184 protein-coding genes, 7 pseudogenes and 1 riboswitch (2 of these 192 cut by a window edge) are annotated in these 230,686 nt (G+C 60.3%); of the genes and pseudogenes, 103 read left to right on the forward strand and 88 right to left on the reverse strand.

Going from position 1 to position 230,686, the window contains the following annotated elements:
- Both P3G59_RS16670 and P3G59_RS16675 read left to right on the forward strand, forming a co-directional pair.
- Window positions 1-71, forward strand: the final stretch of a protein-coding gene (locus tag P3G59_RS16670; RefSeq protein WP_007916145.1) for a hypothetical protein. Its footprint begins 148 nt before the window's first position; only the last 71 of its 219 coding nucleotides appear in the window; the start codon falls outside the window, past its left edge; the stop codon is at window positions 69-71.
- Between the two features lie 453 nt (window positions 72-524).
- Window positions 525-1,526, forward strand: a complete 1,002-nt coding sequence (locus P3G59_RS16675) for an acyltransferase (RefSeq protein ID WP_277758137.1) — start codon at window positions 525-527, stop codon at window positions 1,524-1,526.
- Between the two features lie 103 nt (window positions 1,527-1,629).
- Here P3G59_RS16675 and P3G59_RS16680 read toward each other — a convergent pair whose 3' ends face one another.
- The gene (locus tag P3G59_RS16680; RefSeq protein ID WP_277758138.1) at window positions 1,630-2,883 is read right to left on the reverse strand and encodes an MFS transporter; all 1,254 of its coding nucleotides are present in this window, start codon (window positions 2,881-2,883) and stop codon (window positions 1,630-1,632) included.
- A gap of 200 nt (window positions 2,884-3,083) precedes the next feature.
- On the opposite strand from P3G59_RS16680, the gene P3G59_RS16685 reads away from it, so the two are divergent.
- Window positions 3,084-3,551 (forward strand): thiol-disulfide oxidoreductase DCC family protein, encoded by a 468-nt coding sequence (locus P3G59_RS16685; protein WP_277758139.1) that lies wholly within the window; start codon window positions 3,084-3,086, stop codon window positions 3,549-3,551.
- Here the strand turns inward: P3G59_RS16685 and P3G59_RS16690 are convergent.
- Both P3G59_RS16690 and P3G59_RS16695 read right to left on the reverse strand, forming a co-directional pair.
- Complete coding sequence (locus P3G59_RS16690) at window positions 3,520-4,026, reverse strand: DUF2269 domain-containing protein (RefSeq protein WP_277758140.1); 507 nt, start codon at window positions 4,024-4,026, stop codon at window positions 3,520-3,522. The two genes, P3G59_RS16685 and P3G59_RS16690, sit on opposite strands and share 32 nt — an antisense overlap.
- A 1-nt stretch (window position 4,027) precedes the next feature.
- Complete coding sequence (locus P3G59_RS16695) at window positions 4,028-5,155, reverse strand: saccharopine dehydrogenase NADP-binding domain-containing protein (RefSeq protein ID WP_277758141.1); 1,128 nt, start codon at window positions 5,153-5,155, stop codon at window positions 4,028-4,030.
- A 160-nt stretch (window positions 5,156-5,315) separates the two neighbouring features.
- Window positions 5,316-5,522: riboswitch (cobalamin riboswitch) on the forward strand.
- A gap of 92 nt (window positions 5,523-5,614) precedes the next feature.
- On the opposite strand from P3G59_RS16695, the gene P3G59_RS16700 reads away from it, so the two are divergent.
- Genes P3G59_RS16700 through P3G59_RS16715 form a run of 4 tightly spaced genes read left to right on the forward strand, consistent with a single transcriptional unit; the run spans window position 5,615 to window position 9,079 of the window.
- Window positions 5,615-7,552: a TonB-dependent receptor gene (locus tag P3G59_RS16700; RefSeq protein ID WP_277758142.1), complete on the forward strand. Its 1,938-nt coding sequence runs from the start codon at window positions 5,615-5,617 to the stop codon at window positions 7,550-7,552.
- The gene (locus P3G59_RS16705) at window positions 7,552-7,911 is read left to right on the forward strand and encodes a (2Fe-2S) ferredoxin domain-containing protein (RefSeq protein WP_277758143.1); all 360 of its coding nucleotides are present in this window, start codon (window positions 7,552-7,554) and stop codon (window positions 7,909-7,911) included. Before P3G59_RS16700 ends, P3G59_RS16705 begins: the two co-directional genes overlap by 1 nt.
- Complete coding sequence (locus P3G59_RS16710; protein WP_277758144.1) at window positions 7,908-8,828, forward strand: ABC transporter substrate-binding protein; 921 nt, start codon at window positions 7,908-7,910, stop codon at window positions 8,826-8,828. Before P3G59_RS16705 ends, P3G59_RS16710 begins: the two co-directional genes overlap by 4 nt.
- Window positions 8,829-8,878: 50 nt before the next feature.
- On the forward strand, window positions 8,879-9,079 hold the full coding sequence (locus tag P3G59_RS16715) for a PLDc N-terminal domain-containing protein (RefSeq protein WP_122595607.1): 201 nt from the start codon (window positions 8,879-8,881) through the stop codon (window positions 9,077-9,079).
- Between the two features lie 64 nt (window positions 9,080-9,143).
- Here the strand turns inward: P3G59_RS16715 and P3G59_RS16720 are convergent, their stop codons facing one another.
- Complete coding sequence (locus tag P3G59_RS16720) at window positions 9,144-10,370, reverse strand: zinc-dependent alcohol dehydrogenase (protein WP_277758145.1); 1,227 nt, start codon at window positions 10,368-10,370, stop codon at window positions 9,144-9,146.
- 22 nt (window positions 10,371-10,392) lie between these two features.
- Between P3G59_RS16720 and P3G59_RS16725 the strand changes: the two genes are divergently transcribed.
- Window positions 10,393-10,569 carry a hypothetical protein gene (locus tag P3G59_RS16725; protein WP_277758146.1) on the forward strand — a complete coding sequence of 59 codons (177 nt, stop codon included), beginning with the start codon at window positions 10,393-10,395 and terminating at the stop codon, window positions 10,567-10,569.
- Window positions 10,570-10,685: 116 nt separating this feature from the next.
- Window positions 10,686-11,162, forward strand: coding sequence for a hemerythrin domain-containing protein (locus P3G59_RS16730; RefSeq protein ID WP_277758147.1), 477 nt, complete (start codon window positions 10,686-10,688; stop codon window positions 11,160-11,162).
- Here P3G59_RS16730 and P3G59_RS16735 read toward each other — a convergent pair.
- Complete coding sequence (locus tag P3G59_RS16735) at window positions 11,159-11,557, reverse strand: 3-methyl-2-oxobutanoate hydroxymethyltransferase (protein ID WP_277758148.1); 399 nt, start codon at window positions 11,555-11,557, stop codon at window positions 11,159-11,161. The two genes, P3G59_RS16730 and P3G59_RS16735, sit on opposite strands and share 4 nt — an antisense overlap.
- Window positions 11,558-11,821: 264 nt before the next feature.
- Between P3G59_RS16735 and P3G59_RS16740 the strand changes: the two genes are divergently transcribed.
- The 7 genes from P3G59_RS16740 (at window position 11,822) to P3G59_RS16770 (ending at window position 16,681) form a co-directional block, all read left to right on the forward strand.
- Window positions 11,822-12,331, forward strand: a complete 510-nt coding sequence (locus P3G59_RS16740) for a GNAT family N-acetyltransferase (RefSeq protein WP_277758149.1) — start codon at window positions 11,822-11,824, stop codon at window positions 12,329-12,331.
- A complete protein-coding gene (locus P3G59_RS16745; protein ID WP_277762171.1) occupies window positions 12,324-13,013 on the forward strand; it encodes a phytanoyl-CoA dioxygenase family protein in 690 nt (229 codons plus the stop codon). The genes P3G59_RS16740 and P3G59_RS16745 overlap by 8 nt, the downstream gene beginning before the upstream one ends.
- 58 nt (window positions 13,014-13,071) lie before the next feature.
- Entirely contained in the window at window positions 13,072-14,613 is a 1,542-nt protein-coding gene (locus P3G59_RS16750; protein WP_277758150.1) for a class I SAM-dependent methyltransferase, read from the forward strand.
- A 47-nt stretch (window positions 14,614-14,660) separates the two neighbouring features.
- Window positions 14,661-15,122, forward strand: coding sequence for a VOC family protein (locus P3G59_RS16755; protein WP_277758151.1), 462 nt, complete (start codon window positions 14,661-14,663; stop codon window positions 15,120-15,122).
- Window positions 15,123-15,188: 66 nt separating this feature from the next.
- Window positions 15,189-16,097, forward strand: a complete 909-nt coding sequence (locus tag P3G59_RS16760; protein WP_277758152.1) for an alpha/beta hydrolase — start codon at window positions 15,189-15,191, stop codon at window positions 16,095-16,097.
- Between the two features lie 68 nt (window positions 16,098-16,165).
- Window positions 16,166-16,489 carry a gamma-glutamylcyclotransferase gene (locus P3G59_RS16765; RefSeq protein ID WP_277758153.1) on the forward strand — a complete coding sequence of 108 codons (324 nt, stop codon included), beginning with the start codon at window positions 16,166-16,168 and terminating at the stop codon, window positions 16,487-16,489.
- Window positions 16,490-16,522: 33 nt separating this feature from the next.
- Window positions 16,523-16,681 carry a DUF2986 domain-containing protein gene (locus tag P3G59_RS16770; RefSeq protein ID WP_277758154.1) on the forward strand — a complete coding sequence of 53 codons (159 nt, stop codon included), beginning with the start codon at window positions 16,523-16,525 and terminating at the stop codon, window positions 16,679-16,681.
- 8 nt (window positions 16,682-16,689) lie between these two features.
- Here P3G59_RS16770 and P3G59_RS16775 read toward each other — a convergent pair whose 3' ends face one another.
- Together P3G59_RS16775 and P3G59_RS16780 are read right to left on the reverse strand one after the other, a co-directional pair.
- Window positions 16,690-17,286, reverse strand: a complete 597-nt coding sequence (locus P3G59_RS16775) for a DJ-1/PfpI family protein (protein ID WP_277758155.1) — start codon at window positions 17,284-17,286, stop codon at window positions 16,690-16,692.
- Between the two features lie 189 nt (window positions 17,287-17,475).
- A complete protein-coding gene (locus P3G59_RS16780) occupies window positions 17,476-18,360 on the reverse strand; it encodes an ETX/MTX2 family pore-forming toxin (protein WP_277758156.1) in 885 nt (294 codons plus the stop codon).
- A 245-nt stretch (window positions 18,361-18,605) separates the two neighbouring features.
- Between P3G59_RS16780 and P3G59_RS16785 the strand changes: the two genes are divergently transcribed.
- Entirely contained in the window at window positions 18,606-19,328 is a 723-nt protein-coding gene (locus P3G59_RS16785; RefSeq protein WP_277758157.1) for a LuxR family transcriptional regulator, read from the forward strand.
- 15 nt (window positions 19,329-19,343) lie between these two features.
- On the opposite strand, the gene P3G59_RS16790 is transcribed toward P3G59_RS16785, so the two are convergent.
- Window positions 19,344-20,228: an EamA family transporter gene (locus tag P3G59_RS16790; protein WP_277758158.1), complete on the reverse strand. Its 885-nt coding sequence runs from the start codon at window positions 20,226-20,228 to the stop codon at window positions 19,344-19,346.
- A gap of 107 nt (window positions 20,229-20,335) precedes the next feature.
- On the opposite strand from P3G59_RS16790, the gene P3G59_RS16795 reads away from it, so the two are divergent.
- Complete coding sequence (locus P3G59_RS16795) at window positions 20,336-21,103, forward strand: helix-turn-helix transcriptional regulator (RefSeq protein WP_277758159.1); 768 nt, start codon at window positions 20,336-20,338, stop codon at window positions 21,101-21,103.
- On the opposite strand, the gene P3G59_RS16800 is transcribed toward P3G59_RS16795, so the two are convergent.
- From P3G59_RS16800 to P3G59_RS16815, 4 genes and pseudogenes are all read right to left on the reverse strand, one after another.
- Window positions 21,100-21,819, reverse strand: coding sequence for a class I SAM-dependent methyltransferase (locus P3G59_RS16800; RefSeq protein ID WP_277758160.1), 720 nt, complete (start codon window positions 21,817-21,819; stop codon window positions 21,100-21,102). The two genes, P3G59_RS16795 and P3G59_RS16800, sit on opposite strands and share 4 nt — an antisense overlap.
- 194 nt (window positions 21,820-22,013) lie before the next feature.
- Window positions 22,014-22,277 (reverse strand): annotated as a pseudogene (locus P3G59_RS16805) (nuclear transport factor 2 family protein); the annotation flags it as partial.
- Between the two features lie 3 nt (window positions 22,278-22,280).
- Window positions 22,281-22,634, reverse strand: a pseudogene (locus P3G59_RS16810) (cation:dicarboxylase symporter family transporter); the annotation flags it as partial.
- Window positions 22,635-22,746: 112 nt separating this feature from the next.
- Window positions 22,747-22,875 (reverse strand): annotated as a pseudogene (locus P3G59_RS16815) (glyoxalase); the annotation flags it as partial.
- A gap of 2 nt (window positions 22,876-22,877) precedes the next feature.
- Between P3G59_RS16815 and P3G59_RS16820 the strand changes: the two are divergent.
- From P3G59_RS16820 to P3G59_RS16835, 4 genes and pseudogenes are all read left to right on the forward strand, one after another.
- Window positions 22,878-23,288: pseudogene (locus P3G59_RS16820) on the forward strand (LysR substrate-binding domain-containing protein); the annotation flags it as partial.
- A 143-nt stretch (window positions 23,289-23,431) separates the two neighbouring features.
- Window positions 23,432-23,704 carry a hypothetical protein gene (locus P3G59_RS16825; protein WP_277758161.1) on the forward strand — a complete coding sequence of 91 codons (273 nt, stop codon included), beginning with the start codon at window positions 23,432-23,434 and terminating at the stop codon, window positions 23,702-23,704.
- Between the two features lie 168 nt (window positions 23,705-23,872).
- The gene (locus P3G59_RS16830) at window positions 23,873-26,257 is read left to right on the forward strand and encodes a DUF3772 domain-containing protein (RefSeq protein ID WP_277758162.1); all 2,385 of its coding nucleotides are present in this window, start codon (window positions 23,873-23,875) and stop codon (window positions 26,255-26,257) included.
- A gap of 108 nt (window positions 26,258-26,365) precedes the next feature.
- Window positions 26,366-26,827: a DUF3574 domain-containing protein gene (locus tag P3G59_RS16835; RefSeq protein WP_277758163.1), complete on the forward strand. Its 462-nt coding sequence runs from the start codon at window positions 26,366-26,368 to the stop codon at window positions 26,825-26,827.
- A 143-nt stretch (window positions 26,828-26,970) separates the two neighbouring features.
- Here P3G59_RS16835 and P3G59_RS16840 read toward each other — a convergent pair whose 3' ends face one another.
- The 13 genes and pseudogenes from P3G59_RS16840 to P3G59_RS16900 form a co-directional block, all read right to left on the reverse strand.
- A complete protein-coding gene (locus P3G59_RS16840; RefSeq protein ID WP_277758164.1) occupies window positions 26,971-28,386 on the reverse strand; it encodes an APC family permease in 1,416 nt (471 codons plus the stop codon).
- Entirely contained in the window at window positions 28,376-30,763 is a 2,388-nt protein-coding gene (locus P3G59_RS16845; protein ID WP_277758165.1) for a TonB-dependent receptor, read from the reverse strand. The genes P3G59_RS16840 and P3G59_RS16845 overlap by 11 nt, the downstream gene beginning before the upstream one ends.
- A gap of 427 nt (window positions 30,764-31,190) precedes the next feature.
- A complete protein-coding gene (locus P3G59_RS16850) occupies window positions 31,191-31,856 on the reverse strand; it encodes a sulfite oxidase-like oxidoreductase (RefSeq protein WP_277758166.1) in 666 nt (221 codons plus the stop codon).
- A gap of 158 nt (window positions 31,857-32,014) precedes the next feature.
- Window positions 32,015-33,070, reverse strand: a complete 1,056-nt coding sequence (locus P3G59_RS16855) for a substrate-binding domain-containing protein (RefSeq protein WP_277758167.1) — start codon at window positions 33,068-33,070, stop codon at window positions 32,015-32,017.
- A gap of 23 nt (window positions 33,071-33,093) precedes the next feature.
- The gene (locus P3G59_RS16860) at window positions 33,094-34,119 is read right to left on the reverse strand and encodes an ABC transporter permease (RefSeq protein ID WP_277758168.1); all 1,026 of its coding nucleotides are present in this window, start codon (window positions 34,117-34,119) and stop codon (window positions 33,094-33,096) included.
- Window positions 34,112-35,668, reverse strand: a complete 1,557-nt coding sequence (locus P3G59_RS16865) for a sugar ABC transporter ATP-binding protein (protein WP_277758169.1) — start codon at window positions 35,666-35,668, stop codon at window positions 34,112-34,114. The genes P3G59_RS16860 and P3G59_RS16865 overlap by 8 nt, the downstream gene beginning before the upstream one ends.
- An 8-nt stretch (window positions 35,669-35,676) precedes the next feature.
- Window positions 35,677-36,348, reverse strand: coding sequence for a methionine ABC transporter permease (locus P3G59_RS16870; RefSeq protein ID WP_277758170.1), 672 nt, complete (start codon window positions 36,346-36,348; stop codon window positions 35,677-35,679).
- On the reverse strand, window positions 36,345-37,145 hold the full coding sequence (locus P3G59_RS16875; protein WP_277758171.1) for an ATP-binding cassette domain-containing protein: 801 nt from the start codon (window positions 37,143-37,145) through the stop codon (window positions 36,345-36,347). Before P3G59_RS16875 ends, P3G59_RS16870 begins: the two co-directional genes overlap by 4 nt.
- Window positions 37,142-37,951 (reverse strand): MetQ/NlpA family ABC transporter substrate-binding protein, encoded by an 810-nt coding sequence (locus P3G59_RS16880; protein WP_277758172.1) that lies wholly within the window; start codon window positions 37,949-37,951, stop codon window positions 37,142-37,144. Before P3G59_RS16880 ends, P3G59_RS16875 begins: the two co-directional genes overlap by 4 nt.
- Before the next feature lie 27 nt (window positions 37,952-37,978).
- Window positions 37,979-39,025 carry an isopenicillin N synthase family oxygenase gene (locus P3G59_RS16885; RefSeq protein WP_277758173.1) on the reverse strand — a complete coding sequence of 349 codons (1,047 nt, stop codon included), beginning with the start codon at window positions 39,023-39,025 and terminating at the stop codon, window positions 37,979-37,981.
- A 372-nt stretch (window positions 39,026-39,397) separates the two neighbouring features.
- Window positions 39,398-39,556, reverse strand: a pseudogene (locus P3G59_RS16890) (catechol 1,2-dioxygenase); the annotation flags it as partial.
- A 776-nt stretch (window positions 39,557-40,332) separates the two neighbouring features.
- Entirely contained in the window at window positions 40,333-41,256 is a 924-nt protein-coding gene (locus P3G59_RS16895) for a bifunctional helix-turn-helix transcriptional regulator/GNAT family N-acetyltransferase (protein WP_277758174.1), read from the reverse strand.
- A 67-nt stretch (window positions 41,257-41,323) separates the two neighbouring features.
- Window positions 41,324-41,599: a hypothetical protein gene (locus P3G59_RS16900; protein WP_277758175.1), complete on the reverse strand. Its 276-nt coding sequence runs from the start codon at window positions 41,597-41,599 to the stop codon at window positions 41,324-41,326.
- Window positions 41,600-41,736: 137 nt separating this feature from the next.
- Here P3G59_RS16900 and P3G59_RS16905 point away from each other — a divergent pair, with 137 nt between their 5' ends.
- Entirely contained in the window at window positions 41,737-42,573 is an 837-nt protein-coding gene (locus P3G59_RS16905; protein ID WP_277758176.1) for an AraC family transcriptional regulator, read from the forward strand.
- A gap of 54 nt (window positions 42,574-42,627) precedes the next feature.
- Window positions 42,628-43,224, forward strand: coding sequence for a LysE family translocator (locus tag P3G59_RS16910; RefSeq protein WP_277758177.1), 597 nt, complete (start codon window positions 42,628-42,630; stop codon window positions 43,222-43,224).
- Between the two features lie 118 nt (window positions 43,225-43,342).
- Here P3G59_RS16910 and P3G59_RS16915 read toward each other — a convergent pair whose 3' ends face one another.
- A complete protein-coding gene (locus P3G59_RS16915) occupies window positions 43,343-44,113 on the reverse strand; it encodes an AraC family transcriptional regulator (protein ID WP_123593317.1) in 771 nt (256 codons plus the stop codon).
- 231 nt (window positions 44,114-44,344) lie between these two features.
- Here P3G59_RS16915 and P3G59_RS16920 point away from each other — a divergent pair, with 231 nt between their 5' ends.
- From P3G59_RS16920 to P3G59_RS16950, 7 genes are all read left to right on the forward strand, one after another.
- Window positions 44,345-45,967: an APC family permease gene (locus tag P3G59_RS16920; RefSeq protein WP_277758178.1), complete on the forward strand. Its 1,623-nt coding sequence runs from the start codon at window positions 44,345-44,347 to the stop codon at window positions 45,965-45,967.
- Window positions 45,968-45,988: 21 nt separating this feature from the next.
- A complete protein-coding gene (locus tag P3G59_RS16925; protein WP_277758179.1) occupies window positions 45,989-46,915 on the forward strand; it encodes a 4-hydroxyproline epimerase in 927 nt (308 codons plus the stop codon).
- Between the two features lie 55 nt (window positions 46,916-46,970).
- Entirely contained in the window at window positions 46,971-47,918 is a 948-nt protein-coding gene (locus tag P3G59_RS16930; RefSeq protein WP_277758180.1) for a dihydrodipicolinate synthase family protein, read from the forward strand.
- A gap of 73 nt (window positions 47,919-47,991) precedes the next feature.
- Window positions 47,992-49,584, forward strand: a complete 1,593-nt coding sequence (locus P3G59_RS16935; protein WP_277758181.1) for an aldehyde dehydrogenase (NADP(+)) — start codon at window positions 47,992-47,994, stop codon at window positions 49,582-49,584.
- Entirely contained in the window at window positions 49,574-50,836 is a 1,263-nt protein-coding gene (locus P3G59_RS16940) for an FAD-dependent oxidoreductase (protein WP_277758182.1), read from the forward strand. Before P3G59_RS16935 ends, P3G59_RS16940 begins: the two co-directional genes overlap by 11 nt.
- Window positions 50,837-51,007: 171 nt before the next feature.
- Window positions 51,008-51,841: an oxidoreductase gene (locus tag P3G59_RS16945; RefSeq protein ID WP_277758183.1), complete on the forward strand. Its 834-nt coding sequence runs from the start codon at window positions 51,008-51,010 to the stop codon at window positions 51,839-51,841.
- Between the two features lie 11 nt (window positions 51,842-51,852).
- Window positions 51,853-52,791 carry an AraC family transcriptional regulator gene (locus P3G59_RS16950; protein ID WP_277758184.1) on the forward strand — a complete coding sequence of 313 codons (939 nt, stop codon included), beginning with the start codon at window positions 51,853-51,855 and terminating at the stop codon, window positions 52,789-52,791.
- An 80-nt stretch (window positions 52,792-52,871) separates the two neighbouring features.
- Here the strand turns inward: P3G59_RS16950 and P3G59_RS16955 are convergent, their stop codons facing one another.
- The gene (locus tag P3G59_RS16955; protein WP_277758185.1) at window positions 52,872-53,798 is read right to left on the reverse strand and encodes a Gfo/Idh/MocA family oxidoreductase; all 927 of its coding nucleotides are present in this window, start codon (window positions 53,796-53,798) and stop codon (window positions 52,872-52,874) included.
- A gap of 189 nt (window positions 53,799-53,987) precedes the next feature.
- Between P3G59_RS16955 and P3G59_RS16960 the strand changes: the two genes are divergently transcribed.
- From P3G59_RS16960 to P3G59_RS16985, 6 genes are all read left to right on the forward strand, one after another.
- On the forward strand, window positions 53,988-55,037 hold the full coding sequence (locus P3G59_RS16960; protein WP_277758186.1) for an NAD(P)-dependent alcohol dehydrogenase: 1,050 nt from the start codon (window positions 53,988-53,990) through the stop codon (window positions 55,035-55,037).
- 144 nt (window positions 55,038-55,181) lie between these two features.
- Window positions 55,182-55,877: a tRNA (adenine(22)-N(1))-methyltransferase TrmK gene (locus P3G59_RS16965; RefSeq protein ID WP_347276965.1), complete on the forward strand. Its 696-nt coding sequence runs from the start codon at window positions 55,182-55,184 to the stop codon at window positions 55,875-55,877.
- A gap of 181 nt (window positions 55,878-56,058) precedes the next feature.
- Window positions 56,059-56,274, forward strand: coding sequence for a 4-oxalocrotonate tautomerase family protein (locus P3G59_RS16970; RefSeq protein ID WP_007916028.1), 216 nt, complete (start codon window positions 56,059-56,061; stop codon window positions 56,272-56,274).
- A complete protein-coding gene (locus P3G59_RS16975; protein WP_277758187.1) occupies window positions 56,271-56,927 on the forward strand; it encodes a DsbA family oxidoreductase in 657 nt (218 codons plus the stop codon). Before P3G59_RS16970 ends, P3G59_RS16975 begins: the two co-directional genes overlap by 4 nt.
- Window positions 56,928-56,975: 48 nt before the next feature.
- Window positions 56,976-57,686 carry an SDR family NAD(P)-dependent oxidoreductase gene (locus P3G59_RS16980; RefSeq protein WP_277758188.1) on the forward strand — a complete coding sequence of 237 codons (711 nt, stop codon included), beginning with the start codon at window positions 56,976-56,978 and terminating at the stop codon, window positions 57,684-57,686.
- Between the two features lie 93 nt (window positions 57,687-57,779).
- Window positions 57,780-58,700: a LysR family transcriptional regulator gene (locus P3G59_RS16985; protein WP_277758189.1), complete on the forward strand. Its 921-nt coding sequence runs from the start codon at window positions 57,780-57,782 to the stop codon at window positions 58,698-58,700.
- A 74-nt stretch (window positions 58,701-58,774) separates the two neighbouring features.
- Here P3G59_RS16985 and ycaC (P3G59_RS16990) read toward each other — a convergent pair whose 3' ends face one another.
- Both ycaC (P3G59_RS16990) and P3G59_RS16995 read right to left on the reverse strand, forming a co-directional pair.
- Window positions 58,775-59,407 (reverse strand): isochorismate family cysteine hydrolase YcaC, encoded by a 633-nt coding sequence (gene ycaC / locus P3G59_RS16990; RefSeq protein ID WP_007916011.1) that lies wholly within the window; start codon window positions 59,405-59,407, stop codon window positions 58,775-58,777.
- A gap of 154 nt (window positions 59,408-59,561) precedes the next feature.
- Window positions 59,562-60,146, reverse strand: a complete 585-nt coding sequence (locus tag P3G59_RS16995) for a TetR/AcrR family transcriptional regulator (RefSeq protein WP_277758190.1) — start codon at window positions 60,144-60,146, stop codon at window positions 59,562-59,564.
- A gap of 212 nt (window positions 60,147-60,358) precedes the next feature.
- On the opposite strand from P3G59_RS16995, the gene P3G59_RS17000 reads away from it, so the two are divergent.
- The 4 genes from P3G59_RS17000 to P3G59_RS17015 all read left to right on the forward strand — a co-directional run bounded on the left by P3G59_RS17000 (window position 60,359) and on the right by P3G59_RS17015 (window position 66,681).
- Window positions 60,359-61,036: a type 1 glutamine amidotransferase domain-containing protein gene (locus tag P3G59_RS17000; RefSeq protein ID WP_277758191.1), complete on the forward strand. Its 678-nt coding sequence runs from the start codon at window positions 60,359-60,361 to the stop codon at window positions 61,034-61,036.
- A gap of 102 nt (window positions 61,037-61,138) precedes the next feature.
- Entirely contained in the window at window positions 61,139-62,263 is a 1,125-nt protein-coding gene (locus P3G59_RS17005) for an alkene reductase (protein ID WP_277758192.1), read from the forward strand.
- Between the two features lie 280 nt (window positions 62,264-62,543).
- Window positions 62,544-64,082, forward strand: a complete 1,539-nt coding sequence (locus P3G59_RS17010; RefSeq protein WP_277758193.1) for a cryptochrome/photolyase family protein — start codon at window positions 62,544-62,546, stop codon at window positions 64,080-64,082.
- 136 nt (window positions 64,083-64,218) lie between these two features.
- Window positions 64,219-66,681: a hybrid sensor histidine kinase/response regulator gene (locus P3G59_RS17015; RefSeq protein WP_277758194.1), complete on the forward strand. Its 2,463-nt coding sequence runs from the start codon at window positions 64,219-64,221 to the stop codon at window positions 66,679-66,681.
- Here the strand turns inward: P3G59_RS17015 and P3G59_RS17020 are convergent.
- Window positions 66,643-68,190, reverse strand: coding sequence for a sensor domain-containing diguanylate cyclase (locus tag P3G59_RS17020; protein WP_277758195.1), 1,548 nt, complete (start codon window positions 68,188-68,190; stop codon window positions 66,643-66,645). The genes P3G59_RS17015 and P3G59_RS17020 overlap by 39 nt on opposite strands.
- 265 nt (window positions 68,191-68,455) lie before the next feature.
- Between P3G59_RS17020 and P3G59_RS17025 the strand changes: the two genes are divergently transcribed.
- Window positions 68,456-69,706: an MFS transporter gene (locus P3G59_RS17025; protein ID WP_277758196.1), complete on the forward strand. Its 1,251-nt coding sequence runs from the start codon at window positions 68,456-68,458 to the stop codon at window positions 69,704-69,706.
- 84 nt (window positions 69,707-69,790) lie between these two features.
- Here P3G59_RS17025 and ycaC (P3G59_RS17030) read toward each other — a convergent pair whose 3' ends face one another.
- A complete protein-coding gene (ycaC, locus tag P3G59_RS17030) occupies window positions 69,791-70,423 on the reverse strand; it encodes an isochorismate family cysteine hydrolase YcaC (protein WP_007916011.1) in 633 nt (210 codons plus the stop codon).
- A gap of 318 nt (window positions 70,424-70,741) precedes the next feature.
- On the opposite strand from ycaC (P3G59_RS17030), the gene P3G59_RS17035 reads away from it, so the two are divergent.
- Window positions 70,742-71,488: a helix-turn-helix transcriptional regulator gene (locus P3G59_RS17035; protein WP_277758197.1), complete on the forward strand. Its 747-nt coding sequence runs from the start codon at window positions 70,742-70,744 to the stop codon at window positions 71,486-71,488.
- 241 nt (window positions 71,489-71,729) lie between these two features.
- On the opposite strand, the gene P3G59_RS17040 is transcribed toward P3G59_RS17035, so the two are convergent.
- From P3G59_RS17040 to P3G59_RS17075, 8 genes are all read right to left on the reverse strand, one after another.
- Window positions 71,730-72,011, reverse strand: coding sequence for a DUF6124 family protein (locus P3G59_RS17040; RefSeq protein WP_277758198.1), 282 nt, complete (start codon window positions 72,009-72,011; stop codon window positions 71,730-71,732).
- A 59-nt stretch (window positions 72,012-72,070) separates the two neighbouring features.
- The gene (locus P3G59_RS17045; protein WP_277758199.1) at window positions 72,071-72,436 is read right to left on the reverse strand and encodes a DUF6124 family protein; all 366 of its coding nucleotides are present in this window, start codon (window positions 72,434-72,436) and stop codon (window positions 72,071-72,073) included.
- 482 nt (window positions 72,437-72,918) lie between these two features.
- Window positions 72,919-74,060 (reverse strand): IS3 family transposase gene (locus tag P3G59_RS17050; RefSeq protein WP_277758200.1). Its coding sequence is split into 2 segments (ribosomal slippage): window positions 72,919-73,811 and window positions 73,811-74,060, totalling 1,143 coding nucleotides; the frame shifts between segments, so codons are not numbered across the junction.
- A gap of 270 nt (window positions 74,061-74,330) precedes the next feature.
- Entirely contained in the window at window positions 74,331-76,289 is a 1,959-nt protein-coding gene (locus P3G59_RS17055; protein WP_277758201.1) for a MacB family efflux pump subunit, read from the reverse strand.
- Between the two features lie 2 nt (window positions 76,290-76,291).
- Window positions 76,292-77,440, reverse strand: a complete 1,149-nt coding sequence (macA, locus tag P3G59_RS17060; protein WP_277758202.1) for a macrolide transporter subunit MacA — start codon at window positions 77,438-77,440, stop codon at window positions 76,292-76,294.
- A 66-nt stretch (window positions 77,441-77,506) separates the two neighbouring features.
- The gene (locus P3G59_RS17065; RefSeq protein WP_277758203.1) at window positions 77,507-95,341 is read right to left on the reverse strand and encodes a non-ribosomal peptide synthase/polyketide synthase; all 17,835 of its coding nucleotides are present in this window, start codon (window positions 95,339-95,341) and stop codon (window positions 77,507-77,509) included.
- Window positions 95,338-108,354 carry a non-ribosomal peptide synthetase gene (locus P3G59_RS17070; protein ID WP_277758204.1) on the reverse strand — a complete coding sequence of 4,339 codons (13,017 nt, stop codon included), beginning with the start codon at window positions 108,352-108,354 and terminating at the stop codon, window positions 95,338-95,340. Before P3G59_RS17070 ends, P3G59_RS17065 begins: the two co-directional genes overlap by 4 nt.
- A gap of 254 nt (window positions 108,355-108,608) precedes the next feature.
- Window positions 108,609-115,019 (reverse strand): non-ribosomal peptide synthetase, encoded by a 6,411-nt coding sequence (locus tag P3G59_RS17075; RefSeq protein WP_277758205.1) that lies wholly within the window; start codon window positions 115,017-115,019, stop codon window positions 108,609-108,611.
- Window positions 115,020-115,505: 486 nt separating this feature from the next.
- Between P3G59_RS17075 and P3G59_RS17080 the strand changes: the two genes are divergently transcribed.
- From P3G59_RS17080 to P3G59_RS17105, 6 genes are all read left to right on the forward strand, one after another.
- Window positions 115,506-116,300: a helix-turn-helix transcriptional regulator gene (locus P3G59_RS17080; RefSeq protein WP_277758206.1), complete on the forward strand. Its 795-nt coding sequence runs from the start codon at window positions 115,506-115,508 to the stop codon at window positions 116,298-116,300.
- Between the two features lie 33 nt (window positions 116,301-116,333).
- Window positions 116,334-117,728, forward strand: coding sequence for an efflux transporter outer membrane subunit (locus P3G59_RS17085; RefSeq protein WP_277758207.1), 1,395 nt, complete (start codon window positions 116,334-116,336; stop codon window positions 117,726-117,728).
- Between the two features lie 155 nt (window positions 117,729-117,883).
- Window positions 117,884-118,489, forward strand: a complete 606-nt coding sequence (locus P3G59_RS17090) for an SCO family protein (protein WP_090284058.1) — start codon at window positions 117,884-117,886, stop codon at window positions 118,487-118,489.
- A complete protein-coding gene (locus P3G59_RS17095) occupies window positions 118,489-118,968 on the forward strand; it encodes a copper chaperone PCu(A)C (RefSeq protein ID WP_277758208.1) in 480 nt (159 codons plus the stop codon). The genes P3G59_RS17090 and P3G59_RS17095 overlap by 1 nt, the downstream gene beginning before the upstream one ends.
- A gap of 163 nt (window positions 118,969-119,131) precedes the next feature.
- The gene (locus tag P3G59_RS17100) at window positions 119,132-119,506 is read left to right on the forward strand and encodes a hypothetical protein (RefSeq protein ID WP_277758209.1); all 375 of its coding nucleotides are present in this window, start codon (window positions 119,132-119,134) and stop codon (window positions 119,504-119,506) included.
- Window positions 119,503-119,700, forward strand: a complete 198-nt coding sequence (locus tag P3G59_RS17105) for a helix-turn-helix transcriptional regulator (protein ID WP_277758210.1) — start codon at window positions 119,503-119,505, stop codon at window positions 119,698-119,700. Before P3G59_RS17100 ends, P3G59_RS17105 begins: the two co-directional genes overlap by 4 nt.
- 36 nt (window positions 119,701-119,736) lie before the next feature.
- Here the strand turns inward: P3G59_RS17105 and P3G59_RS17110 are convergent, their stop codons facing one another.
- Window positions 119,737-120,753 carry an ABC transporter substrate-binding protein gene (locus P3G59_RS17110; protein ID WP_277758211.1) on the reverse strand — a complete coding sequence of 339 codons (1,017 nt, stop codon included), beginning with the start codon at window positions 120,751-120,753 and terminating at the stop codon, window positions 119,737-119,739.
- 501 nt (window positions 120,754-121,254) lie between these two features.
- Between P3G59_RS17110 and P3G59_RS17115 the strand changes: the two genes are divergently transcribed.
- Window positions 121,255-123,465 carry an LTA synthase family protein gene (locus tag P3G59_RS17115; protein ID WP_277758212.1) on the forward strand — a complete coding sequence of 737 codons (2,211 nt, stop codon included), beginning with the start codon at window positions 121,255-121,257 and terminating at the stop codon, window positions 123,463-123,465.
- A 104-nt stretch (window positions 123,466-123,569) separates the two neighbouring features.
- Here the strand turns inward: P3G59_RS17115 and P3G59_RS17120 are convergent, their stop codons facing one another.
- A complete protein-coding gene (locus tag P3G59_RS17120) occupies window positions 123,570-125,606 on the reverse strand; it encodes a TonB-dependent receptor (protein ID WP_277758213.1) in 2,037 nt (678 codons plus the stop codon).
- Window positions 125,607-125,940: 334 nt separating this feature from the next.
- Here P3G59_RS17120 and katG point away from each other — a divergent pair, with 334 nt between their 5' ends.
- Window positions 125,941-128,211 carry a catalase/peroxidase HPI gene (gene katG / locus P3G59_RS17125; RefSeq protein ID WP_277758214.1) on the forward strand — a complete coding sequence of 757 codons (2,271 nt, stop codon included), beginning with the start codon at window positions 125,941-125,943 and terminating at the stop codon, window positions 128,209-128,211.
- A 283-nt stretch (window positions 128,212-128,494) separates the two neighbouring features.
- Here katG and pepN read toward each other — a convergent pair whose 3' ends face one another.
- The 6 genes from pepN to P3G59_RS17155 are packed head-to-tail and all read right to left on the reverse strand — an operon-like array spanning window position 128,495 to window position 135,014.
- Window positions 128,495-131,152: an aminopeptidase N gene (gene pepN / locus P3G59_RS17130; RefSeq protein ID WP_277758215.1), complete on the reverse strand. Its 2,658-nt coding sequence runs from the start codon at window positions 131,150-131,152 to the stop codon at window positions 128,495-128,497.
- Between the two features lie 10 nt (window positions 131,153-131,162).
- Complete coding sequence (locus P3G59_RS17135; RefSeq protein WP_277758216.1) at window positions 131,163-131,993, reverse strand: DUF2797 domain-containing protein; 831 nt, start codon at window positions 131,991-131,993, stop codon at window positions 131,163-131,165.
- Window positions 131,990-132,250: a DUF1315 family protein gene (locus P3G59_RS17140; protein WP_007919229.1), complete on the reverse strand. Its 261-nt coding sequence runs from the start codon at window positions 132,248-132,250 to the stop codon at window positions 131,990-131,992. Before P3G59_RS17140 ends, P3G59_RS17135 begins: the two co-directional genes overlap by 4 nt.
- Window positions 132,251-132,286: 36 nt before the next feature.
- Complete coding sequence (locus P3G59_RS17145) at window positions 132,287-133,156, reverse strand: rhomboid family intramembrane serine protease (RefSeq protein ID WP_277758217.1); 870 nt, start codon at window positions 133,154-133,156, stop codon at window positions 132,287-132,289.
- Window positions 133,153-134,124 (reverse strand): metallophosphoesterase, encoded by a 972-nt coding sequence (locus P3G59_RS17150; protein ID WP_277758218.1) that lies wholly within the window; start codon window positions 134,122-134,124, stop codon window positions 133,153-133,155. Before P3G59_RS17150 ends, P3G59_RS17145 begins: the two co-directional genes overlap by 4 nt.
- Window positions 134,124-135,014: an NAD(+) kinase gene (locus tag P3G59_RS17155; RefSeq protein ID WP_003224174.1), complete on the reverse strand. Its 891-nt coding sequence runs from the start codon at window positions 135,012-135,014 to the stop codon at window positions 134,124-134,126. Before P3G59_RS17155 ends, P3G59_RS17150 begins: the two co-directional genes overlap by 1 nt.
- 115 nt (window positions 135,015-135,129) lie before the next feature.
- Here P3G59_RS17155 and P3G59_RS17160 point away from each other — a divergent pair, with 115 nt between their 5' ends.
- The gene (locus P3G59_RS17160) at window positions 135,130-136,080 is read left to right on the forward strand and encodes a DUF1853 family protein (protein ID WP_277758219.1); all 951 of its coding nucleotides are present in this window, start codon (window positions 135,130-135,132) and stop codon (window positions 136,078-136,080) included.
- A 130-nt stretch (window positions 136,081-136,210) separates the two neighbouring features.
- Here the strand turns inward: P3G59_RS17160 and P3G59_RS17165 are convergent, their stop codons facing one another.
- Window positions 136,211-137,494 (reverse strand): arsenic transporter, encoded by a 1,284-nt coding sequence (locus tag P3G59_RS17165; RefSeq protein WP_277758220.1) that lies wholly within the window; start codon window positions 137,492-137,494, stop codon window positions 136,211-136,213.
- A 156-nt stretch (window positions 137,495-137,650) separates the two neighbouring features.
- A complete protein-coding gene (locus P3G59_RS17170) occupies window positions 137,651-138,208 on the reverse strand; it encodes an NAD(P)H-dependent oxidoreductase (RefSeq protein ID WP_277758221.1) in 558 nt (185 codons plus the stop codon).
- Between the two features lie 184 nt (window positions 138,209-138,392).
- Between P3G59_RS17170 and P3G59_RS17175 the strand changes: the two genes are divergently transcribed.
- Both P3G59_RS17175 and P3G59_RS17180 read left to right on the forward strand, forming a co-directional pair.
- Window positions 138,393-138,623, forward strand: coding sequence for a hypothetical protein (locus P3G59_RS17175; RefSeq protein ID WP_007910567.1), 231 nt, complete (start codon window positions 138,393-138,395; stop codon window positions 138,621-138,623).
- Window positions 138,624-138,708: 85 nt separating this feature from the next.
- Window positions 138,709-139,602, forward strand: a complete 894-nt coding sequence (locus tag P3G59_RS17180) for a LysR family transcriptional regulator (RefSeq protein ID WP_277758222.1) — start codon at window positions 138,709-138,711, stop codon at window positions 139,600-139,602.
- On the opposite strand, the gene P3G59_RS17185 is transcribed toward P3G59_RS17180, so the two are convergent.
- From P3G59_RS17185 to P3G59_RS17205, 5 genes are all read right to left on the reverse strand, one after another.
- Window positions 139,568-140,182 (reverse strand): GNAT family N-acetyltransferase, encoded by a 615-nt coding sequence (locus P3G59_RS17185; RefSeq protein ID WP_277758223.1) that lies wholly within the window; start codon window positions 140,180-140,182, stop codon window positions 139,568-139,570. The two genes, P3G59_RS17180 and P3G59_RS17185, sit on opposite strands and share 35 nt — an antisense overlap.
- A gap of 14 nt (window positions 140,183-140,196) precedes the next feature.
- Complete coding sequence (locus tag P3G59_RS17190; RefSeq protein WP_277758224.1) at window positions 140,197-142,452, reverse strand: Orn/Lys/Arg decarboxylase N-terminal domain-containing protein; 2,256 nt, start codon at window positions 142,450-142,452, stop codon at window positions 140,197-140,199.
- Between the two features lie 190 nt (window positions 142,453-142,642).
- Complete coding sequence (dnaQ, locus tag P3G59_RS17195) at window positions 142,643-143,401, reverse strand: DNA polymerase III subunit epsilon (RefSeq protein ID WP_122844425.1); 759 nt, start codon at window positions 143,399-143,401, stop codon at window positions 142,643-142,645.
- Window positions 143,402-143,617: 216 nt separating this feature from the next.
- Window positions 143,618-144,088 carry a ribonuclease HI gene (gene rnhA / locus P3G59_RS17200; RefSeq protein WP_007910572.1) on the reverse strand — a complete coding sequence of 157 codons (471 nt, stop codon included), beginning with the start codon at window positions 144,086-144,088 and terminating at the stop codon, window positions 143,618-143,620.
- A gap of 90 nt (window positions 144,089-144,178) precedes the next feature.
- Complete coding sequence (locus tag P3G59_RS17205; protein WP_093430718.1) at window positions 144,179-144,937, reverse strand: methyltransferase domain-containing protein; 759 nt, start codon at window positions 144,935-144,937, stop codon at window positions 144,179-144,181.
- A 66-nt stretch (window positions 144,938-145,003) separates the two neighbouring features.
- On the opposite strand from P3G59_RS17205, the gene gloB reads away from it, so the two are divergent.
- From gloB to fabI, 9 genes and pseudogenes are all read left to right on the forward strand, one after another.
- On the forward strand, window positions 145,004-145,771 hold the full coding sequence (gene gloB, locus P3G59_RS17210) for a hydroxyacylglutathione hydrolase (RefSeq protein ID WP_277758225.1): 768 nt from the start codon (window positions 145,004-145,006) through the stop codon (window positions 145,769-145,771).
- A gap of 99 nt (window positions 145,772-145,870) precedes the next feature.
- Complete coding sequence (locus tag P3G59_RS17215) at window positions 145,871-147,334, forward strand: transglycosylase SLT domain-containing protein (protein WP_277758226.1); 1,464 nt, start codon at window positions 145,871-145,873, stop codon at window positions 147,332-147,334.
- A gap of 504 nt (window positions 147,335-147,838) precedes the next feature.
- Window positions 147,839-149,051 (forward strand): annotated as a pseudogene (locus P3G59_RS17220) (IS481 family transposase).
- A gap of 112 nt (window positions 149,052-149,163) precedes the next feature.
- Complete coding sequence (locus P3G59_RS17225; protein WP_277758227.1) at window positions 149,164-150,996, forward strand: extracellular solute-binding protein; 1,833 nt, start codon at window positions 149,164-149,166, stop codon at window positions 150,994-150,996.
- On the forward strand, window positions 150,993-152,834 hold the full coding sequence (locus P3G59_RS17230; RefSeq protein WP_277758228.1) for an extracellular solute-binding protein: 1,842 nt from the start codon (window positions 150,993-150,995) through the stop codon (window positions 152,832-152,834). The genes P3G59_RS17225 and P3G59_RS17230 overlap by 4 nt, the downstream gene beginning before the upstream one ends.
- Before the next feature lie 4 nt (window positions 152,835-152,838).
- On the forward strand, window positions 152,839-153,912 hold the full coding sequence (locus P3G59_RS17235; RefSeq protein ID WP_008088514.1) for a microcin C ABC transporter permease YejB: 1,074 nt from the start codon (window positions 152,839-152,841) through the stop codon (window positions 153,910-153,912).
- 1 nt (window position 153,913) lies between these two features.
- Window positions 153,914-154,933 (forward strand): ABC transporter permease, encoded by a 1,020-nt coding sequence (locus P3G59_RS17240; protein ID WP_277758229.1) that lies wholly within the window; start codon window positions 153,914-153,916, stop codon window positions 154,931-154,933.
- A 1-nt stretch (window position 154,934) separates the two neighbouring features.
- Window positions 154,935-156,545 carry an ABC transporter ATP-binding protein gene (locus tag P3G59_RS17245; RefSeq protein WP_277758230.1) on the forward strand — a complete coding sequence of 537 codons (1,611 nt, stop codon included), beginning with the start codon at window positions 154,935-154,937 and terminating at the stop codon, window positions 156,543-156,545.
- A 19-nt stretch (window positions 156,546-156,564) separates the two neighbouring features.
- Window positions 156,565-157,359: an enoyl-ACP reductase FabI gene (gene fabI, locus P3G59_RS17250; protein WP_007910591.1), complete on the forward strand. Its 795-nt coding sequence runs from the start codon at window positions 156,565-156,567 to the stop codon at window positions 157,357-157,359.
- A 189-nt stretch (window positions 157,360-157,548) separates the two neighbouring features.
- Here the strand turns inward: fabI and P3G59_RS17255 are convergent, their stop codons facing one another.
- The 4 genes from P3G59_RS17255 to P3G59_RS17270 form a co-directional block, all read right to left on the reverse strand.
- Window positions 157,549-158,514, reverse strand: a complete 966-nt coding sequence (locus P3G59_RS17255) for a sensor domain-containing diguanylate cyclase (protein ID WP_277758231.1) — start codon at window positions 158,512-158,514, stop codon at window positions 157,549-157,551.
- A 62-nt stretch (window positions 158,515-158,576) separates the two neighbouring features.
- Window positions 158,577-159,155, reverse strand: a complete 579-nt coding sequence (locus P3G59_RS17260; RefSeq protein ID WP_277758232.1) for a hypothetical protein — start codon at window positions 159,153-159,155, stop codon at window positions 158,577-158,579.
- A gap of 1 nt (window position 159,156) precedes the next feature.
- Complete coding sequence (locus P3G59_RS17265; protein WP_277758233.1) at window positions 159,157-161,319, reverse strand: xanthine dehydrogenase family protein molybdopterin-binding subunit; 2,163 nt, start codon at window positions 161,317-161,319, stop codon at window positions 159,157-159,159.
- Window positions 161,320-161,341: 22 nt separating this feature from the next.
- Entirely contained in the window at window positions 161,342-161,797 is a 456-nt protein-coding gene (locus tag P3G59_RS17270; protein ID WP_003224136.1) for a (2Fe-2S)-binding protein, read from the reverse strand.
- A gap of 265 nt (window positions 161,798-162,062) precedes the next feature.
- On the opposite strand from P3G59_RS17270, the gene P3G59_RS17275 reads away from it, so the two are divergent.
- On the forward strand, window positions 162,063-162,893 hold the full coding sequence (locus tag P3G59_RS17275) for an alpha/beta hydrolase (protein WP_277758234.1): 831 nt from the start codon (window positions 162,063-162,065) through the stop codon (window positions 162,891-162,893).
- Window positions 162,894-163,004: 111 nt separating this feature from the next.
- Here P3G59_RS17275 and P3G59_RS17280 read toward each other — a convergent pair whose 3' ends face one another.
- A complete protein-coding gene (locus tag P3G59_RS17280; protein ID WP_277758235.1) occupies window positions 163,005-163,397 on the reverse strand; it encodes a GFA family protein in 393 nt (130 codons plus the stop codon).
- Between the two features lie 625 nt (window positions 163,398-164,022).
- Here P3G59_RS17280 and P3G59_RS17285 point away from each other — a divergent pair.
- Together P3G59_RS17285 and P3G59_RS17290 are read left to right on the forward strand one after the other, a co-directional pair.
- Entirely contained in the window at window positions 164,023-164,388 is a 366-nt protein-coding gene (locus P3G59_RS17285; protein WP_277758236.1) for a hypothetical protein, read from the forward strand.
- A 200-nt stretch (window positions 164,389-164,588) separates the two neighbouring features.
- Window positions 164,589-165,257, forward strand: a complete 669-nt coding sequence (locus P3G59_RS17290) for a class I SAM-dependent methyltransferase (RefSeq protein WP_277758237.1) — start codon at window positions 164,589-164,591, stop codon at window positions 165,255-165,257.
- 252 nt (window positions 165,258-165,509) lie between these two features.
- Here the strand turns inward: P3G59_RS17290 and P3G59_RS17295 are convergent, their stop codons facing one another.
- Window positions 165,510-165,761, reverse strand: coding sequence for a transmembrane sensor/regulator PpyR (locus P3G59_RS17295; RefSeq protein WP_277758238.1), 252 nt, complete (start codon window positions 165,759-165,761; stop codon window positions 165,510-165,512).
- 288 nt (window positions 165,762-166,049) lie between these two features.
- On the opposite strand from P3G59_RS17295, the gene P3G59_RS17300 reads away from it, so the two are divergent.
- The 5 genes from P3G59_RS17300 (at window position 166,050) to P3G59_RS17320 (ending at window position 171,522) form a co-directional block, all read left to right on the forward strand.
- On the forward strand, window positions 166,050-166,574 hold the full coding sequence (locus P3G59_RS17300; RefSeq protein ID WP_277758239.1) for a sigma-70 family RNA polymerase sigma factor: 525 nt from the start codon (window positions 166,050-166,052) through the stop codon (window positions 166,572-166,574).
- 3 nt (window positions 166,575-166,577) lie between these two features.
- Entirely contained in the window at window positions 166,578-167,543 is a 966-nt protein-coding gene (locus P3G59_RS17305; protein ID WP_277758240.1) for a FecR domain-containing protein, read from the forward strand.
- Window positions 167,544-167,634: 91 nt separating this feature from the next.
- Window positions 167,635-170,055: a TonB-dependent receptor gene (locus P3G59_RS17310; protein WP_277758241.1), complete on the forward strand. Its 2,421-nt coding sequence runs from the start codon at window positions 167,635-167,637 to the stop codon at window positions 170,053-170,055.
- Window positions 170,056-170,149: 94 nt separating this feature from the next.
- Window positions 170,150-170,653 (forward strand): VOC family protein, encoded by a 504-nt coding sequence (locus P3G59_RS17315; protein WP_277758242.1) that lies wholly within the window; start codon window positions 170,150-170,152, stop codon window positions 170,651-170,653.
- Window positions 170,654-170,688: 35 nt separating this feature from the next.
- Window positions 170,689-171,522, forward strand: a complete 834-nt coding sequence (locus tag P3G59_RS17320; RefSeq protein WP_277758243.1) for an AraC family transcriptional regulator — start codon at window positions 170,689-170,691, stop codon at window positions 171,520-171,522.
- Window positions 171,523-171,577: 55 nt separating this feature from the next.
- Here P3G59_RS17320 and P3G59_RS17325 read toward each other — a convergent pair whose 3' ends face one another.
- The 4 genes from P3G59_RS17325 to P3G59_RS17340 form a co-directional block, all read right to left on the reverse strand.
- The gene (locus P3G59_RS17325; RefSeq protein WP_277758244.1) at window positions 171,578-173,110 is read right to left on the reverse strand and encodes a hypothetical protein; all 1,533 of its coding nucleotides are present in this window, start codon (window positions 173,108-173,110) and stop codon (window positions 171,578-171,580) included.
- 153 nt (window positions 173,111-173,263) lie between these two features.
- Window positions 173,264-173,851: a LysE family translocator gene (locus tag P3G59_RS17330; protein WP_277758245.1), complete on the reverse strand. Its 588-nt coding sequence runs from the start codon at window positions 173,849-173,851 to the stop codon at window positions 173,264-173,266.
- A 237-nt stretch (window positions 173,852-174,088) separates the two neighbouring features.
- Window positions 174,089-176,326, reverse strand: coding sequence for an ATP-binding protein (locus P3G59_RS17335; RefSeq protein ID WP_277758246.1), 2,238 nt, complete (start codon window positions 176,324-176,326; stop codon window positions 174,089-174,091).
- Entirely contained in the window at window positions 176,323-176,937 is a 615-nt protein-coding gene (locus P3G59_RS17340) for a biliverdin-producing heme oxygenase (protein WP_277758247.1), read from the reverse strand. Before P3G59_RS17340 ends, P3G59_RS17335 begins: the two co-directional genes overlap by 4 nt.
- Before the next feature lie 279 nt (window positions 176,938-177,216).
- Here P3G59_RS17340 and P3G59_RS17345 point away from each other — a divergent pair, with 279 nt between their 5' ends.
- Window positions 177,217-177,837: a LysE family translocator gene (locus tag P3G59_RS17345; protein WP_277758248.1), complete on the forward strand. Its 621-nt coding sequence runs from the start codon at window positions 177,217-177,219 to the stop codon at window positions 177,835-177,837.
- Here P3G59_RS17345 and P3G59_RS17350 read toward each other — a convergent pair.
- Complete coding sequence (locus tag P3G59_RS17350) at window positions 177,834-178,247, reverse strand: VOC family protein (RefSeq protein WP_277758249.1); 414 nt, start codon at window positions 178,245-178,247, stop codon at window positions 177,834-177,836. The two genes, P3G59_RS17345 and P3G59_RS17350, sit on opposite strands and share 4 nt — an antisense overlap.
- A gap of 192 nt (window positions 178,248-178,439) precedes the next feature.
- Here P3G59_RS17350 and P3G59_RS17355 point away from each other — a divergent pair, with 192 nt between their 5' ends.
- Genes P3G59_RS17355 through P3G59_RS17365 form a run of 3 tightly spaced genes read left to right on the forward strand, consistent with a single transcriptional unit; the run spans window position 178,440 to window position 180,983 of the window.
- Window positions 178,440-179,522, forward strand: a complete 1,083-nt coding sequence (locus tag P3G59_RS17355; protein WP_277758250.1) for a trifunctional transcriptional activator/DNA repair protein Ada/methylated-DNA--[protein]-cysteine S-methyltransferase — start codon at window positions 178,440-178,442, stop codon at window positions 179,520-179,522.
- 32 nt (window positions 179,523-179,554) lie between these two features.
- Entirely contained in the window at window positions 179,555-180,352 is a 798-nt protein-coding gene (locus tag P3G59_RS17360; RefSeq protein ID WP_277758251.1) for an isocitrate lyase/phosphoenolpyruvate mutase family protein, read from the forward strand.
- A gap of 1 nt (window position 180,353) precedes the next feature.
- Entirely contained in the window at window positions 180,354-180,983 is a 630-nt protein-coding gene (locus tag P3G59_RS17365; protein WP_277758252.1) for a DNA-3-methyladenine glycosylase, read from the forward strand.
- A 322-nt stretch (window positions 180,984-181,305) separates the two neighbouring features.
- Here the strand turns inward: P3G59_RS17365 and P3G59_RS17370 are convergent, their stop codons facing one another.
- From P3G59_RS17370 to P3G59_RS17380, 3 genes are all read right to left on the reverse strand, one after another.
- Window positions 181,306-182,403 (reverse strand): extracellular solute-binding protein, encoded by a 1,098-nt coding sequence (locus P3G59_RS17370; RefSeq protein ID WP_277758253.1) that lies wholly within the window; start codon window positions 182,401-182,403, stop codon window positions 181,306-181,308.
- A 2-nt stretch (window positions 182,404-182,405) separates the two neighbouring features.
- Window positions 182,406-183,521, reverse strand: a complete 1,116-nt coding sequence (gene aguA / locus P3G59_RS17375; protein ID WP_277758254.1) for an agmatine deiminase — start codon at window positions 183,519-183,521, stop codon at window positions 182,406-182,408.
- Window positions 183,522-183,625: 104 nt separating this feature from the next.
- Window positions 183,626-184,510, reverse strand: a complete 885-nt coding sequence (locus P3G59_RS17380) for a LysR substrate-binding domain-containing protein (protein ID WP_277758255.1) — start codon at window positions 184,508-184,510, stop codon at window positions 183,626-183,628.
- 380 nt (window positions 184,511-184,890) lie between these two features.
- On the opposite strand from P3G59_RS17380, the gene P3G59_RS17385 reads away from it, so the two are divergent.
- A complete protein-coding gene (locus P3G59_RS17385; protein WP_277758256.1) occupies window positions 184,891-185,406 on the forward strand; it encodes a DoxX family protein in 516 nt (171 codons plus the stop codon).
- Between the two features lie 3 nt (window positions 185,407-185,409).
- Here the strand turns inward: P3G59_RS17385 and P3G59_RS17390 are convergent, their stop codons facing one another.
- A complete protein-coding gene (locus tag P3G59_RS17390; RefSeq protein ID WP_277758257.1) occupies window positions 185,410-187,026 on the reverse strand; it encodes a L,D-transpeptidase family protein in 1,617 nt (538 codons plus the stop codon).
- A 151-nt stretch (window positions 187,027-187,177) separates the two neighbouring features.
- Here P3G59_RS17390 and P3G59_RS17395 point away from each other — a divergent pair, with 151 nt between their 5' ends.
- Window positions 187,178-187,891, forward strand: coding sequence for a murein L,D-transpeptidase catalytic domain family protein (locus P3G59_RS17395; protein WP_034155569.1), 714 nt, complete (start codon window positions 187,178-187,180; stop codon window positions 187,889-187,891).
- A 184-nt stretch (window positions 187,892-188,075) separates the two neighbouring features.
- Here P3G59_RS17395 and P3G59_RS17400 read toward each other — a convergent pair whose 3' ends face one another.
- Window positions 188,076-189,488: an MFS transporter gene (locus P3G59_RS17400; protein ID WP_277758258.1), complete on the reverse strand. Its 1,413-nt coding sequence runs from the start codon at window positions 189,486-189,488 to the stop codon at window positions 188,076-188,078.
- A gap of 103 nt (window positions 189,489-189,591) precedes the next feature.
- Between P3G59_RS17400 and P3G59_RS17405 the strand changes: the two genes are divergently transcribed.
- On the forward strand, window positions 189,592-190,479 hold the full coding sequence (locus P3G59_RS17405) for a LysR family transcriptional regulator (protein WP_277758259.1): 888 nt from the start codon (window positions 189,592-189,594) through the stop codon (window positions 190,477-190,479).
- On the opposite strand, the gene P3G59_RS17410 is transcribed toward P3G59_RS17405, so the two are convergent.
- Window positions 190,476-191,096, reverse strand: a complete 621-nt coding sequence (locus tag P3G59_RS17410) for a cell wall hydrolase (RefSeq protein WP_277758260.1) — start codon at window positions 191,094-191,096, stop codon at window positions 190,476-190,478. The genes P3G59_RS17405 and P3G59_RS17410 overlap by 4 nt on opposite strands.
- Before the next feature lie 199 nt (window positions 191,097-191,295).
- On the opposite strand from P3G59_RS17410, the gene P3G59_RS17415 reads away from it, so the two are divergent.
- The 3 genes from P3G59_RS17415 to P3G59_RS17425 all read left to right on the forward strand — a co-directional run bounded on the left by P3G59_RS17415 (window position 191,296) and on the right by P3G59_RS17425 (window position 194,542).
- Entirely contained in the window at window positions 191,296-192,147 is an 852-nt protein-coding gene (locus P3G59_RS17415; RefSeq protein WP_277758261.1) for a CAP domain-containing protein, read from the forward strand.
- A 461-nt stretch (window positions 192,148-192,608) separates the two neighbouring features.
- Window positions 192,609-193,607 (forward strand): GTP 3',8-cyclase MoaA, encoded by a 999-nt coding sequence (gene moaA / locus P3G59_RS17420; protein WP_277758262.1) that lies wholly within the window; start codon window positions 192,609-192,611, stop codon window positions 193,605-193,607.
- A gap of 35 nt (window positions 193,608-193,642) precedes the next feature.
- Window positions 193,643-194,542, forward strand: a complete 900-nt coding sequence (locus P3G59_RS17425; protein WP_277758263.1) for a bestrophin family protein — start codon at window positions 193,643-193,645, stop codon at window positions 194,540-194,542.
- A 217-nt stretch (window positions 194,543-194,759) separates the two neighbouring features.
- Here P3G59_RS17425 and glp read toward each other — a convergent pair whose 3' ends face one another.
- Window positions 194,760-195,965 (reverse strand): gephyrin-like molybdotransferase Glp, encoded by a 1,206-nt coding sequence (gene glp, locus P3G59_RS17430; protein WP_277758264.1) that lies wholly within the window; start codon window positions 195,963-195,965, stop codon window positions 194,760-194,762.
- On the reverse strand, window positions 195,962-196,501 hold the full coding sequence (moaB, locus tag P3G59_RS17435) for a molybdenum cofactor biosynthesis protein B (protein WP_277758265.1): 540 nt from the start codon (window positions 196,499-196,501) through the stop codon (window positions 195,962-195,964). Before moaB ends, glp begins: the two co-directional genes overlap by 4 nt.
- Before the next feature lie 289 nt (window positions 196,502-196,790).
- On the opposite strand from moaB, the gene P3G59_RS17440 reads away from it, so the two are divergent.
- The 9 genes and pseudogenes from P3G59_RS17440 to P3G59_RS17480 all read left to right on the forward strand — a co-directional run bounded on the left by P3G59_RS17440 (window position 196,791) and on the right by P3G59_RS17480 (window position 204,930).
- Window positions 196,791-197,690, forward strand: a complete 900-nt coding sequence (locus P3G59_RS17440; RefSeq protein ID WP_277758266.1) for a LysR family transcriptional regulator — start codon at window positions 196,791-196,793, stop codon at window positions 197,688-197,690.
- A 227-nt stretch (window positions 197,691-197,917) separates the two neighbouring features.
- Window positions 197,918-198,763: a formate dehydrogenase accessory sulfurtransferase FdhD gene (gene fdhD, locus P3G59_RS17445; protein WP_277758267.1), complete on the forward strand. Its 846-nt coding sequence runs from the start codon at window positions 197,918-197,920 to the stop codon at window positions 198,761-198,763.
- Complete coding sequence (moaC, locus tag P3G59_RS17450) at window positions 198,760-199,245, forward strand: cyclic pyranopterin monophosphate synthase MoaC (protein WP_277758268.1); 486 nt, start codon at window positions 198,760-198,762, stop codon at window positions 199,243-199,245. Before fdhD ends, moaC begins: the two co-directional genes overlap by 4 nt.
- The gene (locus tag P3G59_RS17455; RefSeq protein ID WP_277758269.1) at window positions 199,242-199,493 is read left to right on the forward strand and encodes a MoaD/ThiS family protein; all 252 of its coding nucleotides are present in this window, start codon (window positions 199,242-199,244) and stop codon (window positions 199,491-199,493) included. The genes moaC and P3G59_RS17455 overlap by 4 nt, the downstream gene beginning before the upstream one ends.
- Window positions 199,494-199,496: 3 nt before the next feature.
- Complete coding sequence (gene moaE, locus P3G59_RS17460) at window positions 199,497-199,958, forward strand: molybdopterin synthase catalytic subunit MoaE (protein ID WP_277758270.1); 462 nt, start codon at window positions 199,497-199,499, stop codon at window positions 199,956-199,958.
- 420 nt (window positions 199,959-200,378) lie between these two features.
- Complete coding sequence (chrA, locus tag P3G59_RS17465) at window positions 200,379-201,722, forward strand: chromate efflux transporter (RefSeq protein WP_277758271.1); 1,344 nt, start codon at window positions 200,379-200,381, stop codon at window positions 201,720-201,722.
- A 410-nt stretch (window positions 201,723-202,132) separates the two neighbouring features.
- Window positions 202,133-203,497, forward strand: coding sequence for a glutamine synthetase family protein (locus tag P3G59_RS17470; protein WP_277758272.1), 1,365 nt, complete (start codon window positions 202,133-202,135; stop codon window positions 203,495-203,497).
- 18 nt (window positions 203,498-203,515) lie between these two features.
- A pseudogene (locus tag P3G59_RS17475) lies at window positions 203,516-203,605 on the forward strand (DUF4381 domain-containing protein); the annotation flags it as partial.
- 41 nt (window positions 203,606-203,646) lie between these two features.
- Complete coding sequence (locus P3G59_RS17480; RefSeq protein WP_277758273.1) at window positions 203,647-204,930, forward strand: FAD-binding oxidoreductase; 1,284 nt, start codon at window positions 203,647-203,649, stop codon at window positions 204,928-204,930.
- Between the two features lie 174 nt (window positions 204,931-205,104).
- Here the strand turns inward: P3G59_RS17480 and P3G59_RS17485 are convergent, their stop codons facing one another.
- Both P3G59_RS17485 and P3G59_RS17490 read right to left on the reverse strand, forming a co-directional pair.
- Window positions 205,105-205,890 (reverse strand): DeoR/GlpR family DNA-binding transcription regulator, encoded by a 786-nt coding sequence (locus P3G59_RS17485; RefSeq protein WP_277758274.1) that lies wholly within the window; start codon window positions 205,888-205,890, stop codon window positions 205,105-205,107.
- A gap of 314 nt (window positions 205,891-206,204) precedes the next feature.
- On the reverse strand, window positions 206,205-206,723 hold the full coding sequence (locus P3G59_RS17490) for a transporter suffix domain-containing protein (RefSeq protein WP_277758275.1): 519 nt from the start codon (window positions 206,721-206,723) through the stop codon (window positions 206,205-206,207).
- Window positions 206,724-206,843: 120 nt separating this feature from the next.
- Here P3G59_RS17490 and P3G59_RS17495 point away from each other — a divergent pair, with 120 nt between their 5' ends.
- Genes P3G59_RS17495 through P3G59_RS17505 form a run of 3 tightly spaced genes read left to right on the forward strand, consistent with a single transcriptional unit; the run spans window position 206,844 to window position 210,511 of the window.
- Window positions 206,844-208,397, forward strand: a complete 1,554-nt coding sequence (locus tag P3G59_RS17495) for a TolC family protein (protein WP_277758276.1) — start codon at window positions 206,844-206,846, stop codon at window positions 208,395-208,397.
- Window positions 208,390-209,496 carry an HlyD family secretion protein gene (locus P3G59_RS17500; protein WP_277758277.1) on the forward strand — a complete coding sequence of 369 codons (1,107 nt, stop codon included), beginning with the start codon at window positions 208,390-208,392 and terminating at the stop codon, window positions 209,494-209,496. The genes P3G59_RS17495 and P3G59_RS17500 overlap by 8 nt, the downstream gene beginning before the upstream one ends.
- The gene (locus P3G59_RS17505; protein ID WP_277758278.1) at window positions 209,486-210,511 is read left to right on the forward strand and encodes a DUF2955 domain-containing protein; all 1,026 of its coding nucleotides are present in this window, start codon (window positions 209,486-209,488) and stop codon (window positions 210,509-210,511) included. Before P3G59_RS17500 ends, P3G59_RS17505 begins: the two co-directional genes overlap by 11 nt.
- A 231-nt stretch (window positions 210,512-210,742) precedes the next feature.
- Here the strand turns inward: P3G59_RS17505 and P3G59_RS17510 are convergent, their stop codons facing one another.
- From P3G59_RS17510 to P3G59_RS17520, 3 genes are all read right to left on the reverse strand, one after another.
- Window positions 210,743-211,762, reverse strand: coding sequence for an AbrB family transcriptional regulator (locus P3G59_RS17510; protein ID WP_277758279.1), 1,020 nt, complete (start codon window positions 211,760-211,762; stop codon window positions 210,743-210,745).
- A gap of 141 nt (window positions 211,763-211,903) precedes the next feature.
- Window positions 211,904-212,326 (reverse strand): HD domain-containing protein, encoded by a 423-nt coding sequence (locus P3G59_RS17515; protein ID WP_277758280.1) that lies wholly within the window; start codon window positions 212,324-212,326, stop codon window positions 211,904-211,906.
- Between the two features lie 15 nt (window positions 212,327-212,341).
- A complete protein-coding gene (locus P3G59_RS17520; RefSeq protein WP_277758281.1) occupies window positions 212,342-212,731 on the reverse strand; it encodes a hypothetical protein in 390 nt (129 codons plus the stop codon).
- Between the two features lie 166 nt (window positions 212,732-212,897).
- On the opposite strand from P3G59_RS17520, the gene P3G59_RS17525 reads away from it, so the two are divergent.
- On the forward strand, window positions 212,898-213,329 hold the full coding sequence (locus P3G59_RS17525) for a hypothetical protein (protein WP_277758282.1): 432 nt from the start codon (window positions 212,898-212,900) through the stop codon (window positions 213,327-213,329).
- Window positions 213,330-213,407: 78 nt separating this feature from the next.
- Here P3G59_RS17525 and P3G59_RS17530 read toward each other — a convergent pair whose 3' ends face one another.
- A complete protein-coding gene (locus P3G59_RS17530) occupies window positions 213,408-213,692 on the reverse strand; it encodes a hypothetical protein (protein WP_277758283.1) in 285 nt (94 codons plus the stop codon).
- A gap of 301 nt (window positions 213,693-213,993) precedes the next feature.
- Between P3G59_RS17530 and P3G59_RS17535 the strand changes: the two genes are divergently transcribed.
- Both P3G59_RS17535 and P3G59_RS17540 read left to right on the forward strand, forming a co-directional pair.
- Window positions 213,994-214,494: an Hcp family type VI secretion system effector gene (locus P3G59_RS17535; RefSeq protein ID WP_277758284.1), complete on the forward strand. Its 501-nt coding sequence runs from the start codon at window positions 213,994-213,996 to the stop codon at window positions 214,492-214,494.
- Entirely contained in the window at window positions 214,487-215,275 is a 789-nt protein-coding gene (locus P3G59_RS17540; RefSeq protein ID WP_277758285.1) for a DUF4225 domain-containing protein, read from the forward strand. The genes P3G59_RS17535 and P3G59_RS17540 overlap by 8 nt, the downstream gene beginning before the upstream one ends.
- Here P3G59_RS17540 and P3G59_RS17545 read toward each other — a convergent pair.
- From P3G59_RS17545 to P3G59_RS17565, 5 genes are all read right to left on the reverse strand, one after another.
- Window positions 215,190-215,714: a hypothetical protein gene (locus P3G59_RS17545; protein WP_277758286.1), complete on the reverse strand. Its 525-nt coding sequence runs from the start codon at window positions 215,712-215,714 to the stop codon at window positions 215,190-215,192. The two genes, P3G59_RS17540 and P3G59_RS17545, sit on opposite strands and share 86 nt — an antisense overlap.
- 148 nt (window positions 215,715-215,862) lie before the next feature.
- On the reverse strand, window positions 215,863-216,411 hold the full coding sequence (locus P3G59_RS17550; protein WP_007950154.1) for a cupin domain-containing protein: 549 nt from the start codon (window positions 216,409-216,411) through the stop codon (window positions 215,863-215,865).
- 488 nt (window positions 216,412-216,899) lie between these two features.
- Window positions 216,900-218,183, reverse strand: a complete 1,284-nt coding sequence (locus tag P3G59_RS17555) for an FAD-binding oxidoreductase (RefSeq protein ID WP_277758287.1) — start codon at window positions 218,181-218,183, stop codon at window positions 216,900-216,902.
- Window positions 218,184-218,232: 49 nt separating this feature from the next.
- Window positions 218,233-219,723 (reverse strand): aldehyde dehydrogenase, encoded by a 1,491-nt coding sequence (locus P3G59_RS17560; RefSeq protein WP_277758288.1) that lies wholly within the window; start codon window positions 219,721-219,723, stop codon window positions 218,233-218,235.
- 267 nt (window positions 219,724-219,990) lie between these two features.
- Window positions 219,991-221,367, reverse strand: a complete 1,377-nt coding sequence (locus P3G59_RS17565; protein ID WP_277758289.1) for a glutamine synthetase family protein — start codon at window positions 221,365-221,367, stop codon at window positions 219,991-219,993.
- Window positions 221,368-221,649: 282 nt separating this feature from the next.
- Here P3G59_RS17565 and P3G59_RS17570 point away from each other — a divergent pair, with 282 nt between their 5' ends.
- The 5 genes from P3G59_RS17570 to P3G59_RS17590 all read left to right on the forward strand — a co-directional run bounded on the left by P3G59_RS17570 (window position 221,650) and on the right by P3G59_RS17590 (window position 226,943).
- Window positions 221,650-222,411: a gamma-glutamyl-gamma-aminobutyrate hydrolase family protein gene (locus P3G59_RS17570; protein ID WP_277758290.1), complete on the forward strand. Its 762-nt coding sequence runs from the start codon at window positions 221,650-221,652 to the stop codon at window positions 222,409-222,411.
- A 348-nt stretch (window positions 222,412-222,759) separates the two neighbouring features.
- Window positions 222,760-223,902, forward strand: a complete 1,143-nt coding sequence (potA, locus tag P3G59_RS17575) for a polyamine ABC transporter ATP-binding protein (protein WP_277758291.1) — start codon at window positions 222,760-222,762, stop codon at window positions 223,900-223,902.
- Window positions 223,899-224,813, forward strand: coding sequence for an ABC transporter permease subunit (locus P3G59_RS17580; protein WP_277758292.1), 915 nt, complete (start codon window positions 223,899-223,901; stop codon window positions 224,811-224,813). Before potA ends, P3G59_RS17580 begins: the two co-directional genes overlap by 4 nt.
- On the forward strand, window positions 224,810-225,685 hold the full coding sequence (locus P3G59_RS17585; protein ID WP_127652574.1) for an ABC transporter permease subunit: 876 nt from the start codon (window positions 224,810-224,812) through the stop codon (window positions 225,683-225,685). Before P3G59_RS17580 ends, P3G59_RS17585 begins: the two co-directional genes overlap by 4 nt.
- Before the next feature lie 160 nt (window positions 225,686-225,845).
- Window positions 225,846-226,943: a polyamine ABC transporter substrate-binding protein gene (locus tag P3G59_RS17590; RefSeq protein ID WP_034155530.1), complete on the forward strand. Its 1,098-nt coding sequence runs from the start codon at window positions 225,846-225,848 to the stop codon at window positions 226,941-226,943.
- A 223-nt stretch (window positions 226,944-227,166) separates the two neighbouring features.
- Here the strand turns inward: P3G59_RS17590 and thpR are convergent, their stop codons facing one another.
- Window positions 227,167-227,688 carry an RNA 2',3'-cyclic phosphodiesterase gene (thpR, locus tag P3G59_RS17595; protein WP_277758293.1) on the reverse strand — a complete coding sequence of 174 codons (522 nt, stop codon included), beginning with the start codon at window positions 227,686-227,688 and terminating at the stop codon, window positions 227,167-227,169.
- Between the two features lie 107 nt (window positions 227,689-227,795).
- Here thpR and P3G59_RS17600 point away from each other — a divergent pair, with 107 nt between their 5' ends.
- Window positions 227,796-227,990: a hypothetical protein gene (locus P3G59_RS17600; RefSeq protein WP_277758294.1), complete on the forward strand. Its 195-nt coding sequence runs from the start codon at window positions 227,796-227,798 to the stop codon at window positions 227,988-227,990.
- A 121-nt stretch (window positions 227,991-228,111) separates the two neighbouring features.
- On the opposite strand, the gene P3G59_RS17605 is transcribed toward P3G59_RS17600, so the two are convergent.
- On the reverse strand, window positions 228,112-228,465 hold the full coding sequence (locus P3G59_RS17605) for a DUF1428 domain-containing protein (RefSeq protein WP_277758295.1): 354 nt from the start codon (window positions 228,463-228,465) through the stop codon (window positions 228,112-228,114).
- A gap of 2 nt (window positions 228,466-228,467) precedes the next feature.
- The gene (locus tag P3G59_RS17610; RefSeq protein WP_277758296.1) at window positions 228,468-229,550 is read right to left on the reverse strand and encodes a hypothetical protein; all 1,083 of its coding nucleotides are present in this window, start codon (window positions 229,548-229,550) and stop codon (window positions 228,468-228,470) included.
- A gap of 287 nt (window positions 229,551-229,837) precedes the next feature.
- On the opposite strand from P3G59_RS17610, the gene P3G59_RS17615 reads away from it, so the two are divergent.
- Window positions 229,838-230,113, forward strand: coding sequence for a hypothetical protein (locus P3G59_RS17615; protein WP_277758297.1), 276 nt, complete (start codon window positions 229,838-229,840; stop codon window positions 230,111-230,113).
- A 72-nt stretch (window positions 230,114-230,185) separates the two neighbouring features.
- Here the strand turns inward: P3G59_RS17615 and P3G59_RS17620 are convergent, their stop codons facing one another.
- Window positions 230,186-230,686: the end of a hypothetical protein gene (locus P3G59_RS17620; RefSeq protein WP_277758298.1), read on the reverse strand. It continues 564 nt past the right edge of the window; the window shows 501 of its 1,065 coding nt (coding positions 565-1,065); the start codon falls outside the window, past its right edge — the gene reads right to left on this strand; the stop codon is at window positions 230,186-230,188.

A 230,686-nucleotide genomic window follows, 5' to 3' on the forward strand; every position in this document is an offset into this window, starting at 1 on the left:
TTTCCGGCTTCTGGTTCGTCCAGTCGGCGACCTACGAAGAACTGCGCAAGCTAAACGCAAACAAAGGCTGAAACGTCAGGGTGGAGCATTAAGTGCCCCGCCCTGCCCTGAGCGCTTGGTTCCGTACCGAGCGCTCTCGCCCACCGCGAATGGCCCGCATAAATCCCGCATTCTCCAAAATCCTGAAATTCCCGCCATTCCCTTTCTGCCAATAAAGCTCAGTACTATCTATCAAGAAATATCCCGGTCCCTTGTCCTCATCCGCTGAGTGGCGAACTAAACGATCGATTCAAATCCGAAAAGTCCCACCTGTTTCTGGATCGCATTCGATCCAAAGCGTGGCGTGAGATTTGGCCTGAGTTGACATTCGTCACGCAACAATAAGGTCCATGGCAACTGGCATCGTTTCCAGATCGCATCTATCGCCGAATTCCTTTAGCCCCGCGCGCAGAGAAAAACCTGTCATCCCCCCAAAAACCATCGTAATTTACCCGCCATAACTACAAGGTCGTTTGGGGATACACGTGGGAGCCTACCGTCTGCTATTGGCCGTTCTGGTCGCTGTTTCGCATATGGGCAAGTTGTTCATGGGGTTCAACCCGGGTGTGGTTGCCGTGATTTCCTTCCTGCTCATCAGTGGTTTCGTCATGACCTCTCTGATCGAGCGCAACTACAAGGCGCCCGAGAAAGTCGGCCTGTTCTACCTGGACCGGGCGTTGCGCCTTTATCCGCAGTTCCTGTTCTACTTCGTCGTTTCTTGTGCGGTGATCTATGTCCTGCTGCCCGGCACGCCGCAATGGGCCGAATTAACCTTCAGAAACATCGCCGCCAGCCTGGCGATCGTGCCGTTGGGTTTCTATATGTTCGGCGCGAGCGGATCGTGGATTTTGCCGCCGGCCTGGTCGCTCGGGCTTGAGATGTGCTTCTATCTGGTGATCCCGTTCTTGCTCATCTACCGAGCACGGGGCTTGGCTTTCGCCTTGTCCGTTGCGGTCTTCCTCCCCGCGTGCCTGGGTTTCATCAACACCGACTACTACGGCTACCGCTTGTTGCCCGGCGTCCTGTTTATATTCCTGTGCGGCAGTTACCTCTACAAACCGCAGGCGAAGGGTTTAGCGATTGCCGGCGGCACTGCTGTGGCAGCGGCATTGATCTTTGTGGCGATCATGGCGGGCTGGATCGAACGCCGACCGTCCAACGCTGAAGTGGCCGCGGGTATTGCGCTGGGGATTCCTGCTGTGTACGTGTTGACGAAGCTGAGGTTTCACCGGATTGACGAGTTTCTCGGGAACATCAGCTACGGCGTATTCCTGAATCACTTCGTGGTGATCTACTTCCTGCACGGTCTCTGGCCAATCACTTCATTCGATTGGCACAAGGTTGCGACGGTGTTGGTGCTGTCGTTCTTGCTGAGTGGTGTTTCGTACTATTGCGTCGAGCGGCCGGCGTTGAAATTTCGGCATGCGCTTCGCACACATGGGAAGGATCGAGAGGAGCCAGTGCGGGGCGCTGAAGCAGCAGCTTGACGTTGACAGGAATCTAAATGTGGTCGTTTGCTGAAGCGCTTCGAACGGCGCAAAAACATCACTCGCCAGCTTTTCTTGTGCTCCTGTCATCACGGCTACCCCTTCAGGTTCGCATGGCGGGCTCTAACTTCGGATGATGATTCCTGTAGTAGAGCTCTGGGTCTTCCGGATCTTCCAGAAAATCCCATACGGATGTTGAAAGAGCGCAATACAGCAAGACGATCATGAAGATAATCAGGTACACCCATAACAAACCGCCAATGCCAAACAGCGTTATCGCAGAGCCCACGAGCAGATAGGAAGCCGAGTTCGCCAGTTGGCTGACAACCAGAGTCGCGGCCATCAATCGAATGCGAACGCCAGAAGGTACTGAAACCGTTCTTTTATCTATCCCGACAAGTGAAAGACAGGCGCTGCTGCCCCCTGCGATAACGAGGCACGCGGCCAACTGCCAGATTTCGACTGACAGGGCCGATGCACCGAGGGAAACAGTGAGTACGGTCCATAGCGCGAGGTATTTAATGCGCTGATGGTTTCTCTTGGCAATAAATGGACTGAGAAAATACAAACCCGCGACAGCGCCTGCCGCGAATACAGCGTTGAACAGACCGACGCTGCTTTGCGCAAGACCATGGGCATGAATCTGGTTGGGAACCAGCATTGGCACCGTAGCGGTCACTGTCAGGAAAAGTAAAAAGCCAGACACTGTCAGGAATCTTTCTGGTGGAAGAATGAGTTTCAACTTGATCCCCAGGAACATGTCCTGAAAGCGCTCAACGGGTGATTTCACTCGCGTGGCATCAGGTGCCACGCCAAACGGTAGTGTGAATGCGAAAACCAAAGCGCCAACACCCACCAGCGCGGAAAAGAGAAGGGATGCCTGCGGCGAAAATATCCCGATAACAACTCCCGCCAACAAGGGACCTATGACGCGACTGATGGTGATGATAATACGGCGGACACGAAATGCATGTTCCATGCGATGTTTCTCGACTGTTTCAGCCGGATACACACCAAAAAGAGATTGAACAACACCAAAGGCTGACACTGCAAAAATATCAATAATCATCAGCGCTTCAATCGAATACGAAACTTCAACAGAAGGGTAACGAAGAATTCCCGTCAATAAAATAACAATACAGCCCGCCTTAATAGCAGTGCTCCGCCGCATGGCTTCAACTTGCGAAGCTAAAAACAGCACTGAAACGACGGCGGTGATTGCGAGCGCTGCCTCGTAGGTTGCCAGCTCAAGCAGGCTACCTCTCTGAACAATAATCAGAGGGACTGTTGCATTCCAGCAGCCGAGATATATCCATATGAATACTTCAAGGCACAGATACTTTCGAAATATACTCAAGCCACCTATCCTTTCGTTACATGACGATCTGCAACGGTTGCTCCGGTGCGGCCCCCATGCACTTGACTAGCCCATGAATGCCATTAATTCTGTCCGTATTAATGCCAAGCTTTGAAAACAAGTGCTCAAGCATTTGGTTTTTGTGAATATCGCGTTTTTTCTCAAGACATTCTCGATCGTACCATCTCAACCGAGCCCCCATGCCGACCTCAAAAACCCGCCCAACCCCCGCCCCGCTCCTCAACCCCGGCGAATCCGTGGTCCTGTTCGACGGCGTCTGCAAACTCTGCAACGGCTGGGCGCGCTTTTTGATTCGTCACGATCATCAGCGTCGCGTACGTTTGGCAGCGGTTCAATCGCCGGAGGGCCAGGCGTTGCTCGCGTGGGCCGGCCTCCCCATCGATCAGTTCGACACCATGGCGGTAATCCGCGACCGGCATTACTGGGAACGTTCGGACGCTTTCTTCGAGGTCATCAGCCAATTACCCGCCCGCTGGCAGGTATTGCGACTGCTGCGCGTCTTCCCGCGAGGCTTGCGCGATTGGGCCTACGACCGCATCGCGCTAAACCGCTATCGGCTGTTCGGCAAGTACGACACTTGCCTGTTGCCAACGCCAGACCATGAACAGCGCTTCCTCAAAGCAACTGCACCTGCGCCAGCAAACTGAACAACTGCAGCGGTGTCATCTTCGTCACCATCATCAGCACGATGACAAACATGCCGGCGAAACCGAGCACGCCCATCCACAACCATTGGCGGTACACGCCTTGGTATTGCTCATCCAGACGGGCCCCCGCCTCGCTTGCACTCGACGCCATTACGCACAGGCGTTTCTGCAAAAGCAGCACCGGCAGCCACAGCGAGCCGACGCAGAAGAAGATGATCAGCGAGGTCAGCACCCAGTCAGTGCTCATCGACAACCCCGAAAGTCGCATCAGCAGGTAGCCGGTGATGATCTGCACGAAACCGGCCGGTGTGGTGATCCACGTGTCGAAACGTACGACCATGCGCGCGACATGGGCGATTACTTGTGGGTTGGCGGTGCGGCTGGCGGCGATCAGGTAGAGGTAGGAACCCATGCCGAAACCGAACAGGAAAATCGCCGCGATGATGTGCAGGTACTTCAGACACAGATAGAGCATGTCAGCGTTGCCCGTCCGAGAAATGCACGGCCAGGCTCAGGTTGTCTGGATCGTTGATCGCGGCCATGTACTCGGCAACGCTGATTTCACCCACACAAGGTCGGGCGCCGGAGGGCGGCGTGTAGCCTTGCGCCATTTTCGTGGCCAGGGCCACGGCGGCGCAGCTGGGAATTTCCGGGCCTTTGTCATTCAGGGCGGTGAGTTGCGCGGTCATCGACAACGGTTTGCCGTCAACGCCAAGGCCCTGCACGTCGATGTACATTGCGCTTTTGCCATCGCCGAAACGCTCGAAGCGCATGCCGAGGCGATGCAGTCTTGCCGCCCACAGCGCATGGTCGCGGACCAGCCCGACTTTGAGTGCCTGAGCCAGCAGGCCGTTGGCGATGCCGCCGAGTTTCAGCCCGGCGCCGGCCTTGAAGCTCAAGGTCTGCGCGCCATAACGATGGGCGAAGATGTCCATGTCCGGCACATCAACATTGGCCAGCAGGCGGGTGCCCATCTGCGGCATTTTGCGCAAGGTCAGGTCCAGCCAGCCCGACACCTCATGCACCTTGCCGTTTTTAAGTTGCTTGATCGGTTTGCCGGCGTAGGCGAGCACGCCTTCGATGGTCGACAGCCCCGGCATTTTCGCCGATGAGGAAATGCCATGCTCGATCGAATCAATGCGTGAAAAGTGCTGGCGCTGCTCATCGATGATCGCGGACGACAACGTCGGCACCGAGCTGCAACCACTGAGGATCGCCACGCCGGCCTGCTTCGCCCGCGCATCGAGAATGCCGATGCCGTTGACGAACGTGCGGCAGTCCGCCAGGTCGCAGTAGTTCACGCCGGCGTCGATGCAGCTTTCAGCGAGCGCATAGGATTGCCCTTGAAACGGCCCACCGGTATGGACGACCAACTGGATGTTCAGCGCGCGCAATGCGGACTTGAATTCGCCACCCATGGCATCGCCGCACCAGCCTTCGCAGACGTTGCCCGATTGATTGTTCAGCTCATCGACTTTGCGCTGCAACTTGTGCGGATCACGCCCCGAAAGCACCAGACCGATGTCCGGCATCAGCGCCAGATGCCGGCACACGATGCTGCCGAAATTTCCATAACCACCGACCACCATCACCCTGAACGGCATGCAATTTTTCCCTAAGTCATTCCCTCACACAGGCGTGCAGGATATAGGGCCGAACGCCGGCAAGCCATTCAGATCAATGGCTGCCGCTCTTGCGCGCCCGTGCAGCAGTGAACTAGCGGGCACGCCACTGCCAAGTTGACGAACGGTCATTCGAATGTTCAGATGCCGCCCAGTTTCAGGTGTCCCATGCCGCCGTGCATGGAGTGAAACGGGAAACCGGTACGTTCTTTTCGAACAAGTCCGGTGCTGCCCCCGCAACGGTATGCGCGTGATGCTTTCGATAGACCACTGTGGCCATGCGGCCATGGGAAGGTGAAAGCCTCGATACGCGCGAGCCCGGAGACCGGCCTGGAATGTCTGTTTGGCAAAATCCTGCGGTGGGCGGGCATGGGCCGGTATTGGCTGTGCGCGATGCCTTCTCCTGCATGCTCTTCTGCGAAGATACTTTTCGAGAAGACAATGATTCGACCTTTCTACACCTCGGCTCCAACCCTGTTGTTCGGCTGCCTGTTCAGCCCTCTGCTGCTGGCGGATGACGCGCCACTGGAACTCAATCAGCAAATCGTTTCCGCACCGTCGGTGGAATCCACCGCTGTCGCCGACATGGCGAAGTTCGGCAGCAAAGTCGAGATCGTCACCCGCGAACAGATCGAGCGCGCCGGCCCCAGTGCCGATGTCAGCCGCGTCATGCAGATGTTTATTCCCGGCCTGTACGTCGCGCCGAAAAACGGCCCGTTCGACTACGGCACCTATTCGCTGCTCGGCGGGCGCAACGACGACACGTTGATCCTGCTCGACGGTGTGCGCCTGAACAATCGCCTGTACGGCGGCCTCTATCTGGACACCCTGCCGGCCAACGCCATCGAACGCATCGAAGTGCTCAAGGGCGGCCAGAGCCTGTTGTTCGGTACCCAAGCCGTGTCCGGGATGATCAACATCGTCACCCGCAGCCCGCAGTCGCGCAAAGCCGCCGGCGAAGTGAACCTGGGCGTCGACAGCTTTGGCGGCACCACCGAAGACGCCCGGGTCGAGAATATCTTCACTAACGGTTTCGGCGATCTTGGTTTGCTGGCGTATGTCAGCCACAACGTTTCCGACGGTTACCAGCCCTATCGCAACCGCGACATGAACAACGTCAGCGAGAAGCACCGCGCCTACGAAGTCACCACATTCGGCGCCAAGGCGATTCAGTCGTTTGGCGATGATTCGCGGCTGGAACTGTTCTACCAATACGCCGACGCCGACCTCGACTTCGCCCGCCCGGTCGACAACCACAACACCACCAACGACCGCGTGCAGCAGATCGCCACGGCGACCTTCGAGCAGGCCATCAATGAGCGCCTGAGCTACTTCGTCAAAGGCCATATCAACGACTGGGACACGCGTTATACCCGCGTCAACAACGTCGAAGGCGGCGGTACCAGAGTCGTTAACCACAACGACTATTGGGGCTTCACCGACTGGGGCGTGCAGGCCGAAGGCAAGGCTGAACTGCCCGGCGGCCATGTGCTGGTGTTCGGCACTGACAACCAATGGTTCAAGGGCCAGGACGATGTGCTGATCATCGACAACGACAAGGCCCAAGCCCACGCGTTCTACACGCAACTGCGTCCGCAGATCGACGCCCTGCCCGACTGGCATCCGAGCATCGGCGTACGTCACGAAGCCATGGACGGCGGCGACAGCGCCACGGTCGGCATGCTCACTTCGCTGTATGACCTCAACGACAACTGGTCGGTGCGCGGTCAATACGGCAGCGCCTACAAACTGCCGAACGCCGAGCAACTGTTCGTCAACGAACCGGGCGACGAGCTCGGCAACCGCAACCTGAAACCGGAAAAAAGCCGCAACGCCGAACTGGGTGTCGACTACAAGGGCTTTGTGCTCGACCGTGAATTCAGCGCCAGCATGACCCTGTTCAAACGCAAGATCGCCGACCTGATCACCCTCGATGACATTCAGTGGGTCAACGGTGAGGGCCAAGTGCGCATGCGCGGTTTCGAGGCTGACGCGAAACTGGCGCTCAACGACCAATGGAGCCTGCAAGCGGACATGACCCGCAACCTCACCGAGTCGCGCACGGGTACGACCATCAACGACATCCCGAGCTTCTTCGCCCGTTCGCGGGTCGGCTATGAATCGGAAAATCGTCTGTGGGGCGCCGGTGGTGCGATTCGCTACATTCTCGATATCACCAGTTCGAAACAGGTCGAGTACGGCCACTATTCGGTGGTCGACGCCGATGCCTATCGCTACCTCGACAACGCTCACCAACACCGCGTGAGCCTGCTGGTAGAAAACCTGTTCGACCGCGATTACGTCACCAGCCGTTCAAGCAACGTCGACAATCTCGGCCGGCCGTTCACCTCTGAAGTGCGCTACACGTACCGCTTCTGATGAGTGAAATCAAAACCGTCGACGGCGTCGACACGCACCCGGACTGGTCGCATGTGCCCGAACATGCGCGCCACGTATTCATCTGCACCGGCCCGCGCTGCACTCAGCGCGGCGCCCAGCAATTATGGAAAACCTTGCGCCGGCATTTGCTGGTGCACGATCGCATCGAGACGCCGGGCGGCGTCTTGCTGACACGTACGCACTGCCAGTTTCCGTGCAATCTGGGGCCGGTCGTGACGGTGTATCCCGAGCGTTGCTGGTATGGCGTGCACGACAAGCAAGACGTGCAGCGGTTGGTTGAAGGGCATCTGGTCGGCGGTGAGGTGGTCGCGGACTTGTTGATCAAGGCACCGACATGAGCAGGTTGTGGATGTTGTTGAGTGCCCTGCTCTACGCGATGCCGGTGCTCGCCGACCGTTACCGCAACTGCGGCGAGGACTGGAACACCGCTGCGCCTTCGCGCATCGTCGCGCTCAATCAGCATGCGGCAGATCTCGTCCTGGCGCTGGGTGCCGGGCCAGCGTTGGTTGGCGTCGCCTATCTGGATGACACCGATGCCGGTCAGCGGCCATCCGAGTACTTCGGTGTGCCGGTGATCGCGCGGCAATACCCGGCCAGCGAAGTGCTTTACGCACAGCAACCGGATCTGGTGATCGGCGGGTTTGCCACGGCATTCGGTGACGGTGTGACTTCACGCTCGGGTCTTGCGCGTAATGGCGTGGGGTCTTATCTACTGGAGTCGGCCTGTAACGGGCATTCGCTGGATTACTTCGCGCATGTGCGCAATGACCTGCTGACCTTGGGCAGGCTGCTGCACAAACAGCCACAGGCGCGGCAATTGAGTGAGGCAATGGACGCCGACCTCGCCAGTGCCCGAGCCTTGGCCGGTGCGGGTAAATCGCTGTCGGTGTTCTATCTCGACAGCGAAGTCAAAGGCCTGGACAGCGAAGGTCGGCGAGGGTTCGTCACCGCGCTGTTGGCCTCCGTCGGTGCACGCAATGTGTTCGCCGACATCAATCTTTATCGGGTGACCGTCAACCGTGAAACCCTGTTGGCCAGCGACCCGGACGTGATTCTGCTGGCCGACGCCGAATGGTCGCCGGCCCGTCGCAAACGCTATCTGTTGAGCCACGACCCGGTGCTCTCACAACTGCGCGCGGTGCGCGAGAACCGCATGATCGACATTCCTTTCACCCACTTGCTACCGACCTTCAACAGCGGTCGGGTGGCGCTTGAACTCGCTCGGCAGCTCAATGCACTGAAGAAAAATAAATGAACCCGTCGCACCACACGCCACCTAACGAACAGACCATCAGGAGGTAGCCAATGCAAATCGAAACCGTGTGGATCGTACTGGCGGCAGTTCTTCTGCTTATCGAACTCTGGGCCATCAATCGGGTGCGCAAGAGCGAGGGGAAATCGAGCAACAAAGGCGTGTGGATCGTGCTGATCGTGTTTGTGCCGCTGTTTGGCTTGATTGCCTGGGCATTGGCGGGGCCCAAGCACATCAGTCAGCGTTCGGCTTAGTCGCCTGATTGATGGGTCGTCGCGCGGGGCTTGCCATCGGCACTGCCCCGCGCTTCAAGGTTGATCAACTGACCGGCACCAACGGCGGCATCTCTTCCATTTGTGCCAGCGGCACGTCACTGCTGCCGGGGGTCAGAATGACCTTGCGGCAGTTTTCTTCTTTCTTGTCGAAGATCTTGTAGCCCTCGGCGGCCTGCTCCAGGGACAGCCGATGGGTGATGATCGCGTCGGGCTGCAAGGCGCCGGTTTCGATGTAGCCGAGCAGTTCCGGCAGATAGCGCTGTACATGGGTCTGGCCCATTTTGAAGGTCAGCCCCTTGTCGAAGGCATCGCCAAACAGAAAGCCGTGGATGAAGCCTGAATACACCCCCGGCACACTCACCACCCCACCGCGACGCACGGCTGCAATGCACTGGCGCAGCGCTTTGCCGCTGCTGCCTTCGAGCTTGAGCGTGGCGAGGATCGTTTCGGTGGTGCTGCCCTTGGCTTCGAACCCTACGGCATCAATCACTGCATCGACGCCACGACTGCCCGGAGTCTGGCGAATAATGGTATCGGCCGGGTCATCGTCGTCATCGAAGTTGATCGGTATCACGCCGTAGGTGCGCTGTGCGTAATCGAGCCGATACGCGTGGTGATCGACCATAAAGATACGCTCGGCGCCGAGCATTTTCGCGCAGGCTGCGCTGAGCAGGCCAACCGGTCCCGCACCGTAAATCGCGATGCTTGAACCTTGGCCAATGCCGGTGTTGGTCACGGCTTGCCAAGCGGTCGGCAGGATGTCCGAGAGGAACAATACTTTCTCGTCCGCGAGTGTACCAGGCACCTTGAACGGCCCCGTATTGGCCTTCGGCACCCGCACCAATTCGGCTTGGCCGCCGGGGATTCCACCGTACATGCGGCTAAAGCCGAACAACGCGGCGGGTGGCGGGATAATCTTTTTGTTCATCGCCCCGCCGGGGCCGCTGTTGGTCGTCTCGCACGCGGCGTACAGCGCCTGCTGACAGAAAAAACAGTCGCCGCAGGCAATCACGAACGGAATCACCACCCGGTCGCCGGGCTGTACCGCGGTCACCGCCGAGCCGGTTTCCTCGACGATGCCCATGAACTCATGACCGAAGATATCGCCATGCTCGACGGTCGGAATCTTGCCCCGATACAGGTGCAGGTCCGAGCCGCAAATCGCTGTGGCCGTCACCCGCAGAATGATGTCGTCAGGGGCCTCCAGTTTCGGATCCGGCACGGTTTCGACTCTGACGTCATGGGCGCCGTGATAGGTCATTGCTCGCATGGTGAGTTCCTCGATCGCTTGAATGAAATGGCTGCTGTCTCCCATACGGCAGGGCGATGCCAAAACGAGTTCAGAACGCTTTCGCACAATCGGATCAGCGGGCCGCAATCGCCGCAAAGCCGTGATCTGCAATGCCTGCAACGCCCTCTTCATGCAGGCTGCACGAAGGCTTTTTGCCTGCGATCTCGCAAACCCTTGATCCATAGCGATTGAACATCCGCCAGGAATTGGCACGCCAAATGCGATAGATCAAGGGCATTCACAGAGCCGTGAGACAACGGCCTGTGTTCAATCCGTGACAGCAGAGGCAACCTCATGAACGCCATCGACCTTCTCAAAGCCGATCATGCAAAAGTCAAAGACATCCTCAGCCAACTGAGCGAATCAACCGAACGCGCGCTGAAAAAACGTGTCGAGCTGTTGGGCAAACTGGAAATGGAAATCTCCATCCATACCCGCCTCGAAGAAGAAATCCTCTACCCCGCGTTCAAGGCCGCCGGCAGCAAGGAACAGGACATCATGTACTTCGAAGCCAAGGAAGAACACCGCACCGTCGACTCACTGGTACTGCCCGATCTGAAACTGACCGATCCGGGCACCCCGGAGTTTTCCGGCCGGGTGAAAGTGGTCAAGGAACTGCTGGAGCACCATATCGAAGAGGAAGAAACGGAAATGTTTCCTCAGGCGAAAAAGCTCTTGGGCAAGGAAAAACTCGAAGAGCTGGGCGCACAGATGGAAGCCATGAAAGCCAGCTACAAGAAGGAAATGGCTGCCGGGAATATGGCTGCTTAAACCGTTACACGCGTTCGAGCCCGGCTTTGGCCGGGCTTTTTTCTGTCGGCAAATTGCGCGCACGCCTCGCTGATCACCGCGCCAACATCGGCGTACCGTTTGACGAAGCGCGGCAGGTGCGCGCCGCCCAGCCCCAGCACATCTTCGGTGACCAGCACCTGCCCGTCGCAGGCCGGTGAGGCGCCAATGCCGATGGTGGGCATTTTCGAGTCCAGCGTAATCTGCCGCGCCACGCCCTCGGCCACGGAATCGCCGACCAGAATGAAGTCGACAATGGGGTCGATCAGCGTGGCGATACTGCTGGAATACGCCGTCAGCGAGACGATTTTCTGTTGGCCTTTCATGGTGACCAATTGCGGTACGGTGAGGCGTTTGGTGCGGGTATGCAGGCTCATGGGCGATCCTCCGAGGCTGCCGTCCGTGAACGATAAATGTCGCCAGATTGAATGCGTAACGCTTCCATACAGTGCCCAATTCCAAAAGATTCGAGCGCTCGATTATTGGTCTGACGCCGAAACATTCAATGCACAGATAGGCCCGAAAAAGCGACCCAGGTGCACCCTGCTTCGTTGAAATGTCCGCAGGATCCCGGATGCTTTATTTCGCCGTTTACCGCAGGATGCGAAGCTTGTGAACACACCCAAGGGGCAATTTTTATCATGGAAGAAATCATCACCTACCGCACAGCCACTGCCGCCGATGCGCTGGCAATGAGCGAACTGGGCCAATTGCTCAACTCGGTCCACCACGCCGCCCGCCCCGATATCTACGCCGCCGCGACGGAGGATTTTGCCCGCGACTTGCCGCACTGGGCGGGCGTATTCGAGAAGCCCGGTCAGATCGCCTTCCTCGCCAGCACGGGTGACCGTCCTGTTGCGTTCATTACCGCGAACCTGTCCGCCAGCTCCGGCCCGCTGATGCAGCCGCAGAACGTGGTGCGCATCGGCTCGGTGTGTGTCGCCGAGCCGTTCTGGGGCAAAGGCATTGGCCGCGCGCTGATTCAACGGGTTAAAGACTGGGCCATCGAGCAAAATGCGCAGGACTTGCGCCTGACGGTCTGGCCTTTCAACGAGCGCGCGGTGCGCATGTATGCCGAGTTCGGCTTCGAGAGCCGAGCCCTGGAGATGGGCGTTCGATTGCAAGGAGCGAACACATCCGATGATGAATAACCGTAAACAGCTCCATCAGCAGGGTTTCGCCCTGCTCCGTCGCGCCATACCCGCCGAGTGGCTGGACGACCTGCGCCAGGCGTTCGATGCGGGTGTACTGCCGTCGGATCGCTGGCCCGTCCCACGGGGTCAGGACTGGCGTCATTCGCTGCTCGATGAGCATGCGAGCGTGCGCGCGGTGTGCCGTCTGCCAGCGGTGTTGGCCGTAGTGGGTGAGCTGATCGCGGAGCGCTTCTTTCTCTCTCAGGTCGAGGGTCGCGAACCGCTTTCGGGTGGCGGCCATCAGCAACTGCATCGCGACTTGTCCGCGCAACGCCCCGGCGACTGCGTGGCGGCCCTGGCTTTTTTCGATGACTATGGCAACCACAATGGCGCGACCCGTATCGTCCCCGGCAGCCATCGGCCCGCGCCCGGAGCGCCGCCCGCCGATGTCCATGATGAGACGCGATCAGTCCAGCTCACGGGCCGTGCGGGTGACATTCTGCTGTTCGATGTCGACCTGCTGCATGCCGGCAGCCGGAATCTGTCGGGCGCGCGCCGACGCTCGATGCTGATCAACTATTGGGCCGAGCCGCTGTACGCGTCTCACCGACAAACCGTGGCCCTGCGAAATATCCACATGGACCCTATCGAATGGTTCGATCCTGCCGACAACATCCTGGTGGACACCGAGAGGTTTTAACCGCGCAAGTCCATCACGTATAAAGCCACTGTCAATGACGATTCAAGAGGCTGCACCCATGAGCAATGCCTGGAACGAAGGTTATTTCACCGACGAAGGCTACACCTACAGCTATAGCCGGGAAATCAATCCGGTATTCCAGCGTTATTGCCTGTTGTTGCGCGGCTTTGCCGGCCTGGACAATCCCGACGGTTACCACTGCGAACTCGGGTTTGGTCAGGGTGTTTCAATCAATATTCACGCCACGGCCAACCCGGCCGGCTTCGTCGGTACGGACTTCCACCCCGGTCAGGCGGCCCATGCCATTGAACTCGCAGCGCTCGGCAACAACGGTGCGCAGCTGTACGACGACAGCTTCGAGCAACTGCTGGCGCGCGATGATTTGCCGCCGTTCGACAGCATCAGTCTGCATGGCATCTGGACCTGGGTCAGCCGTGACAATCAGAAGCTGATCGTCGAATTCGCCCGACGCCACCTCAAACCGGGTGGTCATCTGTACGTCAGCTATAACGCATTCCCGGGCTGGTCGCCTTCAGCGCCGCTGCGCCAGTTGTTCAGCCTGCACGACCGCTTTGCCAATCACTCGACGCGGCCGGATCAGCGCATCGATGCTGCGTTGCAGTTTTCCGAAGCGCTGCTGGCGGCCAATCCCAAGTACGCCATTGCCGCGCCGCACTTGGGGGCCAGGCTGCAAACCATCAAAGGCCAGGACCGTCAGTACGTCGCCCATGAATATTTCAATCGCGACTGGAACTGCATGTATTTCGCCGACATGGTTGATGCGCTGGCCCCGGCCAAGCTCGATTACGTCACGACGGCGGTGCCGATGGATTCGGTCGATGCACTCAATCTGAGCGCCGAAGGCCTGGCCTTTCTCGACGGTATCGAGCACCCGATAATGCGCGAGCAGGCGCGTGACTACTTCGTCAACCAGGCTTTCCGTCGCGATCTGTATGTGCGCGGTGCCAACCCCCTCTGCGCCGCCGAGCGCCGGTCGCGCATGCTCAATACGCGATTTGTGCTGATGCAACCGACAGAAAACGTAGCGTCCAGCGTTACCGGGCCGGCGGGCGAGGCATCACTGCAAGCGGAAATTTACCGCCCGCTCCTCAAAGCACTTGCGGACCAGACGTATGAAGCCAAAACGATGCAGCAATTGTTCGATGCCGTGTCGCCAATGGCTTATGACGACCTGGAACAGGCCATCGCCATCCTGGTCGGCATGGGTGCGGTCGCCCCTTGCCAGAGCGAAGCCGCCGAGGCGCAGGTATACGAACGCTGCGCCGCGTTCAACTTGCAACTGTGCAAGCGCGCGCTGTTCAACGCCGACATTCAGGTGTTGAGCAGTCCGGTTACCGGTGGTGGCGTCACGGTCACTCGCTTCCAGCAACTGTTCCTGATTGCCATCCGCCAAGGCAAACAGCACCCGGCAGAATGGGCGCAACTGGCATGGAGCGTCATCGCCGATCAAAACGAAGTGTTGGTCAAGGACGGCAAACCGCTGACCACCGCCGAGGCCAACATCGCCGCGCTGACCGAACAGGCTCAGGCTTTTGCCGAGCAATCGCTGATCGTGCTGAGTGCGTTGAAGATCGTCTGAAGCGAACTTCGTCGTGCCGCTCGACACCGGCCGGCAGGAGCTATTCCATGGATTTGAAGTTCAGCCACATCGACGTACTGGTCAAGAACCTTGAAGAAGCCTGCGCCTATTACGCGCAGATCCTTAAGGCGCGAATCTCGACCACGCAGATCTGGAATCGCGGGGGCCTGCACGTGCGCTATGCCGTTGCGTTGATCGGCCAGGAACGCTTCATGCTGGTCCAGCCACTGGCGGGGAATCTCAAGGAACTCTTGGATACAGTGGGCGAAGGCATGATTTACCGCCATTGCTACACGACCCCTGATATCGAACTGGCCTACGACGAACTGGTCGCCAGCGGGGTTCAGCCGGAGGACGAAAACGGCCAGCCGCTGACTCGCGAGAACCTGCAATCGCCGTCCGGAACGCGCATCATCTGGCTGCCGAAACGCTTCGGACATTTCTCTATCGAGATCCTTGAAGAGCAGGCGCTGGGGACGTTTATCGAGAAGGCGTTTGCTTGCGAATGAAACTCCGCCGGCCCTGATCGATACGTCTACGCTGTCTCCATCGCCACTACGCCTGGAGACTTCGCCATGACCCGCCCGCTGCTGACTGGCTTCGCCCTGCTCGCCCTGTGTTTCCAGGTCCAGGCCGACGTCACGCCCTTCCCCGCCACCTTCCACACTCAGGACATCAAGGTCGAAGGCGCGACAATGCACGTGCGGGTCGGTGGCAAGGGTCCAGCCGTGGTGCTGTTGCATGGTTTCGGTGATACCGGCGACATGTGGGCGCCGCTGGCGGCGGATCTGGCGCGCGATCACACCGTGGTGGTACCAGATCTGCGCGGCATGGGTTTGTCATCGATTCCGCCGGGCGGCTACGACAAGAAGACCCAGGCCGGCGACATTCGTCAGGTATTGAGCGCACTGAAGATCGAGCACTCGGTGGTCATCGGGCATGACATCGGCACCATGGTCGCGTTCGCCTATGCTGCGCGCTATCCCGAACTGACCGAGCGCCTGGTGGTGATGGATGCGCCCGTACCCGGCATCACACCGTGGAACGACATCGTTCGTTCGCCGATGCTCTGGCACTTCGACTTCGGCGGTGCCGACATGGAGCGCCTGGTCGCCGGGCGCGAACGCATCTACCTCGACCGTTTCTGGAATGAGTTCGCCGGCACCCCGGCCAAAGTCGATGAAGGCACCCGCCAGCATTACGCCAGGCTCTACGCCCGCCCCGGTGCCATGCATGCCGCTTTCGCGCAGTTCCGCAGCATTCGTCAGGACGCCCTCGACAACGCTCCCGTCCTGCAGAAACACTTGAGCATGCCGGTGCTGGCCGTGGGCGGTGAAAAGTCCTTCGGCAACAATGAAGCGATCGTCATGCGCAATGCTGCCGACAACGTCACCGAGGTGGTCATTCCAGCAGCCGGACATTGGTTGATGGAAGAAGCCCCGGCACCGACCATCAAGGCTGTACGCGACTTCATCGCAATGTGAGGAATTGGCATTGCCTTGGCCCGAGGCATACGTCAGGATTCGCCCCCTTTCGAGCGAAAGGAGCAAACGTGGAGCGTCTATTCGTTTATGGAACCCTGGGACCAGGGCGCCCGAATGAGCATGTCATGCTGAACATCGGCGGAACCTGGCAAACCGCCTCGCTCAAGGGCCGCTTGGCCCAGGCAGGCTTGGGCGCGGAAATGGGTTTCCCGGGGCTGGTGATTGCGGACGATGGCGACGATATCCAAGGCTACGTTTTCTCGTCTGACAACTTCGCCGCCCATTGGGCGGGCCTCGATGAGTTCGAAGGCACCGAGTACCAGCGTGTGCTGACGCAGGTGACGCTGGCTGACGGCTCGACCCTTGATGCGTACGTTTACGCCCTTCGCTAGTCGATATTCAAACTTGTAGCCCGGACAGAAAACATGAATCGCCAAAAGAAACTCAAGCAGTTGTTCAAGGAAAAGGCCAAAAAGGCCAGCGCCAAACTGGCGCCGAAAAAGCCCAAATACATCAGCAAGGCTGATCGGGCGAAACTGGAGGCGGAGGCTGCTGCGCAATCCGTCGATACCCGCGAGAGCTGATCGCAGCCTTACAAGAACGGCGAAATATTGGCCAGCGCCCGCTCGATGTAGAGGTCTTTCTCCGCCACCGGCGCCACGTAATGCAGCGCATTGCGCGCGGCCTCCACACTGACAAGACGGGCGATGAACCAGGCCGCCAGATACTGCGAGGCCAGACAGCCGCCTGCGGTGGCGACATTCCCGCTGGCTGCAAACGGTTGATGGAGCACCGCTACGCCGGCCTCCTCGACCCACGGTTTAGTGATCAGATCGGTGCAGGCGGGAACGTCGTTGAGCAGTCCAAGCCTGGCCAGGACAAGCGTGCCGGAGCACTGAGCGCCGAGGAGCTGGCGCGCAGGATCAAGGCGCAGACGCGACATCAGTTCGGCATTGGCGACGACATCCCGGGTCAATCTTCCACTACCCACCAGCACAGCATCGGCGTCGCAAGCTTCTTCCAGAGATACTTGCGCCTCAATCGTCAAGCCGTTCATCGACTGCACCTTGGCCGTGGGGCTGGCGATAGACACGCGCCAACCCGGCTGTTGAACCCGGTTGAGAATGCCGAACGCAATCAGCGAATCGAGTTCGTTGAAACCTTCAAACGTCAGGATGGCGATGTGCATGATGAGCCTCAAGCCAGATTACCGGAGGCTCATCGTAGAGTCGGCGAATCAGGACAATCAATAAATTGTCATGGATACATTGGCGCGGGTCCGTATGTTCACAACAGGCGCTGGAACGCAAGCATGGGCAAGCCAGCCCTCTGTGTCCAGAAGCGCTGGCCGGCTCTGCTGATTAATCAGGGACGATCATTAATCCACGTTATCTTTTGAATCATTGATCGCTGAAATGGTTTTGAACTCTACCTCTGGTCGAGTACCCACATACCCGTAATAGGTTTTAACCGCTTCGGATTTTCCGGGATACGGCTGTTCATGGGCGACGGTTTTCAAGCTCAGGCCCATACTGCTGTGGAACGTTCCGCTGGCCTGAGCAGTCACCCCGCCGCCCTGTACGATGTAGCCGGAAGTGCTGATGATGTTATGTTGAATACACTCGGAGAAAACTTGTTGAACCGGGATGAACCACAAATAGTGGTAATCACCGTTGTTGTTGATTGCGACTTTATTATTGAACCAGATAGCAACATATCCTTGCAGCCAGACGTTACCGACCCACTGGGTGTTAAGCTCGGTGAAACTCAAGTCAACCTCACCCCAACCGTGGGTGTGCGGAGAAATTGGCACTTTAGTCGACGCACCATAGTTGGAGGCCTTGGACTCACTCGCTCCCTGCGTGGAAGACAGGGTCATTTCAACGGTACTGCTTGTTTCCGCGCCACCCACAAGAGGAATACCCGCGTTAGCTTTCACCGTGACGCCGACTTTGAGTTGTTCCGTAACGCTCCAGGTAAAAGTATCCGTCAACCCTTGTTGCAAGCTCACCACATGTTCAATGACCTGACCACCATCATTGATAGTGTCGTATTTGCCTAATAGAGCGCTGCCACCATCTTTCTGCACAAAACTCGAGTACACCAGATCCTTCGGTGGTGTCACATTGGTTTGATACTGCATGTAGTTCCTGGTGTCTTTGTTACGGGCATATTGTGTGCTTTCAGTAAACCAGCAGGTTGTTCCGTACTGAGCAGTTTTCCAGCGCCCCCAAGCGTTCGTGATAGTGTCGATATCATTCATGATAGTTTTCTCCATTATTTTTAGGCAGATTCTTTACCGTACTTTGCTGCGCATCAACGGCAGCCACGATCAGGGTGGTTGAAAAAAAAGCCCTTTAACTACTAATGTTGATAGTTTTTCAACGCATTCGTGTGCTACGCGACCTTGCCGCTGAGGAAGACTTGCGCCTGTCTGGTTGAAAACTCTGCAACCTCTAGCTAGCCTGACGGTTCGCCCCTGATACCGAATCAAGGATAGATATGGTCGTGGCTAAACATAACGTTGATTACCGACAAGCATTTGACTACACACGAGTTGCATTTGCGGGTACGTTTCAAAAGGAACTGACAAGACGGATCCTGCTAAAGACAAACTGCAGCCATTACGCAATTTTCTACAAGGCGGCAGTCCCCGTATCACTTCCGAAAGTCTATCTCACTGACAATTTTGATTTTTCCTGTCGGGTTATCTACGACCAGGAAAAAATCTGGATGATGGATCCGGTTCTGGATATAGCCAGTGACGTAGATATACATCACTGGAGCAACGGGCTGCCCCTGTCGTCACCGAGCATTGTCACTTTGGTGAAAACGTCCTCAGCCAGTCGTCTGGCAGATGCTTCGACTTTTATTTATCCCATGCGTAACGGCAGCGTAGCGTCACTGACTCTGATTTGGGCGAACACCGACCGACCCGACATTGACTTCAATGAAACCTACGAAACATTGTTTTCGGAATCACGCATGGTCGCCCAAAAAATAAGCCACCTGTCGAAATGCAGTCAATCCGTTGCAAGTAGTCAATTGAATATTCGTGAAGTACGCATCATGCGACTGCTCGCTGATGGCCTGACGTCCAAGCAGGTGGCCGACACCATCAATGTCACGCGCGCGACCGTATACTTTCACGTCAAACAGTTCACCCGAAAGATGAACTCGTCAACACGTTCAGAAGCCATTATCAAAGCTGCGTTGCTTAGAATGATATAAGGCAACTGCTTAACGTTAATTAAGCACACGAAGGCGCAGCAGCATTGCCTGCACGTGCCCTGATCCCAAGGGAATCGCCATTAACACCAGCGAGATCGAAAGCCAGTCAAAAAGGCTTGGGTGCTGACCGAAAATCGCCATCGAGCTGAGGATGCCGAACACAGGGATCAACAGCGACAACGGTGCCACGCGCGACATCGGATATTCGCGCAACAGCAGGTTCCATCCCCAATAACTGAAGTGCGTCGCGGCATAGACCTGAAACGCGAGCGAAAACACCGTCAGCGCATTGAGCTGCGACGGCAGCGCAGTGAACGGTGCGGTGCCATGCAGCAGCCACGTCAGCAGCATGAGCGGGATGGGCGGGAACAAGCTCGCCCACACCACAAAGGCGAAAATCTCACGCACCTTCGAGACCTTGATCACGACGTTGCCAATGCTCCACGCCAGGGCGCTGCCAATGACCAGTGCCAAACCTGCCGTCGATGCGTCGCCGGGGCGACTGAGTACGATGCCCATCAGGCCGGCGGCGGCCAACAAAATGCCAAGCCATTGCAGACGTCCCAGACGTTCGCCGAAGAAGACCACGCCCCAACCCAAGGTAAAAAACGCACTGAACTGGATCAGCAGCGATGCCGTTCCGGGGGGCACGCCCCAGGCAATACCGAGGTTGATCAACGCCCACATCGCCACACCGAAAATCAATCCGTAAGCAGCCAGCCAGTGGAACGCCACGCGTGGACGCTCGACGAAAAACACCCAAGGCAATGCAGCCAACGTGAAACGCAGCGCGGTCAACAACAGCGGGTCGATAGCGGCCAGTCCGAGTTTGGTCACGGGGAAGTTCAATCCCCAGACAGCCGTCACCAGAACGGCGAGTACAAAATGCTTTTTGTGCATGGTCAATCTTCCCTGCGCCGAGCGGAAGTACTCGAGCGCGGGCAAATATGCAGGCAATCGCCATGGCCCGCTTTCAGTCACAGGCCAATCTTCATTAGAATCGGGCCATGCGAAAAATGCCCCGTCATCCCTATCAAAACACCCCGCGCGATGCCGTCGTGACTGCCATTGATTACGCGGACGGCACGCTGTTCCCGCTGCACGATCATCAGCGCGGCCAATTTGCCTACGCTGCCAGCGGCGTCATCACCGTTTTTACCGATGACGGCAACTGGGTCGTGCCGCCGCAACGCGGCATCTGGGTGCCGGCGCAACTGCCCCACTCCATGCAAATGCGCGGGCCTGTCACGCTGCACAACACCTATATCCGTAAACAAGCGGCGCAGCGCCTCGGACTGCCGGGGCAATGTCAGGTACTGGACGTGTCGCCGTTGTTGCGCCATCTGCTGTTAAAAGCCGTCGCTGTGCCCGCGCGCTATTCCACCCAAGGGCATGACGCCCATTTGATGGGCTTGCTCCTGCATGAAATCGCCAGCATGCCCGCGCTTTCGCTCAATGCGCCGTTGCCGGCGGAACCTCGATTGGCGACGGTATGCCGTGCGTTTCTGCAGCAACCTTCTTTGCAGGTCGGTATCGACGACATGGCGCACCGTGCGGGCATGAGTCGACGCACCTTTACCCGACACTTTCGGCTGCACACCGGGATCAGCTTTATCGAATGGCGGCAACAAGCCTGTCTGCTTGCCGCGATTGTCATGCTGGGCAACGGTCAATCGGTCACACAAGTCGCCATGGACTTGGGATACAGCAGCTCCAGTGCGTTTGCGACGGTGTTCAAGCAAGTGATGGGGGAAGTGCCGAGTCGCTACTTTTAGAGGCTGTCGTTTTTACACGTCAGCCACGCCCCCCAAAACAAACTGCTGAAGAACCGCGTCGCCTCGCCAAACCCCGCCTCACGCAACAGCGCCTGAACCGCCGCCTCGGAATGCGGTGGATCGGCACCTTGCAGAATCTTGCCAAGCTTGGCCTTCACCTCTTCCGCACTGGCGCCTTGTTGCCGCCAGCGCTGCCCCCACGCCTGCAGCAATAACGGTTGGCTGGCATAGGCGTAATGGTTGCCCGCGACAATCAGCGGCGCGCCCGGCCTGAGCCGTGCCTGAATCGATTGCAGGATCTGGCGTTTGGGGTCATCACCGTTCAGATGATGGAGCACGCCGATCAACGTCGCCGCGTCGAATGCTGCGTCGGCCGGCAACTCCTCGACATGCCCGAGATGAACCTGCGTCCGATGCAACAAGTCGTTGGCCTCCAAATGCTGCACGGCGGCTTCAAGCATCGGCGCGGAAGGATCAACCGCAATGAAACGCCACTGCGGTTCCAGCGCCGCCATCGCAATGATTTCCTGCGCTGTACCACCTGCGCCGACAACCAATATGTCCGCCGGCCGCGAACCGAGACTGGCCGCCAACATGCAGGCCGCCAGATCATGACAGGCGTCGTAACCGGCCAGGGCGATGCGGCTTTGTCGGGCGTATTCGTTGGCGCGGGAGGTGTCGAATTTTTCTGCGGGGCTGGTCGAGGTGTCGCTCACAGTAATGCTCCTTGTTTTTGAGCACGCTACGCCGAAGTGAACGCGAGGAAAAATTCATTCGCTTCATGCCCGGCATTCCTTGCGGGAATGCGGGCGTGTGCACCGTGTGTTTACGCCACCATTGGCATGACATGAATCCTCTGAACGTGATCATGAATCACTCCCGGCAGCAGCCTGCCGGGACCGATTGATACTCAGTCCTCGAACTGGTGATACACCTTGGCGATGACCTTCCAGGCGCCGTCGATTTTGATCAGGGTCAGGTAGTCGTTGTAGTCGGCGCCAATGGCATCCGTTTCCATGTCCACACGCACCACCGCAGTGGTCGGTGTGATCGCCAGCACGTCGAGTCGCGTGCTGATCTCGGGAGCTGCGCCGTTTTTCTCGACGAAATCGAACAGGTTCTTGATCGGGCCGCCGAGCAGTTCGCCATGGGTGAAACCGTACATCACGGCCTCTGTACCGTGGGACAGCCCGGAAATATCGGTACCGGTACCTGGCTCGAAGAGGTTGGCGAAACACAGGCCGACAACAATCGCCAGCGCGGTAATCGCAAAGAAATACCCCAGCGACTTGATGCCCATGCGGCCAAACGACTTGTTATCGCCACCGCCAGCAATCCCCAGGATCATGCAGCAGAACACAATCGGTACCACCACCATCTTCATCATCTTGATAAAGATGTCGCCCAGAGGCTTCAGGATTTCCGCACTGACCCACGTTTGATACTGCGGATGTGTATTGAAATACCAACCGACGAGCACGCCAAGCAACAGCCCGGCAACGATTTGCCACACCAAGGGAATACGTTTCATGTCTAGCCTTTTTGTTGGAATGAAAGGTCTGCGCTAAGGGCAGTTGCTAGAGTCATGAGCTTCCAGCTCACTTGAGACCAAATGGCACAACCGGGTTGTGCCATGACGCGTGTCACTTGGCGAAGAGCTGGCTCATATCCTTGAACGCCTTGAATTCGAGAGCGTTGCCGCAAGGATCAAAGAGAAACATGGTGGCTTGCTCGCCAACCTGCCCCTGGAAGCGGATGTAAGGCTCGATCACGGACGACACTGGCGCTGGAGCCTTACCGGTTGATCGTGCCGCGTGATATGCCGGGCAATGACTGGAGCCAGTTACTGTCCAGCCAGCCGTTCATTCGATATGACCGATCTTCATTCGGCGGCAGGCAGGTCGACCGCTTTTTACGGCAGATGCATTTCACACTGCGTGAGGTCTGCGAGCTGGATGAGCTGGAGGCGATTATCAAACTGGTCGAGAACGGTGTCGGAGTAGCTTTGGTGCCGCAAACGGCGCCCGACTTTGCATGGCCTGCCGGTGTGCGGGTGCTCGACCTCGGGCAGCACACCTTCCACCGTGATATCGGGCTGGTGCACCGCGCTCGCCAGACCTTCACCGAACCAGTGCGGATTCTGGCTGAACTGATCAGTGCTCAGGTGAAGTTGGGGTATGAGTAAGTGGCGGACTTGAGGGTTGAGGCCTTCAAAAAACAATCATTAACCGCATCAATAACAACCATTGACTCAATGAAGTTCTCTTATCAGGCTCGCAGCGTAAGATCGGCTCCAGACCTCACCAATACCCCACGGAGCACACACTCATGAAACGCCAAGCCCTTCTCAGTATCGCTTTCTCACTGTTCGCCCTGAATGCGGTTGCCGCTCCCGCGACTCAAACCGATCCTCTGTTCAGCGACGCGGTAGCCGCCGCCACCCAGACCGACCCGCTGTTCAGCGATGCAGTCGCCGCCGCTACCCAGACCGACCCGCTGTTCAGCGACGCAGTCGCCGCCGCCACCGAAACCGATCCGCTGTTCAGCGATGCAGTCGCCGAGGGTGGTTCAGACCGTTTGCTCGAACGCCGCGCCGTCTGAATGCAACGCTTCACCGCCGTCACCGAAGAAAGGCCCGACCTCACCCGTCGGGCTTTTTTCGTCAGGAGGCTCTGCGCACCTGCCCTGCTCTGCCTGAAACTTTTCCTCCCCAATCGGCTCGATCACCTAACCTCATAGACTGTGTGATCAATTCGAGCCGCCGCACCCATGCGCAACACATTGAAGTCGTTGTTTTTTGTCGCATTCATGCTGCTGGTTGGCGGCAGTTCGCCGCTGTGGGCAGCCGATTTGCCGGCGCCGGCCACCACCGCCGCCGCGCCGCTGCCGGTGATTTCGCAAAGCGATCTGCAAGCCCTGCAACAACGCCTTGATGGGCTCAAACAACAGATCTCCGCAGCGAACAACTACAACCAGCTCGAAGGCCCGCAGGATCGGGTGCAGGCGTTCATTCTGGATGTCGATCAGTTATCGGCGGCGCTGTTGCCGCAGCAGGCGCAACTGGCGGTGCAGTTGGGCGTGCTGGGGGCGGCGCCGGATGCCGATCTGGCGGCGGAACAGGCGGATATCATCGCGCAACGGGCGTCGCTGGCCGAGCAAAAGAGCAAGGTCGACGGAACACTGAAGAGCCTGGCGGCGTTGAAGCAGAGCGCGGCAGATCTGATTACGCAGATCGCCGGCATTCGCCGCACGTTGCTCGAGAGCGAATTGACCCTGCGCACTGACAGCGTGTTGAGTCCGCATTTCTGGTCGCCACTGGTGAGTCCGACTGACGATGATCGTCAGCGTCTGCTTTTTTTCGTCGCTCAAGTGCGTGATACCTGGGCCACCGTGTGGGCGCCGGGCGAACGCTTGTTCACCAGTATCCTGGTGTTATTGGCGCTGATCATCTGGACCTTCGGCCGCAGACTGGCCGAACGCGGTCTGACCTGGGTGTGCATCCACCGCGTGCCGGAGGGTAGGCTGCGCCGCAGTGCGCTGGCATTCGCCTCGGCACTGGCGACCATCGCCACCACCGCCATTGCCCTGCAACTGCTGTTCTACGCCTGCACCCGCCACCAACCCTTGCCGCCGGTGCTGGAAACCTTTTCCGAAGAGTTCGAAAAAGTCGTGTATGCCTGCGTGTTGCTCACCGGATTGAGCCGCGCATTGCTGTCGACCGAACATCCCTCGTGGCGCCTGCCGGCGATTGCCGATCCGGTGGCGCAGGCGCTCAAGCCCTACCCGCGCATCCTGTCCTGCACATTGCTGGTGCTGGTCACGCTGGTGCAGGTCAGCAACGCCACCGGCATGAGCAGCCAGATCGTGATTGCCGGGCGCGGAGTCATTTCGATCATGGTGCTGGCGATTGTCATGACCCTGATGCTGCGCGTCGGCAAGGTGCGCAAGGCGCTGATCGCGGCCAATGACGCGTCAGCGACGAACAGCACGTTCGCCGGGGTGATTTATACCCTCGCCAGCGTCTCGATGTTTGTCCAGGCGCTTGCCCTGCTCGCCGGCTACGTATCGCTGGCGCGGTTCATCAGTTATGAGCTGGTGTGGGCGTACATTGTCTTGTCAGGGTTCTACCTGCTGATCCAGTTGATCAAGGACGCCTGCGAGCATGTGTTTTCCCCCCGACATGCGAGCGGCAAGGCACTCAAACAGTTACTGGGTATCGGTGATCGGCGACTCGATCAGATCTCGATTCTGCTGTCCGGCTTCAGTCGGGCGGCGCTGTTGCTGCTGGCGGTCATCGCCCTGTTTGTCGGTGGCATCGGCACCACCCTCGGACAACTGGCGAGCAACATCATGGCGATCCTCGGCGGCGCCGGGTTGCGCAAGCTGAACATCGTCCCCGGCCACCTGCTCAATGCCCTGTTGGCGCTGATGATCGGCATCTGGCTGATCCGCGCCCTGCGCCGTTGGCTCGACAATGAATTCCTGCCCAAGACCGACATGGACCCGGGCATGTGCGCCTCGCTGAGCACGCTGTTTTCCAACATCGGTTACGCGTTCGTGATTCTGCTGACGCTGTCGTCGCTGGGGGTGCAGTGGACCAATCTGGCGTGGATTGTCAGTGCGCTGTCGGTGGGTATCGGTTTCGGTCTGCAGGAGATCGTGAAGAACTTCGTCTCGGGCCTGATTCTGTTGACTGAACGACCGGTGAAGGTCGGCGATTTGATCAGCATCAGTGGCGTCGAAGGCGACATCCGCCGCATCAATGTGCGCGCCACGGAAATCCAGCTCAGCGACCGCTCGATCGTCATCGTGCCCAACTCGCAATTGATCTCGCAGAACCTGCGCAACGTGACCCTGGGCGGCAGCGCGCAAGGCGTGGCGTCACTGGAGTTGGTGTTCCCGCTGGACATCGATCCCGAAGAGGTCAAGGACCTGTTGCTCAACAGCTATCGCGAGAACGAAACCATCCTCGATAAACCGGCGCCGTTTGTGCGCTTCAGCAAATTGTCGCCGGACGGGATCACCTTGACGGTGACCGGCTATGTGGGCAGCCCGAGGATTGTCGGGGTGACCAAAAGTGATTTGTTGTTTGAAATTCTCAAGCGCCTTGGAGCGGCTGACATCGCGCTGGCGAAACCGCCGGGAACGGCATAAGCGGGTTATTCCGCAAGCGCCTAAATGCCTGCCTTTTCGGTCTTTATTGGCGGTCAGACAGCAACCTTATACTCGAGCGGTTTACTCATCGTTCAAAAAGGATGTTCCATGCCTCGACGTCTTCTACTGGCGGCGCTGTTCGTCGCTGTTGCCGGTTGTGCCAGCCCTCCTCCTGCGTCCGTTCACACCCATGATCCCGCCAGTTCGACCCTGCAAGGCGATGCCTCGCGGCCGGCGCAGGCGCAGTGGATTCGCACCGAGTTGTATTTTTCGGTGGGGTCGATTGATGGCAAGGAAGGTGCGGTCAGTCCGGCGCGCTGGCGTGAGTTTCTTGATCAGGAAGTCACGTCGCGGTTTCCTGATGGCTTCAGCGTGTTTGATGCTTATGGGCAGTGGCGGGACAAGGGCGCGAAAGAGCCTGAGCGCTTGAGCACGAAGGTGATTGTGATCCTGCATGAGAACAGTGCGAAAAATGTAGCCAACATCGAAGCGATTCGTTTGGCTTACAAGCGTATTACCGGGGATTTGTCGGTACTGCGGTTGTCGCAGCCGGCGGAGGTGTCCTTCTAGCCCCCCCTCACCCTAGCCCTCTCCCAAAGGGAGAGGGAACCGATCCGGGGATATTAGAGAAGTACGCCGACCTGAACGTGTTTCACTGAATCCATAATCGACCTCGGCCTGTATTTGCTTCAAGCCATAATCGATTCGGTCTTTCAGGTCGATGTATCACGCAAGACAACGCGGTCGGCTCCCTCTCCCTCCGGGAGAGGGCTGGGCGGGCGGCGTTTCCGATGAGGGCTTGGCGTCAGTCGGCTCAACCCGGCCAACAGCACCACGCCCACCACCAGCACCCCAATCCCCAGAAACGCTCCCCACCCCACCACCGTCACGCTGGAATACAGCATGTACAAACACAAACCGAAAAACAGCAACGGCAACAGCGGATACAACGGCACCTTCACCGGCCTCGGCACCTCGGGAAAGCGCCGCCGCAGAATGATCAACGCCACGCTGCTCAAACTCAAGAACAGCCAATAAACCGGGGTCAGGTACTCAACCATCGTGTTGAAGCCGCTCTGGGTAAAACTGCCAAACAGCACCAGCAACAACGCCACCGCACCTTCCGCCAGCAGCGCTTTGCGCGGCACGCCATGCCGATCATCCCAAGCGCCGAAACTGCGCAGTTGCGGCACATCGCAAGCTGCTGCGTAGGTGGTGCGCGCACCGACCAGCAGGGTCGAGTTGATCGTCGCAATCGCGGCGATGCCAACCATCAGCAAAATCAGCATGACACCCGGTGCACCGAAAGCACGGTTCAACAACTCGACCGCTGGTGCATTGCTGGCGGCCAGTCCAGCGAACCCCAAGCCTTGAACGAACGCCCAATTGAGCGCCAGATAGATCGCCATCAGCACGGTAAGCGCGCCCATCATGGCGATGAAAATACCGCGCCGCCCGTCCCGCACTTCCGCCGATAACGTTGCGGCATCGCTCCAGCCGCCGAACGCCAGGAAGACAAAAATCATGGCCGCCGAAAACCCGGCCATACCGGTGTTTTCCGGGATGGGCAACAAACTCGGCACAGGCGGTTCGATACCTTGCCAGGCCAGAAAAACGCCGGCACTGGCAATGCTCAGAAAGCCCAATGCCAACAGTCCCACCAATAAAGTCTGGGTAATAAAGCCGATGTGCTTGCCACTGAGATTAAGCAGCACCAGCGCGGCAATCACCGCGCCGGCAAACAGCCCCGAACCGTACTGCCCCAACGGCACCACCGCATCGACGTAATCGGCAAACATAAACGCCGACAAGGCAATCCACCCGGTGTGCATCACCGAAAACCGCGACCAGGCGAACAAGAATCCCATGCGTTCGCCATACGCCGTGCGCAGAAAGTGATAATCGCCGCCCGGGTGCGGAAACGCCGTGGCCATCTCGGCAAAACACAGCGCGCCCATCATCGACGCCACACCGCCCAGCACCCAAACCAGGTAGAAATGCGCCGGCCCGACGTTGAGGGCCACGGTCGGCGCGGTTTTCAGGATGTCGGTGGTAATCACCATGCCCAGCGTGATCAGCAACGCCTGCAACACCGGCAGATGCCGCCCCGGCCCCGCATCAGAAACCATAGGTAGCGCGGGCGTAGTAGTAGGCGCCGTTGGTGCCGATTGGCGAGAGCACGTCGTACGGCAGGTTGCCGCCGTAGTTGATCGCCGAACCGGAACGTTCCGGGTAGTTGTCGGTGAGGTTGTTACCGCCCACGGCAATGTTGAATTTCGGGGTGAATTTGTAAGCCACTTCGGCGTCCAGCTGCCACACGGCGCCGTAGGTTTGCTCGGGCTGCGAGTCACCGAAGTCGAACACGCGGGTGGTCTCGCCCTGGCGCGTCAACCGCCCGAGCAGGCCCCAGTGTTCACTGGCCCAGTTGGCCGAAAAGATGAAGCGATCCTTCGGCGCGGCATCGGTCAGGGTATTGGTTTCCTCGACGCCCACGAGGGCGTCATTGCCGATGCCCAGTGCCGTCAGTTGCGACGGCGTGCCTTTGGTGCTGGTGACTTTGGTGTGGTTGTAGGTGTACGCGGTGGTCAGGCCCAGTTGCCCTTCGTAGAACGGCTGATGGTAGTTGAGCACCAGTTCGGCGCCATGGGTGCTGGTGTCCGCAGCGTTGGTGAAGAAGTTGACGTCGTGCACGCCAGCAACGCCGAAGTTGTCGTTGATGTAATTTTCCAGGGCATCGCTGCCAATGCGTTGCGACAGGGTGATGCGATCTTTGACGTCAATGCGGAACACGTCCAGCGAGGCATCGAAGCGGTCATTCAACTGGAAGGTCAGTCCGAGACTGAAATTCTTCGAGGTTTCCGGATCAAGCTTCTCGGCGCCCAGTGCACGGGCGATCGGATCGTTGACCGAGAGCACACGGATGTCAGTCAGCGTGCCGCCGTCGCCGAAGTTGCTGGTGGTGTTCTGGAAGCCGCTCTGAGCCAGCGATGGCGCGCGGAAGTTATTCGAGACCGCACCGCGCAGGGCCCATTGTTCGGTGAGTTTGTAGCGACCACTGAGCTTGCCGGTGAGTTTGCTGCCGGCATCGTCGTAATGCTCCCAGCGGGTGGCGGCGTCGACGAAGAAGCGGTCGGTGAGATCACCGGACAGCTCGGCGTAGGTGCCGAACACGTTGCGATCCAGATCCGACTCTTCGCTCGGGCGCAGGCCATTGGCGCCGTCCGCTCCGGAGCCGATGTAGGAGGCCTCGTCACCGGCGTAGGTCAGGTAATTTTCGTAGCGGTATTCACCGCCGACCGCGAGTACGAACGAGCGCTCGCCGAGACGCAGTTCACGGCTGAAGTCGAGGTTGGTGGTGGTCTGGCGCAACTCGTAATCGCCGGTATCGAACTTCGTCGGTGAGTCTTCGCCGAGGCTGACATTAAGCGTGCGCCGGGTCGAGCCATCGAAGCGGTTGCGACCGTGGGTGACGCTGCTGTCGAAGTCCCACTCGTCACCGATCAGGCCTTTGAAACCGGCGGTGGCGGAGACGTCTTTATTGTCGCCGAGCGATTGCGGCAAGTAGCCGTTGGGGTAGAACTGTGGCTGTTCGTACGGGTAGCGATAGAACTCGGCGCCGGTGGTGTGGCGCTGGTTGTAAGTGCCGAAGCTGTAGGCCTTGCCGCCGGCCAGCGGCAGTTCACTGTTGAACCAGAGGTTGACGTCCCGCGCAACGCCGTCGCCCATCACATAGTTGCGCTGGCCGGGGCTGTCGGCAAAACCGTCGAAACCGGCGCGGTTGGTCGGGTTGCGATCCTTGTATTCGGTCCCGCCGCGGATAAACCCGCCCTCCTCGCCCAGGCGCGTGCCGATCTTCGCGGTGGTGACGCTGTTCTGGCCGTCGGTGGTGGTCTTGTCGATGGCGTCCTGATGGGTGTGATAGGCGCCATAACTGGTCGACACTTCGCCGCCCTCGGGCGCGTCGTCGAGGATGATGTTGATCACCCCGGCAATCGCATCGGAGCCGTACTGCGCACCGGCACCGTCACGCAGCACTTCGATGCGTTTGATCGCGCTGAGCGGGATCGAGTTGAAATCCACCGGTGCGGTACCGCGACCGATCTTCGAGGAGTCGTTGACCACCGCTGAAGTGTGGCGGCGCTTGCCGTTGACCAGCACCAACACCTGATCCGGACTCATGCCACGCAGTTGCGCTGCACGCACATGGTCGGCGCCACCGGAGTTGGATTGGCGCGGCAGGCTGAAGGATGGCAGCAGCGTCTGCAACGCCGCGCCGAGTTCGCCATCAGCGGCGCCGGCGGATTTGAGGTCTTCGGCGGTGAGCACGTCGACCGGCACCGGCGAATCGAGCACGGTGCGTGAAGTACCCCGGGTGCCGGTGACCAGCACGGTGCCGAGTCGAGATTCGCTGTCGGCACTGGCGGAGGTTTCTTCTGCGTTGGCCGGAAGTTGCCAGATGGCAGACACGACGGCAGCCGCCAGTAATGAACGGGAACGGTAATGCATATAACAGCTCCTTGAATCGCAGTTAATACCCGGCCGTTACCGACAATAAAGTTCGGCAAGCAATGCGCGGCAATGTCTGCTGTAGTTTTAGATTTCTGGAAGGCAGTGAAGGCTTTTACAGTGAGTTGCAGTTTCCCCAGCGTGAGACGTTTCCCCTTTAAACCCGATGCTAGACGAGCTGCCGCCGATCGCAAAAGAACCAATAACGCTTAGGTTAGATCACTCTAAGGGAGTGCTCTTAGTTCAACATAAGTGTTGCTGAGCCAACACCTTAAGCAACTAACACCAATTTTTTAAATGAAATGCAGTCCCCCTGCAGGAGTGAGCCTGCTCGCGATAGCGGTGTGTCAGTTGACAACTTTCTTACTGATACACCGCTATCGCGAGCAGGCTCACTCCTACAGTTTTGATCTGCGTCGGGCACTACTTAATCAAACTCTTTTGCCAGCCAGGCATCCTCCGCAATATCCAGTTCATCACCACTGAATCGCTGTTCGGCAAACGGATCGGCGTGCAAATGAAAGCCATTCTGCTCCCAGAATCCCGGTTGTTCCTGATCAACGAATTCAAGCCCGCGCAGCCACTTGGCGCTCTTCCAGAAATACCGCCCCGCCACCACCAATCGCAGCGGCCAGCCATGTTGCGCAGTCAGTGGTTGGCCGGCGTAATGGGTGGCCAGCAGACTGTGAGGGTGCAGCAGATCATCAATTCGCAAGTTGGTCTGATAATCGTGGTCGGCATGGGCCATGACAAAAGCCGATGCAGGCTGGAGATCGAACGCCTGCAACAGATCCTGCAGATGCACCCCGCTCCACTCGGTGTCGAACTTCGACCAGCGCGTCACGCAATGGATGTCACAGCGCAGTTGTCGTTGCGGCAGTGCCTGCAGATCGGCATAACGCAATTCGATTGGCCGTGCGAGCGTGCCGAACAGGCGCAGCGACCAGTTGGCGAGGTCATATTCCGGTACATCGCCTTCGTGCAGGATTGGAAATCGCTCCGTCAGCACCTGGCCTGGGGGTAGTCGCTTACCGAGCGCCGGATCGGTTTTCGGGGAACGGCTTTTGCGTAATAGCAAGGCTTTGTTGTGCATGTAAGCTCCAGAACTCCCTCAGTTTGCGCAACTACGCATTACCCCTGTGGGAGCGAGCCTGCTCGCGAAAGCGGTGGGTCAGTCAACTGAGATATCAACTGATCGGACCTCTTCGCGAGCAGGCTCGCTCCCACCTGGACAATGTTGTGGTTAATGTTCTAGTTAGCCACCGGAATCCACGGCGCCCGCGCGACATTCGCGGTGTCGCCGAAAGCCGGAAGTTTCCGCGCCAGATCACGCACGTTCTTCACATCCAGATCCAGCAACTGTTGACGGGTAATCAGCGTCGGCGGCACCAGCACCTGATGCCCCGGATTCTCCCCGGCAATCAACATCGCCAGGCTGCGCACGCTGATCGCCCCGGCGACTTGCGGATTGACCGCCGCCGTCGCCGCCCAGGCGCTGTCCGGCTCTTTCATGATCTGAATATCGGCGGTAGAAATATCGGCGCTGTAGATCTTCACCTTGCTCGTCAGACCCGCCTCATCCACGGCGATTTTCGCGCCTTTGGCGAACTCGTCGAACGGCGCAAAAATCACGCTGATGCCTGGATTGGCGCGCAGCACGGCGCTGGCCTGATCCGCCACGGAGTTGGCAATCGGCGGATTGAGCGTGCCAAATCGCGCCTTCTCGATGATGCCCGGATTGGCTTTCTTGACCTGACTCCAGATCTCGTCGCGGCGCTCCATTGGCGTAAAACCGCTGATGTACACATAGCCGGCATCGAACTTCGTGCCGTTATCCTGCACCGCTTGATCGAGAGCCAGACGCGCCAGCGCATGGTGATCCTGCTCGACCTGAGTCACTTGCGGCGTGTTCAGATCGACATCGAAAGCAACGACCTTGATGCCTTTGGCGATGGCCCGATCAATCGGCGCTTTCAGCGTTTCCGCCAAGCCGAGCTGGACGATGATGCCGTCGACGCCCAGATCGATCGCCTGATCGATCATTTCGCCTTGGCTCGCCGCCTGCTGCCGGGCATCGAATACGCGCAGGTGGGCGCCGAGCGCTTCGGTCTGTTTTTCGACGCCGCGCAAATACGCTTCGGGAAAATCCCCGGAAAACAAATACCCCACCAGCGCGATCTGCACCTGACCTTTATCGAACGGCGCTGGCGCACCGGGCAAGGCGTTGGCCTGAGCGCTCAGCGCCATTGCCGAAAATAACGCCCCGGCGAAGCAATGACGGGCGAACTGTGTGATTGAACCGTGCATACAACATCCTTGAATGAAGTGGCTCAACGCGCCCGATGCGCGAGGCCGAACGTGAACATCAGGGCCAGCACCAACACCAGTCCCTTGACGAAATCCTGTGCGTAATACGGCGCGTTGAGCATGGTCAGGCCGTTGAGCAGCGTCGCCACCAGCAGCGCCCCGACCAGGGTGCCAAAGGCATTGGGCTTCTTCGCGCCGAGCACGGCAAAACCGATCAGCGCCGCGCCGAGGGCATCCAGCACCAGGCCATTGCCGGAGCTCACATCACCACGCCCCAAACGCGCCGCAAGCAACAATCCACCCAGCGATGCGAGCAACGCCGAGAGCACGTAAGCCAACAACTTGAAGCGCTGCACTGGCGCACCGGCCAGGCGCGCCGCCTGCTCGTTGCCGCCGATGGCATAGAACAGCCGACCAATGCGCGTGCGTTCGAGAAACAGCCACACCGCAATCGCGACCACCGCCGTGATCAGCACAGGAATCGGCACCACCTCCCACAATCGCCCGCGCCCTAGTGCGAGAAACGCAGCACTGAACGTCCCTTCGCTTTCCTCACCGCTGGGCAAGGTCATGCCTACCGCAATCGAACGCCCGCCAGTGGGAATCAACTGCACGCCGATCACCAGAAACATGCTGCCCAGCGTCGCGAGAATATCCGGCACCCGCAGTTTTACGATCAGCCAGCCGTTGAGCAGACCGACCAGCGCACCGCCTGCCAGACTGATCAACACCGCCGGCACCGCGCCCCAGCCGAGCACGACCATCACGTAACTGGCGATCATCAGGCTCATCGCCGCCACCGCGCCAATCGACAGATCGAGGCCGCCGACCGCCATGGTCAGCGTGACGCCCAGCGCCAGCAGCGCGACAATCGACACCGATTGCAGAATGCTGAACAGGTTGCCGACGCGCAGGAATGCCGGCTCCGCAACACTGAAAAACACCACGATCAGCGCCAGCAGCCATAACAGGCCATAGCGGATCAGCACTTGAAGCAGACGTTCGGCGCGTGCCGGCCCGGTCGATAACAGTGAAGTTGAATCAGGCACTCGCTCTGCTCCTTGGCGTGGCTTGAGGGGAATGTTCGGTCACGTCGCTGCCGGCCAGTGCGGCCACCAGGTCAGCACGATCAAGGCCGGCGCGTGGATACTCGGCGACCACCGTGTGATCACGCACCAGCAGGATGCGGTCGGCAATTTCCAGGGCTTCATCGACATCGGCGCAAATCACCAGTGTCGCGCGGCCCTTGGCGCTGCCGCGCAGCAGTTGGCCGATGTCGCGGCGGGCGCGCACGTCGACGCCTTGGAAGGGTTCATCAAGGATCAACACCCGCCCTTCGCCGAGCAGCCAGCGGCCGAGCACGACTTTCTGTTGATTGCCCCCCGACAGCGCGGTCATTGGCTCATCGATGCCGGCAGTCTTGATCCCCAGCGCAGCAACTTGCGCCTCGACCGCTGCCGCTTCGGCGCGGTTGCGGATGAAACCGCCGCGGGTAAAGCGCTCGAGAAACGGCAAGGTCAAGGTCCGGCGCAGTGAGAAGTCCGCCACCAGCGACTGACTGGCGCGATCTTCGGCCGCGAAGAACACCCCGCTTTGAATAGCCTTGCGCGGTGAGCCCGCATGCCAGTCGACCCCGTCCAGATGCACGCTGCCCGAGGCGGCTTTACGCAGACCGAACAGCACCTCGGCGATTTCACTTTTACCGGCACCCAACAGCCCGGTCAGCACCACCACTTCGTTCTCGTGCAGGGTCAGGTCGAACGCGGCTGAGCGCGGCACGATCTGCATGGCTTTGAGCTTCAACACCTCGCGCCCGGCCATGCTCGGCTGGTAAACATGCTCGGCCAGCGCCTGCCCCAGCATGGCGCTCACCGCTTCGGGCAATTGCTGCGCCGTGAACTCGCCCGCGAACTGACCATCGCGCAGAACGATGGCGCGATCCGCCACGCGTTGCAGGTCGGAGAGTCGATGGGAGATGTACAGAATCGCCACGCCGCGACTGCGCAAAGTGTCGATCAAACCAAACAAGCGCTGCGCCTCGGCATCGGAAAGCGCTGCCGTCGGCTCATCGAGAATCAGCAGGCGCGGCTGCAAGGCCAAGGCGCGGGCAAGCACCACCAACTGCCGTTCGGCCTGACCGAGATGCTCGATCGGCTGCTCCAGCGGCAATGTCAAACCCAGCCCGGCGGCGATGCTCGCGGCGCGTTCCAGCAGGCGTTTGCGATTGAGCCAAAAGTCCGCGTCCGGCTTGCACAGTTCATCGAGCAGGAGGTTTTCCGCGACGCTCAAACCCGGTGCGATGCCCTCGTTGATCTGCTGGTGCACCGCGACAATGCCCAAGCGCCGCGCCGACAGCGGTGAACTGAAATGCCGTAGCGCGCCCTCCAGCCAGATCTCGCCAGCGTCGGCAGTCTGGCTGCCCGCCAAGATCTTCACGAGGGTCGACTTCCCCGCGCCATTGGCACCGAGCAACGCCACGACTTCAGCGGGATAGATGTCCAGGCTGAGCGCGTCCAGCGCCCGGCTCGCGGCAAATATTTTGCTCAACTTACGCACACGAATCAGCGGCTCGCGGACTACAGCGACCGGCACACTCATACAATTCCTTAGCGGCGATGCGCCAGCGAACGAACCAATCGATCACCCAGGCTTTGCACGCCCTGAACGAGGATCACCAACACCACAACCGTGGCAACCATCACTTCATTGTTGAAACGCTGATAACCATAACGAATCGCCAGATCACCCAGCCCGCCACCGCCGATTACCCCGGCCATCGAGGAAAACCCGATCAGCATCACCAGCGTCAACGTGATGCCTGCAAGCAAGGCCGGCAGCGCTTCGGGCAACAACACTTTGCAGATCACATGACCAATGTCGCCGCCCATGGCAAGGATGGCTTCGATGCGGCCCTTGTCGACTTCGTCGAGGGCGTTTTCGACAATGCGCGCGAAGAATGGAAACGCGCCGATGGTGATCGGCACCACAGCGGCGGTGCTGCCCAGCGTTGTGCCGACCACCAGCCGCGTCAGTGGAATCAGAGCGATCAACATCACCACGAACGGCAGTGAACGGCCAAGGTTGACCACGCCACCCAGAGCCGCATTGAAGCGTGGCATCGGCAACAGTCCGTCGCGACGACTGATGAACAACAACACGCCCAGCGGCAATCCGATCAGCAACGTGAACAGCCCTGCGAGCAGGACCATGTACAGGGTTTCACCGGTGGCGTTGAACACCAGTTGCAGGATTTCATCCCAGTTGACGGTGCGGTTCATAAGTGCGCCGCCCGTACGCCGTATTGCTTGAGAAAACTCAGGCCCGGTGCATCGTGGCCCAACGGCAAGCCGCACGTTGGTCGCAGCGAGGCGCCCAGTGGCGATTGCGGATCGGCCAGCAGCCGTGGCACCGGACCGGCTTCGACCAGACGCCCGTTGGCCATGAATGCGGCGTGGTCGCAGATCGACTTGACCACGTCCAGTTCATGGGTGATCAACACGATGGTCACGCCCAGTTGCCGATTGATGTCGCGCAGCAGTTCGAGGATCGACGCGGTGGTTTCCGGGTCAAGCGCACTGGTGGCCTCGTCCGATAGCAGGTACGCCGGCTCTGCGGCGAGTGCGCGGGCAATCCCGACACGCTGTTTCTGGCCGCCGGACAATTGCGAGGGAAAGGCCTGCGCCTTGTCACTCAAGCCAACCAGCTCCAGCAGTTCGCGAACCCGCACATGGCGCCACGGCTTGCCGACATTGGCGATCTCCAGCGGCACCGCGATGTTGTCGAACACGGTGCGCGAATGCAGCAGGTTGAAGCCCTGGAAGATCATGCCGATGCGCTGCCGCTGGCGGCGTAAATCGCTGACCGACAGCGTCGTCAGGTCGATGCCGTCGAGCAGTATGCGTCCGCTGTCCGGACGTTCGAGCAGGTTGAGACAACGCAGCAGCGTCGACTTGCCCGCCCCGCTACGCCCGAGAATCCCGTAGACCGCGCCATCGGGAATGCTCAGCGAGACCTGATCCAGCGCCGGTTGCGGGGCTGACGGGTATGTCTTGCTCACCTGCTCGACGGCGATCATGGTTTGCCGCCCGCCACCGGAATCACTGAACCGGCGAAGTTGTCGGTGATGTACTTGGCGACCTCGGGCGACGTCAGATCCTTGGCCAGTTGCGCGATACGCGGGTCGTGTTCGAGCTTGGGCGTGGTCACCAGAATGTTCGCGTAAGGATTGTGCTCGGCTTTCTCCAGACCCAAAGCGTCCTTGGCGGGCACCAGGCCGGCGTCCAGCGCGTAGTTGCCGTTGATCACCGCCAAATCGACGTCGTCGAGCGAGCGCGGAATCTGCGGCGATTCGATTTCGAGAATTTTCAGTTGTTTCGGGTTCTCGGCGATGTCCTTGGGCGTTGCCTGATCGGCCGCCGGGTCGTTGAAGCCGGGTTTGAGTTTGATCAGGCCGTTGTCCTGCAACAGGTACAAAGCGCGGCTCAGGTTGGTGACGTTATTGGGCACGGCGACGGTGCCTTTTGCCGGCACGTCGGCGAAGCTTTTGTGCCGACGAGAATAAATACCCAGGGGCTCGATATGCACCGTGGCCGCCACCGCGAGTTTTTCGCCGAGGGCTTGTTCCTGAGACTTCAGGTACGGCAGGTGCTGAAAGTAATTGGCGTCGACATCGCCGTGTACCAGCAGCTCGTTGGAGTTCACGCCGTTGGGGATCTCGATGACTTTGAGGTTCAGTTGCGGATCGATCTTCTGGATGTACGCGAGAATCTGCGCGTGGGGCACCGGGTCGGCAGCAACGCGCAACGGTTCCAGCGCCTGCGCACCGAACGACGTCACCAGCACGCCGAGCACGGCCAGGGTCAAACCTGCTTTCTTGATCATCTGCGGAGTCCTTCAGCGGTGGGTGAGTCAGGCGGATTTACGAACGGGCGGTGGCGGCAGTAGCGCATCGGCGTAGAAGCGCTGCGCGACGTCGGGATGCGAGCGCAAACGACCTTTGAGGTAGTTCCAGCCGACATCGCGAAACAGCGGGTTAAGCGGGTCACTCGCCGGCCCGCGTGCCTCGCGCAACAGGGCGGTGGGCAGCGGATACAGCGGCACCACGGCATCCAGTTGCGCACCGAGGAAGAACGCGACAGACAGGCGCTCAGTGCCCTCGGGCGGCGACACGACCCGATGCACGGTGGCACGCAGATAGCCGTTGCTGGCCAGTTCGAGCAGTTCGCCGATGTTCACCACCAGGGTGTTCTCGCGCGGCAACGCATCGATCCAGCGCCCCTCTTCGATCTCGACCTGCAGACCGGCCTGTTGGTCTTGCAGGAGGAAGCTGAGAAAACCGGAATCCTTGTGCGCACCAACGCCTTGATGGCTCGATTCGCTGGACTGGCCGGGATAGCGCATCAGTTTGATGTGTTCGTTGGGTTTGTCGCCGTACAGTTGATCAAACGCATCGGCCCGCAGCGACAGTGCCTGGGCGAACGCACGCAGCAGGCGCAACGACATGCGCGTCATTGCCTCTTGCCACTCGAGCAGCAAAGGCTTCAGTTCCGGCAGTGCCGCCGGCCATTGGTTGGGGCCTTGCAGCCGCGCCCAGAACGGGCTGTCCGCGTCTAATGGCAACGCCTCGCGCTCGGCCCCCAGATCGAACTGCTCACGCAGATCAGGCTGGCCACGGGTGATCTCCGAAGCGGCACGGTTGTAACCGCGAAAGTGCGGTGAATTGATCATGCCGACGGCGGTTTTTTCGCTGTCGGGCAAGGCGAAGAACTGGCGAGCATGTGCCTGTACCTGCTTGAGCAAAGTGCTGTCGATGCCATGCCCGGTCAGGTAGAAGAAGCCGACGTCGCGGGCGGCGTGGCGCAAGTTTTCGAGAAATTCGTAGCGCTGTTGGGCCGTGCCTTCGAACAGCGACAGGTCCAGCGTCGGTAATGCGGTGATATCGAGGGGATGCGGCATGATTCACTCCCGTGTGAATCAAACCTGAAGAACCTGTGATCGATTCAGCATGTGCCGTCATGGCAATCGGGGTCTATCGGTTTGATGCGTATTGATTCGTCGTTGCGACAAAACTAAACGATCTTAAAAACGCTGAGCCAATATCTTTTTCGCATTACCTTAGGCCTGATTTCCCTCACCCCAGCCCTCTCCCAGAGAAGAGGGAGCCGACCGTGTCGCCTTGCGGTATACATCGACCTGAAAAACCGCGTTGGATTCGGTACAAAACGCTCAGGTCGGCGTAGCTCTCTAGATCACCTCGGTCAGTTCCCTCTCCCTCTGGGAGAGGGTTAGGCGGGCGGCGTTCCGATGAGGGGATGAGGCGACGCGGTATCAGATGCCTTGCAACGCACGCGGCCGCTGACTGCGCTGTTCCGCACTGGCGTCCGGTGCCGGTTGCAGATGGAAGTCGAACTTCAGTTCGGCATAACGCCCCGATACCGCGTCCTCGCGGAACACCACGTCCCCGACCAATCCTTCACGGGTCGCGTAGGGGCGCTCGATAATCGAACGCTTTTTTGGCTGAAAGAGAGGCTTTGGAACAGCACCTACACCTGTCGGCGAAATGCCCTACACGGTCGAGAGATCGAAGTTGAATATTTCCTACTATTGACAGCTTTTCGGCACATAAAAAAGCCCGTCTCAGTCGAAACTGAAACGGGCTTTCCCAGATCAACAACCGTTACTTCAGGTCGTCAAAGTGGTCTCGCAGGAACTCGTAAAAGCGAAACGCTTTAAACAATCTCCATACAAGGCTCAGCGTACGCAGCAAAAGCTTCATACGTTTTGGCCTCCAGGGCTGGGGGCCAAACCTCCAGCAGGCTTACCGGATCATGCTTGCCTTCAGCCTGCACGTTAAAGCAGCTAGTGAGGTGGCCGGTTGAATTCCCTCCGAAACATCATTCCGGCACGGGTGCAAAACCGTGTCAAAGGGCATAAAACCGTTTGGTCGCCAGCCTGGCCTCACCTCTGCTAGAACAAGTGAGCGCCCGCATCATAATCCTGATTCAAAGGCTTTCAGGGAAAATAATTTTCTGTTTTGTTAATCATTATTTCTGCCAGTTTTTTCTGAAAATAAAATAGCCTAAACAACCAGCCTCATACGCACTTTAACCTTGCAAGGGGGCACAAAGACTCCTACCATGAGCGAACGTTAAAGCAGCTAGTGAAGCATCAAACCTCAGCCGCAAACCGAGGTTAAAAAAACCACCCCGCTAAGGTGGTTTTTTTTCGCCTGCCTTTCACTGCACCCGACGGCGAAAAACAAATCACAACGCCCGCGCCCACGTCTGACTCACCAGATCCTTGCCAAAGCTGTGAATCGCTTCTTCCTCCACCAATTCAAATCCGGCCTTCTGATAAATCTTGCGCGCAGCCGTCAGGTTACTGGTCGTCCACAAGGTCATTTTCTGGTAGCCAATCTGCCGGGCAAAGCGCAGGCACTCCTCGACCAGACGACTGCCAATGCCCAGTCCCCGCGCGCTGGCGTCGACGTAGAGCATGCGCAGTTTGGCGGTGGTGGCGTCCTGGCGGACGATAAACACAGAGCCAATGACCTTGCCGTCCTTTTCCGCAATCCAGCAGCGTTCACAGGTGGGGTCGTAATCGCGCAGGTACTTGGCGACCACCTCGGCCACCAGCGCCTCGAACTCCGCGTTCCAGCCGTATTCACGAGTATAAAGAGCCGCTTGTTGCTGCATCACCGTCCCCATGTCGCCGGGCTGCGGATCGCGTAACACGTAAGTCGAGTCCTGACTGCCTTCCAACAGTGTCTGGATCAGCGTCATAGCGCCGATCAGTTGCTTCTGCTGCGGCTCCGGCAATCGTTCGAGCATGGCGACGATCTGCTCGCGGGAGGCCTTTTCCAGCGGGATCAGGATGTCGCGGCCGAAGTCGGTAAGGTGTAGTTGCGCAGCGCGGGCGTCGGTGGGCGACGGGACTTTCTGAATCAGCCCGCGCTTCTCAAACCCGCTGATAATCCGGCTCATGTAGCCGGCGTCCAGGCCGAGCATCTGCCACAGGTCGGCGCTGGTCAGGTCCCCATGCGAGGCCAGCTCATACAAAATGCGTAGTTCAGTCAGCGAGTAGTCGCTTTGCAGCAGATGCTCCTGCAGTACGCCGATCTGATGGGTGTAGAAGCGATTGAAGCCGCGCACGACATCGGCTTGCTCAAGAAGATCAATGCTGGACATGGCGAATGCTCAGTTATTTGCTTTAAGCAACTATATATTTGCCTAAAGCAACCATGTCAACAAAAAGCTAGCGACACTTGGCCAGCACCACCTGACAGGTAGCCGGTGTACCGCCGGAGCGCCCGGCATAGCGCATGCAGTTGTTCAGCGACTTCTGTCGCGCCATGTTCAAACTGGAACCCCAGGCCAGACCGCCCTCGCCGACCGTCGGCAAGGCCTTGGCGTAGCAGGCGTCTCCGCCGCCGGAGGGCGAATAGTGTTGGCGGCTTGAGCAGCCTGCCGTCAGTGTCAGGCTGAGGGCGATGAGGGTGAGCGAGATCCCTGGCAAGCATCGGTTGATCATCGTATTTCACCTGCCACCAAATGGGTCGTAAGCTGTTGAGTCTAGCCCCCTCACCTGCACAAATCTTCTAAACGTCGATGACCATTGCGCGGTATTTTATGAGGCCACACCTTTAGACGCCGAATACTGGAGCCTCCGTGGATAAACGCAACTGGATCGAGCTGTCCCAGGATGGCGATACCGGGATTGAATCGATTCGAGCTCACTTCGAGGGGCACGCCTACGATCCGCACTGGCATGACAGTTTTCTCGTCGGCGTCACCGAGCAAGGTGTGCAGCAGTTCAATTGCCGCCGCGTGCGCCATCGCAGTACGCCGGGCAACGTGATCTTGCTGGAACCGGGGGAAATCCACGATGGCCATGCGCCGACCGAAGACGGCTTCACCTATTCGATGCTCTACCTCGATCCGCATTGGCTTGAGCGTGAACTGCATGCGCTGTTCGAGGACGCACCCTCCGACAGCCAGCCCGGCTTTGCCGACACGCTGAGCCAGGATCCGCGTCTGGCCACCGGAATCAATCAGGCTTTTCATGCGCTGCATGACGGCGATCTGCGCATCGTTCGACAGACCGCCATCGACGGCTTGCTCGGTTCGCTCACGCGCCATCTCGCGTGGCGTAAACGTCAGGATTTCGATCCACGCCTGCCGATGGTGGCGCAAGTCGCACGCGACTATCTGCACGCGCACACCTATGAAGACATCGGCCTTGATGACCTCGCCCGAGTTTGTGGTGTGGATCGTTTTCGTCTGAGTCGCGCATTCAAGACAGCCTTTGGCCTGGCCCCGCACGCGTATCTGATCCAGTTGCGCCTGGCCAAGGCGCGGCAGTTGCTGGCGCGCGGTGAAACGCCGGCGCAGGTCGCCAGCGTGCTCGGTTTTGCCGACCAGAGTCATCTCGGTCGCTGGTTCCGCCGGGCCTACCAACTCACCCCCGCCGACTACCGCAAACGCTGCTCAAACCTTCCAGACTGACGTACACCGACTGGCGATCATGGCTTCCTGTGTTTACTTCCAAGGAATCCGCCCATGGCGTCATTATTGCCCTTCCTGCTGTTTGCTTTCGTTGCCTCGATCACGCCGGGGCCGACCAATATTCTGGTGTTGAGCCACAGTTCGCGCCAAGGCTTGCTCGCCACATTGCCAATCATTTTCGGCGCCTGCGCGGCGGCGGCACTGATTGTGTTGGTGGTCGGCCTCGGTGCCGGCGAAACCTTGCTGCGCTACCCGCGTGTGCAGCAAGCGATGGCCTGGGGCGGTGTGCTCTGGTTGAGTTGGCTGGCGTGGCAGATCTTTCGCAGTGCACCGCCGTCGCTGGACCCGGCCGAGGCCCAGGACGAAAGCTTCAGCGTGCTGGGCGCCGCCATGCTGCAACTGGTCAACCCCAAGGTGTGGATGATGGCTGTGGCGGTGGTCAGCGTGTTTGTCGGTGGTGGCGAAAAGACCTTGCGACTGCTGGTGCTGTCGCTGGCATTTCTCTTGGTGTCGTTGCCGTGCATGACGTTGTGGGCGTTGCTGGGTGTGGGCAGCGCGCGGTTGATGGGATCGCCCAAGGCGTTCAAGCGGATGAACGCGGCGCTGGCGTTGTTGCTGTTGCTCTCGGCATGGCTGACCGTCCTGGCATAACGCCCCTGTAGGAGCTGCCGAAGGCTCGGGCCGCGATCGGACGATCTTTTGATTTTTTACGATCAAGATCAAAAGATCGCAGCCTTCGGCAGCTCCTACATTGTTCTACGCCACTTCATCAGGGTGAGGTGGCCTGCCGATACTCGCGTGGTGTAAACCCGGTCGAGGCTTTGAACTGGCGAGTAAAAGCGCTGTGATCGGTATAGCCGCATTGCAGCGCGACATCGGTAATCGGCAGGTCGGTGTGGAGCAATCGATGAGCATGTTCGAGCCGTACTTTCTGGATCATCTGCCGAGGAGTCAGGTGAAACACCCGTTTGCAGTAGCGCTCCAGTTGCGCGACTGAAATGCCGGCGATGCGGGTCAGCTCACCGAGGGTGACGCGGCGATTGAAATTCGCGCGGATATGCTCATCGACAGCCGCCAGCCGTTCGAATGCCGGGTGCGTTTCACTGGCCGATTGCAGGTCCACCGAAATTCCCGCCAGGCCAATGATCACCCCGTCACGGTTGTACAGCGGCTGCTTGTGCGTCAGGCACCAGCCCGGTTCACGACTGCCGTACAGATGCAGTTCCAGCTGATCCTCCAGCACAAAACCTTCCTCCAGCACTTTGCGGTCCTGCTCGGTGTAGCCCGGGCCCAACTGAGCCGGGAACACTTGCGCGCTGGTTTTTCCTAGCAGTGGACGTAAATCCTTCAAGCCACAACGCTGCACCAGCGTGCGGTTGGCGAGCACGTAACGGGCCTGCACATCCTTGATGAAAATCGCCGCATTGGGGATCACGTCAAGCATCGGCAACAGCAGCGCGGCGCCGGCCAAGAGTTCTTCAAGAGTCTGTGGACGATGCCCATCAATGCCTTGAGACAGGATCGAGAACGCCTGTTGCATCAAACAATCCCCTCGTAACGTGGATGGACGAAGCGCCCGCCATATGGGCTTCGCGTGCAGATTGCAGCATGGCTCAAGGCATGTCGAGGGCCGCGTTTCGCCAGCACGATTGTGCTGATTTCGTCATCGAAGCCGCCGCAAAAGATCAATCGCCACAGCGTCGACCCGTTCAAAGTCTGGCCGTCCCAGTGACACAACTGCCTATCCAATAACTCACAAGAAGGCGATGCCATGTCAGGCCAAGGCAAGTTCAAAAAACAGCTTTCACTGATCGACCTCACATTTATCGGGCTCGGGGCGATCTTCGGTTCCGGCTGGTTATTCGCGGCCAGCCATGTGTCCGCCATCGCCGGGCCGGCGGGGATTTTCTCCTGGTTGCTGGGCGGTTTTGCCGTGTTGTTGCTGGGCATCGTCTATTGCGAGCTCGGCGCCGCACTACCTCGTGCCGGCGGCGTGGTGCGTTATCCGGTTTACTCCCACGGGCCGCTGCTTGGCTATCTGATGGGCTTCATCACCCTGATCGCATTTTCCAGTCTGGTGGCGATCGAAGTGGTTGCCTCGCGCCAATACGCGGCAGCATGGTTTCCCGGCCTGACCAAGGCTGGCACCGGTGATCCTACGATACTGGGCTGGATGGTGCAGTTCGGTCTGCTGTGCGTGTTCTTCCTGCTCAATTACCGCAGCGTGAAGACCTTCGCCAAAGCCAATAATCTGGTCAGCGTGTTCAAGTTCATCGTGCCGCTGCTGGTCATCGGCGTGCTGTTCACCTTCTTCAAACCGGCCAACTTTCACGTGCAGGGTTTCGCCCCGTTCGGCTTGTCCGGTATCGAAATGGCGGTGTCGGCGGGTGGCGTGATTTTCGCTTATCTGGGGCTGACACCGATCATCTCGGTAGCCAGTGAAGTGAAGAATCCGCAGCGCACTATTCCCATCGCGTTGATCCTCTCGGTGCTGCTGTCGACGCTGATTTACGTGCTGCTGCAAATGGCCTTTCTCGGCAGCATCCCGACCGAAATGCTCGCCAACGGCTGGGCCGGCATCAGCAAGGAATTTTCCCTGCCATACCGCGACATAGCACTGGCGCTGGGTGTGGGTTGGCTGGCCTGGCTGGTCGTCGCCGACGCGGTGATCTCGCCGAGCGGCTGCGGCAACATCTACATGAACGCGACCCCGCGGGTGATCTACGGCTGGGCGCAGACCGGGACCTTTTTCAAACTCTTCACTCACATCGATGAAAAGTCCGGCATCCCGCGCCCGGCGCTGTGGCTGACCTTCGCCCTGTCGGTGTTCTGGACCCTGCCGTTCCCGTCGTGGGAAGCGCTGATCAACGTGGTTTCCGCCGCACTGGTGTTGAGCTACGCCGTGGCCCCTGTGTCCGTGGCGGCACTGCGCCGCAATGCGCCGAACATGCCGCGCCCGTTCCGGGTCAAGTGCATGGGTGTGCTCGGGCCGGTGTCGTTCATCATCGCCGCGTTGATCGTTTACTGGTCGGGCTGGAACACCGTGTCGTGGCTGCTCGGCCTGCAAATCCTGATGTTCGTGGTGTACCTGCTCTGCGGTCGTTTTGTGCCGACCGCTCACCTGAATCTGGCGCGTCAGGTGCGCTCCTCGGCGTGGCTGATCGCCTTCTATGCGGTGACCATCGTGCTGTCGAAACTCGGCACGTTCGGCGGCCTCGGCATCCTCGCCCACCCGTTCGACACCCTTGTCGTCGCTGCTTGCGCCACCGGCATTTATTACTGGGGCGCCGCGACGGGCGTACCGGCGCACCTGCTGCGACTCGAAGAAGACGAGGACAGCGAAGTCACCGCCCCCGCCTCGACCGTGTCTTCTCGCCCTGTCGGCGCCTACTGAAACCACCTACGGAATCCATCCATGAAAGCACTACACGTCATTGATTCCCACACCGGCGGTGAACCCACGCGTCTGGTGATGACAGGCTTCCCCGATTTGCCCGGCACCACCATGGTCGAAAAACGCGATGCCTTGCGCGATCAGCATGACGCCTGGCGCCGCGCCTGCCTGCTGGAGCCCCGTGGCAACGATGTACTGGTCGGCGCGCTGTATTGCGAGGCGGTCTCGCCGGACGCCACGTGCGGGGTGATTTTCTTCAACAACGCCGGGTATCTGGGCATGTGTGGCCACGGCACCATCGGCCTGATCAATTCGTTGCAGTACCTGGGAAAAATCCAACCGGGCGAGCACAAGATCGACACGCCAGTCGGCCTGGTCAGCGCCACATTGCATGAGGATGGCACCGTCACCCTGGGCAACGTCCCCGCTTATCGCCACCGCAAACAAGTGCCGGTGGACGTACCGGGATTCGGTCAGGTATTGGGCGACATCGCCTATGGCGGCAACTGGTTTTTCCTCGTCTCCGAGCACGGCCAGACGCTGACGATGGACAACGTCGAACACCTCACCGCTTACACCTGGGCGATGCTCAAGGCCCTTGAAGACCAAGGCATCTACGGCGAGGACGGTGCCGTCATCGATCACGTCGAACTGTTCGCCGATGACGATCAGGCCGACAGCCGCAACTTCGTCATGTGCCCCGGCAAAGCCTACGACCGCTCGCCGTGCGGCACCGGCACCAGCGCCAAACTCGCCTGCCTCGCCGCCGACGACAAGCTGCAACCCGGCGCCACCTGGGTGCAGGCGAGCATCACTGGCAGCCAGTTCGAAGGCCGCTTCGAATGGCAAGGCGAACGCATTCGCCCGTACATCACCGGCCGCGCCTGGATGACCGCCGACAGCACCTTGCTGATCGACGAAGCAGACCCGTTCGCGTGGGGCATCTGAGCCACCGCGCGGGCTTTTCACCTCAATTTGAATGATGTGCCAAGGAGTTAAAACAATGAGCGACAACATCTTCACCGGTTGCATGCCGGCCCTGATGACCCCGTGCACCGCCCAGCGCAAACCGGACTTCGACGCCTTGGTGGCCAAGGGTCGCGAACTGATCGATATCGGCATGAGCGCCGTGGTTTATTGCGGCTCGATGGGCGACTGGCCGCTGCTGACCGAGGCCGAGCGCCAGGAAGGCGTGGCGCGTCTGGTCGCTGCCGGGATTCCCACCATTGTCGGCACCGGCGCGGTGAATTCCCGCGAAGCGGTTTCCCACGCAGCCCACGCGGCGAAAGTTGGCGCGCAGGGTTTGATGGTGATTCCCCGCGTGCTGTCCCGTGGCGCTTCGGTCACTGCGCAAAAGGCCCATTTCGCAGCGATTCTGCAAGCGGCGCCGAACCTGCCGGCGGTGATCTACAACAGCCCCTACTACGGCTTCGCCACCCGCGCCGATCTGTTCTTTGAACTGCGCCGCGAGTACCCGAACCTGATCGGCTTCAAGGAATTCGGCGGTGGCGCCGACCTGCGTTACGCCGCCGAAAACATCACCTCCAAGGACGATGACGTAACCTTGATGGTCGGTGTCGACACGCAAGTGGTGCACGGTTTCGTCAACTGCAACGCCACCGGCGCCATCACCGGTATCGGCAACGCACTGCCCCGCGAGGTGCTGCAACTGGTGGCGCTGAGCAAGCAAGCGGCCAAGGGGGACGCCAAGGCCCGTCGTCAGGCGCGGGAGCTGGAAGCGGCACTGGCGGTATTGTCGTCGTTCGATGAAGGCTGCGATCTGGTGCTGTATTACAAGCATTTGATGGTGCTCAACGGCGACAAGGAATACACCCTGCACTTCAACGAAACCGATGCGTTGAGCGACTCGCAGCGGCGTTATGCCGAGAAGCAGTATTCGCTGTTCCGTCACTGGTACGAGAACTGGTCGGCGGAACAGAACTTCAGCTGATCAACGCCCCCTCACCTGCCGCGATGCGTTGTGCTACGCGGCAGGCATTTGCCTTTTTTATCAGGAAGACACCATGACTCTGACGGGCCACATGCTGATCGGACAGCACTCGGTTGCGGGCAATCGCGCCGCCATTCGCGGGATCAATCCGGCCACCGATGAAGCGCTGCCACCGGCGTATGCCGGTGGATCGGCCGAGCATGTCGAACAGGCTTGTGCGCTGGCATCGGCAGCGTTCGATGTTTATCGCGAGACAAGCCTGAATGTCCGCGCCGGATTTATTGAAAGCATTGCTGAGGAGATCGAAGCCCTCGGCGATGAACTGATCGACCGGGCTCACGCGGAAACCGGCCTGCCGCGACCTCGCCTACTGGGTGAACGCGGGCGTACTTGTCAGCAATTAAGAATGTTCGCCCGCACGGTGCGAGCCGGTGAATGGCTGGATGTGCGCGTCGATAGCGCGCTGCCGCACCGTCAACCGCTGCCGCGCTCCGATCTGCGTCAACGGCAGATTGCGCTGGGGCCGGTCGCGGTGTTTGGCGCGAGTAACTTCCCGCTGGCATTTTCCGTGGCCGGCGGTGACACCGCGTCGGCATTGGCCGCCGGTTGCCCGGTGATCGTCAAGGCGCACAGTGCGCATCCCGGTACCAGCGAGCTGGTCGGCCGCGCAGTGGCGCGGGCAGTGAACGCCTGTGGCCTGCCGCAAGGCGTGTTCTCGTTGCTGTACGGCTCCGGGCACGAAGTGGGCATCGCGCTGGTCACCGATCCACGGATCAAAGCGGTGGGTTTCACCGGCTCGCGCAGCGGTGGTCTGGCGCTGATTCAAGCGGCGCAGGCCAGATCCGAACCGATTCCGGTGTATGCGGAAATGAGTTCGATCAACCCGGTGCTGCTGTTTCCGGCAGCGTTGGAAAGTCGCACGCAGGCGTTGGCCGAAGGTTTTGTGGCTTCGCTGACACTGGGTGCGGGTCAGTTTTGCACCAATCCGGGCTTGGTCATTGCCTTGAAAGGACCGGCACTGGACAGGTTTATCGCCGCCACCGCCGAGATCATTCAACGCAGCCCGGCGCAGACGATGCTGACGCCGGGCATCTTCAACGCTTATGAATCTGCCGTGAATGCACTGGCCGAAAGTGCCGATACGCGCATCGCTGGCGTTGGCCAGCCCGGCAGCGGCCCGAACCAATGTCAGGCCCACGTGTTCGTGACGGATGCTGTCGACTTTCTTGCCGATCAGCGCCTGCAAGCCGAAGCGTTCGGTGCGGCTACACTGATCGTGCAATGCAGCTGTGAAGCTGAAATCCGCCAGGTCACCGAGCATCTGGAAGGCCAGCTGACCGCCACTTTGCACCTGGATAACCCGGACATCGAACAGGCACGCGCACTGCTACCGACGCTGGAGCGCAAGGCCGGTCGCTTGCTGGTCAACGGCTGGCCCACCGGGGTTGAAGTGAGTGACGCAATGGTTCACGGCGGGCCGTTCCCGGCCACGTCCGACTCGCACACAACATCCGTGGGTACAGCGGCGATCCTGCGTTTCCTGCGCCCGGTCTGCTATCAGGACTTCCCGGACAGCTTGTTGCCGACCGCACTGAAACAAGCCAATCCCCTGCAATTGCGACGTCTGCTCGATGGCCACAGGGAAGCGCAGCGCCATGGCGAATAACATCTCCCATGACATCGCCGTGGTCGGCGCCGGCATCATCGGCGTCGCCTGCGCACTGCGTCTGGCTCGCCAAGGGTTGCGCGTAGTCGTGATCGATCAGCAGCAACCCGGCCACGGCGCCTCGTTCGGCAACGCCGGGCATCTGGCGACCGAGCAGGTGTTTCCGATTGCCGACGCGTCCATCCTCAAGCGCCTGCCGGCCATGCTGATGGACCCGATGGGGCCGTTGCGGCTGGACTGGAAATACCTGCCGCGCGCCCTGCCGTGGTTCACCCGGCTGCTGTTGAATCTGCGTTCGGCGCCTTTTCAGAACACCGTGGCAGGCTTGCGCGCGCTCAATGAAAGCAGTCTGCAGGCTTGGCAGCGCTTGCTCGCCGACATCCAGCGGCCGGACTTGCTGAAGATCGATGGCTCGTTGCTGGTGTTCGAACGGCCCGAATCGCGTCAGGCGATCCAGGCATTACAGGGCCGATTGCACCAGCAGCAGGTGCCGGCCGATTACTGGCAGGCCGGCGCCATACGCGAAACCGCGCCGCAACTCAGCGAACAGATTCAGGGCGGTTTGTTCTTCCCGCGCACCGGGCACTTTATCGATCCCTATGGCGTGGTGTGTGAACTGGTGGAAGCGGCCAAGGCCAGTGGCGTGAGCTTTGTCCAGCAACAGGTTCAGGGCGGCCATGTGCAGGAGCACGGTGTTGCGCTGAGCACCGGCAATGGTGGTCTGACTGCACGCCGCGTGCTGATCGCCTGCGGCGCACACTCGGCGAAACTCACCGCCGCCCTCACCGGCAAAAAAGTACCGCTGGACACCGAGCGCGGTTATCACCTGATGCTGCCACAGGAACACGACCGCCTGCCCTTCCCCGTGACCTCGCTGGAGCGCAAGTTCATCATGACGCCGATGTCCGAGGGGTTGCGCCTGGCCGGCACCGTCGAGTTCGCCGGGCTGGAAAAGCCAGCGAGCATGGAACGCGCGTGGCAGTTGCATCGGTTGAGTCAGGGCTTGTTTCGCAAAGAGCTGAGCGCTGAAGCGGCGACGCCGTGGATGGGTTTTCGACCGTCGCTGCCAGATTCGTTGCCGGTGATTGATCAGGTCTGCGAGGGCAAGGTGTTGCTTGCTTTTGGGCATCAGCATCTGGGGCTGACGCAGGCGGCGGTGACGGCGGAGATGGTGGTGCGGATGGCGGGCGCCGGCACAAGCCCGACAACGGTTTTGCCGAGTGACACCCCTTACAGACTGGCGCGTTTCTGACGAGCACTGATCAGCAAAACCGGCGGTGAGCGTGCGTAGCGGCGCTGCCACCGTCTTTTCTAAACATCACTGGTGCCTGATAGGAATAGGCAATCCTCCAAGACAAACCGGCATGGGTTCCTGGTTTATCCATCGTTACCATGGTTCCACACCTGACCATGGGAGCTCGACATGACACACGCTAAAACCTTGTTCATCACCGGCGTCAGCAGCGGTTTCGGCCATGCGCTGGCCAAGGAAGCTATCGTCACAGGCCATCGTGTCATCGGCACCGTACGCAGTGAAGCGGACCTGCATAGGTTCCAGGCGCTGTCCCCGGATAACGCTTGCGGAGTCATTCTGGACGTCACCGATTTCGAGCGGATCGACAGCGTCGTTGCGCAAATCGAAGCCACTCACGGCCCGGTCGATGTGTTGATCAACAACGCCGGTTATGGTCACGAAGGCGTCTTCGAAGAATCACCCTTGCAGGAGATGCGTCGTCAGTTCGACGTCAATGTGTTCGGTGCGGTGGCAGTGATCAAAGCGTTCCTGCCCTTCTTCCGCCAGCGCCGTGCGGGGCACATCCTCAATATCACTTCCATGGGCGGCACCATCACCATGCCGGGCATCGCCTATTACTGCGGCAGCAAATTTGCGCTCGAAGGGATCTCCGATACCCTGAGCAAGGAACTGCGGCCGTTCAACATCTTCGTCACCGCCGTCGCACCGGGTTCGTTCCGCACGGATTGGGCGGGTCGTTCGATGCAGCGTACCGCTCGCAGCATTGCCGACTACGACGCCAGTTTTGACCCGATCCGCAAAGCGCGAGAGGAGAAAAGCGGCAAGCAACTCGGCGACCCGCAAAAGGCTGCCCGAGCGATGCTGCAGATCATCGCCAGCCCGATACCGCCGGCCCATCTGCTATTGGGCAGTGATGCCTTGCGTCTGGTCCGTGACAAACTGCAGAGTGCGGCCAGTGAGATTGCTCAATGGGAAGCGCTGAGCCGGTCCACCGATCATTGAGAGAGGATGTGATGACGCAGGTCGACGCAAGCACGGCGCGCATGGTGCAGCTCATGAAAGCCCTCGCACCCGTCGAAGGCTACAATCTCAGCGCCCTCGACGGCGTGCGTTTCCTGCGTTCCAATCGCCCCCTGACACGCACCCCGGTGCTGTATGACCCCGGTATCGTGATTCTTTGCCAGGGCCGCAAACGCGGCTATCTGGGTGAGGACACCTACGTCTATGACGCTCAGCATTATCTGGTGGTCTCGGTGCCGATCCCCTTCACCATGGAGACCGACGCCACCGAGTCCGAGCCGATGCTGGCGATCTACATGCACCTCGACTTTCAGTTGGCCAGCGAGTTGATGCTGCAAGTGGATGATGTGCATGGCCCAAGCGATGCTCCGCCCCGAGGCATGTACGCATCGCCCATGGATGATTCGCTGCGCGCAACGACCCTGCGCTTTCTGCAGGCCATGAGCGTTGCCGGCGAAGCGCAAATCCTCGGACCGTCGCTGCTGCGGGAAATCTACTACCGCATCCTCACCGGTGAACAAGGTGGCTCCATGCGCGCCGCGCTCAACCGTCAGGGGCATTTCGGCAAAGTCACTCGCGCGATTCGCAAGATCCACAGCTGTTATCAGCAGCGACTCGACGTCGAGCAACTGGCCCGTGAAGCCCGCATGAGTGTGCCGAATTTCCACCTGCATTTTCGCAGCGTGACTGACACCTCGCCCATGCAATACCTGAAGTCAACGCGGCTGCATCAGGCGCGCCTGTTGATGTTGCGCCAGACCATGACGGCGTCAGCAGCAGCCTTCAGCGTCGGCTACGAAAGTGCTTCGCAATTCAGTCGTGAGTTCAAACGTTTCTTCGGCAGGACACCGCAGGCAGAGATTGAATGGATGAAGGCGACGTATGCGCTGCCATTACCGACCACGCCTTCCGAGTATGTTTCGTCGCATTAACGGACAGGCCACAAACGAAAAAGCCTGCTTTTCAGGGCAGGCTTTTTTCGTTTTGTGTAGCAGTGAGCGCTGGAGGTGCACTAGTCGAAAAACGCCTCAACCAACACCCGACTCCCGACAAAAAAACTGTCCGCCACCAAGCGCAACGGCTGCACATCCAGGTCACTGGCCTTGTCGCCAATCAACTGCTGAAAATGCCGATACACCGCCGCGTACTCGCCCTCCTCCGACACAGCCTGGCGCACACCGTCAATGCTCAACACCGCACCGCCGTTATCCAGGCGCAACACGCCTTCAGCGCAACGAACCTCGACACTCCACAGCTCATCGTGCCCATGGTCAAAATCAAACTCCGCGCGCACATCGAGGCGGCGGGCGTCAGACATGTTGATCGACGCGGCAATCGGCGACTGGCAGTTGCTCGGTACGCGCAGTTCAGCCGATTCGACAAACAGCGGCAACTTGAGCAAATGAGTGACGATCGACAAGGCATTGATGCCCGGATCGAACACGCCGAGGCCGCCGGGTTGCCAGATCCAGGTCTGGCCGGGATGCCATTTGCGCACGTCTTCTTTCCAGTCGATCTGCACGCTTTGCAGCGTGCGCGAGGCGAGCCAGTCGCGGGCAGCCTCGATACCGGGCGCATAGCGTGAATGCCAGGCAAACAAGGCACTGACGCCCTGCCCGGCAGCCTGATCGACCAGCGCCATTGCCTCGCCCAACGTCGCGCACGGCGGCTTTTCGACCAGCACGTGCTTACCGGCGGCCAAGGCTTGCTGCACCAGCGCAAAGCGCCCTTGCGGTGGTGTGCAGAAAGCGATCGCGTCCACCGGCGGGCCGTTTTCCAGCAACTCAGTCAACGATTGGAAGTTCTCCACGCCCGCGCAGGGTTTGCCCTGGGTGGCGACGGAGACCAAGTGGAATGCGGGATTGGCGTTGATCGCCGGGACGTGTTGATCCTGGGCAATCTTGCCGTAGCCCACCAGACCGAGACGGATTGGTTGCATCAATGACTCCTGTTTTGATTTTGTTGTCGTCAGTGAACCGGGAGATTACCTGCAATCGCCGCAAGCGTCTGTCCGCGCAATGTCACAACGACGCACAGGATCAGGCAAGGATTGCACAGGATTGCACTACTGCCCGGGCAGGCAAAACCGAAAGAATGGCCCCACGACAAACCGATTGAGGATGTTTCCATGCTTGTTCAAGCCTACGGCGCCCACGCTGGCGACAAACCCCTTGAGCCGATGCAGATCAACCGCCGTACCCCGGCCGCCCATGATGTGCAGATCGATATCGCGTTCTGTGGCATTTGCCATTCCGACCTGCACCAGGTGCGCGCCGAATGGGCCGGCACGCAATTCCCTTGCGTACCGGGACACGAAATCGTCGGTCGCGTTTCAGCCGTCGGCGCCCATGTTTCGGACTACAAGGTCGGTGATCTGGTCGGTGTCGGTTGCATTGTCGACAGCTGCAAACATTGCGATGACTGCGAAAGTGGTCTGGAAAACTACTGCGACGGCATGATCGGCACCTATAACTTCCCGACCCCGGATGCACCGGGCTGGACGCTGGGCGGCTATTCGCAAAACATCGTCGTGCATGAACGCTACGTGCTGCGCATCCGTCATCCCGAAGCGCAACTGGCCGCCGTCGCACCGCTGCTGTGTGCCGGCATCACCACTTACTCGCCGCTGCGCCACTGGAACGCCGGCCCTGGCAAGAAAGTCGGCGTGGTCGGCATCGGTGGCCTCGGCCACATGGGCATCAAACTGGCCCACGCCCTGGGCGCTCACGTTGTGGCGTTCACCACCTCGGAATCCAAACGCGAAGCGGCCAAGGCGCTGGGTGCCGATGAAGTGGTGGTGTCGCGCAATGCCGAAGAAATGGCCGCACACGCCAAAAGTTTCGACTTGATCCTCAACACCGTCGCCGCGCCGCACGATCTCGACGCCTTTCTGGTGCTGCTCAAGCGTGATGGTGCGTTGACGCTGGTCGGCGCACCGGCCACCTCGCATCCGTCGCCAAACGTGTTCAACCTGATCATGAAGCGTCGCACGATTGCCGGCTCGATGATCGGTGGCATTGCCGAAACTCAGGAAATGCTCGACTTCTGCGCCGAGTACGGCATCGTCTCCGACATCGAACTGATCCGCGCCGACCAGATCAACGACGCCTACGAGCGCATGCTCCAGGGCGATGTGAAATATCGTTTCGTGATCGACAACGCGACGTTGGCGGGCTGAGCGTAAACGCCCATTGACTGCTCAGCGCAGTCAATGGGCTGTTGAATTCTGTCGCCGGGATTTGACAGGCCCGGCGTTGCTCGCCAGAGTCGCACCCCTTTGCCTGCCATCGGGCCGCAGGATTGTGCTGAACAGGGGTTGCCGTTGAACGAACATTCATTGTCCATGCGCCTTGAGCGCGTGGCTGCCCACGTGCCGGCCGGTGCACGGCTGGCCGATATCGGCTCGGACCACGGCTATCTGCCGGTGGCGCTGATGCGTCGTGGTTTGATCACTGCGGCGGTGGCTGGCGAGGTTGCGGCGACGCCGTTCCACGCCGCTGAACGCACTGTGCGCGAAAACGATTTGCAGCAGCACATCTGTGTGCGCAGGGCCGATGGTCTGGCAGCAATCAAACCTGACGACGGCATCACCGCCATCACGATCTGCGGCATGGGCGGCGAAACCATCCGCGACATCCTCGACAGCGGCAAGGCCCACCTCAGTGGCGAGGAACGCCTGATCCTGCAACCCAATGGCGGCGAACAACCGCTGCGCCAATGGCTGATGGACAATGGCTACCGCATCCTCAGCGAAGAACTGCTGCTGGAAAATCGCTTCCACTACGAAATCATCGTGGCCGAAAGCGCTGAACCGCTGATCTATACCGACCAGGAGCTGTACTTCGGCCCCTTGCAGATGCAGGCCCGCAGCCCCGAGTTTCTGCGCAAATGGCAGCACAAACTTCACCATAAGCAGAAGACGCTGAGCCAACTCGCCCATGCGCAACAAAGCCTGCCAGAGCAAAAGCTGCAAGACCTCAAACAACAGACACGCTGGATCACCGAGCTGCTGGCCTGAGCGCCAGCGTTTCGCACTGAGATAGCGCGTGCACAGGATGACTGCTCGCGCGCCCTCATTTGATACACCACATCACAAATGATGTACCTCAAGCCCCATTTATCAATTCCCGCCCGCCTCTTAAAGTCCTCTCCAACAGCCGCCCATCACTTCGACGGGCCAGCGACTGGAGATACCCCAAATGCCTTTCATCAGCGTACGCATCACCCGTGACGGCGTGACCCGGGAACAGAAAGCCCAGGTCATCAAAGAGATCACCGAAACGATGGAACGGGTGCTGCACAAAGACCCGAAACTCACCCATATCGTGATCGAAGAAGTCGACACCGATAACTGGGGTTATGCCGGCATCACCACCACCGAATATCGCCAGCAGTTGGCGGATTCGCAGTCATGAGCCGGGCAGTAAAAATCGATTTCGTGTCGGATGTCGTTTGCCCCTGGTGCGCGCTGGGCGTCACGGCTCTGGAGCAAGCGATCAAGAATCTGGCGGGCGAAGTCGCCGTCGAGTTGACTTACAAACCGTTCGAATTGAATCCGGACATGCCTGCCGAAGGTGAGCACGCCATTGAGCACATGATGCGCAAATACGGGCGCAGCGCTGAGCAGGTGGCGGATCGCAACGCGATGATCATCGAGCGCGGTGAGCAGATCGGCTTTCACTTCGACCTGGAAAAACGCAGCCATTTCCACAACACCTTCGATGCCCACCGACTGCTGTTCTGGGCCGCCACACAAGGACGTCAGCGCGAGTTGAAGCAAGCCTTGCTCAAGGCCTACTTCACTGACGGCATGAACCCGAATGACCACGCCACGCTGGTGACACTGGCAGAAGCAGTCGGGCTCGATGGCCCGCGTGCGCAAGAGGTTCTGGCCAACGCTGAGTTCGGCCAGGCCGTGCGCGAACTTGAACGGTTTTACCAGCAACGCGGCATCGATTCGGTTCCGGCCATGGTTCTCGATGACAAACAGGTCATCCCCGGTTCCCAGTCCGTCGCTTATTACGAGCAAGCGTTACGTCAGGCAGCGCAGGTTCCAACTTACGCCTGAATACTCGAAAGCCGTTTTTCAACCATCCAGATTGCATGAGGAAACATCATGAGCACGTCCAACAAAGTTGTAGTGATTACCGGCGCCTCGCAGGGCATTGGCGCAGGCCTGGTCAAGGGATTCCGTGAGCGCGGCTATCAGGTGGTCGCGACCTCGCGCTCGATCAAACCGTCCACCGACCCGGACATTCTCGCCGTCGCCGGTGACATCGCCGACCCGCAGACCGCCGTGCGGGTGATTCGCGAAGCCGTTGCACGTTTCGGGCGCATCGATACGCTGGTGAACAACGCCGGGATCTTCGTCGCTAAACCCTTCACCGAATACAGCAAAGAAGACTACGCACAGGTCGTGGCGACCAACATGAGCGGCTTCTTCCACATCTCGCAATTGGCCATTGCCGAAATGGAGAAAAACGCCAGTGGCCACATCGTCAGCGTCACCACCAGTCTGGTCGATCATGCGATTGATGGCGTGCCGTCGGTGCTCGCATCACTGACCAAGGGTGGCATCAACGCGGCGACCAAATCCCTGGCCATCGAGTACGCCAAGCGTGGCATTCGGGTCAATGCAGTATCGCCGGGCATCATCAAAACGCCGATGCACGGTGAAGAAACTCACGCCGCCCTCGGTAGCCTGCACCCGGTCGGGCATATGGGTGAGATCGATGACATCGTGCAAGCGATCCTCTACCTGGACGGCGCGAACTTCGTGACCGGCGAAATCCTCCATGTCGACGGTGGTCAGAGCGCTGGCCATTGATATCTCCCCGCTGCATCGTCGGTATGTACCGGCGATGCCGCTTCATGAGATAAGCCAGAAGATGAACCGACAGTTGATCCTCAGGCTTATCCCATGAAGCGTCACTTTGAAGACTTGCAGTTGGGCAGTATCGAACTCTTTTGCCTCGCCGCTGAAGCCGGCAGTTTCACCGCCGCCGCCCAGCTTGCAGGCGTTACGCCGGCAGCCGTGAGTCGGTCGATTCTGCGGCTCGAAAAACGTTTGGGTTCTCGTTTGTTTGCCCGAACCACGCGCAGTATTCGGCTGACCGAGGCCGGCAGAAACTTTTTCGTCCAGTGCAGCCAGGCGCTGACGCAACTGGTCGAAGCGCAACAAGAAGTCATGGGCGCGCAGACGTCACCGTCCGGTCAGTTACGCATCAGCCTCCCCACCACCTACGGACATCACCGCATCCTGCCGCTGCTGCCGACATTTCGCGCGCTCTATCCTGACGTCACGGTCGATATCCACTTGGGTAACCGCAATATCGACTTCGTCGGCGAAGGCTACGATCTGGCGATCCGCGTCCGCGCGCAACCGGATTCGACCATGGTCGCGCGGCTGCTGGAGGATGCAAAACTGGTGGTGGTCGCCTCCCCCGAGTATCTGAAAAAGGCTGGCACACCGAAGACGCTGGAAGATCTGGTGCAGCACGAGTGCATTCAGTTCGAACTGCCGAGCAGCGGGCGGCGGATTTCCTGGCTATTCCAGGAAAATGGCCACGCTCGTGAAGTATTTTCCGACGGCGGTTACTCCTGTTCCGATGACGTGCTCGGCGGCGTCACCCTGGCCAAACATGGTGCCGGGGTCTTTCAAACCTACAGGTTCATCGTCGAAAAAGAGCTGGCCGATGGTAGCCTCGTCGAGATTCTCCAGCCGTATGCCGGCCGCTCGCGTCCCTACACGTTGTTGTATCCACACGGCCGGTATGTGCCGCAACGGGTACGGGCGTTTGTTGATTTTCTGTTGCAGTTTCGTGATGAGTGGGCCGGTTAACGCTGATTAAATCGGCGCAACACAAATGATAAAAGCCTGCTTTTCAGGGCAGGCTTTCGTTTGGCGAATGCAGCTTACTTCTGCTGAGCCGTCAGCGCCGAGTAGCTGTTCATCAGGTTGCGGTAGTTGGGGATTCGCTGCGACAGCAAGTTACCCAGCCCTTCAATGTCGTTGCGCCAGTCGCGGTGCAGCTCACACGCCACCGAGAACCAGTTCATCATCTGTGCGCCGGCCTGGGTCATGCGGCTCCACGCAGCTTGTTGCACGGTGGTGTTGAAGGTGCCGGAAGCATCGGTCACCACAAACACATCAAACCCTTCTGCCAGCGCCGACAAGGTCGGGAACGCTACGCAGACATCCGTCACTACACCGGCAATGATGATCTGCTTGCGGCCGGTGGCTTTGATCGCCTTCACAAAATCTTCGTTGTCCCAGGCGTTGATCTGACCTGGGCGAGCAATGTACGGCGCGTCCGGGAACATCTCTTTCAACTCTGGTACCAGCGGGCCGTTCGGGCCTTGTTCGAAACTGGTGGTGAGGATGGTCGGCAGTTCGAAGAACTTGGCCAGATCGGCCAGGGCCAGCACGTTGTTCTTGAATTCGTTGGGCGAGAAGTCCTGTACCAGAGAAATCAGACCGGTCTGGTGATCAACCAGCAGCACAATGGCGTCGTCTTTGTTCAGGCGGTTGTAGGTTGGAGTGGTCATGGGCGTGCGTCCCTTTTCAATGTTGGATTTGTTGTTGCGTTCAAGTTGGGTACAGATTACTGACGCATTGAAAAGGGATAAATCGGTTGGAATGTGTTTCACCGTCCACTCAAACAGGACAATAAACCTTCATTGCCATGGACACTGCAACGCCTCAAACGCGCAAAAGGTGCTGGGTCATCGCCATCGAAGTTTCCAGGGATTGCCCGGTGCGCTGCAATTTATTCAGCAAACTGGCGCCCAGCCACAACTGATACAGGGTTTCCGCCAGATGCCGGGCGTTGCCCTGGGGCAGGCAGTTTTCGGCTTGGCCCTGCTCGATACACAGGGCAATGCGCGCCACCACTTGCTCGGCACCATCACGCAAGGTAAGGCGCATTGACTCCGACAGGTCGGCGACTTCGGCACTGAGTTTCACCACCAGACACTCGTCGCCGTGGCCTTCGAGGGTGCAACGGTTCTGCCAGCCCTGCCAGTAATCCATCAAGCGCTCATAGGCGCTGAGCCCCGGCAGCGTCAGGCGTCGCTCCATGTCGGCGAGGTAGCCGACGAAGTAATCCGCGAGCAGCGCCTGGCCGTACAACTCTTTGGATTTGAAGTAGTGATAGAACGAACCCTTGGGCACACCGGCGGTTTGCAGGATTTCGTTGAGGCCGACACTGGTGAAGCCTTTCTCGGCCATCATCCGGTGGCCGGTGTCGAGCAAGTGTTGGCGGGTGTCGTCGTAGGTCGGTTTCATGGGGCGCACATTACCAGGCAATAGACCAGTCGTATATTTGGAGGAACGGAAGTTTGCCATACCTGTCGATGAAAAACCGCAGGATAAAAAATTACTAGACGACTGGTCTAATTGGAATCTATGCTGCGCCCCGACAAACGTTTTTTGACCGGTGTGGCCGATGTGCGAATCCTTCGCCCCATCGAAGACACCCGACCCATACAAGGTGCTCCATGAAAATCCTGATGGTTCTGACTTCCCACGATCAACTCGGTAACACCGGCAAAAAAACCGGCTTCTGGCTGGAAGAGTTCGCCGCGCCCTACTACGCCTTCAAGGACGCCGGCGCCGACGTCACTCTGGTTTCCCCGGCTGGCGGCCAGCCGCCACTCGACCCGAAAAGCGATGAGCCTGATGCTCAAACCGCCGAGACCGATCGCTTCCGTCAGGATCCGGCGGCACAACAGGCACTGGCCAACACCGGTCGTTTGGCCGACGTCAGCGCTGAAGGTTTCGATGCCGTGTTTTATCCGGGTGGCCACGGCCCGCTGTGGGATCTGGCCGAAGACAAGCACTCGATCGCGTTGATCGAAGCGTTCGACCGCGCCAACAAACCCCACGGTTTTGTCTGCCATGCACCTGGCGTATTGCGCCATGTCCTCACCGCTGACAGCAAACCGTTGGTACAGCATCGCGAAGTCACCGGTTTCACCAATTCCGAAGAAGCCGCTGTCGGCCTGACGGACGTGGTGCCGTTCCTGATCGAGGACGAATTCCAGCGTCTCGGCGGTTATTACTCGAAAGTCGCTGACTGGCAGGTGCATGTGGTCGCCGACGGCCAACTGGTCACGGGCCAGAACCCGGCCAGCTCCGCCGCCGTCGCCGAAAAACTGCTGAAGATGCTCGGCTAAACCCTCGCACAACCTTTCCAAACGCCGGGTGCGTCTTGCCCGGCGTTATTTTTTCGCCCACCAATAGACGACTGGTCTAATAAACCACGAACAAGGTCATCCATGAATCACAGCAGTTTCTTCACACCCGTCAAACTGGGCCATCACACCCTGAAAAACCGTATTGTCCTGCCGCCCCTCACCCGCCAGCGCAGCACCCAACCGGGCAATATCGCCAATGAGCTGATGGCCGAGTATTACCAACAGCGCGCCGGCGCCGGTCTGCTGGTCACTGAAGGCACGCAGATCGAACCTCGTGGCCAGGGTTATGCGTGGACGCCGGGCATTCATACGCCTGAGCAAATCGCCGGTTGGCGCAAAGTCACCGAGGCCGTGCATGCCGTGGACGGGGTGATTTTCGCCCAGCTGTGGCACGTCGGCCGCGTCTCCCACACCGCGTTGCAACCCGACGGCGCTGCCCCGGTATCCGCGTCCGCCGTAGCCACCGACCGGGTCAGCGTGTTTATCGAAACCGCGCCCGGCGCCGGTGAACTGGTGCCGCCGTCGGCGCCTCGCGCACTGAGCACTGATGAAGTCCAGGCACTGGTTCAGCTGTACATCCAGGCGGCGCGCAACGCGATGGACGCCGGTTTCGACGGCATTGAATTGCACTGCGCCAATGGTTATCTGGTGAACCAGTTCATCTCCGCCCACAGCAATTTGCGCAACGATCAGTACGGTGGCTCGCTGCACAACCGTCTGCGTTTTCTCAAGGAAGTGGTTGCCGGTGTCGCCGAGTGCATCGGCAAAGAAAAAGTCGGCGTGCGTTTCGCACCGCTGTTCACCACCACCGATGAAGCGCGGACCTATTTGGGCATGGTCGAAGAGGATCCGCACACCACTTACATCGAAGCGATCAAAGTGCTGCAAGACGTCGGCATTGCCTATCTGTCCATCGCCGAAGCAGACTGGGACAACGCCCCGGCAATGCCCCTCACGTTTCGTCAGGCCGTGCGCGACAGCTTCAGCGGCGCGATCATTTACGCCGGACGCTATACCGCAGAATCCGGCGCGCAACTGCTCGACTCCGGGCTGGCCGATCTGGTCGCCTTCGGCCGGCCGTTCATGGCCAACCCCGATCTGCCGGCGCGGATTGCCAATGACTGGCCGTTGAATGCGTTGAACCCGGCGACGGTGTATGGCGGTACCGCGGAGGGCTACACCGACTACCCCGTTTATCCCGGCTAAGCCTTTCAATACACAGTAAACGCTCCCGAAATATCGGGAGCGTTTATCCGAGTCGGAGTGCAAGCCCTTGTGGGAGCGAGCCTGCTCGCGAAAGCGGCGTGTCAGTCACTCATAATGTTGAATGTGACGACGCCTTCGCGAGCAGGCTCGCTCCCACAGGGGGGATGTGAACATTCACCGCACAAAAACCTATACACAGACTACAATCTGTACAACTATCTGGGCTTAACATGTAAACGTCCACTCGGCAGCCTGCTGCTCATTACGCTGAATTCATGAAATGAACAAAACCCGTCGGCTGTGCCTGGTTCTGGGTGACCAGCTGTCTTTTGATCTGGCTTCATTGGCCGATCTGGATGGCAAACAAGACTGTGTGCTGCTGGTCGAGGTCATGGAGGAAGCCACCCATGTTGCCCATCACCCGCAGAAGATCGCGCTGATTTTCAGCGCCATGCGTCACTTCGCTCAGGCACTGAAAAATCAGGGCATCCGTGTGCATTACGTGACCCTCGACGACCCGCACAACAGCGGCTCGGTGCCCGGCGAATTAAAGCGCTGGCAGGCGCTGCTGCAGGCGAACGAGGTGCACCTGACCGAATGCGGCGACTGGCGTCTGGAGCAATCACTGAAGGATTGTGGCTTGCCGATCCATTGGCATGCCGATAACCGTTTCCTCTGCAGCCGCGACGAATTCCGCGCGTGGGCCGCTGGCAAAAAGCAGCTGCGCATGGAGTTTTTCTACCGCGAGATGCGCCGCAAAAGTCGCCTGTTGCTTAACGGTGACGGCACGCCAGTCGGCGGCGCGTGGAACTTTGACGCCGACAATCGCAAAGCCCTGCCGAAAAACGTCAAGGCGCCCTACCCGGCTGGTTTTACCAACGATGCAATCACCCGCGAAGTCCTCGCGCTGGTCAATGATCGTTTTGCCAGCCACTACGGCAGCCTGGATGATTTCAACTACCCGGTGACCCATGCCGACGCCCAGGCATTGTGGGCCTGGTTTCTAGACTATGGCCTGGCGGGCTTCGGCGATTATCAGGACGCCATGGCCAGCAACGAGCCGTTTCTGTTCCATGCGCGCATCAGCGCAGCGCTGAACATCGGCTTGCTGGACCTGCGCCAACTCTGCAGTGATGTGGAGTCTGCCTATTGGTCCGGCAGCGTTGCCCTGAATGCCGCCGAAGGCTTCATCCGCCAATTGATCGGCTGGCGCGAATATGTCCGAGGCGTTTACTGGCTGCACATGCCGGAGTACGCCGAGGGCAATGCCTTCGGTAACACGCGGCGCTTGCCAGAGTTCTACTGGACCGGCGAGACGCAGATGAACTGCATGCGCCAGGCCATCGGCCAAAGCCTCAAACACGCTTACGCCCATCACATTCAGCGCCTGATGGTGACGGGCAATTTCGCCCTGCTCGCCGGCATCGCGCCGAAGCAAATCTGTGAATGGTATCTGGCCATTTACATGGACGCGTTCGACTGGGTCGAGCTGCCCAATACCCTCGGCATGGTCATGCACGCCGATGGCGGTTACCTCGGCTCCAAACCTTATTGCGCCAGCGGCCAGTACATCCATCGGATGTCGGATTACTGTCGCGACTGCGCTTACTCAGTGCGCGAAACCACGGCCGATAACGCCTGCCCGTTCAATGCGTTGTACTGGCATTTCCTGATGCGTCATGCCGACCTTCTGCGTGGCAATCAGCGCATGGGCATGATGTACAAAAACCTCGACCGCATGCCGCACGCCAAGCAACAAGCACTGTGGCAACGCGGGCAGAAGCTGCTCGACAGCCTGGATAAGGGCGAGTCGTTATGAAAACACCTGAGTTATTAGCCTGGGTGCAACTTAAACATCACGCCCCGTGTCAATGGCTCACAAAGCGTGTGAAGCACATCGCTGTTCCTTTCAAGCGCGCCAATCAAAACGCAGAGCAACCATAAAGGCATGAGGAGTGGACAACCTGAAACAGCTGACTCGCGAGGAGCTTGAGTCCGAGGTCACGCGCCTGCGTCTGGCCGTTAAAGCGACCAGCGACGCCGTCTGGGACTGGGACCTGAAAACCAACCAGATCCTCTGGAGCGACGCATTGCAGCAGGCGTATGGCTATGCCTCGGCAGCCATCGAACCCACGTGTGACTGGCGGTTTGCGCAGATCCACCCGCAGGATCGTGCGCGGGTCGAAACCTCGATTCGGGCTGCGATTGATGGCGCCGGTACGACCTGGAGCGCTGAGTACCGCTTCCTCTGCCACGATGGTTCATACGCCGAAGTGCTTGACCGCGGACATCTGATCCGCAATACCGATGGCAAGGCCGAACGCATGATCGGTGCCATGCTTGACCTGACCCGCTTGCGCAGCGCCGAAACGGCACTGCGCCAGAGTGAAGAGCGCTTCAGCACCATTCTGGAAACCATCGAGGCGGCGTTTGCCATCGTCCAAGTCAAATTCGACGCCGACGACCACCCCATCGACTATTGCTTTGTCGAGGCCAACCCGGCATTCGAGCGCCAGGCCGGGGTCAACCTGCGGGGCAAGTGGGTCACCGAGTTTGCGCCCAACCTGGAGAAATTCTGGTTCGAGACCTACGGCCATGTGGCCAAGACCGGCGAGCCGGCCAACTTCGAGAACTACGCCAATACCTTCGAACGCTGGTTCGATGTGCGCGCCGTGCGCGTCGGTGACCCGGCCGATCGGCAGATCGCGATTTTCTTCAGCGATGTCACCGAGCGCCGCGACGCGCAGGAGCGTTTACGCATCAGCGAGGCGGTGGCCAGGGAGAACATCGAACGCGTGCAGCTGGCCCTTGCCGCTGGCGCCATTATCGGTACCTGGCATTGGCACCTGCCCAGCGATCGCATCAGCGTCGATGAAGCTTTCGCTCGGGTGATCGACCTCGACCCCGCCTGGGGGCTCGACGGTCTGAGCCTGGAACAAGTGGTGATGACCGTTCACCCGGACGACCGGGAGGGGCTGACCGCCGCCATCAACGAAGTCAGAGCCCGCGGCGGGGCCTATTCGCACCAGTACCGGGTGCGCGGCGCGGATGGCAAATACACCTGGATTGAAGCGAACGGCCGCGTCGAGTGCGCCGAAGACGGCACACCTTTACGCTTTCCCGGCGTGCTTATCGATGTCGAAGACCGGCGCAACGTCGAAGCCGAGCGCGACCGGGTCACTGTCGCGTTAAAAGCCCTCAACGACACGCTGGAACAACGGGTCTCGGCGCGAACAGCAGACCTGATGCAAGCCGAAGAAAAGCTGCGGCAATCGCAGAAAATGGAAGCGGTCGGACAACTCACCGGGGGTCTGGCCCATGACTTCAACAACCTGCTGGCGGGTATCTGCGCATCCCTTGAGCTGATGGACAAACGCATCGCCCAAGGGCGTCTGAGCGACATCGACAAATACATGCTGATCGCACAAGACGCCGCCAAACGCGCGACGGCCCTGACCCACCGTCTGCTGGCATTCTCCCGACGCCAGACACTCGATCCACGGCCAACTGAAGTCAACGCGCTGATCGCCGGCATGACCGAACTGAGCCAGCGCACCGTCGGCCCGAGCATTCGCTTGAAGACGGTCATCGCCGCCGATCTTTGGCCGGCACTGGTCGATGCCAGTCAACTGGAAAACGCCCTGCTTAACCTGTGCATCAACGCCCGCGATGCGATGCCCGATGGTGGCAGCATTGCCGTCGAGACCGCCAATCGCACCCTGGAGGCTGACTCGGCGCGGGCATTGGACATGCCAGTGGGGCAATACCTGTGTTTGTCTGTCACAGACACTGGCACGGGGATGAGCGCAGAGGTAATCGCCAAGGCTTTCGATCCGTTCTTCACCACCAAGCCACTGGGCCAGGGCACCGGGCTGGGACTTTCGATGATTTATGGTTTCACCAAGCAATCCGGCGGACAGGTACGAGTGCAATCGACGGTGGGTCAAGGCACCACCATTTGCATTTACTTGCCGCGCCACCGGGGCGAAACGCCGCGCAGTCACGATGATGCGCAAAGCCTGACAACGCCGCATGCCAAGGCCGGCGAGACCATCCTGATCGTCGACGACGAACCCACCGTCAGGACACTGCTCAAAGATGTGCTGAGCGACCTCGGCTTCAACCTGCTCGAGGCGGCCGACAGTGTTGAAGGACTGGAGGTATTGCGCTCCAGCGCACATATCGATTTGCTCATCACCGATGTCGGCTTGCCCGGCGGCATGAACGGTCGGCAACTGGCTGATGCCGGCAGGCAGATCAGGCCGAAACTGAAGACGTTGTTTATTACCGGCTACGCGGAAAGCTCGGTGATCGGCAACGGTCAACTCGGCCCGGGCATGCAAGTACTGACGAAACCCTTTGTCGTCGACACGCTGGTGTCACGCGTCAGTGGCCTGCTGTCCATCGACGTCGAGTAGGCGCTGCGCCCGGGATGCCATGAACCGGTTGCGCCCGGCGGTCTTCGCTTGATACAGCGCCTGATCGGCTGACTCGATCAAACCGTGCACAGGGTCCAGGTGGGAACCGCGCGCGGCGGCGATGCCGATACTCAGGCTCACGCGGGCCACGGGACTGGTGGGGTGGGCAATGTTTGCTTGCTGTAAACGCTCAATGATCATCTGCGCCACCACGGCGGCACCGTCGATGCCGGTGTCGGGCATGATGACCGCGAACTCTTCGCCGCCGTAACGCGCGACCAGGTCTGACGGTCGCCGCACACACTCATCCAGCACGGTAGCGACGGCTTGCAGACAGGCGTCGCCGGCCACGTGCCCGAGCGCATCATTGAAGCGTTTGAAATAGTCGATATCGATCATCAGCAACGCCAGTGACGAGCCGTCGCGCCTTGCCCGCAGCGCCTCTGTGGCCAGGGTCTGGTCGAAGCAGCGCCGATTCGCCAGACCGGTCAGCGCATCCTTCATGGCCAACAGTTCCAGTTGCCGATTGGAGCCGAGCAACTGCTGCTGAGCGATGCGCAGTTCGCCTTCCACCTGGGTCCGGCGCCGGATGTCGAGGATCAAGAACCAGCCGATCAGGCCGGTGAGCCCCAACAACCCCGCCACTACCACCGCCGACAGCAGTGCCTCGGTTCGCCACGCCGTGAGCGCTTCACGCTTGCCGATGGCGACCGTGGTAATCAGTGGCAATTTTTCACTTTTGCGGAAGGCGTAGAGGCGTTCGACGCCATCCAGGCTGGAGGTATAAGACGCGGTGCCGACCGATTGATCGACCAGGTACTTGGCGTAAATCGGCGACTTGGAAAAGTTGCGGCCCATGTCCTGCTCGCGGAAGGGATAGCGCACCAGCAACGTGCCGTCGGTATACGACAAGCCGATGGCCCCGTCCTGGCCGATGTCGAGTTTGCCGAACAGACGCAAAAAGTTTTCCACGCCCAGGGTCACGGCCACGACCCCGGCAAACTCGCCGCGATCGTCATTGAAACGGCGGCTGACGGTGATCACCCATTCCTGATTGGAACGGCTGCGGATGGGCGGCCCGATAAAGGGTTCGCGGCTCGCATCGTCGCGATGATGAACGAAATAGGCCCGATCACTGCTGTTGGCGCCCACCGGGATCGGCCGGTTCGACGACATCAGCCAGTGGCCATGGCGGTCATAGATGGTAATACCGCTCAGCTGTGGCATCAGCGGTTGCTGGCGGTTGATCAATGCACTCAGGCGCTGGATCTGCGCGGGGCCACTGCCTTCGGTTTCCAGGCGTTCGACCAGTCCGAGCAACAGCAGCGAACTTTGCCGGACGATGCCCTCGGAATAGGTCTCGAGTGCCTGGGTCAGGTTCAACCCGTGCACGTTGACCTCTTCCAGCGCGCGATCGCGCGAAGACAGGACTTTCCAGATGGTCAGCGACGCCAGAGAGCAGCCGATGACCAGCAGCAAGAGGATGACGAGGTGGGTATCACGCTTCACGAAAGTACCTTTTGGAAAGTCCGGTTTCCCGTTCCGGCCGTTACTGACTCAAGGCAATAACAACGGTCGTATGTCCTCGACTGGCGCAAGGATACAAGTAGCGCGTTGAACGCGCAGCAATCGCGTGACGGAACGTCGTTTTCAGGCCCTGGGCGTTGTTTCGTAGCGACATGGCGGCGGCCTGCAACTAATATTCACGGCTGAAGGTCATTAGGATTGCTGAGGTTGAATCCATCCGCAGACCTCGAACATTGAAGACACTGCCGTGGCCGCTGATCTCGACCGCCGAAACAACCTGTCTCTGGACAGCCTGAACTTTTTCCTCGCTGACGTGCGCGACGGCCTCGGCCCCTATCTGGCCATTTACCTGTTGGCGGTGCATCACTGGGAGCCGGCCAGCATTGGCCTGGTGATGACCATTGCCGGGGTCGCCGCGCTGATCACCCAGACCCCCGCCGGCGCCTGGGTCGACAACAGCCGGCGCAAACGTGCGTTGATTGCGATCGCCGCGCTGCTGGTGACCGGCAGTTGCCTGCTGCTGCCGTTCGTGACGTCCTTCACTTGGGTGGCGTTGACGCAAACCCTGAGTGCGATGGCCGCCTCGATATTCGCCCCGGCCATTTGTGCGATTACCCTGGGCATGACCGGGCCGCGAGCGTTTACGCGACGAACCGGCCGCAACGAAACCTTCAATCATGCCGGCAATGCCTGCGCCGCCCTGCTGGCCGGGGTGTTCGCTTATCTGTTCGGCCCGGTGGCGGTGTTCTATCTGATGGCAGCCATGGCGCTGGCCAGCGTCATCGCCATTGCCTGCGTTTCGCCGCAAGCCATTAATCATGATCTGGCCCGCGGACTCGATCCCGCCGACGCCGGTCACCGCCAGCCTTCCGGTTTATCCGTGTTGCTCGGCAACCGACCGCTGCTGCTGTTCGCCATTTGCTGTGCGCTGTTCCACCTCGCCAATGCGGCGATGTTGCCGCTGGTGAGTCAAAAACTCGCGCAAGCCAATTTGCAGATGGCCACCCCGCTGACCTCCGCCTGCATCGTGGCGGCGCAGTTGGTCATGGTGCCGGCGGCATTACTGGTCGGGGCCAAAGCCGATCTGTGGGGACGCAAACCGCTACTGCTGGCCGGTTTTCTGATCCTGCCGGTGCGCGGCGTGCTCTATACGCTGTCGGACGATGCCTATTGGCTGGTCGCGGTGCAGATGCTCGACGGCGTTGGCGCGGGTCTGTTCGGCGCCTTGTTTCCGATCATGGTCAAAGACCTCACCCAAGGCACCGGACACTTCAACGTCAGCCTCGGCGCACTGACGACGGCCTTCGGGCTGGGCGCGGCGCTGAGCAACGGCCTCGCCGGGTTCGTGGTGCAGGAGGCCGGTTACAGCGCGGCGTTTCTGACCCTGGCCGGTATTGCGGCCGTGGCGGTTGTCCTGCTGGGGCTCGGGGTGCCGGAAACCCAGCACAGTGGTCGTCAGGCTGAAACCGGGGTGGTCGAGGCCGCAGCAGAATCCTGAACGTAACCTGCGGTTAAGCCTTAATGTGCAGACACGACAAAAGCCTGCTTTTCAGGGCAGGCTTTGCTTTTCGCTCACGTCGGCTTACTTCTGCTGAGCGGTCAGCGCCGAGTAGCTGTTCATCAGGTTGCGGTAGTTGGGGATTCGCTGCGACAGCAAGTTACCCAGCCCTTCAATGTCGTTGCGCCAGTCGCGGTGCAGCTCACAGGCCACCGAGAACCAGTTCATCATCTGTGCGCCGGCCTGGGTCATGCGGCTCCACGCAGCTTGTTGCACGGTGGTGTTGAAGGTGCCGGAGGCGTCAGTCACCACAAACACATCAAACCCTTCCGCCAGTGCCGACAAGGTCGGGAACGCTACGCAGACATCCGTCACTACACCGGCAATGATGATTTGCTTGCGGCCGGTGGCTTTGATCGCCTTCACAAAATCTTCGTTGTCCCAGGCGTTGATCTGACCAGGACGAGCGATGTACGGCGCGTCCGGGAACATCTCTTTCAGTTCTGGTACCAGCGGGCCGTTCGGGCCTTGTTCGAAACTGGTGGTGAGGATGGTCGGCAGTTCGAAGAACTTGGCCAGATCGGCCAGGGCCAGCACGTTGTTCTTGAATTCGTTGGGCGAGAAGTCCTGTACCAGAGAAATCAGACCGGTCTGGTGATCGACCAGCAGCACAATGGCGTCGTCTTTGTTCAGGCGGTTGTAGGTTGGAGTGGTCATGGCGTGCGTCCCTTATCAATGTTGGATTTGTTATTGCGTTCAAGTTGGGTACAGATTACTGACGCATCGAAAAGGGATAAATCGGTTGAAACGCGTTTAACCGTCAACCTGAACAGGACAATTACGCGATGACGTTCTCGTTGTTGCCAGATTTAAGCCAGCACAATCAGGGTTATTAGCTAATAACACCTTCATTAAACAGTCGCTCAAACGTTGTACTAGGATAGGATCCAAGTCTGCGGTATTTCGTCGACCAAGGAGATCGTCGACAGGGCAGCAGACGTTTTTGAATTAACGCCTCTCAGGGATGACACGCATATGAATTCACACTTGTTCCCCCACATCGGCAAGGTCATCGCCAGCACCGGCAGCCGGCACTTCCCGCGCATGCTGCATGACCTGATCCTGACGCAACTGGCAGTAGACGCCACGCACATCCGGCAGATGCGTGTCGAACCGGTGGGCCGCGCATCGAGTCGCCATGAGCCGGAGCCGCTGAAAGAGCCGGCCCTGCTCGCCGAAACGGTGTTTTCCGAACACAGTGCGGCGGCCCACCATTTACAGAATCCGCCAGCCGCGACCAGCGCAGACGCCTCGCAACTGCACCTGACCCGGCGCAAGGACGGCTACCGCTACGTGATTTCGGTGTACCGCAACGGCGAGTCGCAGCGCTTTTCCGCGCAGGAGCGCAGCCTGTTGCAGGACATTTCCCCAGTGCTGCTGCCGATGGTGGAAAAACACATCAACGCCCTGCAACCAGCCACTCCTGATCCGCAAACCCCGTCCGAAGCAGCCGAAGGTAATGGCCTGGAAACATTGCGCCTGCGCTTCGACGAACGCCTGGTGCAACTGGGGCTGAGCCTGTCGAACCGCGAAACCGAAGTGTGCGTCGGCCTGCTCGCCGGCCGCACGGCGCCGGAACTGGCTGAACAGTTGGCGTTGAAGGTCAACACCGTGGAGAGCTATCTGAAACGGGCGGCGATCAAGCTGGGCATCAGCGGGCGGCATTCGTTGATGCGCTGGATGTATTCGCCGTTGGAGACGTCGGCGTCGAGTGCGGCGTGATACGCAGGGATTAGCGAGGACTTCGGTTTTTGCGGTGTGCCCGTGAGATTCCCCCCTCACCCCAGCCCTCTCCCCCAAGGGGGGCGAGGGGGAAAGGGAGCCGATCTCGGTTGGGTTCGAGCCTGAGTTTGCCTTGGGAGCCGAATTTATTGCTGTTCAAAACCTGAGTTCGACTCGGTATCCCGCGTCGGCGTATCTCCAGCAAACACTGCGGTCAGTCCCCTCTCCCACTGGGAGAGGGTTAGGGTGAGGGCAATCCCACGGCATGATCCAATGCCTGATTCACCGCCAATTTCCCCAACATCACCACTTGCGCAATACCCAGCAGGGTCTGGCGATTGGGCCCCTCCAGCATCCCGGCAAAATCAGCAAGCATGACCGAGGCGGATGCCAGCGATTCACAGGCGTTTGCCAGCAGGGATTCGGTATCGGTTTGCGGGTTGACCCGGAACATAGCGTTGGGCGTATAGGGCTTGGCCATGATGTTGGCCGCAGTAACCGGCGGATCGGGTGTCTTGGACATAAGCTCAAACTCCTTCTGCGCAGCGAGGGAGCAGGCTCCCTCACGCGGCCGTTTCGCAGTTAGTTGGGCAAGCGCCGGTTGTCGAGGACGCGACTCACCACCAATTCACTCAACATGATCACCTGTTGCAGGATCAGCATTTTCTTGCGGTGAGGGCTGTCGATCGAGTCGGCAAGGTCGCGGGCCATGTCACTGGCCGAGGACAGCGATTCGTAGGCTTCAACGAGCAGGGTTTCGTCGTCGACGGTAGGGTCGATCAGGTAGATCTTGCCGGTTTTGCGGGTGGGCTTTGAGGTTTTGAGCGCGGAAGGATTGAGGTAGAAACTGATCGCTCGTTCTGTGGCCTCTTTGATGTTTTGAGGTTCGAGGGCGGCGTCGTAGGGGATTGGATCGGTGTCCGGAGGGTTCGGCGTGGCTTTGAACATAGATAAAGTCTCGTATCGAAATTAACTGGAGCCATCACTTTCGCTACCAAACGAAGGTGGTGGCCATGCGCGGGTTGGTAGACCGGTCGATACGGAAACCCGGCGCTCATGAATGAGCCCCACGCATGTCCACCATATAAAACGCAGCCGCAAAAAAGAGACTGCATAAGGTGGCGCCATACGGCGGTACCGAAGCGGGCTACCAAACCCGATCACTGATTTGCAGTGACAGGCAAACGATATATCCCGACCCATAGCCGCGTAAGCCGGCGGATTCTGGCGTACGCGTAGGTAACGACGCAAGGTGTTGTAGGCGGTATGACGTAACGGTTCGTGTAATTTAAACGCGCTTACGATTCTGAGTTTATTGATGGAAATTCCGGGTGGCGGTGGTTCCAGTTTTGCGCTGTGTCAGTGGGATTCCCCCCTCACCTGATCTGGTCAAACGATACTGGACACAGTTATAGGGTTTTGTTCATTTCTCATGCCGCCAGGGCCTCCATGGCTACCGGAGTCCTATAACCGTTGTGGCTGTGCAGCCTGATCCGATTGTAATAGTGGGTCAGGTAGCGCAACACATCGGTACTGGCTTCGTCTTCGTTTCGGTAGCCGGCCTTGGGTATCCATTCAGATTTCAAACTGCCAAAGAAACGTTCCATCGGAGCGTTATCCCAGCAGTTTCCCCGTCGACTCATGCTTTGTTTTATCCGCATGTCCGACAACGTTTCACGGAACATTTTGCTGCTGTAATGACAGCCCTGATCCGAATGGAACATTAAGTTTTCAGGCCGTCCTCGCGACTCGAAAGCCACCTTCAAGGCTTGACAGGTTAGTGCTGAATCCGGGCTTCGGGACATCGCCCAGCCGACGATGCGTCGGGCATGCAGATCAAGTACCGCAGCCAGATAAACCCAGTAAGTACCCGCCCAGATGTAAGTCACGTCGCCACACCACACTTGATTGGGCGCCTCGACGTTGAATTTACGCTCCAAATGGTTAGGGGCGTATTGAGCCTCCGCGCCGCTGGGTTTGTAACGATGCCTGCGCCGTTGCTGGCTCTTTAATCCAATTTCGCGCATCAGGCTACGAGCCATGTAGCGACCTACAGACTCCTTTTCGTTACGCAACGCCTCTGACAGGCCTCGCGCGCCCATCGAACCGCGACTTTGCTGATGCAGTTCAACAGCCTTGATCTTGAGGCGATCGCGTTCAACATCAACTTTTGTGCCCTGTTTCAACCGGTCGTAATAACTGCTGCGGTTGATTCCAAACACACCGCACAACTCGGTTCTTGGATATAGCTCGCTTAACTCCTCGACCAGCCTTATCGATCGAGGGAATCCGACATCAAGAGAGCTGTAGCCTTTTTTAAGATTTCTTTCTCACGCTCAATCCGTCGGATTTTTGCTTCCAGTTCCTGAATGCGTTGTTGATCGGGTGTCATGGCTTTGGATCTTTCGGGCGTCTTGCCGTTGCGCTCCTGGCGCAACTGCTCAACCCAGCGGCGCAGAGCGGTCGGGCCCACCCCCATCGCTTCGCAGGCCTCACTTACTGAATAATCTTTATCCAGTACCAAGCAAGCCGCGTCCCGTTTGAAATCTGTCGAAAAGTACCGTCTAGTCAAAATTACACCTCGTCGTTGGGCGTAGATTACGCCCTTCAGGGGTGTCCAGAATCATTAAGCCAGATCAACCCCAGCCCTCTCCCCCCAAGGGGGGCGAGGGGGAAAGGGAGCCGATCTCGGTTGGGTTCGAGCCGGAGTTTGCCTTGGGAGCCGATTTATTTGCTGTTCAAAACCTGAGTTCGACTCGGTATCCCACGTCGGCGTATCTCCAGCAAACACTGCGGTCAGTCCCCTCTCCCACTGGGAGAGGGTTAGGGTGAGGGGCCGTTTTCAATCTCGCGCCAACGCCTCAATCGGATCAAGCCGCGAAGCATTCCGCGCCGGCACAAAGCCAAACACAATCCCGATCAACGTCGAGCACACCACTGCCGTCAGCACCGAGGCCAGCGAAAACACCATCTCCCACTCCTTGATAAACACCGAAAACAAATGCCCGATGGCATACGACAGTGAGATCCCGATCGCCCCGCCCAACAAACAAACCATCACCGCCTCCACCAAAAACTGCTGACGAATGTCCGACTGCCGTGCCCCCACCGCCATACGAATGCCGATCTCGCGAGTCCGTTCGGTCACTGACACCAGCATGATGTTCATCACCCCGATACCACCAACCACCAAAGAAATCACCGCAATCAGCGACAGCAGCAACGCCAGCGAGCGGCTGGTTTTCTGCACGGTCTGCAAGACGCTGTCGAGGTTGTTGGTGAAGAAGTCCTTGGTGCCGTGGCGTTGCAGCAACAGTTGGGTGACATGCGCTTCCACCACTTTGCTCGGCTGGCCGTCCTTCATGCGCACGCTGATGCTGTCCAGATAACGCTGGCCCAACACCCGCCCGGCCGCTGTTTCATAAGGCACCCAGACGTTGAGGGTCTTGCCTGAAGCAAACAGGCTTTTATCCTCAGCGGCCACGCCGATCACCGTACACGGCAAGTTGCCGATCAGGATCACCTGGCCCAACGGGTCGACATCCTGGCCGAACAGGCGCTGACGGGTGTTGTGATCGATGACCACCACCTGTGCCTGGCGCCGTGCATCGCTTGTGCTGAATGGAATACCGGCGGCCATTTTGATCCCGCGCACTTTGAAGTACTGATCGCTGACGCCATTGACCTGCGCATCCAGGTCGATATTGCGGTAGCGCAGCAACAGGCTGCGGCCGATCATCGGCGTGGCGCTGTCGACGTAATACAACTGATTCAGCGCGGTGACATCGTCAGGCGTCAGGGTTTCGATGGCGGCGGCACGCTTGTCTCCGTAACTGCTGCCGGGATAGACATCGATGGTATTGCTGCCAATGGCCGCGATGTCCTTGAGCACGTAGTTCTTCGCGCCCTCGCCGACCGCCGAAATCGACACCACCGAAGTGATGCCGATGACGATGCCGAGCATGGTCAGCAAGGTACGCATGCGGTGCGAGATCAACGCCACCCAGGCCATGGCAAACGCCTCTTTGAACAAACCGAGGCTGGCCACCAGGCGCCGTGACGCAGGCGCTTTCGGTGCCACCGGCTCTTCGCTGAGCAGCTGCGTGGTGTCGCGTTCGTTCGCACGGTCGCTGAGGATTTCGCCGTCGCTGACTTCGATGATGCGCTCGGCATTGGCGGCGACTTTCGGGTCGTGGGTCACCAGAATCACCGTGTGCCCCGCCGCGTGCAGCTCCAGCAGGATGCGCATCACCTCTTTGCCACTGGCGGTGTCGAGGGCGCCGGTCGGCTCGTCGGCGAGGATCACTTCGCCGCCGTTCATCAAGGCCCGGGCGATACTCACCCGTTGCTGCTGACCGCCGGAGAGCTGGCTCGGCCGATGCGTCAGGTGTCCTTCCAGACCCAGTCGCGCCAATAACTCGCGGGCGCGGGCATGGCGCTGAAGCTGCGGTGTGCCGGCGTAAATCGCCGGCATCTCGACGTTGTGCATCGCGCTCAGATGCGGTAGCAGGTGATAACGCTGAAAGATGAAACCAAAGTAGTCACGGCGCAGCTCAGCCAGCGCCTGATTGTCCAGATCGCGGGTTTCCTGGCCGTTGATCTTGTAACTGCCGGCGGTGGCGTAATCGAGGCAACCGAGAATGTTCATCAGCGTCGATTTGCCAGAACCCGAGGCGCCGATGATCGCCACCATTTCCCCGGCATGGATCGTCAGGTTAATGTTTTTCAGCGCGAGAAATTCGCGGTCGCCAGCGGTGAAGCTGCGGGTAATGCCGGTGAGCTGTAACAGTGGCTCAGTCATGCTCATGTCCCCGCCACGTTCGTTACAGGGTCACCGATCACCACGCGATCACCTTCCGCCAGGCCGTCATTGATCTGCACTTTGACGTTGTTGTTGATCCCGGTCTGCACATTGCGCGACTGCGCGTGGCCTTTGGCGTCCAGCACCCGTACCGGAAAACTGCCATCGGCGTTGCGCGGGCCGAGCGCCGCCACGGGTACCGTCAGCACTGACTTGGCAGTGTCGAGGACGATGCGCACCTGCGCCGTCATCGAAATGCGCAGGCGATGGTCGGGATTGGGAACCTCGAACAACGCGTTGTAGAACACCGCGCTGTTCTGCTTCGGCGTGCCGGCGGGCGGTGTTTCGAGGAAGTTTTGCGGCGCCGGTTCTGTGCCGCGCAGCTTGCCGTAATAACGTTTGTCCTCGCCGAGAATGGTGAAGTACACCTCCTGCCCCGGGGCAATGTGAATCACATCGGCTTCGGAGACTTGCGCCTTGACCGTCATGGTGTCCAGATCCGCCAGTTTCAGCAGGATCGGCGCCAGTTGGTTGGCGATCACCGTCTGGCCTTCTTGAGTGACCACGCCGACCACATCGCCATCGATCGGCGCGACAATCCGCGTGTACGCCAGATTGACCTTGGCCGTGTCGATCTGGATATGCGCACTTTTGATCTGCGCATCCAGCGACATCAGGTTGGCCTGCTGCACCTGATAATCCGACTCGGCGGTTTCGAAATCCTGGCGCGAGATCGACGCGTCGTCCTGCAAGTTCTTGTAGCGCTCGTAAATGGCTTTGGTCTGCCTCAGTTGAGCCTGCGTGGCGCGCTTTTGCGCTTGCAGGTTTTCCTCATCGACCTGGGCCTGACGCAGGGTGTTCTGCAATACCAGCGGATCGATTTCCGCCAGCCACTGCCCTTTCTTCACCTTGTCGCCGACCTTGACCTTGAGCGACTTCAATTGCCCGGACACTTGCGCGCCGACGTCCACTTGTTTGATGCCTTCGAGCAACCCGGTGGCCAGCACCGCGTTTTCGATGTCACTGCGCTCAACCGGCGCGGTCAGGTACTGCGGCGCCTCGGCCGGTGCCTGCACCGCGTAGAACGCCAATCCCGCTACGGCCACAAACGCCAAACCCATACCGACTTTGCGCAACTTCGACTTTTCCATAAATGACCACAAGTCCGTTCAGGGGTGAGCCCGGCCAGCGGCCGGGCTCTGGTAGATAAACAACAATCAGGACAACACTTGGCCGGCCGGCACTTTCAGGCCGTCATGCCACCACGCCGCGAGACTGAAGACGTTGGGCGCCTTGAGAATCGTGAAGTGGTTACCCGGCCCGTACCACACCGCCAGATCCGCCACCTGGCGCTGCCAGCCTTCAACCATCGCCGCTTGCTCGCGCTGATTGCCCCACGCATCCAGCGTCGGGTCATCGACCAGCGCCAGCCGCACCGGCCCGGTGTAGGCCAGTGCCGGTTGATAGACCGTGCGCAGTGCGGTGGCGAAGGTGCGGACCGGGCCGTGCATCGCATCCGCCGCGGCACGCTCCGACAGCACACCGGCGTGCACCATCCCGGCATGCAGCAAGCGCATTTGCGTAGCGTCATCAGCGTCGGCGAACACCTGCGGATCAATCTCCAGGGACTTGCCACTGGACAGTTGCAGGGTGTCGATCAGGCGCTCCAGCGCCGCCGTGCCGGTGTATGGTTTGCCTGCCGTGCCGTTGCCGCCCGGCGCTTCGCTGTCGATCAACGTCAACGACGCCACCTCGCGCCCGACCGCTTGCAACTGCGCCGCCATGGCATGCGCCACCCAACCGCCAAAGGAATGGCCGATCAGGTGCACCGGGCCTTGCGGGTAAGCCTGCGCGATGGCTTGCAGGTAGAACGCAGCAGCGGCTTCGACCTGACTGTGCGGCACACTGCTGCCGTCCAGCCCGCGCGGTTGCAGACCGATGATCGGCCACTCCGGGCCAATCGCTTCGGTCAGATGAATGAACCCGGTGACGCTGTCACCTGCCCCCGGCACGCAGAAAATCGGCGCATGACCCAGTTGTCCGCTCTGGATCGTCAGTAGTGGCTGATACACCGCCGTGACGGGCGTCACCACAGCCTCAAGTGCCTGAGTGATGGCTTGCCCCAACGCCTGAATATGCGGGGTTTTCATCATGCTGCGGTGATCCCCGGGAATATCGATGCACTGCAACAGACGACTGTCGAAGCGCTCCTCCCAACCGCGCGTAGGGCTTGGCACAGACTGCCCGTCCATAAGCGCCTGAGCGCGGAACAGATGAATCGTCTGGCTCGCCGGGCTGACCCGGTAATGTGCCAAGGCCAGGCGGTGCGCCGCCTCACGATCGAAGTAATGCCAGGCATCGGCCGCGCTGACCGTGGCCAGTTCCGGATCGGTCAGTTGCTGATCCTGGCAACGCTGGAACAGCGCGTGGAAATCCAATCGTTCGATTTCGGCTTCCAATGCCTGCACGGCCGCCAACGCGGCGGCACCTTCGGCACCCAGCATCAGCGAACGCCCCCGGCAATGCCCGAGCAACTGGCGCTTGTCGAGATCCTTGCCGCTCCACATCGCTTTGTCCTGAGCCAGTGAGTTGGGCGCGTAGCTGTCGAGCATGCCGATGAAGTCCACCGGTTGGTCCTGACCCAGCAATTGCTGGGCAACTTCATGCGCCAGCACCCCGCCAAACGACCAGCCCGCCAGACGATACGGCCCCTGTGGCTGCACCGTACGAATGATCCCGGCCATCCGCGTGGCCATGCATTCAATGGTGCGTAGCTGTGGCTGCCCCAGCGGCACGCCGGGCAGGCCATAGATCGCAAACTCGCCGCCAATGTGCTGCGCCAGCGTCGGGAAATACACGTCGCGACCACTGAATTCATGCACCAGGAACAGCGGCGTACCGATATCCCCGGCACGCACCACGACCAGCCCCTCCGGCAGTCCGGCGATGTCGTCCCGAGCGAGCAACGCCGCCGTCGACTCGATGCTCGGGTGCTGGAACAATTCGGCCAGTGACACCTGCATTCCGCCGCGCTGCAGCAGATTGACCAGCCGCACCGCGAGCAACGAATGTCCGCCCAACTCGAAGAAGTTGTCGTGACGACCGACCTGCTCGACGCCGAGCACGTCCGCCCAGATCCGCGCCATGGCGGTTTCCACCTCGCCTTGCGGCGCCGCATAAGGACGGTTGATCACCGCGTCGGCACCCGGCTCCGGCAAGGCCTTGCGGTCGACCTTGTCGTTGGGGGTCAGCGGCAATGCGTCGAGCAACACGTAGGCGCCGGGCACCATGTACTCCGGCAAACGCTCGAGCACATGCGCACGCAAAACCTCCAGGTTTGGCGTTTCGATCCCTGCACGCAACGTGTACCAGGCCACCAGGCGTTCATCGCGCACCATCACCACCGCTTCGCGGAGCGCCGGATGTTCGATCAGCCGCGCTTCGATTTCGCCCGGTTCCAGGCGCAAGCCGCGCAGCTTGATCTGGAAGTCGTTGCGTCCGAGGAATTCCAGATCGCCGTCGTTGTTGTAGCGCGCCAGATCGCCGGTGCGGTACAGCCGATCACCCGTCACGAACGGGCTGTCGATGAAACGCTCGGCCTGCATCTCCGGCAGTCCGTGATAACCGCGCGCCACACCCACACCGCCGATGTGCAACTGGCCGCTGACACCCTGCGGCACCGGTTGATCGTAAGCATCGAGGACGTACAGGCGCGTGTTACTCAGCGCCTTGCCGATCGGCACCACGTTGTGTGGCACCGGCTGATCCGGTTCAAGCGTCCAGCCGGTGCTGTCGACCGTGGTTTCGGTCGGGCCGTAAACGTTGTGCAAACGCACCCACGGCAGACGGTCACGCACTTGGCGCGCCAGCGCTGCGCTGAGTTCGCCGCCACCGTTGAGCACATCGGTCAGGCTGGTGCACTGGCTGACATCGACCTGTTCGATGAAGTCCTGCAGCAGCGCCGGCACGAACTTGACCACCGTCACTTGGTGCTCGCGAATCGCCTGCACCACATAGGCCGAATCGCGGTTGCCATCGGGCCGCGCCAATACCAGACGCAGACCGGAACACAGCGGCCAGAAGATCTCCCACACCGAACTGTCGAAACTGAACGGGGCCTTTTGCAGCAAGGCACCATGCTCGGTCGGCGCGCTGATCTGCGAGCCCCAATGCACCATGTTGCAGGCGCTGCGATGCTCGATCATCACGCCTTTCGGCAGGCCGGTAGAGCCGGAGGTGTAGATCATGTAGGCCAGGTTCGCGGCGCTCAGGCCCGGCACCTGCGGATCGTGATCGGGTAGCTGTTGCCAATGACCTTGATCAAGGTCGATCAACGTCGTTGCAGGCACGGCGAACAGCGAACGCGTCGCCGCCTGCACCAGCACCGCGACCGGCGCGCTGTCCTTGAGCATGTAGGCCAGACGTTCCGCCGGGTACCCCGGATCCAGCGGCACATACGCCCCGCCCGCTTTGAGAATACCCAGCAGACCGACCACCAGATCCAGCCCGCGCTCGACGCAAATCGCCACGCGTGAATCCGGCTGAACACCCTGTTCGCGCAAGTGATGGGCCAGTTGGTTGGCCCGCGCATTGAGTTCGCGATAGGTGAGGCACCCGTCCTCGGACTGCACGGCGATGGCCTCGGGTTTGACCCGCACCTGCGCCTCGAACAAACGGTGCAACGGCTGTTCCAGCGCGCAATCGACGTCGCTGGCATTGAAATCGCTCAGCAGACGCTGACGTTCGTCCTGCGCCAGCAACGGCACCTGCTCCAGCAGCGTGTGTTCATCGCTCACCAACGCAGCCAGCAAGCGCTGGAAGTAGCCGACAAAACGCCGCACCGTCGACTCATCGAACAACGCTGTGGCATAACGCAGCGAGCCGCGAACGCCATCGGCGCTATCGCCGAGACTCAGCGACAGGTCGAACTTCACAAAAGGACTTTCCCCCGCCACGCCTTCCAGGGTCAGGTCACCGAGTTGCAGGCTCGGGCCATCATTGTTGTCCCAGCTCAGCATTGTCTGGAACAACGCGCTGTGGGCCAGACTGCGCAGCGGTTTGCAGATCTCCACCACGTGCTCGAACGGCAAATCCTGATGCGCCTGCGCCGCCAGGGTTTGCGCCTTGACCCGCGCCAGCAACGCCTCACCGCTGAGTGCGCCTGACGTGTCGATGCGCAGGGCCAGGGTGTTGACGAACATACCGATCAAGCCTTCGATCTCGGCACGGGTGCGGTTGGCCACCGGCGAGCCGACGACCACGTCGGTCTGGCCGGACAAGCGACTGAGCAACATCGCCCATGCGCTGAGGATCACCATGTAAGGCGTCACAGCGCGACGTTGGCACAGCGCTTTCAACCCGCGACTCAGCGGCGCGCCCAGCACCACCTCGACATGGCTGCCGGCAAAGTTCTGTTGCGCCGGACGCGGGCGATCGGTTGGCAGGCTCAGCAACGCCGGCGCTCCGGCCAGGGTCTGCTGCCAGTAATCGCTCTGGCGTTGCAGCACCTCGCCACTGAGCCAACGGCGTTGCCACACCGCGTAGTCGCTGTACTGCAGCGTCAGCGCTGGCAGCGGGTCTTGCTGGTCATGGCTGAAGGCTTGATACAGCGCCGCCAACTCACGAGTCAGCACCCCCATCGACCAGCCATCAGAGATGATGTGGTGCAGCGTCAGCAACAGCACGTGGTGATCGTCGGCCAGACGCACCAGACGTCCGCGAATCAGCGAATCGCGAGCAAGATTGAACGGTGCGCCGGCTTGCTCCTCGATCAGCCCACGCAAGGCGTTATCGGCCTGCGGGTGCTGGCGCAAATCTTCAACCTGCAGTAACAGCGCGGCCTCGGCCGGCACGATCAGCACCTGCGCTTGCTCGTCGATCTGAGTGAAGCGGCTGCGCAGGGTTTCGTGGCGCTCGACAATGCGCGCCAGTGCCCGTTGCAGCGCGTCTTCATCCAGCCGCCCGCGCAGACGCAGGCCCAGCGGGATGTTGTACGCCGTGTTGCCACCGTCCATTTGCGCCAGGAACCACAGGCGCTGTTGCGCAAACGACAGCGGCAGCGCTTGATCTCGCGGTGCCGGCAGAATCTCCGGCAAGGTGCTGCGCGCGGCCTGGCTCAACACTTGCGCCACGGCCGCCAGTTCCGGGTTGGCGAACAGCTCGGCCAGGGTCAGCTCGACGTCCAGCTGTTGGCGGACCTGCGACAGCATGCGCATCGCCAGCAACGAATGCCCGCCCAACTCGAAGAAATTATCGTGTCGGCCGACCTGCTCGACCTGCAACAACCCGGCCCAGATGCGCGCCAGGTTTTCCTCCAGCGCTGTGGCCGGTGCCACATAAACCCGACTGAGCATGGCAGCTTGTGTCGGTGCCGGCAGCGCCTTGCGGTCGATCTTGCCGTTGTTGTTCAGCGGCAACGCTTCCAGTTGCACCCATGCCGTCGGCACCATGTACTCCGGCAAGCGCGCCGACAGTTGGGCGTGCAATTCGCTGCTGTCCAGTTGCCCCTCGTGCGCGGTGTAATAGGCGACCAGCCGCGTGGCCTCCTGAGCGTCGCGGCGCGCCAGCACCACGGCCTCCTTGATCCCCGCGCAGTTGAGCAAGCGGTTTTCGATTTCTCCCAGTTCGATGCGGAAACCACGGATTTTCACCTGATCGTCGTTGCGACCGATGCAATCGAGTTGCCCCGGCGCCAGCCAGCGCGCGAGGTCGCCGGTGCGGTACAACAACGCGCCGGGTTTATCGCTGAACGGATCACAGAGGAATTTCTCAGCGGTCAGATCGGCCCGGTTCAGATAACCCAGCGCCACGCCCTGCCCGCCGATATACAGCTCGCCGGTTACGCCCATCGGCAGCGGTTGCTGATGCGCATCGAGTACGTAGACCTGGGTGTTGGAAATCGGTCCACCGATCGGCACGCTCTCGGCGTTTTCCGCCACCTCTTGCACTTCGAAGGTTGTCGCGTAGGTGGTGGTTTCGGTCGGGCCGTAGCAATGCACGACACGCAGCGCCGGCGCTGCGGCCAGCAGCGTGCGGAACGCCGCCGGATCACCGCGCTCGCCACCGCAGAGCAGAATGCGCAGGCCCTTGAGCGCCTGCGGGATGAGTTGCACGTACTGGTTGAACAGCGCGGTGGTGACGAACAGGATCGTTGCGCCGGTGCTGCTCAGTTCACGGCCGAAGGCATTCGGATCGAGCAGGGTCTGATGGTCGATGATCACCACGCGACCGCCGTTGAGCAACGGCCCCCAGATGTCCATGGTGCTGGCGTCGAACGCCGGGTTCGAGGCGAAGACCACACGATCCTGCGCATTGAAATCGGCGTAACCGTTATTCAGCACCAAACGGCCGATGCCACGGTGCGGCACCATCACCCCTTTCGGCGTGCCGGTGGAGCCGGAGGTGTACATGATGTACGCCAGCGCCTCGGAAGACTGCACCAGGTTAGGGTTGTGCGTGGGTTGATCGCTGAGTTTCAGCCTGTCCAGATCGATACGCGGCGCGGCGTAATCGATGACTTCGCCGCTCAGGGTCAGCAGCGCGGCCGCCCGACAGTCCTCGACCATGAACGCCTGACGCTCGCTCGGCGCATGGATGTCCAGCGGCACATAGGCCGCCGCGCACTTGGCAATCGCCAGTTGCGCCACCAGCAGTTCCAGCGAGCGTGGCAGCAGGATCGCCACGTGATCCCCCGGTTGCACGCCTTGGCCGATCAGGTGATGAGCCAGGCGATTGGCCTGCGCGTTCAGTTCGAAATAACTCAGCGATTGCGCGCCATGCACCGCCGCCACAGCCTTTGGATGCGCCGCCGCTTGTTGCTGGAAAATCCCGTGCACGGTCAGGGTCTGCGGGTAATCACGCGCGGTGGCGTTGAACTCGACGAGCAAGCGCTGACGTTCCTCCGCCGCCAGTAACGGCACGTGTTCGAGTACCGCGCGATCATCGCTGACCATCGCCTGCAACAGACGCTGGAAATAGCCGACAAAGCGGCGGACGGTCGATTCGTCGAACAGCGCCGTGGCGTAGTTCAGCGAGCCGCGAATCACGCCGTTGACCTCGCCCAATGTCAGCGTCAGATCGAACTTGGCGACCTCGTCCGCGCCGGCCACCGCTTCCAGTGTCAGCTCGCCCAGCGCCAGTTGCGGCCCAATGTGACTGTCCCAGCTCAGAGTGGTCTGGAACAACGGGCTGTGCGCCAGGCTGCGCGCCGGTCGGGTGATTTCCACCACTTGCTCGAACGGCAGATCCTGATGCGCCTGCGCCTCCAGTGTCCGCGCCTTGACCCGTGCCAGCAGCGTTTCGACACTCGGCTCGCCCGAGGTATCGATGCGCAGCGCCAGGGTGTTGACGAACATGCCGATCAACCCTTCGATTTCAGCGCGGGTACGGTTGGCCACCGGCGAACCGATCACCACATCGGTTTGCCCGGACAGACGACTCATCAGCAGTGCCCAAGCGCTCGTCATGGTCATGAACAGGGTCACGCCGTGACGTTGGCTCAAGGCCTTGAGCCCCGCGCTCAAGCGCTGGTCCAGCAGCACTTCGACGTTGCCGCCGGTGTAATCCTGTTGTGCCGGTCGCGGGCGATCGGTGGGCAGCGTCAACAAGGCCGGCGCACCGTCAAGGGTTTGCTGCCAGTACTCGCTTTGCCGCTGCAGCACCTCCCCGCTGAGCCAGCGTCGTTGCCACACCGCGTAATCGCCGTATTGCAACGTCAGCGCCGGCAGCGGATCGGGCTGCCCCTGGCTGAACGCCTGATACAACGCCATCAACTCGCGGGTCAGCACGCCCATCGACCAGCCGTCAGCAACGATGTGATGCACGGTCAGCAACAGCACATGGTGATCGTCGGCCAAACGCACCAGTCGCCCGCGAATCAGCGAATCATTCTGCAGATCAAACGCTGTCGAGGCTTCCTGCGCCATTAATACTTGCAAGGTGTGCTCGGCGTGCGGCTGTTGGCGCAGATCGTCTACGCGCAGCAGCAAACCGCTGTCGACCGGGGCAATCGACACCTGCGCAGTGTCGTCGAGGCGGATGAAACGGCTGCGCAGGGTTTCGTGGCGCGCGATGATCCGCGCCAGCGCCGATTGCAGCGCGTCGACGTCGAGCAGACCGCGCAGGCGCAAACCGACAGGAATGTTGTACGCCGAGTTGCCACCCGTCATCTGCGCGAGGAACCACAGGCGTTGTTGGGCGAAGGACATCGGCAAAGCTTGATCTCGCGGTGCCGGCAAAATGTCCGCAAGCGTGCTACGCCCGGCACGATTCAATACTTCAGCGACTGCGCTCAATTGCGCATCGGCAAACAGATCACTCAGCGCCAGTTCGACGCCGAGGCGCTGACGGATCAGCGAAACCATGCGCATCGCCAACAGCGAATGACCGCCGAGTTCGAAGAAGTGGTCATGACGGCCGACCTGCCCGACTTGCAGGACTTCGGCCCAGATCTGCGCCAGTGCGATTTCCTGCTCACCTTGTGGCGCGACATATTCGCGGGTCGGCAGCGCGACCAGATCCGGTTTCGGCAACGCCTTGCGGTCGACCTTGCCATTGGCAGTCAGCGGCAACGCCTCGAGCCTGACAAACGCCGCCGGCACCATGTAATCCGGCAACTGCGTCAACAGCTGTGCGCGCAACTCGCCGACCACCAGCGGCTCGGCCTCAACCTGTTCGGTGAAGTACGCCACCAGTCGCGGTTGGCCGGGTTCGTCTTCACGGGCCAGCAATACGGCTTCCTTGACCCCGGGGAGCTGATTGAGCCGGGTCTCGATTTCACCCAGCTCAATGCGCATCCCACGGATTTTCACCTGGTCGTCGTTACGTCCCAGATAGTCGAGCGTGCCGTCTTCGCGCCAACGGGCAAGGTCACCGGTGCGGTACATGCGCGCATTGGCCGTGGTGCTGAACGGGTCGCGCAGGAAGCGCTCGGCGGTCAGGTCGGCGCGGTTCAGATAACCCCGGGCCACACCGGCCCCGCCCACGTACAACTCGCCCATGACGCCCATCGGCACCGGCCTTTGCTGCTCGTCGAGCACATAAACCGCCGCGTTCGCCACCGGTTTGCCGATGTGCAACGCCGCACCGACTTCAATGCGGCCCGACGTGGCGACCACAGTGGCCTCGGTCGGGCCGTAGTTGTTGATCACCGCAAAGCGCTGCTCGCGGCTGAACTGACGCAGGCGATCGCCACCGATCAACAGAGTGCGCAAGGTTGGATGATCAAGGTTCTGGTTAAGTGCGTATTCGGCGACCGGTGTCGGCAAAAAGCTCACGTCCAGCGGTTGCGCGCGCCACCAGTCGAGCAACCCATCAATGTCTTCGACGCCGTCATGGGTCGGTGCCAGGTGCAAGGTCGCGCCCGCGCACAGGGCCGGCCAGACTTCCCACGCCATCGCATCGAAGCCAAACCCGGCAAGGCTTGAGGTGTGGCTGCCGGCGCGTAAATCGAACGCTTCACAGTGCCAGTCGACCAGATTGGACAACGTCTGATGCTCGACCATGACCCCTTTGGGCAGACCGGTCGAACCCGAGGTGTAGATCACATAGGCGAGGTGCGCAGCGGTCAAGCCCGGCACCGCCGGGTTGTGCTGCGCCTGCGCCGGCCATGCGCACAGATCGACATCGATCACTGGCACGCTCAGTTGCGGCAGTCGCTCATGCAGATCGCTTTGAGTGAGCACCGCGACCGGTGCGCTGTCGCTCAGCAAATAACTGATCCGTTCGGCGGGATGCGCCGGGTCAACCGGCACATAGCCGGCGCCAGCCTTGAGTATGGCGACCAGCCCGACCAACGTGTCCAGACCACGACGGGCAACGATGGCCACGCGGTCATCGGCTTTTACCCCGATGGCGATCAAGTGATGCGCCAACGCATTGGCCTGGCGATTGAGCTGCAAGTACGTCAGGGGCTGCGCGGCAAACAGCGCAGCCACGGCTTGCGGACGCGCAGCGACCTGCGCCTCGAAGCGCTGCGCAATCGTCAGCCCACGCGGGTAGTCAGCCTTGGTCGCGTTGAAGCCCGCCAGCAACTGTTCACGCTCGTGCACCGGCAGGATCGACAACCGATCAAAACCCACATGCGGCGTGTGCTCCAGCGTATCAAGCAACACGCACAACGCAGCCTGCATGTACCCGCAGATACGCTGCGCATCAATGCCGGCCCCGGCCAATACTTTCAGGCTGAAACCTTCACCGAGATCGTCAACGCTGAGGGTCAGGCGATAGTTGGTGTGCTCCTCGGCCTCGAGCAATTGCATGCCCTGCCACGCGGTTTGCACCTCGGCGGATACCGGCCCGGCCGGGGCGCTGTGACGGTAATTGAGCAATGTGCTGAACAGCGGCGTGCCCGATGGCATCGCGCTGCACTGTTGCACCTGCGCCAGTTGCGCATGCTCATGAGCGAGTAGCTGACTCAGGCGTTCATGGGTGGCCAGCGCCGCCCCTTTGACGCTGTGTGCATTGAGTTCAATGCACAACGGCAAGGTGTTGATGAACACACCGAGTGCCCGCTCCGAGCCTTCACCGCCCTGCAATCGGCCGAGCAACACCGTGCCAAACACCACGGCATCGCGCCCGGACAACTGCCCCAAAACTTGCGCCCAGGCGAGGTGCATCAGGCTGGCGGCGCTGACACCCAGGCGCCGCGCCTGCTGACGGATGTCGCGGCTCAGACCGAGGTCGAGGGTCAACCGCGCCTGCTCAGCCAGCCCCTCCTGTGCCGGGGCCTGGCCGTACGGCAAGGTTGGCTCATCGACGTCGCCGAGCATGTCGCGGAAGAAGCTTTCATGCTGCTCATCGCTCATACCGGCCAGTGTCTGCGCGACGTAATGCCTGTACGGCACCGACTCGGGGAGACGTTGCGGCTGGCCGCTGAGGAAGGCCTGCATTTCGTGTTGCAGCACTTCCAGCGCGACGTGGTCCATCACCAAATGATGGAACAGCAGCAACGCGACAACCCGCTGATTGACTGCGTCCCACGCGTGGACCACGCGCATCAGCGGCGCCTGATTGACGGCCATGCGGTAACGGCCGGCATCGAAGCGAGCGCGCAACTGCGCCAATGCATCGCCGTTCACGTCCTCCAGCGCAATACCTTCGCAGAACAGCGAGGCCTGGCGCCAAACCACTTGCACCGGGTCTGCGAGGCCTTCCCAGAACAGCGAGGTGCGCAGAATGTCGTGGCGCTGAATGACCTTCTGCAACGCCTCTGTGAAGGCGTTCAGACGTTGTTCATCGGCAAACGCAAACTGTGCCTGCAACACGTAGGGGTCGCCCTGACCAGCCGCCAGGTGATGGAACAGAATGCCCGTCTGCAACGGCGCCAGCGGATAAATGTCCTGCACATTAGCCGTGCCGCCGGGGATGCTGGCGACGATGCGGTCAAGGGTCGCTTGATCGAGCGTCACCAGTGGCAGCAGTTCCGGCGTGATACGCGTGCAGTCAGGCGTAATGCGATTGGCCGGGACTTCGGCTTGCGGCTCGCCACCGGCGGCCGCCGCCAACGCGGCGAGCGTCGGCTGGTTGAACAGCACGCGAATGTCGGCGCTGAGGCCGGCACGACGCATTTTCGCCAGCAGATTTACTGCCAGCAACGAGTGGCCGCCCAGCTCAAAGAAGTGGTCGTGTCGCCCTACCCGTTCCACGTTGAGCAATTCGGCCCAGAGCGCAGCGAGGAGGATTTCCACTTCGCCGACCGGCGCCTCGTACTCACGCGCGGCCAATGCCGCCAGATCCGGCGCCGGCAGCGCCTTGCGCTCGAGTTTGCCGTTAGCACTCAGCGGCAATCCATCGAGATGCACGAACACGGCAGGGACCATGTAGTCCGGCAGGTGCTCCAGCAAATGGCTGCGCAGCGTTTCGATGTCCGACCGCTCCCCGGTGTAATACGCGACCAGACGCTTATCGCCGGGCACGTCCTCGCGGGCCAGCACCACCGCTTCCTGCACCCCCTCGATCTGGGTAAGGCGTGCCTGGATTTCACCCAGTTCGATGCGCAAGCCACGGATTTTCACCTGGTCGTCATTGCGGCCCAAGTATTCGATGTTGCCGTCGGCCAGATAGCGGGCGACGTCGCCGGTGCGGTACATACGGCCATTGGCCTGGAACGGATCATTGAGAAAGCGTTCGGCGCTCAGCTCGGGCCGATTGAGGTAACCACGGGCCACCTGCACGCCACCGATGTACAACTCACCGACAACGCCTTGCGGCACCGGTTGTTGTTGGCCATCGAGGATGTACATGCGGGTGTTGGCGATCGGTTTGCCGATCGGCGTGTTGTCCGCGGTTTGCTCCAGCGGCCCGGCGCAATTCCACGCGGTCACGTCGACGGCGGCTTCCGTCGGGCCATAGAGGTTGTGCAACTCACTGCCCGGCAATTGCCGTTTGAACCGCCGCACCAGACTGCCCGGCAACGCTTCACCGCTGCACATCACCTGACGTAGTTCCGAGCAACGCCGGGTGTCGCCATGGGCAAGGAACACGTCGAGCATCGACGGTACAAAGTGCAGCGTGGTAATCCGTTCTTGCTCGATGATTTCGCTGAGATACAGCGGGTCCTTGTGCCCACCGGGCTGCGCCATGACCAGACGTGCGCCGGTCATCAGCGGCCAGAAAAACTCCCACACCGACACGTCAAAACTGAACGGAGTCTTCTGCAACACCGTGTCCGCCGCTGTCAGTGGATAGGCGTCCTGCATCCACAGCAAGCGGTTGACTACTGCGGTGTGTTCGTTGATCACGCCTTTTGGCTGGCCGGTCGAACCGGAGGTGTAGATCACGTAGGCCGTGTGCTGCGGGGTCAACTCGGCGGTGGACAAAGGGTCGCTCGGCAGCGACTGCCAGTGCGCCTGATCGAGATTGATCAGCGGCACGGTGACGTCACCGAGCAGCCCGCCAGTGGAACCTTGCACGAGCACCGCCAGCGGCGCGCTGTCGTCCAGCATGTAGGCCAGACGCTCCAGTGGATACGTCGGGTCCAGGGGCACGTAACCGCCGCCGGCCTTGAGGATCGCCAGCAGGCCGACAACCATGTCCAGACCGCGCTCGACGCAAATCGCCACCCGTGAATCCGCCTGCACGCCCAAGCCACGCAAGTGCCGCGCCAATTGGCTGGCCTTGGCGTCCAGTTCAGCATAGGTCAAGCGCTGCTCACCGGCGACCACCGCCGGAGCCTGTGGCGTGCGCGCCACTTGCGCCTCGAACAGACCGTGGAGGGTCTGCTCAAGGTTGTAATCCACAGCCGTGGCATTGAAATCATTCAGCAGCCGCTGTTGTTCGTCCTCTGCCAGTAGCGGTGCGTGTTCCAGCACCGTTTGATCATTGGCGACCATCGCCTGCAACAGACGCTCGAAATAGCCGGCGAAACGCAGCACCGTCGCTTCGTCAAACAGTGCCGTGGCGTACTCCAGCGAACCACGAATCACACCGTTGGACTCGGCCAGGTTCAGCGACACATCGAACTTGGCGAAGTGACTCGGCTCCGCCACGCCTTCCAGGGTCAAATCACCGAGGGCCAGCGCCGGGCCTTGCAGACCGTCCCAACTGAGCAACGTCTGGAACACCGGGCTGTGCGCCAGACTGCGCGGTGGCCGGATGATTTCCACCACCTGCTCGAACGGCAGATCCTGATGGGCCTGGGCTTGCAGCGTCAGGGCCTTTACCCGCGCCAGCAGCGCTTCGCTGCTCAACTCGCCCGAGGTATCGATACGCAAGGCCAGGGTGTTGACGAACATGCCGATCAAGCCTTCGATCTCGGCACGGGTGCGGTTGGCTACGGGCGAACCGATCACCACCTCCGACTGACCGGACAAACGACTGAGCAGCATCGCCCAGGCGCTCATCAACGTCATGTACAGCGTCACGCCGTGACGCTGGCCCAGCGCCCTGAGCCCGGCACTCAAGCGTTCATCGAGCACCACGTCGACGCTGCTGCCGGCGTAATCCTGCTGCGCCGGTCGTGCACGATCGGTCGGTAACATCAACAACGCCGGAGCGCCGGCCAGGGTCTGCTGCCAGTATTCACTTTGGCGCTGCAGCACCTCGCCGCTCAGCCAGCGCCGCTGCCACACCGCGTAATCAGTGTATTGCAGCGCCAGCGGCGGCAGTGGATCAGGCTGGCCATGACTGAAGGCCTGATACAACGCCATCAGTTCGCGGGTCAGAACCCCCATCGACCAGCCGTCAGAGATGATGTGGTGCAGGGTCAGCAACAGCACGTGATGATCGTCGGCGAGCCGCACCAACCGACCGCGAATCAGCGCATCGTCCTGCAAGTCGAACGGCCCGGACGCTTCGCCCTGAATCAGCGCCTGCAAGGTTTCGTCGGGTTGCGGGTGCTGGCGCAGGTCTTCGACGCGCAGCAGCAGACCGCTGTCGACCGGCGCGATCAGCACTTGCGCCTGGTCATTGAACTGGGCGAAACGGCTGCGCAGCGTTTCATGCCGCGCGACGATGCGCGCCAAGGCTTGCTGCAGGGCCGGTTCATTCAACTGGCCACGCAGGCGCAACCCGATGGGAATGTTGTACGCGGTGTTGGCACCTTCCATTTGCGCGAGAAACCACAAACGTTGCTGGGCGAACGACAGCGGCAAGGCACCGTCACGGGCCACCGCGACAATTTCCGGTTGCGTGCTGCGCCCGGCCTGCGCCACCGCCTCGGCGACCGCTGCCAGTTCGGCGTTCGCAAACAGATCGCCCAGCGCCAGTTCCACACCAAGACGCTGGCGAACCTGCGACACCATGCGCATGGCCAACAGTGAATGGCCACCGAGTTCGAAGAAATGGTCCTGACGCCCGACCCGCTCCACTTGCAGCACTTGCGCCCAGATCTGCGCCAGGGCGCTTTCGAGTTCGTTGTGCGGCGCCTCGTATTCGCGAGTGAACAGCGCCGCACGCTCGGGTTTCGGCAAGGCCTTGCGGTCGACCTTGCCATTGGCGGTCAACGGCAGTGCGGCGAGTCTGACGAAGGCCACCGGCACCATGTAATCCGGTAACTGGGTCAACAGGTGCGCGCGCAACTCGGCCACCGCCAGTGGTTCGACCTGACTCTGCTCGGTGAAATAGGCCACCAGGCGCGGTTGCCCGGGTTCATCTTCGCGCGCCAGCAGCACGGCTTCCTGGATGCCGGGCAACTGGTTGAGGCGGGTTTCGATTTCGCCAAGTTCGATACGTACGCCACGGATTTTCACCTGATCGTCGTTACGCCCCAGGTACTCGATCGTACCGTCGGCGCGCCAGCGGGCGAGGTCGCCGGTGCGGTACATGCGCGGGTTCGGCAAGGAGCTGAACGGATCGTGAAGGAAGCGCTCGGCGCTCAGATCGGCGCGGTGCAAATAACCGCGCGCCACCCCGGCGCCGCCGACATACAACTCGCCCATGACGCCAATCGGCACCGGACGCTGCTGTTCATCGAGCAGGTACACCGTGGCGTTGGTCACCGGTTTACCGATGTGCAAGGCGTCGCCCGCCTCGATACGCCCAGAGGTCGCGACCACGGTGGCTTCGGTCGGGCCGTAGTTGTTGATCACCTCGAATTGCTGGTTGCGGCTGAACTGGCGCAAGCGGTCGCCACCGATCAGCAGTGTGCGCAAGGTCGGGTGCTCGAGGTTTTGGCTGAAGGCATATTCGGCCACGGGTGTCGGCAGGAAACTCACGTCCAGTGGCTGCGCGCGCCACCAGTCGAGCAGCGCATCGATGTCCTCGCTGCCGTCGTGAGTCGGTGCCAGGTGCAGGGTCGCGCCGGCACACAACGCCGGCCAGACCTCCCACGCCATGGCGTCGAAACCGAACCCGGCAAGGCTTGAGGTGTGGCGGCCGGCGCACAGGTCGAACGCGCTGCAGTGCCAGTCGACCAGATTCGACAAGGTGCGGTGTTCGACCATCACGCCTTTGGGCAGGCCGGTGGAACCGGAGGTGTAGATCACGTAGGCCAGATGCGCGGCGCTCAAGCCTGCTACCTGCGGGTCAAGGGTCTCGCTGAGCGGCCAGGTCAGCGGGTCGAGATCGATCACCGGCACGTCCAGCGCCGGCAAGCGCTCACGCAGATTATTCTGGGTGAGTACGGCCACGGGGGCGCTGTCGCTGAGCAAGTAGTGCAGACGCTCGGCCGGGTGCGCCGGGTCGACCGGTACATAACCGGCGCCCGCCTTCAAAATGGCGACCAGCCCGACCAGGGTGTCGAGGCCACGCCGGGCGACGATGGCGACGCGATCGTCAGGCTTCACCCCCAGCGCAATCAAATGATGGGCCAAGGCGTTGGCATGCCGGTTGAGCCCGGCATAACTCAGTTGCTCACCGAGGTATTGCGCGGCCACGGCTTCGGGCCGCTGCGCCACTTGCGCCTCGAAGCGCTGGGCAATGGTCAGCGTCGCCGGGAAGTCGGCGTGACTGGCATTGAACGTCAGCAACACCTGCTCGCGCTCTGCCGCCGGCAGCATCGGCAATTGGTTGAGCGCGGTATCGGGCGCCTGCTCCAGCGCCAACACCAAACTATCGAGGGCGCAATGCAAGTAATCGCAGATGCGCTGTGGATCGACCTCGGTGGTGGCCAGCAATGTCAGGCTGAACGCCTCGCCGAAATCATCGACGCTCAGGGTCAGCGGATAGTTGGTGCGTTCTTCGGAGCTGAGGGTACTGATGCCTTCCCAGGCGGCCAGGGTCTCGGCACTCGCCGTCGCCGCAGTGTGGCTGTGTCGGTAGTTGAGCAAGGCACTGAACAACGGCGTCGGTGCGACTACGCCGCTGCAACGTTGGGCCAACGCCAGCGGCGCATGTTCGTGACGCATCAACGTGGTCAGACCTTTGTGCGTCGCCTCCACCGCCGCACGCACGCCCTGCGCATCGACATCGACCCGCAGCGGCAAGGTGTTGATGAAAATCCCCAGCGCCCGTTCGGTGGCTTCGGCGCCCTGCATGCGCCCCATCAGCACCGTACCGAAGACCACATTCTGCTTGCCGGTGAGCACGGCCAGTACCTGCGCCCAGCCCAGATGAAACAGGCTCGCGGCACTCACGCCAAGTTGCCGCGCCTGTGTGCGCAGACGCTGACCGAGCAGCGCATTGACCGGCAGGCTCAGCTCGGCGATGCCGAGGCCGTCGCCCTGCACATCCTGCAAACCGTAGGGCAGCGTCGGCTCGGCAATGTCACCGAGCATCTCGCGGAAAAACTCCTCGTGCTCGGCTTCGCTGATGCCCAGCCGCGCTTGTGCGACGTAATTGCGAAACGGCACCGGTCGACCGAGCGCTTGATCCTGGCCGGTGAGGCAGGCGAGCAGTTCGTGACGCACGACGTCCAGCGCCGAGTGGTCCAGTGCCATGTGATGGAACAGCAACGTCGCGACCACCCGCTGACCGGCCTCATCCCACGCGTAGGCCAGACGCATCATCGGTGCGCACCGTACGTCCAGACGAAAATGCCGCGCATCGAAACGCTCGTGCAACAGGCTCAACACATCGTTTTCGCTGTCGTGCACCACGACTTCTTCCATCGGCAGTTGCGCTTGACGCCAGACCATTTGCAGCGGCACGTCCAGCCCTTCCCAATGCACCGCTGTGCGCAGGATGTCGTGGCGATCAATAACCTTTTGCAACGCCTGAGCGAACGCGTGCAGACGCTCACGGCTGCTGAACGCAAAGTACGATTGCATGACGTACGGATCGCCCTGCTCGTTGCTCGCATGGTGGTAAAGGATGCCTTCCTGCAACGGCGCCAGGGGATAGATGTCCTGCACATTGGCGGCGCCGCCCGGTACGTCGGCGATCAAACGGTCAAGGGTCGGCTGATCCACCTCGGCCAGGGTCACCATCGCTGGCGTGATGTGCGTGCAGCCGGGAAGAATGCCGTTGGCCGGAACATCGATCTGGCCAACGCGGCTGGCCGAGTATTGCCCGGACTTGATCAGTTCGATCAGCGCCGGCTTGTGTTCGCGCAGCGCCGCCAGCAATGCCGGATCGCTCAACGCCTGCTTGTTGCCATTGACGCGTAATTGCTCATCGGTCACGGCCAGCTGAATGTCTTTTGTCTTCAGGGTTGCCAACAGTTCGAGCACATTCACAGGACGATCTCCATTCTTTCCGTAATTGCGGCGTAGCCGGCCAGGGTCGGCTGTTCGAACAGCGCCCTGACATCGGCTTCCATGCCTTCCTGACGTAACCGGCCGATGAGGCTGACCGCCAGTAATGAGTGACCACCCAACTCAAAGAAGTGGTCGTGGCGCCCTACCCGTTCGACATTGAGCAGTTCGGCCCAGAGCCGTGCGAGGGTGATTTCGACGTCGCCGACCGGGGCTTCGTATTCGCGTGTTTTCAGCGATTGCTGATCCGGCGCCGGCAGTGCCTTACGGTCGAGTTTGCCGTTGGGGCTCAGCGGCAAAGCGTCGAGATGCACGAACACGGCGGGCACCATGTAGTCCGGCAAGTGTTCGAGCAAATGCCTGCGCAGCAGGTCGATTTCCAGGCGCTCGCCGGTGTAATACGCGACCAGACGCTTGTCGCCGGCCACCTCTTCGCGGGCGACTACCACGGCTTCCTGCACACCTTCGATCTGAGCCAGGCGTGCCTGAATTTCGCCCAGTTCAATACGCAGACCGCGGATTTTCACCTGATCGTCGTTACGGCCCAGGTACTCGATGTTGCCGTCCGGCCGATACCGCGCGACGTCACCGGTGCGGTACATGCGCCCGCCAGGCTGGAACGGATCGTTGAGGAAGCGCTCGGCACTCAGCTCAGGTCGGTTCAGATAACCGCGCGCCACCTGCACGCCAGCGATGTACAACTCGCCGATCACGCCTTGTGGCACCGGCTGTTGTTGCGCATCGAGGATGTACATCCGGGTGTTGGCGATCGGTTTGCCGATTGGCGTGTTGTCCGGCGTCTGCTCGATGGAGCCGGCGCAATCCCACGCGGTGACGTCGACGGCCGCTTCGGTCGGGCCATACAGGTTGTGCAAAGCGCTGCCCGGCAGTTGCAGTTTGAAGCGCCGCACCAGACTGCCCGGCAACGCCTCGCCGCTGCACATGACCTGACGCAAGCCGTCGCAGCGTGTGATGTCACTGTTGGCGAGAAACACATCGAGCATCGACGGCACAAAGTGCAACGTGGTGATGCGTTCGGCCTCGATGACGTCCGTGAGGTATTGCGGATCCTTGTGCCCGCCGGGTCGCGCCATGACCAGTCGCGCACCGGTCATCAGCGGCCAGAAAAACTCCCACACCGAGACGTCGAAGCTGAATGGGGTTTTCTGCAATACCGAATCGGCAGCGCTCAGGCGATAGGCGTCTTGCATCCACAGCAAGCGGTTGACCACAGCGGCATGCTCGTTGACCACGCCTTTGGGCTGGCCGGTCGAGCCGGAGGTGTAGATCACGTACGCGCTGTGCCGGGGCGTCAGCGCCGGCACTTGCGGATTATCGGCAGACCAGGATTGCCAAGTGTTCTGGTCGAGATCGACCAGCGGTGTCGTGATGTCCCCCAGCACCGTGCGGGTCGCCCCGTGCACCAGCACCACGGCCGGGGCGCTGTCCTCGAGCATGTAAGCGAGGCGCTCCGGCGGATAGGCCGGGTCGAGCGGCACATAAGCGGCGCCGGCCTTGTTGATCGCCAGCAGGCCGATGACCATTTCCAGGCTGCGTTCGACGCAGATCGCCACCCGTGAATCCACCTGCACACCGAGGCTGATCAAGTGCCGGGCCAAGCGGTTGGCGCGCTCGTTCAACTGCGTGTAGCTCAATGCCTGCTCGCCGGCGAAGACGGCCACAGCGTCTGGCGTACACCGCACCTGCGCTTCGAACAAGCCGTGCAGGGTCTGCTGCAGGTCGTACTCGACGTCGGTGTCGTTGAGGCCGAACACCAACGCCTGTCGCTCCTCGGCTGGCAACACCGCCAGACGATTCAACGGTTGCTGTGGTGTCTGCTCCAATGCCTCAGCCAGCGCAACCAGCGCGTTCTGCATGAACTGGCCGATGCGTGCTGCGCCGATGCGCGACGGGGTCATCACCGTCAGTTGGAAGCCACTGCCCAGATCGTCGACGTTGAGGGTCAACGGGTAATTGGTGCGCTCCTCGCCGGCCAGGGATTCGATGCCCTGCCAGGATTCACGCTTGATATCTTGCTGGGCCTCACTGTCGCTGTGCCGGTAGTTGAGCATCGCGCTGAACAACGGCGACGGCGCCGCGACACCGCTGCAACGCTGGGCCAGCGCCAGCGAAGCATGTTCGTGCGCCAACAGCGCACTTAGCCGCGCATGGGTCGCCTTGACCCCGGCGCGCACGCTGCTTTCGTCAACATCCACGCGCAATGGCAAGGTGTTGATGAACATGCCCAACCCGCGATCCGCGCCCGCCCCGCCCTGCATGCGGCCAAGCAGCACCGTGCCGAAAACCACCCGTTCCTGGCCGGACGTTGCTGCCAGCACCCGCGCCCAGGCGAGATGGAACAGACTGGCGACGCTGACACCGAGCAATCGCGCCTGACTGCGCAGGCGCTGCGCCACCACGGCGGGCAGCGGCTGGCAGACCTCCTCGATGTCATTACCGTCGCCCTGCACATCCTGCAGGCCGAACGGCAGTGTCGGTTCGTCGATGTCGCCGAGCATCTCGCGGAAGAAAGCTTCGTGCTCTTGGTCGCTGACACCAAGACGAGTCTGCGCCACATAATTGCGGTACGGCACAGCGGCCACCGGCAATCGTTCATCGCCGCGCAAAATGGCCTGCATTTCTTCGCTCACCACTGCCAGTGCGGTGTGGTCCATGGCGATGTGGTGGAACAACAGCATGGCAACCACGCGCTGCTGGTCCGGATCGAGGGCATACACCAGACGCAGCAGCGGTGCCTGATCCAGGTCCATTCGCCAGTGCCGCGCATCGAAGCGCGCACGCAACTGATCGATGGCTTCACCCTGCGCAGGCTCCAGCGCCACGACCTGTATCGGCAACTGCGCGCGACGCCAGACCACCTGCACCGGTGCCGCGAGCCCTTGCCAGGCGATGGACGTGCGCAAGATGTCGTGGCGCGTCATGACCTGACGCAGCGCCGCCGCGAACGCTTGAAAACGTTCAATACTGTCGAACGCCAGACACGATTGCAGCAGGTACGGATCGCCCTTCGCCGCGCTAAGGTGGTGATACAAAATCCCTTCCTGCAACGGCGCCAGCGGATAAATATCCTGCACGTTGGCCGCGCCACCCGGCACCGTGGCGACGATGCGCTCGATGCCGGCCTGATCCAGCTGCACCAGCGGCAGCATGTCCGGGGTGATGTGCGTGCAATCGGCCGCAATCAGGTTGTCCGGCACTGCAACCTCACGACCGCTGCCCACCGCCGCAGCGAGTGCGGCCAACGTCGGCTGGCTGAACAGCACACGCACATCGGTGCTCAGATCGACCTGACGCATGCGTTCGATCAGCGTCACCGCCAGCAATGAATGCCCACCCAGTTCGAAGAAGTTGTCGTGACGGCCGACCTGTTCAACGTTCAAGACGTCAGACCAGATCTGCGCCAGCGCGATTTCCACGGTGCCTTGCGGTGCGGCATATTCGCGGCTCAGCCACGCCGTTTGATCCGGCTCCGGCAACGCCTTGCGGTCGAGTTTGCCGTTGGCAGTCAGCGGCAGAGCTTGCAGGCGCACGTAGGCGGCAGGCACCAGGGCTTGCGGCAACTGCGCTTGCAGATGACGGCGCAAGTCCTCGATGTCGACGTTCAGGCGTTCGGTAAACCACGCCAGCAACTGGCCGTCGCGAACCAGCACCACGCAATCCTGCACGGCCTCGTGACCGCTCAGCGCCGCTTCGATTTCCCCCAGTTCGATGCGCACGCCGCGCAGTTTGACCTGATCATCGTTGCGCCCCAGGTATTCGATGCTGCCGTCAGCGAGCCAGCGTGCGAGGTCACCGGTGCGGTACATGCGCGCCTGCGGTTCGTCGCTGAACGGGTCGTCGAGGAAACGTTCGGCAGTCAGCTCGGGGCGATGCAGATAACCGCGCGCCACACCGGCACCGCCGACATACAATTCGCCAGCGACGCCGACCGGTACGGGTCGTTGCTGATCGTCGAGCAGGTAAATCTTCGCGTTGGCCATCGGCCGGCCGATGTGCAGCACCTGCCCGGCCTCGACCGCGCCGGAGGTGGCAACCACCGTGGCTTCGGTCGGGCCATAGTTATTGATCACCGCGAAAGTCTGCTCGCGGGGGAACTGGCGCAATTTGTCGCCACCGATCAACAGCGTGCGCAAGGTCGGGTGCCCGAGGTCGCGACTGAACGCATATTCGGCCACCGGCGTCGGCAGGAAGCTCACCTGCAACGGCTGCGCGCGCCACCATTGCAGCAATTCGTCGAGGTGCTCGTTGCGCACCGATTCCGGTGGCAGGTGCAGGGTCGCGCCGACGCACAGCGCCGGCCAGACCTCCCATGCCATGGCATCGAAACCGCAGCCGGCGACGCTCGACGTGTGGCTGCCGGCGCGCAGGTCAAAGGCCTCGCAGTGCCAGTGCACAAGGTTCTCCAGCGTCGCGTGTTCGACCATCACGCCTTTCGGCTGGCCGGTGGAGCCGGAGGTGTAGATCACATAGGCCAGATGCGCCGGGGTCAGCGCCGACAGTTGCGGATTGCTGTCGGACAGCTGTTGCCAGGTGGGATTGTCCAGATCAATCAGCGGCACAGCGCCGAGCAAATCAGCCGTCGCAGCCTGCGCCAGCACCGCCATCGGCGCGCTGTCCTGCAACAGATAAGCGATGCGTTCTGCCGGGTATGCCGGATCGACCGGCACATAACCGGCGCCAGCCTTGAGGATCGCCAGTATCGCGACGAGCATGTCCGGGCTGCGGCGCAGGCACACGGCGATGCGGTCATCGGGCTGCACGCCGAGCCCGAGCAAGTGATGGGCCAGGCGATTGGCGCGCTGATTGAGCTGAGCGTAGGTCAACTGCTGCGCGGCCTGAATCACCGCCAGCGCATCCGGCTGCTGCTCGGCTTGAGCCTCGACCAAGCGGTGAATCGTTGCGCCACGCGGATAGGCCGCCGAATGCGGGTTGAAGCCGACCAGCAAGTGCTCGTAATCCGCCACCGAAAGCACCGGCAACCGGTTGAGCGGACGTTGCGGTGCCTGTTCCAGCGCCGTCACCAGATGTTCGAGCGCGGTGTGCATGTAACTGCAGAGGCGCTGTGCACCGATCTCGGCGAGCGCCAGCACGTTCAGGGCAAAACCTTCGCCCAGATCATCCACCGACAAGGTCAACGGATAATTGCTGCGCTCCTCGCCACCGAGCATGCGCACGCCCTGCCAGATCCCCTGGCCGTCGTGTGGCTGCTGTTCGGCGGCACTGTGTCGATAGTTGAGCAACGCGCTGAACAACGGCGCGGTACCGACCATGGCGCTGCACCGCTGGGCCAGCGCCAAGGAGGCGTGTTCGTGGCCGAGCAGCGCCGTCAGCCGCGCATGGGTGGTTTTCACCCCGGCGCGCACGCCTTCAGCGAGATCAACCCGCAGCGGCAAAGTATTGATGAACACCCCGAGGGTGCGGTCGGCACCCTCACCGCCCTGCATCCGCCCCATCAACACAGTGCCGAAGACCACCTCGCGGCGGCCGCAGACCACGCCCAGCACCTGCGCCCAGGCCATGTGCATCAAGCTTGCCGGGCTGACGCCCAACTGCCTGGACTGTTCCCGCACACGCAGATTGAGCGCGGCATCCACCGGTTGCAGCGCTTCTTCGATGCCACGCCCGTCGCCCTGCACATCCTGCAGACCGAAGGGCAAGGTCGGCTCGTCGATATCACCAAGCATCTCGCGGAAGAACGCTTCGTGCTCCTGCTCATCGGCGCCCAGGCGGGCCTGCGCCACGTAATTGCGGTAAGGCATCGGCGGCGTCAGCGTGTCGAGCTGATCGAACATCAACCCGTGCATTTCCCGACCGATCACCTCCATGGCGGTGTGATCGAGAATCGAATGATGGAACAGCACGATGGCGACGACTTGCTGTTGCAACGGATCCTCGGCGTAGACCATGCGGATCAACGGTGCCTGATTCAGGTCGAGGCGGTAATGCCGTGCATCGAAACGTGCGTGCAACTGTTCGAGGATGTCGCCATCGCGAGCCTCCAGCGGCACCTGCTGCACAACCATCTGCGCCTCGCGCCAGACCACTTGCTGCGGGCTGGGCAAGCCTTCCCAGACCACGCTGGTGCGCAGAATGTCGTGACGGGCGATGACTTGCTGCAAGTGTGCGGCGAAGGTCTGTAAACGTTCGAGGCTGTCGAAGGCCAGACGTGATTGCAGCAGGTACGGATCGCCCTGCGCGGCGCTCAGATGGTGATAAAGAATGCCTTCCTGCAACGGTGCCAGCGGATAGATATCCTGCACATTGGCGGCGCCGCCGGGCACGGTGGCGACGATGCGTTCGATGCTGGCCTGATCCAGTGTGGTCAGGGTCAGCATGTCGGGAGTGATGTGCGTGCACCCGATCGGAATCAGATTGGCCGGCACCTCGATTTCCCGGCCACTGCCCAAGGCGCGCGCCAAAGCGGCCAGGCTCGGCTGATTGAACAGCACCCGCACATCGGCGCTCAGACCGACCTGACGCATGCGCTCGATCAGGCTCACCGCCAACAGCGAATGGCCGCCCAGTTCGAAGAAATTATCGTGACGGCCGATCTGTTCGATGTTCAGTACATCGGCCCAGATCTGCGCCAGCGCGACCTCGACCGGTCCTTGCGGCGCTGCATATTCACGGCTGAGCCAGGCATCCTGATCCGGTTCGGGCAAGGCCTTGCGGTCGAGTTTGCCGTGGGCGGTCAGCGGCAGGCTGTCCAGGCGCACGTAGGCAGCCGGCACCAAGGTGTCCGGCAGCCGCGCTTGCAGATGGCGGTGCAAGTCGCCGATCTCGACCGATTCGATGGCGATGAACCACGCCACCAGACGTCCGTCACGCACCAACACCACGCATTCGCGGACCGCGTCATGAGCGCTCAACGCGGCTTCGATTTCGCCGAGTTCAATACGCACGCCGCGCAGTTTCACCTGATCATCGTTGCGCCCCAGGTATTCAATATTGCCGTCGGCCATCCAGCGTGCGAGGTCGCCGGTGCGGTACATCCGTGCGTGCGGCTCGTCGCTGAACGGGTCGTCGAGGAACTGTGTCGCGGTCAGTTCCGGACGATTCAGATAACCGCGCGCAACCCCGGCGCCGCCGACATACAACTCACCCTGCACACCGGTCGGCACTGGCTGCTGTTGACGGTCCAGCAGATAGACCTTGGCATTGGCAATCGGCCGGCCAATGTGCAGCGCCCGCCCGGGTTCGATGCGCCCCGACGTCGCCACCACCGTGGCTTCGGTCGGGCCGTAGTTGTTAATCACGGCGAACGTCTGCTCACGCGGGAACTGACGCAACCTGTCGCCCCCGATCAGCAGCGTGCGCAGGGTCGGATGGCCCAGTTCACGGCTGAACGCGTATTCGGCCACCGGGGTCGGCAGAAAGCTCACCTGCAACGGCTGCGCGCGCCACCACTCGAGCAGTTCATCGAGGTGTTCGTTGCCGATCGAGGACGGAGGCAGATGCACGCTCGCACCGACGCACAGCGCGGGCCAGACTTCCCAGGCCATGGCATCGAAGCCGCAACCGGCGACGCTGGCGGTGTGGCTGCCGGCGTGCAAATCAAACGCTTCGGCGTGCCAGTGCACGAGGTTTTCCAGAGTACGGTGTTCGACCATTACGCCTTTCGGCTGACCGGTAGAACCCGAGGTGTAGATCACGTAAGCCAGATTCGCCGGGGTCAGGCCTGGCAGCAGCGGATTGTCCTCAGGCAAGCGCCGCCAGTCGCTGGCCTCCAGATCAATCACCGGTACCGCGCCGAGCAGGTCGCGCGTCGACGCCTGCGCCAGCACGGCGATCGGGTCGCTGTCCTGCAACAGGTAGGCGATGCGCTCTGGCGGATAATCCGCATCGATCGGCACATAACCCGCGCCGGCCTTGAGAATCGCCAACAGCGCAACGAGCATGTCCGGGCCCCGACGCAGGCAAATCGCGACACGGTCATCGGTTTGTACACCGAGGCCGATCAAGTGATGCGCGAGGCGATTGGCGCGTTGATTGAGTTCGCGGTAGCTGAGCTGTTGCTCGCCCTGCGCCACCGCCAGCGCCTCGGGATGGGCCAGGACTTGCGCTTCGAACAAGCGCTGCACGGTTTGCGCAGGCGGGTATTGACGACCGCTGATATTGAAGCCGACCAGCACCCGCTGCCGTTCGCCCGGCGACACGATCGTCAGTTGCTGCAACGGCGCCGTCGGGGTGTACTCCAGCGCCGTGACCAGACTGTGCAAGGCGGTTTGCAAGTAGTCGCAGACCCGTGCGCCATCCACCTGCGGCACGGCTTGCACGCTCAAGCGGAAACCGTCGCCGAGATCGTCGACGCTGACCACCAACGGATAGTTACTGCGCTCGCGGGAACTGAGAATCTGCACCCCGTCCCACATGACAGCGGCGGATTGCGGGGCACTGTGACGGTAGTTGAGCAAGGTGCTGAACAGCGCCTGCGCACCGGCGACACCGCTGCAACGCTGGGCCAGCGCCAGCGAGGCTTGCTCATGGCCAAGCAACTGCGCGAGGCGCGCATGGGTCGCACGCACGCCGCTTTCTACCGATTGCACATCGACGCTCACGCGCAGCGGCAAGGTGTTGATGAACATGCCCAACGCCCGATCAGCGCCTTCTCCACCTTGCATGCGCCCGAGCAAAACGGTGCCGAACACGACGTCTTGCTGGCCCGACACCTGCGCCAGCACCTGCGCCCAGGCCTGGTGCACCAGACTCGCCACGCTGACTCCCAGTCGCCGGGCCTGCTCGCGCAGACGTTGGCCGAGGCCGGCATCGAGGTCTGAATGGCTGTCGAGGATGTCGCTGCCGTCGCCGTGCACGTCCTGCAAACCGAAGGCCACGGTCGGCTCGTCAATGTCGGCGAGCATCTCGCGGAAAAACGCCTCATGCGCCTGATCATCGACGCCGAGCCGCGCCTGCGCGACAAAGTGGCGGTATTGCACCGGCGGCGGCAAATCGCTGCTGCGGCCAAGCATGACGTCGTTCATTTCCGCGACCAGCACGTCCAGTGCGGTGTGATCGAGGACGATATGGTGGAGTAGCAGAATGCCGATCCAGCGCTGGTGCGGCTGATCTTCGGTGTAGACAAAGCGCATCAGCGGCGCGCGATTGAGGTCGAGGCGATAGTGCCGTGGATCGAAACGCGCCTGCATCTGCTCCAGCACGTCGCCGTCGAGCTCATCGGCGTCGACGCGTTCCAGCGCCAGTGGCGCTTCACGCCACACGACTTGCACCGCCTCTTCGAGCCCGGCCCAGACGATGCCGGTGCGCAGAATGTCATGGCGCTGGATAACGCCGTTGAGGGCGCCGACGAAGGTTTTGATCTGCGCCAGACCCTCGAAGGCAAATTGCGCCTGCAACACATACGGATCACCGGCGCTGGTCGCCAGATGGTGATAGAGAATCCCCGCCTGCAACGGCGCCAGGCCATAGATGTCCTGCACATTGGCGATGCCGCCTGGCACGCTGGCAACCACGCGGTCGATCTCGGCTTGATCGAGACTGGCCAGCGGCAACATGGCCGGGGTAATGCGCGTGCAACCCGGTTCGATCAGGTTGTCCGGCACGATGATGGAGCGTTCGCTGCTCAAGCTCGCCGCCAGCGCCGCCACACTTGGCTGACCGAACAGCACGCGCACGTCACAGTGCAAATCCTGTTGGCGCATGCGTTCGATCAGTTTCACCGCCAGTAGCGAATGACCGCCAAGTTCGAAGAAGTTGTCATGGCGGCCGACCTGCTCAACGCCCAGCAATGTCTGCCAGAGTCCGGCAATCAGGGTTTCCACGGCACCGACCGGCGCTTCGAAACCCCGACGGGCGAAGGCCTCGCTGTCCGGTGCCGGCAAGGCTTTGCGGTCGAGCTTGCCGTTGGCGGTCAATGGCAATGCCTCAAGGCGCACGAAAGCGCTCGGCACCATGTACTCAGCCAGCGAAACCAGCAGTTGATCGCGCAGTTGCGCCACATCCGGTGCGGCGCCTTCGTCGGCCAGCCAGTACGCGACCAGACGCTGGTCACCGGGGCTGTCCTCACGGGCGATCACCACGGCCTCGCGCACGCCTTCGCAGGCGGACAGGCGCGCTTCGATTTCACCCAGTTCGATACGGAAACCGCGAATTTTCACTTGGTCGTCGTTGCGACCGAGGTATTCAAGGCTGCCATCTGCGGCCCAGCGTGCGAGGTCGCCGGTTTTATACAAACGCGTCTCGGCGTTTTCGTCGAACGGATCATTGATAAAGCGCTCGGCCGTCAGCGCTTCGCGATTCAGATAGCCACGAGCCACGCCGGCGCCACCCACGTACAACTCGCCAATCACGCCGACCGGAACCGGTTCACGCTGGGCATCGAGGACATACAGTTGCAGGTCGGGAATGCGCACACCAATCGGGCTGACGCCGACCAATTGCGCGTCGGCAGCTTGCAGCGGTCGATACGTCACGTGCACCGTGGTTTCGGTGATGCCGTACATGTTCACCAGCCGCGTTCCGGCATTGCCAACCCGCGCATACCACGGCTTGAGCAGTCCCGGCTCCAGCGCTTCGCCACCGAAAACCACTTCGCGCAGGGAGTGCTGCAACGTGCTGCGACCCTGCGCGGCGATCAGTTGACGGAACGCGCTCGGCGTCTGGTTGAGCACGGTCACGCCGGTCTGGCAGAGCAATGCATAGCAGTCGTCCGGCGAGCGGCTGACGGCTTGCGGGATCAGCAACAATTGCCCGCCGAACGCCAGCGCCGCCCAGATTTCCCACACCGAGAAGTCGAACGCGAAGGAATGGAACAGCACCCCGATGTCCTGTTGGTTGAACTGGAACCAGTCATCGGTGGCAGAAAACAAACGTACAACGTTACGGTGCTCGACCATCACGCCTTTGGGCAAACCGGTGGAGCCGGAGGTGTAGATGACGTACGCCAGATGCGCCGGGGTCAGTTCGGGGATCTGCGGATTGCTGTCGAGTTCGGCCTTGAGGTGGCCGCTGTCGAGGTCGATTTGCGGTACAGCGAGATCAGCCAGACGATCGCGCGTCGCCGCTTGCATGAGCACCGCCACCGGGGCGCTGTCCTGCAAGGTGAAGGCGATTCTGTCCAGCGGATAGGCCGGATCGATGGGCACGTAACCGGCGCCAGCCTTGAGCACACCGAGCAGGCCGATGATCATGTGCGGGCCACGTTCGACGCAGATCGCCACGCGGTCATCGGGGCGAATGTTCAGCGCCAGCAGATGGTGGGCGAGCTGGTTGGCGCGGCGGTTGAGTTCACTGTAACTGAGTGTCTGCCCTTCGAAAATCAACGCCGTGGCGTCAGGTCGGGCCTGTGCATGGGCTTCGAATTGCTGGTGGATCAGCGCGGTTGCAGGGAACTGCGCCACCGGCAGATTCGTGCCGTGCAGCAGTTGTTCGCGTTCGCTGGCCGGAAGGATTGTCAGGTTTTGCAGAGCCACATCAGCGCTGGATTGCAGGGCCGCCGCCAGACTTTCCAGCGCCGTGTTCAGGTACGCGGCCATGCGCTCGGGGCCGAGTGCAGCATCCGCCAGCGCGGTGATGCGCAAGTCTTCGCCGAGGTCATCGATATTGATCGTCAGCGGGTAGTTGGTGCGCTCGCGGGCGCCGAGCACCTGCACACCGGGGGCAATATCGACGACGTCAGCGACTTCTTCGACGCTGCTGTGTCGGTAGTTGAGGATCGCGCTGAACAGCGGCGTCGGCACCGCGACGGCGCTGCAGCGTTGGGCCAGGGCCAGCGAAGCCTGCTCGTGCGCCAGTAACGTGGTCAGTCGCCGATGAGTCGTCAGCACACCCGCGCGCACGCTTTGCTCGCCGACATCAACGCGCAGCGGCAAGGTATTGATAAACATCCCCAGCGCCTGCTCACCGCCCTCGCCCGCGTCCATCCGCCCCAGCAATACGGTGCCGAATACCACCGCCGTGCGCCCCGACAATTGCCCCAGTACCCGCGCCAGCGCCAGGTGCGTCAGGCTCGCGACACTCACGCCCGCCTGCCGCGCCTGCTCGCGCAGCTGCCGGCTCAAGCGACTGTCGAGCATCAACGAGGCTTCCTCGATGGCGTGGCCGTCGCCCTGTACATCCTGCAAACCACACGGCAGCGTCGGCTCGTCGATATCGGCGAGCATGTCGCGGAAAAACGCCTCCTGCGCCTGCTCATTGCCGGCACTGCGCGCCTTGGCCAAGTGATCGCGATACGGCACCGCCGCAGGCACTTGCGCGGTCTGCCCGAGCAGACAGGCCTGAATTTCCCGACGCAGCACGTCCAGCGCCACGTGATCCATGATCATGTGATGAAACAGCAACAGCGCGACTACGCGGCCCTGAGCGGGATCCTGCGCGTAGACCACGCGCAGCAACGGCGCGTGCTGCATGTCGAGACGAAAGTACTGAGGGTCGTGGCGTTCGAGCAGTTGGGTGAGTACGTCAGCGCTGTAGTCCACGGTCACTTCCTGACACACCAGCGGCGCCTCGCGCCACACCACCTGTACGGCTTCGTCGAGGTATTCCCAGACGAACGAGGTGCGCAGAATGTCGTGACGTTTGACCACCCAGCGCAGCGCGTCGGCGAAAGCGTCCAGCCGTTGCTGGCTGTCGAACACAAAGCGCGCCTGCGAGATGTAAGGGTCACCGGCAGCGGCCGAGAGATGGTGATAAAGCATGCCTTCCTGCAACGCGGACAGCGGATAAATGTCCTGTACGTTGGCCGCGCCACCCGGCACCGTGGCGACGATACGGTCGAGGGCATCCTGTTGCAGATTCACCAGCGGCAGCATGTCCGGGGTGATGCGAAAGGCCGGGCTCAGCCAGTCACCGCCGTGCTCAGCGACCAGTTCCAGCAATTGCGCCTTGTGCGCCGCGAGGCTGTCCCACAACGCGTCATCCAGCGCGTCGTCGCTGCCCAGAATGACCAGGTCTTCATCTTCCTGTTGAAGGCGGATCGCATGGGTCGAAATAACAGCCATCAGTTCGCTGAAATGCATGAGGTAACCTGCTGTAAATACGGAAAAAAGGAGCGCGCAGCAGCGAGTCCGTGCACGCGGCGCGCAGCCTGGAAAAACTAAAACATCGGGGCGTGGGTGTCTGACATGGGAAGCGGGGACAAGCCGCCGGCTTGAGCACAGCAGTCCCCCTGTACAGGAACTGCCGAAGGCTGCGATCTGTTGATCTTGCTTTTAAAAACAGGATCAACAGATCGCAGCCTTCGGCAGCTCCTACAGGCAGGGTTCGTTCGCCGTCAGAGCCGGCGTTTGCGACTGAGGCTCGGGATGGTGGTCTGGGCGATCTCGACGTGCTTCGCCTGCCGCGAGGTCTGTGCCGCCAGCGCTGCCAGTGTCGGCTCGCTGAACAGCGTCCGCGCATCGACATGCAGCCCGGCCAGACGCATGCGCGCGACCAGGCTGACCGCCAACAGCGAATGCCCGCCCAGTTCGAAGAAGTTGTCGTGGCGCCCGACCTGCTCGACCTTGAGCACCTGCGCCCAGATCTGCGCCAAGGCATTTTCCACGTCGCCTTCGGGCGCCTCGTAAGGACGACTGAGCAGTGCCTCCGCCCCCGGTTCCGGCAATGCCTTGCGGTCGATTTTGTCGTTGGGCGTCAACGGCAACGCCGCCAGCATCACGTAGGCGCCGGGCACCATGAACTCCGGCAACTGCGCCAACACATGCTTACGCAACGCCTCCAGCGTCGGTTCAGGCGACTCGGCACGCACGCTGTAATAAGCCACCAGCCGCTCATCGCGCACCAGCACCACCGCCTCGCGGATGGCCGGGTGTTCAAGCAGGCGCGCTTCAATCTCGCCCAGCTCAAGGCGAACCCCGCGCAACTTGACCTGAAAGTCGTTGCGACCGAGAAATTCGAGATTGCCGTCAGCGCCGTAACGCACCAGATCGCCGGTGCGATACAAGCGATCGCCGGCCACGAACGGACTGTCGATAAAGCGTTCGGCCTGCAGTTGCGGCAGTCCCAAATAGCCCCGCGCCACGCCCACCCCGCCAATGTGCAAATGACCACTGACGCCAAACGGCACCGGTTGATCGCCGGCATCGAGGACATACAGCCGCGTGTTGCTCAGGGCCTTGCCGATCGGCACCAGCGTCTGCGGCACCGGTTCGCCGGGCTCCAGAGTCCAGCCGCTGCTGTCGACCGTGGTTTCGGTCGGCCCATAGACGTTGTGCAGGCGCACCCATGGCAGGCGCTCGCGCACTTGCCGGGCCAGGGCGACGGTCAACTCGCCGCCACCGTTGAGCACGTCGGTGAGGCTGGTGCACTGGCTGACATCGTCTTGTTCGATGAATTGCTGCAACAACGCCGGTACGAACTTGACCACGGTAATGTTCTGCTCGCGGATCACTTGCGTCACGTACGCCGAATCGCGGTTGCCATCGGCCCGCGCCAGGACCAGGCGCATGCCTGAGCAGAGTGGCCAGAAGATCTCCCACACCGAACTGTCGAAACTGTACGGCGCCTTTTGCAGCAACGCCCCGTGTTCCGTCGGCGGCGCCAGTTGCGACCCCCAGTGCACCATGTTGCAGGCGCTGCGGTGCTCGATCATTACGCCTTTCGGCGTGCCGGTAGAGCCGGAGGTGTAGATCATGTAGGCCAGATTCGCCGCGTCGAGGCCCGGTACCTGCGGATTGTCGTGGGGATGGTCCTGCCAGGCACCGAGGTCGAGATCGATCAGCGGCACGCCGGGTTCGCCGAGCAGATCGCGCGTTGCCGCATGCACCAGCAGCGCGACCGGTGCGCTGTCCTGCAACATGTAGTTCAGCCGTTGCAGCGGATAATCCGGATCGAGCGGCACATAAGCACCGCCCGCCTTGAGAATCCCCAGCAGACCGATCACCAACTCAGGCCCGCGCTCGACGCAGATCGCCACCCGCGAATCCGGCTGCACGCCCAGCCCGCGCAGATGATGGGCCAAGCGGTTGGCCTGCGCGTTCAACTCGCCATAGGTCAAGCGTTGCTCGGCGAACTGCACGGCGATGGCATCCGGCTTACTCCGAACCTGTTGCTCGAACAAAGAGTGAAGCGGCCGGTCCATCGGACAGTCGACTGCTGTGGCATTGAACTCGATCAGCAGCCGTTGCAGCTCCTCTGCCGGCAACAATGGCAGACGATTCAACGGCCGTTGCGGCGTGGTTTCCAGCGCCTCGACCAAACCGCTCAAGGCCGCTTGCACGTAGCCGCCAATCCGCTGCGCACCAATGCTCGACAAGGTTCTGGTGGTCAGACGCAAGCCTGTGCCGAGGTCATCGACACTCAGGGTAAACGGGTAATTGGTGCGCTCCTCATTGGCCAGAGTCTCGATGCCTTCCCAGGTTTGCCGAGAGTGCTTTTGCTCGACGTCATCGCTGTGCCGATAGTTGAGCAAGGCGCTGAACAGCGGCGCCGGTGCGGCGACGCCACTGCAACGTTGAGCCAGTGCCAAAGAGGCGTGTTCATGGGCGAGCAAAGCGGTCAGGCGCGCATGGGTGGACTTCACCGCGGTACGGGCGCCCTCGCTCACATCGACCCGCAGCGGCAACGTGTTGATGAACACCCCCAGCGCCCGGTCGGCACCCGCGCCGCCCTGCATGCGCCCCATCAACACCGTGCCGAACACCACGCTTTGCTGGCCGGATGTCGCCGCCAACACTTGCGCCCAGGCGAGGTGGATCAGGCTGGCAACACTCACACCCGCCAGGCGTGCCTGCTGTTGCAGGCGCTGATAGAGATTGGGTGCCACCGCTTGCCCGGCTTCTTCAATATTGCTGCCATCGCCCTGCACATTCTGCAAAGCGAATGGCAACGTCGGCTCGTCGATGTCGCCGAGCATCTGGCGAAAGAACGCTTCATGCTCTTGTTCACTGACACCCAATCGCGTTTGCGCCACATAGTTGCGATACGGCACCGACGCCGCCAGCGGTTCGGTGCACCCCGACAGGCTGGCGTGGATTTCTTCGCGCATGGCCTCCAGCGCAATGTGATCCATCGCCAGGTGATGGAACAGCAAGATGCCGACCACCCGGTTATGCGCAGGGTCACGGGCGAACATCAGGCGCAGCAGCGGTGCCTGACTGACATCGAGGCGATAGCGCCGCGCATCGAAACGCTGGTGCAATTGATCGATGACCGCGCCGTGGGCAGGGTCCAGTTCGACCTCCTGCACCGGCAGAATCGCCGCGCGCCACACCACTTGCACGGGTGAAGGCAGCCCTTCCCAGACCACCGCCGTGCGCAGGATGTCGTGCCGCGCCATGACCCGACGCAGCGCAGCGGCGAAGGCCTCGACCCGTTCGAGGCTGTCGAACGCCAGCGCGGATTGCAGCAGATACGGATCGCCCTGCGCAGCGGTGATGTGGTGATAGAGAATGCCTTCCTGCAACGGCGCCAAGGGGTAGATGTCCTGCACATTGGCGGCCCCGCCCGGCACCGTCGCGACGATACGGTCGATCATCGCTTGTTCCAGTTGCACCAGTGGCAGCAGGTCAGGCGTGATGTACGTGCAATCGACCGGAATGCGGTTGGCCGGCACCTCGACTTCGCGGCCGCTACCTTCCGCCGCTGCCAGCGCAGCCAGTGTCGGTTGGCTGAACAGCACCCGAACATCGCTGTTCATTCCGATCTGGCGCATACGTTCAATCAGGCCAACCGCCAACAACGAGTGACCGCCCAGCTCAAAGAAATGGTCGTGACGCCCTACCCGTTCAACCTGCAATACCTCGGCCCAGATCTGCGCCAACGCGATTTCGACGTCACCTTGCGGCGCCTCGTATTGACGACGGATCAACGCTTCCGGCCCCGGTGCCGGCAACGCCTGGCGATCAAGCTTGCCGTTGGCGGTCAACGGCAAGGATGTCAGGCGCACGTAGGCGCTCGGCAGCATGGCGCTGGTCAGCCGGGTTTTCAGGTGTGCGTGCAAAAGGTTGATTTCCACTGGCTCGCGCTCGGTAAACCACGCCAACAGTTGACCGTCGCGCACCAGCGCAACCGCTTCCTGTACGGCCGCGTGGCTGGCGAGTGCGGCTTCGATTTCACCGAGTTCAACGCGTACGCCGCGGATTTTCACTTGATCGTCGTTACGCCCCAGATACTCCAGATTGCCGTCGGCACGCCAGCGCGCAAGGTCGCCGGTGCGGTACATCCGGGCCTCCGATTCGGCGCTGAACGGATCGCACATGAAGCGCTCGGCCGTCAAATCCGCACGGTTCAGGTAACCACGAGCGACACCGCTCCCACCAACGTACAACTCACCGCTCACCCCGATCGGTACGGGGCGCTGTTGCTCATCGAGCAGGTACACCGTCGCGTTGCTCACCGGTTTACCGATGTGCAACGCCTGCCCGGCCTCGATCTGGCCGCAGGTGGCGACGACGGTGGCTTCTGTCGGGCCGTAGTTATTGATCACCGCGAAAGATTGCTGCTGGCTGAACTGGCGCAGGCGATCGCCGCCAATCAACAGTACGCGCAACGTCGGGTGTTCGAGCTGCTTGCTGAAGGCGTACTCGGCAATCGGCGTCGGCAGGAAGCTGACCTCCAGCGGTTGCGCGCACCACCAGTCGAGCAAGCCGTCAATGTCTTCGCTGTCACCGCCGCTGGGCGCCAGGTGCACGGTTGCACCCACGCACAGCGCCGGCCAGATTTCCCAGGCCATCGCGTCAAAGCCGAACCCGGCGAGACTTGACGTGTGACTGCCGGCACGCAGATCGAAGGCAGCACAGTGCCAATCGATCAGATTGCCCAGCGTGCGATGTTCAACCATCACGCCCTTGGGCAGGCCGGTGGAACCGGAGGTGTAGATCACATAGGCAAGGTTCGTCGGTGTCAGTGCCGACACCTGCGGCGCAGTGTCCGGGCTGAGTGGCCAGCTGCGCCGATCCAGTTCAATCACCGGCATCAGCAACGCCGGCAAACGCCCGCGCACAGCGCTTTGCGTCAGCACTGCCACTGGCGCGCTGTCTGCCAGCAGGTAGTTCAGGCGCTCTTGCGGGGCGGCCGGATCAAGCGGCACATAAGCTGCGCCGGCCTTGAGCGTGGCGAGCAGACCGACCAGGGTGTCGAGCCCGCGCCGGGCAACAATCGCGACGCGATCATCCGGGCGCACCCCGAGTGCGATGAGGTGATGAGCCAAGGCGTTGGCTTGCTGATCGAGCTCGCCGTAGCTCAGGGATTGTCCGCCGTGAATCGCCGCCAGTGCGTCCGATTGGCGTGCCGCGCGGGCCTCGAAACGCTGAGGCACGGTCAACGCCTGCGGATAATCCACACGGGTAGCGTTCCAGTGTTGCAGCCGCGCGGTATCCATCGCCGAGTGCAAACTGAACTCCATCACCGGCAGGTCAGGACTTTCCAGCCCCTGCTCGAGTATCAAGAGCAGCCGTTGAGAAAACGCCTCGATTTCACCGGTCTCGAAATAGCTCGGCGAGTAGGCTATGTGCAGCCAGGCATTTTCCTCGAATCGGTTGCTGCGCAGATAAATGGCCAGTGGTGAGGCTTCCTGATGATTGGAGACCTTGACCACGTGACCATGCGCGCCGCCATAAATATGCGCCTGATCATCTTGTTCGTAAGAGACGGTCACCTCAAACAGTTGCGCGCGGTCCTCACGCAGCAATCCGAGGGCGCGGTTCATTTCACTCAGGGGAAACCGCTGATGCCGGAAGTTCTCTTTCAACTCATCGCGAACCGCGCTGACCAACGCGCTGAACGTGAGTTCGCGACCAAAACCCATGCGTACCGCACTGACCTGAGTGAACAACCCAACCGTGGATTTGAATCGAGCGCCGGACCGATTGAGGATCGGCAACCCGACCACCCATTCGTCCCGCTGCGCGGTACGGCTGAAATACACATGAAGCGCCGCCAGCAGCACATGAAACGCCGAGGCGCCAAGCCCTTGGCCGAGCTGCTTCATTCGCTCATGCAACAGCGCCGGGAATGTGTTGGCCACGATCTGACTGGACGGCGCGTTCGCCGCGAATCGCTCCTGGTAACGCGGCACCAGCAGCGGTTCAGGCAGTTGACGATATTTGCCCAGCCAGAAAGCGCGATCCTGCGCATAACGAGGCGACTGGTAATAACGCGCATTGTCCTCGATGAAATCGACGTAGGACGGTGCTGTATCGGGTAATGGCTGATCAGCGGCCAGGGCGTTGTAGATCCCGGCCAATGACTTGAGCATTTCGGAGAAGCCCCAACCGTCGACGATCAGGTGGTGAGCCAGAATCGAGAACCAATGACGATCGTCATCAAGCCGGATCAGCAAAAAACGAAACAATGGTCCGCCATCCAGCGCGAACGTCTGATCGATGCGCTCCTGAATCAATGCTCGCGCTGCCGCAACCGGTTCAGCGTGGCCGCAAACGTCATAAGTCATCAACGGCCCGTGCATCGATGACGCAAAACGTTGCCAGGGCAGCCCGTCCGCCCCCTCCGCCGGTAACAGTTCGATGCGCATCGCGTCGTGCAGACTCACCAAGTGTATGAGCGCCGCCTGCATCCGTGCCGGCTCCAGCGACCCGGTCAGCTCCATATACCCACCGATGTTGTACAACGGCGAATCACCACGACTCAGTTGATCCAGCCAGATGTCCAGTTGCGCAGCGGTCAGGGGAAACGTCGCGGGTGCAGCGGACGGCATGTCCACCGTTGGGGCAAAAATAGGCGGCATAAGGTCCTTCTCATGTAATTTTGCCGGTATTCAAGCATCGGCCCTTGCACCGACATGACACCTGAAACCCGGACATTCATCACGCGCCCCCCCGCCCGCAGGAGCGCAAAGACACGAATCATGCAGGCACTGTCTAAAACTTCGGAGAGGAAATACTGAAAAGCTTGTAGGAAAAAAACCACTTAGCAGCGCCGCCATTTACCCCAACGCTACTGACCAGAAATCACCATCGCCCGGGTTTCCGGGGTTTGAGAGTGACTGGACAGTCACTCAAGCCGCTGCGTCTGTGCTCAGCGCCGTCAGAACCCCGGCGCCAACATTCAGAAATAGTGGCACTTTGTGTCCCTGTTTTCCCCTACAGACGTAGGACAAATCCATAGGCTTAAATCCCGCTCCAGTTCATGTTCAAGGAGAAATGACTGCGTGGGCGGCTTTTACAGAGACGGCAGACGATTCAGTGATGGCTCTGAACCAGGGATGAAGGATATGAATCTGACCGGCAGTATTCGTAACATGGAAAACCCGCATTTCTACTGGCAACTGGGAGAGCTGATAGCCAGCACCGGCGATGATCACTTCGCCACGAACATGTTCCAGTTGGTCGACACGCTGGTGCCGGTCAACCGGGTAGATCTCAGTGAGTGGACGCTGGATGAGCGTCAGGCGAGCGTGGTCGATATCAAACCGTTGGGCAGCGCCGGTCTGGCGCAGACGTGTACGCCAGCCGATCCGCTGGAAAGTCCCGATGATCATCCGTTGCTGCAAAAAATGATCGAGATGAATGACTCACTGTTGATTCAACTCAGAGCCTCGCTGCAACCTCGTCACCCGCAACACAGCGCTCATCAATGCAATCTGGTGTCGCGCACGTCCAATCGCCGCTGCGTCATTTCTTTTTACCGACCGAGTACTCAACGGGTGTTTTCCCTGCCCGAACTGTCGTTTCTCAAGCGCCTGTCCGACACCTTGCTGCCGCTGATCGAACGCCACGCGCAAATCAGCCGGCAAATCCTCGCCAGACAACCGCGCCAGCCCTTGGCCGAACTGGATCAGGCACCGTTGGCGCAGGTGTTCGATGAACGCTTGGCGATCAGCGACATCGCCCTGTCGGTGCGCGAAAAAGAAGTCTGTCTGGGCCTGTTGACCGGCGGCACCGTGCCGCAAATGGCGGAAAGGCTGCGGGTCAAAACCAGCTCGATCGAGACGTATCTCAAACGCGCCACGGCCAAACTCGGGGTCAGTGGCCGCCACGGTCTGGCGAAATGGATGGCCGGGGCCTGAGCAAAACGCTGTTTTAATGCATGAGGCAGTTCGATGTTGACGTTGCGACTTTCTTTGCTGTCCATGGCGATGCTGATGGGCGGTTGTTCATTGATTCCCGACTATCAGCGGCCTGCTTCACCCACCGCCGCGCAGTATCCGACAGCGACACAGGCGGCCACGAGCAGCGAGGACTGGCGCACGCTGTTCAACGATCCGGCGCTGCAACAACTGATTGCAAGCGCGCTGGTCAACAACCGCGACCTGCGCGTGGCGGCGCTGAACGTCGAAGCCTTCCAGGCGCAGTACCGCATTCAGCGCGCCGACCTGCTGCCGGCGGTGTCGGCCAACGCCAATGAACTGCGCCAACGCATGCCGCCGAGCGTGACCCAGGGCAAAGCGCTGATCAACTCGACGTACTCGGTCAACCTTGGCATCAGCGCCTATGAGCTGGATTTCTTTGGCCGCGTGCGCAGCCTCAGCGAGCAGGCCTTGCAAACCTGGCTGGCCACCGATCAGGCGCGGCGCAGCGCGCAGTTGAGTCTGGTGGCCAACGTCGCCAACGCTTACCTGACCTGGCGCGCCGATCAGGAGCTGCTCGAGCTGACCCGCGAGACCCTCGCCGCCGATGAGCAGAGCCTGCACCTGACCACCCGCAACCGCGAGGCCGGCAAATCGTCGGCGCTGGAACAGGCGCAAGCGAAGACCAGCGTCGACAGCTCACGGGCCAATCTGGCGCGCTACCAGCGGCAGGTCGCGCAGGACTTGAACAGCCTGACCTTGCTGGTCGGCGCCCCCGTGCCGGACGCCCTGCCCGCCCGTCCGCTGTCCAGCGATCTGGTGCAGCAACTGCCCGCCGGGTTGCCGTCTGATCTGCTGCAGCGTCGGCCGGACATCCTGCAGGCCGAGTACAAACTCAAAGCCGCCAACGCCAACATCGGCGCCGCACGGGCAGCGTTTTTCCCCAGTGTCAGCCTGACCGCCAATGCCGGCACGTCGAGCCGCGATTTGTCAGGCTTGTTCGGCGGCGGCTCTGGCGCCTGGACCTTTCAGCCGCAGATCAGCCTGCCGATCTTCAATGCCGGCAGCCTGCGCGCGAGCCTGGATTATTCGAAGTTGCAGAAAGACGTCGCAGTGGCCGAATACGAAAAATCGATTCAAACGGCGTTTCAGGAAGTCGCCGACGGGCTCGCGGCGCGCGCCACCTATCAGCAGCAGTTGCAGGCGCAGCGTGATCTGGTCGCGGCCACGCAGACCTATTACAACCTGGCGCAGAACCGTTACAAGAACGGTGTCGACAGCAGCCTGACGTTCCTCGATGCGCAGCGTTCACTGTTCAGTTCGCAGCAAGGGCTGATCACCGATCGCCTCGCGCAACTGGTCGCCGAGGTCAATCTGTACACCGCGCTGGGTGGCGGCTGGAACGCAGATGGGCCTGGTGTGCAATAAGGCCCCCGTCATTTTTTCTTACACCTTTTGTCGCCCTGCGACACCCTGTCAGCCGATCAAAAACCGACTCGCCGGTTCAGTTTGGTATCATGCGCCGCTTTACGGTTAACCCCCCGCCAGTCGTGCTGACTGACGGGCTGAAAAGGCGGTATTAGATGACGGCTTTGTTGACTCGCCGCAAGGTGCTTGCGGGAATGGGCGTGCTCGGGCTGGGCCTGCTCGCCGGCTGCGACACCCGCGGCCAACTGTCGTACAAGTACGGCAAGGATCTGAGTAACAAGATCATGGGGCGCACCTTCAAGCTGAAGAACACCGATGGCGAAACCATGACGCTGTCGAGCTTTCGCGGCATGATGCCGATGGTGTTCTTCGGCTTCACCCAGTGCCCGGCAGTCTGCCCGACCACCCTGGCCCGCGCGGCGAAAATCAAGAAGCTGATGGGCGCCGATGGCGATCGCTTGCAGGTGATCTTCATCACCCTCGATCCCGAGCGCGACACCCCGGAAATCCTCGACGCCTACATGAAAGCCTTCGACCCGACGTTCGTTGCGCTGTACGGCACGCTTGAGGAAACCCAGGCCACCGCCAAGGAATTCGACGTGTTCTACGAGAAAGTCCCGGCCGGCGACACGTACACCATCTCGCATACCGCCACCAGTTACGTTTACGACTCCAACGGCGGCTTGCGCCTGGGTCTGTCCACCTCGCTTTCGGCAGAACAATGCACGGAAGATTTGCTTACTGTTATGGAGGTTTGCTGATGCAACCTGTTTTGAACCACATCAAACGCGCTGTCATCGGTCTGTCGCTGCTGGGCCTGGCGTTCCAGGTATCCGCGCAGACCAAAGTCGATGACGCCTGGGTGCGTGCCACCGTGCCGACCCAATCCGCCAGCGGCGCATTCATGACCCTCACCGCCGACAGCGACAGCAAGTTGCTCAGCGTCGCAACGCCCGTGGCCAAAGACGTGCAGATCCACGAAATGACCATGAAGAACGACGTCATGAGCATGGGCCCGGTGAAGTTCGTCGAGCTGCCGGCGGGCAAAGCCGTCAAGCTTGATCCGAACGGCTACCACGTGATGCTGATGGGCCTGACCGGTCAGTTGAAAGAAGGCGAAACCGTACCGCTGACCCTGACCGTGGAAAACGCCAAGGGCGAGAAAGAAACCATCGAAGTGAAAGCGCCGGTTCGCGCGCTGACCAACATGGAAGGTCACGATCACAGCAAAATGCATTGATCTGACTGAGCGGTAATAAAAAAGGGGCGGCCTGATCGATGATCAGGCCGCCCCTTTTTCCGGCATGAATCTGTTCGAGGTTAACAGCCAGATGGAAAGCGTGCTTTACATCGGACAAATCTTCGTTAACCATGTAAAGGGTCTTTTACATAGGAAGTGAAGAATGAACCGGTACTACCTCGAATTGGGCGCTGCATTAATCATCTACATGCTGGTGCTGACAGTTTCATTGATTGCCTCGCAATACCTGATGGACGCCCCCATCGTGCTGCGCTCGGCCGTCGCACTGACGCCGGTCATTCCGGCGGGACTGATGTGCTGGGCCATCGTGCGCAATATGCGGTGCATGGACGAAATGCACCTGCGCATCCAGTTCGAAGCCTTGGGGTTTGCCTTCGCCGCCTCGGCACTGTTGACCTTCAGCTACGGTTTTCTGGAAAACGTTGGCGCTCCGCATATTCCATGGACGTGTGTGTGGCCGGTGATGGGGCTGATGTGGATTGTCGGCCTGCAAATTGCGCGACGCCGATACCAATGAAAAACCGTCTCAAGGAATTGCGCGCCGAGCGCAAGTGGTCGCAGGTTGATCTGGCCGAACGCCTGAACGTGTCGCGTCAGACCATCAACGCGATTGAAAACGAACGCTACGATCCGAGCCTGCCCTTGGCGTTTCAGATTGCCCGGGCGTTCGAGATGCCGATTGAGAGCATTTTTGATGATGGCGAACGTTGAATGAAAAAAGGGGCAACAGACGTTGCCCCTTTTTTATCAACTCCCCGCGCCGCCATGCGCCTCTTCAAAGAAGTAATCCTTCCAGCTGTCGGCCTTGTTCTTCAGCACGCCCAGCTCCTGCAATTTTTCGGCGTAGATAAAGGTGCGCTGCGGCACCACAGTGAAATCGATTTCCGGGTCTTTGACGATTTGCTCGACCAGGGCCAGCGGCAGCTTCGACTGCTCGACACGAATGTAGGCCTGAGCCGCCGCCGGTTTGTCAGCCTTGATGATTTTCTCGGCCTCGGCCAGCGCGGCATAGAACGCCTTGTAGGTTTTCGGGTTTTCGTCGTGGAATTTTTCCGTGGTGTAGAGCACGTTGAACGTCGCCTGACCACCGAGGATGTCGTAGGAACTCAGGACTTTGTGCACGTTGGGATTCTGCAGCGCCTGGTACTGGAACGGCGGGCTGGAGAAGTGCGAGTTGATTTCCGAGCCACCGGCAATCAGCGCCGCCGTCGCATCGGGGTGCGGCAGGCTGACTGAGATGTCGTCGAATTTCTTGTACTGCGCGTCACCGAATTCCTTGGCGGTTTCGATCTGCAAGGTGCGCGACTGGAAGCCGACACCGGCGGCCGGCACAGCAATCCGGTCTTTGTCGGTGAAGTCCTTGAGCGTCTTGATGTTCGGGTTGTTGGTCAGCAAATAGTTGGGCATCGAACCCAGTGCGGCGATGGCTTTGACGTTCTGCTTGCCTTTGGTGCGATCCCACACGGTGAGCATCGGTGGCACGCCGGCGGAAACCACATCCAGCGAACCGGTCAGCAGCGCTTCGTTCATCGCGGTGGCGCCGGAAATACTGTTCCAGTCGACCTTGATGTCGAGGCCCTGCTCCTTGCCGTGTTTTTCGATGAGGTTCTGATCGCGCACCACATCGAGAATCAGGTAGCCGATGCCGAATTGCTGGGCAATGCTGATCTTGCCTTCGGCCTGAGCACCGGTGCTGAACAACGCACTGGCCGCCAGGGAAGCGGCCAACAGAGTCAGCGCGGAACGTTTGAACGGTGTGGCCATGACAACCTCGCAGCAGGGGGTAGTGTGCTGAAAGGGCTGACTTTATCGCTATAAAAAACAGAAATTAAATACCTTTATTGCATATCGATAGCACGGAGACGCCTGGCGATGTCGACAAAGGGTGTGACGATCAGACCGTAGGGCATGAGTTTGGGCCTGCACAAATCAGATGTAGGAGCTGTCGAGTGAAACGAGGCTGCGATCTTTTGATTCCGGGTTTCGATAACAAAATCAAAAGATCGCGGCGTGCCGCAGCTCCTACATTGGAATTCGATGATGGCCTGGCGGGTTAAACAGCCTGAAACAATAAATCCGCCGGCCGCAATATCGTCGATTGCCGTGCCACGCGAGAGCCGGTCAGCGCTGCAGACATGCCGACACCTTCAGAGGCCGCCGCGCCGGCACATCAGTTGCGCGTTTAAAAGGGCGATCAGACAGCCCACGCTTGGTATCATCGCGCACACTTTTATGACGTTTTAATGGCTGGAAGGTGTTTTTTTTGTGAGCGCTCTTTTTAACCGGTTGCGGCAGCCGTATGCCCGCCTCTTTTCGCTGATTTTGCTGGTACTGGTTGTGCCTGTATGCCTGCGTGCGGCATTGGGCTGGTCGGCACCGCTGGGCTATTTGTCGGATCTGGCCATTGGCAGCCTGTTGGTGGTGTTGCTGCATCGCCGCGCGTGGTGGCTGGCCCTGCCGGTGTTGCTGTTCTGGGGATTGCTGGCGGTGGCGACCGCTGAGCTGGTCAGCGCCGTCGGTCGTCTGCCGACACCTGCGGATATTCATTACCTGATCGACCCGCAGTTCGTGGAGAACTCCACGGGGGGTGGGCTGGCGCACCCGGCGTTGGGTGTCACCTTGCTGCTGGCTCTGTTGTTCTGGTTGCTGGCCCAGTTCGCTGGCCGCTCCATGCCGCGTCCGCCCCTGCCCCGCGCGGTCTGGGGCGCGCCGCTGGTCCTCTTCGCCGCGCACTGGGGCGCGCAAAACCTGTGGCCGAGCGAAGAAGATCCGTGGCGCCAGTACAACCTGCCGCACCAGTTGCTGACCACCGAAGTGGCCGATTTGCAGATTCAGGCCGAGGAATGGCTGGACGGCGATGTCGAAGAACCCGCACCGGCCATGGCCGGACTCACCGACGTCGACCTCAACGGGCAGAAATTGCTGGCCGCACCGGGTCAGGCGCGCAACGTGCTGATCATCGCCCTGGAAGGCATTCCCGGCGCTTACATCCGCGCCAACCGTGAGGCCATCGGCAGCCACTATCAGGAAGACCTGATGCCCAACCTCAGCCGCTGGGCCGAACGCGGCATGAACACCCCGGATTACGTTTTGCATACGCACCAGACCATTCGCGGTCTGTACGCCATGCTTTGCGGTGACTACGACAAACTCAACAACGGCACGCCCAAAGGCGTGGAGATGCTCACCCTCAACGAGCGCAATCAGGCCTGCCTGCCGGCGCAACTGCGTGAACACGGCTTCAGTACGCACTATTTGCAAGGTGCCGGCCTGCGTTTCATGGCCAAAGACAAGATCATGCCGCACATCGGTTTCGATGCGACTCATGGTCTGGAATGGTTTACCAACAGCAACTACCTGGAATTCCCGTGGGGCAAGGATGACAAGGCGTTTTTCGAAGGCGCGCTGGACTATGTCGGCCAACTGAAAAAGCACAAACAGCCGTGGATGTTGACGCTGCTGACCGTCGGCACCCATCAGCCCTACTCCGCGCCCGAGGAATACCTGGAGCGTTACGAAACGCCGAAACAGGCCGCCGTCGGTTATCTCGACGATGCGCTGCAGCAGTTCCTCAGCGGCCTCGAACGCCAAGGCGTTCTGAAAGACACGCTGGTGGTGATCACCTCGGATGAATCCCACGGCATCGACGGTGTGCGCCTGGCTTCATCGTGGGGTTTCAATCTGACCCTGGCGCCGGAGCATGAACAACTGCCACGGCTCAACAAAGGCGTGTATGGCCACGTCGATCTGAGCACCTCGATCCTCGACTATTTCGATCTGCCGGTACCTTCCGCGTTGAGCGGCCGTTCGCTGTTTCGTGACTACGACAGCGGCCGCGAAATCATGTCGTTCACCAACGGCAAGCTGCGTTATCACAACGGTCAGGGGATCTTCTCCGAGTGCGACATGCCGCGTCGCTGCCGCTATTACGAAAGCGCCGGCTTCATCGCCGAAAGCGCCACGTACAAAGGCAACTACAGCGGCCACCCGGCCCGACAGATCGCTGCGCGCGCCAATGCTCTGGACCTGTCGCTGCTGCGCACGCCGCTCAATCATCGCTACCAGTTCGGCAGCACCAACGTCATCCCCCTGCAGGCGCAAATCAAGGATGACTGGGCCGACAACCTGATTGGCGCGCAGTACCTGGAAATGCCCAAAGGCTCGCATACCCGCGTGCGCCTGACCGTGCGCTCGGTCGATCCGCAGCAGGCCGCGTACATTCAGCTCAAGGCCAAGGAGTTTGAACAAGACGTGCAGATCGGCCTGCCACAGGAGATGGTGGCCACCGCCGACCAGCCGCTGGAAATGAACTTCAGCTTCGACAACCCGCAAGAGCGCAAAGCGTTTTCTTTCCATTTGCTGGGTTACGGCCTGGGCGCCGTTGAAGTGACGGATTTCAGTGTGATCACTGAATTGCCGGGGCAAGACGATATCCTTGACGACGTGCCGGATGACGACACCGCCCAATCCACCTGATCACGCCCGTGTAGGAGCTGCCGCAGGCTGCGATCTTTTGCTTTTAAAATAGAGATCAAAAGATCGCAGCCTGCAGCAGTTCCTACAGTGGGAATCAGTGATTATCAAAACGTCGTGCGCAACCCGACCTGAATGCTGCGCCCTTCTGCTGGCGCAATGTCGCGCAGGATCGAACTGGCATAACGCACGGTTTGATTCGTCAGGTTCTCGGCATTGACGAAGGCCAGCCATTTGCTCTGGCCGACGTCGAAGTGATAGCCCACATTGGCGCCCAGCGTGGTGTAACCGTCAGTGCTGCTTTCATTGTCCGGCACGCGATGTTGTGAACTGGCGTGTTCGACATCAATGCGCGCCTGCCACTTGTCCAGTTCCCACAGCAGCCCGGTGTTGAGCCGCAGCGGCGCGATGCGTGGCAAGTCTTCGCCGGTGTCGAGGTTCTTCGCTCGGGTGTAATCGCCGGACACTTCCAGGGCAAATTTGCCGTAGGCGCTTTCGCCGAGTTTCCAGTGATCCTGGGCTTCAATGCCGCTGAAGCGCGCACGCACACCGGAATAGGTGTACTCAGGAATGCCACCGGCGTCCTCCTCGCCCTCGTCATTCAGCGTTCGGCCCGTGCCAAGCAAGCCGATGTAATTGGAGAAGTGGCTGTAGAACACACCCACACTGCCCTTGTGCGTGCCGTTGTCAAAACGCAATGCCAGGTCGCTGGACACAGCTTTTTCTTTCGACAACCCGGCATCGCCGACTTCATAGGTGCCGGTCGCCACGTGGGCACCGTTGGCGTACAACTCGTAGAACGTCGGTGCGCGCTCGGTGTAGCCCAGCGTCGCGGCCACCGACCAGATCGGCGTCAGGGTGTACACCGCGCCAGAGGAAAGACTGCCAGCGGTGAAATGGCTGGAGCGGTCGGCGCTGGCGAAGCGCTCGTTACCCTTGGCGTCCGGGTCGACCGTGGTGTGCTCAAGCCGTCCGCCGAGGGTGAACAGCAGTCGGTCGGTGGCCTGCAGCTCTTCAAGAATGAACAACGCAGCGGCATCGGTATCGGTCTGTGGCACAAACGCCTCTTCGCCGAGTGCCGAGAACTCGTTGCGGCTGACCTGCGCACCGATCACCCCGTTGAACGGCCCCAACGGCTGGTGACGCGCCTCGACCCGTGCCTCGTAACCTTTGTTCTTGAACGTCGTGCCGACCTCGCCGCCTTCGATTTCGCGATGTTCGTAATCGGTGTAACCGGCATCCAGTTTGATCGAACTGAACGGCCCGTCGAGATTGCGCATCTCGGAGGCGAACGCGTAGTGCTCCTGCTGCATGCGGATGCGCACGTCTTCTTCAGCAGGCGAACCGTAGTTGGAATCGTAGTTGCTGTAGGACAGGCCGGCGTATCCGTCATCCCAGGTGTACGACCCGCCGACCGCGCCGCCGTCCTGCCGCCCATCGCTGTTGGCCAGGCGATGTTTGTTCGAATCGCCGTCGTCGTTTGCGCGTTCGCGGCTGGTTTTTGCGTAACCGGGGATTTTCAGATCATTGAACTCGCGGGCGCTGGCATCCAGGTGCAAGGCGAATTGTCCGTTACCGGCCTCGAGCTTGCCGGCACTGCTGCGCGTGGTGTCGGCACCGCCGTAGCGCAACTCACCGGCCCCATGAATACCGTCGATGGCCTCAGTAGGAATGCGGTTATCGAAGGTGTTGACCACACCGCCAATGGCACTGCCACCGTACAGCAGAGCCGCCGGGCCACGGACGATTTCAATGCGCTCGACGTTGACCGGATCCAGCGGCACCGCGTGATCGTAAGACAGCGACGAGGCATCCAGCGCGCCGACGCCGTTGCGCAAGATGCGGATGCGGTCACCGTCCTGGCCGCGAATGATCGGCCGGCTCGCACCCGGGCCGAAGTACGACGACGACACACCGGGTTGCTTGTTCAGGGTTTCTCCCAGGCTGCCCTTCTGTTGGAACGTGAGGTCATCGCCGCTGAGCACGGTCGAGGGCGAAGCGAGGGTCTGGCTGCCGAGCGGATTGCCGGTGATGACTTGTGGTTGCAGTTCCAGGGTGTCGGCGGCGAACACCGGCGATGCCAAAAGCAGCGCGGCGGCCAACGGATTGAGGCGTCGTTGCAGGGGATTAGAACGGGCAGGCATTGCAGAATTTCCGTGCGCTGAAAGGTGAAGATCGCTGCCAGCATGTGCAAATAACGCAGGCAGAAAGAGGATGAAACGAATTTAATGTTATACAATAACATTTCTTTATGTCATCCCGATCTTCACTTTTATTTTTTTGCAGAGGCTCAACAACGCCTGTTTCAAGCAGGCAGCCGCTATCGGCTCATCCGTGAAGTGCCAAGAAAAACCCTGCAAGACTTTGTCTATCAGCGCCCAATAGTCGGCCTATTAGCTGACTCCCCAAGTCGGGTCTAGCCTTACTAGTCCGAAGTCGGCACGAGCCGGCCGTAGCAGACCTGATAAGGACCCGAACATGGCAAACGAATCGAAATGCCCGTTCAACCACGCCGCCGGTGGTGGTACGACGAACCGTGACTGGTGGCCGAATCAACTCAACCTGAAAATCCTGAGTCAGCACTCGCCCAAGTCCGATCCGTTGGGCAAGGACTTCGACTACGCCAAAGCCTTCAAGAGCCTGGACTTCCAGGCGCTGAAACAAGACCTCAACGCCCTCATGACCGACTCCCAGGACTGGTGGCCGGCCGACTTTGGCCACTACGGCCCCCTCTTCATCCGCATGGCCTGGCACAGCGCCGGGACCTATCGCACCGCCGATGGCCGTGGTGGCGCCGGCTCCGGCCAGCAACGTTTTGCGCCACTGAACAGCTGGCCGGACAACGTCAGCCTCGATAAGGCTCGCCGCCTGCTGTGGCCGATCAAGCAGAAATACGGACGCAATATTTCCTGGGCCGACCTGATCGTTCTCACCGGGAACGTCGCGCTGGAATCGATGGGCTTCAAAACCTTCGGGTTCTCCGGTGGCCGCCCCGATGTGTGGGAGCCGGACGAAGATGTCTACTGGGGCTCCGAGCACGAATGGCTCGGTGGCGACAGCCGCTATGGCAAAGACAAGTCCGCCATGCAGGAGCCTGGTGACGGCACGCTGGTGGCTGAGCCGGACCTGCACGGCAAAGAAGAAAGCCGCACCGATCAGGGCGAACGCAATCTGGAAAACCCGCTCGCCGCCGTACAAATGGGTCTGATCTACGTGAATCCGGAAGGCCCTGAAGGCAACCCTGATCCGGTCGCGTCGGCCCACGATATCCGCGAAACCTTCGGCCGCATGGCCATGAACGATGAAGAAACCGTGGCGCTGATTGCCGGCGGTCACGCTTTCGGTAAAACCCACGGCGCCGGCCCTGCCGACAATGTCGGGGCAGAACCGGAGGCCGCCGGGCTGGAAGAGCAAGGCCTGGGCTGGAGAAACGCCTTCGGGACCGGCAAGGGTGCCGACACCATTACCAGCGGCCTCGAAGTGACCTGGACCACGACCCCGACACAGTGGAGCAACAACTACCTGGAAAACCTCTTCGGCTTCGAGTGGGAGCTGAGCAAAAGCCCGGCCGGTGCGCACCAGTGGAAACCGAAAAACGGTGCCGGCGCCGGGACCATTCCCCACGCCCACGATCCGAACAAACGCATCGACCCGACCATGCTGACTTCCGACCTGGCACTGCGTTTCGACCCGGCTTACGAACAGATCTCCCGGCGCTTTCTCGCCAACCCGGAGCAACTGGCCGATGCATTTGCCCGCGCCTGGTACAAGTTGATCCACCGCGACATGGGCCCGCTGTCCCGCTACCTTGGTCCGGAACTGCCAAACGAAGAACTGCTGTGGCAGGATCCGATTCCCGCTGTCACTCATCCGCTGATCGACGACAGCGACGCTGCCGCGCTAAAAAGCAAAATCCTCGCGTCGGGGCTTTCGGTGTCGCAACTGGTCTCGACCACTTGGGCTGCCGCTTCAACCTTCCGCGGTTCGGATAAACGCGGCGGCGCCAACGGCGGTCGTCTGCGTCTGGCGCCACAAAAGTTCTGGCAGGCCAACCAGCCTGAGCAACTGGCCAAAGTGCTGCAAACCCTTGAGGGCATTCAGAACGAGTTCAATGGCGGCGCCGCTGGCAAGAAAGTCTCGCTGGCGGACCTGATCGTATTGGCGGGTAATGCCGGGGTCGAGCAAGCGGCGAAAAACGCCGGCCATTCGGTCACGGTGCCGTTCACGCCGGGACGTACCGATGCCTCGCAAGAGCAAACCGACGTTGATTCTTTCGGCTTTCTTGAACCGATTGCCGATGGCTTCCGCAACTACAGCAAAGGCAAATACACCGTTTCGGCCGAAGCGTTGCTGATCGACAAGGCACAACTGCTGACCCTCACCGCGCCGGAAATGACGGTGTTGCTGGGTGGTTTGCGGGTGTTGAACACCAACGTCGGGCAAACCCGGCATGGTGTGTTCACCTCGCAGACGGAAGCGCTGACCAATGACTTCTTCACCAACCTGCTGGACATGGGTGTGGAGTGGAAGCCGACGTCAAGGGATGCCGATGAGTTCGAAGGACGCGACCGTAAAACCGGTAGCGTGAAGTGGACGGCGACACGGGTTGATCTGGTGTTTGGTTCCAATGCGCAATTAAGGGCGTTGGCTGAGGTGTATGCCAGTTCGGATGCGAAGGAGCAGTTTGTGAAGGACTTTGTGGCGGCGTGGACGAAGGTGACGAATCTGAATCGGTTTGATTTGAAGTAATTTTCGGCAAATAAAAACGCCGCATGGGTTAATGCGGCGTTTTTTGTGCGTACGGTTTGGGGTTTATGGTGATGCGTAAATCCTACCCCCTCACCCCAGCCCTCTCCCCCAAAGGGGGCGAGGGGGAAAGGGAGCAGACCTTCATGCTGTTCAAAACCTGAGTTCGACGCCGGACTTTCAGATCGGTGTATAGCAAAAGACACCTCGGTCAGTCCCCTCTCCCACTGGGAGAGGGTTAGGGTGAGGGCCGGTCCAAAGCTGGAATACCGACTTCAACACACCATCAAGCCAGACTCTTGCTCACCACTTCGTACACGTCACTAGACAACTGCCCCGAAGCCAGAATCCGCTCCAGCTCAGCCTTCATCAACGCCTGACGCGCGCTGTCGTATTTGCGCCAGCGGGTCAGCGGCGCCAGTTGGCGCGAGGCGATCTGTGGGTTGAAGCCGTTCAGCTCGATCACCAGATCCGCGAGGAAGCGATAGCCCGAGCCATCGGCCGCGTGGAAGTTGATCAGGTTCTGCCCGGCAAACGCGCCGACCAGTGCACGCACCTTGTTCGGGTTCTTGATGTTGAACGCCGGGTGCTGCATCAACGCTTTCACGCGCTCCAGACCGCCTGGCAAAGTGCTGCCGGCCTGCACGCTGAACCACTGATCCATGACCAGCGGGTTGTCCTTGAAGTGCTCGGCGAAACTGGCCAGGGCCAGGGCTTTCTGCTCTTCGAACGGCGAGTTGACCAACACCGCCAGCGCGGTCAGGCGCTCGGTCATGTTGTCGGCCGTTTCGAACTGCTCCAGCGCTGCCGCCAATACTTCCGGCTTGCCGCTGAGCATCAGGTACGACAGCGCAATGTTCTGCAGCGCACGACGAGCAAAATGCTCGGCTTCGGCCACGTACGGGGTTTTCTTCGACAGGTCACGGTTGGCCTGATAACGCAGCCACAGCGCTTCGAACAAACCTTCGGCCAATTGCTGGCGAGCGAATTCACGGGCGCTATGAATCGCATCGACGTCCGCCACTTCGCTGATTTCAGTGAGGTAGGCCTCACCCGGCAGCGAGAGCATTTCCGCGACCATCGCCTGGTCCAGCGACTCGTCCGACAGTACCGTACGCAGCGCCGACACCAGACGCGGATCGAGCTTCAGGCTCTCGCCCTTCTGCTGCTGGCCAATCAGGTCTTGCAGCACTTGTACCGACAGTTGCTGACCGGCATCCCAGCGGTTGAAACCGTCGCTGTCGTGCTGCATCAGGAACATCAATTGATCGCGGTTGTACGGGAAGCTCAGCTTCATCGGTGCCGAGAAGCCGCGCAGCAACGATGGCAGTGGCTGTTCAGCGATATCGACGAAGGTAAATGTCTGCTCGGCTTCGGTCACCGAGATCACGCGAGTGGTGCCTTGCGCCGACGCTTCGCCAGCCAGACGCAGGGCAATCTCGTTGCCTTGGCTGTCCAGCAGGCCCAACTCGACCGGAATCACGAACGGCAGTTTTTCAACTTTGTCCGGGGTTTCCGGGCAGCTCTGACGGAAGGTCAGGCTGTAGGTTTTCGCGGCAGCGTCGTAAGACTCGCTCACTGCCAGACGCGGCGTGCCGGCCTGGCTGTACCAGCGCTTGAACTGAGTCAGATCGACGCCGTTGGCATCTTCCATGGCCTTGATGAAGTCGTCGCAGGTGACCGCTTGACCGTCGTGGCGCTCGAAGTACAGATCGCTGCCCTTACGGAAGCCTTCGGAACCGAGCAAGGTGTGGATCATGCCGACCACTTCCGAGCCCTTTTCGTACACGGTCAGGGTGTAGAAGTTGGAGATTTCGATGAAGCTGTCCGGGCGTACCGCGTGGGCCATGGGACCTGCATCTTCGGCGAACTGGTGGGTACGCAGGTAAGCGACGTCCTGAATGCGCTTGACCGTGGCCGAGTTCATGTCGGCAGAGAAGCCGGAATCACGGAACACGGTGAAACCTTCCTTCAGCGACAGCTGGAACCAGTCGCGGCAGGTCACGCGGTTGCCCGACCAGTTGTGGAAGTATTCGTGGGCGACAATTGCCTCGACCCGCTGGTGTGCGGCATCGGTGGCGGTTTCGGCGCGGGCCAGCACGGCGCTGGAGTTGAAGATGTTGAGGCCTTTGTTCTCCATCGCGCCCATGTTGAAGTCGTTGACGGCGACGATCATGAAGATGTCCAGATCGTACTCGCGACCGTAAACCTCTTCATCCCACCGCATCGACTTCTTCAGGCTGTTCATCGCGTGCTGGCACTTGTCGATGTTTTCCGGCTCGACATAAATGCGCAGCGCGACGTTGCGATTGGTCATGGTGGTGAAGGTGTCTTCGACGCACCACAAATCACCGGCCACCAGCGCAAACAGGTACGCCGGTTTCATGAACGGGTCTTCCCACGTTGCCCAGTGCCGGCCGTCTTCGCCCGGGCCCGAGGCAATCGGGTTGCCGTTGGAGAGCAGCACCGGGTAGCTGTGCTGTTCGGCGACCACGGTGGTGGTGAACTTGCTCATCACGTCCGGGCGGTCGAGGTAATAAGTGATCTTGCGGAAACCTTCGGCCTCGCACTGGGTGCAGAACATCGTGCCGGACTTGTACAGGCCTTCCAGTGCGGTGTTGGTTTCCGGGTGGATCCTGACGCTGGTGTCGACCGTAAAGGTTTCGCTGGTCGGTTGCAGGGTCAGGTGGTTCTCGGACAACTGATAGTCGCCCTCAGCCAGCTCTTTATCGGCGAGGGTCACCGAGAGCAGTTCCAGTTGCTGGCCGTCGAGTACCAGCGGCGGCAGGCCCGGGCCACGCGCCGGGTTGCGGCGCATTACCAACTGCGCGTGCACCAGGCTGTGATCCTCGAACAACTCGAAGGTCAGGTGTGTTTCGTCGATCAGGTACTCGGGCGCCTGATAGTCCTTCAGGTAAATCATCTTCGGTTGTTCGGTGCGCATGCTGGCGTCCTTATTGATGCACGGCGAGCTGATAAGCCGTGTACTTGCGAATGTTGATCACGCCGGTGTCGAAGATCAGGTACTGGCCCTTGATCCCCAGCAGCGTGCCTTCGGCAATCGGGTTCTTGTCCAGGTTGAAGCTGACGATTTTGGCCGGGTATTGCTCGACCGGATAGCGGATTTCCAGCGGTTCGACGTCGGCAATGGTCTGAATTGCCTGTAGGCCAAATCGCTCTTGCAAGCCTTGCAGGCCTTCGGCGCAGCTTTCGAACAACTGATCGCGCACCTGTGCCAGATCCACCGCCACGGCGTCGCCCTTGAGCAATGCACGCCAGTTGGTCTTGTCGGCCACCTGGCTACGGAACAGGTCTTCGACGAAGCCCGACTGCTGCCGCGTGGACACGCGCATTATCGGCAACGCCTGACTCGCGCCCTGATCAAGCCAACGGGTCGGCAATTGCGTAGCACGGGTAATGCCAACCTTGATCCCTGACGAATTGGCCAGGTAAACCACATGGTCGGTCATGCAGAACTGCTCGCCCCACACCGGATCGCGGCAGGTGCCAGCGTCATAGTGGCAGCGCTCCGGGCTCATGATGCACAGGTCGCACTGCGCCAGTTTGGTCATGCAAGGGTAGCAATAGCCCTGACTGAAACTGGTTTTGGTCTTGCGCCCGCAATGGGTGCAGTGGATCGCCCCCAGGTATTCCAGACGCACCGTGGTGCCGATCAACGGGTTGACCGGCACCTCGACGTCATCCAGACGAAACGCGTATTGCACATTCGGCCCGTCCAAGCGCGCCGACATTTTGCTGATTGCACCGCGGCCAATCTCGATCAATGGATGGCATCCGACTTGAACAGGATGTTCGGCACTTCAATCGATTTCGACGCACACTCCTGCGGGCCCATGTAACCGGTGCGCTGGTCTTCAGGCAGGTTCTGGATCTCCCAGGCGATCATCGCCTGCAGCGACAGCTCGCGCTGTTCGGCGGTGAGTTTGCCACCGTCGGACCATTTGCCGATTTCCACGGCCAGCTTCAGGCTCTCGTAGATGTCCGGGGTAATGTTGTTGATCATGTCGTTAAAAGAGGACATCAGGGTCTCCGTGCTCTTTATCTACAAAAACTGAATTTAGGCGGCCAGTTTACGGCGGTTGTACAAACCGCCCAACAAACCGGTGAAGCATCCGATGAGTAACCCGCCGACGTGGGCGGCGTTGGCGATTTCGCCGAAACCGATCATCGAGATCAGCCCGGACATGCACACCAGCAACCACACCAGCATCATCACCAGCACGCCGCGCGGCAGACGATAAGCCGGATTCGGCGCCAGCAGCTGGAAGATCCAGCAATGCCCGAGCAAACCATAGAGCACGCCGGACAGGCCGCCAAACAAGGTCGGGCCGCTCCAGGCAAATTGCGCGTAGTTGGACACCAGGCTGAACAGCAGCGTCAGGCCGATCAGGTTAATGCTGCCCTGACGCGACTCGATACGCCGGCCCAGCTCCCAGTACCACATACCGTTCATAGCCAGGTGCAGGATGCCGAAGTGGATCAGCATCGGCGTCACCAGACGCCACCACTGCCCCGCCGCCAGACTGTCGGCCAGCGGCGTGAAATGGATGTATTCGCCGACCACCTGAAAATCGAGGAAGGTCAGCCAGCGCAGGGTCTGCAGATTCTCACCGAGGTACGTCAATCCGCCAACGATCAGGCACAACAACAGGATGAACCCGGTGGCCTTGGCGTATTTCAGTTGCTCGGCGAAGCTTGGCCGCTTGGAGGTCTGCGCAACGGGGATGTCCAGTGTTTGATCGGGATCGCCCGCCGGGAAGCGTTCGTACAAGGAGCGTACGTCTTCACTGATTTCCGCCGGCGCCCACAGCACTTGTTCGCCGGCCTCTTCGCTGACCCGATGAGGCACTTGCATGCGTTGCAGCAGTTTGACGAAACCGCTCAAGTCCACTGCCAACGGCAGACGCAATACCGCTATCGCACTCATTGCAGCACCTCCGGCCGCTCGACATCGACCCAGACAAATTTATGCGGATCCAGACGGGTTTCCTGATCCAGACGATAGGCGACCAGTTTGCCGTAGAGCACCGCGCTGTAATCCAGACACGCGAGGTTCGGGCGGATCGGCGCCGGTTTGCCACTGCGCCAGTAGTGGCCGACGAACAGCAACGGCTCGTCAACGCCGTAGCGCAGAAGGGAATTCTTTTCGGTTGAAGTCAGCGGGGTCTGCGCCACCGGCTCCGGCAGGGCATCGGGCTGGAAGACGATATCGCCGTAGGTTTTCGGATCGTCTTCCCAGAACTTGGTGCGGAAGAACGAGCGCACCAGGCCGTCGCCGCTGGTCATGGTCAGACCATGGGGCAAGCGCATGTCGGTGCCGCGCAACAGTCGGTCGAACACGGTGCAGGCGAAGCTGTCCGGCACGGCCGAGGCTTGCAGGAAGTGTTCATCGATGCAGCCATTGGGGAACAGCGCGCGCAATGGCTCGATCAGCCCGGCATCCCAGCACGCGTGCACAACCCGGAAGCGCCCGGCATCGACAAACAGCGGCAGCTCGTAGAACCAGCGCTGGAAATCATGCCAGTCGCCGGGATGGTCTTCGAACTGGGTCAGGGTTTCGTGCAGCAGGCGCGCATGGCGCGGCGTGTGTTCGCGAACGAACTGCTTGCCGCTGCCCGGTGGCGCGGGGGTGCTCCAGCCCAACGCGTTGAATTCGTGGTTGCCCATGATGCACAAGGCCTGACCGGCCTCGACCATGTCGTGGACGATGTGCAGTGCCTCGCGAATGCGCGGGCCACGGTCGATGATGTCGCCGACGAACACGGCCATGCGCGATGGATGCCGCCAGACCCCGCCCTGCTTGTGATAACCGAGTCGGTCAAGCAAGTGTTCAAGGGTCAGGGCGCATCCGTGCACGTCACCAATCAGGTCATAACTGCGCGCGGGATCGAGCATCAGTCGCCTCCACCGCCCAGCTTGCTGCCCCAGCCGAGCTTGGTGCGGCAGACTTCATAGTAATTGTGGTCGAGCGGGTGAATCAGCCGCAGCTTCTGCGCTTTCTTGCTGACGGTGATGGTGTCGCCCGGCGCGCAGGTGAAGTGGTTCTGCCCGTCGCAGGAGACTTGCGGGTAAATCTGCATGTTTTTCGACACGACGATTTTCAGCTCACTGTTGCCGTCGACCACAATTGGCCGGCTCGACAACATATGGGGGTACATCGGCACAATCACAATGGCATCGAGCTTGGGATGCATGATCGGCCCGCCGGCAGACAGCGCGTACGCGGTGGAACCGGTCGGCGTGGCGACAATCAGGCCGTCGGCCTTTTGACTGCAGACGAACTGGCCGTCGATGTACAGCTCGAACTCGATCATCCGCGTCGATTTGCCGGGGTGCAGCACGACATCGTTGAGCGCATCGCCCTGACCAATCGCCTCGGCATGCCGGCGAACTTCGGCTTGCAGCAGGAAGCGGTTTTCCACCAGATAGTGGCCGTCGAGCACCTTGGCGACTTCGACTTCCAGCTCATCCGGGCGAATATCGGTGAGGAAGCCGAGGCTGCCACGGTTAATCCCCAGCACCGGAATATTGTGTTTGGCCAACGCCCGCGCGGCGCCGAGCAGGCTGCCGTCACCGCCGACGACAATGACCATGTCGCAGACTTCGCCGAGCATCTTGCGCGACGAAGTTTGCAGGCCGTGGCCCGGCAGGACTTCGGCGATGGTGTCTTCGAGGATCACATGCAGGTGACGATCGAGCAGAAACCGTTTCAGTCGGCGGACGGTATCCAGCACCTGGGAACTGCCCAGGCGACCGATGATGCCGATATTACGAAATTGCTCCATGGGACCTCTGCGGACAATCGAAAACGCGAAAAACACGATTATGGGCGAAAGCGCCGGTTAGACAAAATCCTTTCAGCCTCAAGGGTGTGCTCGTGTTTACGGCTATGCTCGCAAGATGATCCTATTTCCCGACTTGCTCCAGTTGCCCCACCAATTACGCCACCCGGAAGTGCGCGATCTGGCGTGGGTGATCCTCGCCCCGCCGATGCTCGCCACCACGCCATGGCCGCAGCGCCATCCGCTGGCGGGCAGCGACTGGGTGACCGATCCCGAGCGACTGGAACACTGGCTGCGTCAGCTTGATCGCGACAGTTATGGCTTGCTGCATTGGTTGTCGCAGGCACGAACGCGGCGGCTGGGTTTGTATTACGAGCGCTTGTGGCAATTTGCGGTCCAGCAGGCGCCAGGGATCGAACTGATCGCCGCCAACCTGCCGATCCGGCGCGAAGGCCATACCCTCGGCGAGCTGGACATGCTGCTGCGAGACCGCGACGGCGTGCATCATCTGGAACTGGCGATCAAGCTTTACCTCGGCCCGCAAAATGGCGACGGTCGTGATCCGGCGCAGTGGCTGGGGCCGGGTTGTCATGATCGGCTGGACCGCAAACTGGCGCATCTGGCCGAACATCAGTTGCCGATTTCGGCGCGCCCGGAAAGCCGCGCCGTGCTGGCGGCGCTGGATATCGAGGTGTTCAGCGCGCAGCTGTGGCTCGGCGGTTACTTGTTATACCCGTGGCCCGGCCAGGCTGAATCACCGAACGGTGCGCATCCGCAGCATTTGCGCGGCAGTTGGTTGCATCAGAAGGATTGGCCGGCGTTTGTCGCGCAACGTCCGGCCGGACGCTGGCAACCCCTGCCCCGCCACGCCTGGCTGGCACCGGCGCATTATCCGGCGGACCAGACCTGGACGTCGGAGCATTTACGAATGTGGCTGGAGGATCTTGAGCCGCTGGCCCCGGCGCAGTTGCTGGTGCGCCTGATCGAGAATGCGCAGGGCGAATGGGAAGAGGCGGAGCGGTTGTTTCTGGTGTCCGATCTTTGGCCGAATGTCCCGGGGCAGGTCTGAAAATATCAGTGCCTGACCCGGCCTCTTCGCGAGCAGGCTCGCTCCCACATTTGGACTGCATTTCAAATATGGGAGTGGTAACACATTCCCCTGTGGGAGCGAGCCTGCTCGCGAATGGGCCACCCTCGGTCTAGAGCGAAAGCCGCACAGCCAAAGCCGCCAACGTCACCAACAACACCGGCACCGTCAGCACAATCCCGACCCGGAAGTAATACCCCCAGCCAATATGAATGCCCTTGCGCTCCAGCACATGCAGCCACAACAACGTCGCCAGACTGCCAATCGGGGTGATCTTCGGCCCCAGATCACTGCCAATCACGTTGGCATAGATCATCGCCTCCTTGACCACCCCGCTCGCCTGACTCGCATCGATCGACAACAAACCAATCAACACGGTCGGCAGGTTATTCATGATCGACGACAGCAACGCCGTCAGCACCCCCGTGCCCATTGCCGCGCCCCAGACGCCGTGACCTGCGAAAACATCCAGCCAACCGGCCAGATACCCGGTCAGCCCGGCATTGCGCAAACCGTAGACCACCAGGTACATGCCCAGCGAGAAAATCACGATCTGCCACGGCGCCTCTTTCATCACCTTGCGCGTGGAAATCTTGTGGCCGCGCGCGGCGATGCCCAACAACAGCGCAGCGCACACGGCGGAAATCGCACTGATGGGAATGCCCAAGGGCTCCAGGGCAAAACAGCCGATCAGCAGGATCACTAACACCGCCCAACCGGCATAGAACGTAGCTTTATCGTGGATCGCGGTTTCTGGATGCTCCAGTTGTTCAGGATCGTAAGCCGATGGAATGTCACGACGGAAGAACCACAGCAACATGCCCAGCGTCGCCGCCACACTGACGAAGTTCACCGGCACCATCACCGCTGCGTAACGGTTGAAGCCAATGTGAAAGAAGTCCGCTGAAACGATGTTGACCAGGTTCGACACCACCAGCGGCAGGCTTGCGGTGTCTGCGATAAAACCTGCACCCATGACGAATGCCAGCGTCGCCGCCGGAGAAAAGCGCAGCGCCAGCAACATCGAAATCACGATTGGCGTGAGGATCAGTGCTGCACCGTCATTGGCGAACAGCGCTGAAACCAGCGCGCCGAGCAGCACCATGAAGGCAAACAGCTTGCGCCCGCTGCCCCGGCCCCAACGCGCCACATGCAACGCGGCCCAGTTGAAAAACCCGGCTTCGTCGAGCAGCAGGCTGATGATGATCAGCGCGACGAAGGTGCCGGTGGCGTTCCAGATGATCTGCCACACCAGCGGGATGTCGCTGAGGTGCACGACGCCGAAAATCAGCGCCAGTACGGCGCCGAGCGTCGCACTCCAGCCGACGCCAAGGCCTTTGGGTTGCCAGATCACCAGGGTAATGGTCAGGAGGAAAATCAGTGACGCAGCGAGCATCCGTAACAGCCTTAAATTGAAATGGAGTAGTGAAGCCAACACAAAAAACTGTAGGAGTGAGCCTGCTCGCGATAGCGGACTGTCAGTTACCAATCAGTCGACTGACACACCGCTATCGCGAGCAGGCTCACTCCTACATTGTGTTCCGTGTTGGGCTTATTTTTTGTGTTGCTCTACGAATTGACCATAAGCATCGATGAATTTTTGCAGGAAAGGTTTCACTGTCTCGCTAAGTTTGCCCGCCTCATCAAACGCCGAACCCGCACCGCCCAGATACGCTTCCGGCTGTTGCATGCACGGCACATCGAGAAACACGAACGACTGACGCAGGTGCTGGTTGGCACCGAAACCACCAATCGCACCCGGCGAAACGCTGATCACCGCGCCCGGCTTGCCACTCCAGACACTCTTGCCATAAGGCCGCGAACCGACGTCAATGGCATTCTTCAACGGCGCCGGCACCGAACGATTGTACTCGGGCGTGACAAAGAGCACCGCGTCGGATGAACCCACTTTTTGCCTGAAACTGCTGTAGGCTGCCGGCGGTGAATCACCGTCGATGTCTTCGTTATAAAGTGGCAGATCGCCAATTTCGACAATCTCAAGCTTGAGGTTGGCCGGGGCCAGCTCCGCCAGGGCCAGGGCGACTTTACGATTGATCGATGCTTTGCGCAGGCTACCGACCACTACGGCGACATTGTAGACATTGCTCATGGAAGACTCTCGATGGTCCGTGGGAGGAGCCAGTAGTTATAGATGATTCGGTGACGATTCCACCAGCACACAAGGGCAAATTCCTGCGTGCTGATTATTTTTTTCCTGTAGGAAAACTTACAGGCCTTGATGGCGGTCTACCAAGCCGCAAATCAAGCGTTTTATCTCCAGAGGTTCTAAGCAGATGGCAGCAGTACTCGTCGGTCAGTTCCATGCAAGAGATGCGGAAGGCCGCGTTTATTCCGTGCATGAGTTCCAGGAATCCAACCCGTCGGCAGACGGTTCCACTGGCTCGGAGCCGATTTACAAACTGGCGATTGGCGATCGCGTCAACAAGGTCAGCGAGAACGAATTTCTCCTGGTCCAGTCAGGTATCACCCTGACGCGTGAACCCGAGCCAACCGTCGCTTCATAACTGGCCGTTATGAGCAGAAGTCATATGCGCAGACTTGGGGTAGGATTCAGCCACTGACCCCAACTGCTGAACATGGACTTCACGCATGCGTTTACGTCATATCGAAGTGATTCAGGCGCTCTTGCAGACCGGTCACCTGGGCACCGCCGCCGAATGGTTGCAGTTGCCGGTGGCCGAGGTCGAAGAGCGTTTGCGCGAAGCCGAGAGTCAGTTGGGGTTCATGTTGTTCGCCAGCGTGCGCGGGCGCCTGCAATCGACGCCCGAGGCGCGGGCGTTGCAGGTCGAAATCGCGCACGTCTATGAAGCGCTGGAGCCGGTGCAACGTCTGGCCAGCAGCCTCAAGCAGTACCTCGCTCCGCCCTTGCGGATCATCGGCACCCCGCCGTTGGCGCAGCAATTATTGCCCCAAAGCCTCGCCGCCCTGCGCCGACGTCTGCCCGACGCACCGTGCAGCCTGCTCAGCGCCCCGACCCGCGAGATCGTCCGCAGTTTGCTGTTGCGCGAAAGCGATCTCGGTCTAAGCCTGCATGACCCCGAACATCCCGACATTGATTGCCGACCATTGGCCCAGGGCAAGCTGCAATTGCTCGCGCCTCATGGCTGGCTGCAGCCGAAACAGAAATACATTTCCCTGCAGGATCTGGCCGGTCAGGCCATGGTCGGCCTCGATGGTCAGGACCCGCTGAGCCCGGCACTGGAAAACAAGCTGCAGGCCTTGCGCCCGGCACCGAGCGTTCAAACGCGGGTGCAAACCCATCAGATGATGCGCAGCATGGTCGAAGCCGGCGAAGGCCTGGCCATCGTCGACCCGTTCACTGCCTTGGGTGCGCGCCCGGCCGGGCTGGATGTGTGCCCGTTGTCGCCGGCCGTGCCGATCAGCCTTTACGCCCTGACGTTCAAGCACGTCGCGCCATCCACGGTGATTCAAACGTTACTGGCGATCATCACGGAACAAGCCGAGGCGATGCTGTCGAGCTGAGCGAATTTTCCAGCGGATTATCGAACAATCGATACCAGAACAGCGCCACCTCGGCGGTGTTCGGATCAATACCGCGATAGCGCAACTGGTCAACACCCCCCATCACGTAGCCGCAACGCTCATACAAGCGACAAGCGCCGAGGTTGTTGTTCTGGGTTTCGAGCATGATCCCCGGCAGCTTTTTCTTGCGGCTCCAGAACTGCGCGACATCCAGCAACGCCTTGGCCACACCATGGCGACGGGCCGGCGCATGCACCGCCAGCTCATCGATATGCGCGAAGCCGTTCCAGTTGGTACTGATCACCAGATGCCCGACCGGCTCATCATCCAGATAGGCCATGAAAATCGCGCTGTCAGCCGCGTTATGGAAGGCGCTGAACTCCTCAGGGTCGATGCCGTAACACTTGCGATACGGTACGATCGGCGTCACCCGCCATTGCTCGACAGGCTGGCCAATCACGGCGGCGCCATAGGCGGCGACTTCGAAGCTGAAATCGCTGCCCCAGATATACGGCGCAAAGCCTTCATCGGCAACGCGTACCGACAGCCCTGGGTATTTCGGATTCATGACCGGTTGCATACTGGGAAAATTCCTCATTCCTTGACGCAATCGACGGTGTAGTGCCGTCCATTGCCTTCGTCTTCGTGCTGCAATCCATGCACATCCGCGACAAAACCGGGAAAGCTGCTATCGAACGTGCGGGCAAACCTCAGGTAATCGATGATCGAGCGCGTTGGTTCGGTAAAGCGTTCACCGGGCATGATCAACGGAATACCCGGCGGATACGGCACCAGCATCACTGCAGCAATGCGCCCTTCCAGCTCATCGATCGGCACCGCCTCGACTTCACCGCGAACCAGATGATCGTAGGCGTGGGCCGGTTTCATGGCAATTTCCGGTAGTACGGTGTACATGCGTTTAAGGTGTTTGGCTGTGGCGTTGCTGCGGTAACAGGCGTGCAATTGATCGCACAAATCGCGCAGGCCCATGCCGCGGTAACGCGCCGTGTCCTCTTGTGCCACACACGGCAGGCAGGTTTCCAGACGCACGTTGGCGTCGTAACTGCGCTTGAATTCGAGCAATTCGGTAAGCAGCGTGCTCCATTTGCCTTTGGTGATGCCCATCGAGAACAGCACCAGGAACGAATACAGCCCGGTCTTCTCCACCACCAGGCCGCGCTCCCAGAGAAACTTGCTGACCACCGCCGCCGGGATGCCCTTCTCGCTCAGCGCGCCACCGGCATTCAGCCCTGGCATCACCAGCGTGACCTTGATCGGATCGAGCAACACGTAATCGTCGCTGACTTCACCGAAACCATGCCAATCGGCATCCGGTTGCAATAACCAGTCTTCGGTCTGCACGCGGTCGATGCCCTCGACACCCGGCGGCTGCCAGATCGAAAACCACCAGTCATCGGCGGCAATGTGCTGACGCAGATTGGCCAGAGCGCGACGAAAACTCAGCGCTTCGTCGAAGGTTTCCTGCAACAGCGAACGCCCGGCCGGGCCTTCCATCATCGCCGACGCCACGTCCAGCGAAGCGATGATGCTGTACTGCGGCGAGGTGGAAATGTGCATCATGAACGCTTCATTGAAACGGTCGCGGTCGAGTTGCCGCGCGCCGCCGTCCTGCACATGGATCATCGAGGCTTGACTGAAAGCGGCGAGCAGTTTGTGTGTGGAATGCGTGGTGAACACCAGCGGGCTGTCTTCGCTGCGCGAGGTGGCCATGCCGTAGCGCCCGGCGAAAAATTCATGAAACGCCGCGTAGGCGTACCAGGCTTCATCGAAATGCAGCACTTCGACGCTGTTGCCGAGGCTTTGCTTGATCAATTCGGCGTTGTAACAGAGGCCGTCGTAGGTCGAGTTGGTGACCACGGCGAGTTTGACTTTCGCTGCGCGGCCCTTGGTCAACGGGCTGGCATCTATCTTCGTTTGAATCGACTCGCGGCTGAATTCGCTCAGCGGAATCGGCCCGATAATCCCCAGTTCATTGCGCTCCGGGCACAGGTACAACGGAATGGCGCCGGTCATGATGATCGCGTGCAACACCGATTTGTGGCAGTTGCGATCAACCAACACCAGATCATCGCGCGCGACCATCGAGTGCCAGACTATCTTGTTGGCGGTCGAGGTGCCATTGATCACGAAAAACGTGTGATCAGCGCCGAAGTTGCGTGCTGCGCGCGCTTCCGCTTCGGCGAGCGGACCGGTGTGATCGAGCAAAGAACCGAGTTCCGGCACCGACACCGACAAATCCGAACGCAGGGTGTTTTCACCGAAGAACTGATGGAACGCCTGCCCCACCGGACTCTTGTGATACGCCACACCACCGCCATGGCCGGGTGTGTGCCAGGAATAATTGGAATCGGCGGTGTGCTGCACCAGCGCCTTGAAAAACGGCGGCAGCAAGCCATCCAGATACTTGCGCGCCGCCCGTGCCACTTGCCGCGCCAGAAACGGCACGGTGTCCTCGAACAGATAGAGAATGCCGCGCAATTGATTGAGCTCGGCCATGGCATCGGCCGGTGCATTTTCCAGGGTGACTTGCTCACCGAGGGCAAAGATCGGCAGATCCGGAGCACGCACCCGCGCCAGACCAATCAGTTCGGCCATGTTCTGCAACAGATGCGAATGGGTGCTGGCGTCCTCGGCGGCAATCAGCATGCACGCGAGGCCATGATGGGTCGATGCCACCAACCGCCCTTCGGTGTAGTCAATGGCCGAAACGATACTGAAACCTTCCTGCTCCAACTCCCGGGCGATGCCACGGATACGGTCACCGGCGACCGTGTCGGCCTTGATGTCGCGATGGACGATCAACACCGGAAACTTCAAATCTTTATACATGAGGCTCAGTGTCCCGAGGCGGCACAATTGAATCGGCCAATGCACTCAGGGTAGAGGGTTGCAGCGAAAGTGGCGAGGGTGGCCACTTGGCTTCATGCCGCCAAAAGCAAAAGATCGCAGCCTGCGGCAGCTCCTACATTGGAATGTGATCCCCTGTAGGAGCTGCCGCAGGCTGCGATCTTTTGACTTTTCAGGCTTGAGCGTCAGCCTCGGCAATCTGCGTCCACATCGCCGGCCCACCGGCAGACTTGGCAATAATCTCCAAACGCACCAGATGCGCCGCCAATTCATCTTCCGTCGCACGAATGATCCGCGCAGGCTGGCGATCCGCCGGCAATCGACGAATTTCGGTCGCCGAGTTATCCGCGCCATCGCCGGTGCCATTGCCGTCAGACGCATTGCCCGCCAGCGACAGACTGGTCTGGCCGCCGGTCATGGTCAGGTAGACGTCGGCGAGAATCTCCGAGTCGAGCAAAGCGCCGTGCAGTTCACGGCCGGAGTTGTCGACGCCATAACGCTTGCACAACGCATCGAGGCTGTTGCGCTGCCCCGGGTGACGTTCCCGGGCCATCATCAGGGTGTCGAGGATCGAGCAATGTTGGGTGATGTCAGCGCGATCGTGCTGGCCCATCAAGGCGAATTCGTTGTTGATGAAGCCAACGTCGAACGCCGCGTTGTGGATGATCAGCTGCGCGCCTTTGATGAATTCGAAGAACTCATCGGCGACTTCGGCAAAGCGCGGCTTGCCGACCAGGAATTCGTTGGTGATGCCGTGAACGCCGATGGCGCCCTCATCACTCTCGCGATCCGGCTGCAGATAAACGTGAAAATGCCGGCCCGTCAGGCGTCGGCCGATCAGTTCGACGCAACCGATTTCAATGATCCGGTGACCATCGGTCACCGGCATGCCGGTGGTTTCGGTATCGAGTACAACGGATCTGGTGGCCATCAGTGTTCAGCTCTCAACGGGGCAATCATGCAAAAATGCGGATGTTAACACGCTCGGCGGGGTGTTTCAGTCAGACCGTGGCGCGCCCTTCGCGAGCAGGCTCGCTCCCACATTGGAATGCATTCCAATTCAGGGAAGGGGCATCAGATCTGGAATGCATTTCCCTGTGGGAGCGAGCCTGCTCGCGAATGGCCGCACCACGGTTCAGAAGCGAAATCAGCTCTGCTTGTAACCGCGAACTTCATCCACCCCACGGTTGGCCAACTGGTCAGCCCGCTCGTTACCGTGATGACCAATGTGCCCACGCACCCATTTCCAGGTGACCTTGTGGCGGTTGACCTGCTCATCCAGCTCTTTCCACAAATCAGCGTTCTTCACTGGCTCCTTTGCGGCGGTTTTCCAGCCACGTTTTTTCCAGTTGGCCATCCACTCGTTGATACCCTTCATCACGTACTGCGAGTCGGTCACCAGCAGCACTTCACACGGACGCTTCAAGGCTTCCAGGCCGCGGATCGCGCCGAGCAGTTCCATGCGGTTGTTGGTGGTGTTGGCTTCGCCGCCCCACAACTCCTTTTCGACGCCCTTGCACACCAGCAACGCGCCCCAGCCGCCCGGGCCGGGGTTGCCCTTGCAGGCGCCGTCAGTGAACAGTTCTACGGTGTCGACGCTTTCAACGCTTTCGCTCATGCCACGCTATCCAGAAAAATGGGTGTCTTGCCGATCACGGATCGACAATGACCGAGGCCGGGACAAACCCGGCCACGAATAAAAGAAGGTTTACGGTTCGATGCGGCGGCGGTTGACCTTGGCCATCGGCAGCGGAATCAGCTTGCCCATCGGCTCGCGACGTTCCTGCCGCAACGGCCTGAGCCCGACCACGATCTTGCGCGCGACCAGTAAATAGAAGCCACCGCCCGACAGCTGCCAGTCACCGGCCTTGCGTTCCCAGCCGGCCAGACGGGCCTGCCACTTGGGTGACGCGAGCGGCGGACGATAGCACCCGAAGCGGCGTTTCTCCAGCGCAAAACCGAGCAGATTGAGCCAGTCAGCGACCCGCGACGGCGAGATGCAACGCGCCTGGCGCAAGGCGTCGTGGGCGAACACATGACGCAGGCCCCAAGTGCTCCACGGGTTGATGCCGATGATCAGCAAATGCCCGCCGGGCCGCACGCTGCTCGCCGCTTCACGCAGCAAACCGTGCGGCGACAGGCAGAAATCCAGACCGTGCTGCATCACCACCACGTCGGCAGCATGCTCGCTCAGCGGCCAGGCTTGCTCTTCACAAACGATCTCGACGCCGGGCAACGGCGCACCGAGGCGCACATTGCGCTGTACTTGCGGCGCCGACGGCGGGGTTTCGGCCGATGGCCCGTAGTGCACCAGATAACCGCCAAAGAAACGGCCCAACTCGTCTTCGAGCATGCGCCGCTCTTCATCGAGCAGAAATTGCCCGAGCGGGCCGGACAGCCATTCACGGGCTGCACCGATCAGGGCCAGCCAGTCAGGATCAGCCTGTGCGAACGCTTTATCACTCATCGCATTCTCCAAAGCGCCAGGAACTACTAAGATGCGCCAATGTTTTCCGCTTGGCGAATTCCGACGATGATACAGATCAGTGCCCTGCCCGCGTTCACCGACAACTACATCTGGTTGTTACAGGATCACCGCACCCAGCGCTGCGCGGTGGTCGATCCGGGCGATGCCGCGCCAGTGCAGGCATGGCTCGAAGCGCATCCAGGCTGGGTGTTGAGCGATATCCTGATCACCCACCACCATCATGATCACGTCGGCGGCGTCGAGCGCCTGAAAGCGGCGACCAAGGCGAAAGTCTACGGCCCGGCCAGTGAAAACATTCCGGGGCGCGATATGGCGCTCAAGGACAACGACACGGTCAGCGTGCTCGGCTGGGACTTCGACGTCTATGCGGTGCCCGGTCACACCCTGGGCCACATTGCCTATTACCACCACGGTTTGCTGTTCTGCGGCGACACCCTTTTTGCTGCCGGTTGCGGCCGTTTGTTCGAAGGCACGCCGGAGCAAATGCACCACTCGCTCAGCCGCCTCGCCGCTTTACCCGAAGATACGCTGATCTACTGCACCCATGAATACACCCTGAGCAATCTCAAATTTGCCGCTGCCGTCGAACCGGGCAACCCGGACATTGCCGCCCGTCTGGAAAAAGTCACCCAGCAACGGCAAAACGGTGTGATGACCCTGCCCTCGACCCTGGCGCTGGAAAAGCTCACAAACCCGTTTTTGCGTACCACTGAAACATTAGTTACACAAAAAGTGGACGAACGGGCAGGCGCTCAAAACCGGGCGCCGAGTGAGGTATTTGCGGCTCTGCGGGCCTGGAAAGATAAGTTCTAAGTACCCGGCCACTTGGTACAAAAATTCTGAATGGTTGACCGCAGGGGGTGCGCTTTCTAGAATCGCCCGACATTTTTGCCCGGAACTTACTTCCAGCCAATGTCGTCATCCATACGTAAGTCCGTCAATTCAGACGCATTGACCCGCCTGGCGCAAGCCATCGCGGTGGCTGTGTCCGCCACGCTGGCGGGCTGTTCCAGCCATGCTCCGCAGACTGAAGCGACCCATACGCCGAACATTGCTGCGCGAGCCAAGCAGAAGCCGATCTGGCTGACCGAAAAGCCCAGCCCACAGGTTCCCCAGGATATCTGGGAGCGCATGCGCCAGGGCTTTCAGCTGCAGGAAGGCCTCGGCGTAAACCCGCGCATCGAACAACAGCGCCTGTGGTTCGCCAGTAATCCCTCTTTCCTCGAGAATGCCGGCGAACGCGGCAGTCTCTATATCCATTACATCGTCGAACGCCTCGAAGAACGCAACATGCCGCTGGAACTGGCCCTGCTGCCGGTGATTGAAAGCGCCTACAACCCGATGGCCTATTCCCGGGCCGATGCGGTGGGTCTGTGGCAATTCATTCCTTCCACCGGGCGTTACTTCAACCTGCGTCAGACCCGCTTTTATGATGGTCGTCGCGATATCACCGCCTCGACCACCGCAGCGATGGATTACCTGACCCGTCTGCACGACATGTTCAACGGTGACTGGTTGCTGGCCCTGGCGGCCTACAACGCCGGCGAAGGCACAGTCAGCCGCGCCATCGAACGTAACGAAAAGCTTGGCCTGCCAACCGATTACTGGAACCTGCCGCTGCCGGCGGAAACCCAGGCGTACGTGCCGAAGTTGCTGGCGTTGTCGCAAGTGGTGCTGGCGCCGGAAGCTTACGGCGTGAACCTCAACCCGATTGCCAACGAACCGTACTTCCAGGTCGTCGAAATCAACCAGCGCATGGATTTGTCCAAAGTCGCAGCGGTTGCCAACATCGACGAAGACGAACTGTTCCAGCTCAACCCGGCGTTCAAGCAACGCACCACCATCGACGGCCCTCAGCATCTGCTGGTGCCAACCTCGAAGGCGCAATTGCTGACCGCCAGCCTGCAGACCATGCGGCCTGAGGAGCTGATCAGCCCGCGTTCGCTCAAGCCCGTGTTCGAAGGCGCCGATCCGTCGGAAGTGGCGCAGCTCAAGCGTGCTTATCGGGTGAAGCGTGGCGACAACCTCGGTTCCATCGCCAAGGCCAACAAGGTCGAAGTGAAGGATCTGCAACGCTGGAACAAGCTCACTGGCAAGAATCTCAAGGTTGGCCAGACTTTGGTGATGCAAGACACCAGCAAGCGTGCGCCGGCTCGCAAGTCTGGGCGCGTCAATACGGTGATTGCGTCGAACAGCAAGACCAAAGGCAAGGACGACAGCGCGCAGCAGACCCAGTACAAGGTCAAGCGCGGTGACACGCTTTACGTCGTGGCCAAGCGCTTCAACGTTGAGATGCAGCATCTCAAGCGCTGGAATCCGGGTGCGGGTAAAGCGCTGAAGCCGGGGCAGATGCTCACGGTTTATCAGTCGCGTTGATAGAAGAGCCCCTGAAATTTCAGGGGCTTTTTTTTTGGATGAAGTTTTGTGGCGCCCTGAAGATCCATCCCCCTCACCCCAGCCCTCTCCCCCACGGGGGCGAGGGGAAAGGGAGCTAATCGGGGACTTTTCAAAATCTGAGTTCGACTCGGTATCGCACGTCGGTGCAACTCTCACAACACCACAGTCAGTCCCCTCTCCCTCCCGGAGAGGGCTAGGGTGAGGGGCTTTTCAAAACGTGAGTTCGACTCGACAGTTCAGGCCGGTGTAGCTCGAAGAAACAACTCGGTCAGTCCCCTCTCCCTCCGGGAGAGGGTTAGGGTGAGGGGCTTTTCAAAACGTGAGTTCGACCCGACAGTTCAGGTCGATGTAGCTCGAAGAAACACCTCGGTCAGTCCCCTCTCCCTCCGGGAGTGTATGTACCGGAGACATGGTGGACAGGTGTTCGGAGACATGGTGGACACTTTTTAATAGACACATTGCTCATCACCAAGGAGATGACCTGTGTCCTGGGAAGAGGTGTCCACCGTGCAGCTTCGTTCAGAGTTCGTGCATTTGGCTCGGCAAGAAGGAGCCAATGTCCGGCAGCTTTGCCGCCGATTCAATATCAGCCCAAGCACTGCCTACAAATGGCTCAACAGGTTTGAAACTTCAGGTGCAGAGGGCTTGATCGATCAGTCTCGACGACCGAAGACGTCACCCAAACGCTGCGCTGAAGAGGTTGAGCAGCAGATTCTGACCGTGAGTGAGGAATACGCGGCTTGGGGCGCTCGCAAGCTCAAACGTGTGCTGGAAGACAGCGGCGTAGTAATGCCTTCGGTCAGTACCGTGCATGCGGTTTTACAGCGTCATTCACGCGTTGATTCAAAGGCCGCTGAGATTAAACCGTTTATCCGCTTCGAGCATGAAGCGCCCAACGATCTTTGGCAGATGGACTTCAAGGGCCATATCAGCCTGGCTCAGGGACGTTGCCATCCGTTGACGATACTGGACGATCATTCGCGGTTTTCGCTGTGTATCGCGGCCTGCCTCGATGAGCGACGTGAAACCGTTCAGGAGCATCTAATCCGGGTCTTTCGGCGTCATGGTCTGCCTTTGCGCATGACGATGGACAACGGTTCACCCTGGGGTGACCAGACTGGCGTTTATACCGCGCTGGAGGTCTGGCTGATGAGTCAGGGCATCAAGGTCGGGCACTCTCGACCTTATCATCCGCAAACCCAAGGAAAGCTGGAACGCTTCCACCGCAGCCTGAAAAATGAAGTCCTGCGAGACCGACATTTTATTGATCTCAACGGTGCACAACGGGCGTTTGATATCTGGCGTGATATCTACAACCAGAAGCGTCCACATCAAGCGTTGGACATGCAGGTGCCTGCTACTCGCTACAGCAGCAGCCCACGGGAATATCAGGAGCAACCCGCGGCGCCGGAGTACGACGATGGGGATGTGGTCAGGAAGGTTCAGGTGAAGGGCGAGATCTACTGGCGGAACCGTGAATACACAGTCGGAAAAGCTTTTTACGGGAGGTCAGTAGCTATCCGGGAAACGACGGAAGATGGCATCCACGATGTCTACTGGAGTAGACATCGTATTGCCCGAATCGACTTGAACTTGCAGATCGTTACGGCAGGTAAGAAGATCTAAAACCGTCCACCATGTCTCCGAACATGTGTCCACCATGTCTCCGGTACATACAGGGAGAGGGTTAGGGTGAGGGGCTCTTCGGCGAGAGGATTAACAGCCCGTTAACTCGCTATCTTTTTCCTGTCCAGACAAGCTGTTACTGTACGGCCCACAAAGCCCAAGCCGCCTGGATCGGATCTGACTTGAAGCGTCCCCTCCTCCTGCTCCTGATCAGCCTGGCCTTGAGCTCAACCGCAAGCGCGACGATTACCGAAAGTCACGGTTATGCGCAGTTCGGCACGCTCAAGTACCCGGCCAGATTTACCCACTTCGACTGGGTCAACCCGCAAGCGCCCAAGGGCGGTACGTTGCGGGTGATGGCGTTCGGCACCTTCGATACGGTCAACCCGTACACGTTCAAGGGCACCAGCCCGGTGACTACGCCGAATTTCCTCCAATACGGCATCAACGAGCTGAACGAGCCGCTGATGGTCGGCACCGGCCAATATTCGCCGTCCGGCGACGAGCCCGCGTCGAGTTACGGCTTGATCGCGCAATCGGTGGAATACAGCGAAGATCGCAGCTGGGTAGTGTTCAATCTGCGCCCGGAAGCGCGTTTCCACGATGGCACGCCGATCACCGCCTACGACGTGGCGTTCTCATACCGCCTGCTGCTCAAGGAAGGCCATCCGCTGTACCGCACCGCGCTGCAGGAAGTGCTGCGGGTCGACATCCTCAACAAACAGCGCATTCGTTTCGTGATGAAGCGTTCGGGCAATCCGCTGTTGATCCTGCGTCTGGGCGAGTTGCCGGTACTGCCGCAGCATTACTGGAAAGACCGCGACTTCAAAGCCACCACCTTCGAACCACCGCTGGGCAGCGGCCCTTACCGCATCACTTCGGTGACGCCGGGTCGGCAGTTGATTTTCGAACGGGTCAAGGATTACTGGGGCAAGGATCTGGCGGTCAATCGCGGCAAGTACAACTTCGATCGCATGGAAGTCGAGTTCTACCGTGACAGTGACGTGGCCTTCGAAGCGTTCAAGGCCGGCGAATTCGACATCTACATCGAGCATCAGGCGAAGAACTGGGCCAACGGCTACAACTTCCCCGCCGTACGCCGCGGCGACGTGATCAAGGCGCAGATCCCGCATCAGATCCCGACCCAGAGTCAGGGCCTGTTCATGAACACCCGCCGCGCCACGTTCGCCGACGTGAAAACCCGCGAAGCGCTGGGCCTGATGTTCGACTTCGAGTGGACCAATCGCGCGCTGTTCAGCGACGCCTACCAGCGCACCACCAGTTACTACCCCAACAGCGAGTTTGCCGCGACGGGGCTACCGGTCGGGCATGAATGGCTGATGCTCAAGCCGTACAAGGAACAACTGCCGGCCAAGCTGTTCACCGAGCCGTTCACCCTGCCGCAAACCGACGGTCGCGGCATTCCTCGGGAAACCATGCGCAAAGCCCTGGCCCTGCTCGCCGAGGCCGGCTGGAAGCTCAACGGTCAGCGCCTGCAAAACGCCAATGGCCAGCCGCTGAGTTTCGAACTGTTGCTGGTCAACCCGAATCTGGAACGCATCCTCCAGCCGTACATCGAGAACCTCAACAGCATCGGCATCGACGCGCGCCTGCGCACAGTCGATCGTGCGCAGTACAAACAACGCCTCGATCAGTTCGACTTCGACATGATCCTGATGACGCTCAACCAGACCCTCAGCCCGGGTCTTGAGCAGTGGCAGTACTTTCACTCCAGTCAGGTCGGGGTCAAGGGCAGCAAGAATTACGCCGGCATCGCCAACCCGGTAGTCGATCACCTGCTCGAACAATTGCTCGCGGCGAAAACCCGCGACGAGCAAGTCGCCGCCGGCAAGGCCCTTGACCGCGTGCTGCTCTGGCAGCACTACAGCATTCCCAACTGGTACCTCAATTATCACCGCCTGGCCTACCGCAACCGGTTGGCCTTCGTCACCACGCCGCCCTACACCCTGGGCCTGAGCGCGTGGTGGCTGAAGTCTTCGGAGAAAGATCAATGAACCCTGTCCGTACCCTGCTCGTCCAGGCCAGCGGTTTGCTGTTCGCCGGGCTGGCCTGTGCCGCCCCGCAACACGCCGTGACCCTGTACAACGAGCCGCCGAAATACCCGGCCGATTTCAAACAGTTTGATTACGTAAACCCCGACGCACCCAAGGGCGGCATCTTTCGTCAGGCCGGTTTTGGTGGCTTCGACAGCCTCAACCCGTTTATCAGCAAAGGCGTGCCCGCCGATGATATCGGGCAGATCTACGACACGCTGACCAAGCACAGCCTCGATGAGCCCTTTACCGAATACGGTCTGATCGCCGGCAAAATCGAAAAGGCCCCGGACAATAGCTGGGTGCGTTTCTACCTGCGCCCCGAAGCCCGTTTCCATGACGGGCACCCGGTGCGCGCCGACGACGTGGTGTTCAGCTTCAACACGCTGACCAAGGAAGGCTCGCCGCTGTTTCGTGGCTACTACAGCGACGTTTCCGAAGTGATCGCCGAAGATCCGCTGAAAGTACTCTTCAAATTCAAGCACACCAACAATCGCGAACTGCCGTTGATCCTTGGCCAATTGCCGGTGTTGCCGAAACACTGGTGGGCCGACCGCGATTTCAGCAAGGGCAATCTGGAAATTCCGCTGGGCAGCGGTCCATACAAGGTCGCCGAAGTCAAGGCTGGGCGTTCGGTGCGCTACGAGCGGGTCAAGGATTACTGGGGCAAGGACCTGCCAGTCAACCGTGGCTTCTACAACTTCGACACGATGACCACTGATTACTACCGCGACAACACCGTCGCCCTCGAGGCCCTGAAGGCCGGGCAGTTCGATTACTGGCTGGAAATGACCGCGAAGAACTGGGCCAACGCCTACAACATCCCGGCGGTCACCGAGGGACGCTTGATCAAGGAACAGATCGCCAACAGCAACCCGACCGGCATGCAGGGTTTCGTCTTCAACCTGCGTCGCCCGGTGTTCCAGGACGCGCGGGTGCGTCAGGCCCTCGGTCTGCTGTTCGATTTCGAATGGACCAACAAACAACTGTTCAACGGCGCTTACTTCCGTACCCGCAGCTATTTCGAGAACTCGGAAATGGCCGCTACCGGCCTGCCCGACGCCGATCAGCGGGCGATCCTCGAACCGTTCCGCAGCAAGTTGCCGGCGCAGGTGTTCAGCGAAGCCTTCGACAATCCGAAGACTGACGCCAGCGGCATGATCCGCACTCAGCAGCGCGAGGCCTATCAGCTGCTGCAAGAGGCTGGCTGGAAGATCGTCGACGACAAAATGGTCGACGCCACGGGCAAACCGGTGGTCATCGAGTTTCTATTGGCGCAGACCGAATTCGAAAGGGTTTTGCTGCCATTCAAGCGCAACCTCAGCGACCTCGGCATTGATCTGGTGATCCGTCGCGTCGACGTTTCGCAGTACATCAACCGCGTGCGTTCGCGGGACTTCGACATGATGGTCGGCAGCTTCCCGCAGTCCAACTCGCCGGGCAACGAGCAGCGCGAATACTGGATGAGCGCCGCCGCCGATAAACCGAGCAGCCGCAACACCATGGGCCTGAAGGATCCGATCATCGATCAACTGGTCGAGAACCTGATCAACGCCGATTCGCGCATAAGCCTGGTGGCCCACGCCCGTGCGCTGGATCGCGTATTGCAATGGGGCTACTACGTAGTTCCCAACTGGCACATCAAGACTTGGCGCGTGGCTTATTGGAACCACATCGGTCACCCGAAAGTCTCGCCCAAGTACGACATCGGGATTAACACCTGGTGGGTCAAGCCGGACGCAAAACCGGCGATAGAAGTCGAAACCAAACTGCAAGCCGACCCTGTGGGCACGGAGTAATCAAATGCTGGCGTATATTTTTCGGCGACTGCTGCTGATCATCCCGACGCTGTTCGGCATTTTGCTGATCAACTTTGTGATCATCCAGGCCGCGCCCGGTGGCCCGGTAGAGCAGATGATCGCCAAGCTCGAAGGCTTCGAAGGCGCCACCAGCCGCATTGCCGGTGGCGGTGCCGAGGTGTCGGTGGCCGGCTCTTCCTATCGCGGCGCACAAGGGCTGGACCCGGCGCTGATCAAGGAAATCGAGCACATGTACGGGTTCGATAAATCGGCCCCGGAACGCCTGTGGATCATGGTCAAGAACTACGCGAAGCTGGATTTCGGCGACAGTTTTTTCCGCGACGCCAAGGTCATCGACCTGATCAAGGAAAAGATGCCGGTGTCGATCTCGCTCGGGCTGTGGAGCACGCTGATCATGTACCTGGTGTCGATCCCGCTGGGGATCGCCAAGGCCACGCGGCACGGCAGTCATTTCGACGTCTGGACCAGTTCGGCAATCATCGTCGGCTACGCGATCCCGGCGTTCCTCTTTGCGATCCTGCTGATCGTGGTGTTTGCCGGCGGCAGTTATCTCGACTGGTTTCCGTTGCGCGGGCTGACCTCGAACAACTTCGATGAACTGAGTTTCGGCGGCAAGATCCTCGACTACTTCTGGCACCTGGCATTGCCAGTGACGGCGCTGGTGATCGGCAACTTCGCGACCATGACCCTGCTGACCAAAAACAGCTTCCTCGACGAGATCAACAAGCAGTACGTGGTCACCGCCAAGGCCAAGGGCCTGACCCGCCACCGCGTGCTCTACGGCCACGTGTTCCGCAACGCCATGCTGTTGGTGATCGCCGGGTTCCCGTCGGCGTTCATCGGCATCTTCTTCACCGGCTCGTTGCTGGTCGAAGTGATCTTCTCCCTCGACGGCCTCGGCCTGATGAGTTTCGAAGCGGCGATCAATCGCGATTACCCGGTGGTGTTCGGCACCCTGTTCATCTTCACCCTGCTCGGGCTTGTGGTGAAACTGATTGGCGACCTCACCTACACCCTTGTCGATCCGCGTATCGACTTCGAAAGTCGGGAGCATTGAGATGAACCTGTCCCCTCTCAACCGCCGCCGCTTCGAACTGTTCAAGGCCAACAAGCGTGGCTGGTGGTCGCTGTGGCTGTTTCTGATCCTGTTCGGGCTGAGCCTGGGCGCCGAGCTGATCGCCAACGACAAGCCGTTGGCGGTGCATTACGACAACAACTGGTATTTCCCGGCGATCAAGCGCTACCCGGAAACCACCTTCGGCGGCGAATTCCCGCTGGAAGCCAACTACAAGAGCCCGTACATCCGCGAACTGCTCAAGGCCAAGGATGCGTGGGTGCTGTGGGCGCCGATTCCCTACAGCTACCAGAGCATCAACTACGACCTGAAGGTCCCCGCGCCGGCGCCACCTTCGGCGGACAACTTGTTGGGCACCGACGATCAGGGTCGTGATGTGTTGGCCCGGGTGATTTACGGGTTCCGCATTTCGGTGCTGTTTGCCCTGACGTTGACCGTGTTGAGTTCGATCATCGGCGTGATTGCCGGAGCCCTGCAGGGTTTCTATGGCGGTTGGGTCGACTTGGCCGGGCAACGGTTTCTGGAGATCTGGTCGGGTTTGCCGGTGCTGTATCTGCTGATCATTCTCGCCAGTTTTGTCCAGCCGAATTTCTGGTGGCTGCTGGGGATCATGTTGCTGTTCTCGTGGATGAGCCTGGTCGACGTGGTGCGCGCCGAGTTCCTCCGTGGCCGCAACCTCGAATACGTGCGCGCCGCACGGGCATTGGGCATGCAGAACGGCGCGATCATGTTCCGCCATATCCTGCCCAACGCCATGGTCTCGACCATGACGTTTATGCCGTTCATCCTCACCGGCGCCATCGGCACCCTCACCGCGCTGGACTTCCTCGGTTTCGGCTTGCCGGCCGGCAGTCCGTCGCTGGGTGAACTGGTCGCCCAGGGCAAATCCAACCTGCAAGCGCCGTGGCTGGGCATGAGTGCCTTTGCTGTGCTGGCGCTGATGTTGAGTTTGCTGGTGTTTATCGGCGAGTCCGCTCGCGATGCCTTCGACCCGAGGAAGTGAAATGAATCAGGACAATCTGATCGAAGTGCGCGACCTCGCCGTCGAATTCGGTTTCGGCGAGCGCGTGCACCGGGTCGTCGAAGGCGTGAGTTTCGACATCAAGCGCGGCGAAACCCTCGCGCTGGTGGGCGAATCCGGCTCGGGCAAATCGGTGACCGCGCACTCGATCCTGCGCTTGCTGCCCTACCCGATGGCCCGCCATCCGGCCGGCAGCATCAATTACGCCGGGCAAAACCTGCTGGGCCTCAGCGAAAAAACCATCCGCCACATTCGCGGTAACCGTATCGCGATGATCTTTCAGGAGCCGATGACTTCGCTGAACCCGCTGCACTCCATCGAGAAGCAGATCAACGAAGTCCTCGGCATCCACAAGGGCCTGACCGGCAAAGTGGCGACCAAGCGTACGCTGGAGCTGCTGGAGATGGTCGGCATCCCCGAGCCGCACAAACGCCTCAAGGCCCTGCCACACGAATTGTCCGGTGGCCAGCGCCAACGGGTGATGATCGCCATGGCCTTGGCCAACGAGCCGGAACTGCTGATCGCCGACGAACCGACTACCGCGCTGGACGTGACCGTTCAGCTGAAAATCCTCGATTTGCTCAAGGAATTGCAGGCCAGATTGGGCATGTCGCTGTTACTGATCAGTCACGATTTGAACCTGGTGCGAAGAATTGCGCATCGCGTATGTGTCATGCAGCGCGGTTGCATCGTCGAACAGGCATCGTGCGAAGAGCTGTTCCGTTCGCCGCAGCATCCGTACACTCGGGAATTGCTCGGCGCGGAGCCCAGCGGAGGCCCGGCGAGCAATAAAATCGGCGCGCCGCTGCTTGAAGTCGAGGACCTGAAAGTCTGGTTCCCGATCAAGAAAGGCCTGCTCAAGCGCACGGTGGATCACGTCAAGGCAGTGGACGGCATCAATTTCAGCCTGCCGCAGGGTCAGACCCTGGGGATTGTGGGCGAAAGCGGTTCCGGCAAATCCACGCTGGGTCTGGCGATTTTGCGGCTGATCGGCAGCAAAGGCGTGATCCGCTTTGAAGGCAAGCAGCTAGACTGCCTGACGCAGAACGAGGTTCGCCCGTTGCGTCGGGAGATGCAGGTGGTGTTTCAGGACCCGTTTGGCAGCCTGAGCCCGCGCATGTGCGTCAGCGATATCGTTGGCGAAGGCCTGCGGATTCACAAGATGGGCACCGCAGCCGAACAGGAAGCGGCGATTATTGCGGCATTGAAGGAGGTAGGTCTGGATCCGGAAACCCGGCACCGCTACCCCCACGAATTTTCCGGTGGGCAACGGCAACGAATCGCCATTGCCCGGGCCTTGGTGCTGAAACCGGCGCTGATCCTGCTGGACGAGCCGACATCCGCGCTCGACCGGACGGTGCAGCGGCAAGTGGTGGAGCTGTTGCGTTCACTGCAAGCCAAGTACAACCTGACGTATTTGTTCATCAGCCATGATCTGGCTGTTGTTAAAGCGCTGAGCCACCAGTTGATGGTGGTCAAGCATGGCCAAGTGGTCGAACAGGGAGACGCGCAAGAAATCTTTGCCGCCCCTAAACATCCGTATACACAGCAGTTGCTGGAAGCCGCTTTTTTGGCACCAGCCACTGCGCAATAACCTGAAAGAGGAGCAACACATGGGTTTTCTCGCCGGTAAGCGCGTACTGATCGTCGGTGTCGCCAGCAAGCTGTCCATCGCATCCGGCATCGCTGCCGCCATGCATCGCGAGGGCGCTGAGCTTGCCTTCACTTATCAGAACGACAAACTGAAAGGTCGTGTTGAAGAATTCGCCCAAGGCTGGGGTTCGAGCCCTGAGCTGTGCTTCCCGTGCGACGTGGCCAGCGATGAAGAAATCGCCAAGGTCTTCGAAGCACTGAGCAAGAAGTGGGACGGCCTGGACTGCATCGTTCACTCCGTTGGTTTCGCCCCGGGCGACCAACTGGACGGCGACTTCACCGAAGCCACCACCCGTGACGGTTTCCGCATCGCGCACGACATCAGCGCCTACAGCTTCGTAGCCCTGGCCAAAGCCGGCCGCGAAATGATGAAAGGCCGCAACGGCAGCCTGCTGACCCTGTCGTACCTCGGCGCCGAGCGCACCATGCCGAACTACAACGTGATGGGCATGGCCAAGGCTTCGCTGGAAGCTGGCGTGCGTTACCTGGCCGGCTCCCTGGGCCCGGACGGCACCCGCGTCAACTGCGTATCGGCTGGCCCGATCCGCACCCTGGCAGCCTCGGGCATCAAGAACTTCCGCAAGATGCTGGCCGCCAACGAAGCGCAAACCCCGCTGCGTCGCAACGTCACCATCGACGAAGTCGGCAACGCCGGCGCGTTCCTGTGCTCCGACCTGGCGTCGGGCATCAGCGGTGAAATCATGTACGTGGACGGCGGCTTCAACACCACCGCCATGGGCAACATCGAAGAGTGATCTTCGCCTAGCCAATAAAAAACCCGCCTCTTCAGGCGGGTTTTTTTATGCCCAAATTCCCGCAACACCACACACCCCTTGTAGGAGTGAGCCTGCTCGCGATCGCGGTGGGTCAGCCGATGAAAATGTTGAATGGGCGGACGCCATCGCGAGCAGGCTCACTCCTACAGGGGGTCTGCGGTGCATTCACTAACAGCGCTTCAGGGCCTGCTTATGGGCGTACATGGCGCCATCGGCATCCGCCAACAACCGGTCCACGGTTTCATGGCGTTTGGCGTCGTATTCGATCTGGCCAACGCTGAAGCGAATCGCATACCCCCGGTGCAACGTGGCATTACGCTCTTCGAGAATCTCCTTGAGCCGCGTCATGATCGCGTTGGTTTCGATGTGGCTCGACCCCGTCAGCAACGCCACGAACTCATCCCCACCCAAGCGCCCGACCACATCACTCTCACGGAAAGCAATGCGCAGCACATCAGCAAAGGTCTTCAGCGCACTGTCGCCCTCGGCGTGCCCATACAGATCGTTGATCTGTTTGAAGTCATTGAGGTCGAAAAACAGCAAAGTCGCCGGCCGCTCCAACCGCGCGCAGGCGTCGAGGGCGTGCTGCGCCAGTTGTTTGAAACCGCGACGATTGGACAGCAACGTCAGCTCGTCCATGCTCGCCATCTGCACGGCCGTCAGCTCTTGCTCGGCCATCTCTGCGAGGTCACGCAACAGCGCGCGCTCTTCTTCGTCGAGGTCACGGGGTTTGGTGTCGATCAGGCACAGCGTGCCCATTTTATTGCCGTTGGGCACGGTCAGCGGGTAGCCGGCGTAGAAACGAATGTTCGGCGCGCCAGTGACCAACGGGTTGTCATGAAAACGCACGTCCTCGCGGGCATCGGGCACCAGCAACAAATCGTTTTGCAGTATCGCGTGACCGCAAAATGAAACATCCCTCGACGTTTCCGTGGCATCAAGGCCCACACAGGACTTGAACCACTGGCGATCCGTATCGACCAGCGTCACCAGCGCAATCGGCACATTGAACAGGCGTTTGGCCAACCGCGTCAGTCGGTCGAAACGCTCCTCCGGCGCCGAATCGAGAAGGTCGAGGCCGTGCAACACCTGAAGCCGCGCAGCTTCATTGGCGGGTTTTCCTGGAACCAGCATTCGCACACTCCATTGTCATCAATGCACTTGAGCGTAGCGCAAATCAGCGAGGCCTCACCCCGTCAGAGCCCCGCCACCGGGCAAGGCCCGCCCGCATCGGCCCACAGCTTGAACTGCGCGACAAAAATATCGTGCGGCACTGGCACGGGCGCACGCCCTGCCCCGGGATTCCAGCCCCACAGCACCAATTTATCTTCGCTGACGTGTTTGAGCAGCGCGGCAAAGTCGCGGTCGCCATTGCTCGAACGGTCCTTGATCAGCGCGCAGAGCTTGTCCGGCGGCAGGCCGATCCAGGCCATTTTGTGCGCCGCCGGCGGCAGGCTCCAGTGCGGCGCCCCCGGGGGCGCATGCGGGCCATAACTGGCGGGCGGATTGTTTTCCGCGTGACAGGTTGCGCAAGGCAAACCGGCGGCACCCTTGCCGTCCATGCCGCGCACGACATTCATCGCATGGGGAATGCCGGCGTCGAACTGCAACGGCGAATCCCCGGGAATGTGACAGTTCTGGCAACGCGGACTCTGGAAGACTTTCTGCACCGTGCCGAACGCTTTCAGCGCCTCCTGATCATCAGCAAACAAGTCCGAGGCATAACTGCCCAAGCCCAATAGAATCAGCGTGCCCAACAACAGATGTCGTTTCATCTCACACCCCCGACAGTTGCAGCGGCAACTCGCGCAGGCGTTGCCCGGTCAGGGCGAACACCGCGTTGGCCACGGCTGGTGCGGTCGGCGGCACACCGGCCTCGCCGATGCCGCCGGGTTTGTCGCTGCTGGGCACGATGTGCACTTCCACCACCGGCATCTCGTTGAGCCGCAGCACCTGATAATCGTGGTAGTTGGACTGCAACACCGCTCCGTCCTTGAGCGTCAGTTTGCTGTGCAGCGCCATGCCCAGACCGAACGTGATGCACGACTCCATCTGCGCGGCGATGCTCTGCGGATTTACCGCGATCCCGCAGTCCACGGCGCAGACCACGCGATGCACGCGAATCGCCAGATTGTCCTGCGACACCTCGGCGACCTGCGCCACATAGCTGCCGAACGACTCATGCACCGCCACGCCCATCGCATGACCGTCAGGCAGAGGAGCTTTCCAGTTAGCCTTTTCCACCGCCAGATTGAGCACGCCCAAATGCCGAGGATGATCCTTGAGCAAGGTTCGTCGGTACTCGACCGGGTCCTTGCCCGCTGCCGTGGCCATTTCATCGATCAGCGATTCCATGACAAAACCGGTATGGCTATGGCCCACCGAGCGCAGCCACAGCACATTGATACCGGTTTGCGGCGAATGCAGATCGATCTGATGATTGGCCAGGCCCTTGACGTAGGGGCTGTCGGAAACGCCCTCGACCGAAGTCGGGTCAATGCCGTTCTTGACCATCGTCGCCTCCATCAGCGTGCCGGTCATGATCGACTGCCCGACCAGCACGTGTTGCCAGCTCGACGGCAAACCATCGGCGCCCAGACCGATCTTCGCCTGATGCAGGAACATCGAGCGGTAATAACCGCCGCGAATGTCATCCTCACGCGACCACACGGTTTTCACCGGCATGGCGGCGGCTTTGGCCACTTGCACCGCTTCGGCGACAAAGTCTGAGGTGGGGTTGGCGCGGCGGCCAAAACCGCCGCCCAGAAACTCAGTGTGGATCTCGACCTGCTCCGGTTTCAGCCCGGTGATCTTGCCGGCGACCATTTGATCGAGCGTCTGGAACTGGGTACCGGTCCAGATCTCGCATTTTTCCGCGCTGATCTTCACCGTGCAGTTGAGCGGTTCCATCGGTGCGTGGGCCAGATACGGCACGCTGTATTCAACGTCGATTTTCTTCGTCGCCTTGCCGAAACTGCCTTTGGCATCGCCGGCCTGACTCGCAGATGTACCTTGTGTCGCGGCCAGTTTGCGGAAGCTTTCCAGCAATTTCTCGCTGCTTAGATCCGCATGCGGTCCAAGGTCCCAATCGACCTTCAGCGCATCACGGCCCAGCTTCGCCGCCCAATAATGATCAGCAACCACCGCGACACCGGTCGGCACCTGCACCACTTTATGCACGCCGGGTACCGCCAGTGCTTCAGCGCCCTCGAAGGATTTAACAGTGGCACCGAATACCGGTGGGCGCGCGACCATCGCGGTCATCAAGCCTTCAAACTGTACGTCCATGCCGAACTTGGCACGACCGGTGATTTTCTCCGGCGTGTCGAGGCGTTTGGTCGGTTTACCGATGACTTTCCAGTCCTTGGCTTCCTTGAAGGTGATCGACTTCGGATCCGGCACCGGCAGTTGCCCGGCGGCATCCGCCAGCTCGCCGTAAGTCGCACGTTTATCACCAGCGATCACCACACCCGATTCAGTGCGAATCGCCGACGGCGCCACCTCGAAGCGTTTCGCCGCCGCCTCCACCAGCATCTGCCGAGCGGTCGCGCCGGCCAGGCGATAACGGTCAAACTCCATCCACGTCGACGTCGAGCCACCGGTAATCTGCATGCCGCCAAACCCCGGCATGCCGTAATCCGCTGCTGACGCGGGCGAGTGCTCGACGCGGATCTTCGACCAGTCTGCGTCCAGCTCTTCGGCAATCAACATGGTCAGGCCGGTCCAGATGCCCTGCCCCATCTCCGAATGCCCGAGCAGCACCGTGACGCTGTTGTCCGCCGCAATCCGCAAAAACGCATTCGGCGCAAACACCTTGCCTTCATTCTCGGCCGCATAGGCAAACTTGTGGCCGCCGGGGACGACAAACGCCACCACCAAGCCGCCGCCCAACACGGCACTGCCCTTGAGAAAACCCCGACGCGATACAGGACTGTTCATCACCTTTCTCCCACAGATTGAATCAGCCGATTTCCGATGCGCGTTTGACTGCTGCGCGGATCCGGGGATAGGTGCCGCAACGGCAGATGTTGCCGGAGAGCGCCTGATCGATATCGCTGTCGGTGGGTTTGGGGATCTTCGCCAGCAGTGCCGCCGCAGACATGATCTGCCCCGACTGGCAGTAACCGCACTGCACCACGTCGAGTTCGGCCCAGGCTTGCTGCACCGGATGCGAACCGTCGGTGGACAGGCCTTCGATGGTAAGAATTTTTTGTCCATGGGCCACGGCGGTCGCAGGCGTAATGCAGGCGCGCAGCGGCGCCCCGTCAACGTGCACGGTGCAGGCTCCGCACTGGGCCATGCCGCAGCCGAATTTGGTACCGGTCAGGTGCGCGACATCGCGCAGGACCCAGAGCAACGGCATGTCCGCGGGGACATCGAGCTCCTGATCCTTGCCATTGATATTCAATGTCAGCATCGGCAAATTTCCTCAGACTCACGGTGTTCTGAAGGGGCGTCGCTACGGCCATCAATGCCTGTGCGCGCCTCGGCTTATCCCTTTCAGCAAAGCCTAATTTGCGTACGAAGCCAGACGTTGCGACCACCGGTCATGCAGATGTCGACTTTAATCCTACAGTTGATAACGGCTCGCACTGAGCCTGCGCAGCAGAAATCCATCATGAGCAACACCGGTCCGTGCTAACCGCGCGGGTTACCCCTCACATTGGTCTGGAGTAGCGAACATGGGATTTGTCACCAGCAAAGACGGCGTCGAGATTTTCTACAAGGACTGGGGCCCGAAAGACGCACCGGTGATCCACTTCCACCACGGCTGGCCGCTCAGTTCGGACGATTGGGATGCGCAGATGCTGTTTTTTCTGGGCAAGGGCTTTCGGGTGGTTGCCCATGATCGGCGTGGGCATGGGCGTTCGAGCCAGGTCTGGGACGGGCACGATATGGATCACTACGCCGACGATGCGCTGGCCGTGGTCAATCACCTGGGCCTGAAGAACGTCGTGCATGTCGGCCATTCGACCGGGGGCGGTGAGGTGATTCATTACATTGCCCGGCATGGTCAGGACAACGTGGCCAAAGGCGTGCTGATCAGCGCCGTGCCACCGTTGATGGTGCAGACCGAGAGCAATCCGGGTGGGCTGCCGAAATCGGTGTTCGATGATTTCCAGGCGCAACTGGCGGCGAACCGCGCGCAGTTTTATCGGGATATTCCGACCGGGCCGTTTTATGGCTACAACCGGCCGGGGGCGACGCCATCGGAGGGGATTATTGCCAATTGGTGGCGTCAGGGCATGATCGGTGGAGCGAAGGCGCATTACGACGGGATCGTGGCGTTTTCGCAGACCGATTTCACTGAAGATTTGAAGAAAGTCACCGTGCCGGTGCTGGTGATGCATGGCGAGGATGATCAGATTGTGCCGTATGCGAACTCGGGGCCGTTGTCGGCGAAGTTGCTGCCCAATGGCACGTTGAAGTCGTATCCGGGGTTTCCACACGGAATGCCAACGACTGAGGCGCAGACGATCAACGCGGATCTTTTAGCCTTTATTCGCGGCTGAACAATGTAGGAGCTGCGGAACGCTGCGATCTTTTGATTTTGCGCCTTGAAAATCAACGTCAAAAGATCGCAGCGTTCCGCAGCTCCTACACAGGCAGATTGTGGGCTGCAATTAATCTTCGGTTCGGCCAGTGTTTTCGCGATCACGGTCATAGTGGTGAGCCAGTGGCAGCGCCGGCAGCCACGCCTCACGGCGAATGGTCCAGAGTTCGTAGGTGGGTTTGAACTGGTTCGGTTCATCGAGCGACCCGACGTTGACTTCGACTTCATCTGCCGAACGCGTAAACACCGGTGAGCCGCAGCGCGGGCAGAAAAAGCGCCCGTTGTAGTCGCGGGTTTCGCCACTGACCTGCAGCGCATCCTCGGGAAATATGGCCAAGGTGCCGAACAGCGCGCCGTGGCGTTTGCGGCAGTCGAGGCAGTGGCAGATTCCGACGCGGTAGGGCTGACCTGTCACTTCGAAACGGACATCGCCGCACAGGCAGCCGCCAGTCAATCGATTCATGTCACACCTCCTCTTCAGAATTTGAGATTACCGACAGCCCTCACCCTAACCCTCTCCCAGAGGGAGAGGGAACTGACCGCGCTGTATGCTCGAAATACGCCGACCTGAAATATCGAGTTGAACTCAGTTTCTGGAGTACACGGAGATCGGCTCCCTTTCCCCCTCGCCCCCCTTGGGGGGAGAGGGCTGGGGTGAGGGGGGAATACCACTGACACACCGCAAAACCCAAAGCCCCCGCCATTCAGTATTTTCATCAATAAACACCAAGCCGTGATCACGTTTAAAGCACACAAACCGTTACGCCATCCTCCCTACAACACCTTGCGCCGTTACCTACGCGTACGCCAGAATCCGCCGGCTTACACGGCTATGCGCCGGGCTATATCGTTTGCCTGTCACTGCAAAACAGTGATCGGGTTTGGTAGCCCGCTTCAAATTGTCGTTGTTGCGACACCGTCGATGCTGTCTCCTTTTTAGGTGGCTATGTATGGTGGGCATGCGTGGGGCTCCTCCGTGAGCGCCGGGTTTCCCGATTTGACCGGTCTACCAACCCGCGCATGGCCGCCACCCGCCGTTTGGTAGCGAGGGTGATGGCTCCCATTTTTTTCAAATTGGAGCTTTATCTATGTTCAAAATCACGCCAAATCCACCACCCACCGATCCGATCCCCCACGACCCCTCGCTTGTCCCGCAAAAGGTCAAAGAAGCCACCGATCGCGCCCTCGACTACTACCTGCGACCCGAAGCACTGGGCGCTCCGCCAAGCTCACCCAAGTTTCGCCCCGTCTATTTAGTCGACCCCACGCTGGATGACGAAACCCTGCTCGTCGAAGCCAGTGAGTCGCTTTCATACGCTCATGCCATGGCCGGCAACATCGCCAACTCAATAGGCGGCCCGGAGCGCAAACCTCTACTGGCGCTGCAACAGGTGATCATGCTGAACGAGCTGTTGGTCAATCGACTGCTGGACAAGCTGCGCGTACCGCAATAATCACCAGACCGAATGAGTGAGGGGTTACTCCCTCACTTTCGCGTTGCCCCCGGTCGATTGATAAAAGCTCAGGCGCTTCACGCGAAAAACACCATTCGTCAGCATTCGGAGTTGTGGTGGATGCGCTGATCTTCAAGCCCTGATGCGGCTCTTTTGCGATCAGCATCCATACTGTGTTTTTCAGTCGCTGGGACACCATCATGCCCTCCCCCGAATCCAGTCTTTTGCAGAGCTGGCACGCCAACGCTGAGGCCTGGATCGAGGTGATCCGCAGCGGTGCCATCGAAAGCCGTCAGCAGGTTACCGATCAGGCGATTCTGCTGGCGATCATGGGCCGTCAGCCGCAGCGCGTGCTTGATCTGGGGTGTGGCGAAGGCTGGTTGCTGCGGGCGCTGGCGGATCGCGGGATTGATGCGGTCGGTGTGGATGGCGATGCGCGGCTGGTCGAAGCGGCGCGTTTGACGGGGGCGGCGCAGGTGCACGTCGCGAGCTATGCAGCGCTGGTCGAGGGCAAGGTCGATATCGGCTGTGACTATGAGCTGATCTGCGCCAATTTTTCATTGCTGCATCAGGACATCATTCCGCTGCTTGCTGCGATGAATACGCTGCTTGTTCCCTGTGGGGTTTTGGTCATTCAGACCTTGCATCCGTGGGCGGTAGCGGCTGGGGATTATCAGGATGGCTGGCGCGAAGAAACCTTTGCCGGGTTCAAAGGCCAGTGGCAACCGATGCCGTGGTATTTCCGCACGTTGTCGAGCTGGCTGAATGCCCTCGACATGGGCGGGTTCCAACTGGTCGGCCTGCAAGAACCACAACACCCGCAAAGTCGGCTGCCGCAGTCATTGCTGATGGTTGCCGAGCGCCGCTGAGCTTCCAGAATGTCCACCATCCATTGTAGGAGTGAGCCTGCTCGCGATAGCGGTACGTCAGGCAATACAGATTCAGACTGTGCCAACGTCTTCGCGAGCAGGCTCGCTCCCACAGGGTTTTGCGTTGACCACATATCCAGGGAACGCTGCGACCCACTGTGGGAGCGAGCCTGCTCGCGAAAGCGGTGTGTCAGGCAACATAGACTCCGACTGTGCTGACGCCTTCTCGAGCAGGCTCGCTCCCACATGGATCTATGCGGTTTGCGGGATCATCTGCGGGCCACGGATGCGGTACTGCGCCAGCAGGCGCATGACGTAGCCGATCTTGATCAGGGTCGGGCCGAGAATGGTCAGCGCGTGCATCGCCACCAGCAGCGCAATCGGCATGTGGCCGTTGTAGAGATAAGCGCCGTAGATGCCGGCCAGCAGCATGAGCAGACCGGCGACTAGAACTTTGCTCGACAAGTGCAGAACGTTCAGCGGGCTTTCGAAGAAAGTGAGCATGGTGGCGTACTCCTGATCGGTTCGTTGTGTACGTTAAGTACTTCAACTCCCATGCCAGTTCTTCGAGCCTATAAAATCAGCCACTTGCATGACAACGCGTCAATTTGACACCAGACAACAAGAGTCAATTCGACCTAGAACCTAGTCATTACGACTACACCAAAGCAAGAACCGAAACCTCTTCCCCTAAAAGCAAACCAATATCATTTGCGCGCCCCCCGTGCTTTTGCTTTAATCGCGACCCATTCCTATTTAGACCGATAAAGGTCGCTTTGGACGCCCGTTCTGATGACCGTCGCCGATGCCTCGCTCGTGCACAATCTCTACCTCAGCCATCATCGCTGGCTGCACGAGCTATTGCGTCGACGCCTGAGTAACGCGATGGATGCCGCCGACCTCGCCCACGACACCTTTATCCGCGTGCTCAAGCGCCCGCAAACCTTCAATGGCGAAGTCCACGAGCGCTCCCATCTGGCAACCATAGCCCGGGGGTTGTGCGTCGATCACTGGCGCCGCCGGCAACTGGAACAGACCTGGCTCGACACCCTCGCCAGCCGCCCGCCGGCCTTGCAGCCTTCGCTCGAGCAGCAGGCGATCATCGTCGAAACCCTGCACGAAGTGGACGCCATGCTCCAGCGCCTGCCGCAGCGGGTCAGCGCGGCGTTCATCCTCGCGCAGCTGCATGGCATGCCGTACAAGCTGATCGCCGAACAGATCGGCGTCAGCGAGCGGATGATCAAGAAGTACCTGGCGCAGGCGATGATGCATTGCGCGATCCTCGAAGCTGAACTCGACGGCCTGATGATTGAGTGACCCATGAGCAAACTCAGCCACGCCAGCCTCGAGCAGGCCGCCAACTGGTACGTGCAGTTACATGACGAACAGGTCGCCGAGCCTGAACGTTTGCGCTGGCAGGCGTGGCTGGCGCAAAGCCCCGAGCATCAGGCGGCGTGGCGCTATGTCGAACGGGTCGGCCAGCGTTTCGCGCCATTGCAGAGCGAAAGCGAAGCCGTCAGCCAGACCCTGCGCAACAACGCGCGCAGTTCGATCAGCCGCCGTCAGTCGCTCAAGGGTTTGCTGATTCTCGCGGCCACCGGACTGGCGGGCTGGGCAGTCGGGCGTAACACGCCGCTGCTGGACTCGATCGATCGCTTGAGCGCCGATCTCTCCACAGACACCGGGGAAACCCGCGAGGCCACGTTAAGCGACGGCAGTCGAGTCTGGCTCAACGCCTTGAGCGCCTTGAATGTGCGTTTCGATGGCCGCCAGCGCTTGCTGCAACTGCGCGCCGGCGAAGTGCTGATCGACACCGCGAAAGACCTCGGCCGAACCTTTTGGGTCGAGACCGAACAGGGCCGGATGCGTGCGCTGGGTACGCGTTTCAGCGTGCGCCAAAATGATCGCAGTACGGTGCTGAATGTCTACGAGGGCGCAGTTGAAGTCACTAACCACCAGGGCGAAAGCCAAGTGGTGCAGGCCGGTCAGCAACTGGTATTCAGCACCGGCCGGTTGTACACCGCGTCTGCAGCGGATCCCGCGCGCGAAGCCTGGCGCCGGGGCTTGTTGCTGGCCGATAACGTGCCGTTGGGCGAGCTGATCGAAGAGCTCGATCGCTATCGGCCGGGGCATCTGCATTGTGATCCTGCGGTGGCAAGCCTGCCGGTGATGGGCTCGTTCCCGCTCAAGGACACCGATCAAGCCTTGCGCCTGCTGGAAGCGGCGCTGCCGATCCGCGTCGACAAAACCTTCAACTGGTGGGTCAGCGTCGGGCCGAAAGCCTGAGAAATTTATCCCATCGCGGTTCCCTTTTGGCTGGCTCATTCGGTTGACCCTCAGTAGCTCTCAATTCGTTAACCGCCCCCCCGGGAACTCCATGTTGCGCTCCGCCCTCCTCCATTGTCGTTTTGCCTTGGCCCTGGCATCTGCCGTGCCGGGGTTGTGCGCATCGATGGCGCTGGCAGATGCGCAGAAGCAGCATTATTCAGTGGCGCCTGGCCCATTGGTTACCGTGCTCAACCGCTTCGCCGAACAGAGTGGTGTGTTTATCGCCGGGCACAATGATTTGGCCGCAGACAAACGCAGTGCTGGTTTGAGCGGTGATTACACCGCGCAACAGGCCCTGCAAATTCTCCTTGAGGGCAGCGGCCTACAAGCCCAGCGACAGAGTGGCGGCGGCTACGTTTTGCGAAGCACTGCCAGTGAAGAAGCGCTGCAACTGGACGCCACCACCATCAGCGGCAAACGCCTCGGCGCGATCACCGAAGACACTCACGCCTACACCACCGGCGTCAGCGCCACTGCCACCGGCCTGGCGCTGTCCCTGCGCGACACCCCGCAATCGGTCACGGTGATCACCCGCCAGCAACTCGACGATCAGGGCGCCAACGGCATCGCCGACGTGTTGCGCCGCGCGCCAGGCATCAGCGTGCAGAACTACGACAGCGAGCGCTGGGAGTTTTCCAGCCGTGGCGCGCCGATCACCAATTTCCAGTACGACGGGGTCAACACTGACTACGACGGCGTCTACGATTACGGCACAACCAGCACCGACATGGCGACCTTCGACCGCGTCGAAATCATCAAGGGCGCCACGGGATTGATGACCGGTTCGGGCGACCCCTCGGCCACCGTCAACTTGATCCGCAAACGCCCTACGCCCGCGTTCAAAGCCGCACTCAGCGGCAGCGTCGTTTCCTGGGACCACTACCGCAGCGAAGTCGACCTCTCCGGGCCGCTGAACAACAACCTGCGCGCCCGCTTCGTCGGTGTCCATCAAGAGCGCGGCGCCTACGCCGATCACTACAACAACGGCAAGGACATCGCCTACGCCATCGTCGAAGCCGACCTGACTCCGGACACCTTGCTGACCTTCGGTTTCGACCAGCAGAACACCCGCTCCCGCGGTGCCACCTGGACCGGTTTCCCGATGTTCTACAGCGACGGGTCGCGGACGAATTTCTCCCGTTCATTCAACCCCGCCACCGACTGGAGCCGCCGCGACTTCGTCAATCAGACGCTGTTCGCTGCCCTCACCCGGCAACTGCAGAATGACTGGACGTTGAAGCTCGGTTACGACCGCAAACACCGCGAGCACGACACCCTGCTCGGCTCGGCCAGCGGCGGCAATCCGGACCCGCTGAGCGGCGATGGCATGTTTCTGTACATGGGCAAATTCAAGGGCGATGAGGTGCAGGACAACGTCGATCTCAACCTCGGCGGGCCGTTCAACCTGTTCGGTCGCGAGCATCAATTACTTGTCGGTTTCGTGTCGATGAACACGCGCCAGGACAACCCGGTCTACGGCTCGGTATACCCGCCGCTGAACGGCAGTATTTTCGACTGGCGTGGCGAGTATCCCAAACCTGACATCCCGCAGATCGGCACGGACGCCATCGTCCAGCGCCAGACCGGCGCGTACTTTTCGACGCGCCTGAAGGCTACTGACGATCTGGCACTGATCCTCGGCGGGCGGGTCAGTGATTTCACCGCCAGCGACCACCTTGACTACCGCGATCCGGCCACAGCGGATGTCCGCGACGGCTACCGCCAGACCGGCGTGGTCACGCCGTACGCCGGCGCAGTCTATGACCTCGATGACACCTACTCGCTGTACACCAGTTACACGCGCATCTATCAACCGCAGCTCAGCAAAGACGCTTCGCGCCAAGTGCTCGACCCGGTGCAAGGCGAAAGCTACGAAGCCGGCATCAAGGCCGAGTATTTCGACGATCGGCTCAATGCCAGTTTTGCCGTGTTCCGCATCGAGCAGGACAACGTCGCCGAACAGGTCAGCGGCTTCGACAACGAGGCCGTTTACCGTGCGGTGCAAGGCGCCACCACCAAAGGCTTCGAATTCGAACTGGCCGGCGAAGTCGCCGACGGCTGGAATCTCTCCGCCGGCTACGCCTACAACCACACCCGCGATGCCCACGGCAACCCGGTGTACGCTTCGATCCTGCAAACCACCGCGCCGGAGCAATTGGTCCGGCTATTCAGCAGTTATCGACTGCCCGGAGCCTGGCAAAACCTGACGCTGGGCGGCGGCGTCAGTTGGCAGAGTGAGTTTTTCGGCAACGTGTACCAGCCCGGCGCCAATCAGAACGTGCGCATCACTCAGGACAGTTACTACCTGGTCGATGCGATGGCCCGCTATCGCTTCAACAACCACCTGAGCACCACGCTCAACATCAAAAACCTGTTCGACAAGACCTACTACACCGGCCTGGGCAATTTCGGCACCGGTTTCTACGGCGAACCGCGCAGTCTGCAACTGACCGCGCGCTGGGATTTCTGACGCCCGGCAACTTGTCGATCTACGGCGCCCGCAATCGACCAAGGACTGACTACGCTGTAAATCCTGCGTGTCTAACCTGCCGAGGACGACTGCCATGCAACGCTTTCAAAAACTCACCCCCTGCCTGTGGTTCGACGATCAGGCCGAAGCCGCCGCGAAGTTCTACTGCTCGATCTTCGATCACTCGAAAATCACCGGTCTGACCCACTACAGCAAGGTCGGCCAGGAATTTCACGGCAAGCCGGAAGGTGCGGTGATGACCGTCAGTTTCGAACTCGATGGCCACACCTTCACCGGGCTCAACGGTGGGCCGATGTTCAAGTTCAGCGAGGCGATTTCGTTTCAGGTCAATTGCCAGAATCAGGAAGAAGTCGACCATTTCTGGGGCAAACTGTCCGAGGGTGGTCCCGTCGAAGCCCAGCAATGCGGCTGGCTCAAGGACAAATTCGGCGTGTCGTGGCAGATCGTGCCGGTGGCGTTCATGCACATGATGCAGGATGCCGACACGAACAAGTCACAACGGGCGATGCAGGCCATGTTCCAGATGAAAAAGCTCGATATCGCCGAACTCGAACGGGCCTTTGCCGGCCAGAGCTAATACACTGGCGCCCTGGCCTGCCGGGAATAACAACGATGAAAAACGCTGCCGCCAAAAACCCTGAAAAAGCCCCGCGCTTCTGGCGCGACGCGGCGCTGCCATTCATTGAAGCGCGGGCCATCGCCGATGGCCGCGAGGTCTGCTACGCCCGGCATTCCCACGCACATTTCTCCATCGGCGCGATCACTACCGGGCGCAGTACCTATGTGCATGAGCAGGCGCAGTTCGAAGTCGCGGCGGGCACCGTGGTGCTGATGAATCCCGGCGATGTGCATGCGTGCAATCCGATCGATGATCAGCCGTGGTCGTATGTGATGCTGTATGTCGAGACACCGTGGCTGACGGATCTGCAGCATCAACTGGGCTTTGCCAGTGATCTTGAGTTTCGGCGTTTTTCCAGCACACACCTTGATGACGCAACGCTGTTCAACGACCTGAACGGGCTTTATCAAACGTTGGTCGACGAACAACAGGATGTGCTGCGCAAGCAAAGCGCTGCGGTGGAGTTTTTCAGTGATCTGCAACTGCTGTTGAACCCCGCCGGCCCCTCGCTGCGCGAGCCCAATTTCAAACTGGAACGCGCTGCCGAATTCATCCGCGAGCACTGCACCGAGGTGCTGAACCTGGACGACATCTGCGCCGCCGCGCAGCTGTCACCGTCGTACCTGATCCGCGCTTTCAAGCAGCATTACGGCATGACGCCCCACGCGTTTGTGGTCAACCAGCGCATCCAGTTCGCCCGCGAACGCTTGCGCGGCGGGCAGTTGATTGCCGATGTGGCGCTGGAGGCCGGGTTTGCCGATCAGGCGCATTTTCAACGAGCGTTCAAACAGCATCTGGCGGCGACGCCAGGGCAGTATCGGGGCTGACAAATCATTGCTATTAGGCAGCGTTGTCCGCTTGGAACTAACAGAAAAAACTTCTTTAACTCGTGAAACTAAAGAAATCAAAGCCAACCCAATCAACGACGGGAGCTGTCAACACAATTTTCCTTATATCAATACCTGCAAATTCAAAATACTTCGGTTCAATGATAGGCTCGACCACTAATAGCTTGCGATCCAATAGAGTGCCTTTGGAGTCATAGAAGTCGAGTGCCACTGCTTCATTGATCCAGAAATACCAGAAACTGACCTTCTCACAACTTCTCAACAGCTCTAGCTCTACGGTTTGTCTGCCGCTCGTTTCGAATCCGAGATGCAGTACATTTCGTTCACGTATTCCCGGTATGTCGGGGTGTGATGACATGCCAGACGGTGCAACGGCCAGACGCCCTTCCCCTGAGAGAAATCTGATCGTCATCACCGGCGTAAGAATCGCGCCCCCAACCGTAACCTCCTGACGAGGTAACGAATCGAAGTTTTCAGTAATGATCGTTGGCGTCTTGCCACTAACACTCGCTTCTGCCGCACGAGAAACTGCAATAACCTCGCCTCCTTGGAGCTGTTCATAAATCACCGTCACCCTACTGTCGGCAATGACCATGGCATTTTCGATGCGCCACGAAAACTGTGCCGGAACCTGAGTGATCTCCAGCGTTTCCTCATGAGACGCGACCTCTTTACCCCCCAGTTCAGCAGTGAACTTCAAGCGGATCCGGTCTTTGACACTCCAGTATTCCCGGATCAGATGCACCACGGCCCATAACGGACCGCCGTTCATCTTTGTCAGATCGACGTAGTTGGGGTCATCGTTGTTCTCGTCCAGATTTTCCTTAAGAATCGCCTGTTCAAGCAGCCGCTGGCTGGCATGGATGTCCATGAACGTCGTCGCGGACAAATTGCTATTGCCCAGTTGATCGACGACCCGGGCGCTGACCGGCATTTGTGGGTTGTCGCCGATCTGCTGGAAATCTGCAGCCGTCAGTGTCCATGCGAGCGGCTTGGTCACATCCGTGACAGTGATCGAGCGGCTCCAGGTTCCGACAGTCAACGTGACTTCGTCATAGAGCCGGGTGAAGCTGACTGCGGCCGTGATCTCCACCCCTGCTGCCGCTTCTGTCGGCCCCACATTCGCGGGATGGCTGACAGTCATGCCGCCCGGCGCGGGATAGCCAGGTGCCGGGTTGTGATAGAGCAAATCCAGTACCGGTTCGGAGCATTCGAAATTGCCTCCAAGACGATCCACCCGGTAAAACGCCTTATTGATGCCGTCATTCAGCAACCCTGGCGGCAAGAACAGCGCAATGCGTTTGTTTTCCTCCCCTGGCTGGATAATTTTGATGACGGATGTCCCTTTGCCGTTGATCCACAACTCAACGGTATCGTACGCAGCCATCGGCGCCGATAGCGTCGTCAACGGATCGATCACCGTAAACAAGCCGTCAGGCGCCTGATAGATCGACTGGGGGATGCCGCCATGGGCAATGCCGGCCGGGCGTACAGAGGGTCGCCATCCCGGGATGAGCATCGGATACAGCTGAAAAGCACTTTCCAATTCTGTCGACTGAATATCCATCTCACTCTCCCGAGACGCAAAACCTGATTGGTTGAGGCGTCATTACACAGAGAAGGGAAAGAACCGGCTACTGTCAGAAATTACAGGTAGGCAGGGTTTTCTGACGAACGGTCAGGGCCGGGAAAGCCGCGAACTTGTGAGCTTTCCCGGCCGCTACGGCAACAGCAGGTAAATCGCACTCACCGCCAACAACCCCGCCATCATCCTGTTGAACACGCGCATCCCCACTGGATTGCCCAGGTAACCGCGCAAGAACGTACCGGCATAGACCCAGCAGCCGACCGACAGATAACAGATCACCAGATACACCGCCGCAAACTGCCAGACCAGCCGCGCCTCGCCATCGGCGACAAACGCGCCCATCCCGGCGACGCAGGCCAGCCAGGCTTTCGGGTTGAGCCACTGCATCACCGCGCCATAGAGCATTGACGGCGCACGGGCCGAATCGCCGCTGTTCAACTGCCCGTCATCGCTGGCCAGTTTCCACGCCATGAACAGCAGAAACGCCACGCCAGCCAGTTGCACCACCCGGGTCATGAATGGCCAGAGTTTCAGCACCTCGTGCAAACCCAACCCCATCAACACCAGCAACAGCACAAACCCCAGCGTCGCTCCGGCAACATGCCTTTGACTGGCGCGAAAGCCGAACTGCGCACCGGAACTCAACGCGACAATATTCACCGGCCCCGGCGTGATCGACGCCGCCAGCGCAAACGCCGCCATCGAAACAATCAGACTCATCGCACACCTGCTTCAAATCGAGGAACAAGGTGCACACGGTATCGAGCGCCCGATCCTCGGTATTGAAGAAAATGCCCCTGTGATCCTGATCGTTCCCACGTTCTGCGTGGGAAGGTAGCCCGGGACGCTCCGCGTTCCTTCCAGAGCCGAACGCAGAGCGTCCGTTGAGGCATTCCTTTGCTGCGCGTGGGAACGATCAACAGAATGCCCCTGACGCTCCCACACAAGAATCGATGCTCAGTCCAGGCGCGGCACGGTGAAGCGGAACTCGCTGCCCTGCCCCGGTTCGCTCTCGGCGACGATCCGCCCGCCGTGGGCTTCGACGATGCCTTGGGTGATGTACAAACCGAGGCCGGTGCCGGTCGGGTTGCCCTCTTTCACCGTCCAGTAACGGTCGAACACGTGCGGCAGATGCTCCTTGGGAATGCCTTCACCGCTGTCGCGCACGGTGAAGACGATTTCATCGCCGACGGAAGTAGCATGCACGCCCACCGTGCCCAGCCGCGGCGTGAACTTGATGGCATTGCCGACCAGATTCGACAGCACCTGGAACAGCCGCTCCGGGTCGGCGTGGATACGCAGATCAGGATCGGCGTCGAAGGAAATGCTGATGTCCTTGTCCAGTGCCAGCGGCGCGAGCAGCGCCTGCGCCTCCTCGAACATCTGCCCGACGTCGAGTTTCTGCGGGGTGATGGAGTAGCGCCCGGCATCGATTTTCGAGGTATCGAGCAGGTCTTCCAACAGCGTGTTCATGCGTCCGGCGGCCTGTTGCATGGTGTCGATGGCCGTGGAGATCCGGCGCGAAGTGTGCGGGCCGTCGGAGCTGAAGGCCTTCTGCATCATGCCGCAGAGCATCGAGATCACGGTCATCGGGTTACGCAGATCGTGCGACACCACCGCCACCAGCTCATCGCGGGCGCGCACGGCTTCCTGCTCGCGGCGCACCTGCCGGGCCAGATCGTTTTCCAGCGCCGAACGCCGCAGATCATTGGCGGCGAACAGATCGCCGTGGCTCCACTTGGTGGAGATCCCGGCCATCTCGACCTTCCAGATTTCGAACGAAGTGCGCGGGCGCAAACGCAGGCCGGCGTCGGAGTTTTCCAGGTCCAGCGGCTTGCGCGGATCGCCGCTCCAATTGATGTTTTCCCTGACCTCGGGACGGAACCAGAACACGCCGTTGTCCACCGGTTTCGGCAGGCTCATGGCGAGCACGCCGCTGGCCACCTGCTGATACTGCGCAGCCGGCGGGTAGACGCTGGCCAGGTGATGACTGGCAAACACCGCCTCGCCGCGGTCCTGCAACCACTTGTGCAAGGCGCGAATGTCTTCCGGCTCCGGGCAGTTGCCGTAGCGGTGCAGTTGTTTGTCTTCGATGATCGCGATACCGCCGGCATTGGTCAGCGCCATCAAGGTCTGCGGCTGATTGGCCAGACCGTCGAAGACGTTCTGCGGCGAGTCGATCATCGCTTGATTGAGCAGCGCCAACGCCTCGACTTTTTCTTCGCGCTGACGGCTGATCTCCAGCGCTTCCATGGCACTGATCTGCAGCGACAGCACCTGGCCGATGGTCTGACAGGCCGCACGCAACTCGTGCGGCACATGCAGCGGCTGGCGATTGCCGCAACTGATCAAGCCCCAGAGCTTGTCGCCCTTGAGCAGGGAAATGCTCATCGACGACAGCACGCCCATGTTCTTCATGTACTGGCAGTGGATCGGCGACACGCTGCGCAGCGTGGCAAAACTCAGGTCCAGTGGCGTATTGGTGTCCGGGCGCAACTTCGGCACCAGCGGCACCGGCTGGTAGTCGGCATTGGGGATGATCCGCAACCAATTGGTGCGATACAGCTCGCGCGCCTGCTCGGGAATGTCCGACGCCGGGAAAAACAGGCCATTGAACACTTCCATCGACGGGTCAGAGGCTTCGGCGATGACCTGACCGTGGCCCTCCTCCTCGAAACGATAGATCAGCACCCGGTCGTAACCGGTCATGGCCTGGATTTCCTTGACGCTGATGTCGTACAGCGCCTGCAACGTGGTGGCCGCTTGCAGACGCTGGAGCATGCGCCCCAGATGGGTCTGATTGCCGGCGACGTTGCGCGGCTGGAAGTTTTCGACGTGGATTTCCAGTTCGAGGATCAGCACGCCCTGATGGCGATGCAGCAAGCCCTCGAACGCGGTGCCGTTGAGGCGCAAGCGCAGCGGCTGCAAGTCGGACAGCGACGGTTGCAGCAAGGCTTCGCGCACTTGCGCCGCTTCGGCATCGCCAATCAGGCCTTCCAGCGGCTGCCCGATCAGGCTTTGCGGCGCGCGGCCCAGCAGGGTTTCGACGTTGGCGCTGACCTGAATGATCACCAACTCAGGCTCGCTCAGGGTCAGCAACAAACCGTGGGGCTGGATCGCGCCGGGGAAACGAATCGGCTCGTCGGCACAGTTGGCCAGCAGTTCTTCAAAGGCTTCTTTATCTTGCGGGTTCATGCCAGTACCTCCCGGCTTTCGAGCCAGCGCTCGAAACAGCTGAATGTGGTTTGTGCTGCCGTGACGACAGCGGCGCGCTCGGTGGCGCTCATTGGCCGACCGCCGAGGTATTCGATGAAGTCACGCCAGCGCCGACCCGTGGCGGCGCCGTAGATATCGAGAAAAGCCGCGCCGTTATCGGCTTCCAGGCCTAACCGGGCGGAGATTTCCCGGCGCAGAATCTGCCCGCCGAGCGTCGCGCCTTCGAGGACGTAGAGCACGCCAAGGCAGGCGGCGCTTGAATCGATCACTGGCAGGCGAGCGCACATCGGCAGGTTATCCAGCACTTGCGGGGTCACGCCCAGCGCTTGCAGGTCGCGGCGTAACGTCGGGGTCTTGAGGCGAGGCGTCAGGTCGAAATCGTCGGGGACTGAACCGCTGCGCTGCAATGCGTCTTCCAGCGGCGCATAGAAACCGTAATAGGCCTGCATCAGGCGCTCAAAAGCGTGTGTATCAAGGGTATCGGAGAAGAACGGAAGGCGTTTTTCCAGTGCGATGTGCAGCTCGGCAGTGCCGGCCCGCAGATCTTGCAGCACCGGTGGCACATAAACTTCACGGGCCTTTGCTTGCATGTAGATCGCTCTTGGTGGGGCCGCCTGGGGCCATTCGGGGTGTGTTAAATGTCGGGTGAAATCTTACACGGCAAAACGACATTTCTGACCGCATGGATCATTTTTTCTGAAGAAACCCTCGCCCTCAGATTTTTCAGAGTTCCCTCGCGCACGAAAAGTTCGCCGCGATTTCACAATGCCATCCCGGCCGCTGTACCGCGACAGCTCCGCGTGACTGTATGGGTCGGCTGAGACGATGGCTGTGATAAAAATATTGTTCCCGTCACCGGAGCCCGTGCCATGGATCTTGCCACCCTTTCGCTGTTTCTCCCGGCCTGTTTCGCCCTGAACATGGCCCCCGGGCCGAACAATCTGCTGTCGGTGAGCAACGCTACGCGTTATGGCTTTCGGCGCGCCTGCACGGCGGGTATCGGGCGGATTCTGGCATTCGCCGGGATGATCGCTCTCGCCGGCGCGGGATTGTCGGTGGTGTTGCAGACCTCGGAATGGTTGTTCCACGCGATCAAGATCGTCGGCGCGGCGTATCTGTTGTATCTGGCCTGGCAGTTGTGGCGAACCAATCCTGAGGCCGAGCAACTGAAAACCGGCACGGCGGTCGGCTTCTTCGCGTTGGCGCGGCAGGAGTTTCTGGTGGCGGCGGGCAATCCAAAGGCCATTCTGCTGTTTACCGCATTCCTGCCGCAGTTCGTCGACCCGGCGCGCCCGGTGCCGGCGCAATTTGCCGTGCTCGGCGTGCTGTTTCTGCTGCTGGAATGGATCGCCATCAGCGCCTACGCGTGGATGGGCCTGCACATGCGCCGCTGGTTCGCCGAGCCGCGCGGCAAACGGATCTTCAATCGTTGCTGCGCGGGCCTGCTGTCGGCGGCCGCTTCGGTGCTGTTGATGGCGAAACGCGCTTAAGCCTCGGACGGACCTTTGAGTTCGACCTGATTGCCGTCCGGGTCAAAGCAGTACAGCGACAACCCTTTGCCTTCAGCGCCGAATCGTGACTCGGCTTTTGCCACGCTCAGGCCGAACGTTTGCAGATGTTCAATCAGCGCCGCTTCATCGAACGGTTCGATGCGCAGGCAGAAGTGATCGACATTACGCTGCTCGCTGCCGGCCGCCCCGCCGCCCTTGCGACCGAGCTCGCCTTGCAGGTCGACGAGGTCGATCATCGACGTACCGGCGCGCAGGTGTATCAGGCCCAGCGGTTCGTTGCGCTTGACCACTTCGGCGCCGAACACCTGTCCGTAAAAATCGATGCTGCGTTGCAGATCGGCGACGCGCAGGACGATGTGATCGATATGTTGAATGGAAAATGGATGCATAAGCCCGGCACCTCGAAAACTTGTTAGCTACCCGTGGGCGGCGATTTTTTTGGGACGCGGAGCGTCCCGGGCGGCATTCCCACGCAGAGCGTGGGAACGATCTGGCAACTCGGTCATTGTGGTGCAGAATCGAAAAAATTCACTGTCGATTTTTCGGTGGAGCCATCGACAATCTGGTTTTACTCTCAGCCCATGAACATACATACCGCTGTCCTGCCGCCCCACGCCGAAATGGTTCGCGCCATGCTCGAACGCGACACTGCCTACGAAGGCGTGTTCTTCACGGCGGTGAAAACCACCGGGATCTTCTGCCGCCCCAGTTGTACGGCGCGCAAGCCGAAACCGGAGAACGTCGAGTTCTTCGCCCATGCCGATGATTGCCTGTCGGCGGGCTATCGCGCCTGCCTGCGCTGCAAACCACTGGACGCGGCGGCCATCGCGCCGGACTGGGTGCAGCGTTTGCTCAAAGCCGTGGAGACCGACCCGGAGATGCGCTGGAGCGATGCGCAACTGCTCGCCGAAGGTATCGAGCCGCTGAAGCTGCGGCGCTGGTTCAAGCAACATTTCGGCATGACCTTCCACGCCTGGTTGCGCACGCGCCGGCTGGGCATGGCGCTGGGCGGGATCAAGCAAGGCACCTCTATTGACCACGCCGCGTTTGATTCGGGTTATGAATCGCTCAGCGGCTTTCGTGATGCGTTCCAGAAGTCCTTCCACATCACCCCGGGCCGTGCCCAACACAGCGAGCCGCTGCTGTTCACCCGGCTGACCACCCCGCTGGGGCCGATGATAGCCATGGCCGAACGCCGTGGACTGGTGTTGCTGGAATTCCTCGATCGCCCGGCGCTGACCCGCGAAGTCGAGGAGTTGCAGAATCGCTACGGCTACGCGGTCGCGCCGGGACACAACGCGCATTTGCAGCAGATCGAGCAGCAACTGGCGGCGTATTTCGCCGGCAAACTCAATGCATTCAGCGTACCGCTGCACTTGCCCGGCAGCGAGTTCGCCCGGCAGGTCTGGTCGGCGCTGCTGCAAATCCCTTACGGCCACACCAGCACCTACGGCGCCATCGCCGCCGGTCTGGGCAAGCCCGGCGCCAGTCGTGCGGTCGGCCTGGCCAACGGGCACAATCGGCTGTCGATTGTGGTGCCCTGCCATCGGGTGATCGGCGCGGATGGCTCGCTGACCGGCTATGGTGGTGGACAACCGCGCAAGGCGTTTCTGCTGCGGCTGGAAAATGCCGCCGTGCAGCTCACGCAATCCCTGGCATTCTGACCCGCCGAATCAACTGACAAGAAGGATTTTTGATGAACGCGCTCGCTACGCAGTTTCACCAGTTGCACCAGCAAGGCTTGTTGATTCTGACCAACGTCGCCGACGCCACCGGTGCGCGGCTGGTCGAGCACCTGGGCGGTAAAGCGGTGGCCACCAGCAGCGCCGCAGTGGCCTGGGCTCACGGCTCCCCGGACGGCAACACCCTGCCTCTTGAACGTCTGGTGTCGACGGTGGAAGCCATCGCCCGGGTGACCAGTATTCCATTGACCGTGGATGTCGAGGCCGGCTATTCCGATGACCTCGGGCGGATTGCTGAGGTGCTGGATGCGGTGATCGCGGCGGGTGCCGTAGGCATCAATATCGAGGACGGTTCTGCGGATCCGCAGTTGCTCGCGCGCAAGATCGAAGTGGCACGTCAGGTGGCCAACAAGCGCGAGGTGCAGCTGTTCATCAATGCGCGCACCGATGTCTATCTGAAAAGCCTTGTGCCGGCCGAGGATCGCGTCGCCGAAACCCTGCACCGCGCGGCGCTCTATCAAGCGGCCGGAGCGGATGGTTTGTTCGCGGCGGGCGTCACGTCGGCCTATGAAATCGAGGCAATCTGCAAAGGCACGGCGCTGCCGGTCAATGTCCTTGGTTTCGCCTGCCTGCCTTCACCGGAAGAACTGCAAGCGCTGGGCGTGCGGCGCTTGAGCGCGGGTTCCGGCATCGCCGAATTCCTCTATGGCGCCATGGGCGGGCTGGTGAAAAGCTTTCTGGCCAGCGGCAAACTCGATACCCATGACCTCAAGGCCTTCACCTACGGCGAAGTCAACGGCTTGCTGAAATAACATGGCCGACGCTTATGAAGCGGCCAGCGAGTTTCTGGCCGCGCTCGATCCGCACTGGCAGCGCCATATCGCAGCGGTCGGCCCGTGCCTGCATCAACCGCATCCGGCGCGTGATCCGTACGAGTCGCTGGTGCGGGCGATTGCTTATCAGCAACTGCATGCCAAGGCCGGGGATGCGATTGTCGGGCGGTTGGTGGGGTTGTTTCCTGGGCAGTCGTTTCCGCGTCCCGAGCAGATCCTTGCAACGGATTTTGATCGAATGCGCAGTTGCGGGTTTTCTGCGGGCAAGATTGCGACGATCCAGGGAATTGCCCAGGCGGCGCTGGATGGCGTGGTGCCGGATTACGCCACAGCGTTGGCGATGGACGATGAGGCCTTGATCGAACGTTTGGTCAGTTTGCGCGGGGTGGGTCGCTGGACGGTCGAAATGTTGCTGATTTACAGCCTGGAACGCATGGATATTTTGCCGGCGGACGACTTTGGAGTGCGTGAGGGTTATCGGCGGTTGAAGGGGTTGGAGGTGCAGCCGACGCGTAAGCAGATGGTTGAGATCGGGTTGGCGTGGCGGCCGTATCGGACGGTGGCGGCGTGGTATTTGTGGCGGGTGCCTAAACCGCTGCCCTCACCCTAGCCCTCTCCCAGAGGGAGAGGGGACTGATTGGGGGATATTGAAGATTTACACCGACTTGAAATAGCGACTGTGAATCCATGATCGCCAAGACTTTCTGAAACCCATAAGCGACTGCCCTCACCCTAGCCCTCTCTCAAAGGGAGAGGGAACTGATTGGGGAGATTGGAGATTTACACCGAATTGAAATAGCGTCTGTGAATCCAAGATCGCCAAGACTTCTCAAACCCATAATCGACTCGGTTTTTCAGGTCGATGTTTAACGCAAGACACCTCGGTCGGCTCGCTCTCCCTCAGGGAGAGGGCTGGGGTGAGGGTCAGCTTTTCACAGCCCGGACTTCAACCGACTGAACGCCCTGATCAACGCCCGATTGAACGCCTTGCCATTGTCATTCTTGCTATACAGCGAAGCCCGCACCTGCTCAGGCGGATACGTCCCCGGATCATTGCGAATCGCTGCCTCCACCAAGCCATCCGCCGCCGTGATCGCATTGGCGTAATGAATGGTGTCGGTGATCGGCGCAATCACCTGCGGCGTCATCAAATAATCCATCAACGCCAACCCCGCTTGGGGATGCGGCGCGTCCTTGGGCACGACCATGGCATCGAACCAGATCAACGTGCCCTCTTTCGGAATCCGGTAACTCAACTTGAACGGCTTATGTGCCGCTTCCGCCTGCCCCGCCGCGATGGCGACGTTGCCGTTCCACGACATCGCCACGCAGGTATTGCCGTTGGCCAGATCGCTGATGTTCAGGTCATTGTCGAAGTAACGAATGTACGGCCGGATCTTCGCCAATTGCTGCTCGGCGAGTTTCAAGTCATCGAGATTTTGCCGATTGATGTCCAGTCCCATGTACTTCATGACAGCGGCGAATACTTCGTTGGGATCGTTGAGCAGACTCACCCCGCAATCGGCGAATCTGGACACCACCGCCGGATCAAACAACATCGCCCAACTGTCCGTCGGCGCCTCGGCTAACCGCTGCTTGATCGCCTCCTCCTGATAGCCGACGCCGGTGGTGCCCCAAGCGTAAATCCCGGCGTAACGATTGCCCGGATCGAACACTGCCATGTGCTGGCGGAACTCCTCGCCAACCCCGGCAAAATGCGGTAGCCGGGCCTTGTCCAGCGGCTGAATCGCGCCGCTCTCGATGGCGCGCGACAGGTGCTGTCCGGCGGTCAACACCAGGTCGTAGCCGCTGCGCCCGGTGAGCAATTTGGTCTCGACGGTTTCCAGCGAATCGAAGTGATCGGCGACCACATGAATGCCGGTCTGCGCCTCGAAATTCTTCAGGGTATCCGGCGCCAGGTACTCGCCCCAGATGTACAGATTAACCACCGGTCTGGCCGTGTCGGCAGCCTGCACACACAAGGATGCAAGCACCAGCAATAACGCTTGAGTCAGTTTGTGCAGGCGCATGGTCAGGCTCCTTTTTTCGAGCCGGCGTATTGCGGCATGGTGATACACGCGACGTTGCCGCCACCGAGGAGGATTTCCCGGGAGTTTTCAATGCCGACGATTTTGTGCTGCGGGAACAGTTCGGCCAGCGTCGCCATCGCGACTTTGTCGTTGCGATCCCCGAACAGCGGAACCACGATCGAGTTGTTGCCGGCGTAGTAGTTGATGTACGACGCGCAGATTTTCGTGCCGGCCTGACGGGTGTGGGTGCTGTCCTGCTGATCGAGGCCGTCGGCTTCTTCGGCGGTCCACTCAAGCACGTCCGGTTGCGGCAGTTTGTGCACGATCAACTCGCGGCCACGGCTGTCGCGGGTGCTGCGCAAGATGTCGTAAGCCTCCTGATAGATTTCCCACTGCGGATCGTCACGGTTGTCGGTCCATTGCAGCACCACTTCACCGGGACGCACGAAACAGGCGAGATCGTCGACATGGCCGTCGGTTTCGTCGAACTTGCAGCCGCGTGGCAGCCAGATGACTTGCTCGGCGCCGAGATAATCGGTCAGGCGCCGGGTGACTTCGTCCTTGCCCAGATGCTGATTGCGATTGCGGTTGAGCAGGCATTGTTCGGTGGTGAGGATGCTGCCCTCGCCGTCGCTCTGGATGCCGCCCAGCTCGGCGATCAGCGGCGCGCGGTAGCGGTCGAAACGCTCGATCTCGAGGATCTTGCTGGCGATCTGATCATCCTTGTCCCACGGATAATAGAGACCACCGTCGAGCCCGCCATAGGCGTTGAACTCGAAGTCGACGCCGCGCACTTCACCGCTCTGATCGTTGACCACGAAGCATGGGCCGCTGTCGCGGAACCAAGTGTCGTTGCAGGTCATCTCGACCACACGCACTTGCGGCGGCAACTGCCGGCGCGCCGTGGCGAATTGCGCGGCGGAGGCACAGACGGTGACCGGTTCACTGTGGGAGATGGCGGTGACGATCTGCACCCAGACCTTCTGCGCCGGTTTCGCGCCGTTGCGCCAGACATCGGTGCGCTCCGGCCAGCCGAGCCAGCAGCCGGACTTGGCTTCGAATTCGCCGGGCAGACGGAAGCCGTCCTGTTTGGGGGTGGAGTCGAGCAAACGTGCCATGGTCAAACCTCGTCTTCGCGATGGGATTGGAATGACCACAGGCTAAGGGCGCACGCAGCACGCCCGCCAACGATGAATATTACGGAACAGTTGAATTCAACTCATCAATCGGCCAGTTGATCGTTGAACCATTCGAGCATCTGCGCCACCGCCGGGCGCTCCAGCCGCAGCCGTTCGCAGACCAGTGCGTACTGGCCGAGCGCGGTCATGCTGGAGGCGAAGGGCCGCACCAGCCGACCACTCTGTAAATCCTCCTGCGCGGTGAGGTTGTCGCCCATCGCAACGCCCTGCCCCTGCGCCGCGGCTTCCAGCGCCAGACCGGCGTGGGCGAAATACAACTGACGCTGCGGGCGTTGATCACCGGCATGGCTGGTCAGCCAGGCGGTCCAGGTCTTGCCGTCCTGATCGTCGTGCAGCAGGCAGTGGCGGGCCAGATCCTTCGGGGTTTTCAAGGTGCCCTGGTTGAACAAGCCCGGGCTGCACACCGGAAAGAACTGCAAGGCTGGCAGCGGCCGCACGAAGTAGGCGCTACTGTCCACCGGGCCGGTGCCGTAGGTGATCGCCAGGTCGATGTCTTCGCCCGGTGCACTGGCGTCAATCGGTTGTTCGTAAAGGTGCAAGGTGATGTGCGGATAGCGCGCATAGAAGTCGGTGAGGCGACTCATCAACCACTTCTGCGCAAGTTCGGCGGTGACGGCCAGCCTGAGCACGGCCAGCGAGGACGGATCGCGCAACTCATCGCAGGCATCGCCGATCAGTTCGAAGGCCTGTTGCAGACTCTGCATCAGACGCCCGGCGGCGATGGTCGGACGGATCTGCCGGCCTTCGCGGATGAACAACGGCACGCCGAGTTGCTCTTCGAGCTGGCGGATCTGATGGCTGACGGCGCTGTCGGTGACGCACAGTTCGGCGGCTGCCCGACCGAAATGCGCATGGCGAGCGGCGCATTCGAAGGTGCGCAGGGCGGCCAGTGAGGGAAGTCGTCGCATGGGAGGTGGTCCGTTTTTTGTGGGTCATGCTGACTGGGCTGTGGGTCTGCGTCCAGCCCCATTACCCTCACCCCAGCCCTCTCCCAAAGGGAGAGGGAGCCGATCGGGGGATATTGAGGATTTACGCCGACCTGAACGTGCTTGGGTGAATCCATAATCGACTCGGGTTTCCAGGTCGATGGATGACGCAAGACAACTCGGTCAGTCCCCTCTCCCTCTGGGAGAGGGTTAGGGTGAGGGGCCTTTGACTGTATCGCACTGTATACCCCGAAGCCGCAGACACACCAAAAGCACAATCCCCCACCCCGCCGACACACACCCGATACACCCCAGCGCTGAAATGCCCCGGTCGATTTCACTCAATTCATCGGAGCTGCACCATGACCACCACCCTTTCAACCGCCGTCAAAGCCCTGCACCTGAACCTCGACCGCGCCGGCACCTGGCTGGCCCCACTGACGCTGCGCCTGTTCATCGCCTGGGAATTCTTCGAATCCGGGCTGGAGAAATTCAACGGGCAGAACTGGTTCGAAGACATTCAGGACAAATTCCCCTTCCCGTTCGATCACCTGCCGGCAACGCTGAACTGGGAGCTGTCGATGTGGGCCGAACTGATCTGCGCCCTGGCGATTCTGCTGGGCTTCGGCACGCGCGTCTCGGCGATTTCGCTGATGGTGGTAACGGTCGTGGCCACCGCCGCCGTGCACTGGCCTGCCGATTGGTCGTCACTGAGTGAGCTGGCGCAGGGTTATGCGATCACCAACAAAGGTTTCGGCAACTTCAAGCTGCCGGCGATTTACCTGGCCGCACTGCTGCCGCTGATATTCACCGGGGCTGGCAAGTTGAGTGTCGATGCAGGGCTGGCGCGGGTGTTCTGGAACACCCGCACCCGCTGAGGTTCAATGCGCCCGATCAAGCCCGGCGAGCAAGGCGTTGTCACGGCTGTAGATGTCCGGCGCGTAACGCACGCGCCCGTTGTGGTCGACCTGTGCCGTCCAGTAAGTCATCAGGATCGGCACTGGCGCCGACAGGCGAAATTCGTGAGTGGTGCCGGTGGCCAGCAAGGTCTCGGTGCGGGCCTTCTCTGCCGGAGTGAGCAGCAAGTCGCGCAGTTGCATCGGATGCTCGACCCGTACGCAGCCGGAACTGAACGCGCGCGGGCCTTTCTCGAACAGCGCCTTGCTCGGCGTGTCGTGCAGGTACACCGAGAACGGATTGGGGAAGCGGATGACCATTTGCCCCAACGGATTGCGCGGTCCGGCGTCCTGACGCAGAAGAATGTTGCCGGGGTTGTCCCAATCGATGTCCGCTGCCGCCAGCGGCTGACCGTTGGCATCGAGTACTTGCAGATTCTGCCGACTGAGGAAGGTCTGGTCCTTGCGGATTTCCGGCAGTTTGTCTTCTTTCCAGATGGTCGGCGGCACGGTCCAGGTCGGGTTCAGGGTCAGGCGTGTCACCCGGGATTTGAGCAACGGCGTCTGGCGCTCGGCACGGCCCACCTGAGTGCGTGTTTGCCACACGGCGACACCGCCCTGGTACAGCGTCAGTTCGGCAGCGGCGACGTTGACCAGCAAGCCATCGGGTTCCAGGTCCTGGGCCATCCAGCGGAAGCGTTCGAGGTTGACCCGCAACTGTTCGCGGCGGGTCAGCGGGCTGATGTTGAGTTCGGCAATCGTCCCCGGCCCGACCACACCGTCGGCCTGCAACGAATGGTTGGCCTGAAAACGCTTCACCGCGTCGACCAGCACACCCTCGTAAGCATTGCCCGGCGTGCCGATGGCATGGGCCAGATAGCCTTCGTTGTAGAGCCGCTGAGCCAGTTCCGGCACGCGTTTGTCTTCCATGGCCGGGCGCAGCAACGGCCCGTTGCCCACTGATTGCCATTGCGGCAAGGCTTTGAGCCGTTGCGCCGCATAGAGCTGACGCAGGTCCTGATATTGCGCCAGACGCGGACGCGCCAGATCGAACGCGGCAGGAATGTCGTGCAGACCCGGAACGGCGATGGCCAACAATTCCGCCTGACGGTCACGCGGGGAGTCGTCGGCGTGCCACAACGGTTCGAAGTGCGATTGCAGCAGGCGACCGTAATGCAGGTCCTGCAGGGCCTGGAGGTAGTTGCGACTGATGTCGATGTCGGCACACAACTCGCCGTCCTGCGGCGCGACAGTCGCGATCGGATAACGTTTTGGATTGAGGCCATCATCGGCCAACAGCTGCAATTGCGCCTGCAAAGCCGGCAAACGTACCGATTCGCTGGCCCACACCGGCATCCAGTCCTGCTGCTGATAGAAGGCCTGCAATTGCGTCAACGCCGGGCCGTTGAGGTGCGCGGCAATCGCCGGACACGATTGCGCCAGACTGATCAACACCGCCTGCAACGGACTTTGCGGCTCGACCGGCAATTCGGCCGGTGGCGTTGGCAATGTCTCCAGCGGCGGCAGCGGCTCATCGGCACACGCGACAAACGGCGCAGCGAGCAAACAAATGCTCAAGTAGCATGCGTACTTTTTGAACAACTGCTTTACTCCAATCCATGGCCGTCTTGATGATGGCCAACCTTACATCAGGTGCGCTGAACAGTCAGGCTCGATCGACGGGCTTGCGGGTATTGACTGGGAGTCAGGAGCCAAAGTGCCAAATATGTAGCAAGTGAGGACACTTTATAAAATGTTGACGTTTTTGCGCCGACTTCTGTTGACCACCGCGACCCTTGTCGTGGTGTCCAGTCCAGTTTTTGCCGCCGGCAAACCATCGCCGGTTCTCTTCACCAGCCTCGCGCACGCCGCGCCAGAACTCAATCCCCAGGCGCTGAAAGGCGCTTTGAACGCCATGCAATGCGCGGTCAACAACGGTGCGAAACCGTCCCGCCACCTGGCGATCATCGACTATTCGCAACCGTCGACCGAACGCCGACTGTGGATCTTCGACCTCAGTAAAAAGAAGTTGGTGCTGCGCGATCTGGTCGCCCACGGCTCCAATTCCGGAGAAAACTTCGCCACGCAGTTTTCCAATGTCGAAGGCAGCTATCAGTCCAGCCTTGGCCTGTTCCGCACCCAGGAAAGCTACGAAGGCACCCACGGTTATTCGCTGCGCATGGACGGTCTGGAGCCGGGCTTCAATGACATGGCCCGTGATCGCGCGATCGTCATTCACGCCGCCAGTTATGTGAACCCGTTGTGGAGCAAGAAACAGGGGCGCATCGGCCGCAGCCAGGGTTGCCCGGCGGTACGGCCGCAGATCGCCAAACAGGTGATCGACCGGTTGAAGAATGGCCAGTTCATGTTTTCGTGGTACCCGGATCAGCGCTGGTTGAAGTCCTCGCCCTACCTGAACTGCCAGCCGCAGCAGGTGGCGAGCATCCTCAACACGCACGCGAGCTGACAAACACCCGACAACCCCTGTGGGAGCGAGCCTGCTCGCGAAAGCGGTGTGTCATCACTGGAGATGCTGGCATTGCCGGCCCCTTCGCGAGCAAGCTCGCTCCCACATTTGATCGCGGTTCGGCCGAAGATTTACTGATCAACCCGATCCCTGTGGGAGCGAGCTTGCTCGCGAAAGCGGTGTGTCAGTCTCTGGAGATATTGGCTGTGCCGGCCTCTTCGCGAGCAGGCGAAGGCCTACAGTTGAATTGCGCTCGGCTGATGATCAGGGCTATCAACATCAATGCTGAGGCGACGCCAAAAGTGATGTGCAATCCGCGGGCTATGGCCATTGCCGGCGCCTGCGTCGGATCCCCCGCCGCCAGCGCGAACACCGCCCCCATCACCGCCGCACCAGTAATCAAGCCGAGGTTGCGCGCCAGTCCGAGCATCGCCGAGACCACGCCGCGTTGATCCTGACGAACACCGGCCATCAATCCGGTATTGTTGGCCGCCTGAAACAACGCATAACTGATGGCGACCACGGTGATCGGCAACAAATACCCAAGTAGCCCCAGACTCATCGGCAACAGTGCCAACAAACCACAACCGCAGGCCATGGCGAACAATGCCCCCGGCACGATCCGCCGCGCACCGAAGCGATCCACCAGACGTCCCGCCGGCACACCGCCAAACGCAGATAACAACGGCCCAACCGATAACGCCAGGCCGACCACGGCACTGCTTAGACCCAACCCACGACTCAGGTAAAACGGTCCCACCACCAGCGTGGTCATCATCACCGTTGTCACCAGCAAGGTCAGCGCCAGGCTGCTGCTCAAGCGCCGCTCAGCGAACAGTGACAAACGAATCAGCGGCGCCTTGGCCTTCTTCTCGATCAGGAAGAACAACCCCGCGCCGCCCAGGCTGGCCAGCAGTAACGGCAACATGAAACCTTCAAGTGTCATTGCCAGCGCATAGGCCGCCAGCGTGAACACCAGCGCCGCGCTGCCAGAGTAATCGAAGGCCACACGCGGTCCCGCTGCCCGATCCGCCGGCAGAAAGCGATACACCAGCCAGGCATTGAGCAACCCCAACGGCACGTTGAGCAGGAAAATCGCCTGCCAGCCGACATGCGCCATCAACAGCCCACCCAGCGACGGTCCGAGGGTGGTGCCGGTGGCTGACATCGTCGCCAGCAACCCCATCGCACTGCCCGCCCGCGCCTTCGGCACTGCATCGGCCACCAGTGCCACCGTCAAGGCGAACATGATCGCTGCGCCAACGCCTTGCACCGCCCGAGCGCCAATCAGCCAAGCCAGTCCCGGTGCCAGCGCGCAGGCCAGCGAAGCGCTGGTGAAAATGCCGATCCCGATCAACAGCAATCGCCGCCGACCGAAACCATCGCCCAGACGCCCCACGCTGACAATCAATGTGGTGATCGCCAGCAAGTAAGCGAGCACGATCCATTGCACCTGTTGAAACGTCGCCTCGAACGCCGTCGCCAGAATCGGCAAGCCTGCATTAGCAATGCTGGTGTCCAGCGACGGCATCAACATCGACAGGGCCAGACTGGTCAGTGCCCAGCGGGCGGGAGTGCTCAAGGGTTCTCGGGGCATGGGAGGCTCGCAGCGCAAAGGTGATCTGGCATAGCCTGAGCCTCGACAACACCCGGCGCAAGACGCATGCTTTGCACTCGATACCTGCATGGGACGCCATGTCATGACTACGCCGGACCTGAACCTGCTGATCACCCTCGACGTCTTGCTGCGCGAAGGCAGCGTCGCCCGCGCCGCCAAATGTCTGGGGCTGAGCCCATCGGCCATGAGCCGCGCCCTCGCCCGTCTGCGCGAAACCACGGGCGATCCGTTGCTGGTGCGCGCGGGGCGAGGTCTGGTGCCGACGCCCCGCGCACTGGAATTGCGCGAACGGGTCAGTCATCTGGTGCAGGAAGCCGAGGCGGTTTTGCGCCCCGCCGAAGTGCTCGACCCGCGCCGGTTGCAACGCACCTTCACCCTGCGCAACACCGACGGCTTTGTCGAAACCTTTGCCGCCACCCTGCTCGCGCGCATCGCCGAAGAAGCACCCGGCGTGCGCCTGCGTTTTGTGCAGAAAGCCGACAAGGACAGCACGCCGCTGCGCGAAGGTCGTGTCGATCTGGAAACCGGCGTGGTCGACGACAGCACCGACCCGACGCTGCACAGCCGCATCCTGTTTCAGGATCAATGGATCGGTGTAGTGCGTGAGGGACATCCGTTGAGCGCGGGGAAAATCACTGGCAAGCGCTTTGCCGGCGGCCAGCACATTCTTATCTCAAGACGCGGGCGCAGCAGCGGCCCGGTCGACGAAGCGTTACTCGCGTGCGGACTGACGCGGGACATCGTTACCTCATTCGGTGGGTTCTCGGCGGCGCTGACGCTGGTGCGTGAATCAGACCTGATCGCCACGGTCCCGCAGCGCCATACCAGCAAACTGCGCACGGGCCTGCACAGTTTCGCCCTGCCCTTCGTAATGCCGGACATCAGCGTGTCGATGCTCTGGCACCCGCGCATGGACGCTGACCCGGCGCATCGCTGGTTGCGCGAGTGTGTCCGGCAGGTCTGCGCTTAACGCGCGTCGCCACCGGCCGGTTTGTAGAAGAGGAATTTCCCGGTTTCGGCAGTCTTGCGGTACTCCTTGGCCCAGCTCGGATGCACGTTGCGGTCATGGAAATACAGGGCGCCGTTGGTGCGATCCTTGAGTTGGCGGTTCAGCGCTTTGCCGGCGATTTGCTTGGCCAGCGCGTATTCGGCGTCTTCCTTGACCTGATCCGGCTTGCCATCGCACCACCAGGAAAACTGGCAACTCTTGGTTTCCGAACCTTGTTTGACGACAGCGCACACCGTGTCGGGAAACCCTTCGTGGCCCAGGCGATTCATGACCACACTGGCCACGGCTTCCATTTCCGGGGTGTCCCTGCCCTTGGCTTCCCAATAGATACTGCGCGCAAGGCAGGTGATCGGATCGTCCAGCGGCGCAGCGCCGGCCGGGTCGACCGCTTGCGCTTCAGTCGGGGTAATGGCTTCGGATTTCGGCGCCGGTGCAGCGCTCACCTTGTCTGCCGCTTTCTCCTCCAGCACTTGGGCTTTCTCTTCAGCCTGCGCTTTGATCGGGGCCTGTTCGGTGGCCCAGGCTGAGCCTGCCAACAGGGTGAATAAGAGACAACCCGCCCAGCCTTTCAATCCCATGTCTGTTCTTCCGGCAGCGCCCGATGCGGGCAAGGTGTTACGTCGGGGAGACACCCGGTTTCCGGGGCCTTCGGAGAGTGTAGACGGCAAATCCAGAGGCAAAGTTGCGCAGAAAAACGGCTGGATGAAGAAAAAAGACATTGCACTCACCGGGGGCGTTTCGCGCATCATAGGCGCATTCAGCTCAAGGGAGATTTCCATGCGCTTCATGCCATCCGTTTTGCGTCTTGCCGCGTTGTCCGTGGGCGTTGTGTTTGCCATCCCGGCGCTGGCCGGCGATGAGTCGCAATTGATCGAATCGATCAACAGCTACCGCAGCCAACCACAGCGTTGCGGTTCGCAGGCATCGAATGAACTGCCACCGCTGTCGGCGGATCCACGGCTGAGATTACGCGCCAGCGGTGCGGTCGACCTGCAGCAAGCCATGGCCAGCGCCAGTTATCCGATGGTCAATGTGCAGGCGATCACGCTCAACGGCCCGCGTGATGCAGCGTCGGCGATGCAGGCGATTCAGGAGAGTTTCTGTCAGGTGGTGCTCGATCCGCAGTTTGTCGACGTCGGTGTCAGCCGCGACGACCGCGACTGGCGCATCGTGCTGGCGCGGCCGCTGCTGTCGGCCAAATTGGGCGATGCGCAAAGTGAAGGACAGAAATTGCTGAGTGAACTGAACGTCGCTCGCAGTCAGGCACGTCAGTGTGGTGGTCAGGCTTTTGCCGCTGCCGCACCGCTGGCCTGGAACGCGGCGCTGGGCACGATCGCCCAGGATCACAGCCGCGACATGGCCAACAACAATTACTTCGACCACAAGGACCGCGACGGCCGCACCCCGGGCGATCGCGCTGAACTCGCCGGTTACAGCGGGCAACAGGTCGGCGAAAACATCGCCGCCGGGCAAGACACCGTGCACAAAGTCGTCGAAGGCTGGCTCGCCAGCCCCGGCCACTGCGCCAACCTGATGAACCCGCAATACCAGGAACTCGGCGCCGCCTACGCCACCGACCCGAAAAGCAGCGCGGGGATCTACTGGACCGCGATGTTCGGCGCGCAGTAAACCGCTCTCAAGTTCATCACCCTCCCACAGGGTTCGGCGGTGTTTACACATTCTCTGACTTGCACAAATCCCTGTAGGAGTGAGCCTGCTCGCGATGAGGCCAGTACATTCAACATCAACGTTGTCTGACCTGACGCCTTCTAGAGCAGGTTCACTCCTACAGGGTTCGGCAGTGTTTACACATTCTCTGACCAGCACAAATCCATGTAGGAGTGAGGCTGTTACAAAACATTGTCTAATCGCTATTAATGACCGCCTTATCGAAAGCATCTATCACGGCTAAAAACCCTTTATTTACGGGGTGTTGCGAAACTAACAAGGCAACTTTCGGCGAAAAACAATTCATCATCGACGGCATCAATCAGCTGTTCATTAACAGTGATTGGACGGTACTGAAAGTTAGCCATAACCTGCGCTGACCGAATCCCTTCAACCGGGGTTTTCATTCCTGCGAGGCTGTCATGTCAGAGCGTGTCTTGATCGATGGTTACAACCGCCGCGTCGACTATCTGCGCATGTCGGTGACCGACCGCTGCGACTTCCGCTGCGTCTATTGCATGGCCGAAGACATGCAGTTTCTGCCAAGGCAAAAAATCCTCACGCTGGAAGAGATCTATCAACTGGCGCAGCGCTTTGTGGCGCTCGGGACACGCAAGATTCGCCTCACCGGCGGCGAGCCGCTGATCCGTCCGGGCGTGGTCAAGTTGTGCGAGCAGATCGCCGCCCTGCCCGGCCTGCGCGAGCTGTGCATGACCACCAATGGTTCGCAATTGGGCAAACTCGCCGCGCCGCTGTTCGACGCCGGGGTCAAACGCCTGAACATCAGCCTCGACAGCCTCGATGCGCAGCGCTTCAAACAGATGACCCGCACCGGCGATCTGGCGCAGGTGATCAACGGCATCGATGCCGCGCGCAAGGCCGGTTTTACCCGCACTAAACTCAATGTCGTGGTGATGCAGGGCCGCAATGATCAGGAGATCAACGATCTGGTCAGCTTCGCGATCGACCGCCAGCTCGACATCTCCTTCATCGAAGAGATGCCGTTGGGGATTATCAGCGAACACAGTCGTGCCGAGTCGTTTTTCTCCAGCGCCCAGGTGCGCGAAAAGATTGCCGAACGCTACACCCTAATCGACTCGGCGGAATCGACTCAAGGTCCGTCGCGTTACTGGCGACTGGCCGAAGCGCCGGACATTCGTCTGGGGTTTATCTCGCCGCACAGTCACAACTTTTGTGGCACCTGCAACCGCGTACGGCTCACCGTTGAAGGGCGCCTGCTACTGTGTCTGGGTAACGAGCATTCGGTGGATCTGAAAGCGGTGCTGCGTGCGCATCCGGGGCAACCGCAGAGGCTTGAGAAAGCCATCATCGAGGCGATGAAACTCAAGCCCTATCGGCACAATTTCGAAGTCAACGACGATGTTCAGGTCGTACGTTTCATGAACATGACCGGCGGCTAGACCGCCCCTATCAAGGGTTATCGGAACCGCACAGCATGATCATCAGACCCAAGGTCAACCAGTTCGCCATTCTCTTCACCCTCAAGGGTTCGATCGCCAAGCGCATTGCCCTGCGCACGTTGATGGTCACCCTGCTCGCCTCAGCCATCGTGCTGGTGGAAATCCTCCATCCGAGCAACTTCACCAAGGTCAATGCCACGCCGTTTACGTTGCTGGGTTTGTCGCTGTCGATCTTCATGAATTTTCGCAACAACGCCTGTTATGACCGCTGGTACGAAGCGCGCAAGGCGTGGGGCGAGGTGATCGTGCATATTCGCTCGGTGATTCGCGAAACCCATGTGATTCGTGAGTCTGCGGAGCGCAAGCCGTTGCTGCTCAACCTGTGCGGCTTTGCCCATGCGCTGAACGCGCGGTTGCGCCGGGAAAGCGAAGCGGCGGCCAGCAGTGCCTGGATCACGCCGAAACACGATGCGCAGGTCCCGGACTACAGTGGGCGGATTCTGCAGCAGGTCGGCCAGCAGTGCTCCGACCTGCATCAAAATGGCGAGTTGAGCGAGTGGCGCTACATGCTGCTGGCTAACCACCTGACCAGCCTGACCCAGTCACAAGCGGTATGCGAACGGATCAAGAACACCCCGCTGCCCTTCCCCTACACCCTGCTGCTGCACCGCACGATCTACCTGTTCTGCCTCCTGCTGCCGTTCGCCATGGCCGAACCGCTGGGCTGGCTGACGCCGCTGTTCACGGCGATTGTCAGCTACACGTTCTTTGGTCTGGATGCGATTGCCGATGAACTGGAAGACCCGTTTGGCCGCGATGAAAATGACCTGGCAACCGACTCGCTGGTGCGCACCATCGAGCGCGACATCCTCAGCGAACTGGGCGTGACCGACCTGCCGCCGATGCTGATGCCGGTGGACTATGTGCTGAGTTGAGCCTTGGCTCTCCAAGCTCCCACAGGTTCTGTGTACATACTCAATATCAAGCATCACCACAAATCAAATGTAGGAGTGAGCCTGCTCGCGATGGCGCCGGTACAGTCCACATCTTCGTCGACTGACCCTCCGTCATCGCGAGCAGGCTCGCTCCTACAGGTTTTGCATTCACAGCCGAGTATTGATGAGCGCTCCCACGGTTTGATTGGTGGTGAGGTCAGAACAGTTCGCTGAAGGGAATAAAGCGCAGGGGATCACCGAGGCTGTGGGTAGTGTTTTCCCGGATTTCCACCAGGCCATCGGCCCAGGTCGCGCCGAGCAGGACGCCGGAGCTCTGGTTCGGATAGAGCACCGCACGCCCCGCCTCCAGCCTCACCCGCAGGTATTCACGGCGGCCGCCAGCCTTGTGCCAGTCGAAACCTGCATTGACCGTAAAACTCAGCGGCATGACGTCTTCGACACCTTGTATGCGCAGCAGATACGGCCGCGCCAACAAGCCAAACGTCACCAGGGCCGAGGTCGGATTACCCGGCAGACCAATCACCGGCACCGTGCCGAAATGGCCCACGGTCAGCGGTTTGCCAGGCTTGATCGCCAGTTTCCACAACAGCGGTTTGCCGCTGTCGCGCAGCACCTGACCGAGACAATCGGCATCACCGGCAGACACGCCGCCCGTGGTCAGAATCAGATCAGCGCTCACTTGCAGTTGCTCGAGTTTAAGCCGCGTCTGAGCCGGGCGATCCGGGAGGATCCCGGCGTCGATCACCTCGCAGCCCAGCTCACGCAACCAGTGGCCGAGCAATACGCGGTTGCTGTTGTAGATGCTGCCGGGGCGCAACGGCTGACCCGGTTCGACCAGTTCATCACCGGTCGACAGCAGCGCCACACGCGGGCGACGCACCACGTGCAGTTGCGCCAGCCCTTGCCCGGCGGCGACTGCCAGTTCGAACGGCCCAAGACGTTTGCCGGCCCGCAGCAGGATGTCGCCGACGCGATTTTCCTGACCTTGCGCGCGGATGTTCTGCCCCGCCTTCAGCGGCTGCAAGAAGCGCACGCGGCCGTCCTCCAGCACTTCGACGTTCTCCTGCATCTCGACACAAGTGGCGCCGGGTGGCAGCGGTGCGCCGGTAAAAATCCGTGCACAGGTGCCGGGCAGCAACGTGTCCGGCGCCAGCCCCGCGTAAACCTTTTGCGAGACCTTCAGCGGCTGTCGGTGCCGATCGGCGAGATTGAGCGCGTAACCGTCCATGGCGCTGTTCGGCCATGGCGGCAAGTCGAGTGTCGCCACCAGATCACTGGCCAGCACCCGCCCACGCGCATCGTCGAGCGCCAGCAGTTCGCTGTCGGCCAGGCATTGCTCATTGGCCATGCCGAGCAATTGGTCGAGGGCGTCCTCGACCGGCATCAACGCGGCCTTGCTCATCCGCGTGGTCCGCAGGCTTGCACGGCTTTCAGGTGCGGGACGAAGTTGCACGGGCGATGACGGTTGTCCAGCTGCTCGGCAAGAATGCCTTCCCAGGCGGTGCGGCAAGCGCCGGTCGAACCCGGCAGGCAGCACACCAGCGTGCCGTTCGACAGCCCGGCCAGCGCACGGCTTTGCACGGTGGACGTACCGATGTCCAAAATCGAAATCGCCCGGAACAGTTCACCAAACCCGTCGATCTGCTTATCAAACAAGCACGCCACCGCTTCCGGCGTACTGTCGCGACCGGTGAAACCAGTGCCGCCTGTGATCAGCACCACCTGAATGCCTTCGTCGGCGATCCAGTTCGCTACCTGAGCGCGGATCTTGTACAGATCGTCCTTGAGCAAGTTGCGCTCGCTCAACGTGTGGCCGGCTTCCAGCAAACGACTGACCAGCAATTGGCCCGACGTATCGCTGGCGTAATCGCGAGTATCGCTGACCGTCAGCACGGCAATATTCAGGGGGACAAACAGGGCATCCGCTTTCACGCTCATGGCAGTTCTCCGGCAGCAGTCAATCAATATTGCCGAGCAGCCTAAGTGCCACTTATGAGTACTGTCTAATCACTCTGGCCAACCACATTATCGACCTGCTCTATCGGTGCCTTTGACGTCGTTCAAGGCCAGTAAAACCGGGCCTGATAGAGCTGATCGATAGTCCCTTAAACACTTCCGATTGGACGTATATCCGTTCAGATGAGATCGTCGCACCCTGCGCTTTTCGTGCGTCTCGCGCATCCGCGTCAATACTCAATCAAAAAATCCCCATCGAGCAGGTGCCATCGTGGACATCAAACAACTCAAGTTCCTGATCGCGCTGGACGAAACCCGCCACTTCGGCCAGGCCGCCGCACGCTGCCACATCACCCAGCCGACGTTGTCGATGCGCCTGCGCAATCTGGAGGACGAGCTGGATCTGGTGCTGGTCAACCGTGGCCAGCGCTTTGAAGGTTTCACCCAGGCCGGCGAGCGCGTGCTGGCCTGGGCACGCACTTTGCTCGCCGCTCATGACGGTTTGTTCGCCGAAGCGGCGGCGTGTCGGGGGCAACTGGTCGGTAGTTTGCGTTTGGGTCTGGTGCCGCTCAGTAGCTTCAACCCGGTCAATTACATTCAGGGTCTGTCGGGGACGTATCCGGAGTTGAAATTCAGCCTGTCGTCGCTGAGTTCCGACGAGATCATTGCCGGGCTGGGCAACAATCAGCTCGATCTGGGCGTGTGTTACCTCGATCACGTCAACCCGAGCTATTTCGAGTTTTTCGAGATTGGTGAAACCCGTGTCGGCCTGCTCTACGACAACCGGCATTTCCATTTCGAAGGCTCGGAGATGAGCTGGGAAGACGCCGCCGAATTGCCGCTGGGGATGATCACCGCCGGTATGCATTACCGTAAATCCATCGACCTTAGCTTCCGCAGCCGTGGGCTCAGCCCGCAGCCGATCATGGAAAGCGATTCGACCTATCAGCTGTTGCAGGCGATTCACCAAGGTTTCTGCTGCGCGATCATGCCGCTGGACAGTGGCCTGGAAGAGCCGATCGAGCACCTGTCGTTCATGCAGTTGCCGGATGCCAGTGTGCTCGCGCCGCTGGGCCTGGTGATGCGCAAGACCGAACCGCGCTCGGCGATTGCCGAGAAGTGTTTTGCCGAGGCGCGGAGGTTGTTTGGGGTTGAGGTTTCTGCCGAGTAAATGATGTTGTCTGTCAGGCCGCCTTCGCGAGCAAGCTCGCTCCCACAGTTGAAATGCATTCCCCTGTGGGAGCGAGCTTGCTCGCGAAGACGCCAGACCAGACAGCAAATATCTTGGATCTAAAGGTGTTGATCGACCAAAGCAATCACCACATCGGAACAAGCGATTGGACGCACTTTTAACGCCCCCGTAGCCTGAACACTCTTCAGCGCTTCGGGACTTTTCAGATGCTCTGCCACGTCGAAACCCTCACAGAATCCACCACCGAACCCAACGCCCCGGCACCGCAACCGGCGCAAGTGGCATTTCGCGAATACCTGCCGAACGCCCCCCTCTCCCAAGTCGCCCTGGCCTCGGAAATCGCCCTGGCCATCACCTACAACGGTGTAAGCCAGGCGGTGATGATGGTCTCGCCCGGCAACCTCGAAGACTTCATCCGTGGCTTCAGCCTGAGCAACGCGATCATCGACAGCGTCGAGGAGATTTACGACATCCGCCTCACGCATTTCGACCAGGCCTGTCAGGCCGATGTGCAGATTTCCAGCCGGGCGTTCTGGGCCTTGAAGGATCATCGTCGGCAAATGACCGGCACCAGCGGTTGCGGCATCTGCGGCGTCGAAGCGCTGGAGCAGGCGCTGCCGCAACTGCAGATCCTGCAACCGTCACCATTGCCACCGGCAGCGCATTTCGACGGCATCCGTCAACGTATCGAAGAGGTCCAGCAACTGGCGCGCAGCAGCGGTGCCCTGCACGCCGCGCTGTATTTCAACGGCGACGGTGAAGCGCTGTTGTGCCGCGAAGACATCGGCCGCCACAACGCTCTGGACAAGTTGATCGGTGCGATGCAATTCGACGCCATCGATGCCGCTGAAGGCTTTGTAGTCGTCACCAGCCGATGCAGCCTCGAACTGATCCACAAAGCCGTGCGCGCCCGCCTGCGCACCCTCGTCAGTCTGTCAGCGCCTACCGCACTGACCGTGCGTTGGGCGCTCAAGCACCGGCTCAACCTGATCCACGTGCCGCACCGCAACGCCCCGCGAATTTACAGCCCGATCCAGGAGTTTTGCGCATGAGCCACACCCTCACCCACCTCGACGATCAGGGCCGCGCCAACATGGTCGACGTCAGCGACAAAGCGGCGACCCGTCGCGAAGCCAGCGCGCAAGCCTGGGTGCAGATGCGCCCGCAAACCTTGCAAATGATTCAGGCCAACGGTCACCCCAAAGGTGATGTCTTCGCCGTGGCGCGGATTGCCGGGATACAAGCGGCCAAGCGCACTCACGAACTCATTCCGCTGTGCCATGCGCTGTTGCTCAGTTCGATTCACCTCGAACTCAAGGTTTGCGAACCGGATCGCGTGCAGATCACCAGCACCTGCCGCCTCACCGGCCAGACCGGTGTCGAACTCGAAGCGCTGACCGCCGCCAGCGTCGCCGCGTTGACCATTTACGACATGTGCAAAGCCGTGGACCGGGCGATGGTCATCGGCGACATCCGCCTGCTCAGCAAACAGGGCGGTCGCTCGGGCCACTTTCAATGGGAGGACACGCAATGATCCTGATCAACTACTTCGCCAGCTACCGTGATCGGCTCAATCTGGGCGGTGAAAAAATCCCGCTGACTGAGGCTTTGAGCTGCGTTGAAGATGTACGGCAAATGCTCATGGCGCGCGGCGAGTTGTGGCGCGAAGTGCTCGGCGCCGGCAACCTGATGTGCGCGGTGAATCAGGAGCTGTGTCAGCCGAATCAGGCGATTGAAGATTTCGATGAAATCGCCTTTTTTCCGCCCGTCACCGGGGGTTGATCGATGGCTATTCGAGTCCAGTACAAAAGCTTCGATGTCGGCCAGTTGACTGCCGATCTGCACGCGCGCAATCCACGGGTGGGCGCGGTGGTGAATTTCATTGGTTATGTGCGTGATCTGAACATTGGCCAGCGCGTGAATGAACTGTTTCTTGAGCACTATCCGGGCATGACCGAAAAAGCCCTCGAACAGATTGCCGAAGAAGCTCGCGAGCGCTGGCCGCTGTTGGGCGTGGAGATTGTGCATCGGGTCGGTGCGTTGTCGGTGAGTGAGCCGATCGTGTTTGTCGGGGTCAGCAGTAAACATCGGCACATGGCGTTCGAGGCCTGCGCGTTCATCATGGACGTGCTCAAGACCCGTGCGCCGTTCTGGAAGCGTGAGACCACGGCGCGAGGTTCGCATTGGGTCGAGGCCCGCGACAGCGACCAGAATGCCGCTTTGCGCTGGAGCCTGGCGCACGCCTGAAAAGCAAAAGCCCCTCACCCTAGCCCTCTCCCAAAGGGAGAGGGGACTGATTGGGGGATATTGCAGAAATACGCCGACGTGAAGGAGTTGTAGTGAATCCATAATCGATGGGATCTTTCCGGTCAGGGATAACGCCAGACACCTTGTTCGGCCCCTCTCCCCCAGGCGTTTGGCTGAAAACCACATCCATATTCGACCCGATCTTTCAGGTCGATGGATAACGCCAGACACCTCGGTCGGCCCCCCCTCTCCCTCAGGCGTCTGGCTGAAAACCAAATCCATAATCGACCCGATCTTTCAGGTCGATGGATAACGCCAGACACCTCGGTCGGCCCCCTCTCCCTCTGGGAGAGGGCTGGGGTGAGGGTTCAAAGTCTGATTAGATAGCGACTCCGCCAGGATTCAACTCCGGAGTCACGCTTGAGCACAGCGCCGAAAAACCTGCCCCGCCCCAATCCCGTCACCCTGCGCCAGGCCTGGCGCTTCTGGCTGAAACTCGGCTGCATCGGTTTCGGCGGGCCGGCCGGGCAGATCGCGATCATGCATCAGGAACTGGTCGAGCGTCGGCGCTGGATTTCCGAAAAGCGTTTTCTGCACGCGCTCAACTACTGCATGTTGCTGCCCGGCCCCGAGGCTCAGCAACTGGCGACTTACATCGGCTGGCTGTTGCATCGCACCTGGGGCGGAGTCATCGCCGGAGCGCTGTTTGTCCTGCCGTCGCTGTTCATTCTGATCGCCTTGTCCTGGGTGTACATCGTTTTCGGGGACGTGCCGGCGGTGGCCGGGGTGTTTTACGGCATCAAACCGGCGATCACCGCGATTGTGCTGCATGCCGCGCATCGCATCGGCTCGCGCGCGTTGAAAAACGCGTGGCTGTGGGCGATTGCCGGCGCCTCGTTCGTGGCGATTTTCGCCCTCAATGTGCCCTTTCCCTTGATCGTCCTCGGGGCAGCGCTCATTGGCTATCTGGGCGGACAATTCGCGCCGCAGCGGTTCAGCAGCGGCGGTGCACGCCATAGTGATAAATCCTTCGGCCCGGCGTTGATCGACGACGATACGCCCGCCCCCGAACATGCCCGCTTCAGCCTGGCGAAGTTGCTGCGTCTGCTAGCGGTCGGTGCGGCACTCTGGTGTTTGCCCATGGCGTTGTTGACGGCGCTATTTGGCTGGGACGGCACGTTCACGCAAATGGCCTGGTTCTTCACCAAAGCCGCCCTGCTCACCTTTGGCGGCGCCTACGCGGTATTGCCTTACGTTTATCAGGGCGCCGTCGGGCATTACGGCTGGCTGACGCCGACGCAGATGATCGACGGCCTCGCGCTCGGTGAAACCACGCCGGGCCCGCTGATCATGGTGGTGGCGTTCGTCGGTTTCGTCGGCGCCTACGTGCAACCGGCCTTCGGTCCCGAGCATGCATTTGCTGCCGGGGCGCTTGCGGCAACGCTGGTGACCTGGTTCACCTTCCTGCCCTCGTTTCTGTTCATTCTGGCCGGCGGGCCATTGGTGGAGTCGACGCACAACGAACTGAAGTTCACCGCACCGCTGACGGCAATCACCGCCGCCGTGGTCGGGGTGATTGTGAATCTGGCGTGTTTCTTCGCTTACCACGTGTTCTGGCCGAATGGCTTTAACGGCGCGATGGATGTTTTTTCAGTGGCGCTGGCCGTTGCGGCGGCATTGGCCTTGTTCGTGTTCAAGCGCGGTGTGATCAGTGTGTTGATCGTTTGCGCCCTCGCCGGGCTGGGCTTTGAGCTGATGCGCTGACACGTGGCCGGCGAATCTCCCGTTTACACGCCCGCGAATTCCCCCTTACTATCCGGGCACACCGGTCGGCGGGCATCCCCCGCCACCGACGTTTTCCGCCAACGGAAACACGCGTTATGAGTACGTCACTACAACAACCAGAATCGTTGAACGTCTCTGCCCTGCGCGCCCTCTCCCACAGGGGCGGCGTATGAACCGTATCGTCAATCTCCCCATGGCCCTGCGCCGTTCCAAGCTGCGTCACTCCGCACGCCCGCCGGATATCGCTCTGCCTGTCTGATCGCGCCCGTTAAAAAAGCCGCGACAGTCGCCTACCCCTTGATATCCCTGCCAGGACAGCCACGCCTGTTGTCGCGTCGTGTCCGGCCCGAATCTGCGCGCCTGTGCGGCGCCATCGTGAGTGATTGATTATGAAATTCGCAGCCATCGAAGACGCACGCCTGTTCCTTGAACAGAACCCCGATATCGACATGATCGAGCTGTTTATCCTCGACGCCAACGGCGTGCCGCGCGGCAAGCTGTTGCACCGCGAAGAATTGCTCGCCGTGTATGCAAGCGGTCGGCCGCTGCCGAGCACCATCCTGGGTTTGACCGTGCAAGGTGAAGACGTCGAAAACTCCGGTCTGGTCTGGGACGTCGGTGACATCGACTGCCGCGCCTATCCACTGGAAGGCAGCCTGGTGCGCCTGCCATGGCGCCAGATTCCGACCGCCGCCGTGCAGGTCAGCATGCACCCGACCGAGGGCATGCCGGCGAGCATCGCCGACCCCCGTCACTTGCTGATCAAGGTCATCGACGGCCTCAAAGCCGAGGGTTATTACCCGGTGATGGCCTGCGAACTGGAGTTCTACCTGCTCGACGCCAAACGCGATCACAACGGCCGACCGCAACCGGCACTGGACGCTGACGGTGGTCGACCGCGACACACGCAGGTTTACGGTTTGCGCGAGCTGGAACAGATTGAACCGTTCCTCGCCGACCTTTACAGCGCCTGTAAATTGCACGGCATTCCGGCGCGCACGGCGATCTCCGAATACGCGCCGGGCCAGGTCGAAATCACCCTTGAACACGGTGATGCGCTGGAGGCGATGGATCAGGCGGTGCGCTACAAACGTCTGGTCAAAGCCGTGGCGCACAAGCACGGTATGCAGGCGACGTTCATGGCCAAGCCATTCGATAACCTGGCCGGCACCGGCATGCACATGCACGTCAGTCTGGCGGATGGCGCGGGACGCAATCTGTTCGCTTCCGAAAACCCGGCCGGCACACCCCTGCTGCGCACGGCGATTGGCGGCATGCTCGCCTCCTTGCTCGATTCGTTGCTGCTGTTCTGCCCGAACGCCAACTCCTACCGGCGCTTTCAGGCCAACAGCTATGCGCCGCTGGCGCCGACCTGGGGTGTCGACAACCGCACCGTGAGCCTGCGCGTACCGGGCGGCCCGGCCAACACCCGGCACATCGAACACCGCATTTGCGGCGCCGACGCCAACCCGTATCTGGCAGCGGCGGCGATCCTTGCCGGTATCCATCGCGGCATTCGCGAAGACCTCGATCCGGGGGCGCCGGTTGAAGGCAATGGCTATGCGCAGGCCAAGGAATTGCTGCCGACCGATTGGCTGACGTCGCTGCAGGCGCTGGAGAATTCGGTGTGGGCACGGGATGCCTTGGGCCAGGAATTTCTCGGGGTGTATCTGGCGGTGAAACGTGCCGAGTACCGGCAGTTCATGGCGGAGGTGGGTGAGCAGGATTGGCGCTGGTATCTCACCGAGGCTTAACGATCGGACACCGAACCTGTGGGAGCGAGCTTGCTCGCGAAGGCGTCGTCACATTCAACATTTTGGCTGACTGACACGCCGCTTTCGCGAGCAAGCTCGCTCCCACAGGGGATTGCATTCCGACTCCCGAATTTTGTGTGGACACTGACATGACCGAACGCTGCAATTCCTATTACACCGCCACCCTCAACCAGGACACCGACTACCCGATCCTGCAAGGCCGGCACAGCGTCGACGTGGTGATCATCGGCGGCGGTTTCACTGGCGTCGCCACCGCCGTCGAACTCGCGGAAAAAGGCCTGAAAGTCGCCATCGTCGAAAGCCACAAGATCGGCTGGGGCGCCACCGGGCGCAATGGCGGCCAAGTCACCGGCAGCCTTTCCGGCGACGGCGCAATGCGCAAACAGATGCGCCCGACACTCGGCGATGAGGTCGATGACTTCATCTGGCACCTGCGTTGGCGTGGGCATGAAATCATCCAGCAACGGGTCGAGAAGTACGGCATTCAATGCGACCTAAAACACGGCCACTTGCACGCCGCGTACAAGCCCAGCCATATGACTGACTTGCGCAAGGATTATGAAGAAGCCGTACGGCGCGGATTAGGTGATGAAGTCAGTCTGCTCGACCGCAGCCAGGTGCGCGACCTGCTGCAAAGCGACCTCTACCACGGCGCGATCAAGAACACCCGCAACATGCATCTGCACCCGCTCAACCTGTGCATCGGTGAGGCGCGGGCGGCGGAAAGCCTGGGCGCACTGATCTTCGAAAACAGCGAAGTGCTGGAGATCATTCATGGCGCTACGCCGGGCGTGCGCACGGCTCACGGCCAGATCGACGCCAGGCAGGTGATGCTCGCCGGCGACGTCTATCACAAGCTCGAACCGGGTCAGCTCAAGGGCAAGATCTTCCCGGCCATGGGCGGTATCGTCACCACCGCGCCGCTGGGCGATCTGGCCAGACAGATCAACCCTGAAGACTTGGCGGTGTATGACTGCCGCTTCGTCCTCGACTACTACCGCCTCACCGCCGATGGCCGCCTGTTGTTCGGCGGCGGTGCCAACTACAGCGGCAAGGATTCACGGGACATCGCCGCCGAACTGCGCCCGTGCATAGAGCAAACCTTCCCGGCGCTCAAAGGTGTGCAGATCGATTACCAGTGGAGTTGCGCGATGGGCATCGTCATCAACCGCATCCCGCAACTGGGCAAGCTTTCGGACAACGTCTGGTATTGCCAGGGCTACTCGGGGCACGGCATCGCGACGACGCACATCATGGGCGAAATCATGAGCCGGGCGATCACCGGGCAAATGGAACAGTTCGATACCTTTGCCGCGTGCCAGCACATTCGCGTGCCGATGGGGGATTTGCTGGGTAACCCGCTGCTGGCTGCCGGGATGTGGTACTACCAGATGCTTGAGCGACTTCGCTGACACACCCTCCACGTGTAGGAGCTGCCGAAGGCTGCGATCTTTTGATCTTGTTTTAAAAAATCAAAATCAAAAGATCGCAGCCTTCGGCAGCTCCTACAGGGTCATCGGTTCACTGAAGATTCATTGTGGGAGTGAGCCTGCTCGCGATGAGGCCCTCAGCTCCACCACATAAACTCAATCCGACAGCTGCTCGACCACAATCCCCAACCGCCGGTAATCCTCGACACTCCCCGACGCCACATGCTGCTCGGTAATCAGCGTATGCAGGCGAGTGCACGGCGCCACCACAAACGGCTCCACCGCCCCCAGCTTGTCCGCTGTGGTCACCGCAATCACCCGCGCCGCGCCCTCCAGCATCGACTGCTTCACCGGTACCTCGTCGAAATGCAGCGAGGTGATGCCCACTTCCGGATGAATCGCACAGACGCCGGTAATCGCCAGATCCGCCCTGATCCCGGCCAATAACCGCAGAGCCTCATGCCCACCCGCCGCCATCGTTCGCGGGTTCAATTGCCCACCGGCAAGAATCACTTTCACACCCTTGAACTCGGACAAGGCAATCGCCGTCATCGGTGAAGCGGTAACCGCCGTGATGCTGATATCGGCACGCAACGAGCGCGCCACCTGCAACGTCGTCGAGCCGGAATCGAACAGCACAATCTGACCGTCCTCAACCGCCTGCGCCGCCCGTTGCGCCAGGCGAATTTTCACCTCATCCGTCTCGTCCAGCCGGGTGAAGTAATCCTTGCCGGAATCTTTCGGGCGCGGCAACGCCCCACCGTGCACGCGTTGCACCAGCCCGGCGTTGTCCAGTTCAGCGAGGTCACGGCGGATGGTGTCTTCGGACACCGCAAAATGTTGGCTCAATTCGGAGGCCATGACTTTGCCATCACGTTCGAGGAGTAAAAGGATTTTCTGTCGGCGCAGAGATGGCAGTTCGGCCGCGGAGTGATCGTGCATGGTTGTGCCTGTTTGTGCTTGTAGTTGCAGGTTTTTGCGAGACTAGCGAAAGCCCCGCGTAAACACAAACCGACCGGGTATCAATTGTTTCGATCTTTGGAATCGACAAGGCGAATTTTTTCTTGGCTTTCAACCTGTTCAGAATGACCACACTTCCAAAGGCTCAGGATGAACAGCTCATGAATCTCAATTTTGCGTTTGCGTGCATGATCGTCGTGTCGTTTGCGATCGCCCTGGGTCACGCCTGATCAAAAACCAATCCCTTGGAAACGAACACCGCAACAGATTTGATATTCGCCCCCTGCACTCTGCGTTCAATCCGCCACTACCCGTGCCTTGCGCACAAACAACGCATGGGCCTTGTCCCAGAAGTTGCCGCCCAGCACAAAAAAACTGCCGACAAACAACAAATCCCCGAGCAGTTGCAGCTGCCACAGATTAGGCCGCAACCCTGGCCAGAAGTTATCGAAATACGGTTCCAGAAAGGACGTCAGTAACGGCAGGCAGAACATCACCACTCCCACCCGATGCCGCAGCGGCGAGACTTCGGCGACAGGCGTCGGCAGCATCCCCGAGACATGCCGGCCAATGGTGCGCTTGAGCTCGGCAAACCCGGCCTTGCCCATCACCGCAATCACCAGCAGCAACAACACCTTGTTGCTGATAAACAACACACCGGTCAGCGCCGCCACTTTCGAACCGGGGACGTCGAGGGCGGCAGCCAGCGGCACCATCAGCCACGAACCGAGCATCAGGCAGATGATCGCCACACCGACCTTGAAGCGCCAGGTCGCGGGCGTCGGCGCTGTGACCGGATCTTGGGCAGTGTCCATGATTTCATACCTGTGTGGGTGGAGGTTCGGTGCCTCAAAAGCGTAGCAGTAGATTTGCCCGAACAAGCGGCAATCCGCCGTCTATGCTCCACTGATATTTGCGGGCCAGGAACCTACGCAATGCTTCCCACAACCGCCCTGCTGACGCGGCCCGGTCATCTGCTTTTGCTCGGCGCGCTGAGCTTCAGTGGTTGCGTGCGTCTTGGGCCGGATTTCCAGCCACCGGCAGAAGTCTGGAGCAAGCAATGGAACAGCGCGGCACTGGAGCAGGCCAGCGCGCGCGCCGCCCAACCGGATCTGCGCCAGTGGTGGCAGGTGTTCGCCGACCCCGTACTGGACCGTTTGATCGCCGAGGCTGATGCGCATAACAGCAGCCTGAAAATCGCCGGGCTGCGGGTACTCGAAGCCCGCGCGCAATTGGGCATCGCCGAGAGCGGTCGCTACCCGCAACTGCAACAGGTCAGCGTCGACAGCCTGTATGTCGACCGCCATCAGTCTGGCGGCAATAACCCACAGGACCTGCACTTCTGGCAACACAGCGCGGCGTTCGATGTTGGCTGGGAACTGGATTTCTGGGGCCGCTTCAGCCGTGCCATCGAATCCTCCGATGCGCAATATTTCGCCGCCCAGGCCAATTACGAAGATGCCCTCGTGCTGCTGCGCGCGCAGGTCGCCGACACCTATTTCTCCCTGCGTACCACCGAAGCACGGCTGCGCGTCGCGCGGGAAAACGCCGTCCAGCAGAAACGCAATTTCGAGATCACCGAAAAGCTCTTCACCAGTGGCCAGAGCGCCGAACTCGATCTGCAACAGGCGAAGACCCAATACCTCGGCACGCTGAGCAGCCTCCCCGCGTTCGAAGATCAATTGCTGCGCACACGCAACGCCCTGGCGGTGCTGGTCGGGCAGCCGCCCGGTGGCGCGGCGCTGCCGGCCGAACAGACCGGGCTGGTTCCCTTGGTGGAACGCGCGGTGCTGCAAGACGTCCCGGCCAATCTGCTGCTGCGTCGTCCGGACGTGCGCGCGGCGGAACTGAATGTCGCCGCACAATCGGCGCTGGTCGGCGTGGCCGAGACCGATCTGTATCCGTCGCTGACCTTGCTTGGCAGCATCGTCTGGTCCAGCGACACCCTCGGCGCGACACCGCGCAGCCTCGACCTGATCGGCGGCCCGAGCCTGCGCTGGAACATCTTCGATTACGGGCGTATCCGCAATAACGTGCGGGTGCAGGACGCCCGCTTGCAGCAATTGATCGAAGCCTACCGCGACAAGGTTCGCCAGGCCGCGCGCGAGGCTGACGACGCCGCCAGCGGTTTGAGCAAAGCGCTGGAGCGCGAACGTATTTTGCGCGAAGCCGAAGGTGCGGCGAGGCGTTCGCTGGTGTTGGCGAACACGCAATACCGCGAGGGCTATTCGGACTTTCAGCGCGTGCTCGACGCGCAACGCGCACTGCTGGAATTGCAGGACAACTATCTGGTCAGCCGCAGCAATGCCGTGAGCAATCTGATCGCCCTATACAAGGCGCTCGGTGGCGGTTGGCAGAGCAGCGCGCCGCCGATCGACGAGCCGACCCGACAGCAGATGCAGCAACGCACCGACTGGGGCGATTTGCTCAGCGCACCACCCGCCCGGCCCGCGTATCCCATTCCTTCGCAGGTAAGCCGCCATGACTGACAACGTGACGCCCGCTCCCACTGATCCGGCGAAAAAAGGCATGCGCTGGGTGCTGCTGTTGATCGTGCTGAGCCTGGCTTGGTATCTGCTCGCCGATCGCTACACGCCTTACACCCAGCAAGCGCGGGTCGGCGCGTTCGTGATTCCGGTGGCAGCGGAGGTTGCCGGGCGAGTGATCCGCGTCAACGTGCGCAACAATCAGGACGTCAAGGCTGGCGACACGCTCTTCGAACTCGATCCGCAGCCACTGCAAATTGCCGTAGACCGAGCCAGAGCCGATCTCGAATCGACCCGCCGCCAGGTCGGCGCCAGCACCGCCGGCATCGCCTCGGCTCAAGCTTCATTACGCGCCGCGCAAGCCAATGAACTCAAGGCGCGCCAGGACAATCAACGGCTTGAAGGCTTGTACAGACAGGATCCCGGAACTGTCTCGGTACGGCTGCTGGAAGTGTCCCGAGCCAACCGCGAGCAAGCGGTCGCCCAAGTCGCCGCCGCCCGCGCCGAAGTGCAACGCGCGCAAGAGCAGGAAGGCGGCAACACCGACACTAACGCGCAGTTGCGCAGCGCCGCGTCGGCTCTGGCCAAGGCCGAACTGGATCTGGCCAACACCCGCATCGGCGCGCGGTCGGCCGGGTTGATCACCGACCTGCGCACGGACATCGGTCAGTTCACCGCCGCCGGCAGCCCGGTCATGACCCTGATCGCGATTCATGACGTGTGGATCAGCGCCGACCTCACCGAAAACAATCTCGGCCGCATCCAGCCCGGAACTCCGGTGGCCATCGTCCTCGACGCGTTGCCCGGCGAAGTGCTCAATGGCCGGGTGCGCAGCGTCGGTTATGGCGTCAGCGTCGGCCAGCCCCCGGCCCCCGGCACCCTGCCAAGCATCCAGAACAGCCGCGACTGGTTGCGCCCGGCACAACGTTTCCCGGTGATCATCGAGTTCACGGAAGAAGCGAAGAAGCGCCTGTTCGATAGCCGCGCGATCCGCGCCGGCGGTCAGGCTGAAGTCATGGCTTTTCCCAGCGAAGGCAATCCGCTCAATCCATTGGGGCGGCTGTTCGTCGGTTTGATGAGCTGGCTGTCGTATGCCTACTGAGCGCAGCATCCCGGCGCAACGGGCCTTGCGCCTGGCGTTCGGTACGGCGCTGTGCACCGCCGCCAGTTATGCACTGGCGCTGCCGCTGGCGTTTATCTCGCCAGTGCTGGCGGTGTTATTGCTGGCCAGCCTGCCCCGCCCGTTGCCGCTCAAAGGCGCGCTGGTGCTGGCGTTGGTCGCTGCGTTGACCACCAGTCTTGGCCTGCTGCTGGTGCCGTTGCTGCGCTATTACCCGGTGAGCGGCGTGTTATTGATCGGCCTTGGCTTGTTTGTGGTGTTTCGCTTCGGCCTGCACGGTGGCAACCCGTTGATCGTGACGTTTCTGGTGATCGGCATGACCATGATTTCCGCCGCCGGGTTTACCGAATTCGATCTGGCGATGGCGGTGATCGGTGCGCTGATCAAAGGTCTGTTGCTGGCAGTCGCCGTGGTCGGTATCAGTCACGCACTGTTTCCGGAGCGGCCCGATAGCCCCGCGCCCCCCAAACCCGCCGCGATGCCTGCCGAAGAAGTCCCGCGCGTGGCCCTGCGCGCCACGCTGATCGTGCTGCCGACGTTTTTGCTGGCCTTGAGCGATCCGGCGACCTATATGCCGATCATCCTCAAAGCGGTCAGCCTCGGCCAACAAAGCTCCACCAGCCACACCCATCACGCCGGGCGCGAACTGCTCGGTTCGACCTTGCTCGCCGGTGTGCTGGCGGTGCTGCTCTGGTGTGGCTTGAGCCTGTTCGTGCACCTGTGGATGTTCTTTCTGTGGATGCTGCTGTTTGGCCTGTGGGTGGCACGCAAGCTCTATCGCCTCAGCCCGACGCGGTTCAGTCCGGGTTTCTGGCTCAACACCCTGGTGACGATGATCATCCTGCTCGGCCAATCGGTGCAGGACAGCGCGGCGGGCAAAGATGTCTACACCGCGTTCGCCGTGCGTATGGGCCTGTTCATTCTGGTGACGCTGTACAGCGCGGTGATGATGCATTTGCTTGCAGCGCCCTCACCAAGGCGTCACAGCGTGAGCTGATAGCCGCGGCAGTGGGCGGTGGTGCGCCCTCACCCTAACCCTCTCCCAGAGGGAGAGGGGACTGACCGAGGTGTTTTTTCCAGCTACGCCGACCTGGTATATCGAGCCGAACTCAAGTTTTGAACAGCCCGCGATCGGCTCACTTCCCCCTCGCCCCCCTGGGGGAGAGGGCTGGGGTGAGGGGATGGATCTAACTGACACGCCGCAACATGCTGGCATCAGTGGCTCCGGTCAGGCTTGTTCGCGCACCCGCCGCACCTGCACCAACAACGCCGGCGCAAAATGCAGCAGCACCATCCGGCTCAAATGATGCGTGAGGATAAATACCACATTCAGTCCGCCACCAAACGCGACAATCGCAATCGTCTCGATCGCGCCCGGCATGTACGCCAACCATAGCGACAACGCATCACTGCCCAAGCAACGCGCCGCCACCTCAGCAAATACCGCTGCGACCACGATCATCAAACCGACCGAGACCAACGCCGTGCGGCCATGTCGCCCCAGTTCCGCGAAGCCGAGGCCCTGGAACCGTGAACCGATCCGCACGCCGAGAATCAGCGCCGCCAGATTCAGGCTCCAGTCCGGCATGTGAAAACCGTGCAGCCATCCCGACTTCACAAACACCGCCGTGATGATGATCGCCGTGAGCATGAACGGCGCCGGGACGCCGATCACCAGCAGCACGCGTCCGAGCAGCACGCTCAGCGCGATCACCGAAAGAGCGGTCAATGCCATGCCGGTGGTCAAAGGATCACCATCGGCAACCGCGATCACCGCTTGGCCGGGAATCAGGAAACTCACCAACACGGTGATCAGCAGCAACCGCATCAGGTGCACGATGATGACCTTGCTCGATGCCTTTTCCGACTCCAGCAAATCAAACACCGCCGCCAGTGCGCCAGGATAAACCGCCAACAGCGCATCGGTGCGGTTCCAGCCTGCGCCGCGCGTCAACCACCACCCGGCCAACGCGATCTGCACCGTCAGGCAGATCAGCAACACGCCGAGGCTCGGCAACATCGTTGGCGCCGTCTCGCTGTCCCACGCTTCGAACATCAGCCCGGTGGCGATGCCCAGCGTGACTTGGATGTAGCCCAGCCCATAAGGAGTTGCCGGCGCGATGCCGGTTTTACTGGCGAACAAAGCGGTGACAACAATCGACCCCAACAGCAGGCCATGGGGCACGCCTTCGAACTGCAATAGCGCGCCGAAACCGGCAGCAATCAACAAACAGAGAATGGATTTCATAGTCGCCTTCCTGGCTATTCAACTGACACATCACAACCTGTGTAGGAGCTGCCGAAGGCTGCGAACTGTTGATCTTGATCTTAAAAAACAAAGTCAAAAGATCGCAGCCTTCGGCAGCGCCTACATTGGATGTATTCGTTTTTATGCGCGTAACCGGCCAATCGCGCGACGATATTTTTCGATTCGTTCGAGATCTTCCCAACTTGGCGAGGCGATTCGTGACAGGTCGCTGTTCTCTTCCAGATCCGCCAGCTTGACCACCCGACCGATCGGGTTTTGTGCGGCGCGGTCGACGAAATCTTCATAGGATTCGCCGGGCACTTTGGTCACCGACGCAATCGCCGTCAGTACCTCTTCGCTGAAGCCTTCGTTGCGCAAGTCATCGAGGCTGACAGCGCAATCCTCGACCACGTCGTGCAGCACGGCGACGATGCGCTCTTCCAGCGTGCTCATGCGCAACATGACTTTCAGCGGATGCAGGATGTACGGCGCACCGCCCTTGTCGACCTGCCCGGCATGGGCCGTGGCGGCGATGGCGATAGCGCGTTCGAGGGTCTGGGTCATGGGAATCTCCGAGGATTAAACACCGTAGCGGCCGCCGACATGGATATTGCGTTTGAGCCAGTTGCCGATTGCCTTCAGGCGTCCGACTGGCTTGGCTACCGCGCAATGACGCTGAAGAATCAGTGTCACCAATGTGCCCTGATCGGCTTCTGGATGGGCGTCGATCAACTCGGCAACCCACGCGCAATCAGCCCTCTGCAGATGTTCACGCCACTCACCGGGCCAGGCGTCCAGCTCATCCAGCGCCAACCACCGGGCACCGCCATGTTCCATGTGCCCGCCAGACATCGACTGCTCGAAACAGAAAGGCGTGTCTGGCTTTGCAGGATCAATGTGAAAGAGATAGATGTCGTGGAATGGATGCTGCGAGGGGGGCGCATTGTTGCGGCTGCCGATTTCGATCATGGGCAATGTTCCAATCCTTGGGCGCTGAATGTTTCCGATTGTTTCGCAGTGTACGCCACGGGAGCAAATCAAAAACCCGATGGAACCTCCCTCCTCTGCGCCGTCTCGAAACCTTAAAGCGCCAGAATCTTCGATCAGACACGGCGCCCTTGAAGAGGAAACCCCGATGAACATTCGCTTCCTGCTTCTGCTCGCCACCTTCGCCGTCATTCCCACCTGTGTCATGGCCGAAGGCTGCGACGTCGAAACCCGCTCCTCCAGCGCCTCCGTGCCCACCGTCTCAGGCCACAGTTGCTACGAATACGAGGGCGTGCCCGTCAACGCAATCGATTGGTCATGCAGCAACGAAAGCAAAGACATGGTCAACGCCGTCAAGAAAAAGGTCCAACAGTGCGACGACCATTACCAAGCCACCTGCATCGCCACCCTCACCCAGGAATCCTTGGCCAATCCGCACTCCACCAGCAAGGATAAAAACGCCAAGGCGCTGAACATCCCGGAAGGTGCGCAAGTGACCACGTATTACTACGGTACGGAGGATCTGGGGCAGGCGAAGATTGATTGTGAAAGTGGTGGGGGGCGCTGGAAGTCGAAGTAATCGTTTGATACCGCGTTGGCGATAGGCAAAGAAAAGCCCGGCTCAAAAGACCGGGCTTTTTTTAGTGCGCAATATCCGTTAACCACCGCCGTTACCGCCACTGCTGCTACCGGTCGGTTGACCCGCAGGGCTGGGCTTGGAAGCAGAAGGCACCGGCCCATTGTCGGTCTTGCCACCATCACCACCCTTGGGCAGCGAATTGGCATCCGGGTCGGCATTGGTGGCTGGAGACGCCGGATCACGTGTCTGGCTAGTGCCGTCGTTGGCTGTCGGGGTAGATGTTTCGCCGGCAGCGATCGCATACAGCGAACTGCCGGAAAGCAACGCCGCGAGGGTTAACACCGCGATTTTATGGTTCAGCATGGTGGCTTTTCCTTTGCTGGGTGGGTTACAGCATTGGAAGAGGCTGTGCGAAGAAGGTGCGGTGTGTCGGACGAATGGTTATCGCCCAAAAGGCGCGCGCAATTTCGACACCGGGACACGAAGCGGCTTTAAAATCGGACATAACTTTGTTGCCACTTCAGAACATTCACTTCCCGACTTCCGCTGCTCCTGTAAGACCTGTCTGAGTTTCAAAAACACTGAAACTCTGCCTCTCGGCCATGGGCTTATTTGACGGTTACTCTGCAGACAAGACTAATCTTTTTGGCAAAGCGGAGTAGCCATGGCCAATCACAGTTACATGACTATCACAGGAAACCGACAGGGACTAATCTCCGGCGGATGTTCCGACACTAGTTCAATCGGCAACAAATGCCAGCTGGGCCACCAGGATGAAATCATGGTGCTGGCCTACTCACACAACATGACCACCGGCAATAACGGTGGCGTTGGCGCCGACCGAGGCCAACACCTGCCAATCATGATCACCAAGAACATCGACAAATCCTCCCCCCTCCTGTCCGCCGCACTTCACGAACGCGAAGTGCTGGAATGCACAATATTTTTCTATCGAACCTCGCCCGCCGGCACTCAAGATAAATATTTCAAAATCCACATAACTGGCGCCAAAGTCGCCCATATCAACCTTCAAGTACCCCACGCCATTCACCTCAATGACGCACAACCACAGGAACTGGTTTCGTTCACTTATCGCGAAATCAGTTGGACGCATATTCAAGCGGGTACGTGCGGCTACAGCAGCTGGGGAAATAACGATGAATGAGGACTCATGCGACATTAACGACGTTACCCGCGCCGCGTCGGACTTGGTCGCTTTCGGCTGCCAGATTGGCGCCACGCAGTTGTACGACAGTTTCAGCCAGCTCAGGTTTGGCGAGATCGTGTCGTCTTATGCGAATGAGATTATTCGGGCGGTGGATGAAGGTGTTATTAGTGCGAAGCAAGGATTGCAAATACTAAGAAATGAATACTCAGAGCTTTCTACCAAGTCGATGTTTTATTTTCAGAATGGTGTGAGTATTGCTGCAGGAAGCTTGCAACTTCAGGCTGGCGCTTTAGTAATTTCAGCTAGCCGAGGGAGGGACAGCGTCAAGGGCGCTGCCCTAGTGGCTCATGGCATCAACAACATTTACGAGGGGGTGGGGAACATCTACGTCGGCCCTGAAAAACCAAGTATTTTGGGGCCTATAAGGATGGCTTATCAGAAAATTTTCGGCCTTGAAAATGGTAACCTGGCCTATTACACCTTCGACTTCTACCTATCTATTAACGGAATGATGAACCTTGTTCGAAAGCCTGACACGGTACAGCTTTTCAATAAAGACCCGATAAACTACGAGCGCGGCTACAAACAAATGGGATCGCTCGCACTAACACTCGAAGCTTTTGCAGACAGCTCCACACTGAGTACGATTATAAAGGAATCAATTCCTGCAAAATTATCAGCTGATAGATTTATCAACGACGAGAGCAAAATGAACGTTGAAAAAAACTCAAATAACAAAACACCCCAAGAAACAAAAAAAACAGTCCTCCAGCCATAACCCAATAAGAGACATCAACAAAAAAATCAAATTCCATTAAAAAAGGAGTAAAAATGAAGGTCGCGGTTATAGACACAACACCTATCTGTACCCATGCAACTCGTAAACTATAATATTTTTCCTCAATCATCTCGCCACGGAGCACGTTACGAAGTCGCGGCAGATTATATACAAAATCAAACACCATAAAAAATAAATAAACACCCCAGAACACTACCCAAAGCAACCCTCCCTCGAGATCGAAGAAATGACGAATACCACTCACAATCATTACCGCCCAGAAACCAGCAGAACCGGCAACGAGACAGAAAGCACTAAAATAATACCGAAGGTCATCCAGCTTCATTAATTCACTCAAAAAACGTTCAAGACCACTTTCCAGTCTCGAAAAATTGAACAACCAAGCAATGTAAACATGCCGGTAAAATCGCAACGCCATTAACTTTGCACCATCACGCACTCATTCAGAATTTTCGTACAAATAAAAACCATCATTCCTACAAACTTTTCTTTATTCAAAAAAAATCCGACACTTTCAAAAAAGATGTCGGATTTGTTTGCAGCGAATGTGTTACGTGAAGCACCAATCAAAAATTCGCCGGCGTATTCGCACTAATAATCTCAGCCTCATCCGCCCCGATATTCCGGAACTTATGCGGCAGCGTCGTCGGGAAGTAATACCCATCCCCCGCATTCAAAACACTCACCGAACCATCAACGGTCAACTCCACCGTGCCACGGGTGACAAGCCCGCACTCCTCGCCCTCGGCGTGAACGATCGGCTCTTCCCCGGAACTCGCGCCCGGTGCGTATTGCTCGCGCAGCAGGCGCATCTGGCGGCTGGGTACGGAGGCGCCGATCAGCAGCAGGCGCAGGCCGTGGCGGCCGAGGTCGGGTTGTTCGTTGGCGCGGAAGACGTATTGGTGTTCGCGCGGGGGTTGGTCGAAGGTGAAGAAGTCGGCCAGGGACATCGGTATGCCTTCGAGCAGCTTTTTCAGGGAGCTGACGGAGGGGCTGACGCGATTCTGTTCGATCAGGGAGATGGTGGCATTGGTCACGCCGCTACGCCGGGCCAGCTCGCGCTGGGAGAGTTTGTAGCTTTCGCGTACTAGTTTGAGTCGAGAACCCGTATCCATGACAGCCTTATGTGAGTAGTACTTAAGGGTAATGGGGGTGGGTGGCGGGTGCCGCGCGAGGCGCGGATCACGTTGCTCCCGTGTCCCGGAACCGTGAAAGGCGGCTATTAAATCACGTTTGCCGGTGTTGCTCAGCAGGTTCGATGGACGGTGGGGTAAAAGTCCTTCTTGCCTTGTTAAAGCAGGCACTGTGGGAGCGAGCCTGCTCGCGAAAGCGGAGTGTCAGACGACGGGGATGGTGGCTGACATGGCCTCTTCGCGAGCAGGCTCGCTCCCACAGTTGGATCTCTTTTGTGTCAGTTGATTTTGTGGCGGTTGTCAGGCCGTCATCGCTGGCAAGCCAGCTCCCACAGGGTTTGTGGTGTTTCTGTTGGAGCGATGACGCCTTCGCTGGCCTCATCGCGAGCAGGCTCACTCGTACAGTTGGAGCTTTGGGGTGTCAGGTAAAAAACCGGCGGGGTCTTGGGGACCGCCGCCGGGGAGGTAACTTAGATGCCGAAACGGTCGCGCAGCGAGTAGTACACGGCGCCGAGGGCGGTCAGTGGCGCCGAGAACGTGCGGCCGCCGATCATTGGCATGTGCGGCAGCGAGGCAAAGGCGTCGAAACGTTCGGCGTCGCCGCGGATCATTTCCGAGATCAGTTTGCCGGCCAGGTGCGAGCAGGTGACGCCATGACCGCTGTAGCCTTGCATGTAATAGGCGTTTTTCTCGATACGGCCGAATTGCGGCATGCGTGACATGGTCAGCAGGAAGTTGCCGGTCCAGCGGTAGTCGATTTTCACGTCCTTGAGCTGCGGGAAGGTCTTGAGGATCTTCGGGCGAATCAGTTGTTCGATGTCGTCCGGTTCACGCGCGCCGTAGACCACGCCGCCGCCGTAGAGCAGACGGTTGTCGGCAGTCAGACGGTAGTAATCCAGCAGATAGTTGCAGTCTTCGACGCAGTAGTTGTTGGTGATCAGGCTGCGCGCCTGTTTCTCGGTCAACGGTTCGGTGACGACGATCTGCGAGCCGCACGGCATGCTTTTCGCGGTCACGCGGTTATCCAGACCTTGTGGCAGATAAGCGTTACCGGCGATCAGCAGGTACTTGGCGCGAACCTGACCTTTGGCGGTACGCACGATGTTCGGCTCACCGTATTTGATTTCCACGGCAGCAGACTGCTCGTAGATCTTGCCGCCCAAACGCGTGATCGCAGCCGCCTCACCGAGCGCCAGGTTCAGTGGGTGAACGTGGCCGCCCTGCATGTCCAACAGGCCACCGACGTAAGCATCGGAACCGACTTCACGACGGATGTCCGCTGCGTCGAGCATCTTCAGATTGCGGTTACCGTAACGTTCCCAGCCACGCTTCTGCTCGGCCAGTCCGTTGAGTTGTTTTTTGTTCATCGCTGCGAAGATACCGCCCGGGCGGTAGTCGCATTTGATGTCGTATTCCTTGATGCGCGAACGGATGATGTCGGCGCCTTCGAAGATCATGCTGCCGAGGATTTCCGCAGTCTTGTCGCCATAACGCTCTTCGATCACGTCGACGTCGCGGCTGTACGAGTTGACCAGTTGACCGCCGTTGCGACCGCTGGCGCCGTAGCCGACTTTCGCCGCTTCCAGCACCGTCACTTTGTAGCCGGCCTCGGTGAGGAACAGCGCCGAGGACAGGCCGGTGTAACCGGCGCCGATGATGCAGACATCGCAGTCCACCGCTTCTTCCAGAACCGGAAAGTCGATGACTTCGTTGCGGGTGGCGGCGTAGTAGCTGTTTACGTGTTGCTGTTTCATACGTTTCTCCGAGGGTCGCCAATAGAAGGCGACCACCGCTGTAATAGAGTCAGAGCTTGATCCAGGTCGCTTTCAGCTCGGTGTACTTGTCGAACGCGTGCAGCGATTTGTCGCGACCGTTGCCCGACTGTTTAAAGCCACCGAACGGCGCGGTCATGTCGCCGCCGTCGTACTGGTTGACCCATACGCTGCCGGCGCGCAGGCCACGGGCGAAGGTGTGCGCCTTGCTCAGGTTGCTGGTCCAGACACCGGCGGCGAGGCCGAAGATGCTGTCGTTGGCGATCTGCAACGCTTCTTCAGCGGTGTCGAAAGTGATCAGCGACAGCACCGGGCCGAAGATTTCTTCGCGGGCGATGGTCATCGCGTTGGTCACGCCGTCGAAGAGCGCCGGTTGCACATAGAGGCCACCGGTTTCTTCAAGGGTGCGTTGGCCGCCGGCGATCAGCTCGGCGCCCTGCTCGCGACCGATGCTGATGTAGCGCAGCACGTTGTCGAGTTGACGCTGATCGACCACGGCGCCAACGGTGGTGGCCGGGTCGAGTGCGTGGCCTGGTTTCCACGCTTGCAGCGCTTCCACCAGCAGTGGAATGAATTGCTCGCGGATCGAACGCTCGACCAGCAAACGCGAGCCGGCGGTGCACACTTCGCCCTGGTTGAAGGCAATGGCGCCGGCCGCAGCTTGTGCTGCCGCGCGCAAATCCGGTGCGTCGGCAAACACCACGTTCGGACTCTTGCCCCCTGCTTCGAGCCAGACGCGTTTCATGTTGCTTTGGCCGGCATAGATCATCAGTTGCTTGGCAATCGCCGTGGAGCCGGTGAAGGCCAGCACGTCGACATCCATGTGCAACGCCAACGCCTTGCCGACGGTGTGACCGAAGCCTGGCAGGACGTTGAACACGCCTTTCGGAATACCGGCATCCAGCGCGAGCTGGGCGATGCGGATCGCGGTCAGCGGCGACTTTTCCGAAGGTTTGAGAATGAACGAGTTGCCGGCTGCCAACGCCGGGGCAAATTTCCAGCTGGCCATGATCAACGGGAAATTCCACGGCACGATGGCCGCAACGACGCCGGAAGGCTCGCGGGTAATGAGGCCGAGTTGATCGTGCGGCGTGGCGGCCACTTCGTCGTAGATCTTGTCGATGGCTTCGGCACTCCAGCGGATCGCGTTGGCGGTCGCCGGAATGTCGATGCTCATCGAATCGCTGATCGGTTTACCCATGTCGAGGGTTTCCAGCAGCGCCAGTTCTTCCTGGTTCTGCAGGATCAGATCGGCGAAGCGAATCAGAATGCGCTTGCGCTCGGCCGGGGCTTTTTTCGCCCAGATGCCGGATTCGAAAGACTGGCGCGCGACTTCAACGGCGAGGTTGGCGTCGGCTTCATCGGTGCTGGCCACGGAGGCGAGGAAACGGCCGTCGACGGGGCTCAGGCATTCGAAGGTGTCGCCACTGATTGCCGGGCGGTATTCACCATTGATGAACGCGCGGGATTCGATGGTCAGGGACTGGAAGCGTTGTTCCCAGTCGTTGCGGGTCGTTGTCATTGTTGTGGCTCGACAAGGGGGAATTGGGGGTGTCGGGGTGTTGTGCTTGGTTTGAGATGGCTGCCCTCACCCTAGCCCTCTCCCGGAGGGAGAGGGGACCGATTGGGGGATGCTCAGAATCTCCGCCGACCTGAAACATCTTGCCGAATCCATAATCAACTGGATCGTTCAGGTCGCCGGATATCCACAAACAACTCGGTCAGTCCCCTCTCCCTCCGGGAGAGGGTTAGGGTGAGGGGCTCTTCAGCTTTTGAGGGCCCAAGCCAATCACACCGTATGCAGATACCAGTTGTACTCAAGGTCAGAGATCGAGTTCTCGAACTCGGCCAGCTCGCTTTCCTTGCACGCGACAAACACGTCGATGTACATCGGATCGATGTAGCGGGCCATAACTTCGCTGTCGTCCAGCTCGCGCAGTGCGTCGCGCAGGTTGTTCGGCAGGCTCTGTTCGTTCTGCTCGTAGCTGTTGCCTTCCACCGGGGCACCCGGCTCGATCTGATTGGTCAGACCGTGGTGAATACCGGCCAGCACCGAAGCCATCAACAGATACGGGTTGGCATCCGCACCGGCGACACGATGTTCGATGCGCACGGAGTCCGGCGAACCGGTCGGTACGCGCACGGCCACGGTGCGATTGTCGATGCCCCAGCTCGGCGAGTTCGGTACGTAGAACTGCGCGCCGAAACGGCGGTACGAGTTGACGTTCGGGCAGAGGAACGCCATTTGCGCAGGCAGGGTCTCCAGCACACCGCCGATCGCGTGACGCAGTGCGGCGTTCTGCTCGGGATCCTCGCTGGCGAAGATGTTGTTGCCTTCTTTGTCCAGGATCGAAATGTGCACGTGCAGACCGTTGCCCGCCTGGCCCGGGTACGGCTTGGCCATGAAGGTGGTGTCCATCTCGTGGTCGTAGGCGATGTTCTTCACCAGACGCTTGAGCAGGACGGCGTAGTCGCACGCCTTGATCGGGTCGGAGACGTGATGCAGGTTGACTTCGAACTGCGCCGGGGCGCTTTCCTTGACGATCGCGTCAGCCGGGATGCCCTGCTCTTTCGCGCCTTCGAGGATGTCTTGCAGACAGTCGACGTATTCGTCGAGGTCGTCGATCAGGTAAACCTGAGTCGACACTGGACGCTTGCCGGAAACCGGCGAACGTGGCGACTGCGGACGACCATTCACGTTGTCCTGGTCGATCAGATAGAACTCGAGTTCGAACGCCGCGCAGATCGTCAGACCGAGGTCGTCGAATTTGCGCACTACGTTGGCCAGCACTTCACGCGGGTCAGCGAAGAACGGCTGGCCTTCGATCTCGTGCATGGTCATGAGTAGTTGTGCGGTTGGGCGCTTCTGCCACGGCTCGATGCTCAGGGTGCCGGGGATCGGGTAGCAGATGCGGTCAGCGTCGCCGATGTCCAGGCCCAGGCCGGTGCTTTCCACCGTGGAGCCGTTGATGTCGAGCGCGAAAAGCGAGGCCGGCAGGTTGATGCCTTTCTCATAAACCTTATGAAGACTGGTGCGTTCGATGCGCTTACCGCGCACCACACCGTTCATATCCGCAATCAGAAGGTCGACGTACAAAACCTCAGGATATTTCTTAAGGAATGCGTTTGCTTCGTTGAGTTGAACGGTACGCAGAGGGACCGACATGATGCACCTATTTAGCTGTTAATTATTATGTTCACTGCCCTTTCACGCAGCCAGTCAACCCGAACGGCAAAGTGAAGTCAATAGCGAACAGATGGCCGCTCAGAGTTTATTTTTCGGGCTTTTTTTAACACTTGCGTGCCAATACAGGCGCCACAGCCCAGAGAATCATGAAGATAGGATGAACGGCGTTTAGAATTTTTTACATGGCAGTTGTTAATTAAAATCAACGAGGCTAAGCTCCGGAAAAGCTCGTTCAAGTGTCAAACTTCGAGGTGAATAAAAATGGCATTCAAGCCATTGATCGGCGTTACTGCGTGCGTCAAACAGATCGGCCTGCACCCCTATCACATCAGCGGCGACAAGTACGTACGTGCTGTCAGCGTTGGCGCTAACGGGCTGCCAGTGGTCATTCCTTCCCTTGGCAAGCTGACCGAAATCGAAGACCTGCTCGGTCAACTCGACGGTCTGTTGCTGACCGGCTCGCCCTCGAACGTGGAACCCTTCCACTATCAAGGCCCGGCCAGCGCCCCCGGCACGGATCACGATCCGGCGCGGGACGCCACTACCCTTCCTTTATTGCGTGCAGCCATCGCGGCGGGCGTTCCGGTCCTCGGCATTTGCCGTGGCTTCCAGGAAATGAACGTGGCGTTCGGCGGCAGCCTGCATCAAAAGGTGCATGAGCTGCCGGGCATGCTCGATCACCGTGAGGCCAACAGTCCGGACGTGGCCGTGCAGTACGCAGCGGCCCATGCGGTGAGCGTGCTCGCTGGCGGTGTGTTCGAAGCGCTGGGGTTGCCGGGCGAGTTCCCGGTCAACTCGATTCACAGCCAGGGCATCGACCGCCTCGCCCCCGGCCTGCGTGCCGAAGCGGTGGCGCCGGACGGCTTGATCGAGGCGGTCTCGGTCGAGCACAGCCCGACCTTCGCCCTCGGCGTGCAATGGCACCCGGAATGGCAAGTGCTGGATAACCCGAACTACCTGAAGATTTTCCAGGCATTCGGCGAGGCTTGCCGGCAGCGGGCGGCGCGGCGCAACCAGCGCTGACCCAACCCAGGAATACGTAACGATTTACTGCCCCCACGGGGTCGGCGGCTGTGCGTGTGCGCATCCGTCATCCGTGAAAACAACAAACCGCAATAACAACAAGTACGACCCAGGCAGCCAGGACGGCGGCGCCGAACAAGACAGGACAACCCGCTGCAACGCGATTTCCTGTAGGAGCTGCCGAAGGCTGCGATCTTTTGATGTTGATTGTAAAAAACAAGATCAAAAGATCGCAGCCTTCGGCAGCTCCTACAGGGCGATGTGTGAGGGGGATGGTTGTCCCTGGCTTGCAATCCACTTAAGCCCGGCCACATTGGCCGCGCGACTGAAACCTGTTGGGAGTTTCACATGGCAAACGCCTCCAGCACTTACAGGAAGGCACTTGAAGGTCATCAGCAACCGAAAAAGGTGCTGGTGAAAGTCGATCGTGTCACCAAGAAGTTCGACGAAACCGTGGCAGTGGACGATGTGTCCCTGGAGATCCATCAGGGCGAAATCTTCGCGCTGCTCGGTGGCTCCGGTTCGGGCAAATCGACCCTGCTGCGCATGCTCGCCGGTTTCGAGCGCCCGACTGAAGGGCGGATTCTGCTCGACGGCGTGGACATCACTGACATGCCGCCGTACGAGCGGCCGATCAACATGATGTTCCAGTCCTACGCGCTGTTCCCACACATGACCGTTGCGCAGAACATCGCCTTCGGCTTGAAGCAGGACCGTTTGCCCGCCAGCGAAATCGATGCCCGCGTCGATGAAATGCTGCGCCTTGTACACATGACCCAATACGCCAAACGCCGCCCGCACCAGTTGTCCGGCGGCCAGCGCCAGCGCGTCGCCCTCGCCCGTTCGCTGGCCAAGCGTCCGAAGCTGTTGCTGCTCGATGAACCGATGGGCGCGCTGGATAAAAAGCTGCGTTCGCAGATGCAGCTTGAGCTGGTACAGATCATCGAACGCGTGGGCGTGACCTGCGTGATGGTGACCCACGACCAGGAAGAGGCCATGACCATGGCCGAGCGCATCGCGATCATGCACTTGGGCTGGATCGCCCAGATCGGCAGCCCGGTCGACATCTACGAAGCACCGGTCAGCCGCATGGTCTGCGAATTCATCGGCAACGTGAACGCCTTTGACGGCACCGTGGTGGAAGACCTTGAAGGTCACGCGATCATCCACAGCCCGGACTTGCAGCAGAAGATCTACGTCGGTCACGGCGTCAGCACTTCGGTGCAGGACAAGTCGATCACCTACGCGATCCGCCCGGAAAAAATGCTCGTCAGCACCATCAAGCCGGAAGTCCGCTACAACTGGTCCGAAGGCAAGGTGCATGACATCGCCTACCTCGGCGGTCACTCGGTGTTCTACGTCGAACTGCCGGGCGGCAAAATCGTCCAGTCGTTCATGGCCAACGCCGAACGCCGTGGCGCACGTCCGACCTGGGACGACAAGGTCTACGTGTGGTGGGAAGACGATAGCGGCGTGGTACTGCGCTCATGAGAACCTTCAATCAACAATTCCTGCGCCTGGTGCCCAGCGGGCGAAAACTGGTGATCGGCATTCCGTTCATCTGGCTGTTCCTGTTCTTCATGCTGCCGTTCTTCCTGGTGATGAAGATCAGCTTCTCGGAAGCCGCGCTGTCGATCCCGCCGTACTCGGAGATCTACATCTACGCCGAACAGAAATTCCAGCTGATGCTGAATATCGGCAACTACACCATGCTTGGCGAAGACGAGCTTTACCTGTCGGCCTACCTCGGTTCGCTGAAGGTCGCCGCGCTGAGCACGATGATGTGCCTGGTGATCGGCTTCCCGATGGCCTATGCGATCACCAAGGCGAGCAAGGAAGCGCAAAACGTCCTGCTGCTGTTGATCATGATGCCGACCTGGACTGCGATCCTGATCCGCGTTTACGCGTGGATGGGCATTCTCAGCAACAACGGTCTGCTCAATGCGTTTCTGATGTGGACGGGGCTGACCGATCACCCGATCGAGATCCTCAACACCAACACCGCCGTTTATATAGGTGTGGTTTACGCCTACTTGCCGTTCATGGTGTTGCCGCTGTACGCCAACCTCGTCAAGCACGATGGCAGCCTGCTGGAAGCCGCGCAGGATCTGGGTTCGAGCAACTTCAACAACTTCTGGAAAATCACCGTGCCGCTGGCCAAGAACGGCATCATCGCCGGCTGCATGCTGGTGTTCATTCCGGTGGTCGGTGAATTCGTGATTCCGGAACTGTTGGGTGGCCCGGAGACCCTGATGATCGGTCGCGTGCTGTGGCAAGAGTTCTTCAATAACCGCGACTGGCCGGTGGCGTCTGCCCTGGCGGTGGTGATGCTGTTGATCCTGATTGTGCCGATTCTGCTGTTCAACCGCAGCCAGGCCAAAGAGATGGAGGCACGGGGATGAAACGCTTCGGATTTTCCAAGTTCATGTTGATCTTCGGTCTGATGTTCATTTATCTGCCGATGCTGATTCTGGTGATCTACTCGTTCAACGCCTCCAAACTGGTGACGGTGTGGGGCGGCTGGTCGGTGAAGTGGTACGTCGGCCTGCTCGACAACACGCAACTGATGGGCTCGGTGGTGCGCTCGCTGGAAATCGCCTGCTACACCGCGATTGCTGCCGTAGCGTTGGGCACCCTCGCCGCTTTCGTGCTGACGCGCGTTACGCGTTTTAAAGGTCGCACGCTGTTTGGTGGCCTGGTCACCGCGCCGCTGGTGATGCCTGAGGTGATCACCGGACTGTCGCTGTTGCTGCTGTTCGTGGCCATGGCGCAGCTGATCGGCTGGCCGCAGGAGCGTGGCATCGTCACGATCTGGATCGCCCACACCACGTTTTGTGCAGCCTATGTCGCGGTGGTAGTCTCCGCCCGCCTGCGTGAGCTGGACCTGTCGATCGAAGAAGCGGCGATGGATCTGGGCGCGAAGCCGTTCAAGGTGTTTTTCCTGATCACCATTCCAATGATCGCACCGTCACTGGCAGCGGGCGGGATGATGTCGTTTGCCTTGTCGCTGGATGACCTGGTGTTGGCGAGCTTCGTTTCCGGGCCGGGTTCGACCACCTTGCCGATGGAGGTGTTCTCGGCGGTGCGTCTGGGCGTGAAGCCTGAGATCAACGCCGTGGCCAGCCTGATTCTGCTGGCGGTGTCGCTGGTGACCTTCCTGGTCTGGTACTTCGGCCGAAAGGCAGAAGCCAACCGCAAGCGTGCGATTCAGGAAGCGATGGACCAGACGGCAAACGAGTCGTGGCAACAGCCGCAACGCGCCGCCACCGCATAACCCTGTAGGAGCTGCGGAACGCTGCGATCTTTTGATCTGGATCTTCAGAAGCAAGATCAAAAGATCGCAGCCTCGTTTCACTCGACAGCTCCTACATGAGCTGTGTTGGTCGATCAGGTTTTGCTTTGTGTTTTTGAATAAGAAGAATGGAGTTGTACCGATGAAAATGTTTGGCAGGACTCTGCTGACACTGTCCTTAATGGGCGCAATGGTCATGGGCGCCCAGGCCAACGACAAGGTGCTGCGTGTTTACAACTGGTCCGATTACATCGCGCCGGACACCGTCAAGAAGTTCGAAGACGAAACCGGCATCCGCGTGACCTATGACGTCTTCGACAGCAACGAGACCCTTGAGGCGCGCTTGCTGGCGGGCAAATCCGGTTACGACCTGGTCGTGCCGTCGAACAGTTTCCTGGCCAAGCAGATCAAGGCCGGCGTGTATCAGACGCTGGACAAGTCGAAGCTGCCGAACTGGAAGAATCTCAACCCGGTGCTGCTGAAAAACGCCGCCGCCAGTGATCCGGACAACGCCCACGCGTTCCCGTACATGTGGGGCTCGATCGGCATCGGTTTCAATCCGGCCAAGGTCAAGGAAGTGCTCGGCGCCAACGCCCCGACCAATTCCTGGGACTTGCTGTTCAAGCCGGAAAACGCTGAAAAACTCAAAGCCTGCGGTATCAGTTTCCTCGATTCGCCGACCGAAATGATCCCGGCCGCCCTGCACTACCTTGGCTACCCGGTGAACGACAAGGACACCGCGCACATCAAGGAAGCCGAGGCGCTGTTCATGAAAATCCGCCCGAACGTGGCGTACTTCCATTCCTCGAAATACATCTCCGACCTGGCCAACGGCAATATCTGCGTGGCGGTCGGTTACTCCGGTGACGTGCTGCAGGCCAAGGCCCGTGCGGTGGAATCAGGCAACAACGTGGTGATCGACTACAGCATTCCCAAGGAAGGCGCCGGCAGCTTCTACGACATGGTCGCGATCCCGCGCGATGCCGCCAACGTCGAGAACGCTTACCTGTTCATGGACTTCCTGATGCGCCCGGACATCATCGCCGAGATCACCAACAGCAACGGCTACAGCAACGCCAACGCCGCGGCTACTCCACTGGTGGATGAAGCGATCCGCAACGACCCGGGCTCGTACCCGTCGCAAGCGGTGATGGCAACGTTGTATGCGGTGCCGGATCAGCCGATTGCCACGCAGCGAATCATGACCCGTGGCTGGACCCGGGTGAAACTCGGTAAGTAAGCCGATGATCGTTCCCATGCTCCGCGTGGGAACGCAGCCCGGGACGCTCTGCGTCACAAGAGGCATTCCCACGCAGAGCGTGGGAACGATCAGTGTGCAAGACATTACAGATTTCCCGTTCACGCAGCGCCTTACCACCGCTGCACCCTGCTATGAACGGCCTCACCTGGCTCCCTCGGCTCAGGTGAATTCTCAGGCGCCCTCGGGCGCCTTTTTTTCGCGCTCAAATCAGCGGCCAATCTTGCAGAACCCGATAGCGGCCCTTGTGCGATTCGAACAGGGCGAAGCGTTCGGCACGCAGGAAAAACTCCGGCGGCGTAGCGGATTCCGGCTCCGGCGCACGGTAGTCTCTAGCCAGCGTCAGATGCGGGCGAAACTCGCGGGGTGTCTCTTCAAAGCCAAACGGCAACATCGCCTGCTCCAGCGCGTAGACCAATCGCAGCAACGCCTGCGGAGCCTGCTCCGGCGCCAGTGACAACACCCCGGCGCGATGCCAGACCTGCAAACGATCCAGCGCGATCTTCAATGGCTCACCCGGCGTGCGCACTTGCCCGGCCGCCTCGCAGACTTCATTGATCTGCGCCAGTGGCACAGCGCCAAGAAACAACAGCGTCAGGTGGAAATTGTCCGCCGGCACCGGCTTACCGGTTCGCAAACCCAACTCCCCGCGCCACTGAGCGATCGCCTTGCGTTGCGCCGGCGGGCAATCGAGGGCGAAAAACAGTCGATTCGCTTCATCGGTCATGGCCCTGCTCCCCTGTCCATCGTTATTCGCCGAATTCTACACAGCCTGATCAGACGACTCGTGACAGGAAGCTATAGTTCAAGGATTGCCATCAACCGGAGGTCGCCATGCGCGAGATCCTCAGCAAAGAACCATGGTGGGCGCGACCGCCGCATCCCGGGCAGGATGAAAAGGAGCTGGAATGGGGCTGGCTGGTGCATTACAGCGAGGGTGAGCCGCGTTTCGAATTCGTCCGCGAACGCCCCACCGACGAGCAGATCCGCGACCGCAAAAGCTGCCGCATCACCCCCTCGGCCGAGTGACCCCGGACACCTGTAGGAGCTGCGGCACGCTGCGATCTTTTGATCTTGTTGTTTAACAAGCCAGATCAAAAGATCGCAGCCTCGTTTCACTCGACAGCTCCTACGGGGATTTGTGTGGGGTTCAGGATTCAAGGATGTTTTTGAAGCCGCCAAAGATCATGCGTTGGCCATCGAATCCCATCGGGTTGACGTCCGGTTGCATGCGCGGGTCGTCCATCATTTTCGCCATGCCGGCATCGCGGGTGGCTTTGTCTGGCCAGATCAGCCAGCCGGCCGACACCGTCTCGCCGTCCTTGAGTTTGACCGCCATCGGGAATGAGGTGACTTTGCCCTCCGGCACGTCATCGCCCCAGCACTGAACCACGTCTTTCGCCCCGTATTCCTTGAACAGCTTTGCGGCGATCTCACAGTGTTTTTTGTACTGGTCGCGATTGGCGTTCGGCACAGGTGCGACAAAAATATCGATGTAAGCCATGATCACTCTCCTTGCACGTTGGGTTTGACCTGCTGATTGGTCGATTGCGGCGGCTGCCATTCGACAGGATTCACGCCCAAGCCGACCGACGGCTCATCGCCCCCACCCAGATTGCGCTCAACCTGCCCGGCCATGTGCAACGTGCCGGCCATGACGCCGGTGGTCGGGTTTTGCACCAGTTTCATCCAGGCCTTGTCGAAGGTGCTGCCCAGACTGCTGCGGATCAGCGCTTCACTGTCGGGGCGGTCATTGGCCTGAATGATCGCGCGAATGCCGGCCACACCGACCGAAATCAGTCCGCCAGCCAGTTTCCCGGCCGCTGCTGCCACGGCGCTGGCAGCCCCACGCGGGGCCATCTCCGCTTCCATCCGCTGACTGGCGCGCCTGGCCACCGGGGCCATGCCGGCATCCGTCGAGGCAATGCCCTTGGCGCCGCCCTCGGTGTGGATCTTGTCGATCAGCGCGGCGTAGGCCGGCAGCGTGTTCAGCGGCTCGGTACTGATGACCTGATACAGCGAAGCATCGCGCGCCGGCGGCGGGCCCAGCGCGATGGCCGGGACTTTCTGCAAATGCCCGTTGAGCTGACCAACGGGCACACCATGGCGCCGGGCGATAAGCGGCATCTGCTGCGCCATCAACTGCGCATAGAACGCCGTGGCCTGGCCGAGAATCGCATCCGGATCGATCTCCACCGCGACCGGCGCCAGCACCCTTTCCTGATATTGCTCAAGTAGATACGCCGCCAGCCGTTTGGCCGACGCGTCCTGCTCACCACCGGCATTGATCGTGTACCAACTGACCTTCATCGACAGCCATTCCTGGGTCCAGTAGCTGCTGAACCACGGGATGAAATTTTCTTCAGTTTGCTGATAGACGCGAGTGCGCCAATGTTCCATCGAACCACGGGCAAATAGCTTTACTTGCTCGGTGGACTGCTGCGAAGCGCTGACGATTTCGCGGTCGATCTGCTGCCAGGTCGCCGGCGACACTACGACGGCCTGCGGCGCTGACACCGGGGCCCGCGCCGAAGTGGCGCAGCCGGCCAGCAACAACAGTGCGGCGACGAGCAGCGCACGCGGGTTCACGATGGAGGTTTCCTTCAAATTGGGAGGATGCAGATTTGAGTATAGGTGTGGGTATTGGGCCGTTTGTCCGGTTGTGGCTGAACTGGCGCCTTCGCGAGCAGGCTCGCTCCTACAGGGGAATGCATTTCAAATCGTAGGAGTGAGCCTGCTCGCGATGAGGCCTGCAAACCCACCACAAACCCGAACCATCACTGCCATCGATATTCACCATCGCCACGATTGCCTTCCGCCCATCGCCCATCAAAGGCACGATTAAGCCATCCGAAACACAACGAGGAGTTCACAGCATGATTCACACCCACGTCACACTGTCCGTGAGTTTCCCGGTGTTCGGCAGCAACTATTACGACCAGCACGTTGTGTCGCACAAAGCGCAGGCATTGGTGTTCAACGAAGATTTCGAAGATCTGTTAATGCCTGCTGCATCCAATCACTTCAGCAATGAAGTGGTCGGCATCAACGATCAGTTCCGTTTTCTGAGCGACATTCTCGCCACCCATTTGCTGGACATCGAGGCCTCCGTGCCTGCGCGATCCAGCGTCCGGGCGAGCGCTCACTTTTAATTGCAACACGCACAAAAAAAGCCCACTGGCCATTTCGGCGCAGTGGGCTTTTTCACATCAGGGTTGCCTCGTTCAGCGCTTCCAGCAATCGGCGTAACGCGAGCAGACGTTGTACTGCGCATCCATTTTGGCCATGCGGTCGAGATGGCGCAGGACGGCTTCGCCCATGACTTCCTTGGACGACTGGAAGTAGTACTTGATCATGTCGGTTTCCATGTCGGTCGGCGCTGCGTTGCCACGCTTGCCGGAAGTACCGTCGACGGCAGACCATTCTTTCAAGCGCTTGTCGTCGATACTGCGCAGGCGCTTGCGATACTCGTCGCTGGAACGGGTGATCGCCTCGTCGGCAATCGTCGAACTCTCATGGTTGAATTCGGCCAGATTCTGCCGGTACAGCGTCCAGTAATCGTCTGGCAGTTCAAAGCCCATTTTCGCCTTGCGCTCGCTGACCAGTGAATCGAGCTTTTCCGGCGTAAACGTCGTCGAGTCCCGCTTCTTCGCGTCGGACTTCAACACCACGAATAGGCTGCCATCGACGATACGGTCGATCATGACCGTCCGTTCCGGGGTATC

Source organism: Pseudomonas sp. A34-9, assembly GCF_029543085.1.
Classification (GTDB): domain Bacteria; phylum Pseudomonadota; class Gammaproteobacteria; order Pseudomonadales; family Pseudomonadaceae; genus Aquipseudomonas.

Coding starts and splice junctions, on each gene's coding strand:
- P3G59_RS16685 (WP_277758139.1), top strand. CDS start 3,084: ATGCCGACCTCAAAAACCCGCCCAACCCCCGCCCCGCTCCTCAACCCC.
- P3G59_RS16690 (WP_277758140.1), bottom strand. CDS start 4,026: ATGCTCTATCTGTGTCTGAAGTACCTGCACATCATCGCGGCGATTTTC.
- P3G59_RS16695 (WP_277758141.1), bottom strand. CDS start 5,155: ATGCCGTTCAGGGTGATGGTGGTCGGTGGTTATGGAAATTTCGGCAGC.
- P3G59_RS16700 (WP_277758142.1), top strand. CDS start 5,615: ATGATTCGACCTTTCTACACCTCGGCTCCAACCCTGTTGTTCGGCTGC.
- P3G59_RS16705 (WP_277758143.1), top strand. CDS start 7,552: ATGAGTGAAATCAAAACCGTCGACGGCGTCGACACGCACCCGGACTGG.
- P3G59_RS16710 (WP_277758144.1), top strand. CDS start 7,908: ATGAGCAGGTTGTGGATGTTGTTGAGTGCCCTGCTCTACGCGATGCCG.
- P3G59_RS16715 (WP_122595607.1), top strand. CDS start 8,879: ATGCAAATCGAAACCGTGTGGATCGTACTGGCGGCAGTTCTTCTGCTT.
- P3G59_RS16720 (WP_277758145.1), bottom strand. CDS start 10,370: ATGCGAGCAATGACCTATCACGGCGCCCATGACGTCAGAGTCGAAACC.
- P3G59_RS16725 (WP_277758146.1), top strand. CDS start 10,393: ATGAAATGGCTGCTGTCTCCCATACGGCAGGGCGATGCCAAAACGAGT.
- P3G59_RS16730 (WP_277758147.1), top strand. CDS start 10,686: ATGAACGCCATCGACCTTCTCAAAGCCGATCATGCAAAAGTCAAAGAC.
- P3G59_RS16735 (WP_277758148.1), bottom strand. CDS start 11,557: ATGAGCCTGCATACCCGCACCAAACGCCTCACCGTACCGCAATTGGTC.
- P3G59_RS16740 (WP_277758149.1), top strand. CDS start 11,822: ATGGAAGAAATCATCACCTACCGCACAGCCACTGCCGCCGATGCGCTG.
- P3G59_RS16745 (WP_277762171.1), top strand. CDS start 12,324: ATGAATAACCGTAAACAGCTCCATCAGCAGGGTTTCGCCCTGCTCCGT.
- P3G59_RS16750 (WP_277758150.1), top strand. CDS start 13,072: ATGAGCAATGCCTGGAACGAAGGTTATTTCACCGACGAAGGCTACACC.
- P3G59_RS16755 (WP_277758151.1), top strand. CDS start 14,661: ATGGATTTGAAGTTCAGCCACATCGACGTACTGGTCAAGAACCTTGAA.
- P3G59_RS16760 (WP_277758152.1), top strand. CDS start 15,189: ATGACCCGCCCGCTGCTGACTGGCTTCGCCCTGCTCGCCCTGTGTTTC.
- P3G59_RS16770 (WP_277758154.1), top strand. CDS start 16,523: ATGAATCGCCAAAAGAAACTCAAGCAGTTGTTCAAGGAAAAGGCCAAA.
- P3G59_RS16775 (WP_277758155.1), bottom strand. CDS start 17,286: ATGCACATCGCCATCCTGACGTTTGAAGGTTTCAACGAACTCGATTCG.
- P3G59_RS16780 (WP_277758156.1), bottom strand. CDS start 18,360: ATGAATGATATCGACACTATCACGAACGCTTGGGGGCGCTGGAAAACT.
- P3G59_RS16790 (WP_277758158.1), bottom strand. CDS start 20,228: ATGCACAAAAAGCATTTTGTACTCGCCGTTCTGGTGACGGCTGTCTGG.
- P3G59_RS16795 (WP_277758159.1), top strand. CDS start 20,336: ATGCGAAAAATGCCCCGTCATCCCTATCAAAACACCCCGCGCGATGCC.
- P3G59_RS16825 (WP_277758161.1), top strand. CDS start 23,432: ATGAAACGCCAAGCCCTTCTCAGTATCGCTTTCTCACTGTTCGCCCTG.
- P3G59_RS16830 (WP_277758162.1), top strand. CDS start 23,873: ATGCGCAACACATTGAAGTCGTTGTTTTTTGTCGCATTCATGCTGCTG.
- P3G59_RS16835 (WP_277758163.1), top strand. CDS start 26,366: ATGCCTCGACGTCTTCTACTGGCGGCGCTGTTCGTCGCTGTTGCCGGT.
- P3G59_RS16840 (WP_277758164.1), bottom strand. CDS start 28,386: ATGGTTTCTGATGCGGGGCCGGGGCGGCATCTGCCGGTGTTGCAGGCG.
- P3G59_RS16845 (WP_277758165.1), bottom strand. CDS start 30,763: ATGCATTACCGTTCCCGTTCATTACTGGCGGCTGCCGTCGTGTCTGCC.
- P3G59_RS16850 (WP_277758166.1), bottom strand. CDS start 31,856: ATGCACAACAAAGCCTTGCTATTACGCAAAAGCCGTTCCCCGAAAACC.
- P3G59_RS16855 (WP_277758167.1), bottom strand. CDS start 33,070: ATGCACGGTTCAATCACACAGTTCGCCCGTCATTGCTTCGCCGGGGCG.
- P3G59_RS16865 (WP_277758169.1), bottom strand. CDS start 35,668: ATGAGTGTGCCGGTCGCTGTAGTCCGCGAGCCGCTGATTCGTGTGCGT.
- P3G59_RS16870 (WP_277758170.1), bottom strand. CDS start 36,348: ATGAACCGCACCGTCAACTGGGATGAAATCCTGCAACTGGTGTTCAAC.
- P3G59_RS16875 (WP_277758171.1), bottom strand. CDS start 37,145: ATGATCGCCGTCGAGCAGGTGAGCAAGACATACCCGTCAGCCCCGCAA.
- P3G59_RS16880 (WP_277758172.1), bottom strand. CDS start 37,951: ATGATCAAGAAAGCAGGTTTGACCCTGGCCGTGCTCGGCGTGCTGGTG.
- P3G59_RS16885 (WP_277758173.1), bottom strand. CDS start 39,025: ATGCCGCATCCCCTCGATATCACCGCATTACCGACGCTGGACCTGTCG.
- P3G59_RS16895 (WP_277758174.1), bottom strand. CDS start 41,256: ATGTCCAGCATTGATCTTCTTGAGCAAGCCGATGTCGTGCGCGGCTTC.
- P3G59_RS16900 (WP_277758175.1), bottom strand. CDS start 41,599: ATGATCAACCGATGCTTGCCAGGGATCTCGCTCACCCTCATCGCCCTC.
- P3G59_RS16910 (WP_277758177.1), top strand. CDS start 42,628: ATGGCGTCATTATTGCCCTTCCTGCTGTTTGCTTTCGTTGCCTCGATC.
- P3G59_RS16915 (WP_123593317.1), bottom strand. CDS start 44,113: ATGCAACAGGCGTTCTCGATCCTGTCTCAAGGCATTGATGGGCATCGT.
- P3G59_RS16920 (WP_277758178.1), top strand. CDS start 44,345: ATGTCAGGCCAAGGCAAGTTCAAAAAACAGCTTTCACTGATCGACCTC.
- P3G59_RS16925 (WP_277758179.1), top strand. CDS start 45,989: ATGAAAGCACTACACGTCATTGATTCCCACACCGGCGGTGAACCCACG.
- P3G59_RS16930 (WP_277758180.1), top strand. CDS start 46,971: ATGAGCGACAACATCTTCACCGGTTGCATGCCGGCCCTGATGACCCCG.
- P3G59_RS16935 (WP_277758181.1), top strand. CDS start 47,992: ATGACTCTGACGGGCCACATGCTGATCGGACAGCACTCGGTTGCGGGC.
- P3G59_RS16940 (WP_277758182.1), top strand. CDS start 49,574: ATGGCGAATAACATCTCCCATGACATCGCCGTGGTCGGCGCCGGCATC.
- P3G59_RS16945 (WP_277758183.1), top strand. CDS start 51,008: ATGACACACGCTAAAACCTTGTTCATCACCGGCGTCAGCAGCGGTTTC.
- P3G59_RS16950 (WP_277758184.1), top strand. CDS start 51,853: ATGACGCAGGTCGACGCAAGCACGGCGCGCATGGTGCAGCTCATGAAA.
- P3G59_RS16955 (WP_277758185.1), bottom strand. CDS start 53,798: ATGCAACCAATCCGTCTCGGTCTGGTGGGCTACGGCAAGATTGCCCAG.
- P3G59_RS16960 (WP_277758186.1), top strand. CDS start 53,988: ATGCTTGTTCAAGCCTACGGCGCCCACGCTGGCGACAAACCCCTTGAG.
- P3G59_RS16970 (WP_007916028.1), top strand. CDS start 56,059: ATGCCTTTCATCAGCGTACGCATCACCCGTGACGGCGTGACCCGGGAA.
- P3G59_RS16975 (WP_277758187.1), top strand. CDS start 56,271: ATGAGCCGGGCAGTAAAAATCGATTTCGTGTCGGATGTCGTTTGCCCC.
- P3G59_RS16980 (WP_277758188.1), top strand. CDS start 56,976: ATGAGCACGTCCAACAAAGTTGTAGTGATTACCGGCGCCTCGCAGGGC.
- P3G59_RS16985 (WP_277758189.1), top strand. CDS start 57,780: ATGAAGCGTCACTTTGAAGACTTGCAGTTGGGCAGTATCGAACTCTTT.
- ycaC (WP_007916011.1), bottom strand. CDS start 59,407: ATGACCACTCCAACCTACAACCGCCTGAACAAAGACGACGCCATTGTG.
- P3G59_RS16995 (WP_277758190.1), bottom strand. CDS start 60,146: ATGAAACCGACCTACGACGACACCCGCCAACACTTGCTCGACACCGGC.
- P3G59_RS17000 (WP_277758191.1), top strand. CDS start 60,359: ATGAAAATCCTGATGGTTCTGACTTCCCACGATCAACTCGGTAACACC.
- P3G59_RS17005 (WP_277758192.1), top strand. CDS start 61,139: ATGAATCACAGCAGTTTCTTCACACCCGTCAAACTGGGCCATCACACC.
- P3G59_RS17010 (WP_277758193.1), top strand. CDS start 62,544: ATGAACAAAACCCGTCGGCTGTGCCTGGTTCTGGGTGACCAGCTGTCT.
- ycaC (WP_007916011.1), bottom strand. CDS start 70,423: ATGACCACTCCAACCTACAACCGCCTGAACAAAGACGACGCCATTGTG.
- P3G59_RS17035 (WP_277758197.1), top strand. CDS start 70,742: ATGAATTCACACTTGTTCCCCCACATCGGCAAGGTCATCGCCAGCACC.
- P3G59_RS17040 (WP_277758198.1), bottom strand. CDS start 72,011: ATGTCCAAGACACCCGATCCGCCGGTTACTGCGGCCAACATCATGGCC.
- P3G59_RS17045 (WP_277758199.1), bottom strand. CDS start 72,436: ATGTTCAAAGCCACGCCGAACCCTCCGGACACCGATCCAATCCCCTAC.
- P3G59_RS17055 (WP_277758201.1), bottom strand. CDS start 76,289: ATGACTGAGCCACTGTTACAGCTCACCGGCATTACCCGCAGCTTCACC.
- macA (WP_277758202.1), bottom strand. CDS start 77,440: ATGGAAAAGTCGAAGTTGCGCAAAGTCGGTATGGGTTTGGCGTTTGTG.
- P3G59_RS17070 (WP_277758204.1), bottom strand. CDS start 108,354: ATGCATTTCAGCGAACTGATGGCTGTTATTTCGACCCATGCGATCCGC.
- P3G59_RS17075 (WP_277758205.1), bottom strand. CDS start 115,019: ATGCCGCCTATTTTTGCCCCAACGGTGGACATGCCGTCCGCTGCACCC.
- P3G59_RS17080 (WP_277758206.1), top strand. CDS start 115,506: ATGAATCTGACCGGCAGTATTCGTAACATGGAAAACCCGCATTTCTAC.
- P3G59_RS17085 (WP_277758207.1), top strand. CDS start 116,334: ATGTTGACGTTGCGACTTTCTTTGCTGTCCATGGCGATGCTGATGGGC.
- P3G59_RS17090 (WP_090284058.1), top strand. CDS start 117,884: ATGACGGCTTTGTTGACTCGCCGCAAGGTGCTTGCGGGAATGGGCGTG.
- P3G59_RS17095 (WP_277758208.1), top strand. CDS start 118,489: ATGCAACCTGTTTTGAACCACATCAAACGCGCTGTCATCGGTCTGTCG.
- P3G59_RS17100 (WP_277758209.1), top strand. CDS start 119,132: ATGAACCGGTACTACCTCGAATTGGGCGCTGCATTAATCATCTACATG.
- P3G59_RS17105 (WP_277758210.1), top strand. CDS start 119,503: ATGAAAAACCGTCTCAAGGAATTGCGCGCCGAGCGCAAGTGGTCGCAG.
- P3G59_RS17110 (WP_277758211.1), bottom strand. CDS start 120,753: ATGGCCACACCGTTCAAACGTTCCGCGCTGACTCTGTTGGCCGCTTCC.
- P3G59_RS17120 (WP_277758213.1), bottom strand. CDS start 125,606: ATGCCTGCCCGTTCTAATCCCCTGCAACGACGCCTCAATCCGTTGGCC.
- katG (WP_277758214.1), top strand. CDS start 125,941: ATGGCAAACGAATCGAAATGCCCGTTCAACCACGCCGCCGGTGGTGGT.
- pepN (WP_277758215.1), bottom strand. CDS start 131,152: ATGCGCACCGAACAACCGAAGATGATTTACCTGAAGGACTATCAGGCG.
- P3G59_RS17140 (WP_007919229.1), bottom strand. CDS start 132,250: ATGTCCTCTTTTAACGACATGATCAACAACATTACCCCGGACATCTAC.
- P3G59_RS17145 (WP_277758217.1), bottom strand. CDS start 133,156: ATGAGTGCGATAGCGGTATTGCGTCTGCCGTTGGCAGTGGACTTGAGC.
- P3G59_RS17150 (WP_277758218.1), bottom strand. CDS start 134,124: ATGCTCGATCCCGCGCGCAGTTATGACCTGATTGGTGACGTGCACGGA.
- P3G59_RS17155 (WP_003224174.1), bottom strand. CDS start 135,014: ATGGAGCAATTTCGTAATATCGGCATCATCGGTCGCCTGGGCAGTTCC.
- P3G59_RS17160 (WP_277758219.1), top strand. CDS start 135,130: ATGATCCTATTTCCCGACTTGCTCCAGTTGCCCCACCAATTACGCCAC.
- P3G59_RS17165 (WP_277758220.1), bottom strand. CDS start 137,494: ATGCTCGCTGCGTCACTGATTTTCCTCCTGACCATTACCCTGGTGATC.
- P3G59_RS17170 (WP_277758221.1), bottom strand. CDS start 138,208: ATGAGCAATGTCTACAATGTCGCCGTAGTGGTCGGTAGCCTGCGCAAA.
- P3G59_RS17175 (WP_007910567.1), top strand. CDS start 138,393: ATGGCAGCAGTACTCGTCGGTCAGTTCCATGCAAGAGATGCGGAAGGC.
- P3G59_RS17180 (WP_277758222.1), top strand. CDS start 138,709: ATGCGTTTACGTCATATCGAAGTGATTCAGGCGCTCTTGCAGACCGGT.
- P3G59_RS17185 (WP_277758223.1), bottom strand. CDS start 140,182: ATGCAACCGGTCATGAATCCGAAATACCCAGGGCTGTCGGTACGCGTT.
- P3G59_RS17190 (WP_277758224.1), bottom strand. CDS start 142,452: ATGTATAAAGATTTGAAGTTTCCGGTGTTGATCGTCCATCGCGACATC.
- dnaQ (WP_122844425.1), bottom strand. CDS start 143,401: ATGGCCACCAGATCCGTTGTACTCGATACCGAAACCACCGGCATGCCG.
- rnhA (WP_007910572.1), bottom strand. CDS start 144,088: ATGAGCGAAAGCGTTGAAAGCGTCGACACCGTAGAACTGTTCACTGAC.
- P3G59_RS17205 (WP_093430718.1), bottom strand. CDS start 144,937: ATGAGTGATAAAGCGTTCGCACAGGCTGATCCTGACTGGCTGGCCCTG.
- gloB (WP_277758225.1), top strand. CDS start 145,004: ATGATACAGATCAGTGCCCTGCCCGCGTTCACCGACAACTACATCTGG.
- P3G59_RS17215 (WP_277758226.1), top strand. CDS start 145,871: ATGTCGTCATCCATACGTAAGTCCGTCAATTCAGACGCATTGACCCGC.
- P3G59_RS17230 (WP_277758228.1), top strand. CDS start 150,993: ATGAACCCTGTCCGTACCCTGCTCGTCCAGGCCAGCGGTTTGCTGTTC.
- P3G59_RS17235 (WP_008088514.1), top strand. CDS start 152,839: ATGCTGGCGTATATTTTTCGGCGACTGCTGCTGATCATCCCGACGCTG.
- P3G59_RS17240 (WP_277758229.1), top strand. CDS start 153,914: ATGAACCTGTCCCCTCTCAACCGCCGCCGCTTCGAACTGTTCAAGGCC.
- P3G59_RS17245 (WP_277758230.1), top strand. CDS start 154,935: ATGAATCAGGACAATCTGATCGAAGTGCGCGACCTCGCCGTCGAATTC.
- fabI (WP_007910591.1), top strand. CDS start 156,565: ATGGGTTTTCTCGCCGGTAAGCGCGTACTGATCGTCGGTGTCGCCAGC.
- P3G59_RS17255 (WP_277758231.1), bottom strand. CDS start 158,514: ATGCTGGTTCCAGGAAAACCCGCCAATGAAGCTGCGCGGCTTCAGGTG.
- P3G59_RS17260 (WP_277758232.1), bottom strand. CDS start 159,155: ATGAAACGACATCTGTTGTTGGGCACGCTGATTCTATTGGGCTTGGGC.
- P3G59_RS17265 (WP_277758233.1), bottom strand. CDS start 161,319: ATGAACAGTCCTGTATCGCGTCGGGGTTTTCTCAAGGGCAGTGCCGTG.
- P3G59_RS17270 (WP_003224136.1), bottom strand. CDS start 161,797: ATGCTGACATTGAATATCAATGGCAAGGATCAGGAGCTCGATGTCCCC.
- P3G59_RS17275 (WP_277758234.1), top strand. CDS start 162,063: ATGGGATTTGTCACCAGCAAAGACGGCGTCGAGATTTTCTACAAGGAC.
- P3G59_RS17280 (WP_277758235.1), bottom strand. CDS start 163,397: ATGAATCGATTGACTGGCGGCTGCCTGTGCGGCGATGTCCGTTTCGAA.
- P3G59_RS17285 (WP_277758236.1), top strand. CDS start 164,023: ATGTTCAAAATCACGCCAAATCCACCACCCACCGATCCGATCCCCCAC.
- P3G59_RS17290 (WP_277758237.1), top strand. CDS start 164,589: ATGCCCTCCCCCGAATCCAGTCTTTTGCAGAGCTGGCACGCCAACGCT.
- P3G59_RS17295 (WP_277758238.1), bottom strand. CDS start 165,761: ATGCTCACTTTCTTCGAAAGCCCGCTGAACGTTCTGCACTTGTCGAGC.
- P3G59_RS17300 (WP_277758239.1), top strand. CDS start 166,050: ATGACCGTCGCCGATGCCTCGCTCGTGCACAATCTCTACCTCAGCCAT.
- P3G59_RS17305 (WP_277758240.1), top strand. CDS start 166,578: ATGAGCAAACTCAGCCACGCCAGCCTCGAGCAGGCCGCCAACTGGTAC.
- P3G59_RS17310 (WP_277758241.1), top strand. CDS start 167,635: ATGTTGCGCTCCGCCCTCCTCCATTGTCGTTTTGCCTTGGCCCTGGCA.
- P3G59_RS17315 (WP_277758242.1), top strand. CDS start 170,150: ATGCAACGCTTTCAAAAACTCACCCCCTGCCTGTGGTTCGACGATCAG.
- P3G59_RS17320 (WP_277758243.1), top strand. CDS start 170,689: ATGAAAAACGCTGCCGCCAAAAACCCTGAAAAAGCCCCGCGCTTCTGG.
- P3G59_RS17325 (WP_277758244.1), bottom strand. CDS start 173,110: ATGGATATTCAGTCGACAGAATTGGAAAGTGCTTTTCAGCTGTATCCG.
- P3G59_RS17330 (WP_277758245.1), bottom strand. CDS start 173,851: ATGAGTCTGATTGTTTCGATGGCGGCGTTTGCGCTGGCGGCGTCGATC.
- P3G59_RS17335 (WP_277758246.1), bottom strand. CDS start 176,326: ATGAACCCGCAAGATAAAGAAGCCTTTGAAGAACTGCTGGCCAACTGT.
- P3G59_RS17340 (WP_277758247.1), bottom strand. CDS start 176,937: ATGCAAGCAAAGGCCCGTGAAGTTTATGTGCCACCGGTGCTGCAAGAT.
- P3G59_RS17345 (WP_277758248.1), top strand. CDS start 177,217: ATGGATCTTGCCACCCTTTCGCTGTTTCTCCCGGCCTGTTTCGCCCTG.
- P3G59_RS17350 (WP_277758249.1), bottom strand. CDS start 178,247: ATGCATCCATTTTCCATTCAACATATCGATCACATCGTCCTGCGCGTC.
- P3G59_RS17355 (WP_277758250.1), top strand. CDS start 178,440: ATGAACATACATACCGCTGTCCTGCCGCCCCACGCCGAAATGGTTCGC.
- P3G59_RS17360 (WP_277758251.1), top strand. CDS start 179,555: ATGAACGCGCTCGCTACGCAGTTTCACCAGTTGCACCAGCAAGGCTTG.
- P3G59_RS17365 (WP_277758252.1), top strand. CDS start 180,354: ATGGCCGACGCTTATGAAGCGGCCAGCGAGTTTCTGGCCGCGCTCGAT.
- P3G59_RS17370 (WP_277758253.1), bottom strand. CDS start 182,403: ATGCGCCTGCACAAACTGACTCAAGCGTTATTGCTGGTGCTTGCATCC.
- aguA (WP_277758254.1), bottom strand. CDS start 183,521: ATGGCACGTTTGCTCGACTCCACCCCCAAACAGGACGGCTTCCGTCTG.
- P3G59_RS17380 (WP_277758255.1), bottom strand. CDS start 184,510: ATGCGACGACTTCCCTCACTGGCCGCCCTGCGCACCTTCGAATGCGCC.
- P3G59_RS17385 (WP_277758256.1), top strand. CDS start 184,891: ATGACCACCACCCTTTCAACCGCCGTCAAAGCCCTGCACCTGAACCTC.
- P3G59_RS17395 (WP_034155569.1), top strand. CDS start 187,178: ATGTTGACGTTTTTGCGCCGACTTCTGTTGACCACCGCGACCCTTGTC.
- P3G59_RS17400 (WP_277758258.1), bottom strand. CDS start 189,488: ATGCCCCGAGAACCCTTGAGCACTCCCGCCCGCTGGGCACTGACCAGT.
- P3G59_RS17405 (WP_277758259.1), top strand. CDS start 189,592: ATGACTACGCCGGACCTGAACCTGCTGATCACCCTCGACGTCTTGCTG.
- P3G59_RS17410 (WP_277758260.1), bottom strand. CDS start 191,096: ATGGGATTGAAAGGCTGGGCGGGTTGTCTCTTATTCACCCTGTTGGCA.
- P3G59_RS17415 (WP_277758261.1), top strand. CDS start 191,296: ATGCGCTTCATGCCATCCGTTTTGCGTCTTGCCGCGTTGTCCGTGGGC.
- moaA (WP_277758262.1), top strand. CDS start 192,609: ATGTCAGAGCGTGTCTTGATCGATGGTTACAACCGCCGCGTCGACTAT.
- P3G59_RS17425 (WP_277758263.1), top strand. CDS start 193,643: ATGATCATCAGACCCAAGGTCAACCAGTTCGCCATTCTCTTCACCCTC.
- glp (WP_277758264.1), bottom strand. CDS start 195,965: ATGAGCAAGGCCGCGTTGATGCCGGTCGAGGACGCCCTCGACCAATTG.
- moaB (WP_277758265.1), bottom strand. CDS start 196,501: ATGAGCGTGAAAGCGGATGCCCTGTTTGTCCCCCTGAATATTGCCGTG.
- fdhD (WP_277758267.1), top strand. CDS start 197,918: ATGCTCTGCCACGTCGAAACCCTCACAGAATCCACCACCGAACCCAAC.
- moaC (WP_277758268.1), top strand. CDS start 198,760: ATGAGCCACACCCTCACCCACCTCGACGATCAGGGCCGCGCCAACATG.
- P3G59_RS17455 (WP_277758269.1), top strand. CDS start 199,242: ATGATCCTGATCAACTACTTCGCCAGCTACCGTGATCGGCTCAATCTG.
- moaE (WP_277758270.1), top strand. CDS start 199,497: ATGGCTATTCGAGTCCAGTACAAAAGCTTCGATGTCGGCCAGTTGACT.
- P3G59_RS17470 (WP_277758272.1), top strand. CDS start 202,133: ATGAAATTCGCAGCCATCGAAGACGCACGCCTGTTCCTTGAACAGAAC.
- P3G59_RS17480 (WP_277758273.1), top strand. CDS start 203,647: ATGACCGAACGCTGCAATTCCTATTACACCGCCACCCTCAACCAGGAC.
- P3G59_RS17485 (WP_277758274.1), bottom strand. CDS start 205,890: ATGCACGATCACTCCGCGGCCGAACTGCCATCTCTGCGCCGACAGAAA.
- P3G59_RS17490 (WP_277758275.1), bottom strand. CDS start 206,723: ATGGACACTGCCCAAGATCCGGTCACAGCGCCGACGCCCGCGACCTGG.
- P3G59_RS17495 (WP_277758276.1), top strand. CDS start 206,844: ATGCTTCCCACAACCGCCCTGCTGACGCGGCCCGGTCATCTGCTTTTG.
- P3G59_RS17500 (WP_277758277.1), top strand. CDS start 208,390: ATGACTGACAACGTGACGCCCGCTCCCACTGATCCGGCGAAAAAAGGC.
- P3G59_RS17505 (WP_277758278.1), top strand. CDS start 209,486: ATGCCTACTGAGCGCAGCATCCCGGCGCAACGGGCCTTGCGCCTGGCG.
- P3G59_RS17510 (WP_277758279.1), bottom strand. CDS start 211,762: ATGAAATCCATTCTCTGTTTGTTGATTGCTGCCGGTTTCGGCGCGCTA.
- P3G59_RS17515 (WP_277758280.1), bottom strand. CDS start 212,326: ATGACCCAGACCCTCGAACGCGCTATCGCCATCGCCGCCACGGCCCAT.
- P3G59_RS17520 (WP_277758281.1), bottom strand. CDS start 212,731: ATGATCGAAATCGGCAGCCGCAACAATGCGCCCCCCTCGCAGCATCCA.
- P3G59_RS17525 (WP_277758282.1), top strand. CDS start 212,898: ATGAACATTCGCTTCCTGCTTCTGCTCGCCACCTTCGCCGTCATTCCC.
- P3G59_RS17530 (WP_277758283.1), bottom strand. CDS start 213,692: ATGCTGAACCATAAAATCGCGGTGTTAACCCTCGCGGCGTTGCTTTCC.
- P3G59_RS17535 (WP_277758284.1), top strand. CDS start 213,994: ATGGCCAATCACAGTTACATGACTATCACAGGAAACCGACAGGGACTA.
- P3G59_RS17540 (WP_277758285.1), top strand. CDS start 214,487: ATGAATGAGGACTCATGCGACATTAACGACGTTACCCGCGCCGCGTCG.
- P3G59_RS17545 (WP_277758286.1), bottom strand. CDS start 215,714: ATGGCGTTGCGATTTTACCGGCATGTTTACATTGCTTGGTTGTTCAAT.
- P3G59_RS17550 (WP_007950154.1), bottom strand. CDS start 216,411: ATGGATACGGGTTCTCGACTCAAACTAGTACGCGAAAGCTACAAACTC.
- P3G59_RS17555 (WP_277758287.1), bottom strand. CDS start 218,183: ATGAAACAGCAACACGTAAACAGCTACTACGCCGCCACCCGCAACGAA.
- P3G59_RS17560 (WP_277758288.1), bottom strand. CDS start 219,723: ATGACAACGACCCGCAACGACTGGGAACAACGCTTCCAGTCCCTGACC.
- P3G59_RS17565 (WP_277758289.1), bottom strand. CDS start 221,367: ATGTCGGTCCCTCTGCGTACCGTTCAACTCAACGAAGCAAACGCATTC.
- P3G59_RS17570 (WP_277758290.1), top strand. CDS start 221,650: ATGGCATTCAAGCCATTGATCGGCGTTACTGCGTGCGTCAAACAGATC.
- potA (WP_277758291.1), top strand. CDS start 222,760: ATGGCAAACGCCTCCAGCACTTACAGGAAGGCACTTGAAGGTCATCAG.
- P3G59_RS17580 (WP_277758292.1), top strand. CDS start 223,899: ATGAGAACCTTCAATCAACAATTCCTGCGCCTGGTGCCCAGCGGGCGA.
- P3G59_RS17585 (WP_127652574.1), top strand. CDS start 224,810: ATGAAACGCTTCGGATTTTCCAAGTTCATGTTGATCTTCGGTCTGATG.
- P3G59_RS17590 (WP_034155530.1), top strand. CDS start 225,846: ATGAAAATGTTTGGCAGGACTCTGCTGACACTGTCCTTAATGGGCGCA.
- thpR (WP_277758293.1), bottom strand. CDS start 227,688: ATGACCGATGAAGCGAATCGACTGTTTTTCGCCCTCGATTGCCCGCCG.
- P3G59_RS17600 (WP_277758294.1), top strand. CDS start 227,796: ATGCGCGAGATCCTCAGCAAAGAACCATGGTGGGCGCGACCGCCGCAT.
- P3G59_RS17605 (WP_277758295.1), bottom strand. CDS start 228,465: ATGGCTTACATCGATATTTTTGTCGCACCTGTGCCGAACGCCAATCGC.
- P3G59_RS17615 (WP_277758297.1), top strand. CDS start 229,838: ATGATTCACACCCACGTCACACTGTCCGTGAGTTTCCCGGTGTTCGGC.